The organism is Luteimonas campi, from assembly GCF_051162505.1.
Taxonomy (GTDB): Bacteria; Pseudomonadota; Gammaproteobacteria; order Xanthomonadales; family Xanthomonadaceae; genus Luteimonas.
Genome location: NZ_JBNWEM010000002.1, coordinates 337,143 through 567,828 on the forward strand (window position 1 = coordinate 337,143; position 230,686 = coordinate 567,828).

Sequence of the window (230,686 nt, forward strand, 5' to 3'; positions counted from 1 at the left end):
GAACGGGCCCGGGACTGGATCGGTGTTGCCCTGCCGCTCCACCGGCAGGGGCGGCGGCTGCGGTAGCGGCTGATGCGCCGGATGATGGGCCGGCTGATGCGTCGGCTGAGGCAGAGCCTGAGGCCGCTGCGCTGGCGCTTGCGCCGGCGCCTCATCGCGGCCGACCTCGACATTGTGGAACAGGCCACCCTGCGTCGACGTCAGCACGTACTGCCAGCGCGTCTGCGCCGGGTTGCGCTGGGCCGCGTTGATGAAGTCGCGATAGTCGTCGGGATGGATGGTCTGGCAGCCGGCCGAATCGGCGTTGTTGCGCGAGCCGCTGTGGATCTTGAAGGTCTCGTTCAGCGGTTGGATGCCTGCCGGATCGGCTGGGGTGAAGTATCCATCGGCATTGGAATCCCGCTGCACCATCCTTCCCCCGCGTGTCATCTGCTCCGGGGAAGGCCTGAAGGCATCACGTGTTCCCACACTTCGGGGATTCGGATGATCCGCACGGAACATCTCGATCGTACCCTCCGCCATCCGGCCAAGGTCCCAGATGGAGTCTCCGTTGACGTCCTCCCCTTCGATCTTCCGCCTTCGGACTTCCTCATAGCCCACGGCAGGCGCAATCCTCCTCAATTCCGTTTGCGAGTTGCCACTGAAGGGGCGATCACCATCGCTTCCTGCATGATGGGCGTACTGGGCGGTCGGCTCTGTCGTAGCGCGGCCTGCAATGTAGATGCGTTCCGCGCCCCGTTCCGTCGTTCCCAGGACCACGATCTGGTCGTCGTACACACCCGTGCCACTACGGCCATTTCCATGCGACGCGAATGTCGGGGTCTCCCGACGCAGGCCCAGCAACACAACATGGTCATTTCGCCGCAGGTCGGCGCGCGCAGCCTCATCTCCGCGTGCTTCCACGATGCTCGCGTATACGTGGTACCGCTGTACCCGCGTCAGGCCCATCAGTTCATTCGGCCGGTCCGGGACATGACCCAGGTCAGGCATTCGGGGCGGACCGAGTGCGCGATGCAGACGCTCCACCGCGTCAGCATGGCGGAGACGCATGTCCTCGGGGAGCGACCCGCCGTCCCTGAGCAAGGATGCCGCGACATACCGGTCAATTGCCTCCTGCACGACCACGCGTTCCGGTTCGCGAATGCGTTCCAACAGGCTGAACCCCTCGTCGCCCTGCCCGCCGCGCAGGGACGCAACCACGCGGTTCGCGCTCTCCCGGATATCTATTCCGGTCGGAGGCAAGACAGGAGGATTCGTCATTCCATGTCACCTGAAAGCTCTTCCGAAGCGCCTGTATCAACCAGGTAAGAATCCCCCCGGAAATTGTCGGCGCACCCGGCTGCATGCTTGCCAAGGCCACACGCCCATAACGAGAGCTGAATCCTGCGACGAAGCTCGAAGCGCTCGCCGGTCCAGACCAGAAAGCCGAAGTGCGCGCGCCGGAAGAAGCCTCTTGGATCCGAGTCGGGGATATACGGCCGCTCGTAGTCGCCTTCTTCAGGCGGATCGATCACCCACCGCATGACGGGCGCCTTCGCCAGACTTCCGACATCCAGGCCGATGTCGGTATCGACCGCTCCTCCTTCCTGAGGTGGTCGCAGATAGATGCCGTAGCGCTCCTTCTCGGCGGGCGACAGGATCGGCGGCGGCGGAGCGAGCTCGCTCGTAACGTCTTCTGGCGCGCCGCCAGCGGTCACCCTGTAGATCTTCAACTCACGCATGACGTAAGGCTCCCCGGCCAGGCAGCCTTCGCCCACCGATCGCTTTGAGTGGGCCCGATCGTCGCTACAGGCGGGGCCATACACCGCGTAGACGGTAGTCTCCGGATCGGGGCCCTCGAACGAGCGCACCCAGAACCGGCTGTAGTTTGTGATGTCCGCCACGAAGTCGGGACGCTCACCGTAGCCCGGCACCGCACGAAACCGCTGCCGGCTGGCGACGGCCTCCTGGCGCTGGGCCTCGCTCAGGTGCGGATGGGTATCCGGCAAGCCAAGCAGGAGCGACTGGAGATGCTCGGGCAGCATCCCGTAGCAGGCCTTCTCATGAAGAGGGGGATCAGAGATCCATCTGGAGTCGCATTCCGCGCCCATTGCCTCTTCGAGCGCGAATTCATTGTCCGGCCCATGCGCGGCAGGGCCACTCCCGGAAGCAGGGAGCACCTGCTTCGACTGCGACGGCGAGGACTCCACTCGCTGTTCGTGCGGCTGCTTGCCGCAGGCGCTTGCGGTCGAAAGCAAGAACAGGACAGTAAGACCCGCCCAGCCACGGGACCGGGCAAACGCAGCGCTTGTCATCGCGAGGGCATCCTTTTCCTAGCGTCGGACGATAAAACTCCGCGTCGGGGCCCGTGTCAAGAGTGGCGTCGGGGCCGTACTCCGCCGCCCAGCGGCGACACCGCTGGCCGCATCGTATCCAGCGGCGCGTGCCCCGTCTGAGCGGCGCTGCGCTACCAAGGCAGCGGGGTGCCGTTCGCGTGCCAGAAGCTGCCGGTGTCGGCGAGGGTCAGGGCGTCGAGGCGGGCGATCAGCTGGGTGGCCGCGTCGTCGGGGCCGATGTCGCCCTGGCCGCCGAGCATCTCGGTCGCCACGCGGCCCGGATGCAGCAGCACGACGGCGATGCCGCGCGGTGCGAGGTCCATCGCCAGGGATCTGCCGACCGCGTTCACCGCCGCCTTGGACGCGCGGTAGCCGTAATAGGCGCCGGAGCCGTTGTCGGCCACCGAGCCCATGCGGCTGGTGATGATGCCGACCTTCGCGCCCTTCGCCAGCCGCCCCCGCAGCGCAGCCGCCACCCGCAGCGGGCCGAGCGTGTTGACCTCGAACTGGCGCTGCATGCGCGCGAAGGCGCCGGCATCCAGTTGGTCCAGGGTCTCGTTGGTGAAGATGCCGGCGTTGAGCACGAGGCCGTCGATGGACTGCGCTCCGAGCCGTGCGGGCAGCGATGCCACCGCGTCCGCATCGGCCACGTCCACGCCATCGATCACCTGCGCGCCCGTCGCGACCAGTGCGGGCGACGCTTGCCGGCAGACGCCGATAACCGTGTCGCCGCGTGCGGTGAGCTGCTGGCTCAGCGACAGGCCGATGCCGCGGTTTGCGCCGGTGATCAGATAGGTGGCCATCGATGTTCCTCGTACGTGGGGCCGTCCATTCTAGGGTCGGCACGCGCCCGCGCCAGCCGATGGATGAGAGCGAAGCGATGCGCGGTCGCGGGGCTCCGCGGATCGCCTCAGGGCCCGCACTGCCAGTGGCCGTCGAAGTTGCGGCTTGCGCCATCGGCGCGCAGATAGGTCAGGTTCGCCGGCCGCGGCGGCGATTCGCCTCCACCGATCGCGGGGCCTGTCACGTGGATCCGGATGGTCAGGCCGCGCCCGGTGAAGTCGGGACCGTCGAGGATCCCGTCGAATCCGCCAGGCGCCCGCACGTGCTCCACCACGCCGGCCACCTTCACGGCTCCGAGCGCCGGATCGTCGGACGCCACGTTGCCTGCCGCGTGCAGCAGCGCGCCGCTTTCGTGCAGGAAGACGCAGGACAGCTCGCCGGTGAGGCCGGCCTGCGCAAGGTCCCGGTCAGCGAGCGGATCGAGCTGGATCGCCGAGCCGTCCCCGCCGGCGGTGGCACCCGCAGCCGTCGTCGAATCGACATGCGTGCCGGCCGGCGGCGGCGTGGCGACAACGTCCTGCTGGTGCGAAGGGCCGTCGCCGACGGATGCGGTCTCCGGCCCGGGCGCGGACTCCTGCGCACAAGCGGACAGCAACAGCATCGAGGCGAGTGCCGCAAGGTGCAGCGCGGAGTGGCGCAGGATGCGAACCGGAACAGGCATGCGATCTCCTCAGGCGACGCCTGCATCGGAACAGGCGGGTGTTCATCGTGGCGCCCGGCGGGGTGGATCGACGTGAAGTTGGTTGCATCGCGACGGCGTCTGGTCCGGACAGGCGCGACCGGCTCCCGCCTTTGCCCGGCTCCGAAGCAGGCGAACCGTGCGCGACGCCCGGAGACAGGCGGAACCCCGCTCGCCACACGACGCATCGACCGCACGGCCGGGCACGCACGCGGGAACGTGGTCTTCCGTACAGGCGTCACCGCGACATGCCGCACTGCGCCGGTCATACCGCACAGGCGGCAGCGCATGCACACCGGGTGCCCGCCGGCAACCAGGCATGCCGCCGCGCAAACCGTCCAGACATACACCCGATGACCACTGCCGATGCACGCGTCGCAGGCCGGGCTTCGGCGTGGCGACTGCACGGGCACAGCGGCCGCCTTCATGCAGCGTAACCTCCGGGCCGCAGCGGACAGCCTCATCACCGGCCGCGTACGCCGCCGGCGCTTCTGCTGGAGAAGATGTCGCGCGGCCGGAGCGGTTACGATGGCGCGCCTTCTCCGATCGCCTTCCCGTGCCCCACTACGCCGGCCCGCTGCTCACCCGCGACATCGCCGACGCACTTCGCGCCGCACGCGATGCCGGGCACGATGCCTGGAACGGCTCGCTGGATCTCGGGCGCACGACCGCGCAGGTGCAGCTCGCCGACACCTGCTGGCGCTGGCGCGACGACGCGTTCCCCTATCCCGATCGCCTCAAGGACCGCACCATCCACTACTGGGATGGCGAGGCCTTCGTGCCCGCATCGCGCTACGGCCGCGCCCTGTACAAGCTGGTGCCCACCGGCTGGGGCGCGCCGACCTTCGAGATCGATGGCATCAAAATGCTGCCGACGGCGAAGGTGTCGCCGTTCGAGGATGCAAGAACAAAGGTGGCGCTGATCCAGCCGCGCGGCCGGCGCGTGCTCGACACCTGCGGCGGGCTCGGCTACTTCGCCGCCTGCTGCCTGGAGGCCGGCGCCGCGCAGATCCTCTCGTTCGAGAAAAGCGAGGACGTGCTGTGGCTGCGCACGCTCAACCCCTGGTCGCCCGATCCCGACGCGCCCGGCCACGGAGGACGCCTGCGACTGCAGCATGGCGATGTGTCGCAGGAAATCGCCCATCTGCCCGATGCGGGTTTCGACGCAATCCTGCACGACCCGCCGCGCTTCGGCATCGCCGGTGAACTGTACTCGCAAGCCTTCTACGACCAGCTGGCACGTGTGCTGCGCAGGGGCGGCATGCTGTTCCACTACACCGGCATGCCGAACAAGCTCACCAGCGGGCGCGACGTGCCGCGCGAAGTGTCGAAGCGGCTGGAGAAGGCGGGCTTCCGGACCAGGCTGGCGCTCGACGGCGTGCTTGCGCAGCGCTGAATTCCGCACGATGCCGGCCCGCCGGCAGGCCGCCGGCGGCCCGCCTTGCCGGAAGACTCCGGTCACCAGATCCCAGCGCTCAGAAGTCGGCGTCCAGCACGATCCGGTAGCGGGCCTTGCCGGCGCGCAGATGATCCAGCGCCTCGTTGACGCGGCTCATGGGGAAATGCTCGGTCTGCGGCGCCACGCCGTGGCGCGCGGCGAAGCCGAGCATGCTGTCGATCGCCCCGCGCGAGCCGGTAGGCGAACCCGACACCGACTTCTGCCCCGAGATCAGCGAGAACGCCGGCACCGCCATCGGCTCGAGGGGCACGCCGACCACATGCAGCCGCCCCTTGGGCGCCAGCGCACCGAGCAGGCCGGGCCAGTCCAGCGAGGCGTTGACCGTCTCGATGATCAGGTCGAAGGTGCCGGCCAGTTGCTTGAGCGCGCCGGCATCGCCGGTGCTGACCACACGGTGCGCACCGAACGCGCGCGCCTCCTCTTGCTTCGAGGCGCTGGAGGTGAACGCGGTGACCTCGCAGCCCCAGGCCCAGCAGAACTTCAGCGCCATGTGGCCCAGGCCACCGATGCCGACCACCGCGACCCGCGCCGTGGGCGCGATGCCCAGCTCGCGCAGCGGCGCGAACACGGTGATGCCGCCGCACAGCAGCGGCCCGGACTCGGACGCCTCCAGGCCTTCGGGCAGCGGCGCCACCCATACCCAGTGCGCGCGCACCTTGTCGGCGAAGGCGCCGTGGCGTCCGGCCAGGGTGGCCTGCACCTCACGGCACAGATGCTGCTCGCCCGCCAGGCACTGATCACAGTGCAGGCAGCTGCGCGCATTCCAGCCCAGGCCCACGCGCTGCCCCATCGCCACGCCCTTGGCGTTCGCCCCCAGCGCCGTCACCCGCCCCACCGCCTCGTGCCCGGGCACGAACGGATAGGCGGTGAAGCCCCATTCGTTGTCCAGCATCGACAGGTCGGAGTGGCAGAGGCCGCAGTGCTCGACGGTGATCTCCACCTCGTCGGCGCCCAGCGGGCCGGGGTCGTATTCGAAAGGTTCCAGCGGGGCGCCGGCTTTCGGAGCGGCCCAGGCGCGGTAACGGGTGGTCATGGCGGCTCTCCAGTCAGGCAGGCTGGCGACGATACGCCAACGGCGCCCAGCGCGCCGTGACCGGTGCAGCTGTCCGGCCCGCTTGTCCGGCACATTCCGGACCGCGCCGGCAGCCGACGGGGCCCGGTCTGCTCAGGGTCAGGTGGCCCACAGCGTGGTCCTGGATGAAGCGAGGCTCTGGTCGCCGCATCTGCAGCACGCCGCAGCGCAGACCGTGGAATGCCCTGCCCGTGGCCGCACCGAAGGGGAGTCGGAACTCCGCCCCCGCACGCCAGGCAGCCATCACCATCTGCCGTGCGGGTGGCGGTTGGAGGCGAACGCGCGGATGGATCAGAACGAGTATTCGGCCGTCAGGCCCAGCAGCGCTGTGGAACGCTTCGGCCCCTCGATCTCGGCACCGCTGTCCTCGTCGATGAAAGTGCCCGACTTCGCGCGGTGATAGTCGTAGTGCACACCGATGCTGAAGTTCTCGGTCGCGTTCCAGCCGGTGCCGATGCCGGCGTACCAGCTGCTGCGGTCCGGATCGCGCCCGCTGCGGATGCGCAGTTCCTGGTCGATGGTGTTGTAGTAGTCGGTGCTGTTGTCCGAAGCGCGGAAATAGCCACCCCGCATGCCCACGTACCAGGCAGGCGTGATGTTCACGCGCGCATTCGCGCCCGCGGTCCAGCCACGCAATGCGTTGCGCGCCTCGGTCTGGTCCACCGCGTCGTCGTTGAACACGTTGCGGACGCGGAAGTTGCCGAGATCGACGTAACCGAGCTCCGCACCCACGCCCCAGCGGTCGCTGACCTTCCAGCGATAGCCACCGGACACGCCGTAGCCGGTCTCGCGGCCTTCGTTGCTCTCGAGGAAGTCGAAATCGCCGGTACCAAAGCGCCCGGCGGTGCCGCCGTCGGTGCGACCGACGTTGCCGGTGACGAACCATGCGCCCTCGCCGACCGACAGGCTGGGACGGTAGGGATCGGCGCCCGCGTTCTGGGCGAACACCAGCGGCGAGAACATCATGGCGGCCAATGCGGCAGGAATTGCAAGCTTCTTCATGAGGGACCTCTTGTTGTCTTGGGCATGCCCGGGGGATGGCATGCCTGCGTGATGCAGCCGGTTGTGGCGTGATTCATGGCTGCGTTGGGGCCGCATTAGGAACAACCCAAACTGAAGCAGGCGCAAACCTTCATGCCGCCTCCACGCGAATGCACGGCGCCGGTTCAAAGAGGATTCAACTCTGCAATCAGCGCGTCGACCGCCCCGACTGGGGCTTTGCAGTCTGCAAGTCTGTCGCCACATGGCTCTGGCACAGCATCCGCATCGGACTTCGACAGGGCGCCCCCGCCATGCTGCGAACGGCGTCGGCAATGCCGCCCTCTCACGGACGCGTTGGAACCGAATCGCGCCTTTGCCGCTGGCCGCGGGGCGCGCGCCTCGCGGCGCCCGCCTAGTGCGCCCGGGGCCCGGCCAGCGCCGTTTCGATTTCTTCCAGCCGCCGCCCGCGCGTCTCGATGCCGTGGCGCAGCAGCATCCATCCCGAGACCGCCATCGGCAGCGCGGTCAGCAGCGCCGACCACGCGAAGTGGTCGAAGAACCCGACCACGCCCAGCCCCGCGCCCAGGATGCCGCCGGCCTTTGAGCTCGCCGCGACCACGCCCGAGCCGGTGCCGCGCAGGCGTACCGGATAGATCTCCGCCGCGTACGGGATCAGCATCGCGATCACGCCGCTCACGCTCACCAGCAGCGACACCGTCGCCGCGACCACCGCGCCGGGCGCGCGCACTTCGGCAAAGCCCATGGCCGCGAACGCCAGCAGCGAGAGCGTGGTGGCCGCGATGAACAGCACCAGCGCGCGCACGCTGCTCCAGCGGTGGTAGAGCCAGATCACCACCGCGATGCCGGGCAGCGCCAGCAGCGCCGAACGCGCCAGCACCGCGCTCGCGCCCGCCGCGTCCACGCCCAGCTCCACCAGGTTGGTCGGCAGCCACAGCAGGAAGCCGAAGTTGGCCAGCCCCCAGGCCACGCCGCACACCAGCAGGCCCGAGGTGATCGGCCGATGGCGCCCGTGCATCAGCGCGCGCAGGCCGCTGACCGGGTGCGATTCCTCGATCACCGGCGCGCCGGGATGCGCGGCATCGTCCACTTCCACCGCGTCGCGCCGCTGGCCCGCGAACCGCCGCAGCACCGCGCGCGCCGCCTCGTCCAGGCCGGCGTTGGACAGGAACCGCGGCGATTCGGGAATCCAGCGGTTGAGCACGATGATCACCGCGCCGGTGGGCAGCCCCAGCAGCCACAGCACGCGCCAGCTGAACATCGGCTCCAGCCACGCCGCCGCGCCCGCGGCCAGCAGGTAGCCGGCCGAGGTGCCGATGCCGCCCAGCGCCACCAGCAGCCAGCCGCGGTGCGCGGCCGGCACGGTCTCGGCCATCAGGGTGAAGGTGATCGGCAGCAGGCCGCCGGCGGAGGCGCCCATCAGGAAGCACATCGCCAGGTTCCACTCGAACGTCGGCATCGCGCCGCAGATCGCGGTGCCCATGAACATCAGCGCCGACAGCAGGATCGCCGCGCGCCGGCCGGCGATGTCCGCGATGCGGCCCCACACGATCGAGCCGACGGTGGTGCCGGTGAGCGCGAACAGCGCCAGCAGGCTCGCGCGCGAGGTGCCGATGTCGTATTCGGCGCGCATGCCGGGCATCACGAAACCGAGCGTCGCCGGCTTCATCACGTCCACCGCCAGCGCCACGATCAGCACGATCACGAGCGTGGCGTGGGCCCGGTTGAGCGGCACGCCATCGGCGACGTGGAAATGCAGGTGCGCGCCCGGCGCCGCGGCGGCGCCACCGGGCAGCCGCGGCAGCATCCCGAAGGCCGACAGCGCCAGCCCGACGGGGATCGCCGCCATGCCCAGCCACATCTCCGTGGTCATCGGCATGCCCACCATCTGCCAGTGCGTGTGCTGCCCCATCATGAACATCGGCGCGTGCGCGAACACCCCGCCCACCAGCAGCGCGCAGCCGAACCAGAACACGAGGGGGTGGCGGAAGGACAGGCCGTTGGTCATGGCGAACCGCTTGGGGGCGAAGCGGCGAAGTTTGCGGCAATTGAAGGCGGAAGGCATCCGGTCCCAGATGCGCTTCGCTTGTCCGGCCTATGCTGGCTGGTGTCGTGTCCCGCCGGGTGCCAAGTGCGAAACGCACCTGCCTCCTCGACTTCGAACGACCCCTGGGAAGTGACCCCTTTCGAATTCGCGTTGCCCATACGGACAGGCGGCACCGATGGCGCGGTTACCATGGCCTTCCCCCTGCCCGCCGGATTCGAATGAAGTCACCGATCCCCGACTACCTGGCCGACGTGCTGGACGCGGTGCGCGGCATCGAAGACGGGGCGCCCGCGGACTACATCGACATGCTGGCCCGCGCCGACGTGTCGCGGCTGGCCGTGGCGCTGGCCACCGTGGATGGCGAGGTCTATGCCGTCGGCGACCACGACGTGGAGTTCTCGATCCAGTCGATCTCCAAGCCCTTCGCCTACGCGCTTGCGATCGAGGACAACGGCCTGGACCGTGTGCTCGAACGCGTCGGCGTGGAACCGTCCGGCAACGCCTTCAATGAACTGTCGCTGGAGGCCGGCAGCCATCGGCCGATGAATCCGATGATCAACGCCGGCGCGATCGCCACGCACGCGCTGGTCGCCACTCCTGGCGCCAGCCGCGAGGCCCGCGTCGCCCGCTTCGTCGACGTGATGTCGCGCCTGGCGGGCCGCCCGCTGTCGGTGGACGAGGCCGTCTACGAGGCGGAACTGCGCGACGGCAACCGCAACATGGGGCTGGGCTACATGCTCAAGGCCGGCGGCATGCTCGACTGCAACCCCGGCGAGGCGGTGTCCGGCTACATCCGCCAGTGCTCGGTCAACGTCAACGTGCGCGACCTCGCGCTGATGGCGGCCACCCTGGCCAACGCCGGCCAGCAACCGCAGACCGGCGAGCGCATCTTCTCGGCCACCAGCGTGCGCCAGGTGCTGTCGGTGATGACTTCGTGCGGCATGTACAACGCCGCCGGCGACTGGATCACCACCGTGGGCATCCCCGCCAAGAGCGGCGTGGCCGGCGGCATCATCGGCGCGCTGCCCGGCCAGCTGGGGCTGGCGGTGTTCTCGCCGCGGCTCGACGGCCATGGCAACAGCGTGCGCGGGGTCGCGGTCTGCGAACGGCTCTCGCGCGACATGGGCCTGCACATGATGGACGTGAGCCAGATCGGCCGCAGCCTGGTGCATGTCCTCGAAGCCACCCTCGGCGGCGGCGCGCGGCAGGACGGCGAAGACGTGGTGCCGATCTACGAACTGCGCGGTGCGGTGCGCTTCGGCGGCGCCGAACTGCTGACCCGCCACCTCGCACGCGATTTCGGCACCAGCGACGGACAGGACGACGGCATCGGCACCTACGCCGGGGCCCGCGCCGTGATCCTGTCGCTGCGCCACACCCACTCGCTGAGCGACGTGGCGCAACGCGTGCTGCGCGAGAACATCCGCCGCCTGCACGGCGACGGCCGCGACGTGGTCGTGATCGACCCGTCCGGCGTGCTCGACCTCGCACCGCTCGAAGCCGACAAACGACCGGTCGTGGTGGACGACAACGAAGCCGCACGGCAGCACGTCGGCGGCGCGCATTGCCGGCTGGTGTCGAGCCGCGAGCTGGCGGACTGAAGCCTCAAGCCGCGATCAGAAATCCGCGTCCAGCACGATCCGGTAGCGGGCCTTGCCGGCGCGCAGGTGGTCCAGCGCGTCGTTGACCCGGCTCATCGGGAAGTGCTCGGTCTGCGGCGCCACGCCATGGCGGGCGGCGAAGCCGAGCATCGTGTCGATCGCGCCGCGCGAGCCGGTGGGCGAACCCGACAGCGCCTTCTGCCCCGAGATCAGCGAGAACGCCGGCACCGCGATCGGCTCCAGCGGCACGCCCACCACGTGCAGCCGCCCCTTGGGCGCCAGCGCCGCGACCAGGCCGGGCCAGTCCAGCGAGGCGTTCACCGTGTCGATGATCAGGTCGAACGTGCCGGCCAACTGCTTCAGCGCCGCGGCATCGCCGGTGGTGACCACGCGGTGCGCGCCGAACGCGCGCGCCTCCTCTTCCTTCGAGGCGCTGGTGGTGAACGCGGTGACCTCGCAGCCCCAGGCGCGGCAGAACTTCAGCGCCATGTGGCCCAGCCCGCCGATGCCGACCACGCCGACCCGCGCGGTGGGCGCGATGCCCAGCTCGCGCAGCGGCGCGAACACGGTGATGCCGCCGCACAGCAGCGGGCCGGACTCGGCGGCGTCCAAGCGGTCGGGCAGCGGCGCCACCCACACCCAGTGCGCGCGCACCTTCTCGGCGAAGGCGCCATGCCGCCCGGCGATGGTCGCCTGCACCTCGGGGCACAGGTGCTGGTCGCCGGCCAGGCAGGCCGCGCAGTGCAGGCAGCTGCGCGCGTTCCAGCCCAGGCCCACGCGCTGGCCCAGCGCCACGCCCCGGGCGTGTTCGCCCAGCGCCGTCACCCGTCCCACCGCCTCGTGGCCGGGCACGAACGGATAGGCGGTGAAGCCCCATTCGTTGTCCAGCATCGACAGGTCGGAATGGCAGAGGCCGCAGTGCTCGACCGTGATCTCGACCTCGTCGGCGCCCAGCGGGCCGGGGTCGTACTCGAAGGGTTCCAGCGGGGCGCCGGCTTTGGGGGCGGCCCAGGCGCGGTAGGGGGTGGTCATGGTGGACGCTCGATCGGCGGGACGTATCCGACACGATACGCCTCCGGCGCGGCCGTAATCGGTCATGGGTACCGTGAGGTGTCCCTCGCGGGAGCAAGCCGCCGTTCCAGCCACTCCCGACCTGGCACTGGTTGCCGATCCCCGGAATTCCTGCAGGCCTGGATGCTTCGCCCTGCAACCAGATGCCGGAACCGATGCACCACGCGCTGCGCCCGTCGCACGATCTAAAAATGCGCCCAGCCGACACGCGAGGTCGCCGGCCGCGGCCTCGCTCGTCCATGGGTCCATGCTTCGATCGGCTCACCTGCGATGGATCATCGCAGCGCCCGGCTCGGGCGGACGGCGCGCGTCACGGCGATGCGTCGGTGCAATACCAGGGCAGCCCCGCGCCTGATTCCCGGCCGTCATCGCAGCGCGCGCCGCGCATCGACCGCCAGACTCCGTACTGGTCGCGCTTGCGCGCATCGTCGTCCTCGATGCCCTGCAGCCAGAACCGGAACCAGTCGAGGTTGCGCTCGTACACCGCGAGCTTGTGGCGCGGCTGGAACTTCTGGTGCGGTTCGTGCGGGAAGACGTACAGGTCCAAGCGCTGCCGCCGGATCAACGGAACCAGGTAATCGATCCCGTGCATGTATTCCTGTTCCGGGATCTGCACGAGCGACGGCGTGCGAAACGCGTCGATGGCGAAAGTGGGCGACAGCAGCTTCCAGCGCTCCGGCGTCTCCCCCGGCGGACCCAGCTGCCAGAAGCGCTGCATGCGGGCGTCGTGCGCCTCCTCGCCCAGGCTCTTGAGGAGGCTGCCGGTCGGGGACGACGCCGGAGAGCTCTGCGAGGTGGCAACCAGCGCATCCGAATACCGGGCCATCCACATCGAGACCTCGGATCCGAAGCTCAGGCCACCCATCCCGACGCGTGCCGGATCGATCTCACCCTGGCCGGCCAGCACGTCCACCACCGATTCGACCGCGGTCAGCCCCTGCTGGTAGCGGACGTAGGCGTCGTCGTCGTAGGGCGCCGCGTTGATGCACAGGGCGGCGATGCCGTGACCGGGGAACGTCGGCAGCGGCCACTCGTCTCCCACGCTTCCGCGCAGGAAGCCGCGACAGCGGTAGTACACGACGAACAGCGGCGGCGGCCTGCCGTCGACGACCGGGGCCGGAAAGAAATACCCGGTGTAGCGCCGGTCCTGGTCGTCGGTCCAGGTGATGTACCGCACGTCGACCGACGCGGTCATGTCCTGCGCGAGCAGCGCGTTGGGCGCGAACAGGACCGTCCTCGCCCCCGACACCAGGTCCACCCGTTCCAGCCTCGGCGGCGCGTCCGAGTCTGCGGCGACGCAGAGCATGGCGGCGGTCGTGACCGCGCACGGGTCGGTCACCCCCCATCGTCCCCCGCCGACCAGCTGGCCGCGCGAGTGCACGACGGGACGGACGCTGCCATCGGCGACGTTCCACCGGTACACCGACTGGTGAGGCTCGCCCTCCGGTTCGGTGACCGTGAACACGACCTCGTCGCTGTCCGGCCGCCAGGCGACGCCCGTGATCCGCTTGCCCGTGCAGGCGTCATGCGTGCATCGCACCGGCCGCCGGGACGTGCGATCCGGCAACACCGACAGACCGATCGGCGCCTGCAGGGCACTTCGCGCCGGCGCGTCGGTGGGTCGGAGGATCGCGATCCTGCCGCTCTCCTCGTTCTCCGCGACCGCGTTGACTCCGCCCAGCACCGCCGGCAGATCCACTCCCGCCAGCGGAGCGGCGGGCGCGGCATCGGCCGCGACCTCGCGTGTCTCCCACGTGCCGAGGTCGAGTGCACGCCAGCGATCGGGTGCGTCCGCCAGCAGCGGCAGCAGCTCGAAGTCGTTCTTGAGGCGCTGGGTGGCGAGCCGTCCCTCGTGGAAGCCCGAGCGGAACAGATTCTGCCCGAGGAAGACCGACCGGTCGATGCGGATGCCACGATCGTATTCCGACAGTTCCGCGTCGACGACCGCCTGCCGCGTCGCGCCCACGCTGTAGAACAGCGTGTCGCCTGCAGCACTCAGCCGGAAACTGCGCACGTTGGCCGTTTCATGCGTCAACTGCTCGGTGCGCGAACCGTCCGCGGCCGCGCGCCAGACGTCGATCCTGCCATCGTGGACCGCGCGGAAGTAGATCCAGCGTCCGTCAGGGGACCACGCGGCCCGCTCGGGCCGCGACCCGCCACCGCCGTCGGGAAGCATGTCGCCACCCTCGCCCAGGCGCCGCGGGGGCGTCGTGCCGTCGACCGGCTGCACGTACCAGACGGTGCGATAGGTATTGCGCTCGATCGTCGCCTGCTCGGTTCGGAAGGCCACCAGGCTGCCGTTCGGCGAGACCGCGACATTGTTGATGTCCACCACTTCCACCAGCTGGCGGATGGTCGCGGACGACGCATCCAGGCAGGGAAGCAGCAGGCCGAGCAATGCGCAGCAATTGAGTACACGCATCATCTTCAAAAGAGATATCTCCACGCAGACAGGCTTGTGTCGGTCGTGGTGGTCGCCATCCGGCATTCCAGGCTCGCACCGCGCGGCGCAACTGGCGCCAGGGACGCAGCAGACGGACAGCGACCACGCACCGTGCCTGCAGCAGGCAGCTGCATCGCACGGCGGCACCTTCACCAGCGCTTGGTCACCGACAAGCTCACGAATCGCCCGATGGACGTATAGTTCGTCGAGTCGTACGGCGCATTGGTTGCGGACGTCACGGCGTAGAGCGGCGGCGCACGATCGAGAAGGTTCTGGGCCGCCAACTCGAACGAGAGGCCTGCAAGAGGACCCTCGACAGGCGATGTGTCAAAACGCATGGTCGTGTCGAAGGTCGTGAACGAACCTCCTTTGGTCCTGTCGGCCGGATTGATCACGCCGCTCTTGTAGTTTCCGAACAGCGACGCGGTGAAGCCGCCCTGGCTCCAGACCGTGCCCACGCGACCGTTGACCTTGGCCGGATAGAACAGGACGCCCGATCCATCGAAGGCCGCCGAGGTCGGGGTCAATGCCTGTTCGATGTCCAGCCAGCTCAGAGAGCCGCGCAACGACAGCCGGCCGGCGCCCGCATCGAACCGGTAGGCGCCCGACAGGTCGACCCCTTCGACCCGCTGCACAGTGGCGTTGACGAAGCGGTTCTCGATGATCGCCACCAGCGATTCGGGGTCGTAGTCTGCACCCGTGTAGTTGGCGAACTGCGTGCTCCCGATCACGGCCGCCTGTTCCGCGGCGCTTGGGAAGTAGCGGATGAAATCCGCATACGTCGAGGAACTCAACAGCTCGCCCGTGCTGGTGATCGGCTGGATGATGCGATCGGTGTAGTCGATGTGGAACGCCGTCAGTTCCGCTTCCAGACCCGGAAGCGACGCGGGGTGCATCGCGATCGAAGCGATCCACGTCCGCGCCCGTTCCGGGCTCAGTCCGCGGTTGCCGCCATTGACGTACAAGGCGGTGGCGCCCGGTCCGAAACCGGCGCCGCCGAAGGTGGCGGCCGGATAGAGATAGCTGAACTGCCCGATGTAGCCCTGGTACAGCGTGGGCGCCTTGAACGATTTGCCCCAGGACGCCTTCATCGTCCAGTCGGCGGTCGGCGAGTAGATCAGCCCGACCTTCGGAGTCGTCACGCGGCCGTAGCTGTCGTAGTCCTCGGTCCGCAAGGCCGCGGTCATCGACAGTCGGTGCGCCCACCTGGCCGTCTGCGCGGGGCCGACCAGCGGGATGTCCAGCTCGACGTACGCGAAGCGGCTGCCTTCATCGCCGTCGGCGGTCACCCGGTCGTTGAACAGGTAGAGGAAGTCGTTGTGCCGATAGCCGGCGCCGATCGCCGCTCTCGCATCGCCCCCGGGCGCCGTCCACACCGGACCCTCGGCACCGATCTCGTACATGCGGCTCTCGTTGCCGTAGCGGTAGCCGAACCGGGAGGTCGCGCCGGTCGCATTGACGATCTGGTTGGTGTTGCGGGTGGTGTCGTCCTTGCCGAGAGATGCGCTCGCATCGAGCAGCCAGTCGCCGGGCAGCGCGAACACGATGCCGGGGGACAGCAGCGATGTCGTGGTCTCGGTCGGCAGCCGGAAATGGAACGTTGTGTAGCCCACGCGCGTCTGCATGTCCCGTTCGGTCCTCAGCGCATCCAGGCGCAGTTCGACCGAATCGCCGAGGGACTGGTGGATGCTGAGCAGCCCACTTCGCAGGTCCGCCTCCTGATACAGGGTCGACGGGACGTACATTGCCTGCGCGTAGTCTCGCTGGTCGGAGCGGATCGGATCGTTGCTGGCCTTCTTCACTGTCGCGATCAGGCCACCACTCGCCCAGGCCGACCCCGCGGTGAGGGTGTACTCGCGGGTGGCCAGCCCTCCCTGGGTCGCTTCCCCGTAGCGCGCGCCAACGGCCACGCCATCGAAGTCGCGCTTGAGCAGGACGTTGACGACGCCACCGACCGCATCGGAGCCGTAGATGGCGGAGGCGCCATCGGTGACCGCCTCGATCCGGTCCACCGCCTCGACCGGAATCGCGCTGATGTCGACCGATTGCGCGTAGCCGCCGTAGGACATGCGCCTCCCGTTGAGCAACGTCAATGTCGCGTCCTGCCCGATGCCGCGCAGGTTCACGGAGGATCCGCCGGTGGTGTTCACATTGAAGAAGCCACCGCCTTCGGCGCCTGCGCTCACGCCCGGGTTCTGCCCGCCGCTGAAGTTCTGCGACATGCTGCGTACGACCTGGCCGAGATCGGAAAATCCCTCCTCCTGGATGCGTTCGGCGCCGATGGTGATCACCGGCGAGGGCGAGGTGCCGCCGCGGATGCGCGTACCGGTCACGGTCAGCTGCTGGAGTTCCTGGACCTCCGCTTCCGTCGACGAGCTCGTCGCCGGAGCGGCGGGCACGGTCGTCCGCGGTGGTGGCTCAGGCGCGGGCGCGGTGCTCCGGACGATCATCAGAGCACCGGACGGGTCGCGCCTGGCCGTGAAGCCGCTTCCCTCCAGCAACTGCTGCAGGGCCTGCTCGGCGGTCAACGTCCCGCGCACGCCCCGGGTGCGCAGACCCGCGAGCAGGTCTTCGCGATACGCCAGCTCCGCGCCCGACTGGCGGGTGAGCGCCTGGAGACTGGCGACGAGGTCCCCGGCAGGAATGTCGAGGCGCGTGGGCTCGGCGGCCTGCGCTGTCAGCGCCAGCGACAGTGAACAGGCCATGGCCAGCATGGCCGCGCGAAGCGGTCTGGTCTTACGCATCGATCTGTGATCCCCGGGAAAGGCCCCACCGCGAGGCCATGTACAACCCGGGACGCGGGCGCGATGGAAGTCCCCCAAGCAAGTTGCAGCGATCCGGCAAGAAGACCCCCGCACGATGCGCCACATCGCGTCGACAGCCCGCGGCCGGCACGTTCCGTGCCTGCCAGCATACGGTCTCGCTCGCGCTCACGTGAGTTGCGGGCTCACTGCGCGCGCAAGCGCGTCTCGCCGTCGCCGCGTTCGGCCCTGAGGCCAAATCCCTGCTCGAGCACGCGCACGAAGGCATCGGTGTTGGTCCAGCGAAAGCTCCCCCCGACCGGGATGGAAGCGATCCGCGGATCGGCCACGACCAGCTTGTGGGCGTTGTAGCGGTTGAACTCGGCCACCGCTTCGGACAGCGGCGTTCCATTGAACACGAGCAGTCCCCTCCGCCAGCTCAGCAGGTCGTCCAACTCGTCGGCCGATGACTGGCGCAGTCGGACGCCTGCGGCGTCGACGACCGCCACCATGCCCCCCACCAGCATCTTGGGCGTGCCTGCGTGCGCGCTGTCTTCCAGCCGCACGCGCCCCTCGGTCACGGCCACGCGCATGCCGGCCGCCCCGCGCCTCACCGAGAACTGCGTCCCCACCGCCACCACCCGGTGGCTGTCCGCGTCGACCGCGAACGGACGGTCCGGGTCCGACGCCACCTCGAAGAATGCCTCGCCCTGCAGCAGGGTCAGGCCACGCCTGCCGCGGGAGTAGGCCACCTCCATGCGGCTGTCGCTGCTGAGCTGGACCACCGAGCCATCGACCAGCACCACGCGCTGCGTCTCGCCCAGTGCAGTGACGTGCGTGGCCCGCTCGATACCGCCGAACTGCCACCAGGCGCTGATCCCGACCGCGAGACACAGGATCGCCGCCACCGCAGGCCATCGCCACGGCCGACGCGTCGGCGCCACCCGCCCGCGGAACACGACGCTGCGCAGGTCCTCCGCCTGCATCGGCAGGGGATCGTCCTCATGCCTCCCCGGCAATTCCGGCCACGCACCGGGCCGAGGCACCTCGCCCGTCGGCAGCCCTGCGCCCAACGCCTTCAGTCGGGCAGCGCGCTGCCAGCCCGCCTCGATGCGGATCCAGGCCACGCGGTGCGCCGTGGACGCATCCCGCCACGACCGAAACGCCGCCTGGTCAGCTTCGCTCCAGCCGGACTCGCGTCGTGCCAGCCATTCCGAAGCGGCGCGTTCAATCTCCGTAGTGTTCGCCATATGCGTACTCCTGTCGCAGTGGCAGCAGCGGCACATCGCTTCCCCCGAGCACCATGTCGGCGATGGCGCGCGTAGCCAGTGCGAGATGGTTCTCGGCGGTCTTCGGGCTGATGCCCATGCGTTCGGCGATCTCCCGCACCGGCAACTCTTCGACCCGGCGCAACCACAGCACTTCGCGCCGCTTCGCCGGAAGGCGGTCGAACGCCCTGACCAGCGCACGCAATTCGCGCTGCGCAGCAAGGCGCCGGTCCGGCGTAACCTCGTCCGTCAGGACGTGCAGCGCGTCCACTTCCCCCAAGGCCTCCAGCGGCACGACCCGGCTGCGGCGCCAGCGGTCGGTCATCAGGTTGCGTGCGCTCGTGAACAGCAGCGACTTCGGATGCTGTGGGCGCGCTACCGCGGCAGCCTCGTACACGCGCACGTATACGTCCTGGCGCAGGTCGGCCGCATCGTCGCGATGCGGCCACCACCGCAGCAGATAGCGCATCAGTGCCGCTTCGTGCACGAGGATCTCGCGCGCGAACCAGTCGTCCAGGTCGTCTTCCATGGAGATGAAGATAGCGCCGATCGCCGCGATCGCGCGCGCATTTTCTCCATGATCCCGCGCTCCAATGGAGTCCCGAACATTCGTTTGGGGGTCTCCACGCTTCGGTGCGTCCCGGCCTTGTTCAACAGCATGCGCGCACTCGGGATCCGCACATTCCCCATCGCATCCGACGGGGCCGATCGGGGGCGACAGCACCAGACGCTCAACCCCGGGCAACCGACCCTGCCGCGATTCGCCTCGCCAAGCCCGCAGCCGACGGATCCCATGCGGTGGGCACCCTCACGGCCGGCGCATCCACGACGCGTACGCCACGTAGCCGATGGCCACCGCAGCCGTGAGCACGGCCGGCACCAGCAGCGCGCGCTCGGCGATCGCGTCGAACAGGAACGCGCCCGCCAGCCCGCCCGCGAAGAATCCGAAGATGATCAGGGCGCACAACGCGATGCGCTTGCGGTCCGCAGGCGCGCCACGCAGCAGGTGGCCGATGCCGATGCCCAGGTCCGTGAACATCCCGGAGACGTGGGTGGTGCGAACGACGGCACCGCTGTAGGTGGAGGCCATTGCGTTCTGCAGCCCGCAGGCGAACGCCGCCATGAGCTGGGCGAGGGCGGCCGATCGCGACAGCACGATCACGGCGCCGAACAGCATCGCCGACTCCAGCGCCAGCGCCACGCCGTAGTGGCGGCCCAGCACCAGCGAGTCCCCCTGCACGATCATTCCGCTCAGCACCGCCCCGCCCAGGAAGGCGGCCAGCACGCTGGCGAAGTGCCCCGCACGGGAGAGATCCGCATCCGCCAGCGCGGCGCTCAGCAGGGTGGTGTTGCCGGTCAGGTGCGTCAGCGCCTGGTGATCCAGGCCCAGGATGCCGACCACGTTGACGATGCCGGCGATGAAAGCCATCGCCCATGCGCCTCCCCAAACCCACGGCGGTAGGCGGGAGATCACACGATAGCTCCCGATACGGTCGGGGCGGGACCGGGGCACCGGCGGATGCCCGACCGGGCCCCTCTGTTCTCGCGAGCCGCGGCATCCATCGTGGCCGAGCCGGCGCAACCGCCGGCGGATGCCGGCAGTGTCCGATGGCCACGATCATCCCGCCGTCTCATTCCCCGCGATTGTAATCCTGTATAGACGAGCGCCCGTGGCGTTCCACTCCAATGTCGTTGTCAGCCCGACCGCAGGTGACGCCGGAAGAATCGCTCGCTGCGGATCCACGCGCCACGGATGATGCACGCAAGCCCATACGCCTCGCACGCGGTGGCCCGGCCCCTTCCGCGCAAGCAAATTCCGCTTGCGCGACCCCCAGCGCCTTGCGGTCGGGCCGTCGGACGCCAATCGCGATCCGATCCCAGCGGATGCTGGGCGAGCGCCAGGCTCGATTCACAGCGTTGACGCTGGAGCGCCATTGGTCGTGTCGCTACTTTGCAGTGTAAGACCAAGCTCACTGTTATGAATGCGCATGGCTTCCGCCCACTCCTCCGCCCGCGCTTTTCTCTCACCTGAGGATGATTTCATGTGTCTGATCGTCACAATCTGGGAATTCACCGCGCTAGCGAGCACAGTTCGCGCCGTCATAAGGTCTCCTTCACTGATCGACGCCAATGCGTCAATCATTGACTCAACCATTAAGTTCTGAGACTCATTCGTGAACCTTTCGTATGTCAACGAACCTCTCTCAGATTTAGAAGCCACATACACAGAAGTAGCACCCACTACTAAGCCGAGCGAGAATATGATTATGTTCTTCACTTGCCCCTCATCATTCACAATTATCACATGGCTTACAGGCACCCAAACACTGCCGCATGGCGCGACGTAAATGCTGAAGATAAATAAAATAGTTAGTTGCCTGCATTTGTTCGCACAAACCTTCCCGCGGGCTAGTGTCGTGACCTAACACTGAGCATGAATCATCATCTAAATAATTTCCCGCGGCATCTTCGATCATATTTGTGTACTTTAATCTGCAATAGCTTTTGCACTCCTCCCCACATCCGTAATTTTTGTCGTAAAGGCTTGGACCACACATCATTCCGCGGATCGGATCGCAGTATTCACCAGGGCTGTCATCGAGGAGACCGAGCGGATCACGTCGCGCGATCGGATTCAGCTTCACATATGCAAAAGTTGAAATCCCGCCGTCGAGCCCAATCGGATCACTTTGGGCGTATCGACCAGTCGCAGGCTCATAGTCGCGGAAATAGTTGTAATTGAGATCGCTCGCCAAGTCGTAGCGCTGCCCAGGAAATCGCATGTCGAGTCTAAACGAGGTTCCGTCACCATCTGGATCCTGGTTCGGCGGACCGTTGCCAAACACCTCGCTCGCCAGATCCCAGTTCCACACCGCCACATTCCGGATCGGATCGATCACCGCTCTCGGCGTGCCCAGATGGTCCGGCTGCACGTAATGCAGGCGGTTCACGCCGGTTGCTCCGACGAGCAGTCCAACCGGGTTGTCGTCTAGCCAGATCGCCTGCTGCAGCGGAATGCCTGCGCCGTCGTAGTCACCCAACCATCTGCCGGCTTCGTCGTATAGGGTTGTCACATCATCGGTGCCTAGGTATCGGCGTACACGCTCGCCCTTGCCGCTGTAGGCGTAATGCATCGTGATCGTGCCGCCCTGCCGTACCTGGCTAAGCCGATTGGCCGCGTTGTAGATGAACTCCCTCGCGATGCCGACCGTTGCTGTGTTGCCCGCGGCATCGTAAGTCCGCGGCACACCGCCGACGCTCGCCAGACGGTGGCTGTCAGTTGGATATACGTAGGCCTGAGTTCCGCCCGCATTGGTGAACCCGGTGCGGTTGCCCGTCGCATCATAGTCGTAGCTCTCGATCGCCACGCCCGCCGCGCCGTCCCTGAACGCCGTCAGCCGGTTCAGGGCGTCGTAGTCGAAGGTGGCCCGTGATGGTTCGGCCAAGTCCGCGGTGCGCAGGGCCGTCAGGTTGCCGGCCGGATCGTAGCTGTAGCCCAGGTCCAGACCGCCGGTGGCGCTGTCGAGAATTGACTGCGGCCGGTAATCGAGATCATGGGCGCGGCTGAGGGTGCGGCCATTGCCGTAGGCCCATCCCGTGGCCGGCCCGAAGGGTGCGTAGCTGGCGTTGGTCAGCACCACTTCGCGTCTGCCGCCCGGCGAGGTCACCCCCACCTCCGTTACCCGGCCCTGCGCATCGCGTACGTAATCCGCTGCTGAGCCATCCGGGTAGGTTAGGCTGCTGAGCTGGCCGGACTTGGTATAGACGTAGAGCAGAGTGAAGGTCTGGCCGTTAGTGGCCTGCACCTTGCGAACCATCTGCCCGAAGCGGTCGTAGCAGTATCGCGTGCTACCGCTGGCGTAGGCCATCGCCGACAGGCGGCCGATGGCAAAGGTCTCGCCGGTGGCGCAGTCGGGCTGAACGGTGTCGTAGACGTAGGTGACGTTCTGGTCGGCCGCGCCGTCGTAGCCGATGCCGGTCAGGCGTTTGAGCGCGTCGTAGGCGTAGCTGCTGGCCTGGCCACGCGCGTCCACCTGACCGGTGCGGTTGCCGGCGCTGTCGTAGGTGTGGGTGGTGGGGCCGGTGTCGGGGCTGTCGAGCTGCAGCAGGTCGCCGAATGCGTTGTAGGTGTAACTGGTCTCCAGGCCCTTGGGGTCAGTCACCTTGGTCAGGTGGTCGAGGGCGTCGTACTCGAACGTTGTCTCTGCCTCGATGCCGCCCGTGTCCTGCAGAGTACGGATCAGGCGGTTGAGCGGGTCGTAGTCGTTCGACGTCGCCCGGCCCAGCGGGTCGGTAACCGTCTTAACGTTACCGTTGGGGTCGTAGGTGAAGTCAGTGGGGTTGTCGTCCGCGTCGGCCTGTGTGGACAGCTGGCCGAGCTGGTTGTAGAGGCGAGAGAGCGTGCGGCGTAGTGTGTCATTGGCATCACGGGTTTCCTCGGCGATACGGTTGCCCGCATTGTCGAGCGTGTACGTGATGGTGTTGCCGGCATTGTCGGTAATACCGGTCAACCGTTGCGCCAGGTCGTAAGCGTAGGTGGTAAAGGCGCCGTCCGGCTGCGTGACCTTCTTGACTAGGCCTGTCGGCCAATACTCAACGCGGGTGATGCGGTCATCGGTTTCGATACCATCGGCGGGGCCGCGAACTTTGGTGGCGGTCAACCAGCCACGCGGGTGGTACTCGTAGTCAGTAATGACTCCATTCGCATCCTTGACTGACAACGGGCGACCTGCCCCATCATATCGTAATGTCTCAGTGACTTGGCCTAAGGCGTTGGTGACTTTCCAAAGATCGCCTTTACGATACTCGCAGGTTGCCTGGGATGTGCCGCAGCTAATCGCGTCAGTCATGCGATAGACATAAGTCGTTCGATCAACCACATCTGACCTTGGACCGTCTACAGAGGTAATCAAACCAACCTGAGGACATAGCCCTAAATCAACTTGCGCTTGCTCACAGTAGGTTGTAGTTACCAATCGGGATACACCGGCGACAGGATCTGCAACTAATTGGGATAAATACTGTCCTCGGCTGTTGTATGTCCAATCAGTAGTCTTAACTACCGTTCCAACTGAATCCAGTATCCGAACTTGCAACGGCAGATCAAATGTTGAATGCCAGTCTGTTTCAGTAATTCGCACATCACCAAAGTTAACATCATTCTCCCTCCTACGTTGCTCCAATCCGCGCGCATTGTAGGTGTAGATCGTGTAGAAATCATTCCTTATCTGTTGACGAACATTCCCATCACTATCATAGGTGTACTGATTAAAATCAGAGACACAGTCTGAACAATGGGTTACGAGCAAGTTCAATCTGTATATCCCGTTAAACTTCGAGAATCGCCTCGTCTCCGTAGCTCCGAGTGGTGTCGTGATGTTCCAGCTGTCATCGCCAGAATCCGAAACGGACCATGCCTCAGAAGTGCCGCGAACCGTCTCAACCGGAACATCATTCACATACTTGTAAGTCGAGCTCCTATCTCCGTTCTCGTCCGTTATACCAGTCAAGTTCGTACTCAGCGTAGGTGCCGAATCGTGCGGAGGCTCATTGTAATGATAGATCTTCCCGGTACCGGCTGGAAACAAAACATGAGTCAATCTACCGAAAGAGTCTTGGGCATACACAAGGATCTCTGAGTTTCCGTCCGAAATGCCCTCTATATAACCGCCACTGTTGTAAGAGAAGAAAATGCCACGACCGTCTCCAGCGATGACGCTGGATATCCTGTCGAAGCCAGTGTCGCCTGGAGTGCCACCGGCATAGCTAATGCTCAGAACCTCTTCCGTCAGATCATTACGAACTTGCGTCAGTCGGCCTGCAGCGTCGAAAATTTTGGACTTTCTGGAATTGAAAGCACGAAACCGCCAACCCGCATGGGCTCCATCCGGCTCTAGAATATCTTCAAGCACATCACCTTTGCGTGCAGGATTGGACCACACACCATTGATCTTCCTGAAGTACGACCCGCCACCGTCTTCACGGCTCAACAGGACATACGCCGGCGCCGATACGCCATGGCTTATCACCTCAATTTTATCGCCGTAGCTATGAGACCAGTTAACTCCAATACTACTGCTGCGTGCGTTCGCATGGCTGTTGTAGAACCGCGAAAATGCCGGCTTTCCCTGAATATCATCCTCCCGCTGGTATTTACTCCTGACAGGAATATTGATTGGGTTGCCACAGGACGCCAGACACTCCGGCTCTCCGAGATTCTCTAGAGTATTTTCATAAGTCAGACCAGTCCAAATGTAGAAATTCGCACCGTAGCAGTAATCCTGCCTTACATCCGGACTCCTATAAATAACTCTTGCAAGGTGCGCCGTCGGCCCATAATCAAACTGCCCATCGAGAGGCAAATACTCAACGGTTCTAACCGCTGGCCTACAGTTTCGATCCGGATGCCAAGGCCCATTAGCCCATTCCGCCTGCATTTCCGGCCACCTTGCATCCGCCGCGGCGATAGCATCCGCAATCGATGGGAGCGGACCAAACGTTATGTCGTCAGCCGCTGCCGCGTAGTATTTTCCATCAGAGACCAATTGGTTCTGCGCACTGGTAGGTATCGAAACGAGCATGACCGAAATGCATAGCAAGATTGCATCAACACGCATCTTGACCTCCAAGTCGGAAAACCAGAAATAATATGGCCGAGGCTTTCGCAAAAGCCTACTAGACTTCTCCGCTGAGCGACAATCCTGAAAGCCTTAATACGACGCGCTCTTCGCTGGATTCGAGAGGCGCGATAGTTGCCAACCATGAATGCCTCATATGGGCGACGCTTGAAGCTGTAAAGCAGGATGACGCTCCTTTTCCCCGTCGACCGTCTCTGCGCGTTCCAGATATCTGTTTCCCCGGGAGCCGCCGGCTCAGCGGGGATGTACGCCTTTGCTTCCCCCAGAGTCTGGAACTGGGCAGACTCGCCGTGCGGCATCTACCGGGTTGCGTGGAAGGGGTACGCAGGGTTCTGGGCGGCGGCAAGCCCAAGAAAATAGCCGCGCGAGCGCTATGAGCCAAGTCCTACTCATTAAATTCCCTCATTCCGTTGATTCCCCTCTGCGGGAGACTAGGGGGTTTCGGTTGGATCAACAAGCGGTCATGCGTTACCCATGAAGATCTGCTCGCAAGCCACTGATCGTGATGAGCTGCGCCCTCGAGATTCAAGCAATCTCTGCCGAGCGACGATGCGGTACATTGCGACGATGATCTTGAAACGCGGGCGCCCGAATCATCGGCTCAGCCTCGTGCGGTAGGCGAAATCGGATCCCACGTGATGAGATACGCTCGCATCAACGGTGGTCGCCAAGCGACCGAGTGCGCAACGAACGCCTCAGCGAGCGCCGTCTCCAGCCTACTTCACGGACCCAAGGCGATCGAAAACGGACCCCGCCTCAAGGTTGAACGCGCCGAGACCGCGAAGTCGCGACCACTCCTAAAAATTCAATGAGAATTCTCTTGTGATCTAGAGAAGATCTTCCATGCCCGCGTGTCGAGAAGAGGCTGCTGGCTAGCGCCGGCGATCCGAGTTGCCAGCGGCTTTGTAGGATGTAATATCCCATCAAGGACGATGCCCAGCAGACACGGAGTCCGCCATGTGCGCGGCACACGCTTCGAAGAGTGCATTCCTGTATCGCGAGATACGACGGACGCTGCAGGCGGGGCATTATGTGCCCGGGCAGCGGGTCGATCCGGCCACCATCGCGGCGGAGTTCCAGACCAGCCTCACCCCTGCGCGCTATGCGCTGTATCGACTGGTCGGGGAAGGCCTGATCGCCGATCATGGGCGCGATGGCCTACATGTGCCACTGCCCACCGAGTACTCGCTGCACCAGCTGTACGACTGGATGCATCGGCTGCTGCTGATGGCCTTCGAGGTCGGCTTTCCGCAATGGACGCACGAAGGCGTCCGTGAGGTGGACCTCTCACCCGAAGACGATCTGGTCAAGCGTACCTGGCACCTGTTCGACGCGATTGCCTCCGCGACGGGTCACGTTCCATTGCACCGTACCGTCGGGCGCACCAACGATTGTCTTGCACCCATTCGCCGCCACAAGCAAGTACTGCTTCCGGACGCGTCCGAAGAGCTGTCGGAACTGATCCTGTATTGGCGGCGGCGTGACATCGACGCATTGCGGTTGGCGTTGAAGGGCTATTACGACCGCCGCAAGCAACTCGTGCCCTGCATCGTCGTCCTGCTGAACCGGAAGGCGCGCGATCTGCATTGAGCGTTCTGGCCGGCGCCGCCGCGCCTATCACGGGCGCCCGCTACGGGTCGTGCGACGCGGTCGCCACCCAGGCTGGATGAGCTTCGTCACAGTTCCGCGTCATTCTCAGAGTACACAACAATAATGATTTGAGAATCACCAGTACCGATTCCTACTCTGCCTGAGCCACGATGACCGTGGCGATACAGCAGGAGAAGGACATGTGCAAGACCAACGACAGCAATGTCTGCCAGAAGATGGCGGATGCCGTCATCGAGCTCGGCGTCGCCAGCGTCGAGACGAAGGGCGGCGGCGGTGCTCCGATTGAGGAGTTCGGGCTGGTAACCCTGCCCGGCATCTCCGAGGACTGAGCACCAGAGGGCGCATCGAAAGATGCGCCCTTTCGCTGGGTGATCCCTATGCCTCTCCGCGTACGCGACGGACTGTCGTTCTGCGAGATCGATGGACATGTGCTGTTCTTGGACATTCCAAACGACCACTACTTCGAGCTTCCTCCTAGGCTTGAAGCCGTATTCCTGAACTACCTGTGCAATGTCGAATCCAGCCTGCCTGAGTACCGCGTACTCCTGAAATGCGGTGTGCTCACCGACGCGGCCGTCAAGACGGCACCAGCCGGCTTCCCGGCGGTCGAAGCTCCGAGGCGGAGCGTCTTCGAAGGTGGCATGTGCCGCAACGATGCCTATGAAGGGACTGCGCTGGAAGTCCTGGTCACGGTCGCCTGGACACAGCTGCGTCTCAAGGCGGCCGGCCTTGACCGTACCTTAAGAAGTATCAGCCACCGTCGGGATCGCATCCTGCCCTCGGCTGCGACACGGGAGTCCGGCAATCAGTTAGCGGGCGCCTCCCTCGCGTTCGCCGCTAGACGCCCGCTCGTACCCATCAACAACCGATGCCTCCTCGACTCGCTGTCGCTGGTCGCCTTCCTTGCACGGCGACAGTTAGCCGCGAAGATCGTGTTCGGCGTCGTTCGCAGTCCGTTCTCGGCCCATTGCTGGGTCCAGGCCGGCGATCTCGTCCTGAACGATACGGTGGGCAACGTCAGTTCTCACACCCCGATCCTGGTGCTCTGATGGGCTACAGGTACTTTGCCTTAGTCGGCATCGAACAGGTTTGCGCCAAAGGCGATCTGGCCGACGAACTGCTTGCCAATGCGGGCATGGAACCACGCCTCTCGACACCGGCGATCAAACTGTTCTGTTCTGCGGGCACGCCCATCTCCCATCTACACGATGGTTCCGTACTCGTCGGGCACGCGTTCGGGGGGGCTCCACAGCTCCGCACTTCCGGCGCCCTCGCCACCGCCGACCCTGCGCAGACGCGCAGGCACCTCCTGGATCATCGGTGGGGCGAGTACCTGCTCATACAACCGGCTGTGGGGGCTACCGGCGAGACGTGCTTTCTCCGCGATCCTTCCGGGGGCGTGGACTGTGTCTATGCGTTCGCCGGCAACGGCGGTTTCGCCACGTCAGACATATCGTTGGCGATCTCCCTCGGCCTCTACACGAAGACGATCGATTGGGATGTCATCGCCCATCTGCTGTGCCACTCGACGGAGAAGTCCCACAGGGCCGGGCTGGCGGGCGTCCAGGAGTTGCTGCCCGGGCATTGCCTATGCGTAAGCGGAGGGGAAACCAGCGTCCACGAAGAATGGACGCCCTGGACATTCGTCGCCCCCGACCAACGGTTTCAGGATTTCCGTCAGGCCACCGACGCCGTCAGCCACGCCGTCGCCCGGGTGGTGACCACTTGGGCGGAGAACGATCGTGTGTTGATGCTGGAGCTGTCGGGAGGACTGGACTCGTCCATCATTGCGTCCTGTCTCAAGGGCGTGGACGCCGTAGCGGCGTGCTGCAATGTCACGACCCCTTTTCCCGGAACGGATGAACGACCGTACGCCCGCCAGATGGCGGACCTCCTCGGCGCCGACCTCCTGACCGCACGCCTCGCGCCCGAGGACATGGCGCTCGAGTTCCAACTGCCCCGGAGCGCGGTGTCTCCGGCCATCGCGCCGCTCCAGCATGCGCTCGACGGGCTTTTCCAGGCGAAAGGAAATGCTCTCGGGGTCGATTGCTTCTACACCGGCGCGGGAGGCGATACGGTGTTCGCCGCTCTCGGGAACGCCTCTCCCGCGGCGGACGCATTCCTCGAACGCGGTCTCGGCGCGGCAGCCGCGGCGGTACGCAACCTGTCCACGCTCCACCGATGCACCTTCTGGAAGGCGGCGAAGCTCACCTTGCGCAAAGTCACTCGCGGATCGAGAGGTGCGGACAAGGCCAACCAAATGTTCCTCGATCCAAGCGTGCGTGACGATGACCTGGCCCGCCACCCTTGGCTCTCGGTGCCACAAGGCAGTTACCCCGGCGATCGCGAGCGCATTGCGGACCTTGCCAGCACGCAAGTGTTTCGGGACGGCGCAACCCGGGCTACGACCAGGTGGCTGCGCATGCCGCTGCTGTCCCAGCCCGTGATGGAGCAATGTCTTCGAGTCCCGACCTGGATGTCCATCGCCGATGGCCAGAATCGGGCGGTCGCGAGGCAGGCATTTGCCGGTCTTCTCCCGCCAGACATCCGCTTCCGGCGCAGCAAGGCCACGTTGCTCGGCTTTCTCGGCAGCGCCTTCGAACGCCAGCGGTCGGAGATCCGTGAGTTTCTGCTGGGCGGCTCTCTCAGCGAACGACGTCTGCTGGACGCTCGCGGCATCGACGCTTTCACGACGTCAGCGCTCCCGCCGCGGGATGAATCGTTCGTCCGCCTGTACGAGCTGTGCAAGATCGAGAACTGGCTCCGCCAACAATAGACCGGTGTCATCGACCGATAACGCCGACCGGGCGCCGCAGAGCGGCCTCCATGTGGCGCCAGTGCGCGTACTGCTCCTGCTTGGTCGGGGTGGGGTCTTCATGCCTCTGCAGCCAGAACCGGAACCAGTCCAGGTTCCTGTCGTACACCGCCAGCTTGTGCCTGGGTTGGAACTTCTGGTGCGGCTCGTTCGGGAACACGAACAGATCGGCGCGGCCGGCCTGGATCATCGGGATGGCATAGTCCAGCGAGAACAGGTATTCCTGCTCGGGAACCTGGAACAGCACGGGCGCACGGATGCGCTCCAGGTTGAAGGCCGGGGAGAGAGTCCGCCAGCGTTCCGGGGTCTCGTCGAGCGCGCCGAGGCCCCACACGGAGTCCAGCGACTGGAGGAAGCGCTCGCCCTTCATTCGTCCCCACAGGTAATAGGACGGCGAGATCACGCCCGACGCCACGGACGCCGCGGCAAGCAGGTCGGAGTTCATCGCGACCCACATCGTGGCCGACGACCCAAAGCTCAGGCCGCCCATCCCAACCCTGTCCGGGTCGACCTCGCCGCGCGCGGCCAGGAGCTCGACGGCACTTCGCACGGCAGACAGAGCCTGGTCGAAGCGCTCGATCGCATCGGCCTTCAGCGGCGCATAGTTGATACACAGCGCGGAGACGCCGTGGCGCGCCAAGGTCGCGAACGGCCATTCATCGCCCAGCCCGCCTCTGACGAAGCCGGGGCAACTGTAGTAGTTCACGAACAGCGGTGCAGGCCCCTCCCCCGGCGTTCGAGCACGAAAATACTGGCCGGTGAACGATTGTCCCGAGCCATCCGTCCAGCGCAGCAGACTGACGTCGACCAGGATTGCCATGTCGTGGGCCAGCGCGGCATTGGGATCGAACAGCACCAACCGTTCGCCGCTCTGGATGTCGATCTTCTCCACGCGGGGAGGATTCCGCGCGTCCGCGACCACGCACACCATCGCCTGACGGGACAGACCGCATGGCGTGCCGGGCCGGCGTCCTCCGCCCACGAGTCCGGTCATGTCGGCCACCGGGAGCACGACGTCCGCACTTGCGTCCCAACGGAAGACCGACTGCGCGCGGCCGCGTTCGGCATCCGTGACGTAGAACAGCACCTCATCCGTGCCGGGCCGCCACTGGATCGTGGCGATGTCCTTACCGACGCACGACGCTGCCGTGCAGGTCGCTTTCCTGGCGCCGCTCGCGGCATCGCGGATGGACAGCTCGACGCCCGGCGGCTGTAGCAGGGTGGGGTCATCGCCTACGCGCTGCAGCTCCGCGACGCGCTTACCTGTCCCGTCCACGACCGACTTCCAAGGGCGCGGTCCTTCCTCCGTCCCAGCTGATGCAGTCCCGGGACGAACGATCCGGCCAGGATCGCTGTCACGCATTTCGCCGGTGGCCAGGTCCACGACCCGCGTCCGGTCGGGCTCACTGGCCAGCAGCGGCACGCGGTCGAACCCCAAGCCGGAATAGCGCTGCGTTGCCCACCGGCCTTCGATACCGGCGGATCGATACAACGCCTGGCCGATGGGGACATCCGCGGCGAGGTGTATGCCGCGGTCGTATTCGTCCTGCTCCGCCGCTACCACCTGCTCGCGTGTCGCGCCGACCGTGTATACGAGGACGTCTCCGCCAGGCGCGAGGGCAAAATCTCGCACATCCGCGGGATCGGACGTGACTTCCTCGGCCACCGTGCCGTCCGCAGCCGCCCGCCATACGGCGATCCGCCCCTGCAGCAGGGCACGGAAGTAGATCCAGCGGCCGTCCGGCGACCACTCAGCGCGGGCCTCGAGGGATTCACCCGCCGTGTCGCGTAGCGGCACACCTCCATCGGCAACGCGATGCGCCGGCGCAGAGCCATCCAGCGGCTGGACGTACCATACGGAATCGTAGGTATCCCGTTCGATCGATGCCTGCTCGGTGCGGAAGGCCACCCTCGTACCGTCCGGGGATACCACCGGCCCGCTGATGTCGACCACTTCCACCAGCTGGCGCGTGGTGACTGCACCTGCGCCATGCATTGGGCCGAGCGCGATGGCCAGCGACGCGATGGCGACAGCGCCTTTCGATCGCAGGGCACGCAGCATCCCCTTCCCTCGCGTCATACGCGGCGAAAAGCCAGTCATGAGATCACCAGCGCTTGGCGATGCTGACGCCAAGGAAGCGTCCGATCGCTGCGAAGTTGGTCGAGTCGTAGGGCGGCACCTGCCTGGCCCCGCCCAAGTCCGCTACGGCGTGCAGGGGCGGTTCCCGGTTGAACAGGTTTTGCGCGGTCAACGCGACATCCAGCCCGGACCACGCCCCAGCCCCATCGCCCACCGCGTAGCGGAGGGTGGCGTCCAAGGTGGTGAACGAGGCCGTCTTTCGGCCGTCCAGCCCGTTGGTCACCCCGCCGGTGTAGTTGGCGAACGACGATGCGGTAAAGGCTCCCCGGTCCCAGACCGCGCCGATCCGGGCATTGACCCTGGCCGGGTTGTACACGCGGCCGGTCAGCTCGTATGCCGTCTGCGTGCCCGCGGTCTTCTGCGCGATGTCCAGCAGCGCGGCGGATCCGCGGACAGTGAGCCGTCCTGCATCCAGCTCGATGCGGTACGCGCCGGACAGGTCCAGCCCGCGAATGCGCTGCCGCTCGGCGTTCACGTTCCTCCCGTGCACGATCGCCACGACCTGAGCGGGGTCGTAGGGCGCGCCGGTGAGATTGACGAGGGTGACCGCGTCCGCGAGCAGCGCCGCCTGGGCCGCCGGAGAGGCCGCCAAGTCCACGAACTCCGCATAGTCGGCGTTGGTCAGCGCGCTGCCCCAGTCGGTAATCGGCGCGATCACCCGGTCTGTGTAGTCGATATCGAACCAGCCCAGCTCCAGCTCTAGCCCGGGGACTGCGTCGGGATGAAGCGCCACCGATGCGCTCCACGTCCGCGCGCGTTCCGGCCCGAGTTCCGGGTTGCCGCCGTCCACCAGCAGCACCGTGGAACCGGCGGGATACCCGGCGCCCCCGTAGCGCGATGGCAGGTCGAGCCAGTGGAACGGCGTGTAGAACCGCTGCAGCAGCGTCGGCGCCTTGAATGACCTGCCCCACGATGCCTTCAGGGTGAGGTCCGTCCCGGGATCGTAAATCAGCCCCAGCCTCGGCGTGGTGACCCGGCCGAAGGTCTCGTAATCCTCGGTGCGCAGGGCCGCCGTCATCTCCAGGCGCCGCGCACCGGCAACGCTCGAATGCGGCCCGATCCAGGGCAGGCTGAGTTCGACGTACGCGGAGCGCACACCCTCCACGCCCTCGGCTGCAATCGCGCCCGTGAGGTAACTCGACTGGCTATAGTCGTTCGTCCTGTATCCCGCACCGACGGCAAGGCGCGCGTCACCCCCTGGCAGTGCGCCCAGCGGACCTTCGGCCCCCAGTTCGTAGATGCGGCTGCGATTGCAGTAGCAGCCATGAAACAGCAACGCGGTCTCCCCCGTCGCGGTGTTCTGTCGGGTCTGGTGCTGGATATGCTGGTCCTTGCCCCAAGTGCCGGCGCCCGTGATTTGCCAGTCGTTGTCCAGCGAGACCACGACGGCCGGCGCCAGCAGCGACGTGGTGGTCCGCGGCGCCAGATGGTGGATGCCGCCCGAGACGTAGTACCCCGTCTGTTCCCGCCGGGTCTCCAGCGCATCGAGGCGCAGCTCCACAGCATCGCCCAGGGCCTGGTAGCCGCTCAGCAGCCCGCTTCGCAGATCGCTCGCCGCATAGAGCGTGGTGGGGCCCGCCATGTGGGCGGTGTAGTCGCGCTGGTCCGCAAAGATGGGATCGACCGACAGATCCTTGTACGTGGCGATCAGGCCGCCGCTGGACCAGGTGGTGCCTGCCGTTGCGCTGTACTCGTGCGTGGACAGCCCGCCTTCGGTGGCGCGCCCATACCGTGCGCCCACCGAGACGCCCTGCATTTCCCGCTTGAGCAACACGTTGCCGACACCGCCCACCGCATCGGAACCGTAAATGGCCGACGACCCGTCCGGGACGATCTCAATCCGCTCCACCGCCTCCACGGGAATCGCGCTGATGTCCACCGTCTGCGAGAACCCGCCGTAGGACATGCGCCGCCCGTTCAACAGGGTCAGGGTCGCGTCGGGGCCCAGCCCCCGGAGGTTGAGGGAAGAACCGCCCGTGATGTTCTGGTTCGCCCTGCCGCCGGCCCCCAGGGTGGCACCCGCGGCCACACCCGGGTTCTGCCCGCCGCCGAAGTTCTGCGGGACACTGCGGATCACATCGCCCAGGTCGGTGAAGCCTTCCTCGCGGATGTGCTCGGCGCCGATGGTGATCACTGGCGAGGGCGAGGTGCCGCCGCGGATGCGGGTACCGGTCACCGTCACCGCATCAAGCTCCTTGGGCACTTCCGTTGCGCTGTGTTCCACTCGATCCTGACCCTGATCCCGCTCACCTTCCCCCTTTTGTCTGTCAGGCCCCGCTTGCCCGCCTGTCGCGACAGGGGACTTCGTTTGACGGCTAGGCACCTCCCCGGATCGGTTCGTGCGGTCGACTGCGTGCGACAGCGAGGTCACTGCACAGAAGGCCAACGCCAACGCGCTGCACGACATGCGTGCTCGCGTGGTCCCAGCTGTCTTGCATCCAGCGGCGATCTCAGCGGTGCCCTCGCCTCTGTCGACAGATCCCGCGGAGGAGCGTAACGGCGGAAGTCCTGCCGAAGGGCTCCTCATGGCAGTCCGCCACTGACTCGACCTGATCGACCACACAGCCCTGTTCGACATGCTCGGTACTCCAGATGGGGTTCCATGGATCCATGCGCATCGGCCCGCAGTCACCTGGACACGAAGGTGCTGCCCCGGATCGATTGCCGACACTCAATGCTGCGTCGTGTGTTCCGCTGAATGCGATGTCTCGCGGGCTGCTCCAGCGGTCTGCTTCGCATGTTGCGATCACCACCGCGGCGCTTCTACAGCCTATTTCTCTACTGTGTATCGCTCTCACATCGTGTCGCACTCGGCTCTTCCGCACCCGCCGCGATGCGGGGGGGCCACCAGCGGCCAGACATGACGTGGTTCCCAACATGGCTACGTTCGCAGCAGGTCCGCCACGGGCACACCCAGCGCCTGGGCAAGCCGCTCGAGCCGATCGATTGAAATGTTGGTCACGCATCGCTCCAGTTGCGAGACGTAGGTGCGATGCAGATGGGCCAGTTCGGCGAGCCGTTCTTGGCTCAGCCCTCTGGCTTCCCGAAGACGGCGAATGTTCGCCCCGATGCACTCGCGGGCCCTAGGCAGATCGGTCGTCGACTGTTTGGCTGACATCCAGCCAATGTCTCGCCCCGGATCGCCGACTTCTACAGCATATGTCTCTACTGTTTTTGCGCTACATTCCGCTGCGAGCGCACATGAAGTTGGAAGATTCGTCGCAATGGATGCGACCGCGTTGCTGCTAGAATGTAGTGGCAACACGACGGCCCGGTTTGACTGAAGGAACATCAATCACGGAGGATGGCATGGACGCCAGCTTGATAACCGCATCAACCGATTCGCTCTATTTTTTTCGCAACCTTCGCCGACGGCTCTTCATCAATGAGCCTCCACCGGCGGCTGATCTGCCGGACGACGTTCGAGTACGTGTCGCCGCCAATCTGCGACGGCTTAGGAAGCTCAAGAACTTGAGTCAGGAGATGCTCGCCGAGCGGGCTGACTTCCACAGAACCTATGTGTCGCAGCTGGAGCGTTGCGCGACCAACATTTCCATCACAGGGCTACAGCGGATCGCGGAAGCTCTCGGAGTGGACGTCATCGATCTTCTTGAACGACCCTCCTGATGCGCTGCTGTGCATCAGAGAATCCCTACCGCTGGCCACGCCAATCTCCGATGGTCGAGATCTGATACTGACCGCAATCTAGGCCTGTCCCGGAAGCATGGCCCAGCACCGCCGCGGTGCTGCTCAGCAGTAAGATGGGCCGTCGCCTTGAGCAAGCGGCAAAGCTGCGCCGGGGCTTCTTTCGCCCTCAAGGTGTCAGCCGGGAAATGCTGACCCGTGCTTGCCACCTCTCATTGCAGTAAATTGTGCTTGCAATCACAATTTTCCCTGGAGTTCTCTGCCGGACGTTCGCCTACGATGGAGGAAGCCAGCACCAAGGAATGGTCATGCTCATCCTTACTCGCCGCAACGGCGAAGCCGTACTGATCGGAGATGACATCCGTTTGATCATTAGTGAGTCAAGTGATGACGGAAAAGTACGAATCGGCATCGAAGCACCTTCCGATGTCCTCGTCCTACGCGCAGAGCTATTACCTCGCTATCAGAATCAGAGCGACGGAGCCAAAGCAAATTTCCTTCCGACGGCACGTAGCCGAAAGCCGTGAACTGAGCCTGTGAATCAAAAGCAATGGCCGGGTTGGCAGGTATATGAACGGCTGGTAGCACGCCTGATCGCCGATCAGGCCTGGACGGGCATGTGCGTCACGCCAAACGCCAGGATCATAGGGCGTATCAGTGGGCGCAGCCGCCAGATCGACGTGCTGCTCGAGATACGCCACGACACCGACAACAGCCGCAGAGTGGTAGTGGACGCGAAGAAGCGGGAGCGGCCCGTCGGTGTGCGGGACGTTGAGGCACTCCGAGGTCTCATGGACGACGTGGATGCCACGCACGGCTATCTGGTCAGTCCCAGTGGGCACACGAAGGCGGCGGAGCGGCGTGCCCAAGAACTTGTATCGCTCCGCATTCTTCCACTCGATCGCCTTGACGACTTCGATCCATCCAGCTGGCCTGACTGCAGGGACCCGCGTTGCAAGCGTGGGCGTGTTTTCTGGGACGGGTATCCAGAAATTTCCATCACGCTGCAGCCCCTACATGGTGGCAGCTCGCCGACAATCACGACCTTCGTCCACTACGTCGGCAAATGCGATCAATGCGGACGGTTCCATGTGCGCTGCCTGACCTGTAACGCGCTGTTCAACGTTCCCCAAGACCAGGACGACGATGGTCACCGGTGTCAGTGTCGAATGCCCTGGTTCTGGCTTGCATCCATCGAAGAAGATGAGGCGGGGAGAAGGTCGGCCGAGCTGCACTTTTGCTCGGTGCATGGCCCCAGAGACCGTGGATCGACGGTCGCTCTAAACATACGCAATGCAGTCGCGCACCCGTAGGCTAAAGCTTTCGGATCCGGCCACCCCCACCCGACATGACACGGATGGCACGATTGCACTCTGAAGACCTTCCTCCTCGTTTGGCGGTGCTATCGTCAGTGCTTGGCCTACTGGCTGCCGTTCCGGCGCTCAGGCTTCCGAGGGAGGGTAGAGCTGAGTGCCACGGTTCAGAACCGACTGCGTGGCTGCTACATACCAAGCCTTCATGGTGACGTCCCACTTGCGGACCTCACAGAACTGCTGCCAGCTGAGGAGGATCGCTCGTGCGAGTTCCAGATCCTCGTTGAGCCTGACTACGACCAAGAACTCAAAAAGCTGCTTGTCGGGATCTTCGCGATCGGGATAGATCGTGCCACTCTTCTTGGAACGCTGGAGCGTCTTGATCGAATAGCGATCACCGCTTCTGGAGAGAGCGTCCACATTCCGGGTGCCGACAGGCGCCGCGACCAGCACGGGAAGATCCGGTCGCTTCCGGAATAGATCGATGACCACCTTCTCACCAAGCTCGCCGACGCTGAACCTAAGTCCGCGCCGCTTTGCCTCGCGCAGCACCTGAGTATGGAGCTTGAAGAGCGCCTCATCGCTGAGATTCGGGTATTCCACACTGCCTTGCAGTGTATGTGATTCACTCATGGATGATTACTCATCTTGTAGCCAGAACTGTACGGAAAGCTGTGGGATAGTCGTCCTTTCATTGAAGTCCAAGTTCATTCCATCGATAGTCCGGGAGTGCCGATCCGGCTGAAATAAGCACCAAACCGCTCCACAAGCGATGGAATGAAAAGTGACGACAGTGACGCAAAACGCAAACCGACAAGGTCCCGTAGCGCAGCCTGGGCGGGAACTGATCGGATATCGTGGAACTGCACCATCCACGGACCGCGTCGCGTCGTACCGAGCCGCATCGGCGCGAGGAAGTGTTGTTTCGGAGACCGATTATGCTGAATGAAGGTCTGGAGGGCGCCTACCTTCTTGCCAGCAACCAGCGTGTCCCATTGGTCAGACACATCTTCGCACGCGGCCAGAACTACGGTCTTGATCTGAGGTTCGCGAGCGAGATCACATCGAGGCGTAACCACGATCCAGGTTCTTTCTTCGTAGTCAAGCATATCTCCTGTGTCCAGGCGGCTCTTCAAAGGTGGAACAAAATAGGTTTCCTCAGAGTGAGTAGTGTCGTCGCCGGCACTCAGCAGTGAGTCGTGGACGTGCGCAACCATATGCCTAGCAAGAACTTCGGTTAGTGCTGCATCGTCTGGCCCATCGACAGTCCAATGCTTCCAGCGTGGCCAGATCGACTGGAAGAATACTTTCGCTGCCTCTCGGTTGAATGCAGCCTTCGCAGCACGTAGGCGCTGGAAGACGTCACGATTGTCGGCCAGCCATTCGAATACTTGGTCCAGCCCATCGCCCTTGTCCATGACCTTGACCTGGGGCGTGCCGTAGCTGGCTTCATCCGCCTCCGAGCGCTGGCCCGTGAAGACGACCAGACCTACGGGCTGTGCAGCAAGGATCTGCCTCACAAGCTCGTTACCGTCGTTGTTGGCCTCGCTTACGCCTGGCTCGGTTTCGAGCCTGAGGTCCACGACAACAGCGTCAAACCAATGCAGTTCAATCTGCCTTCTGGCATCGCGTGCCGATCTCGCCGCGATATAAGTGATCTCGAAACCTTTGGCAGCGGCATCGGCATTGTGAGCGGCAATCGCGTCATTCCATTCCTGGATTTTAGTCTGATCGTCTTCGACGATAAGGACTTTCAGCATGTCGTCCATGAACTAGGCCCTAAGCATTTCAATTACGAATGTGGTCTGCGGAGACTCCGAGTCGAACGCAACGTCTCCCTTGCTGGAGCGCATGGCTTCCCGGGCAATCGCGAGCCCGATGCCGGAACCTTCGGCCTTCAGCGAAAACCCAGGGCTGAAAAGACTGCCGTGGAACCTCTGCGCGATTTCCGGCCCACTGTTCGATACCGCGATGCGTACATACTTCCGTGTCTGGCTGACTATTATGGCGATCTCGCGCGAACGAGGGGCGACAGTCCCAAGCCAATGGATCGCGTTGTCGAGAATGTTGAGCAGTGCGGCCATGAGGTCAGATTCATAGCCGATGACCCGGGTATCAGGCTCGTCGTCCTGCACGTTTACCTTGATTCCGGTGTCGGACAGGGTGTCTCCGAACAACTCCAGGCATCGAGATATGACCGCTCCTACGGAAAACGTTTGTGGCCGGCCGCGCTTTCTCCCGGAAATCGGATCCAGCGACTTGAACAGCCGGCTCAGGTGGCCCGCTGACCCGTGGATCGATGACGCTTCCTTTCCAAAGCTCGATCTGAAGTGCGAGCCGAAGGTCGACTGCTCCTCCAAACGCGGCGCGCCGTCCTTTAGCCGCTTTGCGCGTGTGGATATGTCAGATAGGTAGCGCCGTCCGTCGTGCAGCACCTGGGAAACCACCAGCCCAAGCGTTGATCGCGATGCCAGCGCTTGGTGGTAAGTTTCAAGCTCCGCAATTGACGTCTTCAACGCGCCGCTGTCTTGTTTGATGGCGCGCTCGACCCGCTTGCGGTACCGCGGCGGAATGTCCGCTATAGCCCGTGTGACGGCGCGCAGGTTCGCCTTGCTGCGCACGGTGTCGGTGTCTACCGTGTTCTTGCGGCTGAGCCCAGCACTCTGGCGGAAGTCCTGACGGATCTGTTCGACATTCACCAGTAGATCGGTCATCAACCGCTTCAAGCGAACGAGCGCGCCGTTGTGTTCCAAACCTTCCCGGCTGCTGCGCTCGACCAAGCCAGAAGCTTTCTCGGCCTCAATCTCGACCAGCCCCCAAACTTGGTTGAGGCCGAGCTTCCTCGATGGATCCTGAACTCGCCTGCGCTCGAGCTCGAGCCAGTCAGTTTCCGCGTCTCCGTATGGTCGTATACGGAATCCATTCCTGTAGATGCCGATCCCGATGTTCTCATCCAAGATCCGCCTAGCATCCAGGCGACCGATGCCTCCGAGCCCCAGTTTGTCGAACAGCTCGATGATCGCATCGCCTTCTCGGTCGTAGATGTTCAGCCTTAGCCTGACTTTGCCGCATGTCGATTCTTCAGGAGCCAACTCGCCGGCCTGCACAGTAATGCGCTGCCTCTTGCCGTCACCGCGCTGGTTGACTAACGTGCCTTTGAACGTACCTGCGGCGTCAAAGGTGCCCTTTACCATGTAGTGGTAGACGCGGTCGATCCGAAATGGTCGCACCTCGCTGGCATCCTCATCGACAGCGCTCTCCCCATGCATTGATCCCGACACCAGTGTCGGACCGTCGAAGCCGTGGATCTCCTCGCGAAATTCCCTCAAATCGAGATAGATCCTGAAATCACTGTCTCGCGAACTAACAGGGGATACTAGTCGGCGCAGTTCTCGAACCAGCTCCTCCAACTGCTTCCGTGTCCATCGGTCGCGTAGCGCCTCGATCCGGAGTGTCACTCCGGGTTTGTCCGATCGCCTCCCAGTTCGCTTCGAGATCGGAATATCGACCTCGTCTAGGTAGGCCGCCTTCTCGAATCGGTCCCAGTCAACCTTGATCTCGCTCACTTCCAGCAACTTCCCGCGCGGCTTGAAGGCAGTCTGCAGATGAAGGCGCTTGCCGAGCCTTGCCGTCGCGAACCGGCCCACACCCTTAGCGCCAAGCATGACCCGGCCCTTCGGGCTGGTGCGGCGTTCGAGCTTGTCGCTGGTAGCCGGCTCGAACCATTTCTCAAGAAGGTCTGCTGCCGACATACCGTGACCGGCATCGGACACTACAATCGTGCCATTGCTTCCGGTCCACTTGCCGTCCGCGGGAGGGAAGATGGCGATGTGCACCGACGGTGAGTCCGCATCGAATGCATTCTTGACCAGCTCGATCAGCGCGGCCTCCGGGCCGCTGATCAGTTGGTCGCCAATGGTCCTAACTATGCGTGCACGCGGGCGTAGCTTTGGCATCCCCCCTCCTGGTCGGTATCGCCCGGCAGACGTCACCGGAAGAAAACGCCCTCGAACCTTGCGATAAACTTTACTCGATATCCACAGCCGCCGCGGAGCGCGATTCAGTATGGCGTTGCGACTCGAACCTTCGAGCGGCTGGCAACCTTCGTCAGGGGTTATGCTCGAAGAGTTAAGCCGTCTTGGTGAGCGCACCAACGACACGTTCCATTACTGGCGGGCATACACCGTTGCCCAGCAAACGTACGCGGTCACGCCTAGTCCCAACATCCATCCGGTAGGCCTCGTCGAACCCCATGGCTCGCCGCAGTTCCGGCACCTGCAGCATCCGCATGGTGCTCCCCTCGGGCCCCGCTTCGACCAGCGCAAACCGGTCTACGGTCGTGATAGTCCGCAACGGACGTGTCAACGGCTGCCAGCCACCACTGCCGTCGCTTCCGTAGTAGACCAGGAGAAATGAGGCGTCGTCGCCCAACGCCTCAAAGGCGCGCTTGGCGCGCTCCAGCGTTCCGGCCGCTCGACGCTCAGTCCTTAGAGGGGTTGTCGCCCAGATGCCCGGGCGGTCAAGTATGGATTTGACCGATTTCCGCGGCCCAGGCGTCTTGCTACGGACGACCCCTGGCGGACCGTTCCTGTCGCCTACCAGGAACAACCTGCGCCTCGTCTGTGGAACTCCATAGTCGGACGCGTCGAGAATCTGCTCTGCGAGGTGATATCCGAGCGCCTTGAGCTCACGCTTGAGTTCGCCATATCGCGACCAGGGGCGCATGTGCACAACGTTCTCAAGCACGATCCAGCGCGGCTTGAACGCCTTTGCATACTCAACCGCGTAGAGTGCGGTCGCACGACTCGTCTCGTCACGCGGCGCAGCTCCCTTTGCGCACGTGTGATTGGTGCATTCCGGCGAAGCCAGCAGGACGTCGACGCTCCCGATCTCCCGCCTCAGCTTAGCAAGATCGAGTTCTTCCAGCCGACCTGTAACCACGTTGGTCTTGGGAAAATTGCTGCGGTAGGTATCTGTCGCCACAGGGCACATGTCAATCGCACCCACCATGTCGACGCCCGCAGAACGGGCGCCGACGCTACTTCCGCCAGCGCCGCTGAAAATGTCAAGTCCCCGCATGCGGCTCTCCCTGGCAAGCAAGCGCCGCCAACTTACCAAGTTCGATCCGCGGGCGCACGTCATTTGAGTATGAGGAGCCGAAAGTGGCTCGCCATAAGCGACATGCAACTGCATCCGCGTTTTTTGTTTCGCATTCCCAGATGACCTCGACCCGCCAACCGAGGGCCTTTAACCGCTTCACAGCTTCGCGGTCTCTGGCGACATTGGCTTTGAATTTGGCTTGCCAGAATTCCGAGCGCGTCTTCGGCTCAGCACAGAGCCGGCATCCGCCATGACGATGCCAGAAGCAGCCATGCACAAAGATCGCCAAATTCCAGCGCGGGAGGACAAGATCAGGAGAGCCCGGGAGCATTCTGCGGTGCAGCCGGAATCGCAGCCCCATTCGGTGCGCCGTACTCCGGACAACGAGTTCCGGTTGGGTATTTGAGCTCCGAATCCCGGACATCATCCTGCTACGCCGCGCGGGACTGACGATGTCCATACACCTCCTGTCCTCTTCACATCTGCTGACGTCCCAGCGGCCAACTTAGGCGGCCTCAGCCTCATAGAAGGTACGCCGCAGCCGTGCCGCAGGTACGCCAACCAGCAGTCGCCAGGATTACCTCACCGCCCGCGGACATGGATGAGGGTCGTAGCGGTTGTAAAGAACAAGACATCCCTGCCTCCGCTATATCCGGTCACGCTGCCCCCGGACAGTGAGGCGTGCAGAATACGCAATAGTCCAGCCAGCCTGCGGCTCATCCAGCCTGGATCATTCATGGGCACATGCGCCATGGCGCGCTCTTTCCATCTAGTTCACACAGTGACAGGATTCGGCTTCTCCTGATCCAGCTTGTACAGCTTGATCGCCCTGGCCGCATCCTTCGCCGTCATCTTCCCGTCCTTCGCCAGCGCGTCGATCGCGGCATGCGCGATGTAGTACCGATCCACCTCGAAGTGCCGGCGCAGGTTGGCGCGCGTATCCGAGCGGCCGAAGCCGTCCGTGCCCAGCACCGTGTAGGTGCGCGGAACGAACGCGCGGATCTGGTCGGTGAAGTTGCGCACGTAGTCCGTCGCGGCGATCACCGGGCCGGCGGGGCGGGACTCGATGCACTCGGTGACGTAGGCCTTGCGCGGCTTGTCCTCGGGGTGCATGCGGTTCCAGCGCTCTGCGTCGTAGCCGTCGCGGCGCAGCTCGGTGAAGCTGGGGCAGGACCAGATGTCGGCGGTCACGCCGAAGTCCTTGTCCAGCAGTTCGGCCGCGGCGATGGCCTCGCGCAGGATGGTGCCGCTGCCCATCAGCTGCACGCGCAGCTCGCCCTTCTTGGGCTTGCCGGCGTCCTTGAGCAGGTACATGCCCTTGATGATTCCCTCGGCCGCGCCTTCGGGCAGCTCCGGGTGGCTGTAGTTCTCGTTCATCAGGGTCAGGTAGTAGTACTCGTCCACCTGCTCCTCGATCATGCGCTTCATGCCGTGCTGCAGGATCACCGCCACCTCGCCCGCGAAGGTGGGGTCGTAGCTGCGGCAGTTGGGGATGGCGCCGGACAGCAGGTGGCTGTGGCCGTCCTCGTGCTGCAGGCCCTCGCCGTTGAGCGTGGTGCGGCCGGCGGTGCCGCCGAGCAGGAAGCCGCGCGCGCGCATGTCGGCCGCCTGCCAGGCGGCGTCGCCCACGCGCTGGAAGCCGAACATCGAGTAGTAGATGTAGAACGGCAGCAGCTGCAGGTTGTTGGTGGAGTAGCTGGTGGCGCAGGCCATCCACGAGGCGAAGGCGCCGGCCTCGGTGATGCCTTCCTGCAGCACCTGGCCGGTGGCGTCCTCGCGGTAGTACATCAGCTGGTCGCGGTCCACCGGCTTGTACTTCTGGCCCTCGGGCGCGTAGATGCCGATCTGGCGGAACAGGCCTTCCATGCCGAAGGTGCGCGCCTCGTCGCAGACGATCGGCACCGCGCGCGGGCCCACCTGCTTGTCGCGCAGGATGATGTTGAGCGACTGCACGAAGGCCATGGTGGTGCTCATCTCGCGCTCGCCCGAGCCCTTCATCAGGCGGTCGAACACCTCGAGCTTGGGCGCGGTGAGCGACTCGTCGGCCTTGCGGCGGCGCTGCGGCACGAAGCCGCCCAGCGCGCGGCGGCGCTCGAGCAAGTACTGCACCTCGTCGGACTTCTCGCCGGGGTGGTAGAACGGGATGTTGCCGTCCTTGAGCTGCTCGTCGTCGACCGGGATCTTGAAGCGGTCGCGGAAGGCGCGCACGGCCTCGTCGTCGAGCTTCTTCGTGTTGTGGGTGGGGTTGAGCGCCTCGCCGGCGCTGCCCAGGCCGTAGCCCTTCACCGTCTTGGCCAGGATGACCGTGGGCTGGCCCTTGGTCTGCATGGCGTTGGTGTAGGCGGCATAGACCTTGTGCGGGTCGTGGCCGCCGCGGTTGAGGCGCCAGATGTCGTCGTCGGACAGGCTGGCCACCATGGCGGCGGTCTCTTCGTACTTGCCGAAGAAGTTCTCGCGCGTGTAGGCGCCGCCGAAGGCCTTGCAGTTCTGGTACTCGCCGTCGACGGTCTCCATCATCAGCTTCTTGAGGATGCCCTGGCTGTCCTTGGCCAGCAGCGGATCCCAGTAGCTGCCCCAGATGGTCTTGACCACGTTCCAGCCGGCGCCGCGGAACTGGCTCTCCAGCTCCTGGATGATCTTGCCATTGCCGCGCACCGGGCCGTCCAGGCGCTGCAGGTTGCAGTTGATCACGAAGACCAGGTTGTCCAGGCCTTCGCGGCCGGCGATCGACAGCGCGCCCAGGCTCTCGGGCTCGTCGGTCTCGCCGTCGCCCATGAAGCACCACACCTTGCGGTCGGTCTTGGGCAGCAGGCCACGCGATTCGAGGTACTTCCAGTTGCGCGCCTGGTAGATGGCAGCGATCGGGCCCAGGCCCATCGACACCGTGGGCACCTGCCAGAAATCGGGCATCAGCCAGGGGTGCGGATAGGACGAGATGCCGCGGCCGTCCACCTCCATGCGGAAGTTGTCGATCTGCGATTCGCTGATGCGGCCTTCAAGGAAGGCGCGGGCGTAGATGCCCGGCGAGCTGTGGCCCTGGGTGGCGACGAGGTCGCCCGGGTGGTCGCCCTCGGGGCCGCGGAAGAAGTGGTTGAAGCCCACGTCATAGAGCGTGGCGCTGGAGGCGAAGCTCGCGATGTGGCCGCCGAGGTCGCCGGGCTTGCGGTTGGCGCGCACCACCATGGCCATGGCATTCCAGCGGATGATCGAGCGGATCTTCCACTCAAGCGTCTGGTCGCCCGGCATCTTCGGCTCCAGGTGGGCCGGGATGGTGTTGATGTACTCGGTGGTCGGGGCGAACGGCAGGTGGGCGCCGGCGCGGCGGGTCAGCTCGACCATGTCCTCGAGCAGCTGGTGCGCCCGCTCCGGGCCGCGGTTGTCGATGACCGCCTTGAGCGATTCGATCCACTCCCGGGTTTCGGTGGGATCGGGGTCGTTCTGCAGCACGTCGGTCAGCCAGTTCATCGCCTTGCTCCGCCGCGGCCCCTGGCCGCGCAATGTCGTGGGGAAGTTGGACCCGGGATTCTAGCAGGGGGGATGCCGGCGGCCGGGGCCTCCCAGCGCTCCCGCTTATGGCGCGAAGGTTGCCCCAGCAACCGACGAAGGGCGTCGCGGGGCGGGGCTGCAGCGGCCTGCGCGCCCGCGCGGCCGGGCACGTGCCGCGGGTGGGCGCGCCCCGGGGTGCCGTCTTCGCACGACCTACACATCCCGGACGGCCAGAATGCGCGGTTTTTGGACGCCCGGACGCTGCTTGCCCTCCCCGCTGGGGTCGGCAATGATCTTCCGGTCCAGGGGGAGCGGGTGCCGCACGGCGCCGGGATTCCGCCTGCCCCTACCCGCCAGCCGAGCCGATGTCGCAAACCTCCCCAACCGTCCCGTTGTCCAACTGGCGCCTGGCCGCGCTGGGGCTGCTGGTGGCGCTGATCATCGTCAGCCCCTTCCTGCTGCTGCGCTCGGCCACGCGCGATGCCGGTGAGGCCTGGCAGGCGGTGTCGCATACCCAGCAGGTCGAGGTGACCGTGCAGGCGCTGGCGGCGCACATGCGCAACCTGGAGAACGGCGCGCTGTCGATGGCCGCGGGCGTGGACAACCACGCGCTGCGCGAGCGCGTGGGCGAGAGCCGCGAGCGCATCCTGCCGCTGCTGCGCGAGCTGCAGGAACTGACCCGCGACAACCCGGAGCAGCAACTGCGCATCGGCGGCCTGCAGACCCATGTGCTGCTGCGCAAGGCGCTGGCCGAGCGCATCATCGACCAGGGCACCGAGGCCTCGGTGGGCGACATCGACCAGATGGTGGCGCGCTATCCGATCCATGAGCTGATCGACGGCATCGTCTCGTCCGAGCAGGAACTGCTGGCCGAGCGCCGCGTGCGCGCCGACCGCGTGGTCGAACGCGCGCAGCTGGCCTCGTGGGCGGCGATGGCTTGCCAGCTGCTGCTGCTCGGCGGCCTGCTGACTTACGCCGGGCGGCAGATCTCGCACCGCCTGCGCGCCGAGAGCAGCGCAGTGCAGGCCAGTGCACGCGCCAGCGTGGTGCTGGACACGGTGCGCGAACCGATCGTGGCGATCGACCACGAGCAGCGCGTGGTGATGCACAACGCCGCCTTCGCCGAGCTGTTCGGCGTGGACGGCGACGCGCGCGGCCGGCCGCTGGCCGACATCGGCGACGGCGCCTGGCGCGACGAGCGCATGCTGCGCCGCCTGGCCGACGTGCTGGGCCGCGGCCGCGAGCTGTGGGACTTCGAGCAGGTGCAGCAGACCGCCGACGGCGTCGAGCGCACCATGATGATCAACGCGCGCCGCATGCCGCTGCCCGACAGCGAGGACTCGGTGGCGCTGGTGACCGCCAGCGACATCAGCGTGCAGAAGGCCAGCGACCGCCAGATCCGCGAGCTCAACCGCCAGCTCGAGGGCAAGGTGGAGCAGGTGTCGGACGTGAACCGCGAGCTGGAGGCCTTCAGCTATTCGGTCTCGCACGACCTGCGCGCGCCGCTGCGCCACATCGCCGGCTTCGGCGACAAGCTCGGCCGTCATCTGGGCGAAGACGCGGACGACAAGACCCGCCACTACATCGAAGTGATGGTGTCCTCGGCCAAGCGCATGTCGGCGCTGATCGACGACCTGCTGGTGTATTCGCGCCTGGGCCGCAGCGCGCTGCGCCTGCAGACGGTGGACATGCAGTCGCTGGTGGCCGAAACCCGCGCCATGCTCGACTCCAACAGCGCCGCCGAAGCGCCGGGGCACGCGCTGGAGTGGCGCATCGCGCCGCTGCCGGTGGTGGTGGGCGACGAGAACATGCTGCGCCAGGTGTGGCTGAACCTGCTGGGCAATGCGGTCAAGTACAGCCGCGGCAGCGAGCCGGCGCGGATCGAGGTGGAGTACCGGCGCGGCGACGACGACGCCCACCACTTCACCGTGCGCGACAACGGCGCGGGCTTCGACATGCAGTACGCGGGCAAACTGTTCGGCGTGTTCCAGCGCCTGCACTCGCCCAGCGAATTCCCCGGCACGGGCATCGGCCTGGCCAGCGTCCGCCGGGTGCTGACCCGCCACGGCGGCCGCATCAGCGCCGAATCCGAACCGGGCAAGGGTGCTACCTTCCACTTCACGCTGCCGGGTGCGGGCGACCTGCCGGCCAACCTCGAGAACAAGACATGACCGAACTGCGCACCATCCTGCTGGCCGAAGACAGTCCGCACGACGCCGAGATGGCGATCGACGCCCTGCGTGAGGCGCACCTGGCCAATCCCATCGTCCACGTGGAGGACGGCGTGGAGGTGCTGGACTACCTGCACCGCCGCGGCAAGTGGTCCGACCGTGCCGAGGGCGACCCGGCGGTCCTGCTGCTGGACATCAAGATGCCGCGCATGGACGGTCTGGAGGTGCTGACCGACCTGCGCAAGAACGACCGTTTCAAGGCGCTGCCGATCGTGGTGCTGTCGTCCTCGCGCGAGGAGAGCGACCTGGCGCTGAGCTGGGACCTGGGCGTGAACGCCTACGTGGTCAAGCCGGTGGACGTGGACCAGTTCTTCGACGCGGTGCGCACGCTCGGTCGGTTCTGGGCGGTGCTCAACGAGGCGCCGAAGCTCGACTGACCGCCGTGTCCACGCCCGTTCCAGAGGCTGTGGAACCCGCCAGACCCTGGCGGGTCCTGCTGGTGGACGATTCGCCGGACGACGCCGAGCTGGCCGAGTACGCCTTGCGCAAGGCCGGCCTGGACGTGGAATGCCAGCGCGCCTGCACCGCCGACGGCGTGGCGCAGGCCCTGCAGGCGTTCGCGCCGCATGTGGTGGTGTCGGACGTGAACCTGCCGGGCTATTCCGGCGCCGAGGCGCTGGCCTTGAGCCGCGCGCACGACCCGGCCCTGCCCTTCGTGTTCCTGACCGGCGGCACCGCACCCGACGACATTCCGCCGCCGGCCGAAGGGCTGTTGCTCAAGGACGATCTGGAGGCGCTGCCGGTGCTGCTGCGCCGGCTGCTCGGCGACGCACGGATCCTGTAGGAGCGGCTTCAGCCGCGAGCCTGCGCTGCGCTGCAACCGGATTGTCGCCATGGGACTGGCGATCGCCCCTGAAACGCTCTGACGAAAAGCGGGTCGATGCGTCCTGGCGCGGGCGCCTGCGCCAGGCGCGATACGAAATCGCCGACCTGCAGGGCGCCGACCTGGCACCGGCCGCACAGGCGGGCCGCGGTCGCCGCGGACGCTGGATTCCGCGTTCGCGGGAATGACGGTCGCAGATCGAAACGCAAGGAGGCCCCGGCCAGGGCCTCCGCGCCCAGTCGCCTCAGGCGCCGCGTTCGGCCAGGCGCTGCTTGCGGATCTGCGCTTCCACCGCGGCGATGGCGGTCATGTTGACCACGCGGCGCGGACGCGAAGCGGTGGTCAGCACGTGCGCGGGCTTGCTGATGCCCATCAGGATCGGGCCCAGCGCCACGCCGTCGGTCATCACCCGCACCATGTTGTAGGTGATGTTGGCCGCGTCCAGGTTGGGCATCACGAACAGGTTGGCCCGCCCTTCCAGCGTGGTGCTCGGGAAGATGCGGCGGCGGAAGTCGTCGTCCCAGGCGGTGTCGGCCATCATCTCGCCATCCACCTCGAGCTTCGGCGAGCGCTTGCGCAGGATTTCCAGCACCTGGCGCATCTTGCGCGCGCTCGGGTCGTCGTGGCTGCCGAAGTTGGAGTGCGACAGCAGCGCCACCTTCGGCTCGATGCCGAACAGCTTGAGCCGATAGGCCGCCTGGATGGTGCTCTCTGCGATCTGCTCTGGCGTCGGGTCGGGCTGCACGTGGGTGTCGAGGAAGAACCACAGGCCGCGGTCGTTGATCACGCCGGTCATGGCCGAGGTGCTCTGCACGCCCGGGTCGAGCTCGAACACGCTGCGGATGTAGCCGAGCTTCTTGTGGTAGCGGCCCACCAGGCCGGTGATCATCGCGTCGGCCTCGCCGCGGTCCACCATCACCGCCGCGATCAGGGTGGTGCGCGAGCGCAGCAGGCTCTTGGCCGTCTCCGGGGTCACGCCGCGGCGTTCTGTGAGCTTGTGGTAGTGGTTCCAGTAGTCGTGGAAGCGCGGGTCGTCGTCCTGGTTGGTGACCTCGTAGTGCACGCCGGCGCGCAGGCGCAGGCCCAGGCGCTGGATCCGCGATTCGATCACCTCCGGGCGGCCGATCAGGATCGGATGGGCCAGGCCCTCGTCGACCACGGTCTGCACGCCGCGCAGCACGGTCTCGTTCTCGCCCTCGGCATAGACCACGCGCTGCAGGTCGGCGCGGGCGCGGTCGTACAACGGGCGCATCACCAGCGCGGTGCGGTGGTGGAACTGCGAGAGCTTCTCGCGGTAGGCGGCCATGTCCTCGATCGGGCGCAGCGCCACGCCGGTCGCCATCGCCGCCTCCGCCACCGCGATGGCCACGATCGTGAGCAGGCGCGGGTCGAAGGGCCGCGGGATGATGTAGTCCGGCCCGAAGCAGGGGATCTCCTCGCCGTAGGCCGCGCCCAGGTCGCTGGCCTCGCTCTTGGCGAGTGCGGCGATAGCGTGCACGCAGGCCAGCTTCATCGCCTCGTTGATGCCGGTGGCGCCCACGTCCAGCGCGCCGCGGAAGATGTAGGGGAAGCAGAGGGCGTTGTTGACCTGGTTGGGGAAGTCCGAGCGCCCGGTGGCGATGATCGCGTCCGGGCGCACCGCGCGCGCCAGCTCCGGCATGATCTCGGGATAGGGATTGGCCAGGGCCAGGATGATCGGGCGCTCGGCCATGGTCGCGACCATGTCCGGGGTGAGGATGCCGCCGGCGGACAGGCCCAGGAAGATGTCGGCGCCGGCCACGATCTGCGCCAGCTCGCGCTGGTCGGTGTCGCGCGCGTACCGGCGCTTGGCCTCGTCCAGGTCGTCACGGCCGGTGTGGATCACGCCACCGCGGTCGAAGGCGGTGATGTTCTCGGGCTTCAGGCCCAGCGCCACCAGCATGTCCAGGCAGGCGATGCCGGCCGCGCCAGCGCCGGTGGTGGCCAGCGTCACGTCCTCGATCTGCTTGCCGGCGATCTCCAGCGCGTTGACCACGGCCGCGCCGACGATGATCGCGGTGCCGTGCTGGTCGTCGTGGAAGACCGGGATGTTGAGCCGCTCGCGCAGCTTGCGCTCGACGATGAAGCACTCCGGCGCCTTGATGTCCTCGAGGTTGATGCCGCCGAAGGTGGGTTCGAGGCTGGCGATGATCTCGACCAGCCTGTCGGGGTCCTTCTCGTCGATCTCGATGTCGAACACGTCGATGCCGGCGAATTTCTGGAACAGCACGCCCTTGCCTTCCATCACCGGCTTGCCGGCCAGCGGGCCGATGTCGCCCAGGCCCAGCACCGCGGTGCCATTGGAGATCACCGCCACCAGGTTGCCGCGGGCGGTGTAGTCGCTGGCCTTGGTCGGGTCGGCGGCGATTTCCTCGCAGGCGTAGGCCACGCCCGGCGAATAGGCCAGGGCCAGGTCGCGCTGGGTCAGCATCGGCTTGGTTGCGGCCACCTTGATCTTGCCGCGCGGCTCCAGCCGGTGGTAGTCGAGCGCGGCCTTGCGGAAGGCGTCTGCGGAATCGGTGCTGGCGGGCTGCTCGTCGGACATCAGTAGGAATCGACCAGGGACGGGCATTCGATTCTAGCCCTTTGCCGCAGCACCGGCCCCCTCGCAGGACCGGGACGCGACCGGCCACACCCGCCCGCATGCATCAGGGCCGCCGCCAGCCCGCGCCCCGCCCAGGCGTGGGGCCTGCCGCGCCATAGCTTCGAGCTATGCATAGCCCTCAACTGGTCAATGGTGCGCGTACCGCGGGTGTGACAAAGATGGCGGCGGTTACCCCAGCGGCATGTCCGCTGCAGACCCGGAGGCCCAGGCCATCGCTCGCCAAGGTACAGCCGTCCTGCGATGCACCCCGAGCGCGCCCTCCGTGGCCGACGTCCTGGGGGTCTTGCGAAGCAGAGGCGGCGCGCAGGCGCCCCCGGCCTGCCCTGACCGGCACCCCGCTCTCCTTCCACGGCAGGGGCTGAGCCCTGCCACGCGCCCCGGCCGGGCGGCCGTCCACCCCCAGCCGGGGCGACCGGATCGCTCCTTTGCGCCGCCGCACAGGCCTTGCGCCTGCGCCACCGGTCGCACGGCACGTCGATCTCCGGAACCAGGCAACCGCGACACCCTTCTCGACCAAAGGAGTTCGGAATGAAGAAATGCGCGCTTTTGCTCTGCACGCTGGCCTCACTGTCCTGGTCCACCGCCTGCTTCTCGCAGCATGTGCCCGCGGGCGCCGGCGATGGAGAACAATTCCTGTGGCCGGTCGACGCCTGGGTCGCCGCCGACGAGACCTATGCCTCCGGCGACCTGCACTCGGGCACGGCCGACCTGTCGGCGCCGCACTACACGCCGATCCGGCCGGCGCGGTCGGGTGTGGTGGAAAGCGTCCGTTGGGCGAATGTCGGCGGCTGGATCGTCGACATCAGCCACGATGGCAGCGTCTACAACTACACGACCACCTACACCCATCTGATCGAAAGGCCGCTGGTGGATGTCGGCGACAGCGTCGATGCCCTCGCCGGCGGCGGCACGCTGCTCGGCTACGTGGGCCGGCTGGGAAACGCGGACGTCGGCGGTCCCCACGTGCATTTCTCGATCAGGCGCGAACCCGTCGGCGGCGGCGCGACCGAACTGCTGTCGATCCCCGCCATCGACAAGGGCGACTGGGTCAGCAGCGGGAAGTACATCCCGGGTGTGTTCACGGGGCTGACGCCGATCGGCGGCGAAGCGCTGAGAACCTTCGAAGTCAGCGTGCGCGAGCCGTCGATTGCGAGGCTCTATTCGTCCAGCGCGCTGTCCTCCAGCATCGCGACGGTCGCCTATGGCACCGACCTGGAAGTGTTCGAGACCCACAACGGGGCGTACAGGGTGCTGCTGCCCGATGACAGCACCGGCTGGATCATGCACTCGGCAACCGTGCCCGCGCGCTCCAACCTGTTCAACCTCACCCGGGCCTCGGACATCATCATCCGCAGGACGCCGAGCACGGCGCTGGCGCAGATCGGCGTGGTGCCCGGCGGCACGCTGCTGACCGGGTTCGACCTCGCCGACAACGGTTGGCACCTGGTGCAGTGGCGCTGCAATGCGACCAGCAACCGTAGCGCGGACAGCGCCGACAACCGCCTGGAGCTGGGCGGCTGCCCCAATGGCGTCAGCGGCAACAAGTACGGCTGGGTGGGTTCGATCGTGCCGATGACGCACCTGTTCCACGCCAGGACGCGCAGGCCCAGCATGTCGATCTACGCCAACCAGGTGGTCGGCGGCGAGGACATGCGCAATCTCTCCTCGATCATCGGCACGTTGTCGCTGGGCGCGCGGGTCACGGTCACCGGCACCCGCAATGGCTGGTACCGCTTCACCCATGCGGGCCAGACCGCGTGGATCCGCGGATGGCAGACGGCCGGGCCGCAGTAGAGTCGGCCACGACGGGGACTGCGATCCCGGCGGGGTCCGCCAGCGGCGGTAGCGCCCTCGGCCGTGCCAGCCAAGCCGAACGCGATGGCGGAACCCCAACCGGGTTCCGCCATTGCAATGTCCTCCGGCCCGGGGCTCCGCCCTTGTTTACCGCTCCGTGGCCCAATCGTGACCGGCACGCATCGAAACGACGGGAGCACGCGGGCAACGGGGCGCCGGCATAACCCCCGGTTATGCGTGGCGGGCATCTTTTCAATGGCGGTTCGACCGGCCAGACCAGAAGATGTGGCTTCCCTTCGCTTCGCCCGCACGGGCCACAGGACGCCAAGACATGTCCACCGCCTCCGGCGCCACCGCAGATCCTTCGCGCTGGCCCCCGCCGTTCCTGCTGTACCTGGGCAATGCGCCCGACGACCTCGCCGCGAAGACCGCGCGCGGCCTGGTGCAGTTCCGGCCGGAATGGTGCGTGGGCCAGTTCCGCGGGCCGGAGTGCCAGACCAGCGTGCACGTGCCGGACATGGGCTTCGCCGAGGCGCGCGCCGCGGGCGCCAACACCATGATCGTGGGCGTGGCCAACGCTGGCGGGCGCCTGGGCCTGGATTCGGTGGCGCACATCGTCGCCGCGCTCGACGCCGGGATGAACGTCGCCTCCGGCCTGCATGAGCGCCTGACCTCGCATCCGGAGATCGTCGAGGCCGCGCGCCGCAACGGCCGCCACCTGTTCGACGCGCGCAACCCGCCGCCCACGCCGGTCGGCAACGGCATCAAGCGCGCCGGCCGCCGCCTGCTGACCGTGGGCACCGACTGCTCGACCGGCAAGATGTACACCACGCTCGCGCTGGAAACCGAGATGCGCGCGCGCGGCCTCGCCGCCGATTTCCGTGCCACCGGCCAGACCGGCATCTTCATCGCCGGCCGCGGCATTCCGATCGACGCGGTGGTGGCCGACTTCATCTCCGGCGGCATCGAGTGGCTGTCGCCCGATCGCCACGACGGCGGCTGGGACCTGATCGAAGGCCAGGGTTCGCTGTTCCACCCGTCCTACGCCGGCGTCTCGATGGGCCTGCTGCACGGCGCCCAGCCCGACGCCCTGGTCCTGACGCACGAACCGGGCCGGCCGCACATGCGCGGCCTCAAGCATTATCCGGTGCCCGCATTGCCGACCACGCTGGAGACCAACCTGGCGGCAGCGCGGCTGACCAACCCCGCGGTCGTGGCGGTGGGCGTGGCGCTCAACACCTCGCGGCTCAGCGCGGCCGAAGCCGAGCGCGTCTGCCGCGAGACCGAGGACCTGCTCGGGCTGCCCGCCCAGGACCCCGTCCGCGACGGCGTCGCACGGATCGTCGACAGGCTGATCGAATGCGTCCCGGGCTGAGCGTCGCCCACACCAGCCACGCGCTGGCCACGCCGTTCCGGATCTCGCGCGGAGTGCGGACCTCGGCCGAGGTGGTGGTGGCGACGATCCGCGACGGCGATGCCGTCGGCCGCGGCGAATCCCTGCCCTACGCGCGCTACGACGAAAGCGTGGACTCGGTGATCGCCGAAGCCGCGCGCCTGACGGAGGCGATCGCGGGCGGGCTGCAGCGCCACCAGCTGCGCGACCTGCTGCCGCCCGGCGCGGCGCGCAACGCGCTCGACTGCGCGCTGTGGGATCTCGAGGCGCGGCAGCAGGGCGCGTCGGTGGCCGCGCTGCTGGGGCAGCCCGAGCCGCTGCCGGCCCTGGTCAGCGCCCAGACCGTGAGCCTGGATACGCCCGAGCGCATGGCCGAGGCGGCGCGCGCGCTCGCGCACCTGGACCTGGTGAAGATCAAGGTCGATGCGACCGACCCGGCGGCGCAGATCCGCGCGGTGCGCAGCGCGCTGCCCGACGCGCGCCTGATCGTCGACCCCAATGAAAGCTGGACCATCCCGCTGCTGCAGTCGCTGCAGCCGGTGCTGGCCGAGGCGCGCATCGACCTGATCGAACAGCCGCTGCCGGCCGGCGAGGACGATGCGCTGCTCGGCTTCGACTCGGTCGCGCGCCTGTGCGCCGACGAGTCCTGCCATGTCGCCAGCGACCTGCCGCGCCTGCGCGGACGCTACCAGGTGGTCAACATCAAGCTCGACAAGACCGGCGGCCTGACCGGCGCGCTGGACCTGCTCGACGCCGCGCGCGCGCAGGGCTTCGGCATCATGGTCGGCTGCATGATCAGCTCGTCGCTGTCGATCGCGCCGGCCTGGCACGTGGCGCGGCACGCCGAGTTCGTCGACCTCGACGGGCCGCTGTGGCTGCGCGACGACCACGCCGGCGGCACGGTAATGCGCGACGGCCTGCTGCAGCCGCCCTCGCCTGCCCTGTGGGGCGGCCCGGACCCCCACCGCAAGGACCTTCCCGCATGACCCGTCGCGCCACGCCTGCCCGCCGCCGTCTTCCGCCGCGCCGGCTGGCGTGGTGCCTCGCCGCCGCGCTGCTGGCCGGTTGCGCCAGCCAGCCGGCCGCACCCGAACTACAGGCCGACACCCTGATCCACGGCGGCCTGCTGTTCGACGGCAGCGGCGGCGACGGACGCATCGCCGACATCGCGATCCGCGGCGACCGCATCCTCGCCGTCGGCCCCGGCCTGCGCCAGCGCTACCGCGCCACGCGCGAGATCGATGCCAGCGGCCAGGTGGTGTCGCCCGGATTCATCGATCCGCACACCCATCCCGACACCTACCTGCGCTCGCCCGACCCGGCGATGCGACGCATCCTGCCCTGGCTGCACCAGGGCGTGACCACGATCTTCATCGGCATCGACGGCAACGGCACGCCCGACATCGCCGAGGATCGCGGCAAGCTCGAGGCCGCGGGGGTCGGCACCAATGTCGCCGCCTATGTCGGGCTGGGGCCGGTGCGCACCCGCGTGCTCGGCCACGACGCGCGCGCGCCGGACGCCGGCGAGCTGGACACGATGCGCGGGCTGGTGGCCAGCGCGATGTGCGAGGGCGCGTTCGGCCTGTCGGCAGGACTGTTCTACGCGCCGCAGAGCTTCGCCCGTACCGACGAGGTGGTCGCGCTCGCGCGCGAGGCCGCACTGCGCGGCGGCGTCTACGACACCCATCAGCGCGACGAGTCGAGCTATTCGCTGGGGTTGATGGGTTCGCTGGAGGAAGTGCTGGAGATCGGCCGGCGCGCCGGACTGCCGGTGCATATCGCCCACATCAAGGCGCTGGGCGCCGATGTGCACGGACGCGCCGGCGACGTGGTCGCGCGCATCGAGCGCGCGCGTGCCGACGGGCAGCGCGTCACCGCCGACCAGTACCCGTGGCTGGCTTCGTCCACCGGTCTGGGCGCCGCGCTGCTGCCGCGCTGGGCGGTGGACGGCGGCAGGCCGGCGCTGTTCGCGCGCCTCGACGAGCCCGCCACGGCCGCGCGCATCCGCGCCGAGATGGCCGAGAACCTGCAGCGCCGCGGCGGCGCCGACGCGATCCTGATGACCGGCACCGGCTGGCCCTGGAGCGCCCGCACCCTGCAGCAGTTCGCCGACGACACCGGCATCGATCCGATCGAGGCCGCGCTGCGCATCATCCGCGAGGGCGGCACCGGGCGCATCGGCTCGGCGCAGCGGATCGCCTCGTTCAACATGCGCCGCGACGACGTGGACCTGTTCATGCGCCAGCCCTGGGTGCTCACCGCCTCCGACGGCGGCGACGGGCATCCGCGCCAGTACGCGACCTTCCCCGAGAAGTACGCGCGCTTCGTGGCCGCCGACGGCGTGATCGACCTGGCCGCCTTCATCCACCGCTCCACCGGCCTGACCGCGGAGACCTTCGGCATCGCCGAGCGCGGTTTCCTGCGTGCGGGCCACTTCGCCGACGTGCTGGTGTTCGATCCGGAGCGCTACGCGCCCAAGGCGGACTACGTGCGCCCGAACGTGCTGTCCGAAGGCGTGACCCACCTGTTCGTCAACGGCGTGGCGATGATCGATGGGGGCCAGGCGGCACATGCGCTGCCGGGGCGTATCCTCCAGCATCGCCCGCCACCGGGCACCTGCCCCTGACGCAAGCGGCCGCACGCCGGCCGCGCAATACCAGAAGGAAACCCGATGCTGCAGCTCGACGCCGTCCAGACCCTCGCCTTGGCCGGCATCGCCCTGTTCATGGGTTACGCGCTGTGCCGCGTGATCCCCGTGCTCGGGCGCTACAACCTGCCGCCGCCGGTGATCGGCGGCCTGGTGTTCGCCATCGCGGCCTGGATCGCGTACGAGCGCGACACGACCCTGTTCGTGCTCGACACCGGCCTGCAAAGTCCGCTGATGATCGCGTTCTTCACCACCATCGGCGTCAACGCCAGCCTGCGCCTGCTCAAGATCAGCGGCCGCCAGGTGGTGGTGTTCCTGCTGCTGGCCAGCCTGTTCGCGGTGGCGCAGAACCTGCTCGGCATGGCGGTGGCGGTGGGCTTCGACCTGCATCCTCTGTTCGGCGTGCTGGCCGGCTCGACCACGCTCACCGGCGGACCGGCGACCGGGCTGGCGTTCGCGCCGCTGTTCGAGGCCGCCGGCGTGGAAGGCGCCGAATCGATCGCGGTGGCCGCGGCGATGTCGGGCATCGTGCTGGGCGGGCTGATCGGTGGGCCGGTGATCACGGTGCTGATCCGCCGCTTCGGCCTGGTGTCGAGCCGGCCGCAGGACCACAGCGCCCCGGACGACGACGCGCTCGCGCCTGTGGTGACCGAGGCGCAGCGCGAGTACGGCGCGCTCAAGAGCATCGTGGTGATCCTGGTGGCGATGTGGATGGGCAGCTGGGTGAGCGCCTGGCTTTCGGCCACCGGCATCACCCTGCCGGCCTACGTCGGCGCGATGCTGGTGGGTGCGGTGATCCGCAACATCGACGATGCCACCGGCTGGATCGGCATGTCGGTGCCGACCACCGACCTGATCGGCAACGTCTGCCTGGCGCTGTTCCTGTCGGTGGCGCTGATGAACCTCAAGCTGTGGGAGCTGGCCGGCCTGGCGCTGCCGCTGCTGGTCAACCTGGGCCTGCAGGTGGCGATGGTGGCGGCGTTCTGCGTGGTGGTGTTCCGGGTGATGGGCCGCGACTACGACGCGGCGGTGATGGGCGGCGGCTTCATCGGCTTCATGCTCGGCACTACGGCCAATGCGATGGCGGTGATGCGCACCCTGGTCGAGCGCTACGGCGCGGCGCCGCGCGCGTTCCTGGTCGCGCCGCTGGTGGGCGCGTTCTTCATCGACTTCACCAATGCGCTGATCATCACCGGCTTCATCAACTTCTGGCGCTGAGGCGCGGCGTAAGGCGCGGCGGGGCCCGGCGCAGGCGCGCGGTCACGCATCGAGTCGTGATGGGGTGCGTCCCCGATGCATGGGACGCGGCGCGATCCGGGAGGACGTGCCGGTACGGCGTGCACGAAGTCACGGCGGATGGCAGCGGCCTGGCCCGGCGCGCCGGGTTCATGCATCGATCAGCGGTGTCGCTCGGCCTGGGCCACGGTTTTGCGCCGGGCCTTGGGATGACGTGGCGGCGCGACAGGTCGCCCGTATGCCCCTCCGTTGCGGCCACAACTCCAACGCCGTGGTCGCGTCGCCGCAACAGCCCTGCCGCCAGCCGATGCAGTGGTAGAGGCATTTGGCCGCAGCTGCCCGGAGCAGCGCGACGCAACCCGGGCAGCACGCGTGGAGCGCGTCGGGCGAGCCCTCGGCAACGGCGTTCGCGTTGGACATGCGCCGCAAGCGGGCGCCCTTGTGGCCTGGCCGGATCGGCGGACGATCTCGGTCGCGCCGGTGGAAGATGCGAGCGCGCGCCCGCATCGTGGCACGCGCATCCAGTCCGCTGTCGTTGGCGGCACCCGCGCTGCAGCGGGCTTGCCGCTAGCCTGCGTCGGCCGCCTGCGTGGCTGCTGGGGCGATGAAGTGCTGGTACAGCGCGCGGTTCACCTCGTTGCGCACGTCCACGCTGCGCGTGCCATTGGTGATCACCACCAGGCCGAAGCTGCGCGCGCGGTCGAAGAACATCGAGCTGAACAGCCCATGCGCCGAGCCGGTGTGTCCGACCATCTCCACCCCGGGGATCAGGGTCCGGTCGATGCGGATGGCCAGGCCGTAGTCGGAGTGGTCGTCGACCGCCACCGATGGCGCCTGCATGGCCTGCGCATGGTCCTGGCTGATCAACCGCACGCCATTCCACTGGCCGAGGTTCATGTGCAGCAGCATCCAGGTCGCCAGGTCCGGCGCGGAGATCTTCAGTCCGCCGGTGGGCGAGAAGATCGGCGCGCTGTAGCCCATGGTGTAGTCGGCCAGGCGCGCGGCCAGCGGCGCGTAGGCCTGTGGCGAGTGCACGAAGCCCTCACCGTCGCGCCAGCGGTAGATCTGCGCGAAGCGGCTGGCATCCAGCAGGTCCGGCGCATACCCGGCCTGCAGCCCCAGCGGCTGGAGCACGTGCGCGGCGATGTACTGGTCGAAACGCTGGCCGGACACGCGCTCGATGATCGTGCCGACCATGTTGTAGCCGAGGTTGGAATACTCGTAGCGCTCGCCCGGCGCGCGCTCGGCATACACCGCCTGCCAGGTCGGATTGGTCGCCGGGTTGATGATGTCGAGGCTGCCGTAACGCTGCCCGTCGGTGATCGATGAGGTGTGGTCCAGCAGCATTTTGAGCGTGATGACGCGCTCGGGGAATGCGGGGTTGCGCACCGGGAAGCCGATCAGCTCGCCCACGTCCGCATCCAGCGACAGCCGGCCCTGCTCCACCAGCTGCAGCACGGCGGTCGTGGAGAAGGACTTGGAGATCGAGGCGATCCGGAACAGGTCGTCCTGGCCGAGCGGGATCCTGGCCTCGCGGTCCTTCCAGCCGAGGCTGTTGCGGTAGACCACCGCATTGTCGCGCACCACCACCACGGCCAGGCCGACGGTGTCGTACTCGTCCATCAGCGCCTGCAGCCTGTCCTCGATGCCGCTGGCCAGCGCTGGCGCGAGCTGGGCCAGGAACAGCAAAAGGCTCGCGCACACGGCGAGGGCGCGGCGATTGCGGATGCGTGGGCTCATGGTCTCTCCGTCGGGTCTGCCGGTCATGATGGCCGGCCGTGCCATGGGGCGGGTGGTGGGCGGTGCGGCGGGTCGACTCCACCGGTCGCCAGCGCGAGCGTCACCTGCGGGAATCAGGTTGGTCCGCGCTGCCGTCACTTGCGTGGCCGGCAACGCGGACCCGGGGAGGCGTCAATCGAAATTCTTGGTCACCGTCAGGTAGTAGCCACGGCCCAGCGCGTTGTGCAGCGAGGAATTGAAGCCGAGCGCGCTCGGCGTCAGGGGCGGTTGGCGGTCGCCCACGTTGCGCACGGTCAGGCGGATGCGCGTGCCGTCGAGCATGGTCCTGGTGTCGTCGAAACGCCGCTCCAGCCACACGTTGGTCGTGGTCCAGCTCGGCACCGGGAAGTAGTTGCCGAGGTTGGACACCGCGCCGGTCGATTCGAAGCCGTCGGTGTGGTTGACGAACGCGCCCAGGCCCCAGTCGTCCTTGCGCCAGGAGGTGCTGAAGGTGGCGCGCCACACCGGCTTGCCGTTCACGCCCAGCAGGTTGCCGGCATTGCGGATGTCGAAGTTGTCGTCGATCACACCCGCTTCCTGCGCGGCGATGATGCGCTGCTCGTCCGCGGTGGCCTCCTGGGTCATCTGGATCAGCTTGGTGGCGTTGAGGCTGGCGTAGAAGGTGCCGGCGTTGTCGCTGCGCAGGCGCCAGTCGACGCCGAAGTCGACGCCGCGCGTGGTCCGCGGCAGGCGGTTGAGATAGGTGTCGTCGACGTAGTCGACCAGGCCGACCGGTGCCAGGCCGGTGCCCTCGAACAGCGCGATGCGTGCCTCGTCCGGATCCAGCCGCACCACCGCCGGGTTGGACGAGCCTTCCATGCGCAGCAGGTAGTCCAGCGCCAGCTGCGTGGCTTCGCCGAGGATGCCGATCACGTCCTCCTGGTGGATCTCGAAGTAGTCGGCGGTGAAGGTCATGCGCGTGGACTCGGGCAGGAACTTCGGCTGGAACACGAAACCGGCCGACCAGGTCTCCGCGGTCTCCGGCTTCAGGTCGCGGTTGCCGCTGCGCACCGCCATGGTGCTGTAGCTGCGGCCGCAGCGGTGCACGCCGTCGATGGTGCCGTTGCGGATATCCGCCTCGCACACGTAGTAGTCGGTGCGGCTGTTGCTGACCGTCGTGCCCTCGGCGTAGAGCTGCAGGATGTTGGGAGCGAGGAAGCTCTGCGACCAGTTGGCGCGCATCATGAAGCCATCGACCAGGTCCCAGGCCAGCGACACCTTGGGCTTGGCGGTGCCGCCGAAGTCGGAGTAGTGCTCGTAGCGGCCGGCGACCTGCAGGTCGAGCGCGCGCACCAGCGGCACTTCCATCGAGGGCGACACCAGCGGGATCGCGAACTCGGCGTACAGCGAGCCGACCTCGCGGTCTCCGGAGTTGTCGCCCGAGGGGCTGGCGCCCAGCACGTCGCTGGTGATCGCGCCGGTGAGCGGGTTGGTGTAGGTGATGCCGCCGTCGAAGCGCGGGTCGCGGTCGTCGCTCAGCGTCTCGCGGCGCCACTCGCCGCCGAAGGCGACGCCGACGTGGCCGGCCGGCAGCTCGAACAGGTCCTCGCGGATGAAGCGCGTATCGACCTGGAACAGGCTGGCCTTGCTCCTGCGCAGCACCGGCACGGTGAAGTGGTCGATCGCGGCCTGGTTCTGCGCCGGGTCCTTGGGTGCGCCCCAGTCGGCGAGGTTGCCGCCCCAGAACGGGTTGTAGGCGTCGGGCGTGCTCCACGACAGCGCCTCGGCGAACAGGGTATTGCTGATCGAGCCGTACTGGGTGTCGTCGGTGGTCGCGGCCGCGTACAGCACCGCCGCCTCCCAGTCGAAGCCGCCGACCATGCCGCGCACGCCGGCCAACGCACGGTACGACTGGTCGTCGACCTCGTACGGGCGCGAGGTGTCGGTGGGGCGGTAGCTGGTCATGCGCACGTCCAGCCCCTCCAGCGGCGCGTTGATGCCCGGCAGGCGGTTGGGGTTGAGCGTGCCGTCGGGCAGGTACATCGCGCCGAACGGGTTGTAGTAGTTGTTGCGCGAGACGATCATCGGCGCGGCGCCGAGCGGCGCGGCCTGCTCGCGCATGCCTTCGTAGCGCGAGGTGTAGTAGGCCAGTTCGCCGAAGGCGACGAAGTTGTCGTCGATGTCCTGTTCGACCGTGCCGAACAGGTTCATGCGGTCGACTTCGCCCAGGATCTGGCGCTGGTGGTTGGGGCTGAAGCGCAGCGGCCGGTCGATCGCGGTGCTCTGCGCGCCGGACATGATGCAGACGTCGTCGTTGAGCCCGGCGGTACAGCTGTGCAGGCCGACCGGGTCGATGTGGAACTGGCCGCTGCTGTTGGTGATCAGCGCATTGCCCGGGCCGCGCACGCTGCGGTTGCCGACGGTCTGGAACACGCCCCAGGCGGTGCTGGTGATGCGGTCGTCGAAGGCGGCGACGCCCTCGAACTCGGTGCCGTCCATCTGCGCCCGGCGATCCATGTTCGCGCTGTAGTCGCGCGCGTTCGCCGGCAGGTCGGTGCGGTGCGTCCAGCCACCCACCAGGGTGGCCCGGGTGCGGCCATCGTTGAACCACTTGCCGGCCTTGAAGTTGAGGTTGCCCTGGCGCAGGTCCACATCCTCGGAGCCGCCGTACTGGCCCTGTACCTGGAAGCCCTGGAAGTGGGTGTCCAGGACCACGTTGACCACGCCGGCGACGGCGTCGGAGCCGTACAGCGCCGATGCGCCACCGAGCAGCGTCTCGACCCGGCGCGTGCCGAACAGCGGGATCGCGTTCATGTTGGCGGTCTGGCGCGGCACCAGCGATTCGGTCTGGGTGCCCGGGTGCGGCACCATGCGCCGCCCGTTCACCATCAGCAGGGTGTTGCCGGTGCCGAGGTTGCGCAGGTTGATCGAGCCAACGTCGCCACGCGCGGCGTTGAGGTTGGACGCGGTGTCGGTGTTGTTGAACATCATGTCGCCGACCTGCGGGATCGCCTGCAGCAGCTCGTCGCCCGAGATCGCGCCGGTGGCCTCGATCCGCTCCTCGTCCATCACGATCACCGGCGAGGGGCCCTCGGTGCGATTGCTCGCCAGGCGGCTGCCCACCACGACCACCGAGTCCAGGTCCGTTGCGGTCGGGGTCGTCGGCTCTGCAGCGGCGGCTTCCTGCTGCTGCGCGAAGGCCATGCTCTGGAGCGTCGCTCCGAGGACGAGGCTGAGCAGCGTGGGCCTGGCGAAACGATGGTGCATGGTGCGGACTCCTCTGGGAACTGTTCGGCGCGCGCGGTGGCGCCCTGACCTGACTGTAATGACCTTGTGAAGATGCGATCCCTCGCTTTTTGAACTCGGCCCATAGCGGCAGGCTATGCCCGCCTAGTGCGCGACCGCCGCCGCGCCTGGCCGCCGCGGGTCGGCCGCGCCCTCGAGGCGATCGGCGTCCAGCAGCAGGGTCTGGGTGCTGCCGATGGTCTGTCCCTGCCGCGGGGTGTGGCCGCGCCGGCGCAGGATCTCGAGGGTGTCGGGGCTGAAACCGCGTTCGATGTCGAGCTCGCCGCTGCGCGTCACCTGCTGGTGGATGCGCGGGAAGCTCGTGGCCTCGGCGACGTTCATGCCGAAGTCGACGACGTTGACGATCATCTGCACCACCGTGCCCGGGATGGTGTTGCCGCCCGGGCTGCCGGTCACCAGCCAGGGGCGGCCGTCGCGCAGCAGCATGGTCGGCGCCATGCTCGAGACCGGGCGGCTGCCGGGCCGCAGCGCGTTTGCGGGCGGGGGCCGGCCCTGGCGCGTGGCCTCGAGCTGGGCCTGCAGCGAGAAGTTGCCGATCAGGTTGCCGAGCAGGAAGCCGGTGCCTTCGATCATGACGCCCGAACCGAAATCCGCGCCGATGGTGTAGGTGTTGCTGACCGCATTGCCCTCGCCGTCGATCACCGAGTAATGGGTGGTCTCGGGGCTTTCCTGCGCCCAGATGTCGCCAGCGCCGACGCGATCGGCCGGGGTCGCGCGGTCCATGGCGATGTCGGCGGCGCGCCGGGCGGCATAGGACTTGGAGACGAATCCGTCCAGCGGCACGCGCGCCGCAGCCGGGTCGTTGGCATGCGCCTGGCGGTCGCGCCAGGCACGCTTGCTGGCCTCGGCGATCAGGTGCAGGGCATCGGCCGAGCCGGCGCCCATCGAGGCCAGGTCGAAGTGCTCCAGGATGTTGAGCGTCATCGCGACGCCGGGGCCGCCGCCGCTCGATGGCGGCATGGTCAGCAGCGCGTGGCCGCGATAGCTCGAACGCAGCGGTTCGCGCTCGATCGCCCGGTAGGCGGCGAGGTCGGACTTGCGCACGAAGCCGCCGTGGGCGCGCATGCCGGCGTCCAGGCGCTCGGCGATCGCGCCGCGGTAGAACGCGTCCGCGCCGTGTTCGGCGATCTGCGTCAGCGACCAGGCCAGGTCGGCCTGCACCAGCCGTTCTCCGGCGCGCAGCGCGCTGCCGTCCGGAAGCAGGAAGACCGCGGCGCCGGCCTGGCTGCGGGCCAGGCGTTCGCGGCCCCAGTCCAGGGCGAAGGCCTCGTCGCGGCTGAGCACCATGCCCTGCGCGGCCAGGTCGATCGCCGGCTGCAGCAGTCGCTTCCAAGGCAGCCGGCCGTAGCGCTCGTGGGCCAGCGCCAGGCCGGCCACGGTGCCGGGCACGCCCGCGGCACGGATGCCCGCCGAATGGCCCTGCAGCGCGCCATCCTTCCCGACATAGGCCTCGAGGGTGGCCAGCGCAGGCGCCATCGATCGGTAGTCGATCGCCACGCTGCGGTTTTCCGCGGCGAGGTGGACGAGCATGTAGCCGTCGCCGCCGATGTTGCCGGCGCGCGGCAGGGTCACGGCCATGACGAAACCCATGGCCACCGCCGCGTCCACCGCGTTGCCGCCCTCGCGCAGGACCTGCGCGCCGGCGCGGCTGGCATGCTCGCTCTGGCTCACCACCATGCCGTCGGTGTCGGCCACCAGCGGCTTGTGGATCTGTTCGTAGTTGAGCAGCTGGCGGGTTTGCGCCGCAGCCGGGGCGATGGCCATCGCGCACGCCAGCAGGGCCAGCGACAGGCGTGCAGTGAGGGTGCGCATGCTCGGATCTCCGCGTTCGTCGTGATCCGGCGCGATGCGGTGGCGCGACCGCTCACGCGTCGCGCCCCGGGCATCGTGCCGCGGATCCAAGCTGCCGCAGCGGCGCGTGGCTGTCGCGCAACATTTGCAGGGTCGGGTATGCCTGCGGGCTATGGCCGGCCCATAACCCCGGGCTGGGGCGGGCCGCAGCAAAGGAAGGGGCCGCCCGGCGCCGGCGACGATAGCCTGTTCGCGCGCGCCGCCCGCGGCGCGCTCATCCGCCGTTTCCAGGAGTGCGTCGATGGCCAGGTCCCCCATGCACACGCCGCTGCGCGCCATGCGCTGGGCCTGGCTCGCGCTGGCCGGCCTCGGCCTGGCCGCCTGCGGCAGCCCGGCCGTGCAGGCGCCCGCGACCGTCCCCGACGCGCCGGCCGGCGCGGACGCCGGCATGGTCAGCAGCGCCCATCCGCTGGCGACCGAGGCCGGCCTGGACGTGCTGCGGCGTGGCGGCAGCGCGATCGACGCCGCAATCGCCGTGCAGGCCATGCTCGGCCTGGTCGAGCCGCAGAGTTCCGGCCTGGCCGGCGGGGCGATCCTGCTGCATTACGACGCGCGCAGCCGCCGCGTGAGCGGTTATGTCGGCCGCGAGCGCGCGCCGGCGTCCGCCGGGCCTCGCATGTTCAGCGACAGCCAGGGGCGCCCGCTCACCCGGGCCGAAGCGATGCTCAGTGGCCGCGCCACCGGCGTGCCGGGCGTGGTGGACGCGCTCGAGCAGGCCCACCGCGCGCATGGCCGGCTGGCCTGGCCGACGCTGTTCGAGCCCATCGCGCTGCAGGCCGAACGCGGCTTCGCGGTGAGCCCGCGCCTGCACCGGCACATCGCCGGCGACTTCCCGCAGGCGCGCGCGGCGGATGTGGTCGCGCTGTTCTCCACGCCCGACGGCCGGCCGCTGCGCGTCGGCGAGACCTTCCGCAATCCCGACTACGCCGCGAGCCTGCGCCTGATCGCCGCAAGCGGCGCCGACGCGCTGCGCGACGGGCCGCTGGCCCAGGCGATCGCCGCGCGCGTGGCGGCGCCACCGTACGGCGCACGGCTCACGCCCGAGGACCTGCAGGCCGGCGTGGCCGAGCGCGTCGAACCGGTCTGCCGCCCGCTGCGCGCCTACCTGGTGTGCGTGGCGCCGCCGCCGGCCAGCGGCGTCGGCCTGCTGCAGCTGATGCTGCTGCTGGACGGCACCGACATCGCCGGGCGCGGCCCGCACGATCCGCAGGCCTGGCTGCTGTTCGCCGAAGCCAGCAGGCTGATGTATGCCGACCGCGACCAGTACGTCGGCGATCCGCACTTCGTCCAGGTGCCGATCGATGGCCTGCTCGATCCGGACTACCTGGCCGAGCGCCGCAGCCTGATCGGCGACCGCGCCGCCACGCGCACGCCGGTGCCCGGACGGCCACCGGGCGCACCGCAGGCCGACACCGATGCCACTGCCGAACCCGCCGGGACCACCCATTTCGTGGTGGTCGACGGCACGGGCAACGCGGTTTCGATGACCACCACGATCGAGTCCTACTTCGGGTCCGGGCGCGTGGTCGGCGGCATGCTGCTCAACAACCAGCTCACCGACTTCTCGTGGGGCGGCAGCGGGGCGGCGAATGCGATCGCGCCGGGCAAGCGGCCGCGCTCGTCGATGTCGCCGGTGATCGTGCTCGATCGCGACGGCGGCTTCGTCGGCGCCATCGGCTCGCCGGGCGGCAATGCCATCCCCGCCTACGTGGCCAAGGCCCTGGTCGGCTGGCTGTACTGGGACCTGCCGCTGCAGCAGGCGGTGGCGCTGCCCAACCTGGTCGCGCGCGGCGGACGCTTCAACGGCGAGGCCACGGCCTTCGCACCGCCGCTGCGCGCCGGCCTGGCGGAACTGGGCGTGGAGATCGTTGCAGGCTCCGGCGAGGATTCCGGCCTGCATGGCGTGGTGCGTCGCGAGGACGGCGTGCTGGAGGGCGCCGCGGACCCGCGCCGCGAAGGCGTCGCCGCACGACCTTAGCCATGGGACAGCGAAGCCCCGGCCCGGCCATCATGCCCCCAGTCATCAAGGAGTACCGGGGTTCCATGCGCTTCCGCCAGATCGAGGTTTTCCACGCCGTCTACACCACCGGCTCGATCAGCGCCGCCGCACGCGCGCTGCACGTCTCCCAGCCTTCGGTGAGCAAGGTGCTGCACCACACCCAGCAGCAGTTGGGCCTGGAGCTGTTCCGGCTGGTGCGCGGGCGCCTCGTGGCCACCGACCAGGCGCACGAGCTGTTCGTCGAGGTGTCCGAGGTGTTCAGCCGCCTGACCTCGCTGCAGAAGACCGTGGGCAACCTGCGCAGCCTGGCCAGCGGCCGGGTGCGCCTGGCGGTGGTGCCGTCGCTGGGCCTGCACGTCGCGCCGCTGGCGATCGCGCGCTTCCGCGAGCGCCATCCCGAGATCACCTTCGACGTGCAGACGCTGCACCACGACGAACTGTTCAAGGCGCTGTACGAGCGCAGCTGCGACATCGCCATCGCCTACAACCCGCCGACGCATCCGCGCCTCAAGCGCCGCGACATCGACACCGGCGAGCTGATGCTGCTGTTCAAGCCGGCGAAGCTTCCCGGGGTGGGCGAACACGTCAGCCTGCGCATCCTCGGCGGCCAGGACCTGGTCGGGCTGACCACGGGCGGGCCGGTGGGCGAACTGCTCAACCGCGAACTGCAGCGCCAGGACATCGACGTCAACGAGGTCGTGTCCAACCAGACCTTCTACATCGCCGCGGAGCTGGCCCGCCACGGCGTCGGCATGGCGGTGGTGGACGAGTTCACCGCACGCGCGAGTTCCGAACACGGAACCGCCTACCGGCCGTTCTCGCCGCCGCTGCAGTTCAAGGTGCAGTGCGTGCATCTGGAAGACCGGCCGCCGTCGGAAGCGGCCACGCGATTCATCGAACTGTTCGCGAAGGTGCTGCGCGAAACGAGGGCGCGGCCCGCATAACCTCGGGCTATGGCATTCGTTCGGATATTCGATAGCGAGGCGCAACGCCGAGTGCTTATCTAGGTCGAGGGTCGCTGCGCCGCTTGCGCGCCAGGGCGACCCGGGGACCCATCGCATCGATCTTTTCCGAATCTCGTGCAGCCAGCAGGAGCCGTCATGAATGCCCGCAGTCCAGTCCGCCGCAGTTCCGGTTCATTTCCCCGCCATCGTTCGACCCTGTCGGTCGCATGCATGGTCGCCCTCGGCCTGGGGGTCGCCGGCACGGCGGCGGGCCAGGAGCGCGCCGAACCGGAGGCGACCCAGCTCGACGCGGTGAAGGTCAGCGCCACGCGCGTGACCCGCGAGGGCTTCGAGGCGCCGACTCCCACCACCGTGGTGGATCGCGAAGCGCTGGACATCGCCGGCAACACCAACGTCGCCGACACCATCAACGAACTGCCGGCCGCACGCCCGTCGATGACGCCGACCAGCACCACCAACAACTCCAGCTACACCGGCGGCAACTTCATGGATCTGCGCGGCCTCGGCTTCCGCCGCGCGCTGGTGCTGGTCGACGGCAAGCGGTTCACGCCCACCCATGTCGAAGGCATGGTGGACATGAACGTGATCCCGCAGGGCCTGGTGCGCAAGGTGGAGATCGTGACCGGCGGCGCCTCCGCCGCCTGGGGGTCGAACGCGGTGGCCGGCGTGGTCAACCTGATGCTCGACCGCCACTTCGTCGGCACCAAGGGCACCGTGCAGGCGGGCACCACCGCGCACGGCGACGGCAATACCGAGCTGTTCTCGCTGACCTGGGGCACGCGCTTCGCCGAGGACCGCGGCCACGTCATCGTCTCGGGCGACTGGAACGACAACGACGGCATCGGCTGGATGCGCGATCGCGACTGGGCGGGCTGGGGCAAGATCTCCAACCCGGCCTACACGGCGGACAACGACGAGCCGATCCAGCTGCTGGTGCCGGACGCGCGCTCGGCCAACATGGCCTACGCCGGCCTGATCAACAGCGGCCCGTTGGCCGGCACCACCTTCGACGCCAACGGCGAACCGATCCCGTTCACCTACGGCGATCTTCGCAGCGGCAGCACCATGCAGGGCGGCGACGGCTCGGCCAACATCGACAACCTGGCCTTGCAGGCCCCCAACACGCGCACCACCGTCTACAGCCGCGCGTCCTTCGACTTCACCGAGAACCTGACCGGTTTCTTCGAAGGCTCCTGGGCCCGCTCCAGCGGCGTCAGCCCTTCGCTCACCCGCCAGGACACCGCCATCACGATCCGCCGGGAGAACCCCTTCATCCCCGACTCGATCGCCCAGCAGATGGACGACCTCGGGCTGGCCACGATCCGGATGGGCCGCTACAACCGCGACTACGGCACCTCGATCAACGACCGCTACACGATGACACGCCGCGCCGTGGCGGGGCTGGAGGGCTGGTTCGGGGACTCCTGGAGCTGGGATACCTACTACAGCGTCGGCGAGTCGGAATACGTGCTCCGGCAGGCGCAGAACCGCATCGTGGCCAACTACAACTTCGCGGTCGACGCGATTGCCGACCCGGTCACCGGCGAGGCGATCTGCCGCAATGCCGGCGCGCGCGCCGACGGCTGCGCGCCGCTGAACCTGTTCGGCGAGAACCGCATGTCGCAGGCTTCGCTCGACTACGTCCTGGGCACGGCCTGGCGCCGCTCCTCGGTGCGGCAAAAGGCGGCCGCCTTCACCCTGCGCGGCGAGCCCTTCGAACTGTCGGCAGGCCCGGTCTCGCTGGCCGCGGGCGTGGAATGGCGGCACGAGCAGGCGGCGGTGTATTCGGATCCGCTGTCGACCGACAGCGCCTTCGCCACCGGCAACGCGACGCCCTGGGATGGCGAGGTGTCGGTCAAGGAAGGCTTCGGCGAAGTGGTCGTGCCGCTGCTGGTCGATCGCCCCGGCGCCCGCAAGGTCGACCTGAACATCGCCGCACGCGTCACCGACTACAGCCTGTCGGGCACGGTGGAGACCTGGAAGATCGGCGGCACCTGGGAAGTCAACGACCTGGTCCGCTTCCGCGCCGCGCAGTCGCACGACATCCGCGCGCCTTCGCTGAGCGACATGTTCACCACCGGCACCACCTCGGTGTTCACCGTGTTCGACCCGGAGCTCGAACTTCGCTACAGCGTGGGGTCGCGGTCCTCCGGCAACACCGACCTGGTCCCGGAAGAAGCCGATACCACCACCTTCGGCGTGGTGCTGACGCCCTCGTCGGATTTCGGCATCTCGCTGGACTATTACGACGTGAAGATGGACAAGGCCATCATCACCTTCGGCGCGGCCGACAACGTGGAGCGCTGCTATTCCACGCATCCGCAGGTGTGCTCCACGATCGTGCGCAACCCGACGACCGGGCGCATCGACTACGTGCGCGCAGTGCCGCAGAACCTCGAGCAGCTGCACCTGCGCGGCGCCGACGTCGAAGCCAACTGGCGCCGGGATTTGTCGCGCGGCAACCTGGCCCTGCGCGGCCTGGTGTCCTACATCGACACCCTGTCCATGGACGACGGCATCACCGCCTCGGAAATGGCCGGGCAGACCACGCAGCCGACGGTCAGCGGCATCGGCGGGCAGCCGCACTGGCGCGGCAGCCTGTCGGCCATCTACCGGCTCGACCGGCTCACGCTCAACGCGTCGGCGCGCTACGTGGGTGGCGGCGTGATCGACCACACCTACACGCACAAGGACCTCAACATCCTCGAGCACTCCGGTCGCACCTACTTCGACATCGGCGGCAGCTACCGGCTGGACGACAGGCTGGACGGGATCACCCTGTTCGCGACGGTCAAGAACGTCGCCGACATGGATCCGCCGATCAACGGCGTCGGCGGCTACGCCACCACGCGCGCGCTGTACGACACCATCGGCCGCCAGTACACCGTCGGCCTCCGGTTCCGCTTCTGAGCAGCCCGTGGCCGTGCCGCGAGGCACGGCCACGCGGGGGACGATCATGATCAGAACCACGATGCTGGCCCTGGCGGTCGCCGGGCTGGCCTGCGCGCCCGCCTCGGCCAGCGACGATCCGCAGGTGCTGCGCGGCCTGCTCGCCGCGCAGTCCACGCAGGCGGCTCCGGGCTGCGCGCTGGCGACCTACCGCGACGGCCGTCTGCGCCAGCTGGTCAGCGACGGCCTGTCCAACCTCGACACGGGAACGCCGATCGACGGAGGCACCGTGTTCTACGCCGCCTCCGTGTCCAAGCAGTTCACCGCGCTGGCGGTGGTGCAGCTGGCGCTGCAGGGCAAGCTCGACCTCGACGGCGACCTGCGCCGGTGGATTCCCGAACTTCCCGTCTTCGCGGCCACGGTGACGCCGCGGATGCTGCTGCAGCACCGCTCCGGCATCCTCGATTCGCTGGCCCTGGTGCGGCTGTCGTCCGGGCCGGGACGCGCCGCCGACGCCGGCCGCGGACGCACCCTGGCGCTGGTGCTCGCGCAGACCGCGACGAACTTCGCGCCGGGCACGTCGACCTGGTATTCCAACGGCGGCTATCTGCTGGCGGCGGAACTGGTCCAGCGCGTCTCCGGACGTCCGTTCGCCGAGTACGTGCGGCAGGCCATCCTCGAGCCGATCGGCATGCACGACAGCTACGTGCTCGACGGCGAACCGCCCGCATCGCCGCGACGCGCGCACGGCTACGTCGACGGAGCGGACGGATTCGAGATCCGCGACACCTATCCGCGCTACGGCGGTTCCGGCGGGCTGATGCTCAGCCTCGACGACCTGGGCCGCTACGAATACGACATCGAACACGGGCACAAGGTCTGGACCCCGCAGGTGCGCGCGCTGATGGAGGCGCCGGGCGAACTCCACGACGGCTCGCCCGCCTACACGAAAGACCGCGCGGGCGGTCGGATCTATGCGCTGGGCCTGATGGTCGGGCAGCGCGACGGTCACTGGATCGTCGAGCACGGCGGCGGCGCCGACGCGTTCCGCCACATGTACAGCCGGGTGCCCGCGCAGAAGCTGGCGGTCGCGGTGTTCTGCAACCGCGCCGACCGCAACGTCGCGGCGATGGCCGACGCGGCCATCGCCCTGCTCGCACCCACCGGCGCCCATCGCGCCCAGCTGCCTGCGACCGGCCTGTATCGCGCGCAGACCTTGCCGGCGCGCTACCTGGTCTCGCGCATCGACCGGGACAGCCTGTCGCTAGCGATCCTGCCCGACGGCGCCGACGCGCCGGCCGAGGTGGTGCAGATGCGCCGCGATCCCGACGACGACGCGTTCCGCGGCGGCGGCCTCCAACTGACCGCCCCGGACGCGGACCATCTGGAACTGGGCACGCCGCGGGCGCGCGGCCTGCGGGCCCGCCGGATCAGCCCATGACCCGATCCGGCCCGCCGTCCGACAGCCGGTCGAGCCGGATGCGGTTGGCGAACAGCGAGAACGCGAGCTGGCCGGCCAGCCCGTTGGCCCGCGCCGCCCAGTCCGGCAGCCAGCGCGGCGGCAGCAGCACGCCGGCCTCGAACAGCGGATCGAAGCGCTGCACATCCTCGAGCGTCATCTTGCCCGCGAACAGCCAGCGGCACTGGCGCAGGCGGCCGTCGCGCAGGGCGTGGCGGAAGAAGGTATGCACCTCGACCAGGCCGCGCAGGTAGACGGTGTCCTTGGCGAACGCGGCGCCGCCCCCGACCGGCACCCCGCGGAACACGCGCTGGGCGGAGGAGAAGCTCTCTTCGGCGCTCTGGCCGGCGCTGCGGAAGTAGCCGAACACCTGCAGGAAATCCGCGCCCTCCATCGCCATCGCGATGGCCTCGGTGCGCAGGCTGATGCGCTTCATCCGCTCGATGTCGATGCTGCCGGTGATCTGTTCTGCCAGCACCGCCAGGCCTTCCTGGGTGGCGGTGATCCGCGGCGACGACATCGCCAGGCTCGGCAGCCGCGGCTGCGCGCGTCCGTTGAGCGCGGTCAGCGAGTGCACCAGCGCTTCGTGGTGCAGCAACTGCTGACGGTCGTAGTCGGTGTAGGCCGCGCCGGTGCGCAGGCGGATGCGATAGGCGCCGGCGGCGGCCTTGGCGATCATCTGCGGGTCGAGTTCGACGCTGACCACGCGTCCTTCGAAGAAGGCATCGAGTGCGTTCTGCAACTGCAGCTGCAGCGCGGTGGCGGAGATCGTGACCTGTTCCTCGGGCGCCAACAGCTCGCGGTCGAGTTCGTCGGCGATATCGATGAAGTGGCGCGCGGCGCTGCGCGTGCTGGGGCCGCCGCCAGGCAGCGGATCGTCCGGATGTCCGTACAGCGCCACCGACAGCGCGCCGGCGCCGGCGGTGCCCAGGGCTTCCAGCAGGCGCGCGGCGACGTCCCACTGCCGTGCCGAGTCGACCAGGTAGCGGCCGAGCGGATGCGCGGGGTCGGCGGCATCGGCGACGGCCTGCAGCTCGCGACGGGCCTCGCCGAAGTCGTGGCGCGGATAGTCGACCTGCGGCGGCCGCGGCTGTCCGCGCGCGAGATCGGAGAGGAAGGCCTGCTGCGCCGTCGCCGGCCAGCTGGCCAGGGTCAGCACCCGGATGCCGCGAGCAGCCTTGACCATGCGTGCGTCGAGCGCCGCGTGGTGCGCGATGTCCGGGGATTCCGAAAGCGCCTGTCCGGCGCTCATGACCACCGCCGCCTACGATCCGCCACGCGCGCCTCAGCGGCCCGCATTGCGGCCGCCCGGGCGCCTGCCGGCCGGCTTGCCGGGCAGGTGCGCGCCGGACTTCTGCGCCAACCGCGCCGCCAGCTGTCCGGCGGCGCCGGCCACTTCGTCGCGCAGCTTGAGGTAGTTGGCCAGCCGCCCCGGATCGAGCGCGCCGGCGGCCACCGCAGCGCGCACCGCGCAGCCGGGCTCGCGATCGTGCACGCAGTCGCGGAACCGGCACTGCTGCGCCAGCGCCTCGACCTCGGCGAAGCCCGCGTCGGCCAGTTCTTCCTCACCGGTGGGCTTGAGCTCGCGCATGCCCGGCGTATCGATCAGGCAGGCGCCGGACGGCAGCGGGATCAGCGCGCGATGGGTTGTGGTGTGGCGGCCGCGCGCATCGCGCTCGCGCACGGCGGCGGTCTTCATCTTCTCGACGCCGAGCAGGGTGTTGGTGAGCGTGGACTTGCCCGCGCCGGAACTGCCCACCAGCACGGCCGTATGCCCCGGCAGCAGCCACGGCGCCAGCGCCGCCGCCGTCGGGGCATCCTTGGCGTTCACCGCCAGCACCGGCACGCTGCCCGCCTCGATGCCGGCGAGGGCGGCCTGGGCGGCCGCGGCATCGGCGCCGGGGGCGTCGGCCTTGGTCAGCACCACCACCGGCTGCGCGCCGCTGCCCTGCACCAGCAGCAGGTAGCGCTCGATCCGGCGCGGGTTGAAGTCGCCGTCGAGTCCGCAGACCACGAATACGGTATCGACATTGGCCGCGATCAGCTGCTGCCGGTAGTGCTCGCCTGCGGCGCCGCGCTTGATCGCGCTGCGCCGCGGCAGCAGGGCCACGATGCGCTTGGCTTCTTCCACCAGCACCCAGTCGCCGACCGCGGGCCGGTCGTCCGGCGCCACCGTGCCCTTGCGGTAGCCCACCGGCCGCTGCCATTCGGGCAAGGATTCCACCGCGACGCCCTGGTCGGGCCCGCTGGCGACCACGTAGCCAGAGCGATGCTGTTCGACCACCCGCGCCGGCGTCGCTTCCGGATGCGCGGCCATGGCGTCCTGCCAGCGCGGATCGACATCGGCCCGCCAGCCGATCGCCCGCAGGCCGGCGTGCACGGGATTCAAGGGCGAGTGCGGGCGATGGTCATGCCGCGATTCTAGCGCCGCACCGCGCCACGCTTGGCAATCCGGGGGACGACTGCGACCATCGCCTGCCGGGTCCGCAGCTGTCCAGATGAAAGATCGAGGTTCCGTCCAGGCGTCGCGACCGGCCGCGGCGCGGTATCGCAAGCTGGCCCATGCCCTGGGCCTGGCGGCGGCCGCGATGCTGCTCATGCCCGGCTGCGCAACCCGGCCGCCGCCGCAAGCGGACGCGACGATGGTCGCCGGCGCGCCGGTGGCGACGCAGGCGCAGGGCGGGCGAACCTGGTCGTTCGATGAGGACGGCCTACACTTCGACAGCCAGCTGCCGGCCGCGCGACTGTCCGGCGTCGAGCGGCTGGGCGCTGGCCGCTATCGGCTGCACGTCGCGCCCGAAACGCATCCGATCAATCCCAGTCCCTGGTACGGCTTCCGCATCCGCAGCGAGGGCGCGCGCGCGCTGGACCTGCGGTTCTCCTATCCGCACGGCTACCGCCACCGCTACCTGCCCAAGCTCAGCCGGGAGGGGCACGACTGGCGCGAGGCAGGCCCGGCGGAATACAGCCTGGGCGATGCAGGCGATGCCCGCCTGCAGTTGCAGATGGAACCAGGTGAGCTGCGGGTGTTCGCCCAGCCTCCGCTGCTTCCCGACGACATGCAGGCCTGGGCGGCACGGGTCGCGGCCCGGGTCGATGCGCGGCAACACACGTTCGGCCGTTCGGTGCAGGGGCGCCCCCTGCGCGCCCTCGAGTTCGGCGCCGGCCCCGAAGCGCCTCTGCTGCTGGTGGTCGGCGGCCAGCATCCTCCCGAGAACACCGGCGCCCGCGCCATGATGGGTTTCGTGGAGACATTGGCCGGAGACACGGCGCAGGCGCGCGCATTCCGCCGCGGCGTGCGCGTGCTGGTAGTGCCGCAGCTCAATCCCGACGGCGTGGTCGGCGGCCACTGGCGCGGCAACGCCCATGGCATGGACATCAACCGCGACTGGGGCCCGTTCGCGCAGCCGGAAACCCGCGCGCTGCGCGACCTGCTGGCGGCCCGCAGGGGCGGCCCGGTGGTCTTCGCCATCGACTTCCACTCCACCTTTCGCGACGTGTACTACACGGTCGCCGAGGACCCGTCGCGAAAGCCCGGCGGCGTGCTGCACGACTGGATGGCGGCGATGGAAGCGCGCTTTCCCGGGCGGATCGAGGAAAAGGCCTACGCGGCCACGAGCGCGGTGTTCAAGAACTGGGCCTACTGCAGCTTCGGCGCGCCGGCGGTGACCTACGAGGTGGGCGATACCACCCCGGCGGCCACGCTGGGCGCAGTCTCGCGCCACGCCGCCGAGAGCCTCATGGCGCTGCTGACCGACCGGCCGGCGGCACCGCCAGCGCCTGCCTGCTTGCCCGCCGCCGCGGACTGAACGGTCCGTTCCAGCCCATGCGCGGCCGTGCCGGACGCGCATTTTCAGCTAGCATCTGCAAAGCCCCCCGGATCCGCCGCCATGCACGCCCCGCTGCCCACCCGCGAACGCCTGTCCGAAGTCCGGTACGAGATCCGCGGCGAACTCGCCCGGCGGGCGCGCGAGCTCGAGGGCCAGGGCCGCAGCCTGATCAAGCTCAACATCGGCAACCCCGGCGCGTTCGGGTTCCGTGCGCCCGAGCACCTGCAGCGCGCGATCGCCGACCATATCCACCGGACCGATCCCTATACCCACCAGCAGGGCCTGCCGGAGGCGCGCGAGGCGATCGCCGCGCACCACGTTGCACGCGGCACGCCGTACGCCTCGGCCGACCGGGTGTTCGTGGGCAACGGCGTGAGCGAGCTGATCGACATCTCGCTGCGCGCCCTGCTCAACCCCGGCGACGAGGTGCTCGTACCTTCGCCGGACTATCCGCTGTGGTCGGCCGCCACCATCCTCAACGACGGGCGGCCGGTGTTCTACCAGTGCCATGCCGGCAACGGTTTCCTGCCCGACCCGGTGGAGATGGAGGCACTGGTGTCGGCGCGCACCCGCGCGATCGTGCTGATCAACCCGAACAACCCCACCGGCACCAACTATCCGCGCGAGCTGCTCGAGCGCATCGTCGCGATCGCGGCCCGGCACAACCTGCTGCTGCTCTGCGACGAGATCTACGACAGCATCCTCTACGACGGTGCGCGCTTCGAGCCGGTCGCGCCGCTGGCGGGCGATGTGCCCTGCCTGTCTTTCGGCGGCCTGAGCAAGGTGCATCGCGCCTGCGGCTGGCGCGTGGGCTGGGCCGTGCTGTCCGGCGACCCGGCGCGCAGCACCGCGTTCCGTCATGCCATGGACCTGCTGGGGGCCCTGCGCCTGTGCGCGAACGTGCCCGGGCAGTTCGCGATCGAGGCCGCGCTGACCGGTGCCGACACCATCACCCCGCTGTGCACGCCGGGAGGCCGCCTGCACGAGGCGCGACGCGCGGTGATCGAGGCCTGTGCCGCCAGCGAACACCTCGAGCTGATCGCCCCGGCCGGCGCGCTGTACGCGTTTCCGGGCGTGGTGGGCGATGCGGCCAAGGGCTTCGACGACCACGGCTTCGCGCTGGAGCTGATGGAGACCGAGGACGTGCTGATCGTGCCCGGCACCAGCTTCAACGTGCCCTACCGCAACCACTTCCGCGTCACCCTGCTGCCGCAGCCGGAGATGGTGGTGGAAGTGTTCGCGCGCATCGATCGCGTGCTGGAGCGGCGAGCGCTGGCCAACCGCAAGGTGGTGCCGCTGAAGAAGAAGGCGCGGCCGGCGGCCTGAGGCCGCGGTGATTCCGGACTGCGCGCTGGATCAGGCTGCGCGCCGGGTTGCGTCTGGCGATCACCTTCGACCGTCCGCTTCGAGCTCGGGCCCGCGCAAGCGCGTCAGGCGCACGGGCGTGCGAAACCGGACCCGCGCGGACAGCGGCGATGGTCCTGATCGCCGGCAGAGACAGACTGAGGATGACATCGTCATGGATACGCACACGGCGACCCTGCGCTACCTGGCGCTTGGCGACAGCTACACGATCGGCGAAGGCATCGAGGCCTCGGCACGCTGGCCGGTGCAGCTGGCGCGTGGCCTGCGCGAGGAGGGCCTGGCGCTGGGCGATCCCAGGATCATCGCCACCACCGGCTGGACCACGGACGAGCTGTCGGCGGCGATCGACGCGGCCGAGCCCCTGGGCCGCTTCGACTTCGTGAGCCTGCTGATCGGGGTCAACAACCAGTACCGCCGGCGCGGGGTGGACGAATACCGCGCGCAGTTCGACGCCCTGCTGCTGCGCGCGACCGGTTTCGCCGGGGGGCGCCCCGGCCGCGTGCTGGTGCTGTCGATCCCGGACTGGGGCGTGACCCCATTCGCGCGGGACAGCGGGCGCGACCTGATCGCCATCGCGCGCGAACTCGACGCCTACAACGAGGCCGCCCGGGAGACATGCGCGGCGCGCGACGTGGCCTTCGTCGACATCACCGCGGTCAGCCGCGCGCGCGGCGCCCAGCCTGCGATGCTGGCCGCCGATGGCCTGCATCCATCGTCGGCGATGCATGCGCAGTGGACCCGGCTGGCGCTGCCGGTCGCGCGTCGGTTACTGTCCGCGGATGACTGAACAGACACTGCGGCCGCTCGATGCGGCCTCCGCAAAGGGAATTGCGCGCGCGTTCCTGCCGGCGCATCCGCTCGGCAACCGCTACGACTATTACTACACCCTGATCAAGCTGCGCACCGACCCGCTGTACCCGGGCGTGCTCGACGCGTTGCGCGGCTGCGACGCGCCGCTGCTCGACCTCGGCTGCGGCCTGGGCCTGCTGGCGCATGCGCTGCGCGTGGACGGCCAGGCGATGCCCTATGTGGGCGTGGACATCGACGCGCCGAAGATCGAACGCGCGCGTCGCATCGCAGCGCAGTCCGGGCTGGCCGACGCGCGCTTCGAGGTGGTGGACCTGGCGCACGGCTATCCACCGCATTCGGGCAGCGTCGCGATCCTGGACGTGCTGCAGTTCCTCACCCGCGCGCAGCAGGCGACGCTGCTCGATGCCGCGATCGCGATGCTGGCGCCGGGCGCGATGCTGGTGATGCGCGCCGCGCTGGACGATGGCGGCGCGCGCATCCGCCGGACCCGCGCCGGCGACCGCTTCGCCGCGCTGACCGGGTGGATGCCCGATCGCCCCAAGCACTACCCCACCGTGGACGAACTGCGCGCGCGCTTCGACGCTGCCGGCCTGGCGGTAGACATCCGGCCCTGGTTCGGCAACACGCCTTTCAACAACTGGCTGGTGGTGGCGCGGAAGGACTAAGCCCACAGGCTCGCCCCGCGCCGCTGGCCGGGGCCACCAGGCGGCAATTCCCGTCCCAGGCCTCAGCCCGGCGCGGCTTCGGCTGCGCTGTTGTCCAGGACCAGGTCCGGCAGCACCGCACGATAGCCCAGCGCGTCGAGCCGCTGCAGCAGCGCGCCGATCATCTCCACGCTGCGGCCATGTGGCGCGCCTTCGTGCAGCAGCACGATCGCCCCGGGCGCTAGGTCGCGCTCGATCGCGGCCACCACCCGGGCCACGTCCTGCTGCACGGCGTCGTATCCACGCGCGCTCCAGGCCACCCGCGCCAGTCCTGCACGGCGCAGCGGCGCGTGCACGAAGGGATTGGCGTGCCCCACCACCGCCCGGAACCAGCGGGGCGCGCGGCCGGCGATCGCGGTGAGCTGCCGCTGCGCATCCTCGATCTCGCGGCGCATCGGCGCCGGACCCAGCGCCCAGAACCGTGCCTGCGGATGGGTCGCGCTGTGGTTGCCGATGCCGTGGCCGCGGCGCGCGATCTCGCGCACCAGGTCCGGACGCGCGGCCGCCCGCCCGCCGACCAGGAAGAAGGTCGCCTTCGCGTGGTGCGCGTCCAGCAGGTCCAGGACCGCGGCGGTGTCGTCGGAGGGGCCATCGTCGATGGTCAGCCAGACCTCGCGCGCCTGCGTCCGCAGCCGCGACACCACCGGGCCGTACAGGGCCGAATTCGGCGCCAGCACGCCCCACCAGGCCAGCGCGTGGCTGGCCAGCATCAGCGGCAGCCCGATCGCCCAGCCCCAGTGCCACCAGGCCCAGGCCACCAGCAGCTGCGAGAGCAGCAGCAGGGGCAGCCAGGCATGCGGGCGGCGCGGCGGACGATGGCGGGTTTCCATGCGCCGCATGATGCCATCGCTGCGGCCTGCAACAGCCCGTTGCGGCCGGCACCACGGCGATCGCGGTACCATGGGCGGCCCGCTCCAAGGATCGCCGCCATGTCCCTCGACCCCGCCCTGCGCGCCCGCATCGATGCACTGTTGCAGGCCAACCGCGCCGTGCTGTTCATGAAGGGCGTGCCGGCCGCACCGCAGTGCGGATTCTCGGCCAAGGCGGTGTCGGCGCTGGATGCGCTGGGCGCCGACTACGCGCATGTGAACGTGCTGGCCGACGGCGAGATCCGCGAAGGCATCAAGGCCTATGGCGACTGGCCGACCATCCCCCAGCTGTACATCGACGGCGAACTGGTGGGCGGCAGCGACATCATCGCGCAGATGGTCAACAGCGGCGAACTGCACACCGCGCTGGGCCTGCCCGCGCCCGACCGCACACCGCCCGCGATCACGATCACCCCGGCGGCGCTGGCGATGATCCGACAGGCGATCGACGACGCCGGCGGCGAAGTGGTGCTGCAGGTGGACGTGGACCGCAACTTCCGCACCCGCCTGAACCTCGGCCCGGCCGACGCGGATGCGGTGTCGAGCGAGGTCGAGGGCGTGCGCGTGCAGTTCGACCTCGCCGGGGCGCGCCGCGCCGAAGGCCTGCGCATCGATTTCGCCGACGACATGCGCGGCAAGGGCCTGGTGATCGAGAACCCCAACGCGCCGCCGCCGGTGTCGCAGACCAGCCCGGGCGAAGTCGCCGCGCGTGTGCGCGCCGGCGAGATGACCCTGGTCGACGTGCGTCCGCCGGAGGAACGCGCGATCGCCTCGGTGTCGCTGCCGTTCCTGACGCTCGACGACGGCCCCGGCGCCATCGAAGCCTTGCCGAAGGATGCCGCGATCGCGTTCCTGTGCCACGGCGGCGGCCGCAGCGGCCGCGCCGCCGAGGAGTTCCGCCTGCAGGGATACCGCAACGTGCACAACGTCGCCGGCGGCATCGCCGCCTGGTCCGACACGGTCGACGCGTCGATCCCGAAGTACTGAGTCGCGCTTCTCGTCGCGCGCCCGGGGACGGGCGCGCGGCCGGGTCAGAATCCGCCGCCTGCCTCGAGCCAGGCCTGCTCCTCCGGCGTGCTGTCGCGCCCGAGCGCGCGGTTGCGGTGCGGGAAGCGGCCGAAGCGTTCGATCACCTCCAGGTGGGCCTGCGCGTAGCGCGCATAGCCCGGGTTGCCCAGTTTCTCGAACAGGTCGACCGAACGCTGCTGGTCGGCCATGTCCTCCGAATGCTCGAACGGCAGGTAGACGAAGGCGCGCAGGTCCTCGTCGACCTGCGCATCCAGCCCTGCGTCCACCATGCGGCGCGCGTAGTGCAGCGCCAGCGGATCGGTGGCGAAGGCGTGGCCGCTGCCGCGGAAGACGTTGCGCGGGATCTGGTCGAGCAGGATCAGCAGCGCCAGCGCGCCGTCGGCGCTGTCCATCCAGTGCTCGTACTCGCGGCGCGCGGCGGCGAAGTGCGCGTCCAGGAAGTTCGCGCGGCAGGCGGCGTCGAACTCAGGCCCGCCCTGGAACCAGCTGGCGTATCCGGCCTCGCGCCAGAACGCGATGACGGCGGCGGGCGTGGGCACGGGCGCGGTCACGCGCACGCCTTCATGGCTGCGGAGGCTTGCTGCCGCCAGTGGTCGCAACGGCAGCTTGCGCTGCAGGTCCGGATGGCCATGGGCTTTCCTGCGCGTCGAAGTGATCCGGCAGCATACCCCGCGCCCGCGCCAGGCGTCGGCGCTACTCGTCGAAGCGCAGGTGGCGCACCGACTTGCCGTGGCGGCGGATCAGGCGCAGCGCCTCGATGCCGATCTGGATGTGGCGCTCGACGAATTCCGCGCTCACCTTCGCGTCCGAGGCTTCGGTCTTGACCCCTTCGGGGATCATCGGCTGGTCGCTCACCAGCAGCAGCGCCCCGGACGGGATGCGGTTGGCGAAGCCGGCGGCGAAGATCGTCGCCGTTTCCATGTCGATGGCCATGCAGCGCATCGCGCGCAGGCGCTCCTTGAACGCGTCGTCGTGCTCCCAGACCCGCCGGTTTGTGGTGAATACCGTGCCGGTCCAGTAGTCGTGGCCCAGGTCGCGGATCATGGTCGAGACCGCGCGCTGCAGGGCGAAGGCCGGCAGCGCCGGGACTTCGGGCAGCAGGTAGTCGTTGGACGTGCCCTCGCCGCGGATCGCGGCGATCGGCAGCACCAGGTCGCCGAGCAGGTTCTTGCGCTTGAGCCCGCCGCACTTGCCCAGGAACAGCACCGCCTTCGGACCGATTGCCGACAGCAGGTCCATCATGGTCGCCGCGTTGGGGCTGCCCATGCCGAAGTTGATCATGGTGATGCCGTCGGCGGTGGCGCTGGGCATGGGCCGGTCGAGCCCGACCACGGGCGCGCCGGTCATGCGGCTGAAGTGGCCGAGGTAGCCGCCGAAATTGGTCAGCAGGATGTGCTGGCCGAAGTCCGCCAGCGGCACGCCGGTATAGCGCGGCAGCCAGTTGGCGACGATGTCTTGCTTGTCCTTCATCGATGGTCCTCCTGCGCGGCATTGTGTCACGCGGCATGACTTTCGGCCGCTTGGCGCGATCACGGCGACCGGTTACCGTCGCGCGATCCATCCCGCGAGGCCGCCATGCTCCGACCCCTGACCGCTGCGCTGTGCGCGGCCCTGCTCGCCGGCTGCGCAAGCACCGGCCCCGCCGACGCACCGCCGCCGTCCGCGGCCGCGGACGATGGCGACGCCTACGCCAGCACCTATCGCGCGATCGCATCCGCGCCGGTGCTGATCAGCGGCGCCACCGTGCTCACCGGCGACGGCCGCCGCCTGGACAACGCCGACGTGCTGCTGCAGGACGGCAAGGTGGCGCAAGTGGGCAGCGGCCTGTCGGCCGGCGCCAACGCGGTGCGCGTGGACGGCAGCGGCAAGTGGGTCACGCCCGGGCTGATCGACGTGCACTCGCACCTGGGCGTCTACCCCAGCCCCGGCGCCAGCGCGCACAGCGACGGCAACGAGGCGACCGCGCCGGTCACCGCCCAGGTCTGGGCCGAGCACTCGGTGTGGCCGCAGGATCCGGGCTTCGGCGCGGCCCTGGCCGGCGGCGTGACCGCGCTGCAGATCCTGCCCGGCTCGGCCAACCTGGTCGGCGGGCGCGGCGTGACGCTCAAGAACGTGGCCGCCACCACCGCGCAGGGCATGAAGTTCCCCGATGCGCCGCACGGGCTGAAGATGGCCTGCGGCGAGAACCCCAAGCGCGTCTACGGCCAGAAGGGCGGCCCGTCCACGCGCATGGGCAACGTGGCCGGCTACCGCGCCGCCTTCATCGATGCGCAGGAGTACGCGAAGAAGCGCGGCGGCAAGGAGCCGGGCAAGCGCGACCTCAAGCTGGAGACACTGGCCGGCGCGATGGCCGGCGACATCCTGGTGCACATCCATTGCTACCGCGCCGACGAGATGGCGCAGATGCTCGACCTGGCCAGGGAATTCGACTTCAAGGTCGCGGCCTTCCACCACGGCGTGGAGGCCTACAAGCTGGCCGACCGCCTCGCCGCCGACGGCGTCTGCGGCGCGCTGTGGGCCGACTGGTGGGGCTTCAAGATGGAAGCCTTCGACGGCATCCAGGAAAACATCGCCATCGTCGACCGCGCGCCCGGCGGCTGCGCGATCGTGCACTCGGATTCGGACGAGGGCATCCAGCGCCTCAACCAGGAGGCGGCCAAGGTGATGGCGAACGCGCGCCGGGTGGGCATCGAGATCGCGCCCGAGCGCGCGATCCGCTGGATCACCCAGAACGCGGCGAAGTCGCTGGGCGTGGACGATGTGACCGGCACCCTGGAGCCGGGCAAGATGGCCGACGTGGTGCTGTGGAGCGGCAATCCTTTCAGCGTCTATGCGCAGGCCGAGCAGGTGTACATCGACGGCGCGCGTGTTTACGACCGCAACGATCCGTCGCTGCAGCCGGTGACCGATTTCATGCTCGGCCAGCCGGTGGCGCAGGGAGGTGCACGATGAACCGCCCGGCATACACGACCAGGCCGGCGCCGCGTCGCGCGCGAGCAAGCCTGGTGGCGGCCCTGCTCGCGGCCGTGCTGCCGCTGTCGGCAGCCGCGCAGGACGTGCTGATCCGGAACGCCACCGTGCACACCGCGACCGAACGCGGCACGCTGCGCAGCACCGACGTGCTGGTCCAGGGCGGGCGCATCGCCGCGATCGGCAGCGGCCTGGCGGCAGGCTCGGCGCAGGTGGTCGATGCGCAGGGCCAGCCGCTGACGCCGGCCTTCTTCGGCGGCATCACCGGCATCGGTATCGAGGAAGTCTCGGGCGAAGCCTCGACCCGCGACACCTCGCTGGCGCTGGGCCAGAACGCCAGGGACATCACCGTCCGCCCCGAGTTCGACGTGACCCTGGCCTACAACCCCGAGTCGATCCTGCTGCCGGTGGCGCGGGTGGAAGGCATCGGCTTCACCCTGCTGAGCGCCGGCACCACGTCGGGGGGCTCGATCATCGGCGGCCAGGGCGCGGTGGTGCGGCTGGACGGCAGCGCCGATCCGGCCGGCCCCAAGGTGCTGTTCGTCGCACTCGGCGCGGGTGCGTCGAACCTCAGCGGCTCCTCGCGCGCCGGCCAGTGGATGCTGCTCGACCAGCTGGTGGACGAAGCGCGTGGCCGGATCCCCACCGACTCGAACTTCGCCCTGCTCACGCCTGCCGGCCGCGCCACGCTGGCCCGCTACCTGGACCACGGCGGGCGCGTGGTGGTCGAGGTCGACCGTGCCGCCGACATCCGCCAGCTGCTGCGCTGGGCGCAGAAGCAGCGGGTGCGCGTGGCCATCTCCGGCGGCGCCGAAGCCTGGAAGCTGGCCGGCGAACTCGCCTCGGCGCAGGTGCCGGTGTTCCTCGATCCGCTGGTCAACCTGCCGGGCAATTTCGACCGCCTCGGCGCGACGCTGGAGAACGCCGCGCGCCTGCATGCGGCGGGCGTGCAGGTCGGCTTCAGCCAGTCCGGCGATGCCTCGCACAATGCGCGCAAGGTGCGCCAGCTGGCCGGCAACGCGGTGGCCAACGGCCTGCCGTGGGAAGCCGCGCTGGCCGGCCTGACCCGGGTGCCGGCGCAGGCCTTCGGCGTCGGCGACCGGCTGGGCACCATCGCGGTGGGCCAGACCGCCGACCTGGTGCTGTGGAGCGGCGATCCGCTGGATGTCGCCCACACCGCACGCCAGACCTGGCTGGGCGGGCGCGCGATACCGATGCGTTCGCGCCAGACCGAGCTGCGCGACCGCTACCTGCGCGCCGAGCCGTCCGCCGAATCCGGTGCCCTGCCCCGCGCCTACCCGGCCCGCGTCGACTGAGTCCTGCGCGCCCCGCGCCGGCCGTGCCGGCGTGGGCACGCGCCACCGCCGCGCCTCGCCGCTGCATCGCGTCGCGGGCTTGAGTCACAATGCGGCCATCGCGTGGCGGGGCCGGTCCCCACGGGAGGCGCAATGCGCATCGGAATCGTTGTCGACTCGACCTGCGACCTTCCGGTCGACTACCTCAGGACCCACGACGTGGAGATCCTGCCGATCTCGGTGCGGATCGGGGACGAAGTGCAGGTCGACTACCGCGACGAGGCCGACACCCTCGCCTTCCTCCACGCGCACATCGCCGAGCGCGGCATCAGCGCCGAGACGATCCCCTTCAGCGTCGAACAGATCCGCGACCTGTTCCTGCAGCGGCTGGTGGTCGATTACGACCATGTGTTCTGCATCACCGTCACCAGCACGCGCAGCCAGATCTTCGAGAACGCGCGCCAGGCCAGCTACGCCATCCTCAACGAGTACAAGCCGGTGCGCGCGGCGGCGGGCCACAACACGCCGTTCGCGCTGCGCGTGATCGATACCCAGAACCTGTTCTCCGCGCAGGGCATCCTGCCGGTCGAGGCGGTGCGGCTGCGCGCCGCCGGGGAAGGCCCCGGCCGCATCCGCGGGCGCCTGGAACACCTGGCGTTGCATACCTACGGCTACCTGGTGCCGCGCGACCTGTACTACATCCGCAACCGCGCGCGTCACAAGGGCGACCGCAGCGTGAGCCTGTTCAGCGCCGCGCTGGGCACCGCGCTCGACATCAAGCCGGTGCTGCGCGGCTGGCGCGGCGACACCGGGCCGGTGGCCAAGATCAAGGGCTTCGATCCGGCGGTGCGCGCGCTGTTCGAATTCGCCGCGCGCCGCGTCGAGGCCGGCCTGCTCACGCCCACGCTGTGCCTGTGCTATGGCGGCGAACTCGAGGAGATGCGCGCGATGCCGGGCTACGAGGCCTTGCGCAGCGCCTGCGCCGATCGCGGCATCGAGATGTTCGAAACGGTGATGAGCCCGACCGGCATGGTCAACGTGGGCAAGGGCGCGGTCTGCGTGGGCTTCGCGGCGGATCCGCACCAGTTCGCCTGACCGCCACGCGGCCTCGACGCCGCGCGCTGCTAGTCTGGCCGCATCCGCCAGGAGTGATGCGTCCATGCCCGTCCGCTACATGATCCGACTGCCCGACCCCGAGCGCGTCCGCGCCTCGGGCGAATTCGCCTTCCGCTCGCAGGGCGCCGAAGGGCTGGCCGCCGAGCTGCAGGAGGCGCTGCGTGGTGATGGCCTGTTCCAGCGCTGGCGCGCGGCCCAGGACGATCCCGATTCGGTCGATCCCGCGCTTGGCGTCGTGGACGCCTCCGCGCAGGTGGAAGGACGCCAGCACGACCTGCACATCGACCTGGTCGCCGAGACCGCGCTCCCCGGCCCGGTGTTCAAGCACCGCATGCGCCTGCTGGCCGGCAGCGCCTGGGAACTGCGCGACGTGCGCGCCTGATCCAGCGCGGCTCAGGGGATCCGTGCGGCCCCGCCGGCCGCGTAGTTGCACAGGTAGGCGCGGCTGGCGCCATCGAGGAAGTAGCGGTTGAGCGGCGCGCCGGCGCGCTTCCACGCGCCCGGCGACATCCCCGCGTAGTGGCGGAACTCGCGGTTGAAGTGGGCCTGGTCGTAGTAGCCGCAGGCCAGCGCGAGTTCGGCATGGGGCCGACCGGCCTGGAGACCCGGGAGGCAGGATTGGAACCGCACCATGCCGCGCAGCTGGCGCGGGCTGAGGCCGGTCAGTTCGCGGAACGCGCCCTGCAGTCGGCGTCGACCGATGCCGAGCTGCGCACAGGCCGCATCCAGGCCGCTGCCGTCGGGGCGGCTGAACAGCGAGCGCACCACGGCTTCGACCGCGCGGTAGGCGGTGCTGTCCGCACGCCGCTCGCACAGTCGCCGCCCCAGCCAGGCCTCCATCGCGAGTACGAAATCGACGAAGCGCCGGCTGCCGGCGATGCGGTCATGGAGCTCCTGGAACGCGGCGCCGAACAGCAGGTGCAGGTCGATCGACTGGTCGCACAGGCCGTCGACCGGTTCACGGGTGAACACCGCGAAGCCCTGGGGATGGAACTTCACCCCAAAGTACAGCTGCTCCCCGTCCGCGCGCACGTCGTAGGGGCGCGTCATCTGGCCCACCAGCTCCGCGGCCGGATTGCGTGAGTAGCTGTGCCCGTCGTCGCTGCGCAGCACCGCGGCGCCGAGGTTGAAGATGATTTCCTGGCAGCCGTCCGGAAAGGTGCGGTCGCGCAGCTGCAGCGGCTGCGGCGAGCGTAGCGCCCAGTAACAGTTCACGTAGCGCTGCAGGCGCGGCCCGGGCGGCCGCTCCAGGTACTGCAGGCAGGTGGCGGGGTCAGGTGGCAGCACGGGGGCATCGCCGCGGCCGGGGTCTTCAGCGATTGTAGACCTCGATCTCGTGCAGCGAATAACCCCAGCGCGGCAGCGCGCGGCGCTGGCCGAACACGCGCAGGTAGCGGGCCTGCACCGGCTCGAACCGGATCTCGTCGCGGCCGCCGTCGCCGTCGGTCTGGGCGTGGACCGTTCGCCAACCGCGGTCGGGATGGTCGGACACCTGCAGCTCGAAGGCCGCCGCATACGCGCCGTCCCAGTGCAGCACCACGCGCGAGACCTCGGCCTGCCGGCCGAGATCGAGCATCGCCCAGGCCGGATCCACCGAGGCGCTTGCCCAGCGCGTCGCCAGGTCGCCGTCGACCAGATGCGCAGGCGCCATGACATCCCGCCGCGCTTCCACCGAGGACACGCTGGCGCGCACGCCGTGGTAGCGCGCGAGATTGCCGCTGCGCTCGCGATCCACCTCGAGCGTCAACGGCATGCGGGTGGCCAGGCCCTGGGGGCCCCGCACCTGCAGCTGCAGCCGGGCGCTGCCCGATCCTTCTCCAAGCCGCAGGTCCATCGTGCCGCGCCCGTCCAGCGCGGCCGTCACCAGCGCCGGATTGTCGTTGCCGACGACCGCGAACGCCAGCGGCCCACCACCGCGCACCTGGGCATGCGCCGCAAGGTCCAGGAAGCCGCCGATCTGGGCTCGGGAACCGTCCAGGCGCACCGCGGGCAAGGGCCGCAGCAGCGGATAACCCACCAGCCAGCGCACGCCTTCGCGCAGCAGCGCGCGGTAGCCGGGGTTGTCCTTGGCGCGGCGGTCGTGGCCGAGGGTCAGCCCCATCACCCGGCCTTCGCCCCAGCGCCGCTCCCACATCACCGGATGGTTCTGCGCACGCGCGATGACCTGCAGCGCGGGATCGTGCGGCTGGAAGTAGTAGAGCTCGTCGGTGGTGCTGAAGTCCGCCACCGCGGTGGACACCGGGTGCACGGCGTCGGGACGGAAGGCATAGCCGTAGTACCAGAACTCGGTGTTCGCGGTCAGCACATCGAACGTTTCCGGTTCGGTCGACGGGCCGCCGATGAAGATGCCGCCGGTCATCTCCTCGTAGAAGCCGGCGTTGAGGAAGCTGAGCAGGCCCGCGTGCAGGGTCATCAGCGCCCGGCCGCCGGTGACGAAGCGGCGCAGCGCATCCAGCTGCGCCTGGTCGGGGGTGAGGAACAGGGAGTTGGAAATCACCAGCGCATAGGGCGCGAGCCGCGCGTCGTCGAGCATGGCCAGGTCGTCGCTGACGTCGACCTGCACGCTGCCGGACAGGATCTCGGCCACCACCTCGTTCTGGAACTCGTGCACCCAGGGCGGGTACTGCTGGCCGTGTTCGATCGTCGGCCCGCTGCCCGTCAGTACCAGCACGCGCGGCAGCACGGCGGCGTGCGCCTGCATCGCGGATCCCAGGACCAGCAGCAGGGCCAGGACAGGCTTGATCGGCATCGTCGGTTCGCGGATAAGGGGGAGATGGACCGGCACCCTGGCACGCCACCGCCGCGGCGGGATTGTAGGAATGCGCAATACCGCGACCGGCCGGCACTGCCGCAGGCGCGGGCGCGACGTCGTGCACTCGCGTCCCCGCGCGTAGGACAGCCCTGATGACGGCCATTCGCCCGCTGCTGCTGGCCTGGAGCGGCGGCAAGGACGCGGCCTGGAGCCTGCACGTGCTGCGCCAGGGCGCGGACGTGTCGGTGGTCGGACTGCTGAGCACGGTCTCGACCGACGATGGCCGCGCCACGCTGCAGGGCGTGCGCGGCAAGGTGCTGCGCGCGCAGGCGCGGGCCGCCGGGCTGCCGCTGCTGGAGGTGGCGATGCCCGAGGGCAGCGACAACGCCACCTACACCGCGGTCCTGGCGCAGGCGCTGGAGCGCGCGGCCGCGCGCTGGCCGGGCCTGGACACCGTGGCCTATGGCGACCTGTTCCTGGCCGACATCCGTGCCTGGCGGGAGGCGCAGCTGGGCGCACTGGGCTGGCGGATCGAGACCCCCTTGTTCGGCGCCGATACCCGCGCGCTCGCACGCGGGATGGTGAAGGGTGGACTGCATGCGTCGCTGTGCTGCGTGGATACCGCGCAGCTCGATGCGGACTACGCCGGCCGCGCCTTCGACGCGGCGCTGCTGCAGGCGTTGCCGCCGGGCGTGGATGCCTGCGGCGAGAACGGGGAATTCCACACCTGCGTATCGGCCGGGCCGATGTTCGATGCGCCGCTGGCGCTGGTGGCCGGCGACGCGTGGACCCGCGACGGCCGCTTCCGGCTGGTCGACTACGCGCTGGCGCCGGGCGCTGCCTAGAAGCCGGTCGCGGCGCTGGCGTCGCAGTGCCGGCGCAGGTAATCGAGGGCCGTGTGCACGCGCGCGGCGATCTCCTCACCTTCCAGGTACAGCACCGCGTCGGGCTGCTCGCCCGCGAAGCGCAGCAGCACCCGGGTCCGGGACTGGCGCAGCGCACGGAGGCTGCCGAAGTCGAAGCCGTCCGGGCTGCCGACCATCTCGTCGTTCACCATCGGCCAGTGCGCTGATCGCGGCCCCGCCCGTCGCCGGATCGCGCACCAGATCGGTGGTACGGATGTCGGCGAGCCGCAGCGACCGGCACTCGGCCAGCGAAGCGGCGTCGAAGATCGACGGCAGCGGCTCGAAGTGCGCGCGCAGTCCCTCGCGCCCGGCGCGTTCGAGGATTTCGGACATCATCGTCGAGGCGTAGCGGTTGCCCGGCAGCATCTGGCGCAGGAACTCCTGCGCGCCGGCGACGCTGCGCGCTTCGCCCGTGGCGTGGTCCCGTGCATGCGCAGCGCCTGCGCAGGGCATGGCGATGGCCAGGAGCAGGGCGCATGCGCGCCCGGCGGTGATGCTTCGCGACATCGGCTTTTCCCCTGTGGCGCGCCCCGCCGCGAGCGCCCGGTGCTGGCCGCGCCGACGACGCCGGTGCGCGCCGCCGCGTGTGCCGTTCTATTCCAGCGTATAGCCCACGCGGAACCCGCCCCAGTGGCGGCCCTCGACGAACACCGGCACCGACAGGTCGAACATGATCTGGCCGGTGTCGCGGCGATACACCTGCAGGCGGTAGGGATCGGTATGCGCGCCGACGCTGCGCCCGACGCGATCGCCGAAGATGCGCTTGGTGCGGTTGCCGACCAGGTCGCGCGTGCGGTCCCCGGTAAGCGGCTGGCAGAAGCGGTTGTTGTGGGTCGGCACGTAGCCGTCGGGGTTGGCGCAGATCGCGAACACGATCCACGGATGCGCGGCGGCGACCGGTTCCTGCAGCGGCGGCAGCAGCTCGTCGCAGAGCGCGTCGAAGGCGGTTTCGTACTTGGCCGGCTCCACCCCCGCGAGGGCGGTGTAGTCGCGCGAGAACAGGGCCTCGTCGTCGATCCAGCGCTGCGCCAGGGCCTGCTCGAACGTGGCGCCGATCGCGGCCGCGGTGTCGCGCGCCAGCTCCAGCACGCGCGCGTGGCGCGGCTCGCGCAGCGGATCGGGCGGCAGCCGGAACAGGCCGACGCAGTCGTGCAGGGTGCCGGCGCCGGCGCCGAGCGCCTCGCTGCGTTCGGCGACCTTGGCCGCATGTTCGAGGTTGCTGCGTCCCAGCGCCACCACCTGCCCCACCGCCCGGTCGATGTCGGCGATCGCCTCACCCTGCTGGGCGATGCCGCCGGCCACGGTCTCGATCGCGGCGCTGGCGCGCCCCAGCAGGCCGCCGATGCCGCCCAGCACCTGCTCGGTGCGCGCCGCGGTCTCGGCACCTTCGCCCAGGGCCTCGCTGTTCTCGCCGATGATCCGGCGCACGTCGCGCGCGGCTTCGGCAGCGCGCTCGGCCAGGCGCCGGATCTCGGTCGCCACCACCGCGAAGCCGCGTCCCGCCGGGCCGGCGTGGGCGGCCTCGATGCTGGCGTTGATGGACAGGATATTGGTCTGGAACGCGACCGAGTCGATCACCTCGATCACGTCGTTGGCGCGCGCCGAACTCTGCTGCACCGCCGCCATGGCCTCGGCCAGGGCGCGGGCGGCCGCAGCGCCCTCGCGCGCGCTGTCGTCGGCGCTGGCGGCCACCGAGGTCACCGTGCGCAGGTCCTCGCGCAGGCCGTCGAGCCCGGCGAGCAGTTGCCGGGTGGAGGCGACCACGGTGTCCAGGGCGTCCACCTGGGCTTGCGACTGGCGCACCAGTTCGTCGTTCTCGGCCACCACCTGGGGCACCTCGCCCGCCACCTGCAGCGACAGGGCCACGGCCTGGCGGATCGCCTCGGCCAGGTTGCCGAAGCCGGCCGCCAGGCGGCGCGCGCCGGAGGTCCCTGCGTCGGACGGGTCCAGCACCAGTTCCAGGTCGCAGGCGGACAGGCGCTCGCCGACCACGGCCAGCAGGCGGGCAGCACGCTCGCCCTCTTCGTCCTGTGCCGTTGTCGGCGGGGCTGCCATCGGCACCGGCACGGGCGCCGCGCGCTCGCGCCACAGCGCCGCGGAGGCCGCATCGGGCAGCGACAGCAGCCAGCCGCCGCCGTCGCGATCGAGCTGGTAGCACACGCGCCGCGCCGGATCGGCGCCCGGCGCCACCCAGACACCTTCGTCGCCGCACAGGTCCTCCGCCGCCAGGCCCCAGACGCAGTCGCTCGAGAGCGTGGACGGCTCGACACCGGCCAGGTCGAGCAGGTCGACGGCGGCGCGGTTGAGCGCCTGGACCCGTCCGTCCTGTCCGAGCCGGATCAGGGCGACCGGCGCATCCGGCAGCGTCGGCAGGCAGGCAAGGTTGTGGTGTTCTGATCCCGGCATAACCCCTCCCCAGAGGTGCACGTCATCGGTAACGGCCGGCGGCGGGCGCGCTTGAGGCGCCGGGAGGGGGTGCCGGGCCGGTCAGGCCTTCAGCGCCCGGGCGTGGTGGGCGATGTGCTCGCCGATGAAGCTGGCGATGAAGTAGTAGCTGTGGTCGTAGCCGGGCTGGATGCGCAAGGTCAACGGATGTCCGGCGGCCTCGGCGGCCGCCTGCAGCAGTTGGGGGCGCAGCTGGCCGTCGAGGAATTCGTCGCCGCCACCCTGGTCGACCAGCAGCGGCAGGCGCTCGGTCGCCGAGGCCAGCAGTTCGACCGCGTCGTACTGCTTCCAGGCCTCGCGATCGTCGCCGAGGTAGGCGCTGAAGGCCTTCTCGCCCCAGGGCACCCGGCTCGGCGCGACGATCGGCGCGAACGCCGACACGCTGCGGTAGCGGCCCGGATTCTTCAGCGCGATGGTCAGTGCGCCATGGCCGCCCATCGAGTGGCCGCTGATCGCGCGACGGTCGCTGGCGGCGGGATCGGCTTCCACCCAGGCCGGCAGTTCCTCGACGATGTAGTCGTACATGCGGTAATGCTTCGCCCACGGCTCGCGCGTGGCGTTGAGGTAGAAGCCCGCGCCCTTGCCCAGGTCGTAGCCCTCGGCATCGGCCACGTCCTCGCCGCGCGGGCTGGTGTCGGGCGCGACCAGGATGATGCCGTGCTCGGCGGCATAGCGCTGCGCGCCGGCCTTGGTGATGAAGTTCTGCTCGGTGCAGGTGAGGCCCGAGAGCCAGTACAGCACCGGGCAGGGGCCGGCTTCGGCCTGCGGCGGGAAGTACACGCCGACGGTCATGTCGCAGCCGAGCACTTCGGAGCGGTGGCGGTAGACGTCCTGCCAGCCGCCGAAGCAGGCGCGGTGTTCGATACGTTCCATGGGGTCCTCCGGATTTTTCTGGATGAGTGGGGATGCCGCACCTAAGCCGCGGCGGCACCTTGCATGCGGGCCGACTCGAGCACCACGCGGCCGGCCGCCTGCGGCAGCGCGTCCGCGAGCGCGGCGGCGACATCCTTGGCCGCGATGCCGCGCAGGCGCGCCGGCAGCAGCGGCCGCAGCCAGCGGTCGGCGATGGCGGCCAGGTGCTCGCCGCGACGGTGCGGCTGTCCAAGCGTGGCGCGGTCGCCCAGCAGCAGCGACGGCCGCGCGATCACCAGTGCGTCCAACGGCAGGGCCGACAGCGCGTCCTCCAGCTCGCCCTTGCTGCGGCTGTAGAACACGCGCGAACGTGCGTCCGCGCCCATCGCGCTGATCACGCCGACGCGGCGGGTGCCTGCCGCGAGCGCGGCGCGCGCCACTGCGAGGTTGGCGTCGACGTCGACCGCGCGGAACGCCTCGCGACTGCCCGCGACGGCGATGGTGGTGCCGAGCGCGAGATAGGTCTCATCGGCAGGCGGAAGCGCTGGAAGGCGCGCGAAGTCGACCACGTGCACGCGCAGCGTCGGCGCCGCCTCGTCGAGCGGCCGGCGCACCAGCGCATGCACGCAGGCGACGCCGGGATCGGCGCACAGGCGCGCCAGCAGCGCGCGCCCGACCAGGCCGCTGGCACCGGCCACCAGCGCGACGCGGCCACGGCCGGCCGCGTGCGGGTGTTCGCCGGTGGCGTGCATGCGTGCCTGCCTCAGTAGCGGATGACGGCGCGGATCGACTTGCCCTCGTGCATCAGGTCGAAGGCCTCGTTGATGCGTTCCAGCGGCAGGGTGTGGGTCACGAACGGCGCCAGCTGGATCTCGCCCTTCATCGCGTCCTCGACCATGCCCGGCAGCTGGCTGCGGCCCTTCACACCGCCGAAGGCGGTGCCCATCCACTTGCGGCCGGTGACCAGCTGGAACGGACGGGTGCTGATCTCCTTGCCCGCGCCGGCCACGCCGATGATCACGCTCTGGCCCCAGCCGCGGTGCGCGCATTCCAGCGCCGCGCGCATCACCTCGACATTGCCGATGCACTCGAAGCTGTGGTCCACGCCCCAGCCGGTCATCTCCACGATCACCTGCTGGATCGGGCGGTCGTGGTCCTTCGGGTTCACGCATTCGGTCGCGCCCATCTGCGTGGCCAGCGCGAACTTGTCCGGATTGGTGTCGATGGCGATGATGCGCCCGGCCTTGGCCTGCTTGGCACCCTGGATCACGGCCAGGCCGATCGCGCCGAGGCCGAACACCGCCACCGAATCGCCCGCCTGCACCTTGGCGGTGTTGTGCACCGCGCCGATGCCGGTCGTCACGCCGCAGCCCAGCAGGCAGGTGTGCTCGGGGTTGGCGTCGGGGTTGACCTTGGCCAGCGAGACCTCGGCCACCACGGTGTGCTCGGCGAAGGTCGAGCAGCCCATGTAGTGGTAGACCGGCTGGCCGTTGTAGGAGAAGCGCGTGGTGCCATCGGGCATCACGCCCTTGCCCTGGGTGGCGCGCACGGCCACGCACAGGTTGGTCTTGCCGCTCTTGCAGAACAGGCACTCGCCGCATTCGGCGGTGTACAGCGGGATCACGTGGTCGCCCGGCTTCACGCTGGTCACGCCCTCGCCCACTTCCACCACGATGCCCGCGCCCTCGTGGCCCAGCACGGCCGGGAACACGCCCTCGGGATCCTCGCCCGACAGGGTGAAGGCATCGGTATGGCACAGCGCGGTGTGGGTGATCTTCACCAGCACTTCGCCCTTCTTCGGCCCTTCGAGGTCGAGTTCGACGATCTGCAGCGGCTTGCCCGCTTCGAAGGCGACGGCGGCACGGGTTTTCATGGGGGGCTCCTGCAGGATGGATGGAATGCGGGTGGCGCGCGGTGCGCCGGTCTATTTCAGGTACGAGCGGATCAGCCCGGTCATCTCGGCGACGCGTTCGGCACGCTCGGCATCGTCATGCGCCGCATGCCCGAACTGCTCGCGCAGGTGCGACTCGAGCACCTCGCTCATCAGCCCGTTGACCGCGCCGCGGATCGCTGCGATCTGCTGCAGCACCGGACCGCAGTCCGCGCCGGCCTCCAGCGCGCGCTCCAGGCCCTCGCACTGGCCGCGGATGCGGCGGATGCGGGCGAGGACCTTTTTCTTTTCCTCGGGCGAATGGGGCATGCCGCGAGCCTCGGCAGATAGTGGGGGGTAGTATAGCAGACGCGCTGCCGGCGCCGCCCCGGACGCTAGACTCGCGCCCCATGAACCGCCATCGCCTGCTCCGCCTCGCCTGCCTCCTGCTGTCGGCCTGCCTCGGCTGCGCCCAGGCCCGGGCTCAGGCGCCGACGCCTGCTGACGCCGAGCGCGCGGCCGCCACGCCCCTCGACCATCTCGCCGCGCTGCGCGGCGGCTACTTCCCGCTGGTGGACGAGGCCAGCGGGCGCACCCATCACGTCTACGTGCGCCTGCCCGAGGGCTACGAGGCCGAGCCTGGACGCCGCTGGCCGGTGGTGTACCTGCTCGACGGCGACAGCCTGTTTCCGCTGCTCGCGCCTACCCACCTGTTCCTGACCTACGACGAAGGCCTGCCCGAGGCGATCGTGGTCGGCATCGCCTACGGCGGCTTCGATCCGGCCATCAACCGGCGCAATCATGATTTCACCGCGGCCGGCGCCGACACCGGACCCGACCAGGGCGGGGCCGAGGCCTTCCACGGCTTCCTCCGTGGGCAGCTGCTGCCGGAGGTGGAAGGCCGCTACCGGGCCGATCCCTCGCGGCGCGTGCTGCTGGGGCAGTCGCGCGGCGGCTATTTCGTGCTGTGGTCGGCGTTGCACGATCCCGACCTGTTCTGGGGCCGGATCGCCAGCAATCCGGCCGCGGCGCCGGCGCGCGATCAGCTGTATCGCAGCCCGGCGCCGCATCGTCGTGGCGACCTGGGCGTGGTCGTGGCCAGCGGCGCACGCGACACCGCCGCCCGCGTGGCGCATGCGAAGGAATGGGCGGCGACCTGGTCCGCGCGCGCGGACGCGCCCTGGCAGATCGAGTTGAGCGTGCTGGCCGATGGCACCCACGCCGCGAGCATCGGCGAGGTGTACCGGCGCGCGATGTTGTGGCTGTTCGACGAAGGCCGCAGCGGCCCCGCGACTCCGCCGCGGCCCTGACCTCGCCCCTGCGGCGCCGCGACAGCGCCGCCATGGCTCAACGGTTGGCCAGCTCCAGCAGCACGTCGGCATGACAGGGCGTGTCCGGCGCGCACCAGCAGGCCAGATCGCGGCCGCGCAAGGCGTCCCGCGCCGCCGCGATGCGGGCGGGATCGGCCAGCATCCAGGCGCGGAAGCGGGCGACGCAGTTGGCGGCATCGCCGTCCTGACCGATCCGGAACGGATTGCCCCAGCGCGTCGGGCGCGCCACGCTCGTGGCGTTGTCCGGCAGCCGCCATCCGCGGCGCCGGCTGAGCTGGATCCGCGTCGGCACTGCCTCAGCCCGCGCTTTGCAGCAACGCGTCGTCGGCGGCCTTCGCGCGGCGGTAGGCCTCACGCGCGCGCAGGCGCTCGACCCAGGCGGTGAACCCGGGACGCTCGGGGATCGACTTGAACGCCAGGCCGAAGTCCAGCTGCGCACCGACATAGACGTCGGCCGCGCTGAAGCGCTCGCCCAGCAGCCACGGCGAGGCCGAGGCGGCCGCCTGCTCGAGCACGTCCATGGTCTGGTCGAAGCTGCCGTAACCGACGAAGCCCGCCTTGTCCGGCGGCGGCAGGCTGCCGAGGGCACGTGCGGTCACCGCCGCTTCCACCGGCCCGGCTGCGAAGAACATCCAGCGCAGATAGGGGCCACGCAGCGGGTCGTCCAGCGCCGGCGCAAGGCCTGCCTGCGGAAAGACGTCGGCGAGGTAGGTGCAGATCGCGGCGGTCTCGGTCACCACGATCCCGCGATGCTGCAGCGCCGGCACCTTGCCCATGGGATTGACGGCCAGGTAGTCGGGCGACTTCATGCCCGCGCCGTAATCCTGCACCACGGCGCGGTATTCGACGCCGAGTTCCTCGAGCATCCAGCGCACGATCCGGCCGCGCGACATCGGGTTGGTGTGGAAAACCAGTTCGTTCTCGTCCATCGCACTGTCCCGGCAGGAAAGACGCAGACGATACGCTGCCAGCCAGCGCGGCGCGCGGCCGGCGCGGGGTCATCGCGCCCGCCCGCAACGGCGCCCCACCCTCTGGACCCCTTGGTCCGGGTCCGCCCGGCACGCCTCAGCCGGTGTTCTGGATCCCGGCCGAGATGCCGTTGACCGTGGACACCAGCGCGCGCAGCAGGTCGTCGTCCTGGCGCCCGCCCTCCCGCCAGCGCTGCAGCAGCTCGACCTGCAGCAGGCTCAGCGGATCGACATAGGGATTGCGTAGCCGGATCGACAGGCGCAGCCGGTAGTCGTCGGCCAGGATCGCATCGCGCTGCTTGAGCATCAGGATCGCATCGCAGGTGCGCAGGAACTCCTCGGCGATGCCCGGGTGGAACTCCTCGTGCAGCGGCCCGGCCAGCCTGGAATAGCGCTCGAAGATGGCCAGGTCGGACTTGGCCAGCAGCATCTCCACGTCGTCGAGCACGGCGGCGAAGAAGGGCCAGTCGCGCGCCATCTCGGTCATCGCATCCTGTCCGTAGCGCTGCACGCCCTGGCACAGGGCATGGCCGATGCCGTACCAGCCGGTCAGGCCGGAGCGGTTCTGCGACCAGGCGAACACCCAGGGAATCGCGCGCAGGTTGTCGATGCCGCCCTCGCGCCGGCGCGAGGGGCGCGAACCGATCTGCAGGCGTTCGATCACGTCCACCGGCGTGGCCGCGCGGAAGTAGTCCGGGAAGTCCGGATGCTCGTGCACCAGCGCCCGATAGTGCGCGCGCGAGCTCTCGGCCAGGTTGCGAGCGATCTCCTTCCAGCTGTCCTCGCGCGAATCGCGCGGGCGCGGGCGCAGGGTGGCGCGCAGCACCGCGCCGGTGGTCTGCTCGAGGTTGCGCAGCGCCAGCGCACGGATGCCGTACTTGCGATGGATCACCTCGCCCTGCTCGGTGACGCGCATCGAGCCATTCACCGAGCCGCGCGGCGCGGCGATGATCGCCCGCTCGGTCTTGCCGCCGCCACGGCTGACCGAACCGCCGCGGCCGTGGAAGAACATGATGCGAACGCCGTGGCGATTGGCCAGGTCGGTCAGCTCCACCTGGGTGCGCTGCAGCGCCCAGCGCGAGGCGAACAGGCCACCGTCCTTGGCGCTGTCCGAATAGCCCAGCATCACCGTCTGTTCGTTGCCGCGCGCGGCCAGGTGGTCGCGATAGACCGGATCCTCGAACAGCGAACGCATGACGGCCGGTGCCGCCTGCAGGTCGTCCACGGTTTCGAACAGCGGCGAGATGTCCAGCGGCACCGCGTCGTCCTCGACGCAGCCCGCCACGCGCGCCAGCGCCAGCACCGCCAGCGCATCGGCGGCGCTGCGGCTCATGCTGATGATGTACAGGCCGATGGCCTCCACGCCGTGGCTGCGGCGCAGCGCCAGGACCGTGCGGAACACTTCGAGGGTCGAGGCCAGCACCTCGTCGCCGTCGGCTGGCGCGGCTGGCGGATTGGCCAGCAGCGCCTGCAGTCGCGCGGTGCGGTCGGACGCTTCGCGCGACGCCCAGTTGGAGTCGCCGAGCAGGCCGGCCAGGGCCGCATCGTGCACCGCCGAATCCTGGCGCAGGTCGAGCGCGGCCAGGTGGAAGCCGAATGTACGCGCGCGCCACAGCACGCGCTGCAGGGCGAAGCGCCCGGCATGCTCGCCGCGGTGGCGCTGCAGGCTGGCGTCGATCAGCTCCAGGTCGGCGATGAACTCGCGTGCATCCGCGTAGCCGCCATCGCCGGACTCGGCGGTCAGTGCCAGCCGCACCTTCACCAGGTCGATCAGGCGCCGGTACGGCATGTCGGCCAGGCGCGGCCGCAGCTTGGCCGCAGCCTGCGGCAGCAGGGCGATGTATTCGTCGGCCCGCGCGCTCACGGCCGGGTCCACGTCCACGCGTCCCAGGGACTGCGTCAACAGGTTGCTCAGGCCGCGCAGGTCGGCGCGGTAGCGGTCGATCGCCTGGGCGCGCTGCGCGTCCAGCGCGGCGCGCACGGTGGAGGCGTTGACGTTGGGATTGCCGTCCATGTCGCCGCCCACCCAGGTGCCGAAGCGCAGCACCTGCGGCAGGGCGATGCGGCGGCCGTACACCGCTTCGATCGCGTCGGCGAAGGCCTCGTAGTACACCGGCACGATGCGATAGAGCATATGCGCCAGGTAGTAGCCGACATGTTCGACCTCGTCGGCCACGGTGGGCTTGTGCGCGGGCGTATCGCTGGTCTGCCAGCCGGCGGTCAGCGCCACGCGGATGCGCTCGATGTCCGCGCGCCGCTCCACTGGCGTGCGCGTGCGGTCGATGTCCTCGACCAGGCGCTCGACGATGTCGCGCTCCTTCTCCAGCAGCACGCGCCGCACCGCCTCGGTGGGATGGGCGGTGAACACTGGTTCGACCCACAGCCGCGGCAGCGTCGCCTCGAGTTCCTCGAAGGTCACCCCGTCCTCGCGCAGGTCGCGCAGTACGGCCTCGAAACCGCCGGGCTGCGGCAATTCACTGATGCGCTCGTAATCGCGTCGGCGGCGGATGCGGTGCACGCGCTCGGCCAGGTTGATCGCGCCGAAATAGGTCGAGAACGCCCGCACCACCGCCTCGGCATCGGCGAGGGGCACGCGGGCCAGTTCCTCGGCCAGCGCATCCACCGGCAGGCCCTGCTCGCGACGCGCGATCGCGGCGCGGCGGATGCCTTCGACCTCGTCGAGGAGGTTCGGCGAGCCCTGTTCGGCGAGCACTTCGCCCACGAGCGCGCCCAGCCGCCGCACGTCGTCGCGCAGCAGGGTGTCGGTCTCGGCGAAGTCGAGCGCTTCGCGCAGCGGGCCGTCTGGAATATTCATCGCCGGCACACTAGCGGAATCGCTGTCGCAGCGCAGCATACGGTTGCGGGGGCAACTGCCGCGGACGGACCGCGTGTTCCGTTCGGCAGAAGGCGTCGGGGACGCGACCCGCGCCTCACCCCGTCAGCGCCCCGCGCGCAGGCGGGCGGAATCGCTTGCCTGCCAGCCGGGCCGCCACCCGGGCGTTCACGGCAGCGGGCGCCGTCGGACCATGACGGGCGGGCGCGCCCAGGCTCTCTCCATCGGATATCCACTCGCGCCCGGGAACGCCGGTCCTCGATCGCTGCGGCGACACCTGTCCGCCATGACGCATGTGCCGACGCTCCGGACGGGCGCGCCGCCACTGCCTCAATAGGCGAACTCGCGGAACACCCGGTCGATGTCGCCCTGCCACTGGCCGTGGTACAGGGCCAGCTTGTGCTCGGCCGGGGTCTGTCCGGCTTCGACGATCTCCAGCAGGGGCGCCAGGAAGTCGCGCTCGTCCTCGCCGCGCGCATTGTGGCGCGCCCGGCGCGCGAGCCCAGCAACGGCAATGCGCAACGCCTCGCGCGTGAGATCGCGCAAGCTGCCACCGCGGAACGGCAGACCCAGGGCCTGGCGGGGCACGCCGTCGCGCAGCGCATGGCGTTCCTCGCGGCTGAAGTCGCGCACCAGGTCCCAGGCCGCGTCGAGCGCGGCATCGTCGTACAGCAGGCCCACCCAGAACGCCGGCAGCGCGCACAGCCGGTTCCAGGGGCCGCCGTCGGCGCCGCGCATTTCCAGGTACTTCTTCAGCCGCACTTCGGGGAAGGCGGTGGTCATGTGGTCGTTCCAGTCGCGCAGCGTCGGCAGCGCGCTGGGCAGCACGTCCAGGCGCCCGGCCATGAAGTCGCGGAACGACTTGCCGGAGGCATCGATGTATTCGCCGTCGCGGTAGGAGAAATACATCGGCACGTCGAGCAGGTAGTCGACATAGCGCTCGTAGCCGAAGCCGTCCTCGAACACGAAGTCGAGCATGCCGGTGCGGCCGGGATCGGTGTCGGTCCAGATGTGCGAGCGATAGCTCAGGAAGCCGTTGGGCCGGCCTTCGGTGAACGGCGAATCCGCGAACAGCGCGGTGGCGATCGGCTGCAGCGCCAGCGAGACGCGGAACTTCTTCACCATGTCCGCTTCGCTGGCGTAGTCGAGGTTGACCTGCACCGTGCAGGTGCGGGTCATCATGTCCAGGCCGAGCGAGCCGACCTTGGGCATGTACTCGCGCATGATCCGGTAGCGGCCCTTGGGCATCCACGGCATGTCCTCGCGGCGCCACTTGGGCTGGAAGCCCATGCCGAGGAAGCCCAGCTGCAGTTCGTCGGCCACCGCCTTGACCTCGCGCAGGTGGCTGCCCACCTCGCGGCAGGTCTGGTGGATGTCCTCGAGCGGCGCGCCGGACAGTTCGAGCTGGCCGGCCGGCTCCAGCGTCACCGAGGCGCCGTCCTTGAGCAGGGCGATCACGCGGCCGTGTTCCTCCACCGCCTCCCATCCGAAGCGGGTCAGTCCCTTGAGCAGGGCCTCGATGCCGCGCTCGCCGTCGAACGTGGGCGGGCGCAGGTCGTCGAGGCGGAAGCCGAACTTCTCGTGCTCGGTCCCGATGCGCCAGGCCGCACTCGGCTTCTCGCCCGAAACGAGGACCGCAGCCAGCTGGTCGCGGTGGGTAATCGGGGTATCGCCGGCGTGGCTGGGACTCGACATGCGCATCGCTCTGGGAAAGGACGCGAGGCCCGGCGGCCCGGGCATTCGCGGAGCGCATTATGGATCGCCACGGGCGGACCCGGCATTCCGGCGCTGGAACGCAGGCGCGCCACCGGCGAGGTGGATGCGGCGGCCTGCATACGAATTCATCGCCCCGCGCCTTGCCCCTGCGCGGAAGCCGCCGCTAGCCTCGGGCGCACTCGACACGGGGATCCGACATGAAACGACTGGGCCTGCTGTGCCTGCTGCTGACCTGCCTGCTGCCGCTGCACGCGGCCACGGTCCAGCGGGTGGAACCGGAGAACTGGTGGGTGGGCATGCAGCATCGCGAGGTCGAGCTGATGCTGTACGGCGAGGACATCGCCGGGCTGCAGGCGCGCATCGCGCATCCGGGCGTGCGCGTGACCGGCGTGCAGGCGCTGGAGAACCCCAACTACCTGTTCGTCGTGGTCGAGATCGACGACGACGCCACGCCGGGCGCCCTGGAGATCGAGCTGCTCGACGGAGACACCGTCGCCGCGCGCCATCCCTGGCGCATCGACGCGCGCGAGCCCGCGCCGCCGCGCGGCTTCGACGGCCGCGACGCGATCTACCTGATCACGCCCGACCGCTTCGCCAACGGCGACCCCGGCAACGACAGCGTGCCGGGCATGCGTGAGGGCGCCAACCGCGCCGATCCGAACGGCCGCCACGGCGGCGACCTGGCCGGCATGCGCGCCCGGCTTGGCTACATCGCCTCGCTGGGCTTCACCCGCATCTGGCCCACGCCGGTGCTGGAGAACGACCAGCCGGCCTACTCCTACCACGGCTACGCGATCACCGACCTGTACAAGGTCGATCCGCGCATGGGCAGCAACGAGGACTACCGCGCGTTCGCGCGCGAAGCCCGCGCGCACGGTATCGGCATCGTCATGGACGTGGTGCTCAACCACATCGGCTCGGAGCACTGGTGGATGCGCGACCTGCCCAGCCGCGACTGGATCACCAACGGCGGGCGCTTCGTGCCCACCAACCATCGCCGTACGACGATCCAGGACCCCTATGCCGCGCCCGGCGACCGCGCCGGCTTCACCGACGGCTGGTTCGTCGAGGTCATGCCCGACCTCAACCAGCGCCAGCCGCAGCTGGCGCGCTACCTGATCCAGAACACGCTGTGGTGGATCGAGTCCGCGGGGCTGGCTGGCATCCGCGAGGACACCTTCGGCTATGCCGACGCGGAGTTTCTGTCGGCCTGGGCCAAGGCGGTGATGGACGAGTACCCGGACTTCGACATGGTTGGCGAGGAGTGGAGTCCGAACCCGGCGATCGTCGCCCACTGGCAGCGCGGCAAGGCCAACGCCAGCGGCCACGTGCCGCACATGACCAGCATGATGGACTTCCCGCTGCACATCGCCCTGCGCGACGCGCTGCTGCGCCCCGCCACCTGGGAAAGCGGCTGGACGCCGCTGTACGAGGCGCTGGCCAACGACTTCCTCTATCCGGATCCGCAGGCGCTGGTGGTGTTCGCCGAGAACCACGACACCACGCGCCTGCTGGCCCACGTCGACGGCGACCTGGGCCTGTGGAAGCTGGGCATGGCCTACATCGCCACCATGCGCGGCATCCCGCAGTTCTACTACGGCTCCGAAGTGCTGCTGCGCGGCCCGTCCGAACGCCGCGACGGCGAGCTGCGCGCCGACATGCCCGGTGGCTGGGCGGGCGACGCGGCCAGCGCCTTCAGCGGAGAAGGCCTGGACGCCAGGCAGCGCGAGGCGCAGGACTTCGTGCGCCGGCTGTTCACCTGGCGCAAGGATGCCACCCCGGTACACGCCGGCAGCCTGGTCCACTACGCGCCGGTCGACGATGTCTATGTCTACGTGCGCGAGCACGTGGGGCGCCGGGTGCTGGTTGCGCTCAACCGCGGCCAGGACGAGGCGCGGCTGGACACGGCACGCTTTTCCCATGCGCTGGCCGGCGCGCGCTCTGGCACCGACGTGCTCGAGGGTCGCCGCATCCGCTTCGACACGACGCTGGTCGTGCCCGCCCGCGCGCCGCTGATCCTGGAACTCGACTGAGCCCGGGACGCGCATGCGGATGCGTGCGCCTCCCATTCCGTCCCACCGCGAGGCGGTCGGCCAGAATGGCGGTTCCGCATTCGCCGCAGGCCGCGATGACCAGTCGCCACCCCGAACGCCATCGCAGCCACCGCGCCGGCTGGCTGCGCGCCGCCGTGCTCGGCGCCAACGACGGCATCGTCTCGGTGTCCGGCGTGGTGGTCGGCATTGCTGCGGCAGGCGCGCCGCACCAGACCGTGCTGGTCACCGGCCTGGCCGCCACCGTGGCGGGTGCGATCTCGATGGCCGCGGGCGAGTACGTCTCGGTGCAGTCGCAGGCCGACACCGAGGCGGCGGACCTCGCGGTCGAACGCCGCGAGCTGCACGAGGAACCGGAGGCCGAACTGGCCGAGCTGGCCGCGATCTACCGCCGCCGCGGGCTCGAGCCGGCGCTGGCCCGGACCGTGGCCGAGCAGCTCACCCGGCACGACGCCCTGGCCGCGCATGCGCGCGACGAGCTGGGCATCACCGACGCCCTGCGCGCGCGGCCGCTGCAGGCGGCCCTGTCCTCGTCGGCGGCCCTCTGCGCGGGCGCGGCCCTGCCGGTGCTGGCCGCCTTGGCGGCGCCGGCGACGCGGGTCGAACCGGTGGTGGCCCTGGCCACCGTGGTGGGGCTGCTTCTGTCCGGCGGCAGCGCGGCCCGGCTCGGCGGCGCGCCGGCCCTGCGCGGCGCGCTGCGGGCCGGCTTCTGGGGCGTGCTGGCCATGCTGGCCGCCTCGGGCATCGGCCAGCTGTTCGACATCGGCGCCTGAGGGCGCCCGGGCCGGCAGGGGGCGGCGCGCTCAGCGCGCGCCCGGCAGCTCCAGCCAGCCCGCGACCACCGACCGCAGCTCCTCGACCCCGGCCTTGGTCTCGCCGGAGAAGGCCTGCACGCCGATGCTGTCGCCATAGCTGGCCGACAGCTGGCGGCGCACCGCCTGCACGGTATTGCCGGCGGCGCCGCGCGAAAGCTTGTCGGCCTTGGTCAGCAGCGCGTGCGCCGGCAGGCCGCGGCGCATCGCATAGCCCAGCATCTGCAGGTCGTAGTCTTTGAGCGGGTGACGGATGTCCATCACCACCACCAGCCCGCGTAGGGCGAACCGGTCCTGGAACCACTGGTCGATGAAGGCCTGCCAGTGCTCGCGCAGGGCCATCGGCACCTTGGCGTAGCCATAGCCGGGCAGGTCGACCAGGTACTTGTTCTCGTGTGGCGGCAGGCCGAAATAGACCAGCTGCTGGGTGCGGCCGGGCGTCTTGGATACCCGCGCCAGCGCGTTCTGCTGGCACAAGGCATTGAGCGCGCTGGACTTGCCGGCGTTGGAGCGGCCGGCGAAGGCGACCTCGGCGCCGCCGTCGGGGGGCAGCTGTCTGGGGGTGTGGGCGGCGAGCAGGTAGCTGGCGCGCGCGAACGGATTGGACATCGGAAACCTGAGGCTCGGGGCCGGCATAGCTTCTCACGGGCACCGCCGCGGGGCGTCGCGGGCAGCGAACGGTTTGACCGTCCGCGCGGCGCACCGCGATAATCGCGGACCTTGCGGCCGGGGCAGCCCCGTCCGCGATCCATGATTTCGGAGTCCTGCAATGCGCCACGTCCGCGCCATCGGTGTCGCCGGCCTTGCCGCCCTCGTGGTCGGCGCCGTCGCGTTCGCCCAGTCCACCGTCGCGCCGCTGGAGGAGAATCCCCCGGTCGAGGTCTCGTCGCTGGACGCCAGCGCGCTGGCCGCGCTCAAGCAGACCCGCGCCGGCGATGCGGAGAACGGCGCGACCCTGGCCGGCACCTGCGCCGCCTGCCACGGCCTGGACGGCAATCCACCCGACGGCCTGCCCTATCCGCGCATCGCCGGGCAGAGCGAGCGCTACATCGCCCAACAGCTGGCCCTGTTCAAGAGCGGCGAGCGCAACACCGGCCTGGCCGCGGCGATGATCCCCTTCGCCACCCCGCTCAGCCCGCAGGACATGCGCGACCTGGGTGCCTTCTTCGCCACCAAGAGCCCGGGCGCCGGCATCGCCGACGACGGCCTGGTGGAGGGCGGCGCCTACGACGGCAAGAAGTTCTACGAGATCGGCCAGCAGCTGTACCGCAGCGGCGATGCCGCCCGCGGCATTCCGGCCTGCATGGCCTGCCATGGCCCCGCCGGCCAGGGCAACCCGGGTCCGGCCTATCCGGCCGTCGCCGGCCAGGAAGCGGCCTACGTCGACCGCCGCCTGCAGGAATACCGCAGCGGCGAGACCAGCCTGGGCGACCGCCACCAGTTCGACATCATGGCCGAGATCGCCGCGCCGCTGACCGACCAGGAGATCCAGGCCCTGGCCAGCTACCTGCAGGGCCTGCACCAACGTCCCGACGCGGCCACCCTGGCCGCGATCGAGGCCGCCGGCCCGGCCGCACCCGCCGCAGCGCCGGCCGCACCGGCCGCCGAACCGGCCGAGAGCACCGAGCCGGCCGACGCTGCCGACGCACAGGGCTGAGGCCGGTCCCGGACCTGCCCTGAGCGCCGGCGGATCCACCATGCGCGCCCGCCTGTTCGCCCTGTGCCTGCTCTGGCTGCTGCCCCTGGCCGCGCTGGCCCAGGGGCTGCCGCCGGGGATGGGCGTGCACTACATCCCGATCGCCGACGGCGAGCGCTGGCGCGCCGAGCCCGGCACGATCGAGGTGGTCGAGGTGTTCGCCTACACCTGCGGCCACTGCGACCAGTTCCACCCGATGCTCACGGCCTGGAAGCGCGGCGCCGGCGACGACGTGCGCCTGCACTACGTGCCGGCGGTCTGGTCGCCGGGCGACGCCTACGCGCGCGGCTACTTCGCCCTGGAGGCGCTGGGCCGCGTGGCCGAGTTCCACTCCCGCCTGTTCGACGCCGTCCATCGCGAAGGCAGCCTGCCGGCGCGCGGCGCGACGCTGCAGGAAGTCGCGACGTTCCTGGCCGCGCAGGGGCTCGATGCCGCGCAGGTGCGGGCCGCGCTGGGGTCGGCGGCGACTGACGAGAAGATGAATGCGGCGAAGGACTTCGCGGTCCGGGCCGGGGTTCGCGGCACGCCGACCCTCATCATCAACGGCAAGTATCTCGTGCAGGGGCCCTCGCTGCAGGACACGCTGCGGATCGCCGACGCGCTGATCGCCGCCGAACGCGCCGCCGCACGCTGATCCCGCCGGCCTCACGGCGCCCGCTGTACGCTCCGCTCCGCTACGACACAGGAATCCGTCGATGAAGCTTCGTGCCCTTTCCCGCCTCGTCCTGGCGCCCGCCGCCCTTGCGCTGCTGCTCGCCGCCTGCCAGCCGTCCGAGCCCGCCGCCATGCCGGCGTCGTCCGGGACACCGGCGGCCGAGGCGCCGGCTGCCGCCCCGGCCGAGGCCGTCGGCGACGAACCCGCCCTGGATCCTTCCGCGCCGGCCGACCCGGGTGCCGCGCCGCAGGACGGCGCCCCGGTGCCGGCCGCGGGCGATGCCGCGGCGACGCCCGCCGCGACCACGCCGGCCGCCACCTTCGCCACCCAGGGCGAGCACTACGAGCTGATCCAGGGCGGCCAGCCGTTCGAGCCGCTGGACGGCAAGATCGAGGTGGTCGAAGTCTTCAACTACGTCTGCCCGGCCTGCGCCATGTTCCAGCCGCTGGTGAACAACTGGAAGGCGCGCCTGCCGGCCGACGTGCGCTTCACCTACGTGCCGGCGCCGTTCGGCGGCAACTGGGACGCCTACGTGCGCGCCTACTACGCGGCCGAAGCCATGGGCATCGCCGACCAGGCCCACGACGGCATCTTCCAGGCCATCCACGTCGAGCGCTCGCTCAAGGGCGAGCGCGGCACCGATTCGCCCGAGGACCTGGCGCGCGCCTACGCCAAGTTCGGCGCCGACCCGGCGCAGTTCGCCAGCACCATGGCCAGCTTCACGGTGAACGCCAAGTTCGGCCGCGCCAAGCAGTACATCGCCCAGCAGCGCGCCAACTCCACGCCGATGATGATCGTCAACGGCCGCTACCGCGTCACCGGCCGCAACTTCGACGAAGTGCTGCAGAACACCGATCGCGTGATCGCGCAGGTGCGGGCCGGCGGCTGATGTCCGAACGCGCATGTCCACGCAACGGCTGAAGCTGCTCAGCGCGAACATCCAGGCAGGCTCCAGCACCCGGCGCTACAGCGACTACGCCACGCGCAGTTGGTCGCATGTGCTGCCCGTGGGCAAGCGCACCTCGCTGGACGCCATCGCGCGACTGGCCGGCGAACACGACATCGTCGGCCTGCAGGAAAGCGATCCGGGCAGCTGGCGCTCGGGCTTCACCAACCAGACCCACTACCTGGCCGAGCGCGCCGGCTTCGACTACTGGACCCACCAGCCCAACCGGCGGGTGGGCAACGTGGCATCGAGCGCCAACGGCCTGCTCAGCCGGCTGGAGCCGGTGGAAGTGGTGCACCACCCGCTGCCCGGCCGCATCGCCGGGCGCGGCGTGCTGATGGGGCACTTCGGCAACGGCGCCGCGGGCCTGACCGTGGCCGTGGCCCACCTCTCGCTCGGCGCGCAGTCGCGCCAGATGCAGCTCGACTTCATCGCCGAGCTGCTGCACGACTTCCCCAACGCGGTGCTGATGGGCGACTTCAACTGCGTGGTCGACTGCCCCGAGATGGGCAACCTGTTCCGCAAGACCCGCCTGCAGCCGCCAGGCTGCACCGTGCATACCTTCCCCAGCTGGAAGCCGCAGCGCGCGATCGACCACATCCTGGTCACCGACACGCTGCGCTGCGAGGGCATGCGCGCGGTGCCGGCGGCCTTCTCCGACCACCTCGCGCTGTCGGTGAACCTCGAGGTGCCCGAGGGCGCGCTGCTGCGCTGACGGCCGCGGCGGAGGGTCCGCCGCGACCGCCAGCCGCACAAGCGCTACGTCATCGCGTCGGCCGGGCAACGGGCCAACGGACCCGTTGCCACGCGGCGCACGCCCGGGCCTTCAGAACCCGAAGCCCACCCGCGCGTACCAGAACTGCCCCGGCAGGTCGTAGGTCGACGCGTCGTAGCCGTTGAGCGAACAGCTCAGGCAGATCGGCGGATCCTTGCCGAACACGTTGTTGACGCCCAGCGTGAAGCGCAGGTCCTTCATCCAGGCGTCGGTGCCCCAGGACAGCTGCGCGTCGTGGTAGGTGGTGGCGCCGAGGTCGTTGCGGTCGCCGGCGCTGTCATCGCAGATGTCGAAGCCGTTGGCACCGGCGCAGGACTCGCGCAGGCGATCGATATAGCGCGCCGTCCAGGCCGCCTGCCAGCCACCGCCACCGCGCCATACCGCCGACAGGGTCGAGCTGCGGTTGGGGATCGCACTGTTGTTGATTTCCACGCCAGGCGCACGCGGTTCGGCTTGGCCGGCCTCGTTGACCAGCTCGTAGCGGGTCACCCAGGTGGTCTTCCATGCGAACGCCAGCTGCCCCCAGGCCTGCTCGGGCAGGCGCCAGTCGGCGCTGAAGTCCCAGCCGTCGGTGCGGATCGTGCCGACATTGCCCAGGATGTTGTCGAAGCGGACGATCTGGCCACGCTCGTTGCGCTCGTAGAACCCGCACGAGACCGGATCGCGCGTGGCGATGCAGCGGTCGAGGATGGTCTGCGCATCCAGCGCCTGGATCGCACCGTCGATGGTGTGGCGGTAGAAGGTCACGCCCAGGTCGAGCCGGTCCGACCATGTCGTCGCATCGGCGAACGAGGGGCTCCAGACCGAACCCAGCATCAGGCTGCGGCTGGTTTCCGGCTGCAGCTGTTCGTTGCCCGAGGTGACCACGGAGATCTGCGGGTTGGACTGCTCGTAGTCGGCCGGCACGCCCTCGGCCACGCATTGAGGCGTGGTCGCCGCGGGACGGTTGCAGGGATCGACGAGGGTCGCGTCGAAGCGGCTGAGCGTGCCGTAGAGTTCGCCGATCGACGGCGCACGGAAACCTTCCGCGAACGAACCGCGCAGCAGGAACTCGTCGGTCACCTGCCAGCGCAGGCCGACCTTGCCGGTATTGGTGCCGCCGAAGTTGGAGTAGTCCGACCAGCGTCCGGCCAGGCTGAGGTCGAGGCTCTTGCCGAGCCAGCCGTCCTTCACCAGCGGCACCAGGAACTCGGCGTAGGCCTCACGCACATCGTATTCGCCGCGGCTCGGTCCCGATGGCACGCCGTTGTACTCGCCGGCGACGGTCAGCGGGTCGGGCTGGTACTCGCCCTGGTACTCGCGGTATTCCACACCCGCGGCGAACGAGATCGGTCCGGCCCAGCCATCGAACAGGTCGCCGGTGACATTGGCCGAGGCCAGGCTGATCGTGTTGCTGCTGCGGTCGCGCACCACCGGCTGGATCCAGGCCAGCATCGCCGGCGTGATCGTGCCCGGCCCGCCGAACAGGTCGAGATCGACGCAGCCGGCGATGGCGGCGCAGGCGGCCGCGCCGCTGAGCGCCTCGTTGATCCGACGGATGTTGTAGCTGCCGTAGTTGCTCTGCTCGGCCGTGCTCTCGCTGCGCATCAGGTTCACGTCCCAGTTCCAGGCCCGTGCGCCGACGTCGAACATGCCGTTGAGCCCGCCCGAGGCATACCAGGTTTCCACTTCCTGCTCGAAGCGGCGCGGACCGCCCTCGACCGGCCGACGGCCGAGCAGGAACAGGTTGGGGCTGTCGCCCATCGTGGTCAGGTCGAAGCCGAACGGGTTGTAGGGATTGGTGGCCGAGATGACCAGCCTGGTTTCCGCCCACTCGTTGTAGACACCGGCGTCGGTACCCAGGAAGAACGGCTCGGGCGCGGCCTGGTTGGCCGACTCGCGCTCGTTGTACAGCACCCGCACGTAGCCGCCGAACGTCGGACTGAAGTCGAACTGCACCTGGCCGAACACCGACTTGCGCTCGGAAGGCGTGAGCAGCAGGTTGTAGGGCGCGAAGTTGAAGCGGTCGGCGGTACCGAAGCAGTGGAAATCGTCTGCGCGCACCACGCCGGTGGGATTGCCGTCGTCGTCGCGGCAGGCCTGCTGGCCGGTCAGGTAGGTCGGCGCGCTCGCGCCGGTGTTGGGCGTGATGTCGTAGACGATGCCGGTGCCGGGATCCTCGAACAGGAAACGCCCGTGCGTCGTCGCTGAGCTGCCGTTGGACAGGCCAGTGCCCGGCACGGGCACGCTGGCCGGGGTGTATTCGAGCGAGGAGATCTCCTTCTGCTTGAAGTATGAGGCGCCGAAGAACCAGCGCGCGCGTTCGCTGCTGCCGCCCCAGCCCAGGTCCGCGCCCCAGGTCTCGCCGCCGGCCAGGTCGAAATAGTCTCCGTAGTGCAACTGCACGCTGGCGCCGTCGACATCCTTGCGGGTGATGATGTTGACCACGCCTGCGATGGCGTCGGACCCGTAGATCGAGGACGCGCCATCCTCGAGCACTTCGATGCGCTCGATGATCGACAGCGGGATGGTGTTGAGATCGACCGAAGAGCCCACGCCGGAAGCGGAGGATTCGTTGACCCAGCGCATGCCGTCGACCAGCACCAGCACGCGCTTGGCGCCGAGATGGCGCAGATCGACCGTGGCCGCGCCCGCGCCGACGCCGCCGCCATCGGGCGGGAAGCCGAAGTTGCCCGAGGAATTGAACTTGGTGTTGAGCGCGGCGCCGCTGGCGGTGAGGTTCTGCACCACCTCGGCGACCGAGGTGAAGCCGCTGCGGTCGATGTCTTCCCGGCTGAGCACCTGCACCGGGACCTGGGTTTCGAGTTCGGCGCGGCGGATGCGCGAGCCGGTGACCTGGACGGTGTCGAGGGTGCGGGCACCCGTGTCGGCCTGGGACGCAGGCGCCTGCTGGGCGAGCGCGGCGGGAGTGAGGATCGTAAGCAGCAGGCCACGGCGCACGGCGGCACCGAGGCGATCGGGAAGCGGCAACATCGGGTCTCTCCTTGAAAGTGATGCAGCGGGGGATCCAACACGCGCGCCCCCTCGCGCGTTCGCCTGTTTGTAAACAACTTGTAAAGCCGCGCAAGCCTGCCCGTTGCCACACAGTGAAGGAGGTCACGGTTTTCCCCTGCCTTGGCGAAATCCATTCAGCCCACCTTGACGTCGCTGACCGGCCGCCCCTGGCCGGCCGACCTCCCGGCTTGGGCATAATGCGAGGGATGCCCAGCCAACCCACCCTCTTCGAGGCCGAGCCACCCGCCGGCCAAGGCGGCGCGCCGCGCGACGACCGGCCCCCCTCCGATCCGGACGGCCGCGGTCCGCCGCCACCGCGCGTGGTCGCGATGCGCAGCGGCCGGCCATGGTGGGCGAAGCTGGCGGGCCGGGTGCTGCAGCCCTGGATCGACCTGAAGCTCGAACCGCAGGCGCCGCCCGAACTGGTCGACGCACGGCCGGTCTGCTATGTGCTCGAGGACTACGGGCTGTCGAACGCCCTGATCCTGGATCGCGCCTGCCGCGAGACCGGCATGCCGTCCCCGCTGCGGCCGTTGCCGGGCGATCCGCTGGGCCGCAAGCGCGCCTACGTGGCGCTGTCCCGCCGCAACATGGGCGGTGCGCTGGCGCTGGCCACCGGCCAGTCGGCGCCGAAGAAGACCCATTCCGAATCGCTGGCGCGCCTGCTCGAGGCGCATCGCGCAGACCCTGCGCTGGACGTGCAGCTGGTGCCTGTCTCGATCTTCGTGGGCCGCTCGCCGGACAAGGCGTCGGGCTGGTTCTCGGTGCTGTTCTCGGAGAACTGGGCGATCGTCGGCCGCTTCCGGCGGCTGCTGGCGATCCTGCTCAACGGCCGCGACACCCTGGTGCAGTTCGCCGCGCCGGTGAGCATCCGCGACCTGCTGGCCGAGGACCTGCCGCCGGAACGCAGCGTGCGCAAGCTCTCGCGCGTGCTGCGCACCCACTTCAACCGCCTGCGCGAGGCGATCATCGGGCCGGACCTGTCCACGCGCCGCCTGCTGATCGACAAGGTGCTGTCCTCGCAGCCGGTGAAGGACGCGATCGCCGACCAGGCGCGGCGCGACAGCAGCTCGCCCGAGGACGCGTGGAAGAAGGCCCACGCCATGGCCTACGAGATCGCCGCCGACTACTCGCACCCGGTGGTGCGCTCGGCCTCGTTCCTGCTGACCTCGGTGTGGAACCGGATCTACCGCGGCGTGCTGGTGCACCACCTCGACAGCCTGAAGGCGGCCGCGCCCGGGCACGAGGTGATCTACGTGCCCAGCCACCGCAGCCACATGGACTACCTGCTCCTGTCCTACCTGCTCTACACCAAGGGCATCGTGCCGCCGCACATCGTGGCCGGCATCAACCTCAACCTGCCGGTGATCGGCCCGATCCTGCGCCGCGGCGGTGCGTTCTTCATCCGCCGCTCGATCCGCGGCTCGGCGCTGTATTCGGCGGTGCTGGCCGAGTACGTGGCGCAGCTGATCGCGGGCGGCTATTCGATCGAATACTTCATCGAGGGCGGCCGTTCGCGCACCGGCCGGCTGCTGCAGCCCAAGGGCGGCATGATCTCGATGACCCTGCGCGCCTACCTGCGACAGCCCTCCCGCCCGGTGCTGTTCCAGCCGGTGTACATCGGCTACGAAAAGCTGATGGAAGGCGGCAGCTACCTGGACGAGCTGTCCGGCAAGCCCAAGGAAAAGGAATCGATCTGGACGCTGCTGTGGAGCATCCCCAAGGTGCTGCGGCAGAACTACGGCCAGGTGGTGGTGAACTTCGGCGAGCCGATTCCGCTGGCCGAACTGCTGGCCGAACACGCCACTGACTGGGATGGGCGCCCGCTCTCGGACGAGGACAAGCCCGACTGGCTGTCCGATACCGTGGACGCGGCCGCGCAGCGCATCCAGGTCAACATCAACCGCGCCGCGGACGTCAATCCGATCAACCTGCTGGCGCTGGCGCTGCTGTCCACGCCCAAGCACACCATGGGCGAGGCCGACCTGCTGGCGCAGATCGCACTGTCCAAGACCCTGCTGGCCGAAGTGCCCTACTCCGACCGCGTGACGGTGACCCCGCACTCGCCGCGCGAGATCGTGGCGCATGGCGAGGAGATCGGCGTGCTGCGCCGCATCGCGCACCCGCTCGGCGACGTGTTCAGCGTGGGCGACGAGGACGCGGTGCTGCTGAGCTACTTCCGCAACAACGTGCTGCACCTGTTCACCGCATCGGCCTGGATCGCCTGCTGCTTCCAGCACAACCGGCGCATGGCGCGCGACACGCTGATGCGGATCGGGCGGGCGGTGTATCCCTTCCTGCAGGGCGAGTTGTTCCTGGCCTGGGACGAGCACGGCTTCGCCGAACGCATCGACCGCACCATCGACGTGTTCATCCGCGAGGGGCTGCTGCAGCAGGTCAGCGACGACGACGGCGGCATCCTGGCGCGCAACGCCGGGCAGTCGGACGAGGTGTTCCGCCTGCGCGCGATCGGACATCCGCTGCAGCAGGCGTTCGAGCGTTACTACATCGCCATCTCGGTGCTGGCCAAGAACGGCCCGGGCACGCTCGGCGCGGGCGAACTGGAGAGCCTGTGCCAGCTCGCCGCGCAGCGCCTGAGCCTGCTGTATGCGCCTGCGGCGCCGGAGTTCTTCGACAAGAGCCTGTTCCGCGGCTTCATCCAGAAGCTGCGCGAACTGGGCCTGGTCAAGCTCGACCAGAACAGCAAGCTGGTGTTCGACCAGCGCCTGGAGACCTGGGCGCGCGACGCCAAGATCATCCTCGGCCGCGAGCTGCGGCACACCATCGAGAAGGTGAGTCCCGAGGCGGCCGGGCCTGCCGTCGCCGTCCACAATCCGGCGCCGTGACGCCGGCAGGTTCCGACAACCCCTCGATCCCACCCGCATTGCGGGTGGCCGTCGTCGAGGACGACAAGGAGCTGCGCGAAGCGATCCTGCTACCCGCACTCCATGGCGCCGGCTTCGAGGCCGTCGGCTTCTGCCGCACCCTGGATCTCTACCGAGAGTGGACGCGCGCGCCCTTCGATCTGGTATTGCTCGATGTCGGGCTGCCGGACGATGACGGGGTCGAGGTGGCCAGACACCTGCGCACCCTGTCGGACGTGGTGGGCATCGTGATCTATTCGGGGCACGGCCGCCCGGCCGATCGCATGCGCGGCCTGCGCGCCGGCGCAGATGTCTACCTCGCCAAGCCCATGGGCGTCGACGAGATCGTGCAATCCCTGCGCAATCTGGGCAGACGGGTAATCGTTGCCGAAACGGCGCCCGGCAACGGAACCGCCGGATGGTCTCTGGTCCAGGACGGATGGACACTGGAGGCCCCAACCGGCCGATTGGTCGCGCTGAGCCGTAACGAGCGCGAAGTAATGGATCTGCTCACCCGATGCACAGGCCAGGTCGTGTCGCGCGAAGCCCTGGTGGAGCGCCTGGCCGAGGATGCGAGCGCATTCGACCCGCATCGACTCGAGATGCTCGTGTATCGGCTGCGGCGTAAATGCGAAGCGGCCGGCGAGGCGCTGGCGCTGGCGACCGTCAGGGGCGTGGGTTACCGTCTGGACTCCACGCCTCCCCGACGTCGGACGTCGGCGTAGCCCGCCCTACTCCGCCAACGGCAGCGTGAGGACGAAGACGGTTCCGCCTGCGGCAGGCGGGACGGTGCAGGACAGCGACCCGCCCCAGGACTCCGCCAGATCCTGACTGACGGCCAGCCCAAGGCCGGTGCCGTGGCCCAGCGGCTTGGTGGTGAAAAACGGCTGGAACACGTACGGGCGGGCCGCCTCGGGAATACCGGGACCGGTATCGCTCAGGCGCAGTTCCAGCCGCTTCGCGCTCCGGTCGACGTCCGCGCTGATGGCGAACTCGCCCCCGTCCGGCATCGCATCCAGGGCATTGGCGGCGATATTGAGCAGCACCAGGGCGAACTGGTCGCGATCCACGCGGATCGGCAGCGGACCCGTCGCAAGCTGCAGCCGGAACACGATCGAGGGGCCAAGCGTCTGGCGCAGCATCGGCGCAATCGCCTGCAGAGCTTCGACCGCGTCCAATGTCTCGATCAGCGGGGTATCGGCACGGGCGAAATGCATCAGCTTGCCGACCTGCGCATGCGCGCGGCGCGTGGCCGAACGCACCCCCTCCAGCGCGGCTGCCCGCTCCTGCTGCGCGCCCGCCCGCTGGGCCTGGCAGGCATAACCGTCGATGAGGGTCAGCAGGTGTCCGAAATCGTGCGCGAGACCGCTGGCCATGCGCCCGACAGCTTCCATCTTCTGTGCGTGCAGCAGTTGCGCCTGCGCCTGCTCGCGGGCGGCCATCTCGGCCTGCAGGCGCGCGTTCGCCTGCTCCAGCTGCACACCGCGCAACACAGCGTCATCCAGGCTCTCGCGTAACGCCGCCACGCTGCGGTCGATGACCAGGGCGATGATGAGGAACATGATCGAGCGGATCACGGCGTCGCCCAGATAGGCGTCGAGATCGGCCTGCTCCAGACGCGCCTCGGCGAATGCACCCAGCAACAGTGCAAGGGCAAGCGCCCCGAACATGGCCCACAGCGCGCGCCGGCCGATCATCATTCCGGCAATGAACAGCCACAGGAGCTGGACCGGCATCTCGAACATGTGCGCGGCCAGCCCGTTGGCTGCGTGCGACGCGATCGTCAGCAACGCCACGATCGCCATCAGCTGGCGGATAGCGCGCTGGAACCGCTTGCGCCGGATCAGCAGGACCGACCATAGCGCCAGCGCGCTGATCAGCAGGCTGATCAGGAGGCTGAGCGTCTCGCCGGGCCGCCATGCAATGTCGGTGCCGAAAATGCGGTAGAGCCACAGCAGCGGCGGCGCCGTGCCCAGTGCCAGCAGCGCCAGCTGGAGGATCGGGGCGTTGCGGCGATCCACCGGATCGATGATCCCGGGAACATGCAGCCAACGGGTCATCCTCCATGAGGTGAGATTCGGTGAGGAACGCGGGATTGATTGCATCTGGTCAGGACCTCAGAGTGGCGCAGCGAGCTGTCCGGGCCGTGTGGTTCGTGCAGCAGGGGGCGCATGCCCGGCCGGGAATCTACTGCTTGTGGAAGGATCGCCCGCTGATCATACGGTCAGCGTCCAGATCTTCACTCGCCTCGCGGGGCATCCCTTGCCATCCCGCCGCCGACCCGACCGCGTTCCCTAGAACGCGGTGCGTCCTCCTGCCGCCCATCGCGGCTCGCCACTCCAAATCCAGATGCTTCCAAGGAACCACATGTCGACCGAAATCGTGCAGAAGGCAGCAGGCAACGTCACCTCGATCAACACGGATGACATCACCCTGTACCACGCGAGCATCGTCAAGCTGAAGATCGGCCCGGAACTCGTAGAGCGGTTCGAGCGCGCTGGCGACCACCTGCTGCTCGTGCTCAAGGATGGCCGCACGATCACCATCCGCAACTTCTTCGTCGTCGACGAGGATGGCGAACGCAGCGACCTGGTGCTGGAAGACGCGGATGAGGTGCTGTGGTGGGGCCAGTACACCAGCCCCTGGTCCGAGTTCCACTTCGCCGAGATCCAGGAGGACCATGCCCTGCTGTTGCCGCCACCGGTCGCGGGCGGCCTGCCCGGCTGGGCGATCGCCGCGCTCGGACTGATTGGCGCCGGTGCCCTCTACAAGGCGCTCGATGACGACGACGACAAGTCCAACAACCCGCCCGAAGCCCAGAATCACGCGCACACCCTCGCCGAAGACACCTCGGTCACCGGCCGCGTGGCCGGCACCGACCCCGATGGCGACAGCCTGACCTATACCGTCACCACCCAGCCCGCCCACGGCACGGTGACGATCAACCCGCAGACCGGGGAATACACCTACACGCCGGCTCCGGATTACAACGGTCCGGACACGTTCGTCGTCACCATCGACGACGGCAATGGCGGCACCACGACCAGCACGATCACCATCGACGTCACCCCGGTCAACGATCCGCCCTCTGCGCAGAACTACGGGCACGAGACGCCGGAGGACACGCCGGTCAGCGGCCGCGTCGTCGGCGAGGACGTCGATGGCGACAGCCTGACCTACGTGGTCACGACGCCGCCGGCCAACGGTACGGTAGTCATCGATCCGGATACGGGCGAGTACACCTACACGCCGAACGAGGACTACAACGGTCCCGACGAGTTCGTGGTCACCATCGATGACGGCAACGGCGGCACCACCACCAGCACGATCGTCATCGAAGTCACTCCGGTCAACGACACACCGGTTCCGGCGGACCCGAACGAAGGGCTGGATCCGCAGGATCCGGGCTACATCCCCGGGCAGGATTTCGATCCGGAGACGGGCGACTACAGCCATACCACGCCGGAAGACACACCGGTATCGGGCAGGGTCACCGGGACCGATCCCGATGGCGACGAGCTGACCTACACGCTCGGCCAGCCGCCGGCCAACGGCACGGTGGTCATCGACCCGGATACGGGCGAGTACACCTACACGCCGAACGAGGACTACAACGGTCCTGACGAGTTCGTGGTCATCATCGACGACGGCAACGGCGGCACCACGACCAGTACGGTCGTCATCGAGGTCATTCCGGTCAACGATCCGCCGGTGTTCGAGGATCCGAACGCGGGCGGCCCGACTCCTGATCCGGACGCGCCGGGCACGATCTTCAACCCGCCCAGCGGAAGCGACCCGGCCAGCTACACGATCAACTACGACGAGAACACCCCGGCGGACACGGTGCTGGGCCGGGTGCAGGCGGGCGACGTCGACGGCGACGCCGTGACCTTCGCGATCACCGGCGGCAACGACAACGGCTGGTACGCGATCGACCCGGTCACGGGCGAGATCAGCCTGACCCCGGCGGGCGCGGCCTCGCTGGCCAACGACTACGAGTCGGGCAGCAACAGCCGCCAGGTCACGGTCGAGGCCAGCGACGGCAATGGCGGCACGACCACGATCGTGGTCACGCTCAACGAGCTGGACCTCAACGAGTCGCCGGTGTTCGTGGATCCGAACGCAGGCGGTACGCCGCCGGAACCGGATGAGCCGGGCACGATCTTCAACCCGCCCAGCGGCAGCACGCCGGCGAGCTACACGATCAGCTACAACGAGAACACGCCGGCGGGTACCGCGCTGGGCCAGGTCCAGGCGAGCGACGACGACGGCGACACCGTGACCTTCGCGATCACCGGCGGCAACGGCGACGGCTGGTACGCGATCGACCCGACCACCGGCGTGATCACCCTGACTCCGGAAGGTGCGGCCTCGCTGGCAAACGACTACGAGTCGGGCGACAACAGCCACCCGATCACGGTGACGGCCAGCGACGGCAATGGCGGTACGACCACGATCACGGTCCACCTCAACGAGCTCGACCTCAACGAGTCGCCGGTTCCGGCGGACCCGAACGAAGGGCTGGATCCGCAGGACCCGGGCTACATCCCCGGGCAGGATTTCGATCCGGAGACGGGCGACTACAGCCATACCACGCCGGAAGACACACCGGTATCGGGCAGGGTCACCGGGACCGATCCCGATGGCGACGAGCTGACCTACACGCTCGGCCAGCCGCCGGCCAACGGCACGGTGGTCATCGACCCGGATACGGGCGAGTACACCTACACGCCGAACGAGGACTACAACGGTCCTGACGAGTTCGTGGTCATCATCGACGACGGCAACGGCGGCACCACGACCAGTACGGTCGTCATCGAGGTCATTCCGGTCAACGATCCGCCGGTGTTCGAGGATCCGAACGCGGGCGGCCCGACTCCTGATCCGGACGCGCCGGGCACGATCTTCAACCCGCCCAGCGGAAGCGACCCGGCCAGCTACACGATCAACTACGACGAGAACACCCCGGCGGACACGGTGCTGGGCCGGGTGCAGGCGGGCGACGTCGACGGCGACGCCGTGACCTTCGCGATCACCGGCGGCAACGACAACGGCTGGTACGCGATCGACCCGGTCACGGGCGAGATCAGCCTGACCCCGGCGGGCGCGGCCTCGCTGGCCAACGACTACGAGTCGGGCAGCAACAGCCGCCAGGTCACGGTCGAGGCCAGCGACGGCAATGGCGGCACGACCACGATCGTGGTCACGCTCAACGAGCTGGACCTCAACGAGTCGCCGGTGTTCGTGGAGGAGGATCCGGACAATCCCGGCCAGGACGTGCCCGTGGGACCGGGCGGCTACGCGTTCGAATACGACGAGAACTCGCCGGCGGGGACCACGCTGGGTACGGTCGCGGCCGTCGACCAGGATGGCGACACGATCGCCTACAGCATCGACCCGGACAGCGATCCCAACGGCTGGTACGCGATCGACCCAGCAACCGGCGAGATCACGTTGACGGCGGCGGGCGCCGCTTCGGAGGCCAACGACTTCGAAGCCGGCAGCAACAGCCGGACGATCACGGTGATCGCTTCCGACGGCAATGGCGGCGCGACGTCCATCCCGGTCACCCTCAACGAGCGCGACCTCAACGACAACGGGCCGGTGGTGATCGATGCCACGGCCCATGTGTCGGAAGAGGGCCTGCCCAATGGCGTGGCCGAGCCTGGCGACGATACCGACACCGTCGCCACCGGCACCGTCACGATCAACGACGCGGACAGTGTCGTCACTGTCACTTCGCTGACCCTGTCCGGTCCCTCGGGCCTGACATCCGGCGGCGAGCCCATCACCTGGACCGGCACCGGGACCGCCAGCGATCCGCTGATCGGCACCGCCGACGGCAATGAAGTGCTGCGCGCGACCATCGACCTCGACGGCAATTACGAGGTCACGCTGTCCGGCCCGGTCGACCATCCGCCGGGCGGCGGAGAGAACACCACGACGGTGGAACTGACGGTCACTGCCGGCGACGGGGTGAATCCTTCCGGCACCGGGACACTGAACGTCGTGGTGCAGGACGACGCGCCAGTCGCCAGCCCGGGTTCGGCGGACGTCGTGCTGCCGGAGCAGGACACCAACGTCATGCTGATCCTGGATATCTCAGGCAGCATGGGCGCTCAACGGACGGCATTGATGAAACAGGCCGTCGAGGACTTGCTCAATACCTACGACGGTCTGGGTGAGGTCTCGGTGCGGATCGTGCTGCTTGGCATTGAGGCTGATTCGGTTGCCTGGGGCGATGAATGGACGAACATCGAGGATGCGATCGCGTACGTCCAGGGCCTAAGTACAAACAGTGGTGGAACCAACTATGACGCATCGCTGGTCAGAGCCATGGACGCCTTCCACAGCGAAGGCAAGATTGCCGGGGCCAAGAACGTTTCTTATTTCCTGTCCGATGGCCAGCCCAATGGCGGGTTCGATTGGCCGGGCATTCCCGGGACTCAAGGCGACCAGGGCATCCAGGACAACGAAGAGGCCTTCTGGATCGACTTTCTGAGGGACAACCAGATCCACTCCATGGCCTTTGGCATGCAGGTTCCGGCTAACCAGTTGAACACCGCGCGCGAGAACATGGACCGGATTGCCTACGATGGCATCAACGATGCAAACACCGATGCCGTCATGGTGGGAGACATCAATGAACTGCCGCCGATCCTGCGTGACACGGTGGTCGATGCCGCGCAGGGTGCAGTGGTGGATGTGGGGGGTGCCCTCGGCGGCAATTCCGCCCTCGGCGCCGATGGCGGTGGGTTGCTCGATATCACCGTCAACGGCCGGACCTATGACAACGAAGGAAACGTGACCGGCGGTGCTGCCAATGGCACGTTTGATCCAGCCAGCAATACCTGGAACATCCTCACCGAGGGGCCGGGCGGCGATGTGAACACCGGGGGCCGGCTGGTCGTCAACATGGAGACCGGCGAGTACAGCTACACCCCGCCGATCATCGATTCGGGTACGCGTGTCGAGGACATCGGCTTCACCTTGATCGATGGCGATGGTGACACCGCCGCGTCGACGCTGACGATCACGGTCCACCCGGCGGGCACCGTTCTTCCCGATAGCCTGGGCGGCGAGTCGCCTTTCTCGACCGATGGTGATGAGGTCATCGCCGGGTCGCTGGGCGAGGAACAGCATGCGCTGCCGGCGATGTCCGATCTGCTAGGCCCATCCACGGACGGCAGCCTCGATGCATGGCTGCCTGCGGATGGCGCCAACGCTTCGGCGACGGCCGACTCCGGTTCGCAAGCGACGCTGCCGGTGGCCTCGCCGGTGATGCAGACCCTGCTGGACGAACTGGACCAGCAACAGTCTGCGCTGGTGTGACGCCTCTGCAACCCGGGCGGGCCGACGGCTCGCCCGGGCCCGGCGGAATCGATGGCGTGGCGTGCAGTCCGATGAGGTTGCGCACTACCCGCTTCCTGAAGAACCGAGGTATACGATGAGCAAAACGATCCTGACGAGCCTGCTGGCGGTGGCGCTGCTGGCGCCGGCGTGCGCCGTTGCCCAGAGCCGGAGCAGTGCCCCGGAGTTCAACCCGCACGGGCTGGACTACAGCAACGTGACGATGGACCTGGCCGACTACGACGAGCCGTTCAAGCGCGACGGCCGCCGGGTGCCGGCCGACCAGATCCTGAGCGTGGTGCCTGGCGTGAAGGCCGAGCGGGTGCGCGAACTGCTCGGGCAGCCGCTCTCGGCCGGCCAGGGCGAACGTGGCCCGGAGTGGGACTACAACCTGAAGCTGGACATCGCCGATGAGGACTTCATCGTCTGCCAGTACAAGGTGGTGTTCGAGGCCGACAACGACACCGTGCGCGAGACCTCGTGGCGCCGTTACCAGTGCAAGCTGGCGGCGGTTGCCGCACCGTCTCCGGTGCCGCAGCATTTCGACCTGTCCGGCGACTTCCTGTTCGACTTCGATCAGGACGTGCTGACCGCCCGGGGCATGGAGGTGCTGGACCAGTTGGCCCGCCAGCTGTCGGGTACCCGCAGCCGGGTCGATATCGTCGGCCACACCGACCGCCTGGGCAGCGTCGCCTACAACCAGGACCTGTCCGAACGACGGGCCCGTACCGTAGCCGACTACCTGGTCTCGCGCGGCATCGAACGCGAACGCCTCGGCACCTCGGGCCGCGGCGAGGCCGAGCAGGTCAAGCAATGCGAAGGCGAGCGCCCGACGCCGGAGCTGCGCGCCTGCCTGCATCCGAACCGCCGCGTCGCGATCAGCATCACGCCCGCCGACTGACCGGCCAGTTGCCGGCCCCTGCCGGGCCCCTCATCCGCCCGCGGTCAGACCCGGGCGGAGAGGGAACGTGGCGTTCGCACGCGCTGACGTCCTGCTCCCCCCGGGAGTCGGGGCGTGCGGCCGGCCGAGGTCGTACGCGACATCGTCGCGGGGGTCCAGCGGCCCGGCGGTCGAAGAGGGTGTGTTGCGGCAGTGCCGTTGGAACGCCACGTCCGATCCGTCTCCGACGCCGTCCGGCTCCGGTACCGCGTCGTCCACATACGGTAGAGCACACATGACCGGCCGCGAGGAGACACCGAAGCGTCAACGTGACTGGCCCCGATGGTCGGCGGTCCTGTGCCTGGCCATGGCCGCCGGTGCCGGCTCGGCGGCGGCACCGGTGCACCAGGCGGAACAGCAGGAACCGGCGCAGGCGTGGCTGTCGTCGTCGGCGGTGCTGGACTTGAACCAGGCCGTGGCGATCGCGGTGGAGTGGCATCCGAGCGTGCGCAATGCGGCCAGTTACCTGCTCGAATCGGTCGAGGCCATCGATGCGGCCCGTGCCGGCTACTACCCGCAGGTGCGGGCCGGACTGGCCTCGGACTACCGCAACCGCGACGTTCCCGGCTACGACAGCCGCCGCGTCCACACGTTCACCGTGTCGGTGTCGCAGATGCTGTACGACTTCGGCAAGGTGTCCAGCCAGGTCGATCGCGCCCGGGCCGGCCGCGAGGCCGCGCAGGCGCGTGTGCTGCTGGCGGTGGACGAACTCGCGCGCGACACCGCGCACGCCTGGATCGAGGTGCGCCGCTACGAACAACTGCTGCAGCTGGCCCAGGCGCAGCGCGAGGGCGTGAGCGCGATCGCCGATCTTGCTCGCGAACGCCGCGCCAAGGGCGCCAGCGCGCTGTCGGACGAACTGCAGGCGCGCGCGCGCGAAGAGGCGGCGCAGGCCAACCAGCTGGATATCGCCTCGCAGCTGGAACGCTGGCGCCTGCAGTTGCGCCAGCTGACCGGACTGTCCACGCTGCCGGCGACCGGTGGCGATGCCGACGCCGTGCTGAGCGGTGCCTGCGACGTCAGTGCCGCCGCCAGCGGACCGGAGGTGCCGGCGGTGCTGGTGGCGCAGGCGGACCTGCGCGCCACGCGCGCGGAACTGGACAACGCCCGCGCGCAGTCCAGGCCGACCATCTCCGTGGATGGTTCGGTCAGCCGCGGGCTGGATGCCGATTCGCGCATGGGCCACTCGCATGACTCGGCCATCGGCTTGAGCGTCAGTGCGCCGCTGTACCAGGGCGGCGGCCACCAGGCGCGGCGACGCGCCGCCGGCCATGTGCTGTCGGCGGCGGAGGCGGCGCTCGATCACGCCCGCCTGCAGGCCAGCCAGGGCCTGACGGACGCACAGTCGCGGGCCCGCGGCCATGCCGGCCGCAACGCCGTGCTGGGCGAGCGTGCCGGCAGCATCGAGCACACCCGCGACCTGTACCGCCAGCAGTATCTCGATCTCGGCACCCGCTCGCTGCTGGACCTGCTCAACGCGGAGCAGGAATTCCACGGTGCGCGCGTGGAGCGCGCCCACAACAGCCACGACCTGCTGCGCATGCAGGTCGACTGCCTGGCTGGCAGCGGCCGCCTGCGCCCGGCCTTCGGCCTGGAACGCCGCGCGTTCGCAGGCGTGGAACTGGCGCCGTGAGCCTGGGCGACGCCCCTGGGAACGGGCCAGTGCAGCCGCGGGCCGCGGAACGCGAGGCGGTCGACCTTTCCGGCTGGGTCGATGCGATCGTCCGGGTGGCCAACCATTACCGCATCGACTGTTCGCCAGAGGCGATCCGCGTCGCCGCGACGTGGAACGGCACCGGCAGCGCCGTGCGGACGCCACTGGCCCAGCGGGTCCAGCGGCTCGCGCGGCAGGTCGGCCTGGCGGTGCGCTGGGTCGACCCCGACACGGCCCGGCTGACGCCGTGGCGGTTGCCGATGGTGGTCGAACTCGAGGACGGGCAGGTCGGCGTCGTCACCGCGATGACCGGCGAAGGCTTCACCCTGGAACTGGGTGGCGATGGCGGCCTGGCGACGACGCTCGAGGCCGCCTCGCTGCGCGGGCAGCTGGCGCGGATGGCGGTGATGCGCCCCGCGCGTTCGGTACCCGACAGCCGGATCGACGAATACATCAGGCCCTACGAGAAAGGCTGGCTGCGCGACCTGGTGCTCACCGACTGGCGTCCGTACCGCCACATCCTGCTGGCCTCGCTGGTGACCAATGCCCTGGGCATCACCGGCATCCTGTTCTCGATGCAGGTGTACGACCGTGTCGTGCCGGCGCAGTCGATGCCGACGCTGTACGTGCTGTTCGGCGGGGTGATGCTGGCCGCGGTGTTCGCCTTCGTGCTGCGCCAGGCCAGAACCCGGATCACCGATGCGCTGGGCAAGCGCGCCGATCTGCGGATTTCCGACAAGGTGTTCGGGCACGCGCTGCGCGTGCGCAACGCGATGCGACCCAAGGCGACCGGTACCTTCATCTCGCAGCTGCGCGAGCTGGAATCGGTGCGCGACATGCTGACCTCGACCACGATCGCCGCGGTCGCCGACGTGCCGTTCTTCGTGTTGTTCTGCCTGCTGTTCTGGTACATCGCCGGCAGCCTGGTGTGGGTCCCGGTCGTGGCGGTGGTGCTGATGGTGCTGCCGGGGGTGCTGATGCAGAAGCGCTTGCGTGCGCTGGCCCAGGAAGGGATGCGGGAGTCGTCGCTCCGCAACGCGCTGCTGGTCGAATCGGTGCAGGGCATCGAGGACATCAAGCTGCTGCAGGCCGAGCCGCGTTTCCAGACCCATTGGAACCATTACAACGAGGTCAGTGCTGATTCGGGCATGAAGCTGCGCGACCTGACCCACGGCCTGAACAACTGGTCGCAGACCGTGCAGGCGGGCGTGTTCGCGGTGGTGGTGTTCGTCGGCGCGCCGATGGTGATGGAAGCGGAGATGACCACCGGCGTGCTCGTGGCCGCATCGATCCTGTCCTCGCGCATGCTCGCGCCATTGGCCAGCCTGACCCAGATCCTGGGACGCTGGCAGCAGGCCAAGGTCGGCAAGGAGGCACTGGACAACCTGCTGCAGATGCCGGTTGACAATCCGGAACGCGGCAAGCGCATCCATCGTCCCGCATTGCACGGCCGCTATGCGCTGAAGGATGCGGTGTTCAGCCACGACGGCAAGACGCCGGTGCTGAAGGTTGCTTCGCTGACGATCGAGCCCGGCGAGCGGATCGCGATCCTCGGCCGCAACGGCGCCGGCAAGTCGACGCTGCTCAAGGTACTGTCGGGCCTGCTCGAGGCACAGGCCGGACATGTGATGCTGGACGATGCGCCGCTGGCGCAGATCGATCCGGCCGACGTGCGCCGCGACATCGGCCTGCTGTCGCAGGAGGCGCGCCTGTTCCATGGCACCCTGCGCGAGAACCTGCTGCTGGGTGCACCAACCGCGACCGATGAGGATCTGGTGGCCGCATTGCAGGCGACCGGGGCGTGGTCCTACGTGCGCGCCCTGCCCGACGGCCTGGACCATGTGGTGCTGGAGGGCGGCCTCGGGCTGTCGGGCGGACAGCGCCAGAGCCTGCTGCTGGCGCGCCTGTTCGTACGCGATCCGCACATCGTGCTGCTCGACGAGCCCAGCGCCTCGCTGGACGAAGCCGCCGAGCAGCAAGTAATCCGGAGCCTGGACACGCTGCCACCCGCCGCGACGCTGGTGATCGCCACCCATCGCCAGGCCATGCTGAAACTGGTCCGGCGTGTGCTGGTGCTCGACAGCGGCCGGGTGCTGCTGGACGGCCCGCGCGACGAGATCCTGCAGCGGCTGCGCGGCGGCAAGGCCAGGCCTGCAGCTCGCGTGGCGTCGGGCAGATTCGACCTCGGCGGCATGGACAGTTCCGCCGCCGGCGGCCCGGGCGAGGCCGGCGGCGATGGCGCTGGACCGGAGGCGCGGTCTTGAGCAGTCATCGCAGCGACGACGTGTTCGACGCCGACGAGGTCCGCGCCAGCGGGTCGTCGCGGGTCGTGTTGTGGGTCGGTGGGTTCGTGCTCGCGTTCCTGGCCTGGGCCTGGTGGTTCGAGGTCGATGAAGTGTCCAGCGGCTCAGGCAAGGTGATCCCGACCTCGCGCGAGCAGACGATCCAGTCGCTGGAAGGCGGCATCCTGGCGCGATTGAACGTGGCCGAGGGCGACATCGTCGAGAAGGGCCAGGTGTTGGGCCAGCTCGATCCGACCCGCGGCGAATCCAGTGTCGAGGAAACCGCCGCCAAGTACCGGGCCGCGCTGGCCAGCGCCACCCGCCTGCAGGCGGAGGTGGAGGGCCGCGCCAGCCTGGAGTTCCCGGAGGAACTGGCCGGACATGCCGACCTGGTCGCGGCCGAGGTCGAGCTGTTCCGCTCCCGTCGCGGCAGCCTGGCCGAGTCGCTCGGCGGGCTGCAGCGTTCGCTGGAACTGGTGTGGCGCGAACTGCAGATCACCGAATCCCTGCTCGAGACCGGCGCAGCCAGCAACGTCGAACTGCTGCGCCTGCAACGCCAGCGATCGGAACTGCAGCTCAAGATCGCCGAGGTGCGCTCGGAGTACATGGTGCGCAGCCGCGAGGAACTGGCCAAGGCCAATGCCGAGGTCGAATCGCTGTCGTCGGTGGTGCGCGGCCGGTCCGATTCCCTGACCCGGCTCACCTTGCGATCGCCGGTGCGCGGTGTGGTCAAGGACATCGAAGTGACCACCATCGGCGGTGTGGTGCCGCCCAACGGTCAACTAATGGTGATCGTGCCGCTGGGCGACCAATTGCTGGTCGAAACCCGGGTGTCGCCGCGCGACATCGCCTTCATCCACCCCGGGCAGGACGCCCTGGTCAAGATCACGGCCTACGACTACGCGATCTACGGTGGCCTGCCGGGCAAGGTGGTGACCATCTCCCCGGACACCATCCGCGACGAGGTCAAGCCCGAGATCGTCTACTACCGTGTGTTCATCCGCACCGACAGCGACGTGCTGACCAACAAGGCCGGGACCGGGTTCCCGATCGTTCCCGGCATGGTGACCACCGCCGACATCCGCACCGGCAGCAAAACCATCTGGCAATACTTGGTCAAACCGATCAACCGTGCCGGCGAGGCACTGCGTGAACGCTGATCCATCAACGCCCCCACCCGATCGCAACAGGTGGCACGAGATCAACAAGACAATCGCGACGAACACGACGGGCGCCATGCTGGCGCTGTCCCTGGCGCTCGGCTCCGCCCACGCAGCCGAACCGCCGCTGGTGGACTACGACGACATCCGCATGTCGCGCCCCGACTTCGACGAGTCCTTCCAGCGCGACGGACGGACGACCCCGGTCGCACAGGTTCTGCAGGTCGTGCCGGGCGCCACCCCGACCGGGTCCGCGCACTCATCGGCGAGCCGCTCGGCACCGGACACGGGCCGCGCGGCCCGGAATGGGACGACGACCTCAAGCTGCGCTTGGCGGACGAGAATTTTATCGCCTGCCAGTACAAGGTAGTGTTCGATGCAGGCAACGCGGCGATGGTCGAAACCCACTGGCGCCGCTACCAGTGCCGCGACATCGTCGCCGCGCACGCCTCGCGCCCGGGGCACTGATCGGCGTAGCGCGGGCTGGGGTATCGGGCGGCCGACGCCCCGACCGGCGTCAGCCGGCCAGAGGGCGCGAGCGTCGCGGGTTCAGGCCGGTTCGTCGGGGATCAGCGCGCTTTCCAGGCGCGCGATCTGGTCCTTGAGCTGCAGCTTGCGCTTCTTCAGGCGCTTGATGGTGAGTTCGTCGCTGGCGATGCTCGCCTGCAGGGTGCCGATGGCGGTGTCCAGGTCGCGGTGCTCGAGCCGCAGGTCGGCCAGCTTGCGATTCAGTTCGGCAGGGTCGACGGGGTGCATGGCCCGGCCAGCTTACACGCCCCTGCGCCGGGCGGGCACGTCGCGCGGCGCCGGACTCAGGCGCGTGCGTCGTACTCGAGGTGGTAGCGGGTGGCCTCCTCGACCTCTTCCCGCGACCCCATGAACACCGGCACCCGCTGGTGCAGCGCATCGGGCTGGATGTCGAGGATCGCGCGCCGGCCATCGGTGACCGCGCCGCCGGCCTGCTCGACCAGCATGCCCATGGGATTGGCCTCGTACATCAGCCGCAGCTTGCCCGCGCGGTCGGGTTCGCGCCGGTCCCAGGGGTAGATGAAGATGCCGCCGCGGGTCAGGATGCGGTGCACATCGGCCACCATCGAGGCGATCCAGCGCATGTTGAAATCCTGGCCGCGCGGGCCGTCGCGGCCGGCCAGCAGGTCGGCGACATAGGCCTGCATCGGCGGTTCCCAGTGCCGCTGGTTGGACATGTTGATGGCGAACTCGCGCGTGCGCGGCGGGATGCGCAGATCCGGCCGGGTCAGCACGAACGAGCCCTGCTCGCGGTCCAGGGTGAAGGCGTGGGTGCCATGGCCGATGGTCAGCACGAGCAGCGTACTGGGCCCGTAGACGCAGTAGCCGGCGGCCACCTGTCGGCGCCCGGACTGCAGGAAGTGCCCATCATTGGGTTCGCCCGCGCCATCGGGCGCGCGCAGCACCGAGAAGATGGTGCCGATCGACACGTTGACGTCGATGTTGCTGCTGCCATCGAGCGGATCGAACAGCAGCAGGTAGTTGCCGCGCGGATAGGCGTCGGGGATGGGCTGGCAGTGCTCCATTTCCTCGGAGGCGCAGGCCGCAAGATGGCCGCCCCAGGCATTGGCCTCGAGCAGGATCTCGTTCGACAGCACGTCCAGCTTCTTCTGCGCCTCGCCCTGGACGTTGACGCTGCTGGCGCCGGCGCCGCTGACCGCATCGCCGAGCACGTCGCTGAGCGCGCCCTTGCCCACCGCCACCGAGATCCGCTTGCAGGCGCGGGCCACCACTTCGATCAGCAGACGCAGCTGCGGGTTGATCTGGCCTTCGCGCTGGGCCTCGATCAGGAAGCGGGTCAACGATGTGCGGGACAAGACGGTACTCCAGCGTGCGGGATCGGCCTGGTAACGGCCGGAAGCACGCGCCAGCTTACACCGCGCGTGACGCGGGTGCAGGCGCGCGGGCAGAATGCCGGTGCGCGCGGGGGCGGCGCGCGCGGGCCGATACGCGCCCGGCACACGCATCGCGGCGCGCCCGGCCGCCGGGGAACGGAGCACCACACGATGGATGGAATCAAGCACACCGGCCTACGCCCGGGCCTGCGCGTGCTGGGCATTGCCGCCGCACTGCTGGCGGGAAGCGCCGGCGCGCAGGAGAAGTACGACGGCTACCTGTGCTGCAACATGCGCAGCGATGGCAGCTGGATCAGCGACAGCAACTACGCCGAGGGCGGCAAGCGGGTCATCCCCGCAGGCACCCCGGTGAAGGTGACCGGCTACGGCCGCTACCGGGTGAAGGTGCAGATCGACGGCGAGAAGCAGGAGATCGGCAACGACTACAGCCGCGACCTCGACAATGCCGCCTTCGCCGCCCGCTACGTGGTGCGCGAGGATCCCAGGCCAGCCATCGAAGGCTGGCCGGCCAAGGTGCGCGAGGCGGTCCGGCAGTCGCGCGTGACCCCGGGCATGACCCGCGAGCAAGTGTTCGCCTCGCTGGGCTATCCGATCAGCAGCGAGAACCCAGACCTGGAATCGCCCCTGCTGCGCTACTGGCTGGGCAGCTTCGCCGAGTTCCAGCTGCATTTCGGCGGCAACGGCCGCCTGCGCGACATCACCACCGATCCGTCCACCCGCAACCGGGTGTGGACGCCCTGAGCGCCTGCGCGGGCGCCGTCCCTCCGCGGGGAGCGGCGGCGCCCGGCCTGCGCGTACGCAGAAGCGCGCGTCGCCGTCAATGCCTGCCGGGCGGGACCCGGCGGCACGCGGACCGGTAAAATCCGCGGATGGAAACCGTCGTCCCCCTGCCCATGCCTACCCTGCGCAACGCCGACCGGCGCGGTGCGCACGAGGCCAACCGCCTGGCCAAGCGCCTGCGCCACCAGGTCGGCAAGGCCATCGCGGACTTCGGCATGATCGAGGAAGGCGACAAGGTGATGGTCTGCCTGTCCGGCGGCAAGGACAGCTACACCATGCTCGACGTGCTGCTGCAACTGCAGAAGAAGGCGCCGGTGTCGTTCTCGATCACCGCCGTCAACCTCGACCAGAAGCAGCCCGGTTTCCCGGAGCACATACTGCCCGACTACCTGCGTTCGATCGGCGTGGACTTCCACATCATCGAGCAGGACACCTATTCAGTGGTCAGCCGGGTGATCCCGGAAGGCAAGACCATGTGCTCGCTGTGTTCGCGCCTGCGCCGCGGCGCGCTGTACACCTGGGCCGGGGAGCACGGCTACACCAAGATCGCGCTGGGCCACCATCGCGACGACCTGGTCGCCACCTTCTTCCTCAACCTGTTCTTCCACGCCAAGCTCAGCGGCATGCCGCCCAAGCTGCTGTCCGACGACGGCAAGCACGTGGTGATCCGCCCGCTGGCCTACGTGCGTGAGGACGACATCGCCGCATACGCGCAGGCGAAGGACTTCCCGATCATCCCCTGCAACCTGTGCGGCTCGCAGGAGAACCTGCAGCGCAAGCAGGTGCAGAAGATGATGGCGCAGTGGGAACACGACGCGCCCGGCCGCATCGAGACGATCGCCCGCGCGCTCGGCGACATCCGCCCCTCGCAGCTGAGCGACCCGAAACTGTTCGATTTCCTCTCGCTGGGCCACCGCGATGGCGCCGCACAGGCCGATGCGCATGCCTGGCTCGGCGGCGGGACGGATCCCGGCCCGGCCGCATCGGGCGGCGACCACGCCTGAGGCCGGTCGCTTCGCCCGCGCGACGGCAGGCGCATCTCCGCCCCTGCGACCGCAGCGGTCACAATGAGCACCTGCGTGCGCCCCAACGCGCCTCGATCCGCGTCCGCGCACCCCATCCCCACCTACGGTCCATTCCCCCATGTTCTTTCGCAACCTCACCCTGTTCCGCTTCCCCACCACGCTCGACTTCAGCAGCATCGAAGAACTGCTGGCCACCCATCCGCTCAAGCCGGTGGGCCCGCTCGAGCTGTCCTCGCGCGGCTTCATCCCGCCGTTCGGGCGCAACGGCGAGGCGTTCTCCCACCGTATCGGCGATGCGATCTGGCTCACCGTCGGCGGTGAAGACCGGCTGCTGCCCTCGTCGGTGGTCAACGAGATGCTGGCCGACCGGCTGGCCGAGATGGAGCAGAAGCAGGGCCGGCGCCCCGGCAGCCGGATGCGCAAGCAGATGAAGGACGACCTCATCCACGAACTGCTGCCGCGCGCCTTCGTGCGCCCCTCGCGCACCGATGCGCTGATCGACCTGGAGCACGGCGTCTGCGCCATCGATACCTCCAGCCGCAAGAGCGGCGAGGCCGTGGTGTCGGAGATCCGCAACGCGATGGGCAGCTTCCCGGCGCTGCCCCTGAACGCCGAAGTCGCGCCGCGCAGCGTGCTGACCGGCTGGATCGCGGGCGACCCCTTGCCGGAGGGCCTGTCGCTGGGCGAGGAGTGCGAGCTCAAGGACCCGGCCGAGCACGGTGCCATCGTCAAGTGCCAGCGCCAGGAACTGCAGTGCGACGAGATCACCAAGCATCTGGACTCCGGCAAGCAGGTCACGAAGTTGGCGCTGAACCTCGACGACCACGTCTCCTTCGTGCTCGGCGAGGACCTGGTGGTGCGCAAGTTCAAGCTGCTGGACGGCGCGGTGGACCAGCTCGAATCGAGCGAGCGCGACGACATCCGCGCCGAGCTCGACGCGCGCTTCGCGCTGATGAGCGCCGAGTTCGCGCGGCTGTTCACGGTGCTGGAGAAGGCGCTGAAGCTGTCGAAGGCCGACGCCTGAGAACTCCCCGCGCGGCGCGCGTCCGGCGCGCCGCGCTTCCGATGTCCGCGACGCGCCGGTTCATGCGCGCCGTCGACCACAGCAGTTAGCATTCCCTCCATGCCTTCCCTGTTTCGACTGTCGCCGACGGCGCCGGGCTCATCCCGGCTGCAGCGCGACACCTTTCCCTTCGTGCTGTCCGATGGACGCCGCATCGACGTGCTGCGCGTGCGCGATCCCCGCGCCAAACGCCTGCGGCTGAGCGTGGGCGAACGCGGCGCGCGCCTGACCCTGCCGCCCCGCACCAGCCTGGTCGCGGGCGAGCGCTTCGTGCACGAACACCGCGACTGGCTCACCGACCAGCTGGCGCAGCAGCCTGGCGACGTCTCGCCGCTGGTGCCGGGCCAACCGGGCAGCGTGCCGCTACGCGGCCTCCAGCTGCCGCTGCACTGGGCCGAGGGCCGCGTCGCACGCGTGGTCGGCGACGACCAGGCGCTGAGCCTGCAGCTTCCGCCCCGTGCCGGCGCGGCGGCGATCGCGCGCGCGCTGCGCGACTTCTACGAAGCCCAGGCGCGCGCCGACATCGGTCGCTGGCTGCCGGCCTATCTGCCCGGCCTGCCGCGGCCACCTTCGCGGATCCGGCTGCGCGTGCTGTCCTCGCAGTGGGGCTCGCTGGCCCCCGACGGCACCCTGACCCTCGACCTGGCCCTGGTGCTCGGGCGTCCGGCCGCATTCGAGTACGTGCTGGTGCACGAGCTCTGCCACCTGATCCACGCCGACCACTCGCGCCGGTTCTGGCGCGAGGTCGAGGCGCGCTGCCCCGACTGGCGCGACTCGCGCGACTATTTCCGCAGCGAGGGCCGCCGGCTCAAGGCCGGCCTGCACGTCCTGCTGTCGGCCTGACCTGTTGCGGCACCGGACCGCGTTATCCGTTCCATCGACCCACTCCACCAGTCCGCCTCAGGGGATGCGATGAACGGTGTTGCCAAGCGCGTGTCACAGTTTTCGCTCGTCCTGGCCCTGGTGCTGGCGGCCGGCGGCTGCCAGAAGGCCGGCGAGAGCGCCGCCGACGTCGCCATCGAGCGTGCGACCGGTGTCAAGGTGGACCGCGACGGCGACCAGGTCACGCTGCGCTCGGCCGACGGCGAACTGGCCATCCGCTCGGGCGAATCGGTGGCGCTGCCGCAGGATTTCCCCAGCGACATCTATCTGCCTGCCGACTATCAGGTCAACAGCGTGATGGACCTGCAGGACGTCAGCATGGTCAGCCTCACCGCGCCCGGCCAGGTCTCGACGCTGTTCGCCGCCGCGCGCGAAGCGATGCAGGCGCAGGGCTGGACCCAGTCCATGTCGGCCCAGCATTCGTCGGACACCGCGATGCTGGCCTTCGAGAAGGGCGAGGCCGAGCAGCGCCGCAGCACGACGCTGTCGTTCAACCGCAACAACGGCGACGAGCACGTGATCGTGGGCGTGCAGCTGCAGGGACCGCGCCAGTAGGGTTCCCGCCGCAGGCGCCTCAGCGCGTGGCCGCGTTCTCCCGGCCACGCAGGAAATCGCCGATCGCCGCGGCCACCGCGGTCGGCTGCTCCATGTGCAGGTGATGCCCGCCGGGCAGCACCTGCAGTTCGCCCTCGGGCAGCAGCGCCGCATGTTCGCTGCGCAGCGGCTCGGGCAGGTAGGGCTGGGGCGGATCGGCATGGATCACCCGGGTGGGGCATTCGATGCCGCGGATCAGCGCACGCACCTGGCCCGGCGTCATCCGCACTAGGGTGGGCAAGGTCAGCCGGGGGTCGCTGCTCCAGGCCCAGCCGCGGCGGCCGTCGTCCGTCTCCACCTCGCGCACCCCGCGCTCCACCAGCAGCCGCGCTGCGGCCTCGCTGATCGCGCCGGTCCGGGCCAGGGTGCGCGCGCGCACCGGCGTGTCGAGCTCCTCGAACACGCGCAGGCGCTTGCCGCCGATCGCCCGCCCGGCGGCCACCGCCTCGCGCAGCCGCGGCACGGTGTTCTCCTCGGCCTCGGGCAGCGCGCCCAGCGCCTCGATCGCCACCAGCCGCGTCACCCGCTCGGGCGCGGCCGCGGCGAGCAGGCTGGCGATGCCCGCGCCCATCGAATGCCCGAGCAGGGCGAAGCGCGGCCAGCCCAATGCATCGGCGATGTCGAGCACCGCATGCAGCGCGCCGGCGAAGGAATAGTCCGCGCCCGGCGGCAGGTGCGCGCTGCGGCCATGCCCTGGCAGGTCGACCGCAACCAGTTCGATGCCGGAAAGATGCGCGGCGAGCGGCACGAAGCTGGCGGCATTGTCGAGCCAGCCGTGCAGGGCCAGCACCGGCGGCTGGCCGGGCCCGCCCTGGCGCAGGCCGTGGATGCGGCCCAAGGCGATGTCGAGATGGAACTCGCGCATCAGGCCTGCGCGTCCCAGGTCGCGAGTTCGCGCAGCGCCAGCGCCGCCAGCGCATCGGCGTGCGCAGGCGCGTCGTTGAGGCAGGGGATGTAGTGCAGCGACTGGCCGCCCGCCTCGCGGAACAGCTCGTCGTTCTCCATCGCGATCTCCTCCAGCGTCTCCAGGCAGTCCGCGGCGAAGCCGGGACAGACCACGTCGACGCGGCGCACGCCATCGGCCGCGAGCGCGCGCAGGGTCTCGTCGGTGGCCGGCCCCAGCCAGCGCTCGCGGCCGAAGCGCGACTGGTAGGTGAGCAAGTAATCCGCGGGGTCCAGCGCAAGCGCGCGCGCGAGTGCGGCCACGCTGGCCTCGCACTGCGCGGCGTAGGGATCGCCACCATCGACCAGGCGCTGCGGTAGGCCGTGGAAGGAGAACAGCAGCCGTTCGCCGCGACCCATGGCCTGCCAATGCGCGCGGATCGAATCGGCCACGGCCGCGACCCAGCCCGCATCGGTCGCGTAGTCGCGGACCACGCGCAGCGCCGGTGCGCCCGCAGCAGCTCCGGCCAGCGCGGCGACGGTTCCGGTCGTGGTGGAGGAATACTGAGGGTACAGCGGCAGCACCAGCGCCCGGCGCACGCCGGCCGCGCGCAGCTCGCGCAGCCGCGCGACGAGCGCCGGCTGTCCGTAGCGCATCGCATGCACCACCGCGATGCCCGGCAGACGCGGCTGCAGCGCTTCGGCCAGCCGCCGCGTATGCACCGCCAGCGGCGAGCCGCCTTCCATCCAGATTCCGGCGTACTTCTTCGCCACGCGCGGCGAGCGCAGCGGCAGGATCACGCCGTGCAGCAGCGGCCACCACAGCAGCTTCGGGATCTGCACCACGAACGGATCGCCGAGGAATTCGCCCAGATAGCGCCTCACCGCATCGGCGGTGGGCGCGTCCGGCGTTCCGAGGTTGACCAGGATGACGGCGGTGTCTGGCGTCGCGCCGCCGGGCGCGGGAGCTGGAGTGGTCATGCGCATAGGATGGCAGGCCACGCCGGCCTTGGCATGCGTCGTTTTCGATGGCTGCGATAGGCCGGCTCAACTCATGCCCGATTCATCGCCCCGTCACTAGCCTGAGCCGTCGCCGCGACGCGCGGTGCCCCTGTCTTCCGGAGTCCGCGATGCCCCGTTCCCGCCTGTCGTCCCCGCTGCGCAAGACGCTGCTCGCATCGATGCTGGCCCTGGCGTTCGCCAGCGGCGCGGCGGTCGCCGGGCCAGAGGAGGACGCGCGCGCGGCCAACGCGCTGCGCGTGCTCAACGAAGTGCAGGGCATCCCGGAATCGGCGATCCCGGACAAGCTGCTGGACGAGGCGCGCGCGATCGTGGTCGTCCCCGATACGCTCAAGGTCGGGCTGGTGCTCGGCGGCCGCCGTGGCCATGGCCTGCTGTCGGTGAAATCCCCCGACGGCACCTGGTCCAATCCCAGCTTCGTCAAGCTCACCGGCGGCAGCATCGGCTTCCAGGCCGGCGTGCAGTCCTCCGACGTGGTGCTGGTGTTCCGCAACGACCGCAGCCTGGAGTCGATCGTCAACGGCAAGGTCACCCTGGGCGCGGACGCCGGCGTGGCGGCCGGCCCGGTCGGGCGCAATGCCGCCGCCGCCACCGACGGCCAGCTCAAGGCCGAGATCTGGTCGTGGTCGCGCGCGCGCGGCCTGTTCGCCGGCGTCGCCCTGGACGGCGCGGTGTTGCAGATCGACAACGACGCCAACCAGCTGGTCTATGGCGCGGGCACCACGCCGCGGATGATTTTCGAGGGCCGCGCGGGCCAGGCGCCCTCCGATGCGGTGGTCGCCTTCCGCGACCAACTCGAGGAAGCCACCGCCTCGGCCCGCGCCGCGCGCGGCACCGGCAGCAGCGCGCCGGTGGTGGCCGCGGCTCCGCCGCCCGCCGATGCCGGGGGCGCGAGCACGGTGCCGCTGTCCCGCCAGCTGGTGGTGGACCCGCAGCCGCAGCCGTTCGAGCCGGTGAACGACAATCCGGCCCGCGTCGAGCCGCTGCCCGAGACCCCCTGAACGGACGTCGCGGGCGGCCGCTCACGGTTGGGCCGCGCGGGCTGGAGTATCCTGAGCGCTCCTCACCTGTCCCCGGAAGCGTGCAATGGGTAGTTTCAGCATCTGGCATTGGCTGATCGTGCTGGTCGTGGTGCTGCTGGTGTTCGGCACCAAGCGCCTGCGCGGCGCAGGCCGCGACCTGGGCGAGGCGGTGAAGGGGTTCAAGAAGGGCATGGCCGACGAGGACAAGCCCGCCGGCGAGCTCGACCACCAGCCGCAGCAGGAGCGCGAAGGCACCGTGTCGGGCAAGGCCCGGCAGGACGACACCGTCTCGCACTGACCGCGGGTCCGCGGCCACGTCATGTTCGATATCGGATTCACCGAGCTGCTGCTGATTGCGGTGGTCGCTCTGGTCGTGCTCGGCCCCGAGCGCCTGCCCAAGGCCGCGCGCTTCGCCGGTCTGTGGGTGCGGCGCGCCCGCGCGCAGTGGTATTCGGTCAAGTCCGAACTCGAGCGTGAGCTGGCGGCCGATGAACTCAAGCGCAGCCTGCACGACGCCAGACAGGCTGCCAGCGACCTGCAGAAGACCATGCAGGAGACCGAGGCCGAGGTGCAGGCCAAGGTTCGCGCCGCCGAGGCCGAGGCGCGGCGGGAAATCGAGAGCCTGCGCCGGGAGGTGGCTGCGGCGCCCGCCACCGCGCCAGCGGCGCCCGGGATCCTGACGACCGACGCGGACGCCTACGCCGTGCAGCAGGCGCCCGCCGCCGACACGGACATGGACGACACGCAGGCCGCGCCCGCGCCGTCGACCGCGGACCCTGTCCGCTCCCCTGACAACGAGATGGACCGGGACGATGGCCGCCAGCGCTGAGCACGACAGCGGCGAGAGCAGCCTGATCGAGCATCTGGTCGAGCTGCGCACGCGCCTGCTGCGCGCCATGATCGGCCTGGGCCTGGCCCTGGTGGCGCTGCTGCCGTTCGCGAACCGGCTGTACGGCTGGTTCGCGCAACCGCTGCTGGACAAGCTGCCGCAGGGTGCGCACCTGATCGCGGTGGAAGTCGCCTCGCCGTTCTTCGCGCCGCTGAAGCTGGCGCTGTTCGCCGCGGTGCTGGTGACCATGCCCTGGCTGCTCTACCAGGCCTGGGCCTTCGTCGCGCCGGGCCTGTACAAGCGCGAGAAGCGGCTGGCGCTGCCGCTGCTGGTCTCGGCGGTGGCGCTGTTCTATGCCGGCTGCGCATTCGCGTTCTTCGTCGTGCTGCCCGCGGTGTTCGGCTTCCTCACCGCGGTGACGCCGGACGGCGTGGCGATGATGACCGACATCAACGCCTACCTGAACTTCGTGCTGGTGATCTTCCTGGCCTTCGGCATCAGCTTCGAGCTGCCGGTGGCGCTGGTGATCCTGGTCGCGCTGGGCTGGGTCACCCCGGACCAGCTGCGCGAATGGCGCGGCTATTCGATCGTGGGCGTATTCATCCTGGCCGCGATCATCACCCCGCCCGACGTGGTCTCGCAGCTGATGCTGGCGATCCCGATGTGCCTGCTGTACGAAGCCGGGATCATCGCCGCGCGCATGGTGGTGCCGCGCCGTGGAAGCGAGGCGCCGGACGAGGCATGAGCGTCGCGCACGCCGCGCCTGCGGGCTGTCGCGCCGCTACGCGGCCTGGTCGCTGGACATGGCGCCGGTGCTCCTGGTGGCCGCGCTGACGAGCACCCATACCCTGCGCAACGGGGCGACCCGGATCGCCGAGGCCTTCGACGCCCTGGTGCAGGCGATGGCGCGCGCGATGCTGGACCTGCTGGCGCAGGGCGGCTCGCCACTGGAGCTGTCGCAGGCATGGCTGGCCGATCCGGCGCAGCGCGCCCTGGTGACGTCGCTGTCGGAGGCGATCGCCGGCACCCTGCTCCCGCCGCTGCTGCTGGCCTGCGTGCTGGCGCTGGCGTGGTTCGCGGGCTGGGAGGCCTCGCCTGCGCAGGCCACGCCCGGCAAACGCGCGCTCGGCCTGCGCAGCTGCACCGCCTCTGGCGGCCGGATCGGCCTGGCGCGCGCGGCGGCGCGCCACCTGGCCGGGACCCTGTCCTGGCTGACGTTCAACATCGGCCATCTGCTGGCGCTGACGCCGCCGCGCTACCAGGCCCTGCACGACCGCATCGCCGGCACGCGCGTGCTGCGGGTGGACCCCGCCAAGGGGCTGCCCGCCTGGGCGGCAGCTTGGCTGGTCCTGCAATGCCTTGCCGCCGTCGCCATCGCGGCCTGGCTGTTCGTCGGCACCCAGGCGGCCATGCATCGCGCCCTCGACGCCGTGCTGCTGTAGCGGGATCGCCTGGCCGTCTCCCGGCCGTTGCGTCCCGGTCCGCGCTGCCCTGCTCCGTTCGGGGCGTTGCCGTGGCGGGAAGGCACGCGGGGCGCCTCACCGCCCGTGGAAAGACGCGTCGCCGGCGCCCGGCCTCAGAGCTCGACCTGGTTGTCCGGCAGCGGCGGCGGCGCCACCGGCTCGGCGCAGATGTCGCGCCACATGTGGTACATCACGCCGAACATCACCACGTACATCAGCAGGATCATGCCGAGATAGACCGGCGCGACCAGCAGCGCCGCCAGCCCCGGATGCACCAGGCCGCCGACCAGGGCCAGCACGCCGCCCAGCAGGGCGACCACCAGGGTCAGCGCGAACAGCGCCACGATCGCCAGCACCGACATCACCACGATCGGCAGCAGGTTCTTGAGCGCGCCGGCGAGGCCATCGCCCACCGCCGCCAGCACGCCGCGTCCGCCCAGCGCGACCTGGCCGAAGCCGATCGCATAGGCGCCGCCCAGGAACAGGCCGAACAGCAGGCCCAGCGCCATCACCATGCCCAGGCCCGAGGGCGGAGCGGGAATATCGCCCGGCTGCACCGGCTTGCCACCAGCCTCCATGGTCAGCTGCACCAGTTGCATGTACCACTCCGGCAGGCCCTGGCCGAAGCTGCCGATGATGGTGCCGAACACCAGCAGGTAGAGCGCGGTCATCAGCAGGCCGAAGCCGATCAGGCGCCCCGCCCCCTGGCCGCCGCGGAAGGCATCGAACACCCCGGTGGCGCGGGCCGGATGGCCGCGCTCGGTCGCGTCGATCACGCGCAGGACGCCGCCGATCAGCAGCGGGAACACGACCAGCGATGCCAGCGTGGTCAGCGCGGCCACGGTCAGCAGCGCATTGGGCTGCGTGCCCATCGCCGGCTGCAGCAGCATCTGCACCAGGCTCGGCAGCACCGCCACCAGCGCCACCAGCGCGATGGCGCCGATCACCGCCTTCGGATTGCCGCGGCCCAGATTGACCGCCCGCGCCAGCCACGACCAACCGGTGGCCGGACCCATTGCCCGCGTCGACATGACTGCCCTGCTTCGCCTTCGAGGTGGCCTGCGCCACGATGCCGACATGCTACTGCATCGGCTGCAGGCACCTGCCGGCCCGATGCCGGTCGCCGCCGCGACCCTATTCCGTCGGCGGCAGCACCGTCAGCACTTCCTCCACCGTGGTCAGGCCCTGCGCCACCTTTTCCGCGCCGGCCATGCGCAGGGTGCGCAGGCCTTCGCCCACCGCGGCACGGGTGAAGGCGGCCAGCTCCATGTCCGGACGGATCAGCGCGCGCAGCAGCGGCGTCACCGGCATCAGCTCGTAGAGGCCCACGCGGCCGAGGTAGCCGGTGTTGCGGCACTCCAGGCAGCCGACAGGACCGTTGGCGGTGGTCGGCACCGGCGGCGGGTGCGGGCCGGGCAGCAGCGCGTGCCAGGCTTCGGCGCTGAGCTTCTTCGGCGCCTTGCAGTGCGGGCACAGGGTGCGCACCAGGCGCTGGGCGAGGATGCCGTTGAGCGTGCTGGCGATCAGGTAATGCGGCAGGCCGAGGTCGAGCAGGCGGGTGATCGCCGACGGCGCGTCGTTGGTGTGCAGGGTGGAGAGCACCAGGTGGCCGGTGAGCGAGGCCTGCACCGCCATCTGCGCGGTGTCGAGGTCGCGGATCTCGCCGATCATGATGATGTCCGGGTCCTGGCGCAGCAGGGTGCGCACGCCCTGGGCGAAACTCAGGTCGATCTGGTGGTGCACCTGCATCTGGTTGAGCTCGACCGCGATCATCTCGATCGGGTCTTCCACCGTGCACACGTTGACGTCGCTGGTCGCCAGCCGCTTGAGCGTGGAATACAGCGTGGTGGTCTTGCCCGAGCCGGTGGGGCCGGTGACCAGCACGATGCCGTGCGGGCGGTTGGTCAGCTCCTGCCAGGTGGCGGCCTCGTCGGCATCGAAGCCCAGCTGCTCGATCGACTTGAAGGCCGTGTCCGGGTCGAAGATGCGCATCACGCATTTCTCGCCGAAGGCCGTGGGCATGGTCGACAGGCGCATCTCCACCTCGCGCCCGCCGGGCGAGCGCGTCTTGATGCGGCCATCCTGCGGGCGCCGGCGCTCGGCCAGGTCCATGCGCCCGAGCACCTTGATGCGCGAGACCACGGCGGTCATCACCGGCGGCGGCATCTCGAACACCTTGTGCAGCACGCCGTCGATGCGGAAGCGCACCCGGCCGACGTCGCGGCGCGGCTCGAGGTGGATGTCGGAGGCGCGCTGCTCGTAGGCGTACTGCAGCAGCCAGTCGACGATGTTGACGATGTGGTGGTCGTCGGCATTGACGTCGCCGGCGCGCCCCAGTTCGACCAGCTGCTCGAAACTCGGCGCCTGCGTGGACTTGTCGCCACCGCCGTCGGCCTGGGCGCCACGCACCGAGCGGGTGACCCCGTAGAACTCCATGGTGTAGCGGTGCAGGTCGAGCGGGTTGGCGACCACCAGTTCGATCTCGCGGCGCAGCAGGCGCTGCACGTCGGGCAGCCAGTCCAGCGCCATCGGTTCGCTGGTGGCGATGCGGGCACGGTCGGGACTGACCTCGACCGGGAGGATCCGGTGGCGCCGCGCGTAGGCGTGCGAGACCAGTTCGGTGACCTCGGCCACCACGATCTTGGTGGGATCGATGCGCAGGTAGGGCCGGCCGCTGGCGCGGGCCAGCCATTCGGTCAGCGTCTCCAGGCCCAGTTCGCTGCCCGCGCGCTGCGCGGACGGCAGCTTGAGGTTGGCCAGCAGCACCAGCGGGTGCACGGCCTCCAGGCCGCGCACGTGGCGTGCGCTGGCGCGGGCGTGTTCGGCATCCTTGGCCGCGAGCAGGCCATCGGCCACCAGCGCGGCGATCACCGGCTCCAGCGCCAGGCGGCCGGCGGGCAGGCGCACGGGCGACGGGGCGGGTCGCGAGGCTTCGTTCAACATGGCTCCGGATGCCGGCGGACCGGCCGATGCGAGGTCCGCCGCTATACTAGCGCGCCGCGCGAACGCGCCGAATCCACGCGCCATGACCGGACCCACGTTCCAGGAACTGATCACCCGCCTCAACGCCTACTGGGCGGCGCAGGGCTGCGTGCTGATCCAGCCGCTCGACCTCGAAGTGGGGGCGGGCACCTTCCATCCGGCCACCTTCCTGCGCGCACTGGGGCCGGAGCCGTGGAACGCGGCCTACGTGCAGCCCTCGCGCCGGCCCACCGACGGCCGCTACGGCGAGAACCCCAACCGGCTGCAGCATTACTACCAGTACCAGGTGGCGATGAAGCCCAGCCCGGACAACATCGTCGAGCTGTACTTCGGCTCGCTGAAGGAGCTGGGCATCGACCCGCTGGTGCACGACCTGCGCCTGGTCGAGGACAACTGGGAATCGCCGACGCTCGGCGCCTGGGGCCTGGGCTGGGAGGTCTGGCTCAACGGCATGGAAGTCACCCAGTTCACCTACTTCCAGCAGGCCGGCGGCCTGGAGTGCAGGCCGGTGCTGGGCGAGATCACCTACGGTCTCGAGCGCCTGTGCATGTACCTGCAGAACTGCGACAACGTCTACGACCTGGTCTGGACGGAAGGCCCGCAGGGCGTGGTCACCTATGGCGACGTGTTCCTGCAGAACGAACGCGAGCAGAGCGCCTACAACTTCGAACACGCGAACGTGGCCGAACTGTTCCACCGCTTCGATGCCTGCGAGGCCGAGGCGCTGGCATTGGTCGAACTCGGCCTGCCGCTGCCGGCCTACGACCAGGTCACCAAGGCCAGCCACAGCTTCAACCTGCTCGACGCGCGCCGCGCGATCAGCGTCACCGAGCGCCAGCGCTACATCCTGCGCGTGCGCAAGCTGGCGCAGGCGGTCGCGCGGGCCTACTACGAGCAGCGCGAGAAGCTGGGCTTTCCAGGCCTGAAGGCGCCACCGCAGGCCGCCTGAGTTTCCCGCCCGCGCGGGCAGGTGCCCGACAGGCGAAGGGGGACGCCGCGGCGATCGCCCCTTCCACAGCCCTCCCGCGCAGGCGGACGAGGGAGCCGACCAAGGTTTTGAGCGAATGAGCACACAACTTCCGCTGCTGATCGAACTGGGCACCGAGGAACTGCCGGTCAAGGCCCTGCCCGGGCTGGCGCAGGCGTTCCTGGACGGCGTGCTGGCGGCGCTGGACAGGCGCGGCATCGCGGTCGAACGCGGCGATGCGAAGCCGCTGTACACGCCGCGCCGGCTGGCGGTGCTGTTGCCGGGCGTCGCGGTCGAACAGCCGGAGCAGCGCTCGGAAGTGCTGGGTCCCTACCTGAGCATCGCGCTCGACGCCGAGGGCCAGCCCACGCGCGCGCTGCAGGGGTTCGCAGCCAAGGCCGGGATCGACTGGACCCAGCTGGAGAAAACCAGCGACGCCAAGGGCGAGCGCTTCGTGCACCGCGCGGTCACGCCTGGCGCGCGGACCGCGGCGCTGTTGCCCGAGGTCGTGCGCGAGGCGATCGCCGCGATGCCGATCCCCAAGCCGATGCGCTGGGGCGACCACGACTACGCCTTCGCGCGCCCGGTGCTGTGGCTGGTGCTGCTGCTGGGCCAGGACGTGGTGGAGGCCGAGGTGTTCGGCATCGGTGCCGATCGGATGAGCCGCGGCCACCGCTTCCTGCACGACAAGCAGGTGTGGCTGTCCACGCCGGCCGACTACGTCGATTCGCTGCGCAGCGCGAAGGTGCTGGTCGATCCGCATGAACGTCGCGCGCGCATCGTCGCGCAGGTCGAGGCCGCCGCAGCGGCCGCGGGCGGCCGCGCGCGCATCGACGAGGACAACCTCGAGCAGGTGGTCTGCCTCAACGAATGGCCGCGCGCGGTCTCGTGCACGTTCGAGGAGGAATTCCTCGCCGTGCCGCAGGAAGCGCTGGTGGCGACGATGGAGGCCAACCAGAAGTTCTTCCCGGTGCTCGAGGGCGAAGGCCGGCTGACCGCGCACTTCATCGGCATCGCCAACGTCGATCCGAAGGACGACAGCGAGATCCGCAAGGGCTACGAGCGCGTGATCCGGCCGCGCTTCGCCGATGCCAAGTTCTTCTTCGTCGAGGACATGAAGCAGGGCCTGGAGGCGATGAACGCAGGGCTGGCCAACGTGACCTACCAGGCGAAACTGGGCACGGTGGCCGACAAGGTGGCGCGCGTGACCGCGCTGGCTGAGGCGATCGCGCCCCAGGTGGGCTTGGACCCGGCGCTGGCGCGGCGCGCGGCGGGCCTGTCGAAGGCCGACCTGCAGTCGCGCCTGGTCAACGAGTTCCCCGAACTGCAGGGCATCGCCGGCCGCCACTACGCGATGCAGGACGTGGCGCTGGCGGACCTGGCGCACGATGATCGCGTTGCGCTGGCCGACGCCATCGACCAGGCCTGGCAGCCGCGCTTCGCCGCCGACGACATCGCGCCCTCGCCGCTGGGCCGGGTGCTGGCGATCGCCGAGCGGCTGGACACCCTGGCGGGCGGATTCGCCGCGGGGCTCAAGCCGACCGGCAACAAGGATCCGTTCGCGCTGCGGCGCAATGCGCTGGGGTTGGCGCGGACGGTGATCGAGGGTGAGTTGAATCTTGACCTTAGGCGATCACTCGAACGTACAGGAGAGGACTTCGCCAAAGTCTTAGTTGCTCTTCGAACCGAAGAACTTGCGGCTGAACTCGAAAAGGCGCAGAGAGCGCAACTTCACGATAAGCAACTCATCATCGACCAGATCGATGAAGAGCTTCGCCAGCTTCATTGCAACGATTCCACTGTCCGCACGCTTGTTAGTTCACTCGTCGGCGAACTTTACGACTTCATCCTCGACCGCCTGCGCGGCTACTACGCCGACAGGGGCGTGCCGGCGCAGCACTTCAATGCGGTTGCGGCGCTGAAGCCCGCGTCGCTGACCGACTTCGACCGCCGCCTGGCCGCTATCGGCCGTTTCGCTGCGCTGCCCGAGGCCGAAGCGCTGGCAGCGGCCAACAAGCGCATCGGCAACATCCTGCGCAAGGCCGAGGGCGCGATTCCCGATGCCGAGGACCGCGCCCTGCTGCGCGAGCCGGCCGAGGTGGCGCTGGCCGATGCGGTCGAGGCGGCCTACCGCGACACCGACGCGGCCCTGGCGCAGGGCGACTACGCCGCCGTGCTCGAGCGCCTGGCGCAGCTGCGGCCGCAGGTGGATGCGTTCTTCGACGACGTGATGGTGAATGTCGAGGACGAGGCCGTGCGCCGCAACCGCCTGGCCCTGCTCCAGCGACTGGCCGCGCGACTGGGCAGCGTGGCGGCGATCGAGCACCTGTCGGCCTGAGCGGCAGCGGGGGGCGCCTCGACGCGGCTGCGCCGCTCCCGGGCTGGGGAGCAAGCCAGTATCGCGACGGTCCACGACGGTCCACGACGGGGTCCGCCGGGAGCTGTGGGAGCGCGCGCGAAGGCGTTCGCGACCAAGGTCGCTCCCACAATGGCCCGTCGGTCGGCAAGGATGGCTGGCCAGACCGGTGCTCGGCGCGGCGGCGGCAGCGGAAGGTGAAAGACGCCGCATCGAACGTGCCGCAGCCCTCGCCATGCGCCATGCACAATGCGGAACGCGACGCGGCGCGGCGCGGCGGCGCGCGGAACGCGCAGTCCCGCGGCGGGTCGTCGAACTGCGGATGCGCTGGCTGGCCCCCACCGCCTCCGGTCGCCCGCGGCGCGGCCGGCCTTCCACCGGTGATCACCCATGTCTGCCTCCTGCAGCGCACGGCGTCGCCGCGGCCTTCGCGGCTCCCGGGACCCTGCTCGCCCGCGCCAGCAGCCTCTTCGCGTTCCGCGCAGCGGGCCTGGGCCGCGCCCGCCGCGTTCCAGCCTGGAACCGTTAAACGTCTTTCCACAATGCTTGGGTATCCTCCCCCGATGCGATTCCCCCGCCGCATTGCCGCCATCGCCGCGCTCCTGTTCCTCCCGCTCGGCATCGCGCATGCCGTGACCGTGGGCGAAGTGCGCATCCTCGGGCTGGACGAGGAGATGGAGAACAACGTGCGCGTGTCGCTGTCGCTGGTGGACGCGGCCGGGCAGGAGGTCAGCGGCCGGCGCATGGGCTACCTGGTGCGCGCGGCCGAGGACGAGACACGCGAGGCGCTGGAGCCGTTCGGCTTCTATTCGCCGGTCGTCGAGGTCGAGCGCAGCCGCGACAACGGCAGCGTCTCGGTGACCATCCGGGTCGATCCGGGCGAGCCGGTACGGGTGCGCAATGCGGACATCGCGATCATCGGCGAGGGCGGCCAGGACCGCTACCTGCAGGCCGACTTGGACAACTTCATCCCCTCGCCCGGCGCCACCTTCAACCACGCCGACTACGAGGCCAGCAAGATCCGCATCAGCCGCCGCCTCACCGAGCGCGGCTACTTCGACGCCGACTTCTCCTCGCGTCGGGTCGAGGTCACGCGCGCGGACCACGCCGCCGACGTCGAACTGGTCTGGACCAGCGGGATCCGCTACGACATGGGCCCCACTCGCTTCGAACAGACGCGCCCGATCATCGGCGAGGAGCTGCTGCGCAACCTGGTCTACTGGGAAGAAGGCGACTATTACCATCAGGGCCGCATCGACCGCCTGCGCACCTCGCTGGCGCGGCTGGACTACTTCGGCGACATCGAGATCACCCCCGACCCGGCGCAGGCGGTCGACGGCCGCGTACCGCTGACGGTCAAGCTCACCCCGGCCAAGCGCAACATCTACACCGCCGGCCTGAGCTACGGCACCGACAGCGGTGCGGGCGTGCGCCTGGGCCTGGAGCGTCGCTACGTCAACACGCGCGGACACAAGGCGCTGTCGCAGCTGGACTACGCGCAGAAGCGCAAGACCCTCACCCTGCAGTACCGCATTCCCGCCTTCGCCTGGCGCGACGGCTGGTACACGGTCAGCCTGCAGGGCTACGACGAGCAGACCGACTACATCGATACCCGCCGCATCGAGCTGGTGGGCAGCCGCAGCGGCCAGTACAGCCCCCAGGTGAACCTGGTCGCGTCGCTGCACGTACTGCGCGAGCGCTGGGCCTACCCGGGCGAGAACGGCGACGATGCGGCCCTGCCGCTCGCCTACCGCTATGCCACCTTCAGCTTCCCCTCGGTACGCGCCGACTATGTCAACGTCGACGATCGCGTCTTCCCCACCAGCGGCGTGGGCGGCTCGCTGACCCTGCGCAGCGGCCTGGAGGGCGTGGGTTCCGATGCCAGCTTCGCGCAGGTCCACGCCCGCGCCAGCACCTTCAAGGGCATGGGCGACAACGCACGGCTGATCCTGCGCGCGGAGGCCGGCTACACCTGGACCAGCGCGCTGGTGGACATGCCGCCCAGCCTGCGCTTCTACGCCGGCGGCGATCGCAGCATCCGCGGCTACGAGTGGCGGGAGGTCGGGCCGCGCCTGACCCGCTACGAGGAGGACGAGGACGGCGTGCCGCGCGAAACCGGCTACCTGGCCACCGGCGCGCGCAACGTGGTCACCGCGAGCGTGGAATACGAACGCTATTTCTACGGCGACTGGGGCGCGGCGGTGTTCGTCGACAGCGGCAGCGCCTTCGACAGCACCTCGCCCGACTGGCACACCGGCGTGGGCATCGGCGCGCGCTGGCGCTCGCCGGTGGGGCCGGTCAAGTTCGACATCGCGCGCGGGCTCGACGATCCGGACTCGCCCTTCACCATCGGCCTGAGCATCGGCGCGGAATTCTGACGATGGCCTTTCGACGCGCACGGTTGCCCGCGGACATCTCTCCCGAAGAGCGCGAGCAGCGCATCGCCGAACTGCGCGAACGCAGGCGCCGGCGACTGCGCATGCTCGCCATCCGCAGCGCGCTGACCTCGGTCGTGCTGGTGCTGCTGGCCAGCGTGCTGCTGTACTGGCTGCTCACCACCCTGGGCGGTCGCGACTTCCTGCTGGCGCGCATTGTCGCCGCGCTGCCGGCGGGCAGCGAGCTGGCCTGGGACCGCGCGGAGGGTCCCGCCTCCGGCCCGCTGACCCTGCACGGCGTGCGCTACGTGCAGCGCGGCTGCCCCGACGTGGAGGGCCAGCCGGTGCCCTACGGCCAGTGCGCGCAGCCGACCACACTGACCTTCACCGCGCAGCGAGTGGTGCTGGATCCGGCGATCGCCCCGCTGGTCGGCCGGCGCCTGCGGCTGGACGCGCTGGACGTGGAAGGCGCGGTCCTGGACCTGCCGGAACCGGCCGATACCCCGTTCGAACTGCCGACCTGGCCGGAAGTGCTGCCGCGCATCGACCTGCCGCTGTCGCTGCAGGCCGACACCATCCGCGTCGACGGTCTGCGGCTGACCCGGCTGGGCGAAGCCTTGATCGACATCGCCACGATCCGCGGCGGCCTCGACGCGCGCCAGGGCGAACTGCGCATCGCCGGCCTGGTGGTGGACAGCGACCGCGGCCGCTTCGGCGTCGACGGCGTATACGCGCCGGACGAGCACTACCGCACCGACCTCACCGCCAGCGCCCTGCTGCCCGCGCCCTTCCCGCGCCCGCGGCCGAGGATCGGCCTGGTCGCGCGTGGCGACCTCGACCACATGGACGTGGCCGTGGTCGGCCATGCGCCCGACCCGCTGCGGATGGCGCTGGCCTTGCGCGGCAAGGAATGGAGCCTGCGTGCCTCGTCCGAGGGGCTCGACCCGGCGCTGCTCGCCGGCGACGAGCCCGGCGCGCCACTGTCGTTCAACGTGCTCGCCGACGGCCGCGGCGGCGCGGCCGACCTCGAGGGCGAGCTGCGCCAGGGCGCGCTGCATGCGGTGCTGCAGCCCTCCAGGCTCAAGCTCGAGGAGCAGGTGCTGGAGCTGCAGCCGCTGGTCCTGGATGTGTTCGGCGGTCGCATCACCGCACGCGGGCGCGGCGACTTCAGCGAACCGCGCGCGGCCGACTTCCGCTTCGCGGTGAATGCGCGCGGGCTGCGCCTGGCGGGCGACCCGCAGGCGCCGGATCCGGAGCCGGCCGATCCGGCGCCGGCGATCGGCGTGGATGCGGACCTGGGGCTCGCCGGCACCAGCTCCGCCTGGGCTGTGATCGGCCGGGCGGAGCTGGCGCGCGACGACCTGCGCGCCCAGGTCGAACTCGACGGCCGCGGCGATCTGGAGACCCTGCGCCTGCGGACCCTGCGCGCGACGACCCCGGGCGGGCGCCTCGACGCCACGGGCGAGGTGGGCTGGGCGCCCGCGCTGCGCTGGGACCTGGAGGCGAGGCTGGCGGGATTCGACCCGGGCTACTTCGCGCCCGCCTTCAGCGGCGCCATCGACGGGCAGTTGGCCAGCAAGGGCGGGATCCGCGACGACGGCGGGCTGACCCTGGACGTCCAGGCCAGCGAACTGGGCGGCAGCCTGCGCGGCCGCGCCCTCGGCGGACAGGCCTCGTTCGCCATGCAGGGCCCGGCCACCGGCCAGACCCGCACCGACTACACCGGCGAGGCGGCGCTGCGCATCGGCGGCAGCCGCATCGACGCGCGCGGCACGCTGGCCGAGCGCCTGGAGCTCGACGCGCGACTGGCCCCGCTCGACCTGGCCGACCTGCTGCCGGGCGCGTCGGGCAGCCTGCGCGGTACCGTCCTGGCACGGGGCGACCGCACTGCGCCCGACCTGGAAGCCGACCTGGACGGCAGTGGACTGCGCTGGCGCGACTATGCCGCCAGCGCGCTGTCCATCCAGGGGCGGCTGCCCTGGTCGGGCGCCGGTGGCGAGCTGCAGCTGGAGGGCAGCGGGCTGCAGGCCGGCCTGGCGCTGGACCAGGCCCGCATCCGCGCACGCGGCGCGGTCGAGAACCTCGAACTCGACGCGCAGGCGCGCAGCGAGGCCGTGGGATCGCTGGCGCTGCAGGGCAGCGCGCGTCGCGATGGCGCCGGCTGGTCGGGCAGCCTCGCCGGGCTGCAGCTGCAGCCGGTGCGCGGCGCGGCATGGCAGCTGCAGGCGCCCGCGCGCTGGAGCCAGCGCGCGGGCGCGCTGACGCTCTCGCGCAGCTGCCTGGACGCGGCCGGCGGCGGCGCGCTGTGCGCCGATGCCGACTGGCCGCGGCGCGGCGTGGCCGTCGCCGGGCTCGGTCTGCCGCTATCGCTGGTGTCGCCCTGGCTGCCGGAGCGCGAAGGCGGACGGCCGTGGATGCTGCGTGGCGAAGTCGATTTCGAGGGCCAGCTGCGCCCCGCCGGCCGCGCCTGGGCCGGACAGCTGGACCTGCGCTCGGCCGAAGGCGGCCTGCGCAACAGCGCGCGCTCGCGCAGCGACCTGCTCGGCTATCGCGACCTGCGTCTGCAGGCCGAGTTCAACCCGGCCAGCATCGAGGCCACCCTCGCTACCGTGTTCAACGACGACGGCCATATCCGCGCGCGCGTGGCGACCGGCTGGGAGCCGGCGTCGCCGCTGTCGGGCGAAGTCAGCGCCGACACCGACGATCTCACCTGGCTGGAGCTGTTCTCGCCCGACATCGTCGAGCCGGCCGGCCGCCTCACCGCCAACATCGCGCTGGGCGGGCGCCGCGCGGAGCCGCTGCTCGACGGCCAGGCGCGGCTGTCGGGCTTCAGCGCGGAACTGCCGTCGCTCGGCATCCTGCTCGAATCGGGCGAGGTCGCACTGGATGCGCAGGACGACGGCAGCGCCCGCATCAGCGGCAGCGTCGCCTCCGGTGGCGGCACGCTCGACATCGACGGCAGCCTGAACTGGCGCGACACCCGCGCGCCACTGCTGCTGCGCCTGACCGGCGAAAACGTGGTGGCGTCCAATACGCGCGACCTGCGCATCGTCGCCGACCCCGATATCGAGGTCCGCTACAGCGCCGGCCAGCCGCTGTCGGTGGCCGGTACCGTCACCGTGCCCAGCGCGCTGATCGACCTGGAGCGCCTCGACCAGGGCGTGTCGGCATCGCCGGACGTGGTGGTGCTCGACCCGGTCGACCCCGAGGCCGGCCCGTCCTCGCCGCTGCTGCTGGACCTCACCCTGGCCATGGGCGAGGACGTGCGCCTGCGCGGCTTCGGCCTGGAAGGCAGCCTCGGCGGGAGCATGCGCGTGCGCGCCTTCCCGGGCCGCGAGATGACCGGCAGCGGCACGCTCGAGGTCGGCGGGCGCTACACCGCCTACGGACAGAAGCTGCAGGTGACGCGAGGCCGGCTGACCTTCGACGGGCCGGTCTCCGACCCGCGCCTGGACATCCGCGCCGAGCGCCGCATCGAAGCGGAGGACATCACCGCCGGCATCAGCGTCACCGGCCGCGCCTCGGCGCCGCAGGCCGACGTCTGGACCGACCCGGCCAGCGACAACTCGCAGGCACTATCCTACCTTGCGCTGGGGCGGCCCCTATCCAACCTGTCGAGCGCCGAAGGCCGGCAACTCGACGCGGCCTCCGCGGCGCTCACCGCGGGCGGCAGCATGCTGGCCGGACAGCTCGGCGCAAGGCTGGGCCTGGACGATGCCGGCGTCTCCGAATCGCGCGCGCTGGGCGGGAGCGTGCTGGGCATCGGCAAGCAGCTCTCGCCGCGGCTGTACGTCGGATTCGGGGTGTCGCTGCTCGGCACCGGCCAGGTGCTGACCTTGAAGTATCTGTTGCGCCGCGGTTTCGACGTCGAGATCGAATCGAGCACGCTGGAAAGCCGCGGCTCGGTGAACTACCGGCACGAGACCGACTGAGCGGCGCGCGGATGCGTCGTGTGGGAGCGCGTTCGCGCGCGACAGCGTTCGCGACCGGGGTCGCTCCCACACTTGCGAGGCGTCGGGTTCAGGCCACCGAACGCTTCTGCCCCGCGTGCCTGCCCTCGTCGATTTCCTCGACCAGTTTGGCGCAGAAGGCCGGCAGGTCCTCCGGGGTGCGGCTGGTGATCAGGCCCTGGTCGACGACCACCTCCTCGTCCACCCATCGCGCGCCGGCATTCTCGAGGTCGCGGCGGATGTTGGGCACCGAGGTCACGGTGCGACCTTCGAGCACCTCCGCGTTCGCCAGCACCCAGGGCCCATGGCAGATCGCGGCCACCGGCTTGCCGGCCTGGAAGAATTCGCGGGTGAAGGCCAGCGCATCGTCGTTCACGCGCAGCGCATCGGGATTGAAAAGGCCGCCCGGGATCACCAGCGCGTCGTAGCGGCCCGCATCGGCCTGCGCAAGCTCCACATCGACCGGCACCTGCTCGCCCTTGTCGAAATGCTTGAAGCCCTGCACTTGGCCGGTCTTGGGCGAGACGATGTCGACATCGGCCTGGTGCTCCTTCAGTGCGCGCAGCGGCTCGAGCAGTTCGGACTGCTCGAAACCGTCGGCGGCCAGAATGGCGACGCGCTTGCCGGTGAGATGACTCATGGGGAAGGCTTCCTGTGGGGTTGGGAGCTGACCACGCTAGCGGCGAGAGCGCTCAGGCGCCGCGAAGGAAACGTGGCGTCCGCGTCAATGTCCGCGCGTCACTGAACGCAACGCCAGGCGGGTCGCGTTCGCAAGCAAGCAGCTGTGCGGCGCGGCAGGCGCATGCGCGCCGCTGGCGGGACCTAGCCCCGCCGCGGCAGCGCCGCCAGGATGGCCCACAGGCCGCCCACGCCGGCGACCCAGGACGACAGCGGTACGCCGATGAAGGCAGGGCCGCCCGCCTCCAGTGCATACAGCACCGCGGCCACCACCAGCAGGCCGACGCCGAGGATCGCGGCCACCATGCGTCGCTGCAGCGTCTTGAGCGTCTGCGTGATCTCGACGATGTCCTGCGAGCGCATGCGCAACTCGTGGCGGCCTTCGACCTGCTGCTGCAGCCAGGCATGCAGCAGGCGCGGCATCTCCGGCGCCTGGGTCATCAGCTCGGGCAGACGCTTGCGGAACTCCGAGGCCAGCCGGCGCGGGCTGTAGCGCTCGACCAGGATGCGCTCGAGCACGGGACGGGCAACCGCCCAGATGTCGATCTTCGGGTCGAGCAGGCGGCCGATGCCTTCGATGGTGAGCAGGGTCTTCTGCAGCAGGATCAGCTGCGGCTGCAGGGTCAGCTCGTAGCGCTGCGCGGTGCGGAACAGCTTGCCCAGCACCTCGCCCAGCGAGATCTCCGCCAGCGGCCGGGTGAAGTAGGGCTCGCACACCGAACGCACCGCGGCCTCCAGCTCGTCGATGCGGATGTACGCCGGCATCCAGCCCGCCTGCATGTGCAGCTCGGCGATGCGGCGATAGTCCTTGTTGAAGATCGCCATGAAATTCTCGGCGAGGTAGTACTGGTCCTCGCTGGAGAGCTGGCCCATGATCCCGAAATCCAGCGCGATGAAGCGCGGATCGGCCTTGCGCTCCGGATCCACCCAGATGTTGCCGGCGTGCGCATCGGCATGGAAGAAGTTGTCGCGGAACACCTGGGTGTAGAACACGCGCACGCCCTTGGCGGCGAGCGCGCGGCGGTCGATGCCGGCCGCGTCCAGGGCCTGGATGTCGTCGCTGTTGATGCCGCGCACGCGCTCGAGGGTGAGCACGTTGTCGGTGGTGTGCGACCAGACCGGCTCGGGCACGTACAGGTCGGGCGAGTGCAGCCAGAAGCGGCGCAGCACCGAGGCGTTGGCGCCCTCGCGCTGCAGGTCGATCTCGGCCGCCAGGGTGTTCTCGATCTCGGCGACCACCTCGCGCGGGCGGATCTTGTCGGCATTGGGATGGGTGCGGTCGACCAGCCCGGCGAGGCTGCGCAGCAGGGCGATGTCGCCGGCGATCTGGCGGGCGATGCCGGGGCGCAGCACCTTGACCACCACCTCGCGGCCGGGCGCATCGCCGACCGGATGCATCCGCGCCGCGTGCACCTGGGCGATCGAAGCCGAGGCCAGCGGCACGGTATCGAAACCGGCGAACAGCACCTCGACCGGCGCGCCCAGCGCCTTCTCCACGATCAGGCGCGCGCTGTCGCCGTCGAAGGGCGCGACCTGGTCCTGCAGCAGTGCCAGGTCGTCGACGATATCGGGCGGCAGCAGATCGCGGCGGGTGGAGAGGATCTGCCCGAACTTCACGAAGATCGGGCCGAGCTCCTGCAGCGCCAGGCGCAGGCGCGCGCCGCGCGGCTGCGCGGCGATGGCGGCCGAGGCGCGCGGCACGAACGGCCGCATCAGCTTCAACCAGCGCTCGGCGGGCGTGCCGTCGAGCAGGGCGTCGAGCCGGTAGCGCAGCAGCACGCGACCGATGCGCGCCGCGCGCAGCACGCTGCTCAAGCCGCGCGCTCCGCCGACAGTCGCGACACGCGCGCGGACAGGCGGTCGACATCGTCGCGGAGGCCGTCGACGTCGTCGAGGAAGTCCTCCAGTTCCGCCCGCGCCACCACGTCGCGCGACTCTTCGGTCACGTAGTCGGCGGCGCTGCGCGCCAGCCCACCGCCCAATGCGCGCGCCTGCGCGAACGCCGAGGACAGGGTGTTGGCGATCTGCACGCCGAGCACCTCGCCGAACACGCCGACGAAGGGCTGCTGCCAGTCGGGGTCGAAACGTTCGGCCAGGCGCTGCAGGCTGCGCGCCAGCTCGGCGTCGCCGGACACGCGCACGCGGCCCACGGCGGGCGCATCGTCGCGGCGCAGGAACGGCAACTGGCCAAGCAGTCCGCCCAAGGTGGTGCGGACCGCCAGGTCGGGCTCGCCCTCGGGCTGGATCGGACCCACCGCCAGCCGATCGCCCTGGACGCGCAGTTGCAGGGCCAGCGGCGGCGCGGCCAGGGTCAGTTCCACCACCCGGCCATCGAGGCGCGCGAGCGTGGCGCGGGTGTCGGCATCCAGCGCCAGCGCCCGGTTGAGCGCCAGTTCCAGCGCGCGGCCGGCGATCGGCTTGATGGCATCGAACGGAGAAGGAGGGACGCTGGGCATGCGCGGCATTGTAGCGGCGGGGCGGGTGGCGGCGCGTCGTGGCCGAGGCCGAGCGCAACCCGGCGGGTGGAGGTCCCCGGCGGCGCGGCGCGGATCCGGAAACGGAAAGCCCGCCTTGCGGCGGGCTTCCGGCAGCGATCGATGCTGGGGTCAGACGCGTTTGCCGCGCAGCAGCGACACGATGGCCAGGATCACGAACACCACGAACAGGATCCAGGCGATGTTGGTGGCGGCACCAGCGATACCGCTGAAACCGAGCACGGCCGCGATAAGCGCGATGACGAAGAAGATGATGGCGTACCTGAGCATGAGACGTCTCCGTGGCAGGGGCACGAGGGCCCGTTGGAAGGATGCACGGCCACGCTACGGCAGCCCCGGTCGCGGGTTGGTGAGAACGGGGTGAGGCCGTCGTGAACGGCCCAGGCCGTTCAGGGGCTGGTGTCGGTGACGGCCCAGGCCGTCCGCAGCCGGCGCAGCCCTTCCTCGATCGACACCCGCGGTACGTAGCCGAAATCGCGCCGCGCCGGCTCCATCGAGTACCAGTGGCTGGTGCTGAGCTGCTCGGCCAGGAATCGCGTCATCGGCGGTTCGCCACGCAGCCGCAGTAGCGGCCACAACGTTTCGCAGACCGCGCCGATCGCGTACGCGGCCGCGAACGGAATCGTGCCCTCGACCCGCGGCGCACCCGCCGCGGCCAACAGCGCGTTGACGATCTCGCGCGTGGCCATCGGTTCGCCGTTGCTGATGAAGTAGGCGCGCCCGGCACAGGCCGCGCCGGGCGCGAGGTGTTCGAACGCATCGAAATGCGCCTGTGCGGCGTTGTCGATGTAGGTGGTGTCGATGCGGTTGCCGCCATCGCCGACCAGGCGCAGGCGCCCGGCCCGGGCGCGCTCCACCAGGCGCGGCAGGATCTGCTGGTCGCCCGGGCCCCAGATCAGCCGTGGACGCAGCGCGATGGTCGCCAACGTGGCGCCATCGGCCAGCGCGCGGCCGTTGGTGGCCAGCACTTCCTTCTCGGCGATCAGCTTGGTGGTCGCGTATGGCGCCTTGAAGCCTTCGCCATAGGGCACGCTGTCGGCGGTGCCGCCCTCGACCGGATGGGTCTTGCGATGGGTGACGCTGGGCGTGGAGGTGTAGACCAGCCGGCCAATGCCGTGGGCCACGCAAGCGTCGAGCACGTTGCGGGTGCCGACCACGTTGGCCCGGTGGTAGCTCTCGTAGCTGCCCCAGGCACCGGCCTTGGCGGCGTTGTGGAAGATCGCCTGCACGCCCTGCGCGGCTGCGCGCACGGCGCCGGCGTCGGCCAGGTCGCCCTGCAGCTGGCGTACGCCCAGGGCGTCGAGCGCCGGGTAGTGGCCGCGATTGAAGCTCACGACCTCGTGGCCGCGCTCGACCAGGCCGCGGCACAGCGCCTGCCCGAGGAAACCGCCGCCGCCGGTGACGAGGATCTTCATGCCAGGCTCCCGATGCGGGTGGCGGCCCATCGCGCGAGCGCTTCGCGGCCGATCTTGGCGTTGTGGCGGATATCGACCGGGAAACGCGGATGGAACAGCACCGTGTAGATAGCCGCGGTATGCGCGAAGCGCGCGCCGATGGCGCGCAGCTCCGTGGCGATGCGCGCGTGCTGAGCGGCCCCGCCACCAGCAACGAGTTCGACGCACAGCACCGGTCGCTGCACGCCGCGCGCGCCCACGCCCACCAGCGCGGTGCGGCGCACCTCCGGGTGCACGTTGAACACCGGCTCGACCTGCTCGGTGTAGAGCGGCCCTGCGGCGGTCTCGACCCGGTGCGACTTGCGGCCGCAGAACCACAGCCGCCCCGCGTCGTCGAACCAGCCCAGGTCGCCCATGCGGTGGACGATGCGCTCGCCGCCGTCGGGCAGGCGCTCACGGATCTTGGCCAGCCGCGTCTGCGCCTCGCGGTTGAAGTAGGCATCGGTCGCACTGGGTCCGGCCACGGTGATCTCGCCCACCTCGCCCGGCGCGACCAGCAGGCTGTCCGACCAGTCGGCGATCGCCTCGTCGCCGGTGCGGATGATGCGCACCTCGTTCGGGGGCACCGGTCGGCCCACGCAGGTGCCCGCGCCGCATTCGGTACGTTCGCGCAGCTGCAGCAGTTCGCGGCCCTCGATCACCGCCACCGGCAGGCATTCGGTCGCCCCGTAAGGCGTCCAGAAGCCGGCTTCAGCCGGCAACAGTTCCAGCATCCTGGCCACCACGTCCGGCGGCACCGGCGCACCGGCCGAAGTCACCCGCCTGATCGTGGGCAAGGGGGCGCCATGTCCGGCCAGCACCCGCATCAGCGCCGGCGAGCCGAACAGCTGGTCCACGCCGAAACGCGCGATCGCCGCATGCAGTTTCGCCGGATCGGCCGCGGCCGGGCGGGTGGGGTCCATGTCGGGGATGATCGAGGTCAGCCCCAGGGCGGGATCGAACAGCGCGAACGGCGGGAAGGTGGGGAAATCGACGCCGCCGGCCGCGATCCCGAACGCGTCGCGCAGCATGTCGATCTGCGCCACGAAATGCCGGTGGCGGTAGACCACGCCCTTGGGCACGCCGGTCGATCCGCTGGTGAACAGGATCGCGGCGACTTCGTCGGGCGCGGTGTCGCTCAGCTGTGGACCGGCGCCGGCGCCATCGCGTTCGACTTCGGCGAGGCTCGCGTCGGCCAGCAGCGCGCGGCGGCCGGTGGTGATGCGGACCCGCGCCGACTTCGCCCAGCCCAGCAGCACCCGCGCCAGCTGCGCCAGCGGGATGCCGATGAAGGCTTCCGGCTGCGCCTCATTAAGGCACTGGCGCAATGCGCGGCGGTCGATGCCCGGATCCACCAGCACCGGCACCGCGCCGGCCTTGAACAGCGCGAACATCAGCAGGAAGAACTCCGGCGTGGGCCGCACCATCAGCACCGTGCGCGTGCCGCGCACGATGCCGCGGCGGGCCAGGCCGGCGGCGATGGCATCGCTGCGGGCATCGAGTTCGCCATAGCTGAGCGAGACGGCGTAGTCGCCGCGCGGGCCGGGGCAGCGCATGGCGATGCGCGAGGGCGCCTCGGCGGCCAGCCGCGGCAGCGCGGCGGCGATGTTGCAGGGAGCGGTCATGGGGCGATTATCGCCGACTGGCGCGGGCGGAGCCTGCGGCGCACCGCCGTGCAGGCGGGCCGCCCGTTCCATCGGCTGCCGGTGCCTTCGCTGGAGCTTCGGTCCTGCATCGGCGCGGCATTCCCGCACCCGGGCCATCGTGGCCGCAGCCGAAGCAGGACGGGCTGCCCGCGCATGGACGTTCCGCCGCCGGCGGCCGACAATCGCGCCGCCCTTACGCTCCGACAGGAAACAGACACGATGGATCCGGCTTTCAACGAACGCCTGCGCGCCGAGCATGCCGCGGCCTGGACGCAGGCGGTCGAGCACCGCTTCGTGCGCGAACTGTGCAGCGGCCGCATCGGGGATGCGGCGATGGCGCGCTACCTGGTGCAGGACCATCGCTTCATCGACGCTTTCGTGACCCTGCTCGGTGCGGCCATCGCCAGCGCCGACCGGTTCGAGTCGCGGCTGCGCCTGGGCCGCTTCGCCGGCATGGTCTGCAGCGAGGAGAACGACTACTTCCTGCGCGCCTTCGAGGCACTGGGCGTGGACCAGCACGCACGCACGGCCGCCCCCGACGCCGCACCGACCGCCGGCTTCAAGGCGCTGATGCGCGAGGCCGCGGCCACGCGCTCCTACGCCGTCGCGCTGGCGGTGCTCAACGTGGCAGAAGGCCTGTACCTGGACTGGGCGCAGCGCGCGCCGCAGCCTCTTCCGGACAACTTCGTCCACGCCGAATGGATCACCCTGCACGACAACCCCTTCTTCGAGGAGTTCGTCGGTTTCCTGCGCGCCGAACTCGACCGCGTGGGCCCGGCGGAGGAGGCGCTGGCGCGCGACTTCTTCGCGCGCGCGGTGGCGCTGGAGCTGGCGTTCTTCGACGCCGTGTACGCGGAGGCCGGCTGATGTCGCTGCTCGAACGCCTCAAGGCCGCGGCCGCCGACGACTGGAACGCCTACGTCGACCACGCCTTCGTGCGCGGCCTGGGCGACGGCAGGCTGCCGGCAACCGGCTTCCGCCACTACCTGGTGCAGGACTACCTGTTCCTGATCCAGTTCGCGCGCGCGCACGCGCTGGCCGCCTGCAAGGCACGCACGCTTGCCGACATGCGCGCGGCCAAGGACGGCCTGGCCGCGATCGTGGACGTGGAAATGAACCTGCACCTGCGCCTGTGCGAACGCTGGGGGCTGTCGGCCGCCGAAGTGGAGGCCACGCCCGAACACGCCGCCACGGTGGCCTATACGCGCTGGGTGCTGGACATCGGCATGTCCGGCGACCTGCTCGACCTGCAGGTCGCGCTGACGCCCTGCACCCTGGGCTATGCGGAGATCGGGCGAAGGCTGGCGCCGCAGGGCGCGGCCGCGCTCGACCCCCGGCACCCCTATCGCGAGTGGATCGGCGAGTACGCCGGCGACGCCTTCCAGGCCGTGGCCGCCCACGCCGACGCCTGGCTGGACGACCTGGACCGGCGCTACGGCAGCGCCGCCCGCTTCCCCGAGCTGGTGGCGATCTTCGCCAAGGCGGCGCGATTGGAGGCGGGCTTCTGGCAGATGGGGCTGGACGCGGCCCGCTGAACCACCGGAACCCGGCGCTTGCGCACGACCCGGCCGGACCGGAAGATCCGCGTCCTGTCCCCGCGCGCGACCGCCATGACCCACCCCTGTCTCAGCTGCGGCGCCTGCTGTGCGCAGTACCGGGTGGCGTTCCACTGGATGGAGTCGGACCAGGCGGCCGAGGGCGGCGTGCCCGCCGAGCTGACCGAGCGCCTGGACGCGCACCGGCTGTGCATGCGCGGCACCCGCAGCGAGCCGGTGCATTGCGTGGCGCTGGATGCGCGCATCGGCGAGTACTCGCGCTGCACGATCCATCCGCGCCGTCCGTCCGTGTGCCGCGAGGTGGACGCGTCCTGGGAATACGGCGCGGCCAGCGCGCAATGCGACCGTGCGCGCCTCGCGCACGGCCTGTCGCCGCTGACGCTCGCCGACTGGCGCTGGCGCGACGCGGCCGACAACGACGACGACCAGCCCGACGACAACGGCAGCAGCCCGCCCACGCCCCGGCTGCCTCCCGTGGCGGCCTGAGCGAGATCATGGACGTGCGGCGGCGCGGTGCGCCGGCCGGACTACAGCGGGTGACGCTCCAGGAAGTCGCGCACCGCCGGCACCAGCACCTCGTGCTTGTCCTCGAGCACGTAATGGCCGGCATCGTCGAAGGCCATCACCTCCGCGCCCGGCAGGTCCTTGCGGAAACGCGCCAGGAAATGGTGGTCGAACACGAAATCCTTCAGCCCCCATCCGATGAAGACGGGCCGGTCGGCATAGCGCGGCAGCGCTTTTCCGGCGGCTTCGAGCAGCGGCCAGGCCCGGTCCTTCTCCGACAGCGGGATGTCCTGCATGAAGCGCACGGTGGAGATGCGGTGCTTCCATGAGTCGTAGGGCGCGACGTAGGCCCGCCGCACCTCGGCCGGCATGCGTCGTTCGACGCCCAGCCACGACGCGCCGGCCGAGAACGCGTTGAAGCCGCGGATCACCAGCTCGCCGAGGTTGTAGTCGCGACCCAGCGCGATCTGCCAGGGCATGGCCTTGTCGGCCGGCATCGGGAAGGCGGCGGTGTTGAGCACCACCAGCCGGCGCACCTGCGGCATGTGCGAGAGCGCCCAGCCGAAGCCGATCATTCCGCCCCAGTCGTGCACCGCCAGGGTCACCGGCCCGTCCACGCCCAGATGCGCGAGCAGCGCCTGCAGATCGTCCACGCGCGACTGCAGGGTGTAGTCGTAGCGCGGCAGCGCGCGGACCGCGTCGTCGGGTTTGTCCGACAGGCCCATGCCGATGTGGTCGGGCACGATGCAGCGGTAGCGGTCGCGCAGCCCGCGCACGAGGTGACGCCAGTAATAGCTCCACGACGGGTTGCCGTGGACCATCACCACGACCTCGCCCTGGCGCGGGCCCTCGTCGAGGTAGTGCATGCGGATGCCCGGCCGCACTTCGAGGTGATGGCTGGCGAAGTCGTAGTCGGGAAAGCGCACGGCACAGGTCGCGGAGGTCGGGCGCGCATTGTAAGCGGCGGCTCGCGCGGGCCGGTCACGCTCACATGACTGAACAGGCCCGGCCACGGCGGAACGCGCCCCTCCGGTATGCTGGCCGCAATGATCCCCACCCCCCTTCCGATTCCGGCGGCCCCCGGCCCCGGCCCCGCGCATGCGCGCCTGCGGGCCGCCACCGCGGAGCTGCACGCCGGGATCGACGGGCTGTTCGGCAACGGTCTCGATTCGCCCGGCCATTACCGGCGCTACGTGCTGGGCATGCACCGTTTCACGGTGGACTTCGAGATCGCCACCGATGCGCTGCCGCAGCAGTCGGCCTGGCTGGCGAACGATCTGACCTGGCTGGCGCTCGATCCCCTGACCGCGCAGGGCGTGCAGGATACGGCAGCGGACGCGGCCACCCGGCTGGGCTGGCGCTACGTCATGGCCGGCAGCAGCATGGGTGCGCGCGGGCTGCTGCGCGACGCGCGGCGCCTGGGCCATGGCGAGGGCCGGGGTGCGACCTTCCTGTCGCGGCATGCGGCCTCGGACGAATGGGCCCGCCTGCGCGCGTCCCTGCAGGCCTTCGATGCGGACGATGCGCCCCGCATGGCCAGCGCGGAGGCCGGCGCGCGCGCGGCGTTCGCGCTGGTGCGCACCTGCTTCGAACGCAGCTTCGACCGCATTCCTTCCACTGCCGAGACCGCAACTGCCGATGACCCCTGAAATGGAACGCGCCCTGCAGACCTGCGCCAGCGAACCGATCCACCTGTCCGGCGCCATCCAGCCGCACGGCTACCTGATCAGCTGCCGCCTGCCCGACTGGTCGATCCACCATGTCTCGGCCAACATCGAGGCGCTCACCGGCGCGGCCCCGGAGGACATGCTGCGCCACCCGCTGCGCGAATTCATCACCGGCGACGTCATCCAGACCATTTCCGAAACCGTGGGCTTCGCTGATCCCGGCGGCCCGTCGCAGCGCGCGGCGGTGGCCAACATCGGGCCGATGGCCACGCTGTGCGAGGTGAGCGTGCACGCCATCGACGGACTGGTGCACATCGAGATCGAGCCGCAGCAGCGCGGCGCCGGCGACCGTTCGCCGACCGTGGTGGCGCAGGCGATGATCGCGCGCGTAGCCGCCGGCAGCGAGGACGAGGGCGCCTTCCACCAGCGCGTGGTCGAGCAGGTGCGCCTGTTGACCGGCTACGACCGGGTGATGGTCTACCGCTTCCGCCACGACGATTCGGGCGAGGTGGTGGCCGAGGCGCGCGACGGGGACATGCCCTCCTACCTGGGCCTGCGCTACCCGGCCTCGGATATCCCGGTGCAGGCGCGACGGCTCTACCTGCACAACCGCATCCGCGTGATCCCCGACGCGCGCTACGCGCCGGTGCCGGTGCTGCCCGACCGCGGTGCCGGCGGCCAGCCGCTGGACCTGAGCCAGATGTCGCTGCGCAGCGTCTCGCCGGTGCACCTGGAGTACCTGGCCAACATGGGCGTGGCCGCGTCGATGTCGATCTCGATCGTCGCCGGCGGCCGCCTGTGGGGCCTGATCGCCTGCCACCACCGCGAGGTGCGCCACGTGCCGCCGGGCGTGCGCGCCGCGGCGGACCTGTTCGGGCTGTTCGTCTCGATGCGCGTGGCCGCGCGCGAACAGCAGGAGGCCACGCGGCTGGAGGACGAGGCGCGCGCGGTGCGCGATGCGCTGGCGCTGCGGCTGTCGCGGGCCGCGTCCGGGCGCGCCGCACTGCAGGACGAACTGGAGCTGGTGCGGCGCACCATGCCGTCCGACGGCGTCGCGCTGCTGCGGGACGGGCAGTGGCGCACGGCCGGACGCACGCCGCCGGCCACGTGCATCGCCGGCGTCCAGGCCTGGCTCGCGCACGCGGCCCAGGCCGGCGCGCCGGTCGCGACCGCGCGCGCCGCCGACTGGAATGCGCAGGATGGGTCCACCGACGGCATCGCCGGGGTGCTGGCGCTGCCGCTGGATCCGGTGCGCGGCGAATGGCTGCTGTTCTTCCGCTGCGAGGAAGTGGAGGACGTGCGCTGGGCCGGCCGCCCGGACGAACCCTTCGTGATCGACGCCGACGGCACGCGCATCGGCCCGCGCAGGAGCTTCGCGGCCTGGAACGAGACCGTGCGCGGCGCCAGCGAACCCTGGAGCGACGCGGCGCTGCGCATGGCCGCGCGCCTGCAGCTGGTGCTGCGCGACCACTTCCGCGATCCGGGCGCGACCGGACGAGTGGTGGAAGAGCTGCGCGCCCGGCGTGGCCACCTCGACGTGTACGAGCATCGCAGCCGGCTGCAGCAGATGTCCGAGTTGCTGGAAAGCCTGGTGCACGTGAACCCGGTCGAGACCGTGGTGCTGGCCGAGCGCATCTCCCGGCTCGAGGAAGACCTGCAGCGGCTGGTGATGGCCTCCGGCCACGCACGCGATCCGTTGGCGACGGCGGAGTAGGCGCGCGCCGCAGGGCGGCGATCAGCCGCCTGCGGAGGCGATGCCCGGATGCAGCTCGCAGGGCCACGGATCCTGCGCAAGGCTCGCCGCGATCGCGTCGAACGGCGCCACGCGGAATCCGTCGCCCGGTCGCAGCCAGACCGCATGGCGACCCGCGGCCGCATGCGCGCGCAGCTGCGCCTGCGCACCGTCCGGCGCCGCCGCGGCGGCTTCACGCGCGGCGTCCTTGCGCGCCAGCGCCAGCACCGCGTCCGTCACGCCCGGATCGACGACCAGCACGTCGGCGAGGTTCATCGCCCGCAGCGCGGCGAGGCTGAGCTGGCCGGGATCACCGGGGCCGGCGCCCACCAGGCTGAGGCGGCCGCCGCCGGCCGGATGCCCCGACTCGAGCAGCGCCAGGAAGGTGGCCTCGGCCTCCGCGTCGTGGCCGGCGCGCAACAGCGCCGGTACGGCGCCGTCGATGACCGCGTCGAACCAGCGCCGGCGCCGGGCCAGGTCCGGCAGGCGCGCGCGGATCGCGGCGCGGTGGGTGGCGAACAGCGTCGCCAGCGGCCCCAGCGCGGGGTCGAGTTCGGTCTCCAGCCGTTCGCGCAGGCGCCGCGCCAGCATCGGCGCCGCGCCACCCGAAGAGATCGCCAGCTGCAGCGGGGCGCGATCGATCACCGCCGGCACCTGGAAGCTCGACAGGCCCGCGTCGTCGACCACGTTGACCAACAGCCCGCGCGCGTCGGCCTGCGCGGCCAGGCGCGCGTTGAGCGATGCATCGTCGGTCGCCACCACCAGCAGCCGCGCCGACGCGAGCCAGGCGTCGTCGAAGCCGCCGTCCAGGCGCTCGATCCGGCCCTGCGCCTGCAGCGCGACCAGTTGCGGGTGCAACTCATGGGCGTGCAGCCGCACCCGCGCGCCGGCATGCAGCAGCGCCTCGATCTTGCGCAGCGCCACGTCGCCGCCGCCCACCACCAGCACCTCGCGACCGGCCAGGTCGACGAACATCGGATACAGCGGCATCGCGGCCTCCTTGGCAATCCGCGCCGGTTGCGCTTATGTTGCAGGGCAACATAGCGCCAACCCCTCCTCCCCGCCAGCTGCCGAGACGCGCATGCCGCGCATCCTGCTGATCAACGACACCGCCAAGCCGATCGGCGAGCTGCGCGCGGCCCTGGTCGAGGCCGGGCACGAGGTGCTGGACGGGATCGACGGCGCCGCCGCCCTGCTGCGGGCCGTGGAGACGCATCGGCCGGACGTGGTGATCCTCGACGTGGACTCGCCTTCGCGCGACACGCTGGAACAGCTGGCGATGCTGCATCGGCACGCGCCCAGGCCGGTGGTGATGTTCTCGGCCAGCGACGACGAGCAGCTGATCCGCGCAGCGGTCGGTGCGGGCGTGGCCGCCTACGTGGTCGACGGGCTGGCGCCCTCGCGGCTGCGCCCGATCGTGCAGCTGGCGCTGGCGCGTTTCGAACAGGAGGCGCAGCTGCGCCAGCAGCTCGAAGGCGTGCAGCAGCAACTGCAGGACCGCAAGACGATCGAACAGGCCAAAGGCCTTCTGATGGAGAAGCGCGGCATGAGCGAACGCGAGGCCTACGCGGCCCTGCGCCAGCAGGCGATGCGGCAGAACCTGAAGCTGGCCGAGCTGGCGCGGCGCATCGTGGCCATGGCGGACCTGATCGGATGAGCCGCCCCCACGCCACACCGCGCACCCTGCGCGTGGGCTACATGCCGCTGGTGGACTGCGCACCGCTGGCGGCGGCGGTCCGGCTGGGGCTCGACCGTCGCCATGGCCTGCAGCTGGAACTGCTGCGCCAGGGCTCGTGGGCGGCGGTGCGCGACAAGCTGCTGTCGGGCGAACTCGATGCGGCCCACGCGCTGGCCGGCATGGTCTACGGCATCGAGGCCGGCATCGGCGGTCCGCGCGGGCAGATGGCGGTGCTGATGGCGCTCAACCAGAACGGCCAGGCGATCGTGCTGGCGCCGGGGCCGGCGCAGGCGCTGGCGGACGGCGCGCCGCTGCGCGAGGCTTTGCAGGTGGACGCGCGCGCACCGCGGCTGGCGCAGACCTTCCCCACCGGCACCCATGCCATGTGGCTGTACTACTGGCTGGCCGCGCAGGGCATCGACCCGCTGCACCAGATCCGGGTACTGACCCTGTCGCCGGCGGACATGCCCGCGGCGCTGGCGCGCGGTGAGATCGACGGCTACTGCGCGGGCGAGCCCTGGGCGGGGCAGGCCGAGGCCAGCGGCGTCGGCCTGCGCGTGATCCGCAGCGACCGGATCTGGCCCGGGCATCCGGAAAAGGTGCTGGCCTGCCGCCGCAGCTTCGCCGCGCTCGAGCCGGACATCGCCACCGCCCTGACGGCCGCAGTGCTCGAGGCCTGCCGCTGGCTCGACGAGGATCCGCAGCACCGGATCCAGGCCGCGCAGTGGCTGGCCGAGGGCATGATCGACCTGCCGCCCGCGCGCCTGGCCGAATGCCTGCTGGCCGGCGGCAGCGGCCTGCGCTTCCACGGCGACGGCGCGGTCAACTTCCCCTGGCTGTCGGACGGACGCTGGTTCCTGCACCAGTTCCGCCGCTGGGGCTGGCTGCCGCCGGACGCCGACGGCGACGACGCCCTGCTGGCCGAGGTGCACCGCATCGACGCCTACCGGCTGGCCGCCCTGCAGGCCGGCGTCCCGCTTCCGCGCGGCGATACCCGCACCAGCATCCTGTTCGACGGGATGCGCTGGGAGTAGGCGGCGCACCGCCGTCACGCACCACCCAGGTGCGCCATCCGCACCAATTCAGTGCAGAACGTCGATTTCGGGAGCCCGCATTGCGCCCCTGCCGCGCGCAGCGCAGATGCAATCGCCTGATCCTGCGAGGATTTTCCAGATTGAGACAGGGGCCGGCACGGCTGGCACGCGTGTTGCGATGCAATAACCGTCGGGCGCAAAGGCGCGCCCGGCCTCCCTTCCCGACCGGGCGCCAACGACGGCAGCCCGGTCGCCGACAACGGCGTCTCTCCGGCCCACACCGGAGGACGCCGTTTTTCGTTTCGCCCTCCCCTCCCCGGTCGCGCCATTGGCGACGGCCCTCCTCCAAGGAGCGTGTACGGATGAACCGATCGTTCTGGCAGGCCGGCCATACGCCCACCCTGCTGTCGGCCTTCCTCTACTTCGACCTCAGCTTCATGGTCTGGTACCTGCTGGGGCCCATGCAGGTGCAGATCGCCGCAGCCCTGCAGCTCGACACCCAGCAGCGCGCGCTGATGGTGGCCGTGCCGATCCTGTGCGGCGCGGTGCTGCGCCTGTTCCTGGGCCTGCTCGCCGACCGCATCGGCGCCAAGCGCACCGGGCTGCTCGCCCAGGCGCTGGTGATCGCCGCCCTGCTGGTGGCCTGGCGGCTGGGCGTGCACAGCGTCGGCCAGGTGCTGCTGCTCGGCCTGGCACTGGGCGTGGCCGGCGCCTCGTTCGCGGTGGCGCTGCCGCTGGCCTCGCGCTGGTATCCGCCCGAGCACCAGGGCACGGCCATGGGCATCGCCGGCGCCGGCAATTCCGGCACGGTGCTGGCCGCGCTGTTCGCGCCGCTGCTGGCGGCGATGTTCGGCTTCCGCAACGTGTTCGGCCTGGCCTGCATCCCGCTGGTCGTGGTGCTGGTCGTGTTCGCGACCTGCGCGAAGGACGCGCCGGTGCCGGTGGCACGCAAGCGGCTGCGCGACTACGCGCAGGTGCTGGTGGGCAACCGCGACTCGTGGTGGTTCATGTGCTTCTACGCGATCACCTTCGGCGGCTTCGCCGGCTTCGCCAGCGCGCTGCCGGGATACTTCCACGACCAGTTCGGCTTCGAGCCCAAACTCGCCGGCTGGGCCACCGCCGCCTGCGTGCTGGCCGGTTCGGTGATGCGCCCGGTCGGCGGCGTGATCGCCGACCGCATCGGCGGCACCCGCACCCTGCTCGCGGTCTATCTGTCGGTCGCGGGCCTGGTCGCCGGCGCGGCGCTGGGGCTGGGCGGCGCGGTGGGCGTGGTCGCGCTGTTCGTGCTCACCCTGCTGAGCCTGGGCGCGGGCAACGGCGCGGTGTTCCAGCTGGTGCCGCAACGCTTCGGCCGCGACATCGGGCTGATGACGGGGCTGATCGGCATGGCCGGCGGCGTCGGCGGCTTCCTGCTCGCCGCGGGCCTGGGCGTGGTCAAGCAGCAGTCCGGCAGCTATGCGCCCGGCCTGTGGCTGTTCGTGGCGATCAGCCTCGCGGCCTGGGCGCTGTTGTTGAGCATCAAGCAGCAGTGGCGCAGCCAGTGGCTGGCGCTGGGCGCCGCGCGCATCTGACCCGGAGACGACGATGAAACAACCCCGCCTGGTGGTGGTCGGCAACGGCATGGCCGGTGTCCGCACGCTGGAAGAACTGCTCAAGCTGGTGCCCGGGATGTACGACATCACCGTGTTCGGCGCCGAGCCGCACCCCAACTACAACCGCATCCTGCTCTCGCCGGTGCTGGCGGGCGAGCAGGACTTCGACGACATCGTGCTCAATCCGCTGTCCTGGTACGCGGACCACGGCATCCGCCTGCACCTGGGCAAGACCGTCACCCGCATCGACCGCGTGCGCCGCACGGTGATCGCCGCCGATGGCACCGAGGCCGGATACGACCGCCTGCTGCTGGCCACCGGCTCGCTGCCCTTCATCCTGCCGGTGCCCGGCAAGGACCTGAGCGGCGTGATCGGCTACCGCGACATCCACGACACCCAGGCGATGATCGACGCGGCGAAGGTCAAGCGCCACGCGGTGGTGATCGGCGGCGGCCTGCTCGGGCTGGAGGCGGCCAACGGGTTGATGCTGCGCGGGATGGACGTGACCGTGGTGCACCTGGCGGGCTGGCTGCTCGAACGCCAGCTCGACCCGGTGGCCGGCGCGCTGCTGGAAAAATCCCTGGTCGAGCGCGGACTGAAGTTCCGGCTCAACACCTCCACCAGCGAGATCCTCGGCAACGACGCCGGCGAAGTCGTCGGCGTGCGCTTTTCCGACGGCAGCGAGATTCCCGCCGACCTGGTGGTGATGGCCGCAGGCATCCGCCCCAACACCGCGCTGGCGCAGGAAGCCGGCATCCACTGCAACCGCGGCATCGTGGTCAACGACTCGCTGCAGACCTTCGATCCGCGCGTGTACGCGGTCGGCGAATGCGCCGCGCACCGCGGCATCGCCTATGGCCTCGTGGCGCCGCTGTTCGAGCAGGCCAAGGTCTGCGCCAACCACCTGGCCAGCTTCGGCATCGGCATCTACAGAGGCTCGGCGGTGTCCACCAAGCTCAAGGTCACCGGCATCGACCTGTTCTCGGCCGGCGAGTTCATGGGCGGCGACGGCACCGAGGAGATCGTGCTCAGCGATCCCGCAGGCGGCCTGTACAAGAAGCTGGTCATCCGCGACGACCGGCTGGTGGGCGCCTGCCTGTACGGCGACACCGGCGACGGCGCCTGGTACTTCAAGCAGATCAAGGACGGCGCCGCCATCGGCGACCGCCGCGACACCCTGGCCTTCGGCGAAGCCGCGCTGGGCGACTCGGGCACCGGCGGCCAGGACCGCGCCGCCGCGATGGGCGACGCCGACGAGGTCTGCGGCTGCAACGGCGTGTGCAAGGGCACCATCGTCAAGGCGGTGCGCGAGCAGGGCCTGTTCACCGTGGACGAGGTGAAAAAGCACACCAAGGCGGCCAGCTCCTGCGGCTCCTGCACCGGCCTGGTCGAGCAGATCCTGATGAACTGCCTGGGCTCGAACTTCCAGGAGACGTCCAAGACCAAGGCGGTGTGCGGTTGCACCGACCGCAGCCACGGCGAGGTGCGCCAGGCCATCCGCGAACACCACCTGGTCAGCCACGCCCAGGCCTACGCCTTCATGGAATGGCGCACGCCCAACGGCTGCGCCACCTGCCGGCCGGCGATCAACTACTACATGCTCTCGACCTGGCCGCGCGAGGCGATCGACGACCCGCAGAGCCGCTTCATCAACGAGCGCGCCCACGCCAACATCCAGAAGGACGGCACCTTCTCGGTGATCCCGCAGATGAAGGGCGGCGTGACCAACGCGTCCGAGCTGCGCCGCATCGCCGATGTCGCCGACAAGTACGCCGTACCGATGGTGAAGGTCACCGGCGGCCAGCGCATCGACCTGCTGGGGGTGAAAAAGGAGGACCTGGTCGACGTGTGGCGCGACCTCGGGATGAAGTCCGGCCACGCCTATGGCAAGTCGATCCGCACGGTGAAGACCTGCGTGGGCAGCGAGTTCTGCCGTTTCGGCACCCAGAACAGCCCCCAGATGGGCATCGACCTGGAGACGATGCTCGCCAACATGTGGAGCCCGCACAAGGTGAAGCTGGCGGTGTCCGGCTGCCCACGCAACTGCGCCGAGAGCGGCATCAAGGACGTGGGCATCATCGCGGTGGACTCGGGCTGGGAGATCCACGTCGGCGGCAACGGCGGCATCCGCACCGAGGTGGCGCGCTTCCTGTGCAAGGTGCGCACGGCAGACGAGGTGAAGGAATACACCGGCGCTTTCCTGCAGCTGTATCGCGAGGAGGCCTACTACCTGGACCGCACGGTGCACTACATCGAACGCGTGGGCCTGGACTACATCAAGCGCAAGGTGGTCGAGGACGCCGGCAGCCGCCGCGCGCTGTACGAGCGGCTGCTGTTCGCGCTCGAGGGCCTGCCCGATCCATGGGCCGCACGCATCGCCGGCGCGAAGCCGAAGGAATACGTACCGCTGACGATGGCCGCCGATGCGCCCCCGCGTCCGGCCGCGGTGGCGCTGGAGGAATGAGCATGAATGCGACACAGCATTGGCTGCACGTCTGCGCGATCGACGAGATCCCCCTGCTCGGCGCGCGCGTGCTGCGCCGAGCGGACGGCGAGGACATCGCCCTGTTCCGTCCCGCCATCGACCGCGTGTTCGCGCTGACCGACCGCTGCCCGCACAAGGGCGGACCGCTGTCGCAGGGCATCGTGGCCGGCGACACGGTGGCCTGCCCGCTGCACGGCTGGAACATCGCGCTCGACAGCGGACAGGCCTGCGCGCCCGACGTGGGCTGCGCGCGCCGCCATGCGGTGGAACTGCGCGGCGGCGAGGTGTGGCTGTCGCTCGCCGCGACGGTTCCCGCCGCCGAGGATCGCGACGCGGGCGTGGCCGCCTGATGGACGGCGGCCACGCCCTGCAACCGCAGGCGCGCACCACGCGCTCGACCTGCTGCTACTGCGGCGTGGGCTGCGGCGTGCTGGTGCACAGCCGGCGCGAGGCCGACGGCAGCGAGCAGATCACCGGCGTCGAAGGCGATCCCGCGCATCCGGCCAACTTCGGCCGGCTGTGCAGCAAGGGCCGCAGCCTGGCCGAGAGCGCGCGCAGCCTGCAGGGCCGGATCCTGCGGCCGGAGCTGCGCGCCACCCGCGGCGAGGCGCGCCGCGCGGTGGACTGGGGCCTGGCCCTGGACACAGTGGCCGACCGCCTGGCGCGGATCGTCGAGCGCCACGGGCCGGACGCGATCGCCTTCTATCTCTCCGGCCAGCTGCTGACCGAGGACTACTACGTCTTCAACAAGCTGGCCAAGGGCTTGCTCGGCACCGCCAACATCGACACCAATTCGCGCCTGTGCATGTCCAGCGCGGTCGCCGGCTACAGGCTGGCCTTCGGCGCCGACGGTCCGCCGACCTGCTATGAGGATCTGGAGCACGCCAGGACCGTGCTGTTCGCAGGCAGCAACGCGGCGTACGCGCATCCGGTGCTGTTCCGCCGGCTGGAAGAGGCGAAGGCGCGCGACCCGCAGGTGCGCTGGATCGTGGTCGATCCGCGCCGCACCGATACCGCAGCCATGGCCGACCTGCACCTCGCGATCCAGCCGGGCACCGACGTCGCGCTGTTCAACGGCATGCTCCACCACCTGGTCTGGGAAGGATTGCTGGACCAGGACTTCATCGCCGCGCATACCCACGGCTTCGGCGAGCTCAAGCAGCTGCTGCGCGAGTACACGCCGCGCATGTCGGCCGAACTCTGCGGCATCGAGGCCCAGGACCTGGTGACCGCGGCCGAATGGTTCGGACGCAGCGCTGCGGCGCTGTCGCTGTACTGCATGGGCCTGAACCAGTCCGCGCACGGCACCGACAAGAACCTCGCCCTGATCCACCTGCACCTGGCCACGCGCCAGCTCGGGCGCCCCGGCGCGGGGCCGTTCTCGCTCACCGGCCAGCCCAACGCCATGGGCGGGCGCGAGGTGGGCGGCATGGCGACCATGCTGGCCGCGCATCGCGAACTGGACAACCAGGCGCACCGCGCCGAGGTCGAGGCGCTGTGGTCGCTGGCGCCGGGGACGCTGCCGGCAAAGCCGGGGCTGGCCGCGGTGGAACTGTTCGACGCACTGCACAGCGGCAGGGTCAAGGCGGTCTGGATCGCCTGCACCAATCCCGCCCATTCGATGCCCGACATCGGCCGCGTGCGCGAAGCGCTGCAGCGCGCCGAGTACGTCATCGTGCAGGAGTGCTACGCCGGCACCGACACCGTGCCCTACGCCGACGCGCTGCTGCCGGCCAGCACCTGGGGCGAGAAGGAAGGCACGGTCACCAATTCCGAGCGGCGCATCTCGCGCGTGCGCGCGGCGGTGGCGCCGCCGGAGCAGGCGAAGCCGGACTGGTGGATCGCGCGCGAGGTCGCACTCAGGCTGGAGGCGAGACTCGCTGCGCCAGGAGCTGCGCCGCTGTTCGGCGCCGGGACGCCGGCGGCGATCTTCGACGAGCACCGTGCGCTCACGGTCGGTCGCGACCTCGACATCGGTGGACTCGACTATCCGCTGCTCGATCGCGGCGGTCCGCAGCAGTGGCCGATCCCCGCCGGAGCAACGGCCGGGCAGGCGCGGCGCTATGCGAACGGCGTGTTCGCCACCGCCGACGGCCGCGCGCACTTCCATCCCACGCCCTACCGCAGCGTTGCCGAACCGGTGTCGGCGCGTTATCCGCTGCGCCTGCTGACCGGACGTCTCCGCGACCAGTGGCACGGCATGTCGCGTACCGGCCGCGTGCCGGCGCTGTACGCGCACAACCCCGATCCGGCTCTGCGCATGCATCCGGAAGATGCCGCGCGACGCGGACTGAAGGCGGGCGAGCTGGTGCGCGTGGCCAGCAAACGCGGCGAACTGGTGCTGCCGCTGGAGCTGTCGGACGAGCTGTCCTCGGGCACGGTCTTCGCGGCCATGCACTGGAGCGGCCAGCACCTGTCGAACGGCGGCATCAACGCGGTCAGCCTGCCGGCGGTGGACCCGCGCTCGCGCCAACCCGAACTCAAGCACGCTGCCGTGCGTGTGGAGCGCGCCGGGTTCGCCTGGCATCTGCTCGCCGCGCGCCGCGGCAATGCGCTGGCGATGCGCGAGGCGCTGCAGCCGCTGCTGCGCGACTGCGGCTATGCCGGACTGTCGCTGCAGGCCGCGGCCGATGTCGATGCGGACACCGACGAAGGCGCGGACATCGCCTGGCTCGTGCTGCGCGCCGCATCGCCCGCCCCCATGCCCGCGGACTGGCTGGCCGCGCTGGATCGCGCGCTCGATCTCGGCGCCGGCCCCGACACGCTCGAGTACCGCGATGCGCGCCGCGGCCTGCTGCGGCGCGTGGCCTGGCGCGGCGGGGCGCCCGACAGCCGCATCGACGGCGTGCTCTGGAGCGGGCCGGACGCGGGCGGCGAAGCCCTGCTGCGCACGGCGCTTTCCGGTGCGCCCTGGCCGGGCCCGCGCCTGTCGGCCTTCACCACGCTCGCCAGCGTGGCGAGCGATCCCGTGGTCTGCGTCTGCCGGCAGGTCACCGAATCGGCGATCCGCAACGAAGTGCGCGCCGGGGCCGACCTCGCCGCCCTGCGCGAGCGGCTGGGCTGCGGCACGGTCTGCGGCTCCTGCACGCCCCAGCTGTTGCGCCTGGCCCGCGAGCCGGCGCGCGCCTGACCAGACCGCCACCGGAGAACGGCATGGCCCAGCACACGCAGCACCAGTCGTCCATCTCCGGCCGCATGCCCGCCGAAGTCGTCCTGCTCTCCGCCGGTCCCGGCGACCTCGAACTGCTGACGCTGAAGGCGGTGCGTGCGCTGGGGCAGGCCGAGGTGCTGCTGCTCGACGAGCTGGTGGATCCGGACATCGCCGCCTTCGCCCCCGACGCGCGCGTGGTCCGCGTCGGCAAGCGCGGCGGCTGTCGTTCGACGCCGCAGGACTTCATCTGCCGGCTGATGCGGCGCTACGCGCTGCAGGGCCTGCGGGTAGTGCGCGTGAAAGGCGGCGACGCACTGCTGTTCGGGCGCGCCGGCGAGGAGATCGCGTTCCTGCAGGCGGCCGGCCTCCAGGTCCGCGTCGTCAATGGCGTCAGCGCCGCGTTCGCCGCGGCCGCGGCGCTCGGCGTCTCGCTCACCCATCGCTCGCACTGCCACGGCGTCAGCTTCGTCACCGCGCACACCGCCGACCATGGCGAGCCCGACTGGGCCGCGCTGGCGCGCAGCGGAACCACCCTGGCCATCTACATGGGCCTGGCGCGGCGCGCGCGCATCGCCCGCGCGCTGATGGCGCACCTGCCGGCCGACACGCCGGCCGCGGTGGTGCTGGGGGCGTCGCGCCCGGACGAGCGATGCGTCCTCACCACGCTCGCCGGCCTCGCCGCGATGCCGGTCGAGGACGGTGCGCTGCCCGGTCTGATCCTGGTCGGCGATGCGCTCGGCGAGTCGCAGGTGGCCACGACGACGCGCGTCTTCGCCCCATCCAATGCGCGGCGTGAGGACGCGATCCGCAGCACGCCCGTCGAACATGCGCAAGCGCATGGATGAACAGCTTCAGGCAGGCGCGAATGCCGTGCCGGACGACCATGAAAATTCACACGGGCTTTATTTGAGCGCGTTGTAGATTGCCTTCGACGCTCACGCATGTCCCCCACGATCTGCGCCGGCTTCCCTACCGACTTTCCGCTGCCTCCGTCCGGGGGCGGTGCGAGGCCGTCTCCTTCAAGGAAAAAGAGAGCCCCCGCGATGCCCGTCGCCCCCAGTGCCACCGATGCCATCGCCTACCGGAAAGAGTTGCCACTGCCGCCGCGGGACACGCGGGGCCGCTTCACGCGCCGTCGAACCGCGGTGAAGCTGGCGCGACCCGCCTCGCACAGTCTTCCGGTGCTGTTCGTGGTCTCCGAGATGGCGGACTACATCAAGGCCGGCGGCCTGGGCGACGTGGCCGCCGCGCTGCCGCGTGCGATGCGTCCCGGCAGCGACGTGCGCGTGCTCATTCCCGGCTACCCCGAGGTCCTGCAACGCATCGACCGCATGAGCATCGTCGGACAGGTGCCGGCGCATGCGGGGCTGCCCGCGTGCCGCCTGGGACTGGCCCACCAGCCCGACGGCCTGCCGGTCTACGTCCTCCTCAACCCGGCCCTGTTCGAGCGCGGCGGTTCGCCCTACGTGGACGGCTCGGGCGCGGAATGGGACGACAACGCCATCCGCTTCGCCACCTTCGCGCACGCCGCCGCGCGCATCGCCGCCGGCGACTGCGGCCTTCCGTGGACGCCGCGGCTGTTGCACCTGCACGACTGGCCGTCGGCCATGGCGGCGGCCTACGTGCGCTGGACCGGCGGCGACACGCCGAGCCTGCTCACCATCCACAACCTGGCCTACCAGGGCCTGTTCTCGCCCAGCGTCGCGGCGGCCATCGGCGTGCCGAGGTCGCACTTGGCCGACATGGAGTTCCACGGTCAGCTGTCCTTCCTCAAGGCCGGCATCGTCCATGCCACGCGCATCAATACCGTGAGCGTCAGCTACGCCGCGCAGATCGTGCGGCCCGAAGAAGGCTGCGGCCTGCATGAACTGCTGGCCAGGCGCGCCGCCCAGGGGCACCTGAGCGGCATCGTCAACGGCATCGACGAGAGCTGGGATCCAGCCGTCGACCACGCGCTGCCGGCCCGCTTCAGCGCCACCCGCTGCGGCGAGCGGCATCTCAACGCGCGACATGTGCGCGCCGAATTCGGGCTGCCGGACAACGGCGGTCCGCTGTTCGCCGTGGTGTCGCGCCTGGTGCACCAGAAGGGCCTGGACATCACCTGCGAGGTGGCGCCGCAGATCGTGGCCGCCGGCGGCCAGATCGTGATCATCGGCGGCGGCGAGCCGCAGGTGGAAGCGCAGGTCGCGGCACTGGTGCGCCGCTTCCCGGGTTCGGTGGGCGCCTTCATCGGATTCGAGGAAGGCCTGGCGCGGCGCATGTTCGCCGGAGCCGACTTCCTGTTGATGCCCTCGCGCTTCGAGCCTTGCGGACTGAGCCAGATGTACGCGCAGCGCTTCGGCTGCCTGCCGATCGCGCACGCCACCGGCGGGCTGATCGATACCGTGGACGATGGCGTCACCGGCTTCCTGTTCCGCGGCGCCAGCGCCGACGGCCTGCGGCGCTGCCTGCAGCGTGCGCTGCGCACCTTCCGCAATCCGCTGCTGCTGCAGGCCATGCGCCGGGCGGCGATGCTGCGACCGGGCGGCTGGAAGCCGGCCGCGCAGGCCTACGACGCGCTGTATCGCCAGGCGGCCGGCTACGCCGCAACGCTGGGGATGGCCGCATGACCGATGGAGCGGCGGCATTGCCGCAGGATGCCGACTCCGTCGCGGCCGACGCCGGCCAGGAGGATCCCGACAGGGACCGCGCGCTGGCGGCGCTCGCCGCGGGCGAACCCGCCGATGCGTTCGCCTGGCTGGGCACGCACCCCGCCGGCGAAGGCGACCGGTGCCTGCGTGCGCTGCTTCCCGGCGCGCACGCGGTGGCGTACCGCAGCGGGCAGGACCAGTGGCGCGAGCTGCAGCCCGCGCGGATCGACGGCGTGTTCGAAGGCAGCGTCGCGTCCGGCGGGCCGCACCTGCTGCGCATCGACTGGGGCGGTCGGCTCGAGCTGATCGAGGATGCCTACGGCTTCGGCCCCCTGCTGGACGAGGCGCTGCTGGAGCGCCTCGCCGCCGGCGACGGCGAGGCCTGCCGCCAGGCGCTGGGGGCGCAACCGATGCGGATCGGCGGCGTGGACGGCGTGCGCTTCGCGGTCTGGGCGCCGAACGCGCGCCGGGTCGCGGTGGTCGGCGAGTTCAATCGCTGGGACGGCCGCCGTCATCCGATGCGCCTGCGCCACCGTGCCGGCGTGTGGGAGATCTTCCTGCCGCGCGTGAGCGCCGGCGCCCTGTACAAGTACGAGATCACCGCGGCCGACGGCACCCGCCTGCCGCACAAGGCCGATCCCTGCGCGCGCCAGTGCGAACTGCCGCCCTCCACCGCCTCGCGGGTGCCCGACGCCGCCCCGTTCGTCTGGCACGACCAGGACTGGATGGCCACGCGCGGCGGCTGGGAGCGCAAGCCGCTGTCGATCTACGAGGTGCACGCGGGGTCGTGGCGCCGCGACGCCGAGGGCCATTCGCTGGGCTGGGATGCGCTGGGCGACCAGTTGATCCCGCATGTGCAGGCGCTGGGCTTCACCCATATCGAACTGCTGCCCGTCAGCGAACATCCGTTCGGAGGCTCGTGGGGCTACCAGCCGCTGGGCATCTATGCGCCCACGGCGCGGCATGGCGACCCGGCCGCCTTCGCGCGCTTCGTCGACCGCTGCCACCGGGCCGGCATCGGCGTGATCGTCGACTGGGTCAGCGCGCACTTCCCTTCCGACGCCCACGGGCTGCAGCGCTTCGACGGCACCGCGCTGTACGAGCACGAGGATCCGCGCGAAGGCTTCCATCGCGACTGGCACACCCTGATCTACAACTACGGCCGCAACGAGGTGGCCGGATACCTGATCGGCAGCGCGCTGGAGTGGATCGACCGGTTCCACATCGACGGCCTGCGCGTGGACGCGGTGGCCTCGATGCTCTATCGCGACTACAGCCGGCCGGAGGGCGAATGGGTGCCCAACGAACACGGGGGGCGCGAGAACCTGCAGGCGATCGCCTTCCTGCGCCGGATGACCGGCGAGATCCGGCAGCGCTTCCCGGACGCGATGCTGATCGCCGAGGAATCCACCGCCTGGCCGGGCGTCACCGCGCCGGTGGATGAAGGCGGCCTGGGCTTCACCCACAAGTGGAACATGGGCTGGATGCACGACACCCTGCAGCACATGGGCCGCGATCCGGTGCACCGTGGCTGGCACCACAGCGAGATGACCTTCGGCCTGGTGTACGCGTTCGCCGAGCGGTTCGTGCTGCCGCTGTCGCACGACGAAGTGGTGCACGGCAAGGGTTCGCTCCTCGCACGCATGCCGGGCGACGAATGGCAGCGCTTCGCCAACCTGCGCGCCTACTTCGCCCTGATGTGGGCGCACCCCGGCAGCAAACTGCTGTTCATGGGCGGCGAGTTCGGCCAGCTGGCCGAATGGAACCACGACGGCCAGCTGGACTGGGACGCAGCGCGCGCGCCGCTCAACGACGGCCTCGCGCGCCTGGTCGGCGACCTCAACCGCATGCTGCGCGCGCAACCGGCACTGCATGCGGCCGAGCGCGACGAGCGCAGCTTCGACTGGAGCGTGGCCGACGATGCGCGCAACAACGTCGTGGCCTTCCTGCGCCACGATCCGGACCGCCCCGCGCGTTCCCTCCTGGCGGTGACCAACCTCACCCCGACGGTGCACCACGGCTATGCCGTCGGCGTGCCCACGGCCGGGGCGTGGCGCGAACTGCTCAATACCGACAGCCGCCATTACGGCGGCAGCAACGTCGGCAACGAGGGCGTCCTGCGCACGCATGCGCGCCCGATGCACGGGCATGCGCAGTCGCTGCTGCTGACCCTGCCGCCGCTGGCCACGCTCTTTCTCCAGGCCGACCCGTGAGCGCGCGGAGTCCCGGCCTACCCCCGGGCGCGTCGCCGGCCGGGCCGGGCCGCTGGCGCTTCCGTCTCTGGGCACCCAACGCGCACGCGGTCGAGTTGCTGCTCGCTGGGCAGGCGTTGCCGATGGCGCGCGGCGCGGACGGCTGGTTCCAGTTCGAGGCCGCCGCCGACGATGGCGCGCGCTACCGCTACCGCATCGACGGCCGCGACGAGGTGCCGGATCCGGCCTCGCGCTGGCAGCCCGAAGGCGTGCACGGCCCCAGTGCGCTGTACCGCGACGACTACGCCTGGCGCAACCCGCAGTGGCGCGGACGCCCCTGGCCGGAGGCGGTGGTGTACGAACTGCACGTCGGCGCCTGCGGCGGTTACGCCGCTGCGCGCGCGCAGCTGCCGCGGCTGGCGGCGCTGGGCATCACCGCGATCGAGCTGATGCCGCTGGCGCAGTTCCCCGGCACCCGCAACTGGGGATATGACGGCGTGCTGCCGTATGCGCCTGCCCAGGCCTACGGCACGCCCGATGAACTGAAGGCGTTCATCGACGAGGCCCACGGCCTGGGCCTGATGGTGCTGCTGGACGTGGTCTACAACCACTTCGGGCCGGACGGAAATCACCTCGGCCGCTATGCCTCGGCCTTCTTCCGCGCCGGCTCGCAGACGCCCTGGGGCGAGGCCATCGACTTCGACCAGCCCGCGGTGCGGGACTATTTCATCGGCAATGCGCTGATGTGGCTGGACGAGTACCGGTTCGACGGCCTGCGGCTGGACGCAGTGCACGCGATCGAGCCCACGGCCTTCCTGCATACGCTGCGCGAAGCGGTGGTCGCTGCGCTTCCGGCCGACCGCCATGTGCACCTGGTGCTGGAGAACGAGCACAACCAGGCCAGCCTGCTGCGCGAGGGGTTTACCGCGCAGTGGAACGACGATTTCCACAACGCCCTGCACGTGCTGCTCACCGGCGAGGACGAGGGCTACTACGGCGACTATGCGCCGGCCGCCACCGCGCACCTGGCACGGGTGCTGGGCGAGGGTTTCGCCTGGCAGGGCGAGACCACGCCGCGCGGACGCCAGCGTGGCGAGCCGAGCACCGGCGTGGCGCCGCAGTGTTTTGTCGCCTTCGCCCAGAACCACGACCAGATCGGCAACCGCGCCCATGGCGAGCGGCTGTCGGTGCTGGTGGCGCCGGATCGTCTGCGCGTGGCGATGGCGCTGACCGCCCTGTGCCCGATGGTCCCCCTGTTCTTCATGGGCGAACCCTGGGCGGCGCGCGAGCCGTTCCTGTTCTTCACCGATTTCCAGGCGCCGCTGGACGAGGCCGTGCGCGAAGGCCGGCGACGCGAGTTCGCCCACTTCGCGGCCTTCGCCGACGCGCGCGCGCGACAGGCGATTCCCGATCCGAATGCGGCGTCCACGTTCGAGGCCTCGCGCACACCCTGGCCGGACCCGGACGACACCGGCGCGCAGCGCTGGCTGGACTGGTTTGCCGACTTGCTGGGACTGCGCGCACGCGAACTGGTGCCGCAACTGGATCGGGCGCGGCCGCTGGGCGGACGCGTCATCGGCGAGGCCGCGGTGGCGGCCGGCTGGCAGCTCGGCGATGGCCAGTGGTGGATCGAACTGAACCTCGGCCGCGACACGCTCGCCAGTGCATTGCCCCCGGGCCGCGACCTGCTGTGCACCGGCCCGATGGAGGATGGGGGGCTGCCGCCTGACGGGCTGCGCGTGCGCAGGGTCGAGGCATGAATGAGCGGGAATCTGCGCTGCATGCGCTGGCCGCAGCCGCCGGCCTGTGCCGCGACTGGACCGATGTCGAAGGCCGGCCGCAGACCGTGGCGGAAGGGACTTTGCGTGCGGTCCTCGATGCCCTGGATCTGCCGGCCGCGACCCCTGCGCAATGTCGCGACAGCCTGCAGCGCCTCGACCAGGTCCAGGCCGATCCGCCGCTGCTCACCGCCCGCGCCTGCGCGCCAGTCGCGGCCGGACCGGGGCCGGCCCTCCGGCAATGGCTGTCCGATGCCGGCGAGCGCGAGGACGTGCGCGTGGATGCACGCGGTCGCGTGCGCGCGCCTGCGCAGCCCGGCTACTGGACGCTGCAGGGCGGCGAGCCGCGTCGGGTTGCGGTGGCGCCGGCGCGCTGCTTCGGCGTCGAGGACAGCACGGCCCGGGGCCGCGCCTGGGGCGTCGCGTTGCAGGTGTATTCGGCCCGGGCCGGCGGCGACGGCGGCATCGGCGACACCCTCGGCTGCGCCGGCTGGGTGGATCGGGTGGCGGCCCGCGGCGGCGACGCGCTGGCGCTCAGCCCGGTGCATGCGGCGCTGGAAGGCGACCGTCACTACAGTCCCTACGCGCCCGGCGACCGCCGCTGCCTGGATCCTCTGCACGCCTCGCCGCTGCAGGTGTTCGGCGAGGTCGCCACGCAGGTGCTGGCGCACGCGCCGGAACTGCAGGCACGCCTGCGTGCGCTGGAAGCGGACGATCTGATCGACTGGCGCGCCGCCCGCGCGGCCAAATGGGCCTGGCTCGCACGCCTGCACGCCGACGCACTGCCGCTGCGCGCGGACCTGCAGCAGGATTTCGCCGCCTTTGCCGCCGCGCCGCCGGGCGAAGTGGCGGCCTGGGCATCGTTCGTCGCGCATGGCGACGCCGATGCGGCATCGCTGCAGCTGTTCGGCCAGTGGCTGGCGCGGCGGGCATGGGCGCAGTGCCAGCAGCGGGCGCGCGGGCGCGGCATGGGCATCGGCCTGGTGGCGGACCTGGCCGTGGGTTTCGATCCCTCGGGCGCGGAAGCGGCGGCCCATCCCGCCGCGGTCCTGCGCGGTCTGGAGCTGGGCGCGCCGCCGGATGCGTTCAATGCCGACGGCCAGGCCTGGGGCATCAGCGGCTATTCGCCCACCGGCCTGCGCCAGACCGGGTTCGCGCCCTTCATCGAACTGCTGCGCGCGGTGATGCGCGACCGCGGCGGCGTGCGCATCGACCATATCCTGGGCCTGCAGCGGCTGTGGGTGGTACCGCGCGGCGCGGGTGCCGGCGAGGGCGTATACCTGTCCTGCCCGCTGGATGCGCTGCTGGACCTGCTGGCGCTGGAATCCTGGCGCCACCGCTGCGTGGTGATCGGCGAGGACCTGGGTGTGGTGCCGCCAGGCATCCGTGCGCTGCTGGCCAGGCGCGGGGTGCTGGGCATCGACGTGCTGCCGTTTACCCGCGACCGTCGCGGCCGCTTCCTGCCGCCGCGGCGCTGGCGAAAGCGCGCCGTGGCGACCACGACCACCCATGATCTGCCCAGCACCGCGGGCTGGCGCGAGGGCCGCGACATCGCCTGGCGGCTGGGGCTGCATGAGGCGACCGCTGCCGCGCTGCATGCCAGCGCGCCCTGGCCGGCACGAGCGACGGACGTGCGCGCTCTGGAACGCGCCATCCGCGCGCAGAGCATCGATACCGGGCATGCGCGCCTGGACGCGCTGCATTTCACCGCCCGTTCGCCGGCGCTGCTGGCGCTGCTGCCGGCCGAGGACGCGCTGGGCCTGCGCGAGCAGCCCAACCTGCCCGGCACCACCGACAGCCATCCCAACTGGCGGCGGCGCCTGCCCGAGCCACTGCCCGAAGCGGTGCTGCAGGCATCGCTGAGCGCATTCGCGCAGGCACGGCAGGAGGGCGTGCAATGACGGCTGCCGCTGCCCTCCACCCGCCGCGCGCGACCATGCGTCTGCAGCTGCATGCCGGCTTCACCCTGGATGACGCGGCGGCGCAGGTCGATTACTTCGCGCGGCTGGGCATCAGCCACCTCTACCTGTCGCCGATCGGGCGTGCCGTCCCCGGCTCCGGCCACGGCTACGACAACACCGATCCCACGCAGGTGAATCCCGAGCTGGGTGGCGAGCCCGCATTGCGGCGGCTGTCGCAGGCCACGCGCGCGCAGGGTCTGGGCCTGCTGCTGGACATCGTGCCCAACCACATGGCCACCCATGCCGACAACGCCTGGTGGATGGATCTGCTGACGTATGGCCGGCGCAGCCGCTACTCGGAATGGTTCGACGTGGACTGGGACGCGCCGGACGCCGGGAGACGCCTGCTGCTGCCGATGCTGGACCGTCCGCTGCCCGAGGCCCTGGCCGACGGCGTGCTGACGCTGGAGCTGCAGGCCGATGGCTGGTACGCGCGGCACCACGACCAGGCCTGGCCGCTGGCGCCCGGGACGGTGGACGCGACCACCGGACGGCGTGCCGAGGCCCGTCGCCGGCGGATCAATGCGGGCGCCCGTCGCGGCGATGGCGCGCTGGCGGCGATCCTCGAGCGCCAGACGTGGCGCCTGCTGTGGTGGCGCGCCGGCAACGACCGCGTCAACTACCGGCGCTTCTTCGACATCACTACGCTGGCGGCCTTGCGCTGCGAGCGCGCCGAGGTGTTCCGCGCCGTGCATGCGCTGCCGCTGCGGCTGCTGGCCGAGGGCGTGATCGACGGCGTGCGCGTGGACCACGTCGACGGACTCACCGACCCGACCGCCTACCTGCGGGTCTTGCGTGCCGCGCTCGACCGCGCCGGTGCGCGCCGCGGACTGGCGGCGGGCCAGGCCCTGCTGTACGTGGAGAAGATCCTCGCACCCGGCGAGCAGCTGCCGGCGGACTGGCCCTGCCAGGGCACCACCGGCTACGACTTCATGGACAAGGTGGGCGGGCTGCTGCACGACGCAGGCGGGCTGGCCGCCCTGGAAGAGCGCTGGGTCCAGGCCGGTGGCGATCGCGACTTCGCCACCGTCGAGCGCCAGGCGCGCCTGCTGATCCTGGGCGGCCCGCTGCAGGCCGAGTTCAACCGCTGCCTGCGACGACTGCTGCAGGTCGCGGCGCAATCGCCCACGCTGTCGGACCTGAGCGTGCAGATGTGGGCGCGCGCGCTGCAGGTGCTGTGCGTGCACTTCCCGGTGTACCGCACCTACGCCGCCGCCGACGGACTCGATGGCGGCGGCCGCCAGCGCCTGGACGCCGCAGCGCAGGCCGCGGCGCGCGTACTCGGTGCTTCCGAGCGACGGGCGCTGGATGCCCTGGCCCGCTGGCTGCGCGAAGGCAGCGGGGCCCCGTTGCAGCGCCTGCGCGCGGGCTTCGAGCAGCTGACCGCGCCGCTCAACGCCAAGTCGGTGGAAGACACCGCGTTCTATCGTCATGGTCCACTGCTGTCGCGCAACGAGGTCGGCAGCCATCCGGTGCATGCGCCTGACGGTATCGATGCCTTCCATCGCGCCTGCCGCCTGCGCGCCCGCAGCCATCCGCAGGCGCTGCTGGCCACCGCCACCCACGACCACAAACGCGGCGAGGACACCCGTGCGCGCCTTGCTGCCCTGTCGCACCGGCCGCAGTGGTGGATCCGGCAGGTCGACGATTTCGAAGCGGCCGCGCCGCAGTCGCTGCGCGACGTGGTGCCGGCCCCGTTCCGGCTGATGCTCTGGCAGATCCTGGTCGCCGCGTGGCCGCTGCAGGGCCTGCGCGATGCGCCGGCGCGCGGCGCGTTTGCCGAGCGGGTCGAAGCATGGGCGATCAAGGCCCTGCGCGAGGGCAAGCAGTACAGCAGCTGGACCGAGCCCGATGCGACGATCGAGGCCGCGGTAGGGGCGCTGGTGCGCAGCGCAGCGCAGCCGCGCGAGGACGATGCACTGCATCTTGCGATGGCGGCGGCGGCCGCGCGGCTGGGCGTGCCGGGCGCACGCCTCGGCTTGGCGCAGCTGGCGCTCCGGCTGACCACCCCGGGCGTCCCGGATACCTACCAGGGAACCGAGGGCTGGGACCTGAGCCTGGTCGACCCGGACAACCGGCGCCCGGTGGACTACGCCGCTCGCCGCGCCTGGCTGGACGATCCGCGCGACTGGCCGCAACTGCTGCGCCAGTGGCGGGACGGCGCGGTCAAGGCGCGCCTGCTCGCCACCTTGCTTGCGCTGCGGACGGCGCAGCCGGCGCTGTTCGAAGGCGGGTACCGGCCGGAGCGCATCGGAGACGATGCGGTCGCCTTCCGCCGCGGCGCGGGCCGCCGGTCGATCTGGGTCGCCGCGCTGGTGGCAGACGCTCCCGAAGACGAGGACGCGGGCCTGCTGCTGCCGCGCAGCCATTGGGGCGAGCGCGTCGCGCGCCTTGCGGCCGGCAGCTGGCGCGATGTGCTCGGCGAATCCCGGCTGCAGCTGGCGCAAGCGCAGGACGTGCCGCTGTCGACGCTGTTTGCACGCGCGCCCGTGGCAGTGTGGATTCGCCAATGAGAACGGACGCCATGGACCCCGACGAACGCCAGCAACGCACCCGCGAACTCGCCCGCCAGATCTGGGAAGCCGAAGGGCGTCCCGACGGGCAGGAACTGCGTCACTGGGGCATGGCCGAACGGCTGGTGCAGGCGGAAGTCGCCGCGCACGCCATGGAACGCGGCGGCGCGGACGCGACCACCGGAGAGAGCAACCGTGCCGACGCGTAAATGGAGCCAGCAGTCGCGCCTCGAGGCCGGCCGGCCCTACCCGCTGGGCGCGACCTGGGACGGGCTGGGGGTGAACTTCGCGCTGTACTCGCGGCACGCCACCAAGGTGGAGCTGTGCCTGTTCGACGAGCGCGGCCGCGAGCAGGAGCGCATCGCACTGCCCGAATACAGCGACGAGATCTGGCATGGCTACCTGCCCGACGCGCGCCCCGGGCAGCGTTACGGCTACCGCGTGCACGGGCCGTTCGACCCGGATGCCGGGCACCGCTTCAATCCCAACAAGCTGCTGCTCGACCCCTACGCCAAGCAGATCGCCGGCGAGCTCAGATGGGCACCGCACCTGTTCGGATACACGCTGGGGCATCGCGACCTGGACCGCAGCTTCGACCGCCGCGACAGCGCGCCTTACATGCCAAGGTGCGTGGTGATCGATCCCGCCTTCACCTGGGGGCGCGAGCGCGCGCCGTCCACGCCCTGGGACCGCACCGTGATCTACGAAGCGCACGTGCGCGGGCTGACCATGCGCCAGGCCGCGATCCCGGAACCCCAGCGCGGCACCTTCGCCGGCCTGCGCCACGACGCGATCATCTCGCACCTCAGATACCTCGGCGTCAGCGCGATCGAGCTGCTGCCGGTGCACGCCTTCATCGACGACCAGCACCTGCTGGAGAAAGGCCTGCGCAACTACTGGGGCTACAACTCGATCGGCTTCTTCGCGCCTCAGCCGCGCTACCTGTCCGGCTCCAGCGTCGCCGAGTTCAAGCAGATGGTGGCGCGCATGCACGATGCGGGCCTCGAGGTGATCCTCGACGTGGTCTACAACCACACCGCCGAGGGCAACGAACTGGGGCCGACCCTTTCGTTCAAGGGCATCGACAACGCCAGCTACTACCGCCTGGCCGACGACCGCCGCTACTACATCAACGACACCGGCACCGGGAACACCTTCGATCTCACCAACGCAGGCGCGCTGCGCATGGTGATGGACTCGCTGCGCTACTGGGTGCGCGAGATGCGGGTCGACGGCTTCCGCTTCGACCTCGCCACCATCCTCGGTCGCGAGCGCCACGGCTTCGATCCTTCGTGCAGCTTCCTCGACGCGGTGCGGCAGGATCCGCTGCTGAGCCAGGTCAAGCTGATCGCCGAACCGTGGGACATTGGCCCCGGTGGCTACCAGCTCGGCAACTTCGCACCCGGCTGGGCGGAGTGGAACGACAAGTTCCGCGACAACGTGCGCGCGCTGTGGCGCGGCGATCCGGGACAGCTTGCCGAGTTCGCGACCCGCTTCACCGGTTCGGCCGACCTGTTCGACCGGCACGGCCGCAAGCCGCATGCATCGGTGAACTTCGTCACCGCGCACGACGGCTTCACCCTGCGCGACCTGGTGAGCTACAACGACAAGCACAACCTGGCCAATGGCGAGGACGGGCGCGACGGCAGCGACCACAACATCTCGTACAACCACGGTGCCGAGGGCGACACCGACGATGCCGGCATCAAGGCCCTGCGCGCGCGGCAGATGCGCAACCTGCTGGCCACGCTGCTGCTGTCGCAGGGCACGCCGATGCTGCTGGCCGGCGACGAGTTCGGTCACAGCCAGCAGGGCAACAACAACACCTATTGCCAGGACAGCGAACTGACCTGGCTGGACTGGGACGCCGCGGGCGCCCCGGAACCGCGGCGCCAGGCAGCCTTCGTCCGTCGCCTGCTGCGCCTGCGCCGACGCTATCCGCAGCTGCGCCGGCGCCGCTTCTTCATGGGCGAGTACGACCGCACCCGCGGCCTGCACGACATCGCTTGGTACCGCCCGGACGGCGAGCCGATGCAGGACGGCGACTGGCACGACGGCGAGCGCCGGGTGCTGGCGGCCTGCCTCTACGGGCAGGCGCCCACCAGCGGCGTGCACAAGCCTGGGCGCGATGAATCGCTGGTGGTCCTGCTCAACGCCAGCGATGCCGGGCAGGCTTTCCAACTGCCCGGACGCGTGGGCAGCGCCCGCCTGCTGCTCAGCAGCGCCGACCCGGCCCCGCATGCCGAAGCCGGCAGCTGGCAGCTGCCGCCGAAATGCATCGCGGTGCTGGTCGGGCGGATCGCGCCTGCGCAGGACGCATCACAGGCAGGCGCGCAGGCGCAGCCGTAGCCGCCCGGGATTGCCGCTGCGCGGTGCCGACGCGTGACGCCACGCATCGACGCGGGCGATTTGATGCCGATCAATGCCTGCCCGTGCCCGCGCTGCCAAGGTGGCCTCCCATCCTTCGGCGGAGACAGTGATGATGCTTCTGGCAGGCAGGACCGCGCTGGTGACCGGCGGCGCACGCGGCATCGGTGCCGCGATCGTGCGCAGGCTGTACGCCGACGGCGCGAACGTGGCCATTACCGACGTGCTGGCCGACGAAGGACGCGGGCTGGCCGCGGCGCTCGGCGCGCGCGCCAGGTTCATCGAACACGACGTGGGCTCCGACGCGGCCTGGCGCGAGGCCGTGGCCGCCACCGTGTCCGCGTTCGGCGCGCTGCACGTGCTGGTCAACAACGCCGGCATCTACGAACCGGGCAGCATCGCCGAGGCGGACCTCGCCGGGGTCGAACGCCAGATCCGGATCAACCAGTTCGGCACCTTCCTCGGCATGCGCCATGCGCAGGCGCCGATGCGCGCCGCGGGCGGCGGCTGCATCGTCAACATCAGTTCGATCGCGGGCCTGCTGGGCTTCCCCGGTGCGGCTGCCTACGTGGGCAGCAAATGGGCGGTGCGCGGCATGACCAAGACCGCGGCGGTGGAGTTCGCCCCCGACCGCATCCGCGTCAACTCGGTGCATCCGGGCTTCATCGAGACGCCCATGCTCGATCACAACAGCGACGATGCCAACCAGGCCGGGATCGAGGCCACGCCGCTCAAACGGCTCGGGCAGCCCGACGAGATCGCCGCGGCCGTGGCCTACCTGGTCGGGCCCTGCGCGGCCTTCGTCACCGGCGCCGAGCTGACCGTGGACGGCGGCTGGGTGCTCTAGGCGGCCGCCCCGGCTGCGGACCGGGCAACGCGGGGGCCGAGCCCGATGCGGCGCCTGGGCGTCTGGCGCGGCCTCCCCTCGCATGGCCATCTCGGCGCCACCCGGACGCACAGGCAGCGGATTGACCGGAGCGCGCGTGCGGCGGCGCCCCTCGCCGGGGTCGCAGCCGCCTCCGCGGGCCAATGCCGCCAGCAAGGACTAACATGCACGCCCCACCGTCAGGCAGCGCCGCCATGTCCACGCCCCCGCCCTATCTCGACGATGCCCAGATCGAACGCCTGGCCGAGCTGCTGGAGCAGCGCGCGGTGCCGTTCAAGGGCTTCAACCTCGAAGCGCTGGACGGCTTCCTGTCGGCGCTGGTGGTCTCGCCCTCGCTGGTGATGCCCAGCGAATGGCAGCCGCATGTCTGGGGCGGCAAGCCGCCGCGCTGGGACAGCGTGGACGAGGCGCTGGAGGTCCAGCAACTGCTGATGGGCCACTGGAACATGTGCGCTGCCCGCGTGCGCCACGACGAGGACGAACTGCCCGACCACCTGGCGCCGCTGATGTGGCTGCCGGAAGATCCGGAACTCACCGGCGAAGAAGCCCTGCACGAAGACGAGCTCGACGTCGGCCACGACTGGGCGCTGGGCTTCTTCGACGGCGTGGCCCTGCGCGAGGCCGAGTGGGACAAGTGGCTGGACGAGAACGACTGGATGGAGGAGATCTTCGACCTGCTCGACCGCCTGGTCAGCGGCGAAATCCTCGACCCGGAGGACCCCACCGCCGAGGCGACGCCAGTCGGCTACAGCGAACGCCTGTCGATCGTGGTCTCGCTGCCCGGCATGCTGGCCGACCTCAACCACCACCGCGTCGACGCGCTGACCCCGCGCACGCCGATCCGGCGCGAGGACGGCCCCGGCCGCAACGACCCCTGCCCCTGCGGCAGCGGCAAGAAGCACAAAAAGTGCTGCGGCGCGCACTGAGCGCCCGGCCATAGCCGTCCACCAGGAGCGGGACATGCGCAAGCGGATCCAGTTGATCAGCCCCACATTCCTGCTCCTGCTCCTGGGCCTGCTGGGCCTGGCCGGCGCGGCGACCGCGTCGGCGGACGACGGCGCGGCCTATGGTCCGCGCCTCGAAGGCTTCGACTATCCGCACCCCGTTCGCACGCATGCGTTCGAATCGCAGCGCCAGCAGGTCGAGATGGTCTACCTGGACGTGCCGCCGACCGGGGAGGCCAACGGCCGGGCCGCGCTGCTCCTGCACGGCAAGAACTTCTGCGCCGCGACCTGGGAGCAGAGCATCGCTGCGCTGGCGGACGCCGGATACCGCGTGATCGCGCCCGATCAGGTCGGCTTCTGCAAGTCCAGCAAGCCGGACGGCTACCAGTACGCACTCGCAGGCCTTGCCCACAACACCCGCGGCCTGCTCGCATCGCTCGGCATCCAGCGCAGCGTGGTGGTGGGCCATTCCATGGGCGGGATGCTGGCGATGCGCTACGCGCTGATGTATCCCGAGGCCGTCGAGCACCTTGCCCTCGTCGGCCCCATCGGCCTGGAGGATTGGAAGGCGAAGGGCGTGCCCCACCAGCCGGTGGAACAGGTCTACGCATCGGAACTGCGTACGACCTACGACAGCATCCGCGACTACCAGACCGCGGTGTACTACGCAGGGCAATGGCGTCCGCAGTTCGAACGCTGGGCGCGGATGCAGGCCGGCATGTATGCCGGCCCGGGCCGCGACATCGTCGCATGGCACCAGGCGCTGACCTTCGACATGTTGATGGGGCAACCGGTGGTGTACGAACTGCCTCTGCTGCAGGTCCCGACGACGCTGTTTATCGGCGTGCACGACCGGACCGCGCTGGGCAAGGGAGCGGCGCCGCCGGAGGTCCAGGCCAGGCTTGGCGACTACCGGGCGCTGGGCCGCCGGGCTGCAGAGGCGATCCCCGGGGCTGTCCTGGTGGAGTACGAGGACCTTGGTCACTCGCCCCATATCCAGGACCCGGAGCGGTTTCATCGGGATCTGCTGCGGGAGCTCTCCCGTACTAGTAGGCCTGCCTACTAGCCTGCGTTGCCGGTGCTTGCAACGACGCCTTTCGATCCTGTCGGGATGCTGGCGGTCTCGACCAGGGCCGGTGGCATATCAGCGGGCCATAAGAGCAGCGAGGGTGCTTGTGCCGGCCACACGTCAGGGCTGCACCGCGTCGCCGCGACGCAGCAGGTCGAAGAGGGGACGGTTCACGTAGTAGTTGTTGCGGCCTACCCGGATCTTGTCGAGCAGGCCATCGCCCGCCAGGGCGTCCAGGTAGCGCGTGGCAGTGACCCGCGACACGCCCAGTTCGCGCTGCGCGAACTCGACGCGGGTGTAGGGGTGGTTGAACAGGTTGTTGATCAGGTCCTGGCTGTAGAACCGGTAGTCGGCACGGATGCGCTGCTTGGTCTCCTGCAGCAGGTCCTTGATGGCCTGCACGATGGCGATGGTCTCGGCGGCGGTGGCAGCCACCGCGTCGAGCATGTAGGCCACCCAGTCCTCCAAGGCGCCTTCATCGCGCACGGCCTGGAGCAGGCCGTAGTAGTCGGGCTTGGTGCGCACGATGTGGCGGCTGAGGTAGAGCACGGGAATATCGAGCAGGCCTTCCTTGACGAGATACAGCACGTTGATGATGCGTCCGGTGCGGCCGTTGCCGTCGTAGAAGGGATGGATGCTTTCGAACTGGTGGTGGATGAGCGCCATCTTCACCAGCGGATCGACCGCGAACGGCGGCTCGTCGTGGATGAAGCGCTCCAGTTCGCCCATCAGGCGGCGGACGTGGTTGGCGTCCTGCGGTGGCTCGTACACCAGCCGTCCTTCGCCGTCGCGCAACGCGGTGCCCGGCAGCTTGCGCAGGCCGGCGCGGTTACATTCGAGCTGCTGCTGGATGTCGAAGATAGTATTGAGGGTCAGCAGACCGGTGCCGCGGACCTGGTCGTAGCCGGCGCGCAGGGCCTGGCGGTAGCGCAGGACTTCCTTGATCGCCGTCCCGGTGGCGTCGGCGGAATCTTCGTCCCGGTACAGATCGTCCTGGGTGGTGACGATGTTCTCGATCGCCGAGCTGTCGCGCGCTTCCTGCAGCGTCAGCGTGTTGATCAGGATGTTCTGGTTGGGAATGCTCGCGGCCAGGCCCTTTAGTTCGGCCAAGGCGCGACTGGCGACGGCAAGCCGCTTGAGGATCGCCACGGTCTCGAACCGCTCCGGCGCGAGGGTGTGCAACGGAGGGAGGGGCATGGCGGGCCTGACGTGCATAGAGAACTGCGTTTTTTATACACGTCTGGGGCGATATGTTCAATTTTGACGGCATTCCCGAACATGACGCTCGGGCGATGAGGCTCCTTAAATTGATCCGGCCCCATGTCTGGACCTGTCCTCCCCAACCGCGGGGTGAGGGATCCCGTTTGCCGATGCAGGCCGGACTGAGCTGGATTCCGAACCCGCTGCGCGGGTTCGGAATGATACGAGCCAGGACTTCGACTGGCCGGACCAATATATCGATGGCTCGGGGCGTTCCTTGCAACCGGGACGCTTGGCGGCAGCCGCTGTGTGGTCGCGGCGGCAGCCGCTCCTACAGGGACGCGGTGCGCCGCACGGATTGGCGGGTCCAGAAACGACAAGGGCCGGACAGGCCGGCCCTTGCTGACATCCCGCGAGGCGGGATTACCAGACCACTTCGGCCATCGAGCAGTTCAGGCCGGACCCGATCCCCAACAGGGCCACGCGGTCGCCCTTCTTCAGCCGCCCCATCTCGCGCAGCTTGGACAGCACGATCGGCACCGAGGCCGGGCCGATGTTGCCGTGCTCGCCGAAGATGGTCAGCACCTTCTTCGGATCGATGCCGATGGCCTTGGTGAAGGCGGCGGTGTGGACCTTGCTGACCTGGTGGATCACGAACTGGTCGAGCTCTTCGGCCACCCAGCCCAGCGCCTGCTTGGCGGCGCCGAAGGTCTTCTGCGAGAGCTTGATGCCTTCGATCAGCAGCATGCGCGTATCGGTGACCATTCCGTCGAGGTTGCCGCGGCAGAGCTTGTTCCATTCGGTCGCGGCGCGGGTCACGCCACCCTTGTAGCGCGGCGCGCCGGGCGCGAGTTCGGCGCGCGCCAGCACCATCGCCGCGGCGCCCGAACCCAGGGTCAGCGTGGCCAGCTCGTTGCGGAACTGCTCTTCGGTGGCGTCGGCGCTGGTCAGGCGCTCGAGCGTCTTTTCGTAGGCCAGGTCGGCGGTTTCGCCGTCGACGATCAGGGCGTAGTCGATCTCGCCGCGCTCGATCATGCGGCTGGCGATGTCCATGCCGTTGATGAAGGCCAGGCAGGCGTTGGCGACGTCGAAGTTCTGGCAGGTGTCGGGCAGGCCCAGGTTGCCGCTGACGATCGAGGCCGTGGACGGCTCGAGGTAGTCGCGGCTGACCGAGGTGTTCACCAGCAGGCCGACCTTGTCCGGGTCGATGCCGGCATCGGCCAGCGCCTTGACGCCGGCGAGGGTGGCCACGTCGGAAGCCTGCACGTCCTCTTCCCAGAGGTAGCGCGAGTGGATGCCGGCGATGTCGCCCAGCACGTCGATCTTGATCCCGAGGCGCTCCAGGGTCGGCTTCAGCCGCTCGTTGATCTCCGCCGACGACAGGCGACGGGGGGCATCGATATGGGCGAGGCCGGCGATGGCGACGTGTTGGAAAAGCATGGGCGGGGCGCCGGTAACGGATACGGAGCCGTATAGGGTAGCGCCTTCGGCCCCCCGGCGCATGGCGGTGCCTGAACGGCCAGGCCGTGCGGCAGCGCAGGGCGGCCGTCGTGCGGCCCCGCGGTCGCCGGTCAGGGCGCCAGGAGCGCGGCCAGTCCGGGGTGGCGCCAGGCGGGGGCTTCCACCCGGGTCGGGCCAGGAGCCCGGACCCGCAGCGGCCCGCCCCGCGTCGCCTCAGCGACCGCAGCGCCAGGCGGCGAAGCGCTGGCTGCCGCCGGCCGGGGCAGCGAGGGGATGGATGGTGTCGGCCTGCAGGCCGGGGGCTTCGTTGCGGGCGAGCGTTTCCAGCTCGTCGCGGACCTTGATCGGGTTGCGGTCGATGAAGGCGATCGAGTGTTTGACCGAGACCTCGACCTCGCCGCGCTTCTCGCAGGACTGCGGCGGACCGCTGAGGACCTTCACCGCACTGGCGCCGGGCGCCATGTGCACCCAGGTGCAGCCGGACAGGACCAGGGCCAGCGGAACGATCAGGGACAGGCGCATCGGGGGCTTTCCTCGTGGATGTCGTCGGGACGCGATCGGGGCCATTGTGGCCGCCGTGCAGTGGACAGCGCCGCGGCTGCCGGTGGCGGTAGCGAGGCGGTTCATTCTCGCAGAGCGGTGCGGCAGGGGCGTCGACCGGGCGCTGGCGGGCGGGACCTCACGACCTGCGTCACCGGGCCAGCGTCGTGCGCGGCCCGGCAACGGACTGGTGGCTCATCGCCCCGCGCAGGCGCCGGCTATTCGGCGACCGGCTGGCCATCGGCATCGATCACCTGCAGCGGACCCAGCCCCAGCGCGCGCACCGGCGCCTCGGTCTGCGACAGGTCGCCGACCACCACCCAGGTCAGCGCCTGCGGCCGGATCGCCTTCGCCGCCTCGGCCAGCTCGGCGGCGGTCGCCGACTCGACCTCGGCCTTGCGCCGCACCACGTAGTCGTCCGGGCGGCCATAGCGCACGATCCCGCCGATCGCGCCCATCACCGACCAGGCGGTCTCGTAGGCCCCCGGCAGGCTGAGGGTCTGGATCGCCTTGACCCGCTCCACCTCGGCGGCGCTGGGCGGCCGCTCGCCGCTGGCGAACTGCTGGACCTCGCGCTGGATCTCGGCGATCGACTCGGCGGTGCGATCGATCTGCACCGGCGCCGACACCATCCAGCGACGCTGGCCCAGCGCACCGCCCAGCGAGCTGTTGGCGCCGTAGGACCAGTGCTTGTCCTCGCGCAGGTTCATGTTGAGGCGCGCGGTGAAGTCGCCGCCAATCACGCCGTTGGCCAGTTCCAGCCGCACCGCGCCCGGGTCGCGCGATCCGGGTACGAGCTGGGCGGCGAAGATGTTGGCCTGCACCGCGCCGGGCTGGTCGATCAGGAAGACGCGCGGGGCGGCCGGCAGCGCGACCTCCGGCACGTCCACCGGGATCGGCGCGCCCGCGCCGCCCGTCCAGTCGCCGAAGTGGCGCTCCAGTTGCGGGACGATCTCGGCCAGCGTGGTCGCGCCAACCACGATCAGGGTGGCGTTTTCCGGCTGCACCCAGCGACGGTGGAAGGCCAGCAGGTCCTCGCGGTCCAGCGCGGCGATCGACGCCTCCGTGCCGCTGCCCGGTGCCCCGTAGGGATGGTCCGCGCCGTACAGCAGGGCCGGCAGCACGCGCATCGCCGCGCCGGCCGGCTGCGCCTTCTGCTGGCGGATGCCGGCGATCCAGGTGGCCTGGATGCGGGCGATCTCGGCCGGATCGAAATCGGGGCGCCGCACCATGTCGGCGAACAGCGCCAGCGAGGGATCGAGGTTTTCCTTCAGCGCCGACAGCCAGGCATTGCCGCCGTCCTGCGAGGCACCGGCACCGAAGGCGGCGCCCAGCGCTTCGGCACGGTCGGCGAAGTCCAGCGCCCCGACCCCGGCTGCGCCCTCGTCGAGCAGGTCCATGGAAAAGTCGGCCAGGCCCGCCTTGCCGGCCGGATCGCTGCTGTAGCCGCCGTGGAACTCGTAGCTGAACTGGACCACCGGGATGTCGTGGCGTTCGGCCAGGACCACCCGGGTGCCGTTGCCCAGGGTTGCGCGCTGCAGCGCCGGGAATTTCAGTTCGGGGAAGCGCGTGGTCTTCGGCACGCCCAGGCTACGGTCGACGGCCGCGGGCAGGGGGCGGTATTGCGGATCGGGTTCCGGCAGGTCGAACGGCTCCGGGGCCACGGCCGGCGCCTCGACCAGGGCGCTGCGCTCGCCCGGCTCCACCACGATGGTGTGGCTGCCCGCGCCCAGCCACTTGGCGCCGACCGCGCGCAGGTCCGCGGCGGTGGCGGACGCGTAGTTGGCCAGCTGGCCGCGGAAGCAGCCGGGATCGCCCTCGAACACCGCGCACTCGGCCAGCACATCGGCCTTGCCGCCGAAACCCCCGATGCGCTCGACCCCGCGGATGAAGCCGGCGCGGATCATGGTGCGCGCGCGCTCCAGTTCCTCCGCGGTGGGGCCCTCGGCCACCAGCCGCGCGATCTCCTCGTCGATGATCGCCTCGACCTTCGCCGGGTCCACGCCCTGCTTGACGGTGGCCACGACATAGAACGTGGATCCCAGCTGCGAGGCCCCGGCCATCGCGCCGATGCTGTCGACCAGCTTCTCGCCGTGCAGCAGCCGCGCGTCCAGGCGCGAGGACTTGGCTCCGCCCAGCACGTAGCCCAGTACCTGCAGCCGGTCGAGTTCGACGCTGCCGGCCTCCGGCACGTTCCAGGCGCGGTAGATGCGCGGCTGCGGCACCTTGTCGTGCATCACCTCGCGGGTGGACTGCGCGCGCCGCGCGACGTCGACCTGCGGGCGGGCCATGGTCGGGCCGGCCGGGATGTGGCCGAAATACTTGGTCACCTTCTCCTTCGCGGTCGCCAGATCGATGTCGCCGGCCAGCACCAGCACCGCGTTGTTGGGCCCGTACCAGGCGTGGAACCACTGCTTCACGTCCGCCAGCGAGGCGGCGTTGAGGTCGTTCATCGAGCCGATCACGCTGTGCCCGTAGGGATGGCCGGCGGGATACAGCGCCCGCGTCATCTTTTCCCAGACCTGGCCGTAGGGCTGGTTCTCGCGCTGGCGCTTCTCGTTCTGGACCACGCCCCGCTGTTCGTCGAGCGCGGCCTGGTCGATCGCGCCGAGCAGGTGGCCCATGCGGTCGGATTCCATCCACAGCGCCATGTCGAGCGCGGTGGTGGGCACGTTCTGGAAGTAGTTGGTGCGATCGGTGTTGGTGGTGCCGTTCTGGCTGGTCGCGCCCACCGCGCGGAAAGGATCGAAGAATTCGCCGTCGTGGTGTTCGCTGGACTGGAACATCAGGTGCTCGAACAGGTGGGCGAAACCGCTGCGCCCGGCCGGTTCGTCCTTGCTACCCACGTGGTACCAGATGTTGACCGCCACGATCGGCGCCTTGCGGTCGGTGTGCACCACCACGCGCAGGCCGTTGGGCAGGGTGAACCCCCCATGGGGAATGTCGACGACCGGTGCCTCCACCTGCGCGGCGGCGGGCAGCGCCACCAGCACGCCTCCGAGCGCGAGTCCGAGGGCGGCGGACAGCAGCGCCTGGCGTGGGCGAAGGCTGGCGGGAATCAATGACATGGGGCGGCCCGAATGCGGATGACCGTCCATCTTAGCCACCGTCGCGGAACGCCTCGCGGGCCGGAAGTCCCGCTCGACCACGCCACCTGCACCCTGCACGGGCGCACACTGGCGGACATGCCCACCCGCCATGCCCTGGTCACCGGTGCCAATCGCGGCCTCGGCCTCGAGTTCGTCCGCCAGTTGCTCGCGACCGGCGATCGCGTGGTGGCGGCCTGTCGCCAGCCGGGCAAGGCCACTGCGCTCAACGCCCTGGCCGGCGAGTATCCCGGCCGCCTGCATGTGCTGCCGCTGGACGTCGCCAGCCCGAGGTCGCAGGCCGAACTCGCCCGCGAACTGCCGCTGGTGCTCGGCGAGGGGGAGCGCCTGGGCCTGCTGCTCAACAACGCCGGCGTGCTCCATTCCGGGGAGCGCTTCGGCCACCTGACCCTGCCCAATTTCGAGGACAGCTTCCGCATCAACGCCGCCGGCCCGCTGCTGCTGACCCAGGCGCTGGCGCCGCTGCTGGCCGATGGCGCGCGCGTGGTCAACCTGTCTTCCGAACTGGGTTCGATCGGCGCGACCGGGCGCTTCGGCACGCCCAGCTACAACATGGGCAAGGCCGCCCAGAACATGGCCACCGCACTGCTGGCCCGTGCCCTGGCCGATCGCGGGATCGTGGTGGTGGCCCTGCACCCCGGCTGGGTGCGCACCGACATGGGCGGCGAAGGCGCCTCGCTGGCGCCGGAGGACGCCGTGTCCGCGCTCCTGCGGGTCGTGGCGAACCTGGGGGCGTCCGACAGTGGCCGGTTCCTGGACTGGCGCGGTCGCGCCCTGCCCTGGTGATCGCGGCCGCTGGGCGACAATGGCCGCCCAGTCTCCGCCGGCCGCCCCGTGTTCGACCTGCTGCTGTTTGAACCCGAGATCCCACCCAACACCGGCAACGCGATCCGGCTATGCGCCAACACCGGCGCGCGGCTGCACCTGATCCGCCCGCTGGGTTTCGACCTGGACGACCGCAACCTGCGTCGCGCCGGGCTGGACTACCACGAGTACGCGAGCCTGCAGGTTCACGACTCGCTCGATGCCGCGCTGGCGGCGATCGCGCCGCCGCGCCTGTTCGCGCTGAGTACGCGCAACAGCGTCCGCTACGACCAGCCGCGCTACAGGGCGGGAGACGCCTTCCTGTTCGGCCCCGAGACGCGGGGTCTGCCCGATGCGGTGCTGGCGGGGATTCCGGACCGGCACCGGCTGCGCCTGCCCATGCGCCCGGGCAACCGCAGCCTCAACCTGTCCAACGCCGTGGCGGTGGTCGCGTTCGAGGCGTGGCGGCAGCTGGACTTCGAGGGCGCCGGCGGCTGAGGTCCGCGCGCGGCTGGGGCCGCGGGGCCTCGCCGGCCGGACGCAGCGGACAACCGCGGGTCGCCGCAGTCTGGGACCTGGTCCTGCGTTGCGACACGCAGGCCCATGGCTGGCGCGCGCGGGGCGTGGCCCGGCCGCGCCGGGCAGACGGGGCCGCGGGCGTCCTCGGATGCAGCAATCCGCACGACGGCCTTAGCTGTGCGCGGGCCAGGCCGCCGCGTCTCGGACAGGAAATTCCCGACTGCGCGCCTCTGCCGGTGATTCAGCGGGGAAGGTCGGGCAAACGCTCGATATCCACCCGCGGGCGCGGGTACATGCATAATGCGGCCGCCGCTGGAACCGGCGTCGCGCGCATTCGCGCAGCCGCCCCGTCCCCGCGTCGGCCGACCGGGAGATCGCCCACATCGACGTCACGCTGCATCCCGAACAACTGCAAAGCCTGTTCGACCCGCTGCCGGACGTGGTGTTCTTCGTCAAGGACGCCGACTGCCGCTACGCGCACGTCAACCAGACGCTGATCCAGCGCCTGGGCCAGCGCCGGCGCGAGGACATCCTCGGCAAGAGCGTGCTCGAACTGTATCCACCCAGCCTCTCCGGCGCCTACATCGCGCAGGACCGGCGCGTGCTTGCGGGCGAGGTGATCGAAAACCTGCTGGAACTGCAGCTCTATCCCAATCGCGTGCGGGGCTGGTGCCTGACCTTCAAGCAGCCGATCCGGCGCGACGGCCGGGTCGTCGGCCTGATCGGCATCTCCCGCGACCTCGGGCAGCCGGACAGCCAGCACTCGTCCTACGCGCGCCTGCAGCAGGCGGTCAGCCACATGCAGGCCCATTTCCACGATCCGCTGCGCGTGCAGACCCTGGCCACCATCGCCGAGGTTTCGGTGTCGCAGCTGGAGCGCCTGTTCAAGCGCGTGTTCCAGATCACCCCGCAGCAGATGCTGACCAAGCTGCGCATCGAAACCGCAATGCGCATGCTGCACGGGGATGCCAGCATCGCCACGATCGGACAGGCCTGCGGCTTTTCCGACCAGAGCGCCTTCGCGCGCCAGTTCAAGTGCACCGTCGGCATGCCGCCGCGCGACTACCGGGCCTTGGTGCGGGGCTGACGCGGAAACGTAAGGTTTCGTGAACCGCTCGGTTCAATATTCAGCCGCCGTTGCGCCGCTTTCACCAGAATCCGCGTGCCGCCCCGGATGGAACCGTTTTCCCCGACGGTTGACTCCCTCCCCCTCCGTCCGGGGCGGCGCTCTCATTCCCGATCCACGATCCACCGAAAGGAAGTCGATGAAGCGTTCCCTTTCTGCCCTGGTGCTCGCCGCCGCCGTCCCCCTGGCCGCGACCGCCGCCGACGGCGTCTCCTACAACTATGTCGAGGCCGGCTATGCGGCCAGCAATTTCGACGGCGGCCTGCCCGACGCGGACGGCGTCGCCGCCCGCGCCTCGATCGCGTTCCACCCGAATTTCCACCTGTTCGGCGACTATTCGAACCAGGAGTTCGACAACAGCGGCATCGACGCCGATCAGTGGCGCGTCGGCCTGGGCTACAACCACGAGATCTCGTCGCGCGCCGACCTGGTGACGCGGGTGGCCTACGAGAAGGTCGACTTCGGCAACCTCGGCGATGCCGACGGCTGGAGCGTGGAAGCCGGCGCACGCGGTGCACTGGCCAGCAACTTCGAAGGCTATGCGCTGGCGGGGTACCAGGACAGCGACCGTTTCGACGGCGACTTCTACGGCCGCCTCGGCGTCACCGTGAAGTTCAACCGCAACTGGGGCCTCAATGGCGACGTGAAGTTCAGCGACGGCGACACCGCCTGGTTCGTGGGGCCGCGCTTCACCTGGTAAGGGCTGGAAACCGGGGTTCTCGCCCCCATCCAGTCAGCAGGCGACGTCGCCCTCCCCTCTCTCCCGACGTCGCATGTGGCCCGGCCGGCAACGGCCGGGCTTTTTTTTGGTCTCCCGGGTGCAGGGCAGCCTGCCATTCCTTTCTGGATCGACGCAGCCAGGGAAAAGGCGGTACCCAGACGTCCGCGCGCCTTCGACAGGCCGCGGCGCCTTGCGGCAGCAGAATTCTCCGCTCGCCCCGGGCCGCGAGGAACCGCACCCGGCCGGCGCCTGCGTCGCGAGACGGTCGGACCCCGGGTGAGCTGCGCCCGCCGCGCGGACTCAGCGCTCGGACGGCTCGAATAGCGCCTCGGGATATTCGGGCTTGCGTTCGCGCGCCATCAGCCGGGCCAGGCCCTCGGCCGGCGTGATGTCGCCGTGCAGCACATCGCGCACATTGCTGGAGATCGGCAGCTCCAGGCTGTAGCGATCGGCCAGGCGCATCACCTCGTCGGCGGTCTGCACCGATTCGACCACCTGGCCGATCTCGCGCACCGCCTCGGCCACGCTCTTGCCGCGGCCCAGGGCCAGGCCGAGGCGACGGTTGCGCGACAGGTCGCCGGTGCAGGTCAGCACCAGGTCGCCCAGGCCGGCCAGGCCCATCAGGGTTTCCGGGCGGCCGCCGATCGCGGCGTTGAGCCGCAGCATCTCGTTGAGGCCGCGGGTGATCAGGCCGGTGCGGGCGTTGAGTCCCAGCTCCATGCCGTCGGCCACGCCGGTGGCCACGGCCAGCACGTTCTTCATCGCACCGCCGAGTTCGGCGCCACGCATGTCGCTGCCGGTATAGGCGCGGAACTCCGGCCCGTGCAGCACGTCGGCCACCTGCTGGACGAACACCGCGTCCTCGCCCTGCACGGTCACTGCGGTCGGCAGGCCGAGGGTCACTTCCTTGGCGAACGACGGCCCGGTGACCACCGCCAGCGGCACGTCCTCGCCCAGCACGTCGCCTGCCACTTCGTGCAGGAAGCGCCCGGAACCGGGTTCGAAACCCTTGGCCGCCCAGGCAACGCCGGCATGCGCGGGCCGCAGCGGCGCCAGCGCGTGCAGGGTTTCGGTGAAGGCGTGCGAAGGCACGACCACCAGCACCAGATCGGCGTCGCGGACCGCAACCGCCAGATCGGTGGTGGCGCGCAGCGGCGCCGGCAAGGGAATGCCGGGCAGGTAGCGCGGGTTCTCGTGGCGCCGGTCGATGGCCTCGGCGACCGCCGCGTCACGGCCCCACAGAATCGTGGGATGGCCGTGGCGGGCGATCAGCGAAGCGAGCGCAGTGCCCCAGGAGCCCGCGCCAAGGACCGCGACCCTGACGGTCGGGCTCGACATCGCTCAGGCGTTGCCGGCCGTCTCGCTGTTGGCCAGGTCGCCGCCAGCCTGCTGCTGCGCCTGGCGCTGGCGCAGGCCTTCGGCGTACAGCGCGTCGAAGTTGATCGGCTGCAGCAGGAACGGGGCGAAGCCCCCGGCCTGGATCAGGTCGGCGATCAGCTGGCGCGCGTAGGGGTACAGCACGTTCGGGCACTGGGTGCCGAGCAGCGCGTCGGTCACGTTCGGCTCGAAGCCGGCCAGGCCGAACACACCGGCCTGCTGCACTTCGACCATGTACACCGAATTGCCATCGCCCTCGCCGGCGGTGCAGGTCAGGGTGACGCCAAGCACCACTTCGTAGGCGTTCTCGCCCAGGCGCTGGACGCGCTGGTTGAGGTTCATGTTGATCTGCGGCTGGGTCTGCTCGTTGAACACGAGCGGGGCCTTGGGCGACTCGAACGAGACGTCCTTGACGTAGATCTTCTCGACGCTGAACTGCGGACCGGTCTGCTGCGCGGCCTCGGCGGCGCCGTTGAGGGCTTGGTCGGACATCCTGGTACTGCTCCGGTATCTGGGCGGAAAGGGGGCGATTATCGCACTTGGAAGCTCAGCCGCGGCCCTTGACCAGCGGCAGGTCGGCCTGCTGCCAGGCGCCGATGCCGCCGTCGAGCACGAATACGCGCTCGAAGCCGGCCTTCTTCAGCCGCTTGGCGGCCTCGCCGGCGCTCTGGCCGGTCTTGCACACCAGCACCACCGGCAGCGCCTTGGCCGAGGCCAGACGCTTGTTCTCCGGGTCGAACTGGCTCATCAGCACGTTCTTCGAGCCGGGGATATGGCCCTTCTCGAAGTCGGCGATCGCACGCAGGTCGACCACCAGGGCGTTGTCGCGGTTGACCAGGGCGGTGACCTCGGCCGGGCGCACGACCTTGAAGTTGCGCAGCAGGCGCGCGATTTCGGTCGCGACGATCGCGGCGGTGAGGCCCACGAAGGCCAGCGCGAGCATCTGGTTGCGGCCGGCGAAGGCCATCAGTTCCTGGAAGTCCACGTCGATCGGCAGTGCGGAAGGGGACGGGATTGTCGCACAGGGGCGCGGCGCCGGGCCTGCGCGGGCGCCGACGCGGCGGCAACCGCGGCGGCGGCCCGCGTCAGATCGGTCCCGGCAGGCGCCCGCCGCGGGCAACCCTGCGCGGCTGCGGGCGCGCTATTCGCCGGCCCAGAAGTCCGGCAGCCCGCCGGTGATCCACCAGGTCTTGGTCGCCGGGTCGTAGCGCCACTGTTCGGTGTAGCGCAGGGTGCGCTCGGCCATGGTGTGGCGGTTGACCACGCCGATCTCGATCTCGCGCAGCGCCTCGGACTTGCCGGGGCTGGAGGCCAGGTCGCGGTAGTGCGAGATCTGGACCTGCCGGTAGCGTTCCAGCTGCAGGTCGCTCAATGGATGGGCCTCGCGAAACTCCGGATCCACCAGGTTCCAGGCGCCTTCGAAATCGCCCCAGCGGATCGCCGCGGACCAGGCGTACTGGGCGCGCTGCAGCTCGGACATTTCCTTGCCGGTGCTGGCGCAGCCGACCAGCAGCAGCACCGCGCACATCCCCAACAGCAGCCGCCATCCACGCATCGTCGTCTCCCCGCCGGTCGGCGACATGCTAGCAGCCGGCGCACGAACGCCCGCGACACTCATCCAGCGCGCACGAATGCCGCGTAGCGCGACGAGGCCTGGGCCGCGACGCCGCCGTCGGGCAGCAGCACCCGGGCCTGCAGCGTGGCACGCGCGCGGCCGCGGCTGCGCAGGGTCGAGAGGAACCCGGACCAGCCGTCGTCGCCATCGAGCCAGGCTTCGGCCACCAGGTCGTCGCGCAGCGGCGCCAGGTAGCGCAGCTGCGAATCGGCGACGTAGACCTCGGCATCCAGCCCGGCCTGCTCGACCTGGAGGACGGTCAGGCCCCAGGCGGCGAGCGTCATCAGCGAGGCCAGGCTGCCGCCGAAGGCGCTGCCCTTGTCGTTGACGTTGGCGTCCAGCGGCGCGTGCAGGCGCAGGCGCCCCTGCCCGTAGCCATCCACGCGCAGTTGCAGCGCGCGCGCCGGCGGCATCGCCAGGAGCTGGGTCTGGAGGCCATGCAGGGCCAGGTCGGAAAGATCGGTCATGCGCACATCCGGAAGGGTCGGGCGCTTGCGGCACGCGGGAGCAGGGACCAAGCTGGCCGCATGTCGCAGGACACTTCCGCGCCGAAGCAGCGCGCATGCTACGTGATCTCCCTGCGGCCCGTCGGCGGGCACGCGGCAATGCGCCGCGCCGCGGCCGCGCACGGCATGCGCGTGCTGGCGCTGTCTCCCTGGCGGATCGAACCGCGCCGGGACGAGGCCACGCGCGCTGCGCTGGCTGCGGCCCTGGCCGCCGAGGTGGTGCTGTTCACCAGCCCGGCGGCGGTGCGCGCGGCGGCCGCGCTGCAGGATCTGCGCGTCGCTCCCGGCCAGGCCTGGACGGCGGTGGGCGCGGGCACGGCGGCGGCGCTGCGGCGCGCCGGCGTGGCGGAAGTGGCGGCGCCGACGCGGATGGACAGCGAGGGCCTGCTGGCGCTGCCAGCGCTGCAGGGGCTCAGCGGGCGCCGCGTCGGGATGGTGACCGCACCGGGGGGACGCGGGCTGATCGCGCCGACGCTGGCCGCGCGGGGTGCCCAGGTCCTCCGCGCCGAGGTCTATGCGCGGGTGCCGGTCGCGCCGTCGCCGCGGGTGCTGGCCCGGCTGCGTGGTCTGGACGGGCCGGCCTGGCTGGCATTGAGCAGCGGCGAAGCCCTGCAACGGCTGCTGCAGTCGCTGCCTGACGCGCTGTTGCCGCACCTGCGTCAGGCGCGCGTGGTGGCGGCCAGCGCGCGGCTCGCCGCCCAGGCGCAGGCGGCCGGCTTCGCCGACGTACACGTGGCCGCCGATGCGCGGCCGGCCTCGCTGCTGGCCGCGGCCGCGGTCGCGTGCGGCTGACGTTCAAGCTCCGATAGCATGCGCAGCCCCCCACGCCCGACCCACCGATGAGCGACACCGTTTCCTCCCCCGATACGCCCCGGCCGCGCCGCGGCGCCGGCAGCGCCTGGCTGCTGCTGGGCCTGGCCGCGCTGCTGGCGCTGGGGGCCTACCCGGCCTACCGCTGGAACGCTGCGCAGGCCGCGAGCGAGCGGGCCAGCGCGAGCGACCGCCAGCGGATCGAGGCGCTGGAAGAACGCGTGGGCGCGCTGCGCAGCGACCAGCGCGCCCAGACCGCGCGCCTGCAGCAGGCCGAGGCCACCAATCGTCTGCTGCGCGAAGAACTGATCGGGCTCGGCCAGCGCGCGGCACTGGTGGAGGACACCGTGCAGAAGCTGGCCGATCCGGACCAGCACGCCGGCCAGGCGCTGCGCCTGGATGAAGTCGAGCTGCTGCTGGCGCAGGGCCAGCAGCGGCTGCTGCTTACCGGCGATCTCGCCGGCGCGGTCCGCCTCTATGCGCTGGCCGCGCATGTGCTGGATGGGGTGGCCGATCCAGCCAGCCTCGACCTGCGCCAGGCGCTGGCCCAGGAGCGCGCCGCGCTGGTCGCGCTGGGCGAAGACCCCGGCACGCTGGCCGCGCGCCGCCTGGCAGGCTTCGCAGACACCCTGCCGGCGCTGCCGCAACGGGCGGCCCCCGTGTCCACGCAGGCCTGGTGGGAGCGCGCGGTGTCGCGGCTGGTACAGGTGCAGCCCACCGCCGACGCGGTGGCGGTCGAGCCGGCCGACCGGGCCGCCGGGCTGGCCGCGCTGCAGCTGGAGTTCGGGCTGGCGCGCGCGGCCATCGAGCGCCGCGACGAAGGCGCCTACCGCGCGGCGCTGGACCGTATCGAGGGATGGCTGTTGCGGCTGTGGCCCGACACCGCCCCGCGCGCCCGCCAGCGCGCGGCCCTGCAGGCCCTGCGGGATCAGACGCTGGTCATCCAGCTTCCCGTTCTGGGCAGCACGCTGACCCAGCTGCGGCGGCAGCGCGGCGGTTGAGCGCGCGTTCAGCGCGTCCACGCCGCCTCAACACCCCGCGCGCGAGTCTGGCCGCGCCTGGGGACGATCGACGAGGAGCCTGCCATGAACCTGTTCCGCACCCTGCTGCTGTGGCTCGTCCTGGCCCTGGCCGGCGCCCTGGCCGCCCAGCTGCTGCTGTCGCAGGACCCGGGCTACGTGCTGGTGCGCTGGCGCGGCTACGACTACACGACCACGGTACTGGTCGCGGTGGCACTGGCGTTCGCCGCTGCCTTCGCGCTGTGGCTGCTGTGGACGCTGCTGTCGCTGCCGTTCCGCGCCTGGGGACGGCATCGCGACACCCGCGCGCGCGCGCGCATCGGCGATGGCCTCGACGCGCTGCACCACGGCCACTGGTCGCGCGCCGAGAAGCTGCTGGCCGAGGCCGCGGCGGACGAACGGGTGGAGTCCGCGGCCCGCATCGGCGCGGCTGAAGCGGCGGCCGCGCGTGGCGATCATGCCGCCGCGCGCCAGCACCTGGCCGGTTTCGGCGAACGCCACCCCGCGCTGCGGGCGATCGCCGCGGCCGAACTGGCCTTGCGTGAGCACCGTCCCACCGACGCCCTGGTGGCGCTGGACGCGCCCTCGGCGCAGCCGCTGCCGCCGCGCGGCCTGGCGCTGCGGGCCGAAGCCCTGGCCGCGAACGGGCAGGCCGCGGAAGCCTGGGGCCTGCTCGGCGCCCTGCGCCAGCAGCATGCCTGGCCACAGGCGCTGCTGGACGAACGCGAACTTCGCTGGGCGGAGGCCTCGCTGCACGAGGCCGCCGACGCCAATGCCCTGGCCGAGCGCTGGGATGCGCTGCCCAAGACATTGAAGACCGAACCCGCCGTGGTGGATGCCTATGCGACCCGCGCGGCCGCGTTCGGCTGGGAGGACGCGGCCACGCGCAGCATCGAACATGCGCTCGACAACCGCTGGGACGAAGGCCTGGCCACGCGTTACGGCCTGCTCCCGGTGGGACGGCTGGAACATCGCCGCAGCCAGGTCGAGCGCTGGCTCAAGGCCCATCCGGGCAGCCCGGCGCTGCTGGTCACCCTCGCCCGTCTAGCCCAGTCCGCGGGAGACTGGCCGCAGGGCGAAGCCGCCCTGCATCGCGCGCTGGCGCAGGGAGGCGGCAGCGAAGCCTGGGAGGCGCTGGGCGATGGCTATGCGCGCAGCGGCGACGAGTACCGCGCGCGCCAGTGCTACGCCAACGCCCTGGCGGCCGGCCGTGGCCAGGCGGTCGTGCCGCTGCCGCCGCGCGAGCTGGAGCAGCGGATCGCCGACGAGGCCCTGGTCGAGGACCGCGACGGCTACGGGGTGCCGCGCCTGCGGGAATGAGGCGCCGGCACGGGTGCGGTCTCTCCGGCGTTGCGGCCCCGCATCCGGTACGGGGATGACCGTGCCGCCAGCTCACGGGCATCGGGTCGCCGTCCAGCAAGGCCGCAGGACGCCGCAGAACGCAGCTGGCAAGTACGTCCCGGCGGTGCCGCGCCACCCCGCCGCCAGGCTGATCAGCCCGCGTCCAGCTCCGCCCAGCGCGCATAGGCGGCGTCGAGTTCGGCCTGCAGTTTCGACAGGGTCTCGTTGCCGGCGGTGATCGCGGCACTGTCCTGCTGGAAATAGGCCGGGTCGTTCATCGCTTCGCCGCGCGCGGCGATCTCGCCCTCCAGCCGTTCGATCAGCGCAGGCAGTTGCTCCAGCTCGCGTGCTTCCTTGTAGCTGAGCTTGCGCTTCGCGGCCGCGGGTGCCGCTGCGGCGGATGGCGCCGCGGCGGGCACCGGCCTGGCGTCCGCTACCGCGGGCACCGCGCCCGGCGTCGGCCTTTGCCGCAGCCAGTCGCTGTAGCCACCCACGTATTCCCCCAGGCGGCCATCGCCTTCCAGCACCAGGGTGCTGGTGACCACGTTGTCTAGGAAGTCGCGGTCGTGGCTGACCAGCAGCAAGGTGCCCTTGTAGTCGAGCAGCAGTTCCTCCAGCAGCTCCAGCGTCTCCACATCCAGGTCGTTGGTGGGCTCGTCCATCACCAGCAGGTTGGACGGCTGCGCGAACAGGCGCGCCAGCAGCAGGCGGTTGCGCTCGCCGCCGGACAGGCGCGTGATCGGTGCGCGCGCGCGTTCGGGGGTGAACAGGAAGTCCTGTAGATAGCCGATGACGTGCTTGCGCGCACCGTTGATCTCGACGTATTCGCGGCCCTCGGCCACGTTTTCCAGCGCGTTCAGCGACTCGTCGAGCTGGCTGCGGTGCTGGTCGAAGTAGGCGATCTGCAGGCTGGTGCCGAGCTTCACCTCGCCCCGCTGCGGCGCCAGCTCGCCCAGCAGGATCCTGAGCAGGGTCGACTTGCCGGCGCCATTGGGGCCGATCAGGCCCACGCGGTCGCCGCGCATGATCGTGGTCGACACATCGTCGAGCAGGACCCGGCCGGCGTAGCCGTGGTGGATGCCGGTCGCCTCGACCACCTTCCGGCCCGAATTCTGCGCCGCCGCGGCTTCCATCCGCACGTTGCCCGACAGCTCGCGACGCTGCGCGCGCTCGCGGCGCATCGCCTTGAGCGCGGTCACGCGGCCCTCGTTGCGGGTGCGACGCGCCTTGATGCCCTGCCGGATCCACACCTCCTCCTGCGCCAGCAGCTTGTCGAAGCGCGCGTTCTCCATCGCCTCGGCATGCAGGCGCTCTTCGCGCCGGCGCAGGTAGTTGTCGTAGTCGCCGGGCCAGCTGGTCAGCTGGCCGCGATCGATCTCGACGATGCGCGTGGCCAGCGCGCGCAGGAAGCTGCGGTCGTGGGTGACGAACAGCAGGCTGCCGGCGAACGACTTGAGAAAACCTTCCAGCCAGGCGATGGATTCGATATCGAGGTGGTTGGTGGGCTCGTCCAGCAGCAGGATGTCGGGCTTGCGCGCCAGCGCCTGGGCCAGCAGCACGCGCCGCTTCATGCCGCCCGACAGCGCCGCGAAATCGGCCTCGCCGGGTAGCTCGAGCTGCTCGATTACCTGACCGATGCGCCGGTCCAGGTCCCAGCCGTTGCTGGCCTCGATCCGGGACTGCGCCTCGCCCATCGCCTCCATGTCGCCGGCGTCCAGGGCGTGGTGGTAACGCGCCAGCAGCTCGCCGAGTTCGCCCAGCCCCTGGGCGACCACGTCGAACACGGTACCGTGCGCATCGCCCGGCACTTCCTGTGCCATCCGCGCCACCACCACGCCGGACTGCAGGCGCACTTCGCCATCGTCGGCTTTCAGCTCGCCGGCGATCAGGCGCATCAGGGTGGACTTGCCGGCGCCGTTGCGGCCGACGATGCAGACGCGTTCCCCGGGTTCGATGGACAGATCGACGTGTTCGAGCAGCAGCGGCCCGCCGACGCCGTAGTCGACGCGCTGGAGTTGGAGTAGGGACATCCGGCAATTCTACCGGGGCTGCCAGGTCCGCAGGTGCGGGCATATGCGGCAGCGCGGGCCGCCCGGCGACCTGCTCGCGTAGGCTATGCCCGACGCAGACGCGCAGCGGGCACCTTTTCGCATGCTCCATACCGACCTCGCCACCCGCGCCTACAACCAGGGCTGGCGGCTGGACCCGATCGTCCGCAGCCTGCTGGACACCGATTTCTACAAGCTGCTGATGCTGCAGATGATCTGGCGGCGCTATCCGGACGTGCACGCGTCCTTCGAGCTGATCAACCGCAGCCGCACGGTGCGCCTGGCCGACGATATCCCCGAGGAGGAGCTGCGCGCCCAGCTCGACCATGTGCGCAGCCTGCGGTTCAGCCGACGCGAACTCATCTGGCTGGCCGGCAACACCTTCTATGGGCGCCAGCACATGTTCGCGCCCGACTTCCTCGCCTGGCTGGCGCAGGTGCAGTTGCCGGATTACGAACTGTCCCGTCGCGACGGGCAGTTCCTGCTGCGCTTCCCGGGGCCGTGGATGCTGACCACGCTGTGGGAGATTCCCGCGCTGGCGATCGTCAACGAACTGCGCGTGCGCGCGGCGCTGCGCGGCCGTGGACGCTTCGCGCTCGACGTGACCTACGCGCGCGCCAAGGCCCGGCTGTGGGACAAGCTCGAGCGGCTGCGACAGCTTCCGGACCTGGTGCTGTCGGACTTCGGCACCCGCCGCCGGCATTCGTTCCTGTGGCAGCGCTGGTGCGTGGAGGCGCTGAAGGAAGGCCTGGGCGAGCGCTTCATCGGCACGTCCAACGTGCTGATCGCGATGGAGAGCGACCTCGAGGCGATCGGCACCAACGCCCACGAGCTGCCGATGGTGATGGCCGCACTGGCCGACGACGACGAGGCCCTGCGCGCGGCGCCCTACCGCGTGCTCGAGGACTGGCGCGAGCTGTATTCGGGCAACCTGCTGGTGGTGCTGCCGGACGCCTTCGGCACCGCCGCCTTCCTACGCGACGCGCCGGACTGGGTCGCTGACTGGACCGGCTTCCGCCCCGACAGCCTGCCGCCGGTCGAGGCCGGCGAACAGGTGATGGCGTGGTGGCAGGCGCGTGGACGCGACCCGCGCGAGAAGTTGCTGATCTTCTCCGATGGCATGGACGTCGACTCGATCGAGCGGACCTACCGCCACTTCCACGGCCGCGTGCGCATGAGCTTCGGCTGGGGCACCAACCTGACCAACGATTTCCGCGATTGCGCGCCGTCCGGCGGCGCAGCGCTCGACCCGATCTCGCTGGTGTGCAAGGTCACCGAAGCCAATGGCCGCCCGGCAGTGAAGCTGTCGGACAACCCGGCCAAGGCGACCGGCGATGCGGACGAGATCGCGCGCTACCTGAGGGTGTTCGGGCAGGCCGGGCGGATGGAATCGACTGTGACTGTATGAGTAGGGATGCGTTCCACGTTACGTGGCCTACTCCCGAAGACGTTCAACCAGATTGGTTGCTGGCATAAAAACGAACGCTTTGCCAATCCGCTGACAGGTCATGAGCTTCAGTTCCACCAGCTCGAGCAGGTCCGTTCGTGCCGTCTGATAGCTGACGCCCTGAACCTGCATATGACGATCGATGCGATAGCTCTTGTCCGGGTTCCGAATCGCATCCAGCAGGAGTGCGCGTTGGCGATGGTTGAGCTTAGCGCCAAGTTTTTTGCCCGGCTTCAGCAGGCTTTCCGCCCGCCCTCGCTCCTCGGCCTTGCGTCCCAGCCAGCCGTGCAACTCATCGATTGCCCCGAGGATCACGTCCAAGTGGTGGTCGACGAAATAGCCCAGATCTGCCTGGTCGGTTTCAGTGTAGAGATAGGATCGCAAGTACTGGGCTTTTGCTTTGCGGAACACACTCGAAACCGAAAGGAACTCGGTGAGCCAATAGCCGGAACGAAGCATCGACCAGTAGAAGAGCGTGCGCGCTGTTCTGCCATTCCCATCGCAGAACGGGTGGTCGTAGCCAACTTGGAAATGCAGGGCAATCGCCCGTATGACGGGGTGCAGAAAGCCCTCTTCGTTCTTCCCATTCGCGAAGTCACACAACGCTTGCAACCTGCGAGGCAGTTCGTCGGCATGTGGTGGCACGTGCAGTACACGGCCTTCCTCGTCCTGGACGACGATGTTGTCCTCGGCATTCCGGAACCGGCCCGCCCGGGAATCGTCATCCAAAGTGTCGAATGTCAGAAGCCGGTGTACCTCGAACACCGCTTCCGGCGTAAGCGGCTGATCCCGCCAACGCTTGAGTTCCTGCATCGCCAGGTAGTTGTTGTGAATCATGCGTTCACCATGATCCCGCGGCGCACGCCCGCTCCGAAGCATCTCCTTTGCCACGGCCCGCGTTGTGCCCGCGCCCTCCAACTGCGAGGAGGTCATGGCCTCCTCAATCTGGGATCGGACCAGATAGCGGTGCTTCGAACGCTCGTCAGCCAAGCGGTCCAGCCCCCGCAACGAACCGGACCCTTCCCGCGTGATCGTATGCAGCTTCTCCGCGATCGAATCGGTCAGTGCAATGCGGAAGGGATTGCCCTCCCGGTCAACCAGCGGCAGATCGCGCGCTGCCGTGCTTCTCGCCAGCTTGATGGCCAGCCACCACTCGTCGTGGGTCAGTCGGGCGGGTGGCGTCAGATGCCTCAGGTGGTCCCAGTGCTCATAGATCCCCCTGACCTCCGGGCCGATGCGCAGCCGCAGTAGCCTGCCCAGATCTCCGACATGCGTGTCCAGGAGGGTCGCAAACGGTGGAGGCGAAACCGGGACCTTCATCCTGTCAATTTACTACTAATTTCGACCGAATTAGTAGCAAACGACACAACAAGGACATCCGTTTGTTTACAGGAAATTACCGCTCCAGGATCGCGACCACGCCCATGCCGCCGGCGGTGCAGATCGAGATCAGGGCGCGGCCGCCACCGCGTTCCTTGAGCTGCTTGGCGGCGGTGGCGACGATGCGCGCGCCGGTCGCGGCGAAAGGATGGCCGGCGGCCAGCGAGGAACCCACCGGATTCATCTTCTCCGGATCAATGCGGCCCAGCGGCGCGTCCAGGCCCAGGCGGTTGCGGCAGTAGTCCTCGCTCTCCCAGGCGCGCAGCGTGCACAGCACCTGGGCGGCGAAGGCCTCGTGGATCTCGTAGATGTCGAAGTCCTGCAGGGTCAGGCCGTTGCGCGCCAGCATCTCGGCCACGGCCACGGTCGGCGCCATCAACAGGCCTTCGCCGTGCACGAAGTCGACCGCCGCGACGTGCACGTCGCGGATGTGGCACAGCACCTCGCGGCCATGCGCGGCGGCCCAGGCGTCGCTGGCGAGCAGGCAGGCGGCGGCGCCGTCGGTGAGCGGGGTGGAGTTGGCCGCGGTGAGCGTGCCGCGGCCGGAGGTCCGGTCGAAGGCCGGCTTGAGCGTAGCCAGCTTTTCCAGCGAGGTGTCCGGGCGCAGGATGTTGTCGCGCGAGACGCCGCGGAAGCTCACCACCAGGTCGTCGAAGAAACCGCGCTCGTAGGCGGCGGCCAGCTTGCGGTGGGAGGCCACGGCCAGTTCGTCCTGCGAGTCGCGGGAGATGTTCCACTCCTTGGCCATGTCCTCGCAGTGCTGGCCCATCGACTTGCCGGTGCGCGGCTCGGCCACGCCGGGGAAGTCGGGCTTGAGCTCGCGCAGGCGGAAACCCTTGAACGCGGCCAGCCTGTCCTTCGTCGTCTTCGCGGCATTGGCCGCGAGCAGGCGCCGGCGCAGCGAGCGGCCGTAGACGATCGGCACGTCGGAGGTGGTGTCCGAGCCGCCGCCGATGCCCGATTCGATCTGGCCGGTGGCGATCTTGGTCGCGATCAGGTTGATCGTGTCCAGCGACGTTCCGCAGGCGCGCTGCAGGGTGATGCCCGGGGTCAGCGCGGACAGGCCGGAGGACAGCGCCGCCTCGCGGCCGAGGTTCCAGTCCGAGGAATGCTTGATCACCGCACCCATCGCCACTTCGCCGAGCTGCTGGCCGTGCAGGCCGAACTTCTCGACCAGGGCACCGAGCGTGCGCACCGACATGCCGAGGTTGCCCACGTCCGCATAGGCGGTGTTCTGGCGGCAGAACGGGATGCGGACGCCGCCCAGTACGGCGACGGGACGACCTTGCAGCATCGTGGGACCTCTCCGGAGTGAGGCCCGTCGGCGGCGACGGGCATAATCGCGAGTCTAACGTACCGTGGCGAATGGGCCGATGAACGAACATCACACTGCCGCGCGCCTGCCGGACAACGTCGTGGCCGGCCTGCTGGCGCTGGAACTGGCGCCGGGCAGCGCCATCGGACGGGCGGCGCTGAGCCACGACGAGGGCGCCCGCCTGGCCGCCCTGCTCGGCCGCGATCTCGCCAAGCTGGTCCCCGACGTGCGTCGCCTCGACCTGTGTCTGGCGGCCGCGCACTTCGATCCGGCCGAGGCGCTGCGCCCGGGCTGGCCGCTGCACCGGCGGCTGTCGGAACTGCATGCGCGCGCGCCCGGCGGCGACGTCGGCGTCCCGCGCATCATCGCGTTCGGCGCCGACGCGAAGGGGGAGGTGCCGCAGCCATTGGCGGCCGACCCCGCGCTGCGCGGGGGCAGCCTGCGCGTGTTGCCCTTCCTGCTGCATGGCGATCCGGACCTGGTGCGCGAGGTGGGCGAGGCCTTCGAGGCGCAGTTGCTCGACGCGGGCATGGCCCAGGCGGACACCGCGCTACTGCTGCAGGACGCGTTCGCGGCGCGGGTCGAACACGCGCGCTACCTGACCCTGCACGACCTGGCCGCCATGGTCGCGCTGCAGTACGACCACCTCGGCCTGGCGCCGCTCTGGCCGCTGATCGAGACCGCGCTGCTGTCGCCGCAGCACGAAGCCCTGCTGGACGCCGCGCCGGAACCGCTGCTGCGCTACGCCGATGGCGAAGTGCGGATGGCGATGTTCCCGCCCGCCGCATGGCGCGAGCGCTACCGGCCCGACAGCGACGACGGCGAGCGCCTGCGGCGCATGTTCGGGCATTTCGAGACGCGCCAGCGGCAGCTGGCCGCGGTGCTCGGGGCGCACGGGATCGAGGTGGTGTTCGTGGACGCCGAGGCGTCGGTGGACGGGCGCCTGCTCTAGGCGGCAGGCGCCGCGGTTCGTCACCCCCCGCCCGCTTGCTGCGGGGGACATCCGATGTCGCGCATCGCCCCTCGCACGCGGAGGGGCGATGTAGCCGGCGTGGATTACTCCGCCGCCTCGATCACGCCGCAGGCCAGGCGTGCGCCCGCGTTTCCGGTGGGCTGGGTGGTGTAGTCGTCCGGATCGGCGTGCACGATCACGCCCTTGCCGAGGATGTCGGTCCCGGTCGCATCGCCCAGGGTTACGTTGCGCAGCAGCGTGTCCACCGTGGCCACGCCCGCATCGTTGGCGACGATATTGTCGCTGTCGCCGCCGTGGTGCTCGCCCTGGCCAACGCGGCCGTGCGCGCTCGAGGCCGGGTTGAAGTGGCCGCCGGCGCTGCTCGCGTCGGGCGCACTGCAGTCGCCCGTCTCGTGCACGTGGAAGCCGTGCTCGCTGCCGCCGGGCAGCCCCGTGACCTGGCCGGTCACGCGGATGCCGCCATCGACCGCGGCGAAGTTCAGCGTGCCTGCGGCCGTGTTGCCTTCGGTGGCCCGCAGCTCAGCGGTGGCCGAGACGGCCGCCGGCGCCGGCCCCATGCCCGCCGGCATTGCGCCCGCCGCGGGATCGGCATCGGGCGCGGGGGCGGTGTTGCCGGCCTCGGGCGATGCGGCGGCTGCATCCGCCGCAGGCGTGGCGGCGGCATCCTCGGCCGGCGCCTGCGGCTGGCAGGCGGCAATCATCAGGGCGGCGGGCAACACCAGGAGCCGGGCATGACGCATGGGGACATCTCCTCGAAAACGGGGGCTGGAGCCTAGCCCGTTTTTCATTCGCCCGCAGTGACGACCCCGCAGGCCACGCGCGCGCTGATCGCGCCGGGGGTCGCGCCCAGCACCAGCAGCGAGCGCCCCAGGATGTCGTTGTCTGCGCCGCCGCCGAGGACCGCGCCGCGCACCAGCAGGTCGACGGTCGCCACGCCATCGGGGCCGGCGACGATACGCCCGGGCACGTCGCCGACGGCACCATCCTGGCGCGCACCAGCCAGCGGATCGAAGTAGCGGCCGGCGCTGCGCGCGTCGATCGCGCTGCAGTCGCCACGCTCGTGCACCTGCAGGCCGTGGGCGCCATTGCGGACCAGCCCGCCGACCTGGCCGCGCACGCGCACGCCATCGGCGGCCTGCACCAGCAGCATGCGCCCGCTCACCAGGCTGCCGGAAGCGGCGGCAAGGTTGGCCACGGCCTGCGACACCGTGCCGGCCTCGGCGATCTGCCGCGGCGGCGGCGGCGGCGGACCCGCCACGGGTGGGGGCGATGAGGCGCAGGCGGCCAGCAGCGTGGCGGACGCGGCCAGCAGGACGCCGCGGAAATCGGGGAATCGAGGCATGGAAGCAGGCATGACGCGAACGGGAAGGTGGGAACGGTGGGACCACCCGCGCCGCACAGGGTTCAACTGCGGCGCGGACGGCGGCTGGCGCCGAGTTTGCGCGTCACGGTGTTGCGGCCGAGTCCAAGCCGCGTCGCCGCCTCGGTGCGACGTCCGCCGGTGTGCTCCAGCGCCGCCTCGAGCAGGGCCCGGTCGAAGCGCTCGCGCGCCAGCGCATGCAGGTCGGCCGTGCCTGCCGCCAGCTGCTCGCGGGCCCAGCTGCGGAGCGCGCCGTCCCAGTCGGCGCTGGCGTCGCGGGTGCCCGCCTGCAGCGTGCCCTCCAGGTCGGCGGTGCTGATGGTGTCGGCCGGGGCCAATGCCGCCAGTCGCCAGCACAGGTTTTCCAGTTCGCGTACGTTGCCCGGCCAGTCGTGCGCCAGCAGACGCTCGCTCGCCGCGCGCGAGAAGCGCTTGGGCGCGGCGGCAAAGCGTTCGGCCGCCCCGTGCAGGAAGCGTTCGGCCAGCGCCGGCACGTCGCCGCGACGTTCGCGCAGCGGCGGCAGGCGCAGGCGCACCACATCCAGCCGGTGCAGCAGGTCGGCGCGGAAGCGGCCCTCCTGCACCAGCGTTTCCAGGTCCTGGTGGGTGGCGGCGATCACGCGCACGTCCACGCGGATCAGTTCGCGTCCGCCGACCCGGAAGAACTCGCCCTCGGCCAGCACCCGCAGCAGCCGCGTCTGCAGCGAGGCCGGCATGTCGCCGATCTCGTCCAGGAACAGCGTGCCGCCGTCTGCCTGCTCGAAGCGGCCGATGTGACGACGCGTGGCGCCGGTGAAGGCACCGGCCTCGTGGCCGAACAGTTCGCTTTCCAGCAGTTCGGCCGGGATCGCCGCGGTGTTGAGCGCGACGAAGGGCTGGCGCGCGCGCGGCGACTCGCGATGCAGAGCACGCGCCACCAGTTCCTTGCCGGTGCCGGTCTCGCCGGTGACCAGCACGCTCAGCGGCGCCTGCGCCAGCCGCCCGATCGCGCGGAACAGCTGGCGCATGGCCGGCGAATCGCCGACCAGCACGTCGCCGGCCGGCTCGGGTTCGGGAGCGTCCACGACGCCGGCCTCGGCGCGCTCGCCCAGCACCCGCGCGGCCAGGCCCACCGCCTCGTCGAGATCGAAAGGCTTGGACAGGAATTCGTAGGCGCCGCCGCGGAACGCGCCGGCGGTGCTGGCCACATCGGTATAGGCCGACATCACCACCACCGGCAGGTCCGGATGGGCCTGCTTGATCCTCTCCAGCAGTTTCAGGCCATCCTCGCCCGGCATGCGCACGTCGGTGAACAGCAGTTGCGGCGCCGGCCGCGCGTCGAACGCCGACAGCGCCGCGTCGGCCGAATCGAAGCCGGACACGGCGTAGCCCGCGTCGCTCAATGCGGTGGCCAGCACGAAGCGGACCGAGCGGTCGTCGTCGACGACCCAGACCGAGGCGCTCTCAGCCGCCATGTCGTTGCGATCTCAAGGTACTGCCCCTTCGGTGGCGGAATCGGAAGTGCGGTCGCCGTCGGGAGACAGCGGCAGCAGCAGGGTGAACACGGTATGGCCGGGGCGCGAACGGTAGGCCAGCGAGCCGCGATGTTCGCGCGCCACCTGCTGCGCCATCGCCAGCCCCAGACCGCTGCCGTCGGCGCGGCCGGACACCAGCGGCAGGAAGATCTGCTCGGCCAGCGCTTCGGGCACGCCGCGGCCGTCGTCGACGATCTCCATGCGCAACGCCAGCGGGTGCACCTGCTCGCCGATGCGCACGCCGTACTCGGCGCGGGTGCGCAGGCTGACGTTGGCCGCGCCGGCCTGGATGGCGTTGCGCACCAGGTTCCAGACCGCCTGCACCAGACGGTCCGGGTCGCCGCGCAGCGGCGGCAGGCTGGGGTCGTAGTCGCGCGCCAGGCGCACCGCCCAGCCGGCCTCCTGCTCGGCCAGGCGCACCACCTGCTCCAACACCCCGTGGATGTTGAGCGGCTGGTGCGGACGCGGCGGCGCCGGCGACAGCAGCTGCTCGACCAGTTGGGTCAGCCGCTGCACCTCGGACGCGATCAGGTCGACCAGTTCGCGCGCATCGGCATCCACCGTGCGGCGGCCGAGCAGCTGGGCCGCGCCCTTGAGCCCCGCCAGGGGATTGCGCAGCTCGTGGGCCAGGCCCTTGAGCGCGGCCGACAGCGCCAGCGGCAGCGCACGGGTCGGATCCTCACCGGGAAATTCGTCGACCGGATGCGCCTCGAGCAGGGTGCCGCCGTCCGCCTCGCGGGTGAGCCAGACGTCGGCGAAGCGCGGCTCGCCGCCGAGGAAGGCCAGCGCCACGCGCCGCAGCCGGCGCGGGCCCTCGGCATCGTCCAGCGCCTGCAGCGCGTTGCGCAGGCTGTCGCCCTCGGCTTCCAGCGCGACCAGCGGCTGGTCGGGCAGGCGCTTCTGGCTGACCCCGAGCCAGCGCGCGAACGCCTGGTTGCACAGGACGACCCGGCCATGGCGATCGGCGCGCAGCACCGGCGTCACCAGCGGGTCGAGGGCGGGATCGATGGCGGGGGACGACATTGCACCAATATAGTGCACCTGTCGCCTCCTGCGCGGCGGTTCGCGCCACCAGCCATCTTCCGGGCCAGCGGCGATGGCGCGCAATGAAGCCACGGCCATCACGGGATACCCTTCAGGCATGAACCTCGGCGACCAAGAAGCCAGCGGCGTCCCGCTCGACCCGGTGACCTCGCTCTACCGGCTCGGCGCCGGCGGGCCCAGCCTCACCGCCGCGGTGGCGGGCGCGCGCGCCAGCCGCCGCAGCCTGGCCGTGCTGCACGTCGACATCGACATGCTGCAGCTGATCAACGTCAACATGGGCGAGGCAGTGGGCGACCAGGTGCTGGCGGCCGTGGGCCAGCGCCTGCGCAAGGCGATGCCGCACGGCGCCTCGCTGTGGCGGCTGTCCAGCGACGAGTTCATCGCCTGCCTGGCCTACCGCGAGAACGAGACCAACGGCGAGGCGCTGGCCGACCTGTTCCGCGACGCGATGGAAGCGCCGCTGTCGATCCCGCCCTACACCCTGCCGGTGACGGTCTCGATCGGCATCGCGGTGTTTCCCGAACACGGCAACGACGCCGCCGCGCTGCTCGCCAGCGCCGAACGCGCCCTGCTCGACATCAAGCGCGGAGGCCACAACAACGTCGGCCTGTATTCCGGGGTGGCGGCCAAGACCACGTCCGACGGCGGCTTCGCCGACCGCTTCGTCGAGGCCCTGGACAAGAACGAGATGCGGCTCTACTTCCAGCCGCAGGTGGCCGCCCAGGACGGCGGCCTGGTGGGATTCAGCGCGCTGCTGCGCTGGGATTCCCCACACCACGGCCTGTTGCGGCCGAACCGCTTCCTCGGCCGGGTGGAGCGCGCCGGGCTGTCGAGCCAGCTCGGGCTGTGGGTGATCGACGCGGCGATGCGCCAGCTGGTGGAGTGGCGCGAGCGCGGCCTGGACTACCTGACGCTGTCGGTCTACATCGACAGCATCCTGCTGGCGCGCGCCGACTGCCTGGACGTGATCGGCGAACGCCTGCACCGCCATCAGCTGCGCGGCAACGCGTTCGAGTTCGAACTGCCCGAAAGCGCGCTGGCACTGGACGCGCACCGCATCCACGACACCCTGGGCGGGCTGCGCGCGCTGGGCGCCACCCTCGCGGTGCAGGACTTCGGCATGGGCGGGCTGAGCTTCGCGGCGCTGGCGCAGTATCCGCTCGACCGGCTCAAGATCGGCCGCGGCTTCATCCGCAACGTCGACAGCGACCCGCGCAGCGCGGCGATCGTGCGCGGCATCATCGCCATGGGCCACCGGCTGGGCATGAAGCTCACCGCCAAGGGCGTGGAGACCGAGGCGGAACTGGGCTTCCTGCGCCGCAACCACTGCGACTTCTTCCTCGGCCACCTGTTCAGTCCGGCGCTGCCCGCCGAAGTGCTCGATCCGCTGGTGCAGCGCCGTTTCCTGCTGCCCTCGGCGTTCGCCGCCACCCACCCCGAGCGGACCCTGCTGCTGCTCGACGACGAGGAGAACATGCTGCGCTCGCTGACGCGCCTGTTCCGCCGCGACGGCTACAAGGTGCTCACCGCCAACAGCGTGCGCGAGGCCTTCGACCTGCTGGCCAGCAATACCGTGCAGGTGATCGTGTCCGACCAGCGCATGCCGGACATGAGCGGCACCGAGTTCCTGGCCAAGGTGCGCGAGCTGTATCCGGACACGGTGCGGATGGTGCTGTCGGGCTACACCGACCTGGCCACCATCACCGAGGCGATCAACCGCGGCTCGATCTACCGGTTCCTGACCAAGCCGTGGAACGACGACGAGCTGCGCGGCCACATCGAGGCGGCCTTCCGCTCGCACGAGCGCAACGCCGACAGCGACTACCCCGGCTACTGATCGGCGGCCGCGACCTCGGGCTGCACCACCGGCAGCACCAGCCTGAAGGTGCTGCCCACGCCGACCTGGCTGCTCACCTCGATCCGGCCATGGTGCTTGGAGACGATGCTGTAGGCGATCGCCAGGCCGAGCCCGGTGCCGCGGCCGATCGGCTTGCTGGTGAAGAACGGATCGAAGATCCGCGGCAGCGACTCGGGCGGGATCCCGCAGCCGCTGTCGGCGATGCTGATCCAGGCCTCGCCATCCTCGGCGCCGGTGGCGATGTCGATGGTGCCGCGGTGTTCGATCGCCTGCCCGGCATTGATCAGCAGGCACATCAGCACCTGGTTGATCTCCGAGAGGTGGCATTCCACCAGCGGAAGTTCGCCGTAGTGCTTGTCCACCCGGACCTTGTATTTGAGGTCGTTCCAGACGATGTTGAGGGTGGATTCCAGGCCCTTGTGCAGGTCGGAAGGACGCATCGGCTCGCCGCGGCCGACGTAGGAGAATTCCTTGAGGTCCTGCACGATCTTGGTCACACGCTCGATGCCCTCGCGCGACTCGGCCAGCAGCTTGGGCAGGTCGCCGAGGATGAAGTCGATGTCCAGGCGCTCGCGCTGGGCGCGCACGTCCTCGCGCGCGGTGCCGGGATCGGGCGACTGCAGCGCCTCGTCCTGGCATTCGATGAGCGCGAACAGCGCGCCCATGTATTCCTGCAGCGTGCCCAGGTTGGAGTGCACGTAGCCGATCGGGTTGTTGATCTCGTGCGCCACGCCGGCGGCGAGCAGGCCGATCGAGGCCATCTTCTCCGACTGCAGCAGCTGTTCCTGGGTGCCGGCGAGGCGGTGGTGCGCGGCCTGCAGTTCGTCGTGGCGCTGCTGCAGCTCCGCCTGGCGCGCGTTGCGCAGCGAGACGTCGACGAAGGTGACCAGGTTGAGGTCCACGCCGTCGCCCTGGCCGATGCCGTTGCGCACCACGATCTCGAGGATCACCTCGGCCGGGGTGGCGACCTCGCCGGCCCAGCGGCCGTCGGCGCGCGACTGCGACCAGGCTTCGGCCGGCAGCAGCGCCAGCAGGGCGTCGATGTCCTGTCCGGGCAGGGCCCGCGCCGCCAGCGCGCGCGCCGAGGCATTGATGTTGAGCGGGCGACGGTCGCCGTCCAGCAGGATCACGGCGTTCTCGGTCGTGCGGAACGCCCAGTCGATGTTGCCCGCGGCCGGGGCCGGAGGCTGCTGGTGCCGGTCGTCGTCGTGTGCGCTCATCCCACTCCCAGACAGCGGGCCTGGGGTCGGGCGCCCGGCTGTCCACGCGAATCGTACACGCCGGTGGACTCGACGCGGCCGATGTGGCGCAGCGCCCAGCCCACTTCGCGGCGGCGGCGCGAGAGCAGCACGCCGTTGGCCTGGTTCTGCAGGCGCAGCGCCTCCAGCCGCGCCGCGGCCTCGGCCCCCGGCTGCGCCGACTCGGCGCGCCGCAGCGCATCGAGCTTGGCGGCGGTGGACGCGAGCAGGGCGTCGACGTCGTTGTCCAGCAGGGCCCGGCGTTCGGCGTCGAGGGCGCGTTCGAGCGCCTCGAGCGGATGGTCGGCGGCGAGCGCGGCGTCCATCGTCAGCCGCCCAGCTGGTGCTCGAGGTCGAGCATGCGCGAGGCCACGGCCTGCGCGTCGACGCGATAGCTGCCGTCGGAGATCGCCGCACGCAGGGCGTTCACCCGCGCCACGTCGATGCCGGCCGGACCCGCGCCGAGCTCGCGCTCCAGCGCCTGCAGCCCTTCGGCCTCGCCGGTGAGGCGCACGCTCTCGGTGGCGGCCACGGGCGCGCCGCGCTCCGCGCCTGCGCGCACGGCCGGCAGCGGCCGGCTGGTCGCTTCGGATGGCCGCGCGATGGGGACGCCGCCGTCGATCTTGTGGGTCATGGCCCGCTCCTGGGGATGCCTGGTCGAGCACTGTAACGGCGCGTCCTCCGGGAACTTGAACCCGGTCATGAATTCCGGCGCGGGGCCGGTTCAGGGCAGCAGCTCGACCACCCCCTCGGCCACCAGTCGCCCGCGCAGGACGCGGCGCGAGGAGACGTTTTCCACGCCGATCCGGCCCCCGGCCTGGGCCGGCCCCAGCGCACGCCCGGGCATCCGCACCTCGACCGCGCCGGTGCGCGAGACCAGTACCACCGGGTCGCCGCGGCGCAGCGGGGCCCCCAGCGACAGGTCGTGCTCGGTCGGCACCACCCCCGGGGCCAGCGCCCGACTGGGCACTCGGCCGACCAGGGCGGCAGGATCGGTGAAGGTGGCGCCGGCGGCGTCGCCGATGTCGCGGGTCTGGACGACAAGCTGGTCGGCGGTGATCGGCACGCCGCTGGCCGCCGGCGTGCGCAGCACCACCACCTCGGCCTCGCGGCGCACCCGCACCGGCACGTACAGCCGCCAGCCGGGGCTGTCGGCGCAGCGCACCTGGGCCGTTGTCGGCCCGGTGGCGACCGCCTGCAGCGGCTGGCTGCACCGGGCCAGCCGGAGGGTCGGCGCCAGCACCGCTTCGGCCGATTGGGCATCGCCCGCGCCCAGTGCCGCCACGGCGGCCTCGGCAATGGTGTCGAGCGGCTGCATCGGCCGCGCGGTAACCGCACCCGGCGCCGCGAGCATGACCAGCGACAGCATCAGGAGGATGCGATGACCCCATGCCTTCGCGGGACGCGGCGCGCCAGCTTCGACGACGTGCACGGCTTGCTCCTGTGTAGCGAATCTCCAGGCCCGCTGCTGCAAGCGCCGTGCCCGGACGCGTCTTGCCGACTGACCGGACGCCGGGCTGACGCCAGGCCCCGTCGGCCGGCGGTCGCTTTTCCCTCGGTCAGGGCATCGTGCCCTGACTCGGGCGCGCGCCATCCATGGCGCGCTTGCCGCGACCACCGACCGCCGGGACCTGGCTCGACGATCCGCCGACTCCTGCCTTCGGGCAACGCGAGCAGCATGGGCCACAGCCAGCCGTCGGCTCCGTACCGCCGGACCGCCCTGGCCGCGGCCCCGAAGACACGCACTACGGGCCCTCGAGCCGCAGGGACGCGGGGGGAGGTGGTGCGAGCGGCACATGGATGTGCCGCGGCCGCGAGTGCGGACATGGACGTCTGCCCGAGCGGCGCACCACCTCCCCCCGTGGCCCTGCGGCCCGTCCGAAGGCCGGAGCGCGTCCATCGTGCGTCGGCGCCTGCCGCCCCGAGGGCCGCTGGATCCCCGCATTCGCGGAGATGACGAGGCTTTCGGATGCAGTCGCGCGAATCGCGGGGATCCACGGTCCCGGGACGCTCAAGATCCGCCCAGTGCGGCCGACACCCTGTTCCATGAGCCAGGACCTGCTAGACCGCATCGACCAGCGCACCCGCCTGGCCGGCCATAACCGGCTGGCCCTGCTGCTGTTCCGGCTGGGCAGCCGTCAGCTTTTTGGCGTCAACGTGTTCAAGGTCAAGGAAGTGCTGCAGCGGCCGCCGCTGTTCACCCTGCCGCAGCTGCCCAAGGCCTTCGCCGGCGCCGCCGACGTACGCGGCCGCAGCGTTCCGGTGCTGGACCTGGCCCGCGCGATCAGCCATGGCGACGGCGAGCCGGAGGAGCCCCGCTACCTGGTGGTGACCGAGTTCAACCGCACCGTCCAAGGCTTCCTGGTCGCGGGCGTGGACCGCATCGTCAATATCGCGGTCGAGCACATCCAGCCGCCGCCGGACCTGGGCGGGGACTGCCACTACCTGACCGGCGTCGCCCGCCACCAGGGCGAGCTGATCCAGCTGATCGACGTGGAAAGCGTGCTGGCCGAGTCGGCCCCGCGCGGCAGCGACCTCGGCACCCTCAGCCCGGTCGCCAGCAACGGCGGCCCGCGCCAGGTGCTGGTGGTGGACGACTCGCGCGTGGCGCGCAACCAGATCCGGGTGGTGCTCGAACAGCTCGGCCTGGAGGCGGTGCTGCTGTCGGACGGCCGCCAGGCGCTGGACCATCTGCAGGCGCTGGCCCGCAACGGCGAACCGCCGGGCGAACGCTATGCGATGGTGATCTCCGACATCGAGATGCCGGCGATGGACGGCTACACCCTGACGACGGAAATCCGTCGCGACCCGGCCCTGCGCGGTCTGTTCGTGCTGCTGCACACCTCGCTGTCGGGCGTGTTCAACCAGGCCATGGTCGAGCGCGTGGGCGCGGACGACTTCGTGCCCAAGTACTCCGAGCGGGAACTGGCGCAGCGCGTGAGCGCCCGTATCAGCGCCTTCGGCTAAAGGCCCGCACGGCCCCGCCAGCTCGCCGCTGCCGGCGCGCCACGCCGCCCGGCGGCGGCCGCAAGCCATTGAAGCAGCACGGGTCTTTCCCAAGTGGCGAGCGGCCAGGCCCCGGGCGCCGGCACACCCGGACGGCGCGCGATGCGCCCCTTCCTGCGCGCCTGCCGCTCGCGCGGCCTCCCCAGCCACAGGCGCTGAGCGGCAGCCGCGCGCCGGGTGGTCGACCCGCGCCGCGCGGCCGTGGCCACCGCGTCTGGCACGCCGCTTGCCTGCCTTACCGGGCGTATCCGCCCCAGGAGGGCCCATGTCCGACTTCCTTGGCATCCACGGCACCGCGCTAGCCCTGCGCGAGCAGCGCCTGCAGCTGCTCAGCGCCAACATCGCCAATGCCGACACCCCGGGCTACCAGGCCCAGGACCTGGATTTCAACAGCGCCCTGTCCGCGGCGCTGCATCCGGCCAGCATGGCCGGCGGCGATGCGATCACGGCCGCCAGCGAGGCCGCGCGTTACACCCGGCCCTCGTCGCAGCCCAGCCTGGACGGCAACACCGTCGACGGCGACCGCGAGAACGCCGTGTTCGCCCAGGCCACCCTCGAATACCGCGCCTCGATGTCCTTCGTCGAGTCGAAGGTGCGCGGGATGCTGACCGCGATCACCGGCCAGTGACCGCCATGACCGGAGCCCGTCCATGAGCAACCTGCCGATCTTCGATGTCGCCGGTTCGGCGATGAACGCGCAGTCGGTGCGACTGTCCACCATCGCCTCCAACCTGGCCAACGCCAACTCCGTCTCGGGCAACCCGGACGAGGTGTTCCGTGCCAAGCAGCCGGTGTTCTCGGCCGTTGCCATCGACGGCAACCCGGCGCTGGCCGGCGTGCGCGTGGACGAGGTACTCGACAGCGAGACCGCGCCGCTGCGCCGCTACGAACCGGGCCACCCGCTGGCCGATGGCCAGGGCTACGTGTACGCGCCCGACATCGATCCGGTGGCGCAGATGGTCGACCTGATCTCCGCCTCGCGCAGCTACCAGGCCAACGTCGAGGTCTTCAACTCCGCCAAGGAACTGGCGATGGCCACCCTGAACATGGGCCGCTGAGCGCGCCCCGAGGATCCACCATGACCACGATTGGCAACGGCACCGACTACGCCTCGCTCGGCCTCGGCCAGCAGCAGGCCCAGCGCAGCACCGCGCTGGGCCAGGCCGATTTCCTGCACCTGATGACCGAACAGCTCAAGCACCAGGATCCGCTCAAGCCGCTGGACAACAACCAGTTCCTCGGCCAGCTGGCGCAGTTTTCCACCGTGCAGGGCATCGAGGGCATGCAGGGCGCGATGGCGGCCATGGCCAGCGTGATGGAGTCCGACCAGACCCTGCGCGCGGCCGCCCTGGTGGGCCACGACGCCCTGGTCGAGGTCGATGCGGTGCCGCTGGCTGCGGGCGCCGGGCTCAGCGGCGAGATCGTCGCGGCTGCCGCGGGGCCGGTCACGCTCGACGTGATCGACGCCGACGGCGTGCGCGTGCGCCGCATGACCGTGGAGGCCGCCGACAAGGGCACCGCCAGCTTCCAGTGGGATGGCCGCGACGAAGCGGGCAACGCCGTCGCCGCCGGCACCTACAGCTTCCGCGCCGTCACCGGCGCCAGAGACCCCTCCGCCAAGGACGCCGAACTCCTGCCCATCCGCGCCAACGCGCGGGTGGACAGCGTCTCGATCGAACCGGGCGGCCTGTTCCTCAACCTCGCCGGCATGGGCAGCGTCCCGCTCTCGGCGGTCCATCGCATCGGCTGACCAACGCCGTCCCAGCACGTCTTCCTGCCAAGGAGCACACACATGAGTTTCCTGATCTCGCTGAGCGGCATGAACGCAGCGTCGGCCGACCTCAACATCACCTCCAACAACATCGCCAACGCCAACAGCACCGGCTTCAAGCAGTCGCGCGGCGAGTTCGGCGACGTGTTCGCCGCCACCGCGCACGGCCTGTCCAGCAACACCATCGGCGCCGGCGTGCGCCTGCAGCGCGTGGCCCAGCAGTTCGCCCAGGGCAACGTCGACTACACCGGCAAGTCGCTGGACATGGCGCTGACCGGCGAGGGCTTCTTCACCCTGTCGGGCAGCAACGGCGTCTCCTACTCGCGCGCGGGCAACTTCGGCGCCGACCGCGAGGGCTACGTGGTCAATCCGGCCGGCCAGCGGCTGCAGGTGTTCCTGCCCAACGCCAGCGGCCAGGGCTTCGACACCGGCCGCATGGGCGACCTGCGCCTGGCCACCGGCGACGCACCGCCGCGCGCCACCCGCGAGACTTCGCTGGGGCTGAACCTGCCGGGCAACGCCAGCCCGCCCGCGGCCTCGCCCTTCGACGCCAACGACCCAGACAGCTACAACCACACCACCTCGGTGGAGGTGTTCGACTCGCTGGGCGCGCCGCACTCGCAGTCGATGTACTTCGTGCGCACCGCCAACCCCAACGAGTGGCAGGTGTACACGCGCATCGACGGCGTGGACGTCGGCGGTCCGCAGACGCTGCAGTACTCCAGCACCGGCGCGCTGATCACGCCCGCCAACGGCGAGATCGTCCTGCCCACGCACACCGTGCCCGGCGGCGCGGCGGCGCTCGACCTGACCCTGGACCTGGAGCGCACCACCCAGTACGGCGACCGCTTCGGCGTCTCGGCGCTGGTGCAGGACGGCCATCCCACCGGCCGCCTGAGCAGCATCGAGGTTTCGGCCGAGGGGGTGGTGGCCGCGCGCTACAGCAACGGCGTGTCCACGCCGCTGGGCCAGGTGGCGCTGACCAACTTCGCCAACCCGCAGGGCCTGCAGCCGATCGGCGACAACGCCTGGGCCGAGACCTACGGCTCGGGCCTGGCCCGCCGCGGCGCGGCCGGCACCGCCGAGTTCGGCGCGGTCCAGGGCGGCGCGCTGGAGGCCTCCAACGTCAACCTCACCGAGCAGCTGGTGAACATGATCACCGCACAGCGCAACTTCCAGGCCAACGCACAGATGATCCAGGCGCAGGACGCGCTGACGCAGACCGTCATCAATATCCGCTGACGCGGAGGGGATTAGGGATTAGGGATTCGGGATTCGGGATTCGGAACAGCGCATTGACGCCACCGGAGCCCCTCCCAATCCCGACTCCCCAATCCCGAATCCCGGCTCCTCATGGACAAATCCCTCTACATCGCGATGACCGGCGCCAGCGCCACCCTGCGCGGGCAGGCGTCGGTCGCGCACAACCTGGCCAATGCCGATACCACCGGCTTCCAGGCCACCGTCAGCGGTACGGTGGCAGCGCCGATCGAAGGGCCGGGCCTGGCCTCGCGCGTGGCGACCGTGCAGCGCAACCTCGGCGTCAGCGATGCCGCCGGCGCCCGCACCACCACCGGCAATCCGCTCGACGTGGCGCTCGCGCCCGGGCACTGGCTGGCGGTGCAGGACCCCAACGGCGGCGTGGCCTATACGCGCGCCGGCGACCTCAGGCTCACCCCGAACGGTCTGCTGACCACCGCCAGCGGGCTGCAGGTGCTGGACGCCGGCGGCGCGCCGATGGCGCTGCCGCCCTACGACGCGATCGAGATCGGCGGCGACGGCACCGTCTCGGTGGTCCCGCAGGGCCAGCCGATGGCCACCATGGCCGAGGCCGGCCGCCTGCGCGTGGTGGCCGTGGACACGCGCGCGATGGTGCGCGGCGACGACGGCCTGATGCGCCTGCCGCCGGGCACCGAACCGCCGCCTCCGGCCGGTGGCAGCGTGCTGGTGTCGGGCGTGCGCGAAGGCAGCAACGTCGATGCCACCGGGATGCTGGTCTCGATGATCGAACTGGCGCGCCAGTTCGAGATGCAGGTACGGGTCTTGCAGAGCGGTGACGAGACCGCCCGCAGCGCCAACACCCTGCTGTCCTCGCGCTGAGCGCGCCCACCGCAACCGACGGAATCCCGCCATGACCCAGGCTCTATGGATCGCCAAGACCGGCCTCGACGCGCAGCAGACGCGCATGGCGGTCATTTCCAACAACCTCGCCAACACCAACACCACCGGCTTCAAGCGCGACCGCGCCAGCTTCGAGGACCTGCTGTACCAGACCACCCGCCAGCCCGGCGGCGCGACCTCCGAGCAGACCAGCCTGCCCACCGGCCTGCAGGTCGGCACCGGCGTGCGCGTGGCCGCGACCGCCAAGGAATTCGCCCAGGGCAGCCTCGGCCAGACCGGCGGCGCGCTGGACGTGGCGATCAACGGCCGCGGCTTCTTCGAGGTGCTGCTACCCGACGGCAGCACCGCCTACACCCGCGACGGCAGCTTCAAGGTCAACGCCCAGGCCGAACTGGTGACCAACTCCGGCTTCCCGGTGCAGCCGGGCCTGCAGCTGCCCGAGGGCGCGCAGTCGATCACCATCGGCGCCGACGGCACGGTCAGCGTGCAGCTGGCCGGGCAGGCCGAGCCGGTGCAGGTCGGCGCGCTGACCATCGCCGATTTCGTCAATCCCGCCGGCCTGCAGGCCAAGGGCGAGAACCTGTTCGTGGAAACCGGCGCCAGCGGCCCGGCGCAGAGCGGCGCACCCGGCGAGAACGGCACCGGCCTGCTGGTGCAGGGTTCGCTGGAAGGCTCCAACGTCAACGTGGTCGAGGAGCTGGTGTCGATGATCGAGACCCAGCGCGCCTACGAAACCAACGCCAAGGCGATCTCGACCATCGATTCGATGCTCGCCTACCTCAACAACAAGCTGTGAGCACGCCGATGAAAGCGCTCCTCGCCTGCGGTCTCGTGCTCGCCCTCGGCGGCTGCGCCGCCACCCTGGGCGATGCGCGCCCCTTCCCCGCGCATGCCGCGCACGCCGCGCCCGCATACGGGCCCGCCCCCGGCTACGCGCCGGCGACCGCGGCGACGGCCGGCCACGGCGGCGGCTCGATCTATGCGTCGGCCGGCGGCGGCCACCGCGCGATGTCGCTGTTCCAGGACAACAAGGCGCGCGGCGTCGGCGACCTGCTGACCATCGTGCTGATCGAGAACACCCGTGCGCGCAGCAACGCCACCACCGCGGTCAGCAAGGAAAGCGGGGTGGAGATGGCCGCGCCGACCATCTTCGGCCAGAGCGTCACCGTCGGCGGACGCCCGGTGCTGCAGGCCGGCATCGAAGGCTCGCGCGATTTCGCCGGCCGCGGCGACAGCGCCCAGAGCAACCAGCTGGCCGGCAACATCACCGTGCGCGTGGTCGAGGACCTCGGCAACGGCAACCTGCGCGTGGCCGGCGAGAAGCAGATGCGCCTGAACCAGGGCGACGAGCTGGTGCAGATTCAAGGCCTGGTGCGCACGGCCGATATCGGTCCCGACAACCGCATCAGCTCCGACCGCGTCGGCGACGCCCAGATCCTCTACGGCGGGCGCGGCACCCTGGCGCGCTCCAACGCCATGGGCTGGCTGGCGCGGTTCTTCAACTCCGCCGCATACCCGTACTGAGGCCGCGAACATGCAGACATCGATCGCGACCCGCCTCGTCCCCGCCCTGGCCTGCGTGCTGGCGGCGGTGCTGTGCAGCGCCGCGGCGCCGGCGCAGGCCGAGCGCATCAAGGACCTGGCCCAGGTGGCCGGCGTGCGCGGCAACCCGCTGGTGGGCTACGGCCTGGTGGTGGGCCTGGACGGCAGCGGCGACCGCACCAGCCAGACGCCCTTCACGGTGCAGAGCCTGAAGACGATGCTCGACCAGCTCGGCGTCACCATTCCGCCGGGGGTCAATCCGCAGCTGAAGAACGTGGCCGCGGTGGCGATCCAGGCCGAACTGCCGCCCTTCGCCAAGCCGGGCCAGACCATCGACGTCACCGTGTCCTCGATCGGCAACGCCGGCTCGCTGCGCGGCGGCAGCCTGCTGATGGCGCCGCTCAAGGGCGCCGACGGCCAGGTCTACGCGATCGCCCAGGGCACCCTGGTGGTCAGCGGCTTCGGCGCCTCGGGCCGCGACGGCTCGCGCATCTCCACCAATGCCCCCAACGGCGGCAGCATCCCCAACGGCGCCATCGTCGAACGCGCCGTGCCCGGCGCGCCGCCCAGCGATGTGGTCACCCTCAACCTGCACGAGTCGGATTTCACCACCGCCTCGCGCATCGTCGGCGCGATCGACGGCGCCTTCGGCCCGGGACGCGCGCGCGCGCTGGATGGCGTGACCATCGAGGTCACCCCGCCGCCCGGCGACCGCGTCGGCTTCCTGGCGCGGCTGGAATCGCTGGACGTCACCCCCGGCGCGGCCGCGGCAAAGGTCATCGTCAACGCGCGCACCGGCACGGTGGTGATGGGCGGCGAGGTCTCGGTGCTGCCCGCCGCGGTCTCGCACGGCTCGCTCACCGTCTCGGTCACCGAGAACATGCAGGTCAGCCAGCCCGGCGCCTTCGGCCGCGGCGATACCGTGGTCGCGCCCCAGTCCTCGCTGGAGGTGAGCCAGGACGGCGGCCGCATGTTCCTGTTCGAAGGCGGTTCGTCGCTGGAGTCGATCGTGCGCGCGGTCAACGCCGTGGGCGCGGCGCCCGGGGACATCGTCGCCATCCTCGAGGCGCTCAAACGTGCCGGCGCGCTGCGCGCGGAACTCGAGGTGATATGAGGGTGAAGCCGGGATTCGGGATTCGGGATTCGGGAATCGGCAGGGCGCCGGTTCCCGTTGTCGTTTCCGCCTCCCGCAGGCACGGCGCTTGCATCGACGTCCACATGCACCGCAACGCCGCCGCAGACGCCTCGCGCCTGCTCTTCCGAATCCCCAATCCCTAATCCCGAATCCCCGCCTTCCATGCGCCTCCCCGCCGCCACCTCCATCGATCTCGCGCCCGCGCAGGCCACCCCGCGCGCGGACATCGAGAAGGCGGCCCGCGAGCTGGAAACGCAGTTCGCGCACATGCTGATCAAGTCCATGCGCAGCGCCTCGCCGGGCAATGCGATGGGCGGCGACACGCGCTACCGCGACATGTACGACCAGCAGCTGGCGCGCGAACTGGCCAAGGGCCGCGGCCTGGGCCTGGCGCCGACGATCATGCGTCAGCTCGAGCGCAGCGCCGGCAGCGACGCGTCCGCACCCGCCGCCATGCCGCTGCGCATGCCCGGCAATGCGGCGCCCGCCACGCCGATGCCGCTCCCGGCCACCCCCGGGATGCCGGCGATGCTGCCGCTGGCGCCGTCCAGTTCCGGCGTGTCGATGCCGGGCATGGACCTGCACGCCCATGCGCTACCGGCACCCTCGCTGCGCGCGCCCGACTTCGATGCGGCCACGGCCACGGACGTCGCCTTCGACGCCA

General features: G+C 69.9%; 184 protein-coding genes (2 of these 184 only partly in view). 103 read left to right on the forward strand and 81 right to left on the reverse strand.

From position 1 onward, the window contains the following. The 4 genes from ACQYVW_RS06610 to ACQYVW_RS06625 all read right to left on the reverse strand — a co-directional run. Positions 1-1,260, reverse strand: the 5' portion of a protein-coding gene (locus tag ACQYVW_RS06610; RefSeq protein ID WP_434946423.1) for a hypothetical protein. It extends 198 nt beyond the left edge of the window; only the first 1,260 of its 1,458 coding nucleotides appear in the window; it begins with the start codon at positions 1,258-1,260; its stop codon lies off the left edge, out of view. Beyond that, positions 1,257-2,294: a hypothetical protein gene (locus tag ACQYVW_RS06615; RefSeq protein ID WP_434946424.1), complete on the reverse strand. Its 1,038-nt coding sequence runs from the start codon at positions 2,292-2,294 to the stop codon at positions 1,257-1,259. Before ACQYVW_RS06615 ends, ACQYVW_RS06610 begins: the two co-directional genes overlap by 4 nt. Before the next feature lie 152 nt (positions 2,295-2,446). Continuing rightward, positions 2,447-3,118 (reverse strand): SDR family oxidoreductase, encoded by a 672-nt coding sequence (locus tag ACQYVW_RS06620; protein ID WP_434932851.1) that lies wholly within the window; start codon positions 3,116-3,118, stop codon positions 2,447-2,449. A gap of 107 nt (positions 3,119-3,225) precedes the next feature. Continuing rightward, the gene (locus ACQYVW_RS06625) at positions 3,226-3,819 is read right to left on the reverse strand and encodes a hypothetical protein (protein ID WP_434932852.1); all 594 of its coding nucleotides are present in this window, start codon (positions 3,817-3,819) and stop codon (positions 3,226-3,228) included. A 574-nt stretch (positions 3,820-4,393) separates the two neighbouring features. On the opposite strand from ACQYVW_RS06625, the gene ACQYVW_RS06630 reads away from it, so the two are divergent. Next, the gene (locus ACQYVW_RS06630; RefSeq protein WP_434932853.1) at positions 4,394-5,233 is read left to right on the forward strand and encodes a class I SAM-dependent methyltransferase; all 840 of its coding nucleotides are present in this window, start codon (positions 4,394-4,396) and stop codon (positions 5,231-5,233) included. A gap of 79 nt (positions 5,234-5,312) precedes the next feature. Here ACQYVW_RS06630 and ahr (ACQYVW_RS06635) read toward each other — a convergent pair whose 3' ends face one another. The 3 genes from ahr (ACQYVW_RS06635) to ACQYVW_RS06645 form a co-directional block, all read right to left on the reverse strand. Then, positions 5,313-6,329 (reverse strand): NADPH-dependent aldehyde reductase Ahr, encoded by a 1,017-nt coding sequence (gene ahr / locus ACQYVW_RS06635; RefSeq protein ID WP_434946425.1) that lies wholly within the window; start codon positions 6,327-6,329, stop codon positions 5,313-5,315. A 330-nt stretch (positions 6,330-6,659) separates the two neighbouring features. Continuing rightward, positions 6,660-7,370, reverse strand: coding sequence for an outer membrane beta-barrel protein (locus ACQYVW_RS06640; protein WP_434946426.1), 711 nt, complete (start codon positions 7,368-7,370; stop codon positions 6,660-6,662). Between the two features lie 391 nt (positions 7,371-7,761). Then, a complete protein-coding gene (locus ACQYVW_RS06645) occupies positions 7,762-9,375 on the reverse strand; it encodes an MFS transporter (RefSeq protein WP_434946427.1) in 1,614 nt (537 codons plus the stop codon). A gap of 257 nt (positions 9,376-9,632) precedes the next feature. Between ACQYVW_RS06645 and ACQYVW_RS06650 the strand changes: the two genes are divergently transcribed. Next, positions 9,633-11,015 carry a glutaminase gene (locus ACQYVW_RS06650; RefSeq protein WP_434946428.1) on the forward strand — a complete coding sequence of 461 codons (1,383 nt, stop codon included), beginning with the start codon at positions 9,633-9,635 and terminating at the stop codon, positions 11,013-11,015. 15 nt (positions 11,016-11,030) lie between these two features. Here ACQYVW_RS06650 and ahr (ACQYVW_RS06655) read toward each other — a convergent pair whose 3' ends face one another. From ahr (ACQYVW_RS06655) to ACQYVW_RS06685, 7 genes are all read right to left on the reverse strand, one after another. Further along, the gene (gene ahr, locus ACQYVW_RS06655; protein WP_434946429.1) at positions 11,031-12,047 is read right to left on the reverse strand and encodes an NADPH-dependent aldehyde reductase Ahr; all 1,017 of its coding nucleotides are present in this window, start codon (positions 12,045-12,047) and stop codon (positions 11,031-11,033) included. Between the two features lie 349 nt (positions 12,048-12,396). After that, entirely contained in the window at positions 12,397-14,511 is a 2,115-nt protein-coding gene (locus ACQYVW_RS06660) for an Atxe2 family lasso peptide isopeptidase (protein ID WP_434946859.1), read from the reverse strand. A gap of 167 nt (positions 14,512-14,678) precedes the next feature. Beyond that, positions 14,679-17,351: a TonB-dependent receptor domain-containing protein gene (locus ACQYVW_RS06665; protein WP_434946430.1), complete on the reverse strand. Its 2,673-nt coding sequence runs from the start codon at positions 17,349-17,351 to the stop codon at positions 14,679-14,681. 125 nt (positions 17,352-17,476) lie between these two features. Further along, complete coding sequence (locus ACQYVW_RS06670) at positions 17,477-18,556, reverse strand: FecR family protein (RefSeq protein WP_434946431.1); 1,080 nt, start codon at positions 18,554-18,556, stop codon at positions 17,477-17,479. Continuing rightward, complete coding sequence (locus ACQYVW_RS06675; RefSeq protein WP_434946432.1) at positions 18,498-19,067, reverse strand: RNA polymerase sigma factor; 570 nt, start codon at positions 19,065-19,067, stop codon at positions 18,498-18,500. Before ACQYVW_RS06675 ends, ACQYVW_RS06670 begins: the two co-directional genes overlap by 59 nt. A gap of 279 nt (positions 19,068-19,346) precedes the next feature. Further along, positions 19,347-19,967, reverse strand: coding sequence for a YoaK family protein (locus tag ACQYVW_RS06680; RefSeq protein WP_434946433.1), 621 nt, complete (start codon positions 19,965-19,967; stop codon positions 19,347-19,349). An 859-nt stretch (positions 19,968-20,826) separates the two neighbouring features. After that, entirely contained in the window at positions 20,827-25,155 is a 4,329-nt protein-coding gene (locus ACQYVW_RS06685; RefSeq protein WP_434946434.1) for an RHS repeat-associated core domain-containing protein, read from the reverse strand. Positions 25,156-26,133: 978 nt separating this feature from the next. Here ACQYVW_RS06685 and ACQYVW_RS06690 point away from each other — a divergent pair. The 4 genes from ACQYVW_RS06690 to ACQYVW_RS06705 all read left to right on the forward strand — a co-directional run bounded on the left by ACQYVW_RS06690 (position 26,134) and on the right by ACQYVW_RS06705 (position 29,563). Then, entirely contained in the window at positions 26,134-26,766 is a 633-nt protein-coding gene (locus ACQYVW_RS06690) for a GntR family transcriptional regulator (protein WP_434946435.1), read from the forward strand. A 200-nt stretch (positions 26,767-26,966) separates the two neighbouring features. Further along, positions 26,967-27,116 (forward strand): benenodin family lasso peptide, encoded by a 150-nt coding sequence (locus tag ACQYVW_RS06695; RefSeq protein ID WP_434946436.1) that lies wholly within the window; start codon positions 26,967-26,969, stop codon positions 27,114-27,116. Positions 27,117-27,164: 48 nt separating this feature from the next. Then, the gene (locus ACQYVW_RS06700) at positions 27,165-27,836 is read left to right on the forward strand and encodes a lasso peptide biosynthesis B2 protein (RefSeq protein WP_434946437.1); all 672 of its coding nucleotides are present in this window, start codon (positions 27,165-27,167) and stop codon (positions 27,834-27,836) included. Beyond that, a complete protein-coding gene (locus tag ACQYVW_RS06705; protein WP_434946438.1) occupies positions 27,836-29,563 on the forward strand; it encodes an asparagine synthase-related protein in 1,728 nt (575 codons plus the stop codon). Before ACQYVW_RS06700 ends, ACQYVW_RS06705 begins: the two co-directional genes overlap by 1 nt. 7 nt (positions 29,564-29,570) lie before the next feature. Here ACQYVW_RS06705 and ACQYVW_RS06710 read toward each other — a convergent pair whose 3' ends face one another. The 3 genes from ACQYVW_RS06710 to ACQYVW_RS06720 all read right to left on the reverse strand — a co-directional run bounded on the left by ACQYVW_RS06710 (position 29,571) and on the right by ACQYVW_RS06720 (position 34,860). Next, a complete protein-coding gene (locus tag ACQYVW_RS06710) occupies positions 29,571-31,664 on the reverse strand; it encodes an Atxe2 family lasso peptide isopeptidase (protein WP_434946439.1) in 2,094 nt (697 codons plus the stop codon). Between the two features lie 43 nt (positions 31,665-31,707). Beyond that, positions 31,708-33,966 (reverse strand): TonB-dependent receptor plug domain-containing protein, encoded by a 2,259-nt coding sequence (locus ACQYVW_RS06715; RefSeq protein WP_434946440.1) that lies wholly within the window; start codon positions 33,964-33,966, stop codon positions 31,708-31,710. A gap of 657 nt (positions 33,967-34,623) precedes the next feature. Then, the gene (locus tag ACQYVW_RS06720; protein WP_434946441.1) at positions 34,624-34,860 is read right to left on the reverse strand and encodes a helix-turn-helix domain-containing protein; all 237 of its coding nucleotides are present in this window, start codon (positions 34,858-34,860) and stop codon (positions 34,624-34,626) included. Positions 34,861-35,051: 191 nt separating this feature from the next. Here ACQYVW_RS06720 and ACQYVW_RS06725 point away from each other — a divergent pair, with 191 nt between their 5' ends. The 3 genes from ACQYVW_RS06725 to ACQYVW_RS06735 all read left to right on the forward strand — a co-directional run bounded on the left by ACQYVW_RS06725 (position 35,052) and on the right by ACQYVW_RS06735 (position 36,700). Next, the gene (locus ACQYVW_RS06725; RefSeq protein ID WP_434946442.1) at positions 35,052-35,369 is read left to right on the forward strand and encodes a helix-turn-helix domain-containing protein; all 318 of its coding nucleotides are present in this window, start codon (positions 35,052-35,054) and stop codon (positions 35,367-35,369) included. A 326-nt stretch (positions 35,370-35,695) separates the two neighbouring features. Next, a complete protein-coding gene (locus ACQYVW_RS06730) occupies positions 35,696-35,914 on the forward strand; it encodes a carbon storage regulator (RefSeq protein ID WP_434946443.1) in 219 nt (72 codons plus the stop codon). 9 nt (positions 35,915-35,923) lie between these two features. Further along, a complete protein-coding gene (locus tag ACQYVW_RS06735; RefSeq protein ID WP_434946444.1) occupies positions 35,924-36,700 on the forward strand; it encodes a restriction endonuclease in 777 nt (258 codons plus the stop codon). Between the two features lie 129 nt (positions 36,701-36,829). Here the strand turns inward: ACQYVW_RS06735 and ACQYVW_RS06740 are convergent, their stop codons facing one another. The 6 genes from ACQYVW_RS06740 to aceE all read right to left on the reverse strand — a co-directional run bounded on the left by ACQYVW_RS06740 (position 36,830) and on the right by aceE (position 45,265). Beyond that, on the reverse strand, positions 36,830-37,333 hold the full coding sequence (locus ACQYVW_RS06740; protein ID WP_434946445.1) for a hypothetical protein: 504 nt from the start codon (positions 37,331-37,333) through the stop codon (positions 36,830-36,832). Between the two features lie 74 nt (positions 37,334-37,407). Further along, complete coding sequence (locus tag ACQYVW_RS06745) at positions 37,408-38,469, reverse strand: histidine kinase (RefSeq protein ID WP_434946446.1); 1,062 nt, start codon at positions 38,467-38,469, stop codon at positions 37,408-37,410. A gap of 3 nt (positions 38,470-38,472) precedes the next feature. Continuing rightward, positions 38,473-40,656: a sensor histidine kinase gene (locus ACQYVW_RS06750; RefSeq protein WP_434946447.1), complete on the reverse strand. Its 2,184-nt coding sequence runs from the start codon at positions 40,654-40,656 to the stop codon at positions 38,473-38,475. Between the two features lie 172 nt (positions 40,657-40,828). Then, positions 40,829-41,779 (reverse strand): DNA cytosine methyltransferase, encoded by a 951-nt coding sequence (locus ACQYVW_RS06755; protein WP_434946448.1) that lies wholly within the window; start codon positions 41,777-41,779, stop codon positions 40,829-40,831. Then, on the reverse strand, positions 41,766-42,260 hold the full coding sequence (locus ACQYVW_RS06760; protein WP_434946449.1) for a very short patch repair endonuclease: 495 nt from the start codon (positions 42,258-42,260) through the stop codon (positions 41,766-41,768). The genes ACQYVW_RS06755 and ACQYVW_RS06760 overlap by 14 nt, the downstream gene beginning before the upstream one ends. A gap of 314 nt (positions 42,261-42,574) precedes the next feature. Next, positions 42,575-45,265 carry a pyruvate dehydrogenase (acetyl-transferring), homodimeric type gene (gene aceE / locus ACQYVW_RS06765; RefSeq protein WP_434946450.1) on the reverse strand — a complete coding sequence of 897 codons (2,691 nt, stop codon included), beginning with the start codon at positions 45,263-45,265 and terminating at the stop codon, positions 42,575-42,577. 386 nt (positions 45,266-45,651) lie between these two features. On the opposite strand from aceE, the gene ACQYVW_RS06770 reads away from it, so the two are divergent. From ACQYVW_RS06770 to ACQYVW_RS06780, 3 genes are read left to right on the forward strand one after another with little or no spacing between them, the layout of a single operon-like run. Continuing rightward, entirely contained in the window at positions 45,652-47,457 is a 1,806-nt protein-coding gene (locus ACQYVW_RS06770; protein ID WP_434946451.1) for a sensor histidine kinase, read from the forward strand. Next, the gene (locus tag ACQYVW_RS06775; RefSeq protein ID WP_434946452.1) at positions 47,454-47,894 is read left to right on the forward strand and encodes a response regulator; all 441 of its coding nucleotides are present in this window, start codon (positions 47,454-47,456) and stop codon (positions 47,892-47,894) included. Before ACQYVW_RS06770 ends, ACQYVW_RS06775 begins: the two co-directional genes overlap by 4 nt. Positions 47,895-47,899: 5 nt before the next feature. Next, positions 47,900-48,301 (forward strand): response regulator, encoded by a 402-nt coding sequence (locus ACQYVW_RS06780; RefSeq protein ID WP_434946453.1) that lies wholly within the window; start codon positions 47,900-47,902, stop codon positions 48,299-48,301. Between the two features lie 283 nt (positions 48,302-48,584). Here ACQYVW_RS06780 and ACQYVW_RS06785 read toward each other — a convergent pair whose 3' ends face one another. Next, on the reverse strand, positions 48,585-50,903 hold the full coding sequence (locus ACQYVW_RS06785; RefSeq protein ID WP_434946454.1) for an NADP-dependent malic enzyme: 2,319 nt from the start codon (positions 50,901-50,903) through the stop codon (positions 48,585-48,587). Positions 50,904-51,491: 588 nt separating this feature from the next. Here ACQYVW_RS06785 and ACQYVW_RS06790 point away from each other — a divergent pair. The 5 genes from ACQYVW_RS06790 to gltS all read left to right on the forward strand — a co-directional run bounded on the left by ACQYVW_RS06790 (position 51,492) and on the right by gltS (position 58,015). Then, the gene (locus tag ACQYVW_RS06790) at positions 51,492-52,757 is read left to right on the forward strand and encodes an SH3 domain-containing protein (RefSeq protein ID WP_434932868.1); all 1,266 of its coding nucleotides are present in this window, start codon (positions 51,492-51,494) and stop codon (positions 52,755-52,757) included. A gap of 331 nt (positions 52,758-53,088) precedes the next feature. Beyond that, the gene (gene dgcN, locus ACQYVW_RS06795) at positions 53,089-54,132 is read left to right on the forward strand and encodes an N-acetyltransferase DgcN (protein WP_434932869.1); all 1,044 of its coding nucleotides are present in this window, start codon (positions 53,089-53,091) and stop codon (positions 54,130-54,132) included. After that, positions 54,117-55,136: an N-acetyl-D-Glu racemase DgcA gene (gene dgcA / locus ACQYVW_RS06800; protein WP_434946455.1), complete on the forward strand. Its 1,020-nt coding sequence runs from the start codon at positions 54,117-54,119 to the stop codon at positions 55,134-55,136. The genes dgcN and dgcA overlap by 16 nt, the downstream gene beginning before the upstream one ends. Beyond that, on the forward strand, positions 55,133-56,776 hold the full coding sequence (locus ACQYVW_RS06805; protein ID WP_434946456.1) for an N-acyl-D-amino-acid deacylase family protein: 1,644 nt from the start codon (positions 55,133-55,135) through the stop codon (positions 56,774-56,776). The genes dgcA and ACQYVW_RS06805 overlap by 4 nt, the downstream gene beginning before the upstream one ends. A 45-nt stretch (positions 56,777-56,821) precedes the next feature. Continuing rightward, positions 56,822-58,015: a sodium/glutamate symporter gene (gltS, locus tag ACQYVW_RS06810; RefSeq protein WP_434932872.1), complete on the forward strand. Its 1,194-nt coding sequence runs from the start codon at positions 56,822-56,824 to the stop codon at positions 58,013-58,015. A 585-nt stretch (positions 58,016-58,600) separates the two neighbouring features. Here the strand turns inward: gltS and ACQYVW_RS06815 are convergent. The 3 genes from ACQYVW_RS06815 to ggt form a co-directional block, all read right to left on the reverse strand. Beyond that, entirely contained in the window at positions 58,601-59,773 is a 1,173-nt protein-coding gene (locus ACQYVW_RS06815) for a serine hydrolase domain-containing protein (protein ID WP_434932873.1), read from the reverse strand. Between the two features lie 171 nt (positions 59,774-59,944). Beyond that, a complete protein-coding gene (locus tag ACQYVW_RS06820; RefSeq protein ID WP_434946457.1) occupies positions 59,945-63,019 on the reverse strand; it encodes a TonB-dependent receptor domain-containing protein in 3,075 nt (1,024 codons plus the stop codon). A gap of 123 nt (positions 63,020-63,142) precedes the next feature. Beyond that, entirely contained in the window at positions 63,143-64,870 is a 1,728-nt protein-coding gene (gene ggt / locus ACQYVW_RS06825; RefSeq protein ID WP_434946458.1) for a gamma-glutamyltransferase, read from the reverse strand. 280 nt (positions 64,871-65,150) lie between these two features. Here ggt and ACQYVW_RS06830 point away from each other — a divergent pair, with 280 nt between their 5' ends. The 4 genes from ACQYVW_RS06830 to ACQYVW_RS06845 all read left to right on the forward strand — a co-directional run bounded on the left by ACQYVW_RS06830 (position 65,151) and on the right by ACQYVW_RS06845 (position 72,203). Further along, positions 65,151-66,887 (forward strand): gamma-glutamyltransferase family protein, encoded by a 1,737-nt coding sequence (locus tag ACQYVW_RS06830; RefSeq protein WP_434946459.1) that lies wholly within the window; start codon positions 65,151-65,153, stop codon positions 66,885-66,887. Positions 66,888-66,919: 32 nt separating this feature from the next. Next, a complete protein-coding gene (locus ACQYVW_RS06835) occupies positions 66,920-67,852 on the forward strand; it encodes a LysR family transcriptional regulator (protein ID WP_434946460.1) in 933 nt (310 codons plus the stop codon). Between the two features lie 231 nt (positions 67,853-68,083). Further along, a complete protein-coding gene (locus ACQYVW_RS06840; protein ID WP_434946461.1) occupies positions 68,084-70,783 on the forward strand; it encodes a TonB-dependent receptor plug domain-containing protein in 2,700 nt (899 codons plus the stop codon). A 46-nt stretch (positions 70,784-70,829) separates the two neighbouring features. Further along, a complete protein-coding gene (locus ACQYVW_RS06845) occupies positions 70,830-72,203 on the forward strand; it encodes a serine hydrolase domain-containing protein (RefSeq protein WP_434946462.1) in 1,374 nt (457 codons plus the stop codon). On the opposite strand, the gene ACQYVW_RS06850 is transcribed toward ACQYVW_RS06845, so the two are convergent. Then, positions 72,193-73,473, reverse strand: a complete 1,281-nt coding sequence (locus tag ACQYVW_RS06850) for a flavohemoglobin expression-modulating QEGLA motif protein (RefSeq protein ID WP_434935912.1) — start codon at positions 73,471-73,473, stop codon at positions 72,193-72,195. The genes ACQYVW_RS06845 and ACQYVW_RS06850 overlap by 11 nt on opposite strands. 33 nt (positions 73,474-73,506) lie before the next feature. Continuing rightward, entirely contained in the window at positions 73,507-74,610 is a 1,104-nt protein-coding gene (gene rsgA, locus ACQYVW_RS06855) for a ribosome small subunit-dependent GTPase A (RefSeq protein WP_434946463.1), read from the reverse strand. 109 nt (positions 74,611-74,719) lie between these two features. Here rsgA and ACQYVW_RS06860 point away from each other — a divergent pair, with 109 nt between their 5' ends. From ACQYVW_RS06860 to ACQYVW_RS06875, 4 genes are all read left to right on the forward strand, one after another. Further along, entirely contained in the window at positions 74,720-76,030 is a 1,311-nt protein-coding gene (locus ACQYVW_RS06860) for a M14 family metallopeptidase (RefSeq protein WP_434946464.1), read from the forward strand. 81 nt (positions 76,031-76,111) lie between these two features. Then, positions 76,112-77,377, forward strand: coding sequence for an aminotransferase class I/II-fold pyridoxal phosphate-dependent enzyme (locus ACQYVW_RS06865; RefSeq protein WP_434934787.1), 1,266 nt, complete (start codon positions 76,112-76,114; stop codon positions 77,375-77,377). 193 nt (positions 77,378-77,570) lie between these two features. Continuing rightward, on the forward strand, positions 77,571-78,203 hold the full coding sequence (locus ACQYVW_RS06870; protein WP_434934789.1) for an SGNH/GDSL hydrolase family protein: 633 nt from the start codon (positions 77,571-77,573) through the stop codon (positions 78,201-78,203). Next, positions 78,196-78,891, forward strand: a complete 696-nt coding sequence (locus tag ACQYVW_RS06875) for a methyltransferase domain-containing protein (protein ID WP_434934791.1) — start codon at positions 78,196-78,198, stop codon at positions 78,889-78,891. Before ACQYVW_RS06870 ends, ACQYVW_RS06875 begins: the two co-directional genes overlap by 8 nt. A 62-nt stretch (positions 78,892-78,953) precedes the next feature. Here ACQYVW_RS06875 and ACQYVW_RS06880 read toward each other — a convergent pair whose 3' ends face one another. Next, the gene (locus ACQYVW_RS06880) at positions 78,954-79,769 is read right to left on the reverse strand and encodes a polysaccharide deacetylase family protein (RefSeq protein ID WP_434946465.1); all 816 of its coding nucleotides are present in this window, start codon (positions 79,767-79,769) and stop codon (positions 78,954-78,956) included. 90 nt (positions 79,770-79,859) lie between these two features. Between ACQYVW_RS06880 and grxD the strand changes: the two genes are divergently transcribed. Continuing rightward, on the forward strand, positions 79,860-80,786 hold the full coding sequence (grxD, locus tag ACQYVW_RS06885) for a Grx4 family monothiol glutaredoxin (RefSeq protein WP_434934794.1): 927 nt from the start codon (positions 79,860-79,862) through the stop codon (positions 80,784-80,786). A 44-nt stretch (positions 80,787-80,830) separates the two neighbouring features. Here grxD and ACQYVW_RS06890 read toward each other — a convergent pair whose 3' ends face one another. Both ACQYVW_RS06890 and ACQYVW_RS06895 read right to left on the reverse strand, forming a co-directional pair. Continuing rightward, positions 80,831-81,367, reverse strand: coding sequence for a DUF924 family protein (locus ACQYVW_RS06890; protein ID WP_434946860.1), 537 nt, complete (start codon positions 81,365-81,367; stop codon positions 80,831-80,833). Positions 81,368-81,521: 154 nt separating this feature from the next. Further along, positions 81,522-82,298 carry an AMP nucleosidase gene (locus tag ACQYVW_RS06895; RefSeq protein ID WP_434934800.1) on the reverse strand — a complete coding sequence of 259 codons (777 nt, stop codon included), beginning with the start codon at positions 82,296-82,298 and terminating at the stop codon, positions 81,522-81,524. 105 nt (positions 82,299-82,403) lie between these two features. On the opposite strand from ACQYVW_RS06895, the gene ACQYVW_RS06900 reads away from it, so the two are divergent. The 4 genes from ACQYVW_RS06900 (at position 82,404) to ACQYVW_RS06915 (ending at position 86,591) form a co-directional block, all read left to right on the forward strand. Then, positions 82,404-83,780 carry an amidohydrolase gene (locus ACQYVW_RS06900; protein WP_434946466.1) on the forward strand — a complete coding sequence of 459 codons (1,377 nt, stop codon included), beginning with the start codon at positions 82,404-82,406 and terminating at the stop codon, positions 83,778-83,780. Beyond that, positions 83,777-85,114, forward strand: a complete 1,338-nt coding sequence (locus ACQYVW_RS06905) for an amidohydrolase family protein (RefSeq protein WP_434946467.1) — start codon at positions 83,777-83,779, stop codon at positions 85,112-85,114. Before ACQYVW_RS06900 ends, ACQYVW_RS06905 begins: the two co-directional genes overlap by 4 nt. Positions 85,115-85,246: 132 nt before the next feature. Beyond that, positions 85,247-86,188 carry a DegV family protein gene (locus tag ACQYVW_RS06910; protein WP_434946468.1) on the forward strand — a complete coding sequence of 314 codons (942 nt, stop codon included), beginning with the start codon at positions 85,247-85,249 and terminating at the stop codon, positions 86,186-86,188. A 64-nt stretch (positions 86,189-86,252) separates the two neighbouring features. Continuing rightward, the gene (locus ACQYVW_RS06915) at positions 86,253-86,591 is read left to right on the forward strand and encodes a hypothetical protein (protein ID WP_434934808.1); all 339 of its coding nucleotides are present in this window, start codon (positions 86,253-86,255) and stop codon (positions 86,589-86,591) included. A gap of 11 nt (positions 86,592-86,602) precedes the next feature. On the opposite strand, the gene ACQYVW_RS06920 is transcribed toward ACQYVW_RS06915, so the two are convergent. Beyond that, entirely contained in the window at positions 86,603-87,496 is an 894-nt protein-coding gene (locus ACQYVW_RS06920) for a DUF6597 domain-containing transcriptional factor (protein ID WP_434934810.1), read from the reverse strand. Between the two features lie 25 nt (positions 87,497-87,521). After that, on the reverse strand, positions 87,522-88,958 hold the full coding sequence (locus ACQYVW_RS06925) for a ThuA domain-containing protein (RefSeq protein WP_434934811.1): 1,437 nt from the start codon (positions 88,956-88,958) through the stop codon (positions 87,522-87,524). A gap of 155 nt (positions 88,959-89,113) precedes the next feature. Between ACQYVW_RS06925 and ACQYVW_RS06930 the strand changes: the two genes are divergently transcribed. Further along, on the forward strand, positions 89,114-89,806 hold the full coding sequence (locus ACQYVW_RS06930; RefSeq protein WP_434946469.1) for a Dph6-related ATP pyrophosphatase: 693 nt from the start codon (positions 89,114-89,116) through the stop codon (positions 89,804-89,806). On the opposite strand, the gene ACQYVW_RS06935 is transcribed toward ACQYVW_RS06930, so the two are convergent. After that, positions 89,803-90,018: a hypothetical protein gene (locus ACQYVW_RS06935; RefSeq protein WP_434946470.1), complete on the reverse strand. Its 216-nt coding sequence runs from the start codon at positions 90,016-90,018 to the stop codon at positions 89,803-89,805. The genes ACQYVW_RS06930 and ACQYVW_RS06935 overlap by 4 nt on opposite strands. Before the next feature lie 62 nt (positions 90,019-90,080). Between ACQYVW_RS06935 and ACQYVW_RS06940 the strand changes: the two genes are divergently transcribed. After that, positions 90,081-90,215 carry a hypothetical protein gene (locus tag ACQYVW_RS06940; protein WP_434946471.1) on the forward strand — a complete coding sequence of 45 codons (135 nt, stop codon included), beginning with the start codon at positions 90,081-90,083 and terminating at the stop codon, positions 90,213-90,215. Between the two features lie 245 nt (positions 90,216-90,460). Here the strand turns inward: ACQYVW_RS06940 and ACQYVW_RS06945 are convergent, their stop codons facing one another. The 5 genes from ACQYVW_RS06945 to ACQYVW_RS06965 all read right to left on the reverse strand — a co-directional run bounded on the left by ACQYVW_RS06945 (position 90,461) and on the right by ACQYVW_RS06965 (position 95,363). Continuing rightward, positions 90,461-92,272, reverse strand: coding sequence for a methyl-accepting chemotaxis protein (locus tag ACQYVW_RS06945; RefSeq protein WP_434946472.1), 1,812 nt, complete (start codon positions 92,270-92,272; stop codon positions 90,461-90,463). 81 nt (positions 92,273-92,353) lie between these two features. Next, on the reverse strand, positions 92,354-93,184 hold the full coding sequence (fghA, locus tag ACQYVW_RS06950; RefSeq protein WP_434946473.1) for an S-formylglutathione hydrolase: 831 nt from the start codon (positions 93,182-93,184) through the stop codon (positions 92,354-92,356). Positions 93,185-93,225: 41 nt separating this feature from the next. After that, on the reverse strand, positions 93,226-93,915 hold the full coding sequence (locus tag ACQYVW_RS06955) for an NAD(P)H-binding protein (protein WP_434946474.1): 690 nt from the start codon (positions 93,913-93,915) through the stop codon (positions 93,226-93,228). 11 nt (positions 93,916-93,926) lie between these two features. Then, the gene (locus ACQYVW_RS06960; RefSeq protein WP_434946475.1) at positions 93,927-95,036 is read right to left on the reverse strand and encodes an S-(hydroxymethyl)glutathione dehydrogenase/class III alcohol dehydrogenase; all 1,110 of its coding nucleotides are present in this window, start codon (positions 95,034-95,036) and stop codon (positions 93,927-93,929) included. 51 nt (positions 95,037-95,087) lie between these two features. After that, positions 95,088-95,363, reverse strand: coding sequence for a metal/formaldehyde-sensitive transcriptional repressor (locus ACQYVW_RS06965; protein ID WP_434935643.1), 276 nt, complete (start codon positions 95,361-95,363; stop codon positions 95,088-95,090). A gap of 80 nt (positions 95,364-95,443) precedes the next feature. Between ACQYVW_RS06965 and ACQYVW_RS06970 the strand changes: the two genes are divergently transcribed. After that, entirely contained in the window at positions 95,444-96,343 is a 900-nt protein-coding gene (locus ACQYVW_RS06970; protein ID WP_434935641.1) for an alpha/beta hydrolase, read from the forward strand. A gap of 37 nt (positions 96,344-96,380) precedes the next feature. On the opposite strand, the gene ACQYVW_RS06975 is transcribed toward ACQYVW_RS06970, so the two are convergent. The 4 genes from ACQYVW_RS06975 to ACQYVW_RS06990 all read right to left on the reverse strand — a co-directional run bounded on the left by ACQYVW_RS06975 (position 96,381) and on the right by ACQYVW_RS06990 (position 101,860). Next, on the reverse strand, positions 96,381-96,656 hold the full coding sequence (locus ACQYVW_RS06975) for a DUF4326 domain-containing protein (RefSeq protein WP_434935640.1): 276 nt from the start codon (positions 96,654-96,656) through the stop codon (positions 96,381-96,383). Between the two features lie 4 nt (positions 96,657-96,660). Further along, on the reverse strand, positions 96,661-97,293 hold the full coding sequence (locus ACQYVW_RS06980) for a glutathione S-transferase family protein (protein ID WP_434946476.1): 633 nt from the start codon (positions 97,291-97,293) through the stop codon (positions 96,661-96,663). A gap of 136 nt (positions 97,294-97,429) precedes the next feature. Then, positions 97,430-100,147, reverse strand: coding sequence for a phosphoenolpyruvate carboxylase (ppc, locus tag ACQYVW_RS06985; RefSeq protein WP_434946477.1), 2,718 nt, complete (start codon positions 100,145-100,147; stop codon positions 97,430-97,432). Positions 100,148-100,495: 348 nt separating this feature from the next. After that, positions 100,496-101,860 (reverse strand): glutamate--cysteine ligase, encoded by a 1,365-nt coding sequence (locus tag ACQYVW_RS06990; RefSeq protein ID WP_434946478.1) that lies wholly within the window; start codon positions 101,858-101,860, stop codon positions 100,496-100,498. A 218-nt stretch (positions 101,861-102,078) separates the two neighbouring features. On the opposite strand from ACQYVW_RS06990, the gene ACQYVW_RS06995 reads away from it, so the two are divergent. Together ACQYVW_RS06995 and ACQYVW_RS07000 are read left to right on the forward strand one after the other, a co-directional pair. Further along, positions 102,079-103,914 (forward strand): glycoside hydrolase family 13 protein, encoded by a 1,836-nt coding sequence (locus ACQYVW_RS06995; protein ID WP_434946479.1) that lies wholly within the window; start codon positions 102,079-102,081, stop codon positions 103,912-103,914. Between the two features lie 95 nt (positions 103,915-104,009). Then, a complete protein-coding gene (locus ACQYVW_RS07000) occupies positions 104,010-104,705 on the forward strand; it encodes a VIT1/CCC1 transporter family protein (protein ID WP_434946480.1) in 696 nt (231 codons plus the stop codon). Positions 104,706-104,735: 30 nt separating this feature from the next. Here ACQYVW_RS07000 and yihA read toward each other — a convergent pair whose 3' ends face one another. Next, on the reverse strand, positions 104,736-105,353 hold the full coding sequence (gene yihA / locus ACQYVW_RS07005) for a ribosome biogenesis GTP-binding protein YihA/YsxC (RefSeq protein WP_434946481.1): 618 nt from the start codon (positions 105,351-105,353) through the stop codon (positions 104,736-104,738). Between the two features lie 160 nt (positions 105,354-105,513). Here yihA and ACQYVW_RS07010 point away from each other — a divergent pair, with 160 nt between their 5' ends. The 4 genes from ACQYVW_RS07010 (at position 105,514) to ACQYVW_RS07025 (ending at position 108,756) form a co-directional block, all read left to right on the forward strand. Next, positions 105,514-106,401, forward strand: coding sequence for a c-type cytochrome (locus ACQYVW_RS07010; protein WP_434946482.1), 888 nt, complete (start codon positions 105,514-105,516; stop codon positions 106,399-106,401). Positions 106,402-106,441: 40 nt separating this feature from the next. Further along, positions 106,442-107,074, forward strand: a complete 633-nt coding sequence (locus ACQYVW_RS07015) for a thiol:disulfide interchange protein DsbA/DsbL (RefSeq protein WP_434946483.1) — start codon at positions 106,442-106,444, stop codon at positions 107,072-107,074. Between the two features lie 61 nt (positions 107,075-107,135). Further along, the gene (locus ACQYVW_RS07020; protein ID WP_434946484.1) at positions 107,136-107,984 is read left to right on the forward strand and encodes a thiol:disulfide interchange protein DsbA/DsbL; all 849 of its coding nucleotides are present in this window, start codon (positions 107,136-107,138) and stop codon (positions 107,982-107,984) included. 13 nt (positions 107,985-107,997) lie between these two features. Next, the gene (locus tag ACQYVW_RS07025) at positions 107,998-108,756 is read left to right on the forward strand and encodes an endonuclease/exonuclease/phosphatase family protein (protein ID WP_434934395.1); all 759 of its coding nucleotides are present in this window, start codon (positions 107,998-108,000) and stop codon (positions 108,754-108,756) included. 111 nt (positions 108,757-108,867) lie between these two features. Here ACQYVW_RS07025 and ACQYVW_RS07030 read toward each other — a convergent pair whose 3' ends face one another. Further along, complete coding sequence (locus ACQYVW_RS07030; RefSeq protein WP_434934396.1) at positions 108,868-111,789, reverse strand: TonB-dependent receptor plug domain-containing protein; 2,922 nt, start codon at positions 111,787-111,789, stop codon at positions 108,868-108,870. A gap of 227 nt (positions 111,790-112,016) precedes the next feature. On the opposite strand from ACQYVW_RS07030, the gene plsB reads away from it, so the two are divergent. Together plsB and ACQYVW_RS07040 are read left to right on the forward strand one after the other, a co-directional pair. Continuing rightward, complete coding sequence (plsB, locus tag ACQYVW_RS07035; RefSeq protein WP_434934397.1) at positions 112,017-114,656, forward strand: glycerol-3-phosphate 1-O-acyltransferase PlsB; 2,640 nt, start codon at positions 112,017-112,019, stop codon at positions 114,654-114,656. Beyond that, positions 114,653-115,399 (forward strand): response regulator transcription factor, encoded by a 747-nt coding sequence (locus tag ACQYVW_RS07040; RefSeq protein WP_434934398.1) that lies wholly within the window; start codon positions 114,653-114,655, stop codon positions 115,397-115,399. The genes plsB and ACQYVW_RS07040 overlap by 4 nt, the downstream gene beginning before the upstream one ends. A gap of 6 nt (positions 115,400-115,405) precedes the next feature. Here the strand turns inward: ACQYVW_RS07040 and ACQYVW_RS07045 are convergent, their stop codons facing one another. Then, positions 115,406-116,734, reverse strand: a complete 1,329-nt coding sequence (locus tag ACQYVW_RS07045) for a sensor histidine kinase (protein WP_434946485.1) — start codon at positions 116,732-116,734, stop codon at positions 115,406-115,408. Positions 116,735-117,041: 307 nt separating this feature from the next. Between ACQYVW_RS07045 and ACQYVW_RS07050 the strand changes: the two genes are divergently transcribed. The 6 genes from ACQYVW_RS07050 to ACQYVW_RS07075 all read left to right on the forward strand — a co-directional run bounded on the left by ACQYVW_RS07050 (position 117,042) and on the right by ACQYVW_RS07075 (position 128,528). Beyond that, the gene (locus ACQYVW_RS07050; RefSeq protein ID WP_434946486.1) at positions 117,042-122,006 is read left to right on the forward strand and encodes a cadherin-like domain-containing protein; all 4,965 of its coding nucleotides are present in this window, start codon (positions 117,042-117,044) and stop codon (positions 122,004-122,006) included. Between the two features lie 115 nt (positions 122,007-122,121). Next, positions 122,122-122,925 (forward strand): OmpA family protein, encoded by an 804-nt coding sequence (locus ACQYVW_RS07055; RefSeq protein ID WP_434946487.1) that lies wholly within the window; start codon positions 122,122-122,124, stop codon positions 122,923-122,925. A gap of 346 nt (positions 122,926-123,271) precedes the next feature. Next, a complete protein-coding gene (locus ACQYVW_RS07060; RefSeq protein WP_434934402.1) occupies positions 123,272-124,597 on the forward strand; it encodes a TolC family outer membrane protein in 1,326 nt (441 codons plus the stop codon). A gap of 29 nt (positions 124,598-124,626) precedes the next feature. Next, positions 124,627-126,882: a type I secretion system permease/ATPase gene (locus tag ACQYVW_RS07065; RefSeq protein WP_434946488.1), complete on the forward strand. Its 2,256-nt coding sequence runs from the start codon at positions 124,627-124,629 to the stop codon at positions 126,880-126,882. Beyond that, on the forward strand, positions 126,879-128,060 hold the full coding sequence (locus tag ACQYVW_RS07070; protein WP_434946489.1) for a beta-barrel domain-containing protein: 1,182 nt from the start codon (positions 126,879-126,881) through the stop codon (positions 128,058-128,060). Before ACQYVW_RS07065 ends, ACQYVW_RS07070 begins: the two co-directional genes overlap by 4 nt. A 330-nt stretch (positions 128,061-128,390) precedes the next feature. Then, positions 128,391-128,528: a hypothetical protein gene (locus tag ACQYVW_RS07075; RefSeq protein ID WP_434934405.1), complete on the forward strand. Its 138-nt coding sequence runs from the start codon at positions 128,391-128,393 to the stop codon at positions 128,526-128,528. Between the two features lie 81 nt (positions 128,529-128,609). Here the strand turns inward: ACQYVW_RS07075 and ACQYVW_RS07080 are convergent, their stop codons facing one another. Together ACQYVW_RS07080 and ACQYVW_RS07085 are read right to left on the reverse strand one after the other, a co-directional pair. After that, a complete protein-coding gene (locus ACQYVW_RS07080; RefSeq protein WP_434934406.1) occupies positions 128,610-128,816 on the reverse strand; it encodes a YdcH family protein in 207 nt (68 codons plus the stop codon). Between the two features lie 56 nt (positions 128,817-128,872). Next, positions 128,873-129,904, reverse strand: a complete 1,032-nt coding sequence (locus ACQYVW_RS07085; RefSeq protein WP_434934407.1) for a class 1 fructose-bisphosphatase — start codon at positions 129,902-129,904, stop codon at positions 128,873-128,875. Between the two features lie 189 nt (positions 129,905-130,093). On the opposite strand from ACQYVW_RS07085, the gene ACQYVW_RS07090 reads away from it, so the two are divergent. From ACQYVW_RS07090 to ACQYVW_RS07110, 5 genes are all read left to right on the forward strand, one after another. Continuing rightward, the gene (locus ACQYVW_RS07090; RefSeq protein ID WP_434946490.1) at positions 130,094-130,684 is read left to right on the forward strand and encodes a hypothetical protein; all 591 of its coding nucleotides are present in this window, start codon (positions 130,094-130,096) and stop codon (positions 130,682-130,684) included. A gap of 128 nt (positions 130,685-130,812) precedes the next feature. Beyond that, positions 130,813-131,727, forward strand: coding sequence for a tRNA 2-thiocytidine(32) synthetase TtcA (gene ttcA / locus ACQYVW_RS07095; protein ID WP_434946491.1), 915 nt, complete (start codon positions 130,813-130,815; stop codon positions 131,725-131,727). A 139-nt stretch (positions 131,728-131,866) separates the two neighbouring features. After that, positions 131,867-132,772 (forward strand): recombination-associated protein RdgC, encoded by a 906-nt coding sequence (locus tag ACQYVW_RS07100; protein WP_434936358.1) that lies wholly within the window; start codon positions 131,867-131,869, stop codon positions 132,770-132,772. Positions 132,773-132,871: 99 nt separating this feature from the next. Further along, complete coding sequence (locus tag ACQYVW_RS07105) at positions 132,872-133,654, forward strand: M48 family metallopeptidase (protein ID WP_434946492.1); 783 nt, start codon at positions 132,872-132,874, stop codon at positions 133,652-133,654. Between the two features lie 69 nt (positions 133,655-133,723). Beyond that, positions 133,724-134,248: a hypothetical protein gene (locus tag ACQYVW_RS07110; protein WP_434936362.1), complete on the forward strand. Its 525-nt coding sequence runs from the start codon at positions 133,724-133,726 to the stop codon at positions 134,246-134,248. Positions 134,249-134,267: 19 nt separating this feature from the next. Here the strand turns inward: ACQYVW_RS07110 and ACQYVW_RS07115 are convergent, their stop codons facing one another. Together ACQYVW_RS07115 and hemH are read right to left on the reverse strand one after the other, a co-directional pair. Beyond that, entirely contained in the window at positions 134,268-135,152 is an 885-nt protein-coding gene (locus ACQYVW_RS07115; RefSeq protein ID WP_434946493.1) for an alpha/beta fold hydrolase, read from the reverse strand. Then, the gene (gene hemH / locus ACQYVW_RS07120) at positions 135,152-136,150 is read right to left on the reverse strand and encodes a ferrochelatase (protein WP_434946494.1); all 999 of its coding nucleotides are present in this window, start codon (positions 136,148-136,150) and stop codon (positions 135,152-135,154) included. The genes ACQYVW_RS07115 and hemH overlap by 1 nt, the downstream gene beginning before the upstream one ends. 149 nt (positions 136,151-136,299) lie before the next feature. Here hemH and ACQYVW_RS07125 point away from each other — a divergent pair, with 149 nt between their 5' ends. The 5 genes from ACQYVW_RS07125 (at position 136,300) to ACQYVW_RS07145 (ending at position 139,482) form a co-directional block, all read left to right on the forward strand. Then, positions 136,300-137,190, forward strand: coding sequence for a lipid-binding SYLF domain-containing protein (locus tag ACQYVW_RS07125; protein ID WP_434946495.1), 891 nt, complete (start codon positions 136,300-136,302; stop codon positions 137,188-137,190). Positions 137,191-137,275: 85 nt separating this feature from the next. Next, positions 137,276-137,509 (forward strand): Sec-independent protein translocase subunit TatA, encoded by a 234-nt coding sequence (gene tatA / locus ACQYVW_RS07130; RefSeq protein ID WP_434935446.1) that lies wholly within the window; start codon positions 137,276-137,278, stop codon positions 137,507-137,509. Between the two features lie 21 nt (positions 137,510-137,530). Continuing rightward, positions 137,531-138,040: a Sec-independent protein translocase protein TatB gene (gene tatB, locus ACQYVW_RS07135; protein ID WP_434935448.1), complete on the forward strand. Its 510-nt coding sequence runs from the start codon at positions 137,531-137,533 to the stop codon at positions 138,038-138,040. Continuing rightward, the gene (gene tatC / locus ACQYVW_RS07140) at positions 138,024-138,785 is read left to right on the forward strand and encodes a twin-arginine translocase subunit TatC (RefSeq protein WP_434935450.1); all 762 of its coding nucleotides are present in this window, start codon (positions 138,024-138,026) and stop codon (positions 138,783-138,785) included. The genes tatB and tatC overlap by 17 nt, the downstream gene beginning before the upstream one ends. Then, positions 138,757-139,482 (forward strand): RDD family protein, encoded by a 726-nt coding sequence (locus ACQYVW_RS07145; protein ID WP_434946496.1) that lies wholly within the window; start codon positions 138,757-138,759, stop codon positions 139,480-139,482. Before tatC ends, ACQYVW_RS07145 begins: the two co-directional genes overlap by 29 nt. A gap of 134 nt (positions 139,483-139,616) precedes the next feature. Here the strand turns inward: ACQYVW_RS07145 and ACQYVW_RS07150 are convergent, their stop codons facing one another. After that, positions 139,617-140,534 (reverse strand): hypothetical protein, encoded by a 918-nt coding sequence (locus ACQYVW_RS07150; protein ID WP_434935454.1) that lies wholly within the window; start codon positions 140,532-140,534, stop codon positions 139,617-139,619. A gap of 103 nt (positions 140,535-140,637) precedes the next feature. Next, positions 140,638-142,446: a type IV pilus assembly ATPase TfpB gene (tfpB, locus tag ACQYVW_RS07155; RefSeq protein WP_434946497.1), complete on the reverse strand. Its 1,809-nt coding sequence runs from the start codon at positions 142,444-142,446 to the stop codon at positions 140,638-140,640. 82 nt (positions 142,447-142,528) lie between these two features. Between tfpB and glyQ the strand changes: the two genes are divergently transcribed. From glyQ to ACQYVW_RS07175, 4 genes are all read left to right on the forward strand, one after another. After that, a complete protein-coding gene (gene glyQ, locus ACQYVW_RS07160) occupies positions 142,529-143,434 on the forward strand; it encodes a glycine--tRNA ligase subunit alpha (RefSeq protein WP_434935458.1) in 906 nt (301 codons plus the stop codon). A gap of 115 nt (positions 143,435-143,549) precedes the next feature. Next, positions 143,550-145,790 (forward strand): glycine--tRNA ligase subunit beta, encoded by a 2,241-nt coding sequence (gene glyS, locus ACQYVW_RS07165; RefSeq protein WP_434946498.1) that lies wholly within the window; start codon positions 143,550-143,552, stop codon positions 145,788-145,790. Between the two features lie 581 nt (positions 145,791-146,371). Next, positions 146,372-148,186 (forward strand): autotransporter assembly complex protein TamA, encoded by a 1,815-nt coding sequence (locus ACQYVW_RS07170; RefSeq protein ID WP_434946499.1) that lies wholly within the window; start codon positions 146,372-146,374, stop codon positions 148,184-148,186. A 2-nt stretch (positions 148,187-148,188) separates the two neighbouring features. Then, the gene (locus tag ACQYVW_RS07175; protein WP_434946500.1) at positions 148,189-152,115 is read left to right on the forward strand and encodes a translocation/assembly module TamB domain-containing protein; all 3,927 of its coding nucleotides are present in this window, start codon (positions 148,189-148,191) and stop codon (positions 152,113-152,115) included. A gap of 88 nt (positions 152,116-152,203) precedes the next feature. On the opposite strand, the gene ACQYVW_RS07180 is transcribed toward ACQYVW_RS07175, so the two are convergent. From ACQYVW_RS07180 to oleC, 6 genes are all read right to left on the reverse strand, one after another. Beyond that, positions 152,204-152,773 carry a type 1 glutamine amidotransferase domain-containing protein gene (locus tag ACQYVW_RS07180; protein WP_434946501.1) on the reverse strand — a complete coding sequence of 190 codons (570 nt, stop codon included), beginning with the start codon at positions 152,771-152,773 and terminating at the stop codon, positions 152,204-152,206. Between the two features lie 182 nt (positions 152,774-152,955). Further along, complete coding sequence (gene ubiB, locus ACQYVW_RS07185) at positions 152,956-154,626, reverse strand: ubiquinone biosynthesis regulatory protein kinase UbiB (protein ID WP_434935479.1); 1,671 nt, start codon at positions 154,624-154,626, stop codon at positions 152,956-152,958. Continuing rightward, positions 154,623-155,267 (reverse strand): ubiquinone biosynthesis accessory factor UbiJ, encoded by a 645-nt coding sequence (locus ACQYVW_RS07190; protein ID WP_434946502.1) that lies wholly within the window; start codon positions 155,265-155,267, stop codon positions 154,623-154,625. Before ACQYVW_RS07190 ends, ubiB begins: the two co-directional genes overlap by 4 nt. 150 nt (positions 155,268-155,417) lie before the next feature. Further along, positions 155,418-155,576, reverse strand: a complete 159-nt coding sequence (locus ACQYVW_RS07195) for a DUF1328 domain-containing protein (protein ID WP_434935475.1) — start codon at positions 155,574-155,576, stop codon at positions 155,418-155,420. Positions 155,577-155,695: 119 nt separating this feature from the next. Beyond that, positions 155,696-156,721 (reverse strand): 2-alkyl-3-oxoalkanoate reductase, encoded by a 1,026-nt coding sequence (oleD, locus tag ACQYVW_RS07200; RefSeq protein WP_434946503.1) that lies wholly within the window; start codon positions 156,719-156,721, stop codon positions 155,696-155,698. Beyond that, positions 156,718-158,364, reverse strand: a complete 1,647-nt coding sequence (oleC, locus tag ACQYVW_RS07205; protein WP_434946504.1) for an olefin beta-lactone synthetase — start codon at positions 158,362-158,364, stop codon at positions 156,718-156,720. Before oleC ends, oleD begins: the two co-directional genes overlap by 4 nt. A gap of 240 nt (positions 158,365-158,604) precedes the next feature. Here oleC and ACQYVW_RS07210 point away from each other — a divergent pair, with 240 nt between their 5' ends. From ACQYVW_RS07210 to ACQYVW_RS07220, 3 genes are all read left to right on the forward strand, one after another. Beyond that, the gene (locus ACQYVW_RS07210) at positions 158,605-159,252 is read left to right on the forward strand and encodes a TenA family protein (RefSeq protein WP_434946505.1); all 648 of its coding nucleotides are present in this window, start codon (positions 158,605-158,607) and stop codon (positions 159,250-159,252) included. Further along, the gene (tenA, locus tag ACQYVW_RS07215) at positions 159,252-159,920 is read left to right on the forward strand and encodes a thiaminase II (RefSeq protein WP_434946506.1); all 669 of its coding nucleotides are present in this window, start codon (positions 159,252-159,254) and stop codon (positions 159,918-159,920) included. The genes ACQYVW_RS07210 and tenA overlap by 1 nt, the downstream gene beginning before the upstream one ends. Positions 159,921-159,995: 75 nt before the next feature. Next, complete coding sequence (locus ACQYVW_RS07220) at positions 159,996-160,427, forward strand: YkgJ family cysteine cluster protein (RefSeq protein WP_434946507.1); 432 nt, start codon at positions 159,996-159,998, stop codon at positions 160,425-160,427. Positions 160,428-160,468: 41 nt separating this feature from the next. Here ACQYVW_RS07220 and ACQYVW_RS07225 read toward each other — a convergent pair whose 3' ends face one another. Further along, complete coding sequence (locus ACQYVW_RS07225) at positions 160,469-161,311, reverse strand: alpha/beta fold hydrolase (RefSeq protein ID WP_434946861.1); 843 nt, start codon at positions 161,309-161,311, stop codon at positions 160,469-160,471. Positions 161,312-161,491: 180 nt separating this feature from the next. Between ACQYVW_RS07225 and ACQYVW_RS07230 the strand changes: the two genes are divergently transcribed. After that, entirely contained in the window at positions 161,492-162,094 is a 603-nt protein-coding gene (locus tag ACQYVW_RS07230; protein WP_434946508.1) for a biliverdin-producing heme oxygenase, read from the forward strand. Then, the gene (locus ACQYVW_RS07235; protein WP_434946509.1) at positions 162,084-163,826 is read left to right on the forward strand and encodes a GAF domain-containing protein; all 1,743 of its coding nucleotides are present in this window, start codon (positions 162,084-162,086) and stop codon (positions 163,824-163,826) included. Before ACQYVW_RS07230 ends, ACQYVW_RS07235 begins: the two co-directional genes overlap by 11 nt. 21 nt (positions 163,827-163,847) lie before the next feature. Here the strand turns inward: ACQYVW_RS07235 and ACQYVW_RS07240 are convergent, their stop codons facing one another. Next, a complete protein-coding gene (locus tag ACQYVW_RS07240; protein WP_434946510.1) occupies positions 163,848-164,834 on the reverse strand; it encodes a siroheme synthase in 987 nt (328 codons plus the stop codon). 91 nt (positions 164,835-164,925) lie between these two features. Here ACQYVW_RS07240 and ACQYVW_RS07245 point away from each other — a divergent pair, with 91 nt between their 5' ends. The 17 genes from ACQYVW_RS07245 (at position 164,926) to ACQYVW_RS07325 (ending at position 190,121) form a co-directional block, all read left to right on the forward strand. Continuing rightward, entirely contained in the window at positions 164,926-165,501 is a 576-nt protein-coding gene (locus ACQYVW_RS07245) for an ANTAR domain-containing response regulator (protein WP_434935106.1), read from the forward strand. Next, on the forward strand, positions 165,498-166,556 hold the full coding sequence (locus ACQYVW_RS07250) for a CmpA/NrtA family ABC transporter substrate-binding protein (RefSeq protein WP_434946511.1): 1,059 nt from the start codon (positions 165,498-165,500) through the stop codon (positions 166,554-166,556). Before ACQYVW_RS07245 ends, ACQYVW_RS07250 begins: the two co-directional genes overlap by 4 nt. Positions 166,557-166,957: 401 nt before the next feature. Continuing rightward, on the forward strand, positions 166,958-168,127 hold the full coding sequence (locus tag ACQYVW_RS07255) for a nitrate/nitrite transporter (protein WP_434946862.1): 1,170 nt from the start codon (positions 166,958-166,960) through the stop codon (positions 168,125-168,127). 13 nt (positions 168,128-168,140) lie between these two features. Next, positions 168,141-170,612: a nitrite reductase large subunit NirB gene (gene nirB, locus ACQYVW_RS07260; RefSeq protein WP_434946512.1), complete on the forward strand. Its 2,472-nt coding sequence runs from the start codon at positions 168,141-168,143 to the stop codon at positions 170,610-170,612. Next, positions 170,609-170,983: a nitrite reductase small subunit NirD gene (gene nirD / locus ACQYVW_RS07265; protein WP_434946513.1), complete on the forward strand. Its 375-nt coding sequence runs from the start codon at positions 170,609-170,611 to the stop codon at positions 170,981-170,983. Before nirB ends, nirD begins: the two co-directional genes overlap by 4 nt. Next, on the forward strand, positions 170,983-173,763 hold the full coding sequence (locus ACQYVW_RS07270; RefSeq protein ID WP_434946514.1) for a nitrate reductase: 2,781 nt from the start codon (positions 170,983-170,985) through the stop codon (positions 173,761-173,763). The genes nirD and ACQYVW_RS07270 overlap by 1 nt, the downstream gene beginning before the upstream one ends. A 23-nt stretch (positions 173,764-173,786) precedes the next feature. Then, positions 173,787-174,629: a uroporphyrinogen-III C-methyltransferase gene (gene cobA, locus ACQYVW_RS07275; RefSeq protein WP_434946515.1), complete on the forward strand. Its 843-nt coding sequence runs from the start codon at positions 173,787-173,789 to the stop codon at positions 174,627-174,629. Positions 174,630-174,827: 198 nt separating this feature from the next. Further along, a complete protein-coding gene (glgA, locus tag ACQYVW_RS07280; protein ID WP_434946516.1) occupies positions 174,828-176,393 on the forward strand; it encodes a glycogen synthase GlgA in 1,566 nt (521 codons plus the stop codon). Then, on the forward strand, positions 176,390-178,627 hold the full coding sequence (glgB, locus tag ACQYVW_RS07285) for a 1,4-alpha-glucan branching protein GlgB (RefSeq protein WP_434946517.1): 2,238 nt from the start codon (positions 176,390-176,392) through the stop codon (positions 178,625-178,627). Before glgA ends, glgB begins: the two co-directional genes overlap by 4 nt. Beyond that, on the forward strand, positions 178,624-180,366 hold the full coding sequence (gene treZ / locus ACQYVW_RS07290; protein WP_434946518.1) for a malto-oligosyltrehalose trehalohydrolase: 1,743 nt from the start codon (positions 178,624-178,626) through the stop codon (positions 180,364-180,366). The genes glgB and treZ overlap by 4 nt, the downstream gene beginning before the upstream one ends. Next, on the forward strand, positions 180,363-182,285 hold the full coding sequence (locus ACQYVW_RS07295) for a 4-alpha-glucanotransferase (RefSeq protein WP_434946519.1): 1,923 nt from the start codon (positions 180,363-180,365) through the stop codon (positions 182,283-182,285). The genes treZ and ACQYVW_RS07295 overlap by 4 nt, the downstream gene beginning before the upstream one ends. After that, positions 182,282-184,858: a malto-oligosyltrehalose synthase gene (gene treY / locus ACQYVW_RS07300; protein ID WP_434946520.1), complete on the forward strand. Its 2,577-nt coding sequence runs from the start codon at positions 182,282-182,284 to the stop codon at positions 184,856-184,858. Before ACQYVW_RS07295 ends, treY begins: the two co-directional genes overlap by 4 nt. Before the next feature lie 11 nt (positions 184,859-184,869). After that, positions 184,870-185,067: a DUF2934 domain-containing protein gene (locus ACQYVW_RS07305; RefSeq protein ID WP_434946863.1), complete on the forward strand. Its 198-nt coding sequence runs from the start codon at positions 184,870-184,872 to the stop codon at positions 185,065-185,067. Then, the gene (glgX, locus tag ACQYVW_RS07310; protein WP_434946521.1) at positions 185,054-187,207 is read left to right on the forward strand and encodes a glycogen debranching protein GlgX; all 2,154 of its coding nucleotides are present in this window, start codon (positions 185,054-185,056) and stop codon (positions 187,205-187,207) included. Before ACQYVW_RS07305 ends, glgX begins: the two co-directional genes overlap by 14 nt. Before the next feature lie 130 nt (positions 187,208-187,337). Then, positions 187,338-188,072, forward strand: a complete 735-nt coding sequence (locus ACQYVW_RS07315) for an SDR family NAD(P)-dependent oxidoreductase (protein ID WP_434946522.1) — start codon at positions 187,338-187,340, stop codon at positions 188,070-188,072. Positions 188,073-188,305: 233 nt separating this feature from the next. Beyond that, positions 188,306-189,037 (forward strand): UPF0149 family protein, encoded by a 732-nt coding sequence (locus tag ACQYVW_RS07320; protein WP_434946523.1) that lies wholly within the window; start codon positions 188,306-188,308, stop codon positions 189,035-189,037. 34 nt (positions 189,038-189,071) lie between these two features. Continuing rightward, positions 189,072-190,121, forward strand: coding sequence for an alpha/beta fold hydrolase (locus ACQYVW_RS07325; protein ID WP_434946524.1), 1,050 nt, complete (start codon positions 189,072-189,074; stop codon positions 190,119-190,121). A gap of 123 nt (positions 190,122-190,244) precedes the next feature. Here ACQYVW_RS07325 and ACQYVW_RS07330 read toward each other — a convergent pair whose 3' ends face one another. From ACQYVW_RS07330 to ACQYVW_RS07345, 4 genes are all read right to left on the reverse strand, one after another. Next, positions 190,245-191,321 (reverse strand): Fic family protein, encoded by a 1,077-nt coding sequence (locus tag ACQYVW_RS07330; RefSeq protein WP_434935090.1) that lies wholly within the window; start codon positions 191,319-191,321, stop codon positions 190,245-190,247. Positions 191,322-191,747: 426 nt separating this feature from the next. Beyond that, a complete protein-coding gene (locus tag ACQYVW_RS07335; RefSeq protein WP_434935087.1) occupies positions 191,748-192,764 on the reverse strand; it encodes a 3-oxoacyl-ACP synthase III in 1,017 nt (338 codons plus the stop codon). 234 nt (positions 192,765-192,998) lie between these two features. Beyond that, the gene (locus tag ACQYVW_RS07340; protein WP_434936577.1) at positions 192,999-193,307 is read right to left on the reverse strand and encodes a DUF4156 domain-containing protein; all 309 of its coding nucleotides are present in this window, start codon (positions 193,305-193,307) and stop codon (positions 192,999-193,001) included. Between the two features lie 236 nt (positions 193,308-193,543). Continuing rightward, positions 193,544-196,384: a M16 family metallopeptidase gene (locus tag ACQYVW_RS07345; RefSeq protein WP_434946864.1), complete on the reverse strand. Its 2,841-nt coding sequence runs from the start codon at positions 196,382-196,384 to the stop codon at positions 193,544-193,546. 126 nt (positions 196,385-196,510) lie between these two features. Here ACQYVW_RS07345 and ACQYVW_RS07350 point away from each other — a divergent pair, with 126 nt between their 5' ends. From ACQYVW_RS07350 to ACQYVW_RS07365, 4 genes are all read left to right on the forward strand, one after another. After that, positions 196,511-197,218 carry an SDR family oxidoreductase gene (locus ACQYVW_RS07350; RefSeq protein WP_434946525.1) on the forward strand — a complete coding sequence of 236 codons (708 nt, stop codon included), beginning with the start codon at positions 196,511-196,513 and terminating at the stop codon, positions 197,216-197,218. Positions 197,219-197,227: 9 nt separating this feature from the next. Then, positions 197,228-197,734, forward strand: a complete 507-nt coding sequence (locus tag ACQYVW_RS07355) for a tRNA (cytidine(34)-2'-O)-methyltransferase (RefSeq protein ID WP_434936578.1) — start codon at positions 197,228-197,230, stop codon at positions 197,732-197,734. Between the two features lie 394 nt (positions 197,735-198,128). After that, a complete protein-coding gene (locus tag ACQYVW_RS07360) occupies positions 198,129-198,842 on the forward strand; it encodes an AraC family transcriptional regulator (protein WP_434936484.1) in 714 nt (237 codons plus the stop codon). Between the two features lie 178 nt (positions 198,843-199,020). Then, positions 199,021-199,581 carry an outer membrane beta-barrel protein gene (locus tag ACQYVW_RS07365; protein ID WP_434946526.1) on the forward strand — a complete coding sequence of 187 codons (561 nt, stop codon included), beginning with the start codon at positions 199,021-199,023 and terminating at the stop codon, positions 199,579-199,581. Between the two features lie 321 nt (positions 199,582-199,902). Here the strand turns inward: ACQYVW_RS07365 and ACQYVW_RS07370 are convergent, their stop codons facing one another. The 5 genes from ACQYVW_RS07370 to ACQYVW_RS07390 all read right to left on the reverse strand — a co-directional run bounded on the left by ACQYVW_RS07370 (position 199,903) and on the right by ACQYVW_RS07390 (position 203,061). Continuing rightward, positions 199,903-200,940 carry an NAD(P)H-dependent glycerol-3-phosphate dehydrogenase gene (locus ACQYVW_RS07370; protein ID WP_434946527.1) on the reverse strand — a complete coding sequence of 346 codons (1,038 nt, stop codon included), beginning with the start codon at positions 200,938-200,940 and terminating at the stop codon, positions 199,903-199,905. A 3-nt stretch (positions 200,941-200,943) separates the two neighbouring features. Then, positions 200,944-201,471 (reverse strand): protein-export chaperone SecB, encoded by a 528-nt coding sequence (secB, locus tag ACQYVW_RS07375; RefSeq protein ID WP_434936480.1) that lies wholly within the window; start codon positions 201,469-201,471, stop codon positions 200,944-200,946. Positions 201,472-201,526: 55 nt separating this feature from the next. Further along, a complete protein-coding gene (locus tag ACQYVW_RS07380; RefSeq protein ID WP_434936478.1) occupies positions 201,527-201,964 on the reverse strand; it encodes a rhodanese-like domain-containing protein in 438 nt (145 codons plus the stop codon). A gap of 156 nt (positions 201,965-202,120) precedes the next feature. Next, complete coding sequence (locus tag ACQYVW_RS07385) at positions 202,121-202,534, reverse strand: hypothetical protein (RefSeq protein ID WP_434946528.1); 414 nt, start codon at positions 202,532-202,534, stop codon at positions 202,121-202,123. A gap of 59 nt (positions 202,535-202,593) precedes the next feature. After that, positions 202,594-203,061 (reverse strand): YiiD C-terminal domain-containing protein, encoded by a 468-nt coding sequence (locus ACQYVW_RS07390; protein ID WP_434946529.1) that lies wholly within the window; start codon positions 203,059-203,061, stop codon positions 202,594-202,596. A gap of 60 nt (positions 203,062-203,121) precedes the next feature. Here ACQYVW_RS07390 and ACQYVW_RS07395 point away from each other — a divergent pair, with 60 nt between their 5' ends. The 3 genes from ACQYVW_RS07395 (at position 203,122) to ACQYVW_RS07405 (ending at position 206,249) form a co-directional block, all read left to right on the forward strand. Continuing rightward, the gene (locus ACQYVW_RS07395) at positions 203,122-203,892 is read left to right on the forward strand and encodes a uroporphyrinogen-III synthase (RefSeq protein WP_434946530.1); all 771 of its coding nucleotides are present in this window, start codon (positions 203,122-203,124) and stop codon (positions 203,890-203,892) included. Between the two features lie 47 nt (positions 203,893-203,939). Beyond that, on the forward strand, positions 203,940-204,911 hold the full coding sequence (locus tag ACQYVW_RS07400) for a uroporphyrinogen-III C-methyltransferase (RefSeq protein ID WP_434946531.1): 972 nt from the start codon (positions 203,940-203,942) through the stop codon (positions 204,909-204,911). A gap of 84 nt (positions 204,912-204,995) precedes the next feature. Then, a complete protein-coding gene (locus tag ACQYVW_RS07405; RefSeq protein ID WP_434946532.1) occupies positions 204,996-206,249 on the forward strand; it encodes a heme biosynthesis protein HemY in 1,254 nt (417 codons plus the stop codon). Between the two features lie 173 nt (positions 206,250-206,422). On the opposite strand, the gene ACQYVW_RS07410 is transcribed toward ACQYVW_RS07405, so the two are convergent. Then, positions 206,423-208,300: an ATP-binding cassette domain-containing protein gene (locus ACQYVW_RS07410; protein ID WP_434946533.1), complete on the reverse strand. Its 1,878-nt coding sequence runs from the start codon at positions 208,298-208,300 to the stop codon at positions 206,423-206,425. Between the two features lie 121 nt (positions 208,301-208,421). Between ACQYVW_RS07410 and pncB the strand changes: the two genes are divergently transcribed. Then, positions 208,422-209,726, forward strand: coding sequence for a nicotinate phosphoribosyltransferase (gene pncB / locus ACQYVW_RS07415; protein ID WP_434946534.1), 1,305 nt, complete (start codon positions 208,422-208,424; stop codon positions 209,724-209,726). 27 nt (positions 209,727-209,753) lie between these two features. Here pncB and ACQYVW_RS07420 read toward each other — a convergent pair whose 3' ends face one another. Both ACQYVW_RS07420 and ACQYVW_RS07425 read right to left on the reverse strand, forming a co-directional pair. After that, a complete protein-coding gene (locus tag ACQYVW_RS07420) occupies positions 209,754-211,085 on the reverse strand; it encodes a Fic family protein (RefSeq protein WP_434946535.1) in 1,332 nt (443 codons plus the stop codon). 76 nt (positions 211,086-211,161) lie between these two features. Then, complete coding sequence (locus ACQYVW_RS07425; RefSeq protein WP_434946536.1) at positions 211,162-212,439, reverse strand: acetyl-CoA C-acetyltransferase; 1,278 nt, start codon at positions 212,437-212,439, stop codon at positions 211,162-211,164. A 79-nt stretch (positions 212,440-212,518) separates the two neighbouring features. Here ACQYVW_RS07425 and ACQYVW_RS07430 point away from each other — a divergent pair, with 79 nt between their 5' ends. After that, positions 212,519-213,412, forward strand: coding sequence for a hypothetical protein (locus ACQYVW_RS07430; RefSeq protein WP_434946537.1), 894 nt, complete (start codon positions 212,519-212,521; stop codon positions 213,410-213,412). A gap of 104 nt (positions 213,413-213,516) precedes the next feature. Here the strand turns inward: ACQYVW_RS07430 and ACQYVW_RS07435 are convergent, their stop codons facing one another. From ACQYVW_RS07435 to ACQYVW_RS07450, 4 genes are all read right to left on the reverse strand, one after another. Beyond that, positions 213,517-214,173, reverse strand: coding sequence for a superoxide dismutase family protein (locus ACQYVW_RS07435; protein WP_434946538.1), 657 nt, complete (start codon positions 214,171-214,173; stop codon positions 213,517-213,519). A 44-nt stretch (positions 214,174-214,217) separates the two neighbouring features. Beyond that, positions 214,218-214,775, reverse strand: coding sequence for a superoxide dismutase family protein (locus tag ACQYVW_RS07440; protein ID WP_434946539.1), 558 nt, complete (start codon positions 214,773-214,775; stop codon positions 214,218-214,220). A gap of 62 nt (positions 214,776-214,837) precedes the next feature. After that, a complete protein-coding gene (ntrC, locus tag ACQYVW_RS07445; RefSeq protein WP_434936066.1) occupies positions 214,838-216,247 on the reverse strand; it encodes a nitrogen regulation protein NR(I) in 1,410 nt (469 codons plus the stop codon). Between the two features lie 12 nt (positions 216,248-216,259). Beyond that, complete coding sequence (locus ACQYVW_RS07450) at positions 216,260-217,330, reverse strand: two-component system sensor histidine kinase NtrB (RefSeq protein ID WP_434946540.1); 1,071 nt, start codon at positions 217,328-217,330, stop codon at positions 216,260-216,262. A gap of 118 nt (positions 217,331-217,448) precedes the next feature. On the opposite strand from ACQYVW_RS07450, the gene ACQYVW_RS07455 reads away from it, so the two are divergent. Further along, entirely contained in the window at positions 217,449-219,188 is a 1,740-nt protein-coding gene (locus ACQYVW_RS07455) for an EAL domain-containing protein (RefSeq protein ID WP_434936069.1), read from the forward strand. On the opposite strand, the gene ACQYVW_RS07460 is transcribed toward ACQYVW_RS07455, so the two are convergent. The 4 genes from ACQYVW_RS07460 to flgA form a co-directional block, all read right to left on the reverse strand. After that, the gene (locus ACQYVW_RS07460) at positions 219,182-220,429 is read right to left on the reverse strand and encodes an ATP-binding protein (protein WP_434936071.1); all 1,248 of its coding nucleotides are present in this window, start codon (positions 220,427-220,429) and stop codon (positions 219,182-219,184) included. The two genes, ACQYVW_RS07455 and ACQYVW_RS07460, sit on opposite strands and share 7 nt — an antisense overlap. Beyond that, positions 220,426-220,773 (reverse strand): flagellar protein FlgN, encoded by a 348-nt coding sequence (locus ACQYVW_RS07465; RefSeq protein ID WP_434936073.1) that lies wholly within the window; start codon positions 220,771-220,773, stop codon positions 220,426-220,428. Before ACQYVW_RS07465 ends, ACQYVW_RS07460 begins: the two co-directional genes overlap by 4 nt. Before the next feature lie 2 nt (positions 220,774-220,775). Continuing rightward, positions 220,776-221,081, reverse strand: a complete 306-nt coding sequence (flgM, locus tag ACQYVW_RS07470; protein WP_434936074.1) for a flagellar biosynthesis anti-sigma factor FlgM — start codon at positions 221,079-221,081, stop codon at positions 220,776-220,778. 90 nt (positions 221,082-221,171) lie between these two features. Further along, positions 221,172-221,879, reverse strand: coding sequence for a flagellar basal body P-ring formation chaperone FlgA (flgA, locus tag ACQYVW_RS07475; RefSeq protein ID WP_434946541.1), 708 nt, complete (start codon positions 221,877-221,879; stop codon positions 221,172-221,174). Positions 221,880-222,493: 614 nt separating this feature from the next. Between flgA and ACQYVW_RS07480 the strand changes: the two genes are divergently transcribed. From ACQYVW_RS07480 to flgJ, 10 genes are all read left to right on the forward strand, one after another. Continuing rightward, on the forward strand, positions 222,494-223,414 hold the full coding sequence (locus ACQYVW_RS07480; RefSeq protein ID WP_434936965.1) for a chemotaxis protein CheV: 921 nt from the start codon (positions 222,494-222,496) through the stop codon (positions 223,412-223,414). A 304-nt stretch (positions 223,415-223,718) separates the two neighbouring features. Then, positions 223,719-224,081 (forward strand): flagellar basal body rod protein FlgB, encoded by a 363-nt coding sequence (gene flgB / locus ACQYVW_RS07485; protein ID WP_434936596.1) that lies wholly within the window; start codon positions 223,719-223,721, stop codon positions 224,079-224,081. Positions 224,082-224,103: 22 nt separating this feature from the next. Continuing rightward, positions 224,104-224,511, forward strand: a complete 408-nt coding sequence (flgC, locus tag ACQYVW_RS07490) for a flagellar basal body rod protein FlgC (RefSeq protein ID WP_434936594.1) — start codon at positions 224,104-224,106, stop codon at positions 224,509-224,511. 20 nt (positions 224,512-224,531) lie between these two features. Further along, positions 224,532-225,203 carry a flagellar hook assembly protein FlgD gene (locus ACQYVW_RS07495; RefSeq protein WP_434946542.1) on the forward strand — a complete coding sequence of 224 codons (672 nt, stop codon included), beginning with the start codon at positions 224,532-224,534 and terminating at the stop codon, positions 225,201-225,203. 42 nt (positions 225,204-225,245) lie between these two features. Beyond that, positions 225,246-226,466: a flagellar hook protein FlgE gene (gene flgE / locus ACQYVW_RS07500; protein ID WP_434936591.1), complete on the forward strand. Its 1,221-nt coding sequence runs from the start codon at positions 225,246-225,248 to the stop codon at positions 226,464-226,466. A gap of 111 nt (positions 226,467-226,577) precedes the next feature. Continuing rightward, the gene (locus ACQYVW_RS07505) at positions 226,578-227,324 is read left to right on the forward strand and encodes a flagellar basal body rod protein FlgF (protein WP_434946543.1); all 747 of its coding nucleotides are present in this window, start codon (positions 226,578-226,580) and stop codon (positions 227,322-227,324) included. 31 nt (positions 227,325-227,355) lie between these two features. Continuing rightward, positions 227,356-228,141 (forward strand): flagellar basal-body rod protein FlgG, encoded by a 786-nt coding sequence (gene flgG, locus ACQYVW_RS07510; protein WP_434936587.1) that lies wholly within the window; start codon positions 227,356-227,358, stop codon positions 228,139-228,141. Between the two features lie 8 nt (positions 228,142-228,149). Continuing rightward, positions 228,150-228,869: a flagellar basal body L-ring protein FlgH gene (gene flgH, locus ACQYVW_RS07515; protein WP_434946544.1), complete on the forward strand. Its 720-nt coding sequence runs from the start codon at positions 228,150-228,152 to the stop codon at positions 228,867-228,869. Between the two features lie 10 nt (positions 228,870-228,879). Beyond that, on the forward strand, positions 228,880-230,001 hold the full coding sequence (locus ACQYVW_RS07520; protein WP_434936809.1) for a flagellar basal body P-ring protein FlgI: 1,122 nt from the start codon (positions 228,880-228,882) through the stop codon (positions 229,999-230,001). Positions 230,002-230,184: 183 nt separating this feature from the next. After that, positions 230,185-230,686, forward strand: partial view of a flagellar assembly peptidoglycan hydrolase FlgJ gene (gene flgJ / locus ACQYVW_RS07525; RefSeq protein ID WP_434946545.1) — the beginning only. Its footprint extends 572 nt past the window's final position; only the first 502 of its 1,074 coding nucleotides appear in the window; it begins with the start codon at positions 230,185-230,187; its stop codon lies beyond the right edge, outside the window.

What these genes read in the sequence shown, in the direction of transcription:
- ACQYVW_RS06615 (WP_434946424.1), bottom strand. Translation starts at nt 2,294, where the DNA reads ATGACAAGCGCTGCGTTTGCCCGGTCCCGTGGCTGGGCGGGTCTTACT.
- ACQYVW_RS06620 (WP_434932851.1), bottom strand. Translation starts at nt 3,118, where the DNA reads ATGGCCACCTATCTGATCACCGGCGCAAACCGCGGCATCGGCCTGTCG.
- ACQYVW_RS06625 (WP_434932852.1), bottom strand. Translation starts at nt 3,819, where the DNA reads ATGCCTGTTCCGGTTCGCATCCTGCGCCACTCCGCGCTGCACCTTGCG.
- ahr (WP_434946425.1), bottom strand. Translation starts at nt 6,329, where the DNA reads ATGACCACCCGTTACCGCGCCTGGGCCGCTCCGAAAGCCGGCGCCCCG.
- ACQYVW_RS06640 (WP_434946426.1), bottom strand. Translation starts at nt 7,370, where the DNA reads ATGAAGAAGCTTGCAATTCCTGCCGCATTGGCCGCCATGATGTTCTCG.
- ACQYVW_RS06645 (WP_434946427.1), bottom strand. Translation starts at nt 9,375, where the DNA reads ATGACCAACGGCCTGTCCTTCCGCCACCCCCTCGTGTTCTGGTTCGGC.
- ACQYVW_RS06650 (WP_434946428.1), top strand. Translation starts at nt 9,633, where the DNA reads ATGAAGTCACCGATCCCCGACTACCTGGCCGACGTGCTGGACGCGGTG.
- ahr (WP_434946429.1), bottom strand. Translation starts at nt 12,047, where the DNA reads ATGACCACCCCCTACCGCGCCTGGGCCGCCCCCAAAGCCGGCGCCCCG.
- ACQYVW_RS06660 (WP_434946859.1), bottom strand. Translation starts at nt 14,511, where the DNA reads ATGATGCGTGTACTCAATTGCTGCGCATTGCTCGGCCTGCTGCTTCCC.
- ACQYVW_RS06670 (WP_434946431.1), bottom strand. Translation starts at nt 18,556, where the DNA reads ATGTGCCGCTGCTGCCACTGCGACAGGAGTACGCATATGGCGAACACT.
- ACQYVW_RS06675 (WP_434946432.1), bottom strand. Translation starts at nt 19,067, where the DNA reads ATGGAAGACGACCTGGACGACTGGTTCGCGCGCGAGATCCTCGTGCAC.
- ACQYVW_RS06680 (WP_434946433.1), bottom strand. Translation starts at nt 19,967, where the DNA reads ATGGCTTTCATCGCCGGCATCGTCAACGTGGTCGGCATCCTGGGCCTG.
- ACQYVW_RS06685 (WP_434946434.1), bottom strand. Translation starts at nt 25,155, where the DNA reads ATGCGTGTTGATGCAATCTTGCTATGCATTTCGGTCATGCTCGTTTCG.
- ACQYVW_RS06690 (WP_434946435.1), top strand. Translation starts at nt 26,134, where the DNA reads ATGTGCGCGGCACACGCTTCGAAGAGTGCATTCCTGTATCGCGAGATA.
- ACQYVW_RS06695 (WP_434946436.1), top strand. Translation starts at nt 26,967, where the DNA reads ATGTGCAAGACCAACGACAGCAATGTCTGCCAGAAGATGGCGGATGCC.
- ACQYVW_RS06700 (WP_434946437.1), top strand. Translation starts at nt 27,165, where the DNA reads ATGCCTCTCCGCGTACGCGACGGACTGTCGTTCTGCGAGATCGATGGA.
- ACQYVW_RS06705 (WP_434946438.1), top strand. Translation starts at nt 27,836, where the DNA reads ATGGGCTACAGGTACTTTGCCTTAGTCGGCATCGAACAGGTTTGCGCC.
- ACQYVW_RS06710 (WP_434946439.1), bottom strand. Translation starts at nt 31,664, where the DNA reads ATGCTGCGTGCCCTGCGATCGAAAGGCGCTGTCGCCATCGCGTCGCTG.
- ACQYVW_RS06720 (WP_434946441.1), bottom strand. Translation starts at nt 34,860, where the DNA reads ATGTCAGCCAAACAGTCGACGACCGATCTGCCTAGGGCCCGCGAGTGC.
- ACQYVW_RS06725 (WP_434946442.1), top strand. Translation starts at nt 35,052, where the DNA reads ATGGACGCCAGCTTGATAACCGCATCAACCGATTCGCTCTATTTTTTT.
- ACQYVW_RS06730 (WP_434946443.1), top strand. Translation starts at nt 35,696, where the DNA reads ATGCTCATCCTTACTCGCCGCAACGGCGAAGCCGTACTGATCGGAGAT.
- ACQYVW_RS06740 (WP_434946445.1), bottom strand. Translation starts at nt 37,333, where the DNA reads ATGAGTGAATCACATACACTGCAAGGCAGTGTGGAATACCCGAATCTC.
- ACQYVW_RS06745 (WP_434946446.1), bottom strand. Translation starts at nt 38,469, where the DNA reads ATGGACGACATGCTGAAAGTCCTTATCGTCGAAGACGATCAGACTAAA.
- ACQYVW_RS06750 (WP_434946447.1), bottom strand. Translation starts at nt 40,656, where the DNA reads ATGCCAAAGCTACGCCCGCGTGCACGCATAGTTAGGACCATTGGCGAC.
- ACQYVW_RS06755 (WP_434946448.1), bottom strand. Translation starts at nt 41,779, where the DNA reads ATGCGGGGACTTGACATTTTCAGCGGCGCTGGCGGAAGTAGCGTCGGC.
- ACQYVW_RS06760 (WP_434946449.1), bottom strand. Translation starts at nt 42,260, where the DNA reads ATGGACATCGTCAGTCCCGCGCGGCGTAGCAGGATGATGTCCGGGATT.
- aceE (WP_434946450.1), bottom strand. Translation starts at nt 45,265, where the DNA reads ATGAACTGGCTGACCGACGTGCTGCAGAACGACCCCGATCCCACCGAA.
- ACQYVW_RS06770 (WP_434946451.1), top strand. Translation starts at nt 45,652, where the DNA reads ATGTCGCAAACCTCCCCAACCGTCCCGTTGTCCAACTGGCGCCTGGCC.
- ACQYVW_RS06775 (WP_434946452.1), top strand. Translation starts at nt 47,454, where the DNA reads ATGACCGAACTGCGCACCATCCTGCTGGCCGAAGACAGTCCGCACGAC.
- ACQYVW_RS06785 (WP_434946454.1), bottom strand. Translation starts at nt 50,903, where the DNA reads ATGTCCGACGAGCAGCCCGCCAGCACCGATTCCGCAGACGCCTTCCGC.
- ACQYVW_RS06790 (WP_434932868.1), top strand. Translation starts at nt 51,492, where the DNA reads ATGAAGAAATGCGCGCTTTTGCTCTGCACGCTGGCCTCACTGTCCTGG.
- dgcN (WP_434932869.1), top strand. Translation starts at nt 53,089, where the DNA reads ATGTCCACCGCCTCCGGCGCCACCGCAGATCCTTCGCGCTGGCCCCCG.
- dgcA (WP_434946455.1), top strand. Translation starts at nt 54,117, where the DNA reads ATGCGTCCCGGGCTGAGCGTCGCCCACACCAGCCACGCGCTGGCCACG.
- ACQYVW_RS06805 (WP_434946456.1), top strand. Translation starts at nt 55,133, where the DNA reads ATGACCCGTCGCGCCACGCCTGCCCGCCGCCGTCTTCCGCCGCGCCGG.
- gltS (WP_434932872.1), top strand. Translation starts at nt 56,822, where the DNA reads ATGCTGCAGCTCGACGCCGTCCAGACCCTCGCCTTGGCCGGCATCGCC.
- ACQYVW_RS06815 (WP_434932873.1), bottom strand. Translation starts at nt 59,773, where the DNA reads ATGAGCCCACGCATCCGCAATCGCCGCGCCCTCGCCGTGTGCGCGAGC.
- ACQYVW_RS06820 (WP_434946457.1), bottom strand. Translation starts at nt 63,019, where the DNA reads ATGCACCATCGTTTCGCCAGGCCCACGCTGCTCAGCCTCGTCCTCGGA.
- ggt (WP_434946458.1), bottom strand. Translation starts at nt 64,870, where the DNA reads ATGCGCACCCTCACTGCACGCCTGTCGCTGGCCCTGCTGGCGTGCGCG.
- ACQYVW_RS06830 (WP_434946459.1), top strand. Translation starts at nt 65,151, where the DNA reads ATGGCCAGGTCCCCCATGCACACGCCGCTGCGCGCCATGCGCTGGGCC.
- ACQYVW_RS06835 (WP_434946460.1), top strand. Translation starts at nt 66,920, where the DNA reads ATGCCCCCAGTCATCAAGGAGTACCGGGGTTCCATGCGCTTCCGCCAG.
- ACQYVW_RS06840 (WP_434946461.1), top strand. Translation starts at nt 68,084, where the DNA reads ATGGTCGCCCTCGGCCTGGGGGTCGCCGGCACGGCGGCGGGCCAGGAG.
- ACQYVW_RS06845 (WP_434946462.1), top strand. Translation starts at nt 70,830, where the DNA reads ATGATCAGAACCACGATGCTGGCCCTGGCGGTCGCCGGGCTGGCCTGC.
- ACQYVW_RS06850 (WP_434935912.1), bottom strand. Translation starts at nt 73,473, where the DNA reads ATGAGCGCCGGACAGGCGCTTTCGGAATCCCCGGACATCGCGCACCAC.
- ACQYVW_RS06860 (WP_434946464.1), top strand. Translation starts at nt 74,720, where the DNA reads ATGAAAGATCGAGGTTCCGTCCAGGCGTCGCGACCGGCCGCGGCGCGG.
- ACQYVW_RS06865 (WP_434934787.1), top strand. Translation starts at nt 76,112, where the DNA reads ATGCACGCCCCGCTGCCCACCCGCGAACGCCTGTCCGAAGTCCGGTAC.
- ACQYVW_RS06870 (WP_434934789.1), top strand. Translation starts at nt 77,571, where the DNA reads ATGGATACGCACACGGCGACCCTGCGCTACCTGGCGCTTGGCGACAGC.
- ACQYVW_RS06875 (WP_434934791.1), top strand. Translation starts at nt 78,196, where the DNA reads ATGACTGAACAGACACTGCGGCCGCTCGATGCGGCCTCCGCAAAGGGA.
- ACQYVW_RS06880 (WP_434946465.1), bottom strand. Translation starts at nt 79,769, where the DNA reads ATGCGGCGCATGGAAACCCGCCATCGTCCGCCGCGCCGCCCGCATGCC.
- grxD (WP_434934794.1), top strand. Translation starts at nt 79,860, where the DNA reads ATGTCCCTCGACCCCGCCCTGCGCGCCCGCATCGATGCACTGTTGCAG.
- ACQYVW_RS06895 (WP_434934800.1), bottom strand. Translation starts at nt 82,298, where the DNA reads ATGAAGGACAAGCAAGACATCGTCGCCAACTGGCTGCCGCGCTATACC.
- ACQYVW_RS06900 (WP_434946466.1), top strand. Translation starts at nt 82,404, where the DNA reads ATGCTCCGACCCCTGACCGCTGCGCTGTGCGCGGCCCTGCTCGCCGGC.
- ACQYVW_RS06905 (WP_434946467.1), top strand. Translation starts at nt 83,777, where the DNA reads ATGAACCGCCCGGCATACACGACCAGGCCGGCGCCGCGTCGCGCGCGA.
- ACQYVW_RS06910 (WP_434946468.1), top strand. Translation starts at nt 85,247, where the DNA reads ATGCGCATCGGAATCGTTGTCGACTCGACCTGCGACCTTCCGGTCGAC.
- ACQYVW_RS06915 (WP_434934808.1), top strand. Translation starts at nt 86,253, where the DNA reads ATGCCCGTCCGCTACATGATCCGACTGCCCGACCCCGAGCGCGTCCGC.
- ACQYVW_RS06925 (WP_434934811.1), bottom strand. Translation starts at nt 88,958, where the DNA reads ATGCCGATCAAGCCTGTCCTGGCCCTGCTGCTGGTCCTGGGATCCGCG.
- ACQYVW_RS06930 (WP_434946469.1), top strand. Translation starts at nt 89,114, where the DNA reads ATGACGGCCATTCGCCCGCTGCTGCTGGCCTGGAGCGGCGGCAAGGAC.
- ACQYVW_RS06935 (WP_434946470.1), bottom strand. Translation starts at nt 90,018, where the DNA reads ATGGTGAACGACGAGATGGTCGGCAGCCCGGACGGCTTCGACTTCGGC.
- ACQYVW_RS06940 (WP_434946471.1), top strand. Translation starts at nt 90,081, where the DNA reads ATGTCGGCGAGCCGCAGCGACCGGCACTCGGCCAGCGAAGCGGCGTCG.
- ACQYVW_RS06945 (WP_434946472.1), bottom strand. Translation starts at nt 92,272, where the DNA reads ATGCCGGGATCAGAACACCACAACCTTGCCTGCCTGCCGACGCTGCCG.
- fghA (WP_434946473.1), bottom strand. Translation starts at nt 93,184, where the DNA reads ATGGAACGTATCGAACACCGCGCCTGCTTCGGCGGCTGGCAGGACGTC.
- ACQYVW_RS06955 (WP_434946474.1), bottom strand. Translation starts at nt 93,915, where the DNA reads ATGCACGCCACCGGCGAACACCCGCACGCGGCCGGCCGTGGCCGCGTC.
- ACQYVW_RS06960 (WP_434946475.1), bottom strand. Translation starts at nt 95,036, where the DNA reads ATGAAAACCCGTGCCGCCGTCGCCTTCGAAGCGGGCAAGCCGCTGCAG.
- ACQYVW_RS06965 (WP_434935643.1), bottom strand. Translation starts at nt 95,363, where the DNA reads ATGCCCCATTCGCCCGAGGAAAAGAAAAAGGTCCTCGCCCGCATCCGC.
- ACQYVW_RS06970 (WP_434935641.1), top strand. Translation starts at nt 95,444, where the DNA reads ATGAACCGCCATCGCCTGCTCCGCCTCGCCTGCCTCCTGCTGTCGGCC.
- ACQYVW_RS06980 (WP_434946476.1), bottom strand. Translation starts at nt 97,293, where the DNA reads ATGGACGAGAACGAACTGGTTTTCCACACCAACCCGATGTCGCGCGGC.
- ppc (WP_434946477.1), bottom strand. Translation starts at nt 100,147, where the DNA reads ATGAATATTCCAGACGGCCCGCTGCGCGAAGCGCTCGACTTCGCCGAG.
- ACQYVW_RS06990 (WP_434946478.1), bottom strand. Translation starts at nt 101,860, where the DNA reads ATGTCGAGTCCCAGCCACGCCGGCGATACCCCGATTACCCACCGCGAC.
- ACQYVW_RS06995 (WP_434946479.1), top strand. Translation starts at nt 102,079, where the DNA reads ATGAAACGACTGGGCCTGCTGTGCCTGCTGCTGACCTGCCTGCTGCCG.
- ACQYVW_RS07000 (WP_434946480.1), top strand. Translation starts at nt 104,010, where the DNA reads ATGACCAGTCGCCACCCCGAACGCCATCGCAGCCACCGCGCCGGCTGG.
- yihA (WP_434946481.1), bottom strand. Translation starts at nt 105,353, where the DNA reads ATGTCCAATCCGTTCGCGCGCGCCAGCTACCTGCTCGCCGCCCACACC.
- ACQYVW_RS07010 (WP_434946482.1), top strand. Translation starts at nt 105,514, where the DNA reads ATGCGCCACGTCCGCGCCATCGGTGTCGCCGGCCTTGCCGCCCTCGTG.
- ACQYVW_RS07015 (WP_434946483.1), top strand. Translation starts at nt 106,442, where the DNA reads ATGCGCGCCCGCCTGTTCGCCCTGTGCCTGCTCTGGCTGCTGCCCCTG.
- ACQYVW_RS07020 (WP_434946484.1), top strand. Translation starts at nt 107,136, where the DNA reads ATGAAGCTTCGTGCCCTTTCCCGCCTCGTCCTGGCGCCCGCCGCCCTT.
- ACQYVW_RS07025 (WP_434934395.1), top strand. Translation starts at nt 107,998, where the DNA reads ATGTCCACGCAACGGCTGAAGCTGCTCAGCGCGAACATCCAGGCAGGC.
- ACQYVW_RS07030 (WP_434934396.1), bottom strand. Translation starts at nt 111,789, where the DNA reads ATGTTGCCGCTTCCCGATCGCCTCGGTGCCGCCGTGCGCCGTGGCCTG.
- plsB (WP_434934397.1), top strand. Translation starts at nt 112,017, where the DNA reads ATGCCCAGCCAACCCACCCTCTTCGAGGCCGAGCCACCCGCCGGCCAA.
- ACQYVW_RS07045 (WP_434946485.1), bottom strand. Translation starts at nt 116,734, where the DNA reads ATGACCCGTTGGCTGCATGTTCCCGGGATCATCGATCCGGTGGATCGC.
- ACQYVW_RS07050 (WP_434946486.1), top strand. Translation starts at nt 117,042, where the DNA reads ATGTCGACCGAAATCGTGCAGAAGGCAGCAGGCAACGTCACCTCGATC.
- ACQYVW_RS07055 (WP_434946487.1), top strand. Translation starts at nt 122,122, where the DNA reads ATGAGCAAAACGATCCTGACGAGCCTGCTGGCGGTGGCGCTGCTGGCG.
- ACQYVW_RS07060 (WP_434934402.1), top strand. Translation starts at nt 123,272, where the DNA reads ATGGCCGCCGGTGCCGGCTCGGCGGCGGCACCGGTGCACCAGGCGGAA.
- ACQYVW_RS07080 (WP_434934406.1), bottom strand. Translation starts at nt 128,816, where the DNA reads ATGCACCCCGTCGACCCTGCCGAACTGAATCGCAAGCTGGCCGACCTG.
- ACQYVW_RS07090 (WP_434946490.1), top strand. Translation starts at nt 130,094, where the DNA reads ATGGATGGAATCAAGCACACCGGCCTACGCCCGGGCCTGCGCGTGCTG.
- ttcA (WP_434946491.1), top strand. Translation starts at nt 130,813, where the DNA reads ATGGAAACCGTCGTCCCCCTGCCCATGCCTACCCTGCGCAACGCCGAC.
- ACQYVW_RS07100 (WP_434936358.1), top strand. Translation starts at nt 131,867, where the DNA reads ATGTTCTTTCGCAACCTCACCCTGTTCCGCTTCCCCACCACGCTCGAC.
- ACQYVW_RS07105 (WP_434946492.1), top strand. Translation starts at nt 132,872, where the DNA reads ATGCCTTCCCTGTTTCGACTGTCGCCGACGGCGCCGGGCTCATCCCGG.
- ACQYVW_RS07110 (WP_434936362.1), top strand. Translation starts at nt 133,724, where the DNA reads ATGAACGGTGTTGCCAAGCGCGTGTCACAGTTTTCGCTCGTCCTGGCC.
- ACQYVW_RS07115 (WP_434946493.1), bottom strand. Translation starts at nt 135,152, where the DNA reads ATGCGCGAGTTCCATCTCGACATCGCCTTGGGCCGCATCCACGGCCTG.
- hemH (WP_434946494.1), bottom strand. Translation starts at nt 136,150, where the DNA reads ATGACCACTCCAGCTCCCGCGCCCGGCGGCGCGACGCCAGACACCGCC.
- ACQYVW_RS07125 (WP_434946495.1), top strand. Translation starts at nt 136,300, where the DNA reads ATGCCCCGTTCCCGCCTGTCGTCCCCGCTGCGCAAGACGCTGCTCGCA.
- tatA (WP_434935446.1), top strand. Translation starts at nt 137,276, where the DNA reads ATGGGTAGTTTCAGCATCTGGCATTGGCTGATCGTGCTGGTCGTGGTG.
- tatB (WP_434935448.1), top strand. Translation starts at nt 137,531, where the DNA reads ATGTTCGATATCGGATTCACCGAGCTGCTGCTGATTGCGGTGGTCGCT.
- tatC (WP_434935450.1), top strand. Translation starts at nt 138,024, where the DNA reads ATGGCCGCCAGCGCTGAGCACGACAGCGGCGAGAGCAGCCTGATCGAG.
- ACQYVW_RS07150 (WP_434935454.1), bottom strand. Translation starts at nt 140,534, where the DNA reads ATGTCGACGCGGGCAATGGGTCCGGCCACCGGTTGGTCGTGGCTGGCG.
- tfpB (WP_434946497.1), bottom strand. Translation starts at nt 142,446, where the DNA reads ATGTTGAACGAAGCCTCGCGACCCGCCCCGTCGCCCGTGCGCCTGCCC.
- glyQ (WP_434935458.1), top strand. Translation starts at nt 142,529, where the DNA reads ATGACCGGACCCACGTTCCAGGAACTGATCACCCGCCTCAACGCCTAC.
- glyS (WP_434946498.1), top strand. Translation starts at nt 143,550, where the DNA reads ATGAGCACACAACTTCCGCTGCTGATCGAACTGGGCACCGAGGAACTG.
- ACQYVW_RS07170 (WP_434946499.1), top strand. Translation starts at nt 146,372, where the DNA reads ATGCGATTCCCCCGCCGCATTGCCGCCATCGCCGCGCTCCTGTTCCTC.
- ACQYVW_RS07175 (WP_434946500.1), top strand. Translation starts at nt 148,189, where the DNA reads ATGGCCTTTCGACGCGCACGGTTGCCCGCGGACATCTCTCCCGAAGAG.
- ACQYVW_RS07180 (WP_434946501.1), bottom strand. Translation starts at nt 152,773, where the DNA reads ATGAGTCATCTCACCGGCAAGCGCGTCGCCATTCTGGCCGCCGACGGT.
- ACQYVW_RS07190 (WP_434946502.1), bottom strand. Translation starts at nt 155,267, where the DNA reads ATGCCCAGCGTCCCTCCTTCTCCGTTCGATGCCATCAAGCCGATCGCC.
- ACQYVW_RS07195 (WP_434935475.1), bottom strand. Translation starts at nt 155,576, where the DNA reads ATGCTCAGGTACGCCATCATCTTCTTCGTCATCGCGCTTATCGCGGCC.
- oleD (WP_434946503.1), bottom strand. Translation starts at nt 156,721, where the DNA reads ATGAAGATCCTCGTCACCGGCGGCGGCGGTTTCCTCGGGCAGGCGCTG.
- oleC (WP_434946504.1), bottom strand. Translation starts at nt 158,364, where the DNA reads ATGACCGCTCCCTGCAACATCGCCGCCGCGCTGCCGCGGCTGGCCGCC.
- ACQYVW_RS07210 (WP_434946505.1), top strand. Translation starts at nt 158,605, where the DNA reads ATGGATCCGGCTTTCAACGAACGCCTGCGCGCCGAGCATGCCGCGGCC.
- tenA (WP_434946506.1), top strand. Translation starts at nt 159,252, where the DNA reads ATGTCGCTGCTCGAACGCCTCAAGGCCGCGGCCGCCGACGACTGGAAC.
- ACQYVW_RS07220 (WP_434946507.1), top strand. Translation starts at nt 159,996, where the DNA reads ATGACCCACCCCTGTCTCAGCTGCGGCGCCTGCTGTGCGCAGTACCGG.
- ACQYVW_RS07225 (WP_434946861.1), bottom strand. Translation starts at nt 161,311, where the DNA reads ATGCACTACCTCGACGAGGGCCCGCGCCAGGGCGAGGTCGTGGTGATG.
- ACQYVW_RS07230 (WP_434946508.1), top strand. Translation starts at nt 161,492, where the DNA reads ATGATCCCCACCCCCCTTCCGATTCCGGCGGCCCCCGGCCCCGGCCCC.
- ACQYVW_RS07235 (WP_434946509.1), top strand. Translation starts at nt 162,084, where the DNA reads ATGACCCCTGAAATGGAACGCGCCCTGCAGACCTGCGCCAGCGAACCG.
- ACQYVW_RS07240 (WP_434946510.1), bottom strand. Translation starts at nt 164,834, where the DNA reads ATGCCGCTGTATCCGATGTTCGTCGACCTGGCCGGTCGCGAGGTGCTG.
- ACQYVW_RS07245 (WP_434935106.1), top strand. Translation starts at nt 164,926, where the DNA reads ATGCCGCGCATCCTGCTGATCAACGACACCGCCAAGCCGATCGGCGAG.
- ACQYVW_RS07250 (WP_434946511.1), top strand. Translation starts at nt 165,498, where the DNA reads ATGAGCCGCCCCCACGCCACACCGCGCACCCTGCGCGTGGGCTACATG.
- nirB (WP_434946512.1), top strand. Translation starts at nt 168,141, where the DNA reads ATGAAACAACCCCGCCTGGTGGTGGTCGGCAACGGCATGGCCGGTGTC.
- nirD (WP_434946513.1), top strand. Translation starts at nt 170,609, where the DNA reads ATGAGCATGAATGCGACACAGCATTGGCTGCACGTCTGCGCGATCGAC.
- ACQYVW_RS07270 (WP_434946514.1), top strand. Translation starts at nt 170,983, where the DNA reads ATGGACGGCGGCCACGCCCTGCAACCGCAGGCGCGCACCACGCGCTCG.
- cobA (WP_434946515.1), top strand. Translation starts at nt 173,787, where the DNA reads ATGGCCCAGCACACGCAGCACCAGTCGTCCATCTCCGGCCGCATGCCC.
- glgA (WP_434946516.1), top strand. Translation starts at nt 174,828, where the DNA reads ATGCCCGTCGCCCCCAGTGCCACCGATGCCATCGCCTACCGGAAAGAG.
- glgB (WP_434946517.1), top strand. Translation starts at nt 176,390, where the DNA reads ATGACCGATGGAGCGGCGGCATTGCCGCAGGATGCCGACTCCGTCGCG.
- ACQYVW_RS07295 (WP_434946519.1), top strand. Translation starts at nt 180,363, where the DNA reads ATGAATGAGCGGGAATCTGCGCTGCATGCGCTGGCCGCAGCCGCCGGC.
- treY (WP_434946520.1), top strand. Translation starts at nt 182,282, where the DNA reads ATGACGGCTGCCGCTGCCCTCCACCCGCCGCGCGCGACCATGCGTCTG.
- ACQYVW_RS07305 (WP_434946863.1), top strand. Translation starts at nt 184,870, where the DNA reads ATGGACCCCGACGAACGCCAGCAACGCACCCGCGAACTCGCCCGCCAG.
- ACQYVW_RS07315 (WP_434946522.1), top strand. Translation starts at nt 187,338, where the DNA reads ATGATGCTTCTGGCAGGCAGGACCGCGCTGGTGACCGGCGGCGCACGC.
- ACQYVW_RS07320 (WP_434946523.1), top strand. Translation starts at nt 188,306, where the DNA reads ATGTCCACGCCCCCGCCCTATCTCGACGATGCCCAGATCGAACGCCTG.
- ACQYVW_RS07325 (WP_434946524.1), top strand. Translation starts at nt 189,072, where the DNA reads ATGCGCAAGCGGATCCAGTTGATCAGCCCCACATTCCTGCTCCTGCTC.
- ACQYVW_RS07330 (WP_434935090.1), bottom strand. Translation starts at nt 191,321, where the DNA reads ATGCCCCTCCCTCCGTTGCACACCCTCGCGCCGGAGCGGTTCGAGACC.
- ACQYVW_RS07335 (WP_434935087.1), bottom strand. Translation starts at nt 192,764, where the DNA reads ATGCTTTTCCAACACGTCGCCATCGCCGGCCTCGCCCATATCGATGCC.
- ACQYVW_RS07340 (WP_434936577.1), bottom strand. Translation starts at nt 193,307, where the DNA reads ATGCGCCTGTCCCTGATCGTTCCGCTGGCCCTGGTCCTGTCCGGCTGC.
- ACQYVW_RS07350 (WP_434946525.1), top strand. Translation starts at nt 196,511, where the DNA reads ATGCCCACCCGCCATGCCCTGGTCACCGGTGCCAATCGCGGCCTCGGC.
- ACQYVW_RS07365 (WP_434946526.1), top strand. Translation starts at nt 199,021, where the DNA reads ATGAAGCGTTCCCTTTCTGCCCTGGTGCTCGCCGCCGCCGTCCCCCTG.
- ACQYVW_RS07370 (WP_434946527.1), bottom strand. Translation starts at nt 200,940, where the DNA reads ATGTCGAGCCCGACCGTCAGGGTCGCGGTCCTTGGCGCGGGCTCCTGG.
- secB (WP_434936480.1), bottom strand. Translation starts at nt 201,471, where the DNA reads ATGTCCGACCAAGCCCTCAACGGCGCCGCCGAGGCCGCGCAGCAGACC.
- ACQYVW_RS07385 (WP_434946528.1), bottom strand. Translation starts at nt 202,534, where the DNA reads ATGCGTGGATGGCGGCTGCTGTTGGGGATGTGCGCGGTGCTGCTGCTG.
- ACQYVW_RS07390 (WP_434946529.1), bottom strand. Translation starts at nt 203,061, where the DNA reads ATGACCGATCTTTCCGACCTGGCCCTGCATGGCCTCCAGACCCAGCTC.
- ACQYVW_RS07395 (WP_434946530.1), top strand. Translation starts at nt 203,122, where the DNA reads ATGTCGCAGGACACTTCCGCGCCGAAGCAGCGCGCATGCTACGTGATC.
- ACQYVW_RS07400 (WP_434946531.1), top strand. Translation starts at nt 203,940, where the DNA reads ATGAGCGACACCGTTTCCTCCCCCGATACGCCCCGGCCGCGCCGCGGC.
- ACQYVW_RS07405 (WP_434946532.1), top strand. Translation starts at nt 204,996, where the DNA reads ATGAACCTGTTCCGCACCCTGCTGCTGTGGCTCGTCCTGGCCCTGGCC.
- ACQYVW_RS07410 (WP_434946533.1), bottom strand. Translation starts at nt 208,300, where the DNA reads ATGTCCCTACTCCAACTCCAGCGCGTCGACTACGGCGTCGGCGGGCCG.
- pncB (WP_434946534.1), top strand. Translation starts at nt 208,422, where the DNA reads ATGCTCCATACCGACCTCGCCACCCGCGCCTACAACCAGGGCTGGCGG.
- ACQYVW_RS07420 (WP_434946535.1), bottom strand. Translation starts at nt 211,085, where the DNA reads ATGAAGGTCCCGGTTTCGCCTCCACCGTTTGCGACCCTCCTGGACACG.
- ACQYVW_RS07425 (WP_434946536.1), bottom strand. Translation starts at nt 212,439, where the DNA reads ATGCTGCAAGGTCGTCCCGTCGCCGTACTGGGCGGCGTCCGCATCCCG.
- ACQYVW_RS07430 (WP_434946537.1), top strand. Translation starts at nt 212,519, where the DNA reads ATGAACGAACATCACACTGCCGCGCGCCTGCCGGACAACGTCGTGGCC.
- ACQYVW_RS07435 (WP_434946538.1), bottom strand. Translation starts at nt 214,173, where the DNA reads ATGCGTCATGCCCGGCTCCTGGTGTTGCCCGCCGCCCTGATGATTGCC.
- ACQYVW_RS07440 (WP_434946539.1), bottom strand. Translation starts at nt 214,775, where the DNA reads ATGCCTCGATTCCCCGATTTCCGCGGCGTCCTGCTGGCCGCGTCCGCC.
- ntrC (WP_434936066.1), bottom strand. Translation starts at nt 216,247, where the DNA reads ATGGCGGCTGAGAGCGCCTCGGTCTGGGTCGTCGACGACGACCGCTCG.
- ACQYVW_RS07450 (WP_434946540.1), bottom strand. Translation starts at nt 217,330, where the DNA reads ATGTCGTCCCCCGCCATCGATCCCGCCCTCGACCCGCTGGTGACGCCG.
- ACQYVW_RS07455 (WP_434936069.1), top strand. Translation starts at nt 217,449, where the DNA reads ATGAACCTCGGCGACCAAGAAGCCAGCGGCGTCCCGCTCGACCCGGTG.
- ACQYVW_RS07460 (WP_434936071.1), bottom strand. Translation starts at nt 220,429, where the DNA reads ATGAGCGCACACGACGACGACCGGCACCAGCAGCCTCCGGCCCCGGCC.
- ACQYVW_RS07465 (WP_434936073.1), bottom strand. Translation starts at nt 220,773, where the DNA reads ATGGACGCCGCGCTCGCCGCCGACCATCCGCTCGAGGCGCTCGAACGC.
- flgM (WP_434936074.1), bottom strand. Translation starts at nt 221,081, where the DNA reads ATGACCCACAAGATCGACGGCGGCGTCCCCATCGCGCGGCCATCCGAA.
- ACQYVW_RS07480 (WP_434936965.1), top strand. Translation starts at nt 222,494, where the DNA reads ATGAGCCAGGACCTGCTAGACCGCATCGACCAGCGCACCCGCCTGGCC.
- flgB (WP_434936596.1), top strand. Translation starts at nt 223,719, where the DNA reads ATGTCCGACTTCCTTGGCATCCACGGCACCGCGCTAGCCCTGCGCGAG.
- flgC (WP_434936594.1), top strand. Translation starts at nt 224,104, where the DNA reads ATGAGCAACCTGCCGATCTTCGATGTCGCCGGTTCGGCGATGAACGCG.
- ACQYVW_RS07495 (WP_434946542.1), top strand. Translation starts at nt 224,532, where the DNA reads ATGACCACGATTGGCAACGGCACCGACTACGCCTCGCTCGGCCTCGGC.
- flgE (WP_434936591.1), top strand. Translation starts at nt 225,246, where the DNA reads ATGAGTTTCCTGATCTCGCTGAGCGGCATGAACGCAGCGTCGGCCGAC.
- ACQYVW_RS07505 (WP_434946543.1), top strand. Translation starts at nt 226,578, where the DNA reads ATGGACAAATCCCTCTACATCGCGATGACCGGCGCCAGCGCCACCCTG.
- flgG (WP_434936587.1), top strand. Translation starts at nt 227,356, where the DNA reads ATGACCCAGGCTCTATGGATCGCCAAGACCGGCCTCGACGCGCAGCAG.
- flgH (WP_434946544.1), top strand. Translation starts at nt 228,150, where the DNA reads ATGAAAGCGCTCCTCGCCTGCGGTCTCGTGCTCGCCCTCGGCGGCTGC.
- ACQYVW_RS07520 (WP_434936809.1), top strand. Translation starts at nt 228,880, where the DNA reads ATGCAGACATCGATCGCGACCCGCCTCGTCCCCGCCCTGGCCTGCGTG.